This window comes from Ectothiorhodospira shaposhnikovii, from assembly GCF_022227765.1.
GTDB lineage: Bacteria > Pseudomonadota > Gammaproteobacteria > Ectothiorhodospirales > Ectothiorhodospiraceae > Ectothiorhodospira.
Window position 1 is genome coordinate 1 of sequence record NZ_JAJMLZ010000006.1, and the last position, 226320, is coordinate 226320.

The 226320-nt window shown below is 63.7% G+C and carries 218 protein-coding genes, 1 other RNA gene, 2 pseudogenes and 1 riboswitch (1 of these 222 only partly in view); of the genes and pseudogenes, 116 read left to right on the plus strand and 105 right to left on the minus strand.

Going from position 1 to position 226320, the window contains the following annotated elements; genetic code table 11:
* The 4 genes from LQD11_RS09030 to LQD11_RS09045 form a co-directional block, all read right to left on the minus strand.
* On the minus strand, nt 1–197 hold a 197-nt coding region (locus LQD11_RS09030; protein ID WP_238617490.1), incomplete at its 3' end, for a hypothetical protein.
* A complete protein-coding gene (locus LQD11_RS09035) occupies nt 124–291 on the minus strand; it encodes a nucleotidyltransferase domain-containing protein (protein WP_238617476.1) in 168 nt (55 codons plus the stop codon). The genes LQD11_RS09035 and LQD11_RS09030, both read right to left, overlap by 74 nt.
* Nucleotides 292–545: 254 nt before the next feature.
* Nucleotides 546–866, minus strand: a complete 321-nt coding sequence (locus LQD11_RS09040) for a helix-turn-helix domain-containing protein (protein ID WP_238617253.1) — start codon at nt 864–866, stop codon at nt 546–548.
* Nucleotides 856–1137: a BrnT family toxin gene (locus LQD11_RS09045; protein ID WP_238617254.1), complete on the minus strand. Its 282-nt coding sequence runs from the start codon at nt 1135–1137 to the stop codon at nt 856–858. The genes LQD11_RS09040 and LQD11_RS09045 overlap by 11 nt, the downstream gene beginning before the upstream one ends.
* A gap of 104 nt (nt 1138–1241) precedes the next feature.
* Between LQD11_RS09045 and LQD11_RS09050 the strand changes: the two genes are divergently transcribed.
* A complete protein-coding gene (locus tag LQD11_RS09050) occupies nt 1242–1433 on the plus strand; it encodes an addiction module antidote protein (protein WP_238617255.1) in 192 nt (63 codons plus the stop codon).
* Here the strand turns inward: LQD11_RS09050 and LQD11_RS09055 are convergent.
* The 5 genes and pseudogenes from LQD11_RS09055 to LQD11_RS09075 form a co-directional block, all read right to left on the minus strand.
* On the minus strand, nt 1420–2529 hold the full coding sequence (locus LQD11_RS09055) for an RNA-guided endonuclease InsQ/TnpB family protein (protein WP_238617256.1): 1110 nt from the start codon (nt 2527–2529) through the stop codon (nt 1420–1422). The two genes, LQD11_RS09050 and LQD11_RS09055, sit on opposite strands and share 14 nt — an antisense overlap.
* Nucleotides 2526–2702: pseudogene (locus LQD11_RS09060) on the minus strand (IS200/IS605 family transposase); the annotation flags it as partial. The pseudogene LQD11_RS09060 and the gene LQD11_RS09055, both read right to left, overlap by 4 nt.
* A gap of 237 nt (nt 2703–2939) precedes the next feature.
* Nucleotides 2940–3914, minus strand: a complete 975-nt coding sequence (locus LQD11_RS09065; RefSeq protein WP_238617257.1) for an RpnC/YadD family protein — start codon at nt 3912–3914, stop codon at nt 2940–2942.
* Between the two features lie 28 nt (nt 3915–3942).
* On the minus strand, nt 3943–5061 hold the full coding sequence (locus tag LQD11_RS09070) for a transposase (RefSeq protein WP_238617258.1): 1119 nt from the start codon (nt 5059–5061) through the stop codon (nt 3943–3945).
* A gap of 335 nt (nt 5062–5396) precedes the next feature.
* Nucleotides 5397–5810 (minus strand): pilin, encoded by a 414-nt coding sequence (locus tag LQD11_RS09075; RefSeq protein ID WP_238617259.1) that lies wholly within the window; start codon nt 5808–5810, stop codon nt 5397–5399.
* A gap of 234 nt (nt 5811–6044) precedes the next feature.
* Between LQD11_RS09075 and LQD11_RS09080 the strand changes: the two genes are divergently transcribed.
* The 4 genes from LQD11_RS09080 (at nt 6045) to LQD11_RS09095 (ending at nt 8906) form a co-directional block, all read left to right on the plus strand.
* Nucleotides 6045–6512 carry a tetratricopeptide repeat protein gene (locus tag LQD11_RS09080; protein WP_238617260.1) on the plus strand — a complete coding sequence of 156 codons (468 nt, stop codon included), beginning with the start codon at nt 6045–6047 and terminating at the stop codon, nt 6510–6512.
* A gap of 123 nt (nt 6513–6635) precedes the next feature.
* Entirely contained in the window at nt 6636–7103 is a 468-nt protein-coding gene (pilV, locus tag LQD11_RS09085; RefSeq protein WP_238617261.1) for a type IV pilus modification protein PilV, read from the plus strand.
* Nucleotides 7100–7678: a PilW family protein gene (locus LQD11_RS09090; protein WP_238617262.1), complete on the plus strand. Its 579-nt coding sequence runs from the start codon at nt 7100–7102 to the stop codon at nt 7676–7678. Before pilV (LQD11_RS09085) ends, LQD11_RS09090 begins: the two co-directional genes overlap by 4 nt.
* Before the next feature lie 31 nt (nt 7679–7709).
* Complete coding sequence (locus tag LQD11_RS09095; protein ID WP_238617263.1) at nt 7710–8906, plus strand: pilus assembly PilX N-terminal domain-containing protein; 1197 nt, start codon at nt 7710–7712, stop codon at nt 8904–8906.
* A gap of 96 nt (nt 8907–9002) precedes the next feature.
* Here the strand turns inward: LQD11_RS09095 and LQD11_RS15590 are convergent, their stop codons facing one another.
* The 13 genes from LQD11_RS15590 to LQD11_RS09165 all read right to left on the minus strand — a co-directional run bounded on the left by LQD11_RS15590 (nt 9003) and on the right by LQD11_RS09165 (nt 24573).
* Nucleotides 9003–9401 carry a type IV pilin protein gene (locus LQD11_RS15590; RefSeq protein WP_276315687.1) on the minus strand — a complete coding sequence of 133 codons (399 nt, stop codon included), beginning with the start codon at nt 9399–9401 and terminating at the stop codon, nt 9003–9005.
* A gap of 12 nt (nt 9402–9413) precedes the next feature.
* A complete protein-coding gene (locus LQD11_RS09110; RefSeq protein ID WP_238617264.1) occupies nt 9414–9761 on the minus strand; it encodes a PilY2 family type 4a fimbrial biogenesis protein in 348 nt (115 codons plus the stop codon).
* A gap of 5 nt (nt 9762–9766) precedes the next feature.
* Nucleotides 9767–13228: a pilus assembly protein gene (locus tag LQD11_RS09115; RefSeq protein ID WP_238617265.1), complete on the minus strand. Its 3462-nt coding sequence runs from the start codon at nt 13226–13228 to the stop codon at nt 9767–9769.
* Between the two features lie 36 nt (nt 13229–13264).
* Nucleotides 13265–13774 (minus strand): pilus assembly PilX family protein, encoded by a 510-nt coding sequence (locus LQD11_RS09120; RefSeq protein ID WP_238617266.1) that lies wholly within the window; start codon nt 13772–13774, stop codon nt 13265–13267.
* A 9-nt stretch (nt 13775–13783) separates the two neighbouring features.
* Nucleotides 13784–14809, minus strand: coding sequence for a PilW family protein (locus tag LQD11_RS09125; protein ID WP_238617267.1), 1026 nt, complete (start codon nt 14807–14809; stop codon nt 13784–13786).
* A 2-nt stretch (nt 14810–14811) separates the two neighbouring features.
* Entirely contained in the window at nt 14812–15273 is a 462-nt protein-coding gene (pilV, locus tag LQD11_RS09130) for a type IV pilus modification protein PilV (RefSeq protein ID WP_238617268.1), read from the minus strand.
* 20 nt (nt 15274–15293) lie between these two features.
* A complete protein-coding gene (locus LQD11_RS09135) occupies nt 15294–15929 on the minus strand; it encodes a GspH/FimT family pseudopilin (protein ID WP_238617269.1) in 636 nt (211 codons plus the stop codon).
* 76 nt (nt 15930–16005) lie between these two features.
* Nucleotides 16006–19542 (minus strand): putative Ig domain-containing protein, encoded by a 3537-nt coding sequence (locus LQD11_RS09140; RefSeq protein ID WP_238617270.1) that lies wholly within the window; start codon nt 19540–19542, stop codon nt 16006–16008.
* 64 nt (nt 19543–19606) lie between these two features.
* Nucleotides 19607–21781: a type IV pilus secretin PilQ gene (locus LQD11_RS09145; RefSeq protein WP_238617271.1), complete on the minus strand. Its 2175-nt coding sequence runs from the start codon at nt 21779–21781 to the stop codon at nt 19607–19609.
* Between the two features lie 18 nt (nt 21782–21799).
* On the minus strand, nt 21800–22351 hold the full coding sequence (locus LQD11_RS09150; RefSeq protein ID WP_238617272.1) for a pilus assembly protein PilP: 552 nt from the start codon (nt 22349–22351) through the stop codon (nt 21800–21802).
* Complete coding sequence (locus LQD11_RS09155; RefSeq protein WP_238617273.1) at nt 22344–22946, minus strand: type IV pilus inner membrane component PilO; 603 nt, start codon at nt 22944–22946, stop codon at nt 22344–22346. Before LQD11_RS09155 ends, LQD11_RS09150 begins: the two co-directional genes overlap by 8 nt.
* On the minus strand, nt 22943–23512 hold the full coding sequence (locus tag LQD11_RS09160) for a PilN domain-containing protein (protein WP_238617274.1): 570 nt from the start codon (nt 23510–23512) through the stop codon (nt 22943–22945). Before LQD11_RS09160 ends, LQD11_RS09155 begins: the two co-directional genes overlap by 4 nt.
* Nucleotides 23512–24573 carry a type IV pilus assembly protein PilM gene (locus LQD11_RS09165; RefSeq protein WP_238617275.1) on the minus strand — a complete coding sequence of 354 codons (1062 nt, stop codon included), beginning with the start codon at nt 24571–24573 and terminating at the stop codon, nt 23512–23514. Before LQD11_RS09165 ends, LQD11_RS09160 begins: the two co-directional genes overlap by 1 nt.
* A 186-nt stretch (nt 24574–24759) precedes the next feature.
* Between LQD11_RS09165 and LQD11_RS09170 the strand changes: the two genes are divergently transcribed.
* Both LQD11_RS09170 and LQD11_RS09175 read left to right on the plus strand, forming a co-directional pair.
* A complete protein-coding gene (locus tag LQD11_RS09170) occupies nt 24760–27117 on the plus strand; it encodes a penicillin-binding protein 1A (RefSeq protein WP_238617276.1) in 2358 nt (785 codons plus the stop codon).
* 19 nt (nt 27118–27136) lie between these two features.
* Nucleotides 27137–27730: a hypothetical protein gene (locus tag LQD11_RS09175; RefSeq protein ID WP_238617277.1), complete on the plus strand. Its 594-nt coding sequence runs from the start codon at nt 27137–27139 to the stop codon at nt 27728–27730.
* 24 nt (nt 27731–27754) lie between these two features.
* Here the strand turns inward: LQD11_RS09175 and hemE are convergent, their stop codons facing one another.
* The 3 genes from hemE to rpsU all read right to left on the minus strand — a co-directional run bounded on the left by hemE (nt 27755) and on the right by rpsU (nt 29632).
* The gene (hemE, locus tag LQD11_RS09180) at nt 27755–28822 is read right to left on the minus strand and encodes a uroporphyrinogen decarboxylase (RefSeq protein WP_238617278.1); all 1068 of its coding nucleotides are present in this window, start codon (nt 28820–28822) and stop codon (nt 27755–27757) included.
* A gap of 127 nt (nt 28823–28949) precedes the next feature.
* Nucleotides 28950–29402, minus strand: a complete 453-nt coding sequence (locus tag LQD11_RS09185) for a GatB/YqeY domain-containing protein (protein WP_238617279.1) — start codon at nt 29400–29402, stop codon at nt 28950–28952.
* A gap of 14 nt (nt 29403–29416) precedes the next feature.
* On the minus strand, nt 29417–29632 hold the full coding sequence (rpsU, locus tag LQD11_RS09190) for a 30S ribosomal protein S21 (RefSeq protein WP_238617280.1): 216 nt from the start codon (nt 29630–29632) through the stop codon (nt 29417–29419).
* Between the two features lie 155 nt (nt 29633–29787).
* Between rpsU and tsaD the strand changes: the two genes are divergently transcribed.
* Nucleotides 29788–30801, plus strand: a complete 1014-nt coding sequence (gene tsaD / locus LQD11_RS09195; RefSeq protein WP_238617478.1) for a tRNA (adenosine(37)-N6)-threonylcarbamoyltransferase complex transferase subunit TsaD — start codon at nt 29788–29790, stop codon at nt 30799–30801.
* Between the two features lie 63 nt (nt 30802–30864).
* Here tsaD and plsY read toward each other — a convergent pair whose 3' ends face one another.
* The gene (gene plsY, locus LQD11_RS09200) at nt 30865–31464 is read right to left on the minus strand and encodes a glycerol-3-phosphate 1-O-acyltransferase PlsY (protein WP_238617281.1); all 600 of its coding nucleotides are present in this window, start codon (nt 31462–31464) and stop codon (nt 30865–30867) included.
* A 186-nt stretch (nt 31465–31650) separates the two neighbouring features.
* Here plsY and bioH point away from each other — a divergent pair, with 186 nt between their 5' ends.
* The 12 genes from bioH to rpoH all read left to right on the plus strand — a co-directional run bounded on the left by bioH (nt 31651) and on the right by rpoH (nt 42924).
* Nucleotides 31651–32424 (plus strand): pimeloyl-ACP methyl ester esterase BioH, encoded by a 774-nt coding sequence (bioH, locus tag LQD11_RS09205; protein WP_238617282.1) that lies wholly within the window; start codon nt 31651–31653, stop codon nt 32422–32424.
* Nucleotides 32417–33283, plus strand: a complete 867-nt coding sequence (gene bioC, locus LQD11_RS09210; protein ID WP_238617283.1) for a malonyl-ACP O-methyltransferase BioC — start codon at nt 32417–32419, stop codon at nt 33281–33283. The genes bioH and bioC overlap by 8 nt, the downstream gene beginning before the upstream one ends.
* A 164-nt stretch (nt 33284–33447) precedes the next feature.
* The gene (gene ccoN, locus LQD11_RS09215) at nt 33448–34944 is read left to right on the plus strand and encodes a cytochrome-c oxidase, cbb3-type subunit I (protein ID WP_238617284.1); all 1497 of its coding nucleotides are present in this window, start codon (nt 33448–33450) and stop codon (nt 34942–34944) included.
* Nucleotides 34945–34962: 18 nt separating this feature from the next.
* Nucleotides 34963–35697, plus strand: coding sequence for a cytochrome-c oxidase, cbb3-type subunit II (gene ccoO / locus LQD11_RS09220; RefSeq protein WP_238617285.1), 735 nt, complete (start codon nt 34963–34965; stop codon nt 35695–35697).
* Between the two features lie 15 nt (nt 35698–35712).
* Nucleotides 35713–35910, plus strand: coding sequence for a cbb3-type cytochrome oxidase subunit 3 (locus LQD11_RS09225; RefSeq protein WP_238617286.1), 198 nt, complete (start codon nt 35713–35715; stop codon nt 35908–35910).
* A complete protein-coding gene (gene ccoP, locus LQD11_RS09230) occupies nt 35907–36851 on the plus strand; it encodes a cytochrome-c oxidase, cbb3-type subunit III (RefSeq protein WP_238617287.1) in 945 nt (314 codons plus the stop codon). The genes LQD11_RS09225 and ccoP overlap by 4 nt, the downstream gene beginning before the upstream one ends.
* A gap of 18 nt (nt 36852–36869) precedes the next feature.
* Nucleotides 36870–38264 (plus strand): cytochrome c oxidase accessory protein CcoG, encoded by a 1395-nt coding sequence (gene ccoG / locus LQD11_RS09235; RefSeq protein WP_238617288.1) that lies wholly within the window; start codon nt 36870–36872, stop codon nt 38262–38264.
* Between the two features lie 21 nt (nt 38265–38285).
* A complete protein-coding gene (locus LQD11_RS09240; RefSeq protein ID WP_238617289.1) occupies nt 38286–39113 on the plus strand; it encodes a FixH family protein in 828 nt (275 codons plus the stop codon).
* A complete protein-coding gene (locus tag LQD11_RS09245) occupies nt 39110–41590 on the plus strand; it encodes a heavy metal translocating P-type ATPase (protein WP_238617290.1) in 2481 nt (826 codons plus the stop codon). Before LQD11_RS09240 ends, LQD11_RS09245 begins: the two co-directional genes overlap by 4 nt.
* Nucleotides 41590–41787 (plus strand): cbb3-type cytochrome oxidase assembly protein CcoS, encoded by a 198-nt coding sequence (gene ccoS / locus LQD11_RS09250; RefSeq protein WP_008931905.1) that lies wholly within the window; start codon nt 41590–41592, stop codon nt 41785–41787. The genes LQD11_RS09245 and ccoS overlap by 1 nt, the downstream gene beginning before the upstream one ends.
* Nucleotides 41787–41957, plus strand: coding sequence for a hypothetical protein (locus LQD11_RS09255; protein WP_200173398.1), 171 nt, complete (start codon nt 41787–41789; stop codon nt 41955–41957). The genes ccoS and LQD11_RS09255 overlap by 1 nt, the downstream gene beginning before the upstream one ends.
* A gap of 109 nt (nt 41958–42066) precedes the next feature.
* Entirely contained in the window at nt 42067–42924 is an 858-nt protein-coding gene (gene rpoH / locus LQD11_RS09260; RefSeq protein WP_238617291.1) for an RNA polymerase sigma factor RpoH, read from the plus strand.
* A 24-nt stretch (nt 42925–42948) separates the two neighbouring features.
* On the opposite strand, the gene ftsX is transcribed toward rpoH, so the two are convergent.
* From ftsX to ftsY, 3 genes are read right to left on the minus strand one after another with little or no spacing between them, the layout of a single operon-like run.
* Entirely contained in the window at nt 42949–43908 is a 960-nt protein-coding gene (ftsX, locus tag LQD11_RS09265; RefSeq protein WP_238617292.1) for a permease-like cell division protein FtsX, read from the minus strand.
* Complete coding sequence (gene ftsE / locus LQD11_RS09270; protein ID WP_238617293.1) at nt 43905–44573, minus strand: cell division ATP-binding protein FtsE; 669 nt, start codon at nt 44571–44573, stop codon at nt 43905–43907. Before ftsE ends, ftsX begins: the two co-directional genes overlap by 4 nt.
* A gap of 12 nt (nt 44574–44585) precedes the next feature.
* Complete coding sequence (gene ftsY / locus LQD11_RS09275; protein ID WP_238617479.1) at nt 44586–45650, minus strand: signal recognition particle-docking protein FtsY; 1065 nt, start codon at nt 45648–45650, stop codon at nt 44586–44588.
* 434 nt (nt 45651–46084) lie between these two features.
* On the opposite strand from ftsY, the gene LQD11_RS09280 reads away from it, so the two are divergent.
* From LQD11_RS09280 to LQD11_RS09295, 4 genes are read left to right on the plus strand one after another with little or no spacing between them, the layout of a single operon-like run.
* On the plus strand, nt 46085–47449 hold the full coding sequence (locus LQD11_RS09280; RefSeq protein ID WP_238617294.1) for a M16 family metallopeptidase: 1365 nt from the start codon (nt 46085–46087) through the stop codon (nt 47447–47449).
* Nucleotides 47450–47481: 32 nt separating this feature from the next.
* The gene (locus LQD11_RS09285) at nt 47482–48816 is read left to right on the plus strand and encodes a M16 family metallopeptidase (protein WP_238617295.1); all 1335 of its coding nucleotides are present in this window, start codon (nt 47482–47484) and stop codon (nt 48814–48816) included.
* Nucleotides 48816–49400 carry a 16S rRNA (guanine(966)-N(2))-methyltransferase RsmD gene (gene rsmD / locus LQD11_RS09290; protein WP_238617296.1) on the plus strand — a complete coding sequence of 195 codons (585 nt, stop codon included), beginning with the start codon at nt 48816–48818 and terminating at the stop codon, nt 49398–49400. Before LQD11_RS09285 ends, rsmD begins: the two co-directional genes overlap by 1 nt.
* A complete protein-coding gene (locus LQD11_RS09295; RefSeq protein WP_238617297.1) occupies nt 49397–50278 on the plus strand; it encodes a fructosamine kinase family protein in 882 nt (293 codons plus the stop codon). The genes rsmD and LQD11_RS09295 overlap by 4 nt, the downstream gene beginning before the upstream one ends.
* A gap of 28 nt (nt 50279–50306) precedes the next feature.
* On the opposite strand, the gene LQD11_RS09300 is transcribed toward LQD11_RS09295, so the two are convergent.
* From LQD11_RS09300 to LQD11_RS15690, 5 genes are all read right to left on the minus strand, one after another.
* Nucleotides 50307–52373 (minus strand): transglycosylase SLT domain-containing protein, encoded by a 2067-nt coding sequence (locus tag LQD11_RS09300; protein ID WP_238617298.1) that lies wholly within the window; start codon nt 52371–52373, stop codon nt 50307–50309.
* Nucleotides 52374–52626: 253 nt separating this feature from the next.
* A complete protein-coding gene (locus LQD11_RS09305) occupies nt 52627–53151 on the minus strand; it encodes a pseudouridine synthase (RefSeq protein WP_238617480.1) in 525 nt (174 codons plus the stop codon).
* Nucleotides 53152–53209: 58 nt separating this feature from the next.
* Nucleotides 53210–54295: a nickel/cobalt transporter gene (locus LQD11_RS09310; protein WP_238617299.1), complete on the minus strand. Its 1086-nt coding sequence runs from the start codon at nt 54293–54295 to the stop codon at nt 53210–53212.
* Entirely contained in the window at nt 54283–54951 is a 669-nt protein-coding gene (locus tag LQD11_RS09315; protein WP_008931918.1) for a DUF1007 family protein, read from the minus strand. The genes LQD11_RS09310 and LQD11_RS09315 overlap by 13 nt, the downstream gene beginning before the upstream one ends.
* Nucleotides 54952–54980: 29 nt before the next feature.
* The gene (locus LQD11_RS15690; RefSeq protein WP_238617300.1) at nt 54981–55859 is read right to left on the minus strand and encodes a 5'-3' exonuclease; all 879 of its coding nucleotides are present in this window, start codon (nt 55857–55859) and stop codon (nt 54981–54983) included.
* Between the two features lie 110 nt (nt 55860–55969).
* Between LQD11_RS15690 and LQD11_RS09325 the strand changes: the two genes are divergently transcribed.
* A complete protein-coding gene (locus LQD11_RS09325) occupies nt 55970–56224 on the plus strand; it encodes a DUF6489 family protein (protein WP_238617301.1) in 255 nt (84 codons plus the stop codon).
* Nucleotides 56225–56300: 76 nt separating this feature from the next.
* Nucleotides 56301–57281, plus strand: a complete 981-nt coding sequence (locus LQD11_RS09330) for a malate dehydrogenase (protein WP_238617302.1) — start codon at nt 56301–56303, stop codon at nt 57279–57281.
* A 122-nt stretch (nt 57282–57403) separates the two neighbouring features.
* Here the strand turns inward: LQD11_RS09330 and rimO are convergent, their stop codons facing one another.
* Nucleotides 57404–58759: a 30S ribosomal protein S12 methylthiotransferase RimO gene (rimO, locus tag LQD11_RS09335; protein ID WP_238617303.1), complete on the minus strand. Its 1356-nt coding sequence runs from the start codon at nt 58757–58759 to the stop codon at nt 57404–57406.
* A 131-nt stretch (nt 58760–58890) separates the two neighbouring features.
* On the opposite strand from rimO, the gene rpmE reads away from it, so the two are divergent.
* Both rpmE and LQD11_RS09345 read left to right on the plus strand, forming a co-directional pair.
* Nucleotides 58891–59094 carry a 50S ribosomal protein L31 gene (gene rpmE, locus LQD11_RS09340; protein WP_008931923.1) on the plus strand — a complete coding sequence of 68 codons (204 nt, stop codon included), beginning with the start codon at nt 58891–58893 and terminating at the stop codon, nt 59092–59094.
* A 15-nt stretch (nt 59095–59109) separates the two neighbouring features.
* Nucleotides 59110–59910, plus strand: a complete 801-nt coding sequence (locus LQD11_RS09345; RefSeq protein ID WP_238617304.1) for a thermonuclease family protein — start codon at nt 59110–59112, stop codon at nt 59908–59910.
* 57 nt (nt 59911–59967) lie between these two features.
* Here the strand turns inward: LQD11_RS09345 and ubiT are convergent, their stop codons facing one another.
* The 3 genes from ubiT to LQD11_RS09360 are packed head-to-tail and all read right to left on the minus strand — an operon-like array spanning nt 59968 to nt 62361.
* On the minus strand, nt 59968–60495 hold the full coding sequence (ubiT, locus tag LQD11_RS09350) for a ubiquinone anaerobic biosynthesis accessory factor UbiT (RefSeq protein WP_238617305.1): 528 nt from the start codon (nt 60493–60495) through the stop codon (nt 59968–59970).
* Nucleotides 60496–60550: 55 nt separating this feature from the next.
* The gene (gene murU, locus LQD11_RS09355) at nt 60551–61246 is read right to left on the minus strand and encodes an N-acetylmuramate alpha-1-phosphate uridylyltransferase MurU (protein ID WP_238617306.1); all 696 of its coding nucleotides are present in this window, start codon (nt 61244–61246) and stop codon (nt 60551–60553) included.
* Entirely contained in the window at nt 61246–62361 is a 1116-nt protein-coding gene (locus tag LQD11_RS09360) for an aminoglycoside phosphotransferase family protein (protein WP_238617307.1), read from the minus strand. The genes murU and LQD11_RS09360 overlap by 1 nt, the downstream gene beginning before the upstream one ends.
* A 164-nt stretch (nt 62362–62525) precedes the next feature.
* Here LQD11_RS09360 and glgX point away from each other — a divergent pair, with 164 nt between their 5' ends.
* Nucleotides 62526–64685: a glycogen debranching protein GlgX gene (gene glgX, locus LQD11_RS09365; RefSeq protein ID WP_238617308.1), complete on the plus strand. Its 2160-nt coding sequence runs from the start codon at nt 62526–62528 to the stop codon at nt 64683–64685.
* Between the two features lie 14 nt (nt 64686–64699).
* Here glgX and cpdA read toward each other — a convergent pair whose 3' ends face one another.
* Complete coding sequence (gene cpdA, locus LQD11_RS09370; RefSeq protein ID WP_238617309.1) at nt 64700–65551, minus strand: 3',5'-cyclic-AMP phosphodiesterase; 852 nt, start codon at nt 65549–65551, stop codon at nt 64700–64702.
* Between the two features lie 147 nt (nt 65552–65698).
* On the opposite strand from cpdA, the gene LQD11_RS09375 reads away from it, so the two are divergent.
* Nucleotides 65699–66361, plus strand: a complete 663-nt coding sequence (locus LQD11_RS09375; protein ID WP_238617310.1) for an O-methyltransferase — start codon at nt 65699–65701, stop codon at nt 66359–66361.
* An 80-nt stretch (nt 66362–66441) separates the two neighbouring features.
* Complete coding sequence (gene dksA, locus LQD11_RS09380; protein ID WP_008931932.1) at nt 66442–66849, plus strand: RNA polymerase-binding protein DksA; 408 nt, start codon at nt 66442–66444, stop codon at nt 66847–66849.
* Here dksA and argA read toward each other — a convergent pair whose 3' ends face one another.
* On the minus strand, nt 66850–68193 hold the full coding sequence (gene argA / locus LQD11_RS09385; protein WP_238617311.1) for an amino-acid N-acetyltransferase: 1344 nt from the start codon (nt 68191–68193) through the stop codon (nt 66850–66852).
* A gap of 178 nt (nt 68194–68371) precedes the next feature.
* On the opposite strand from argA, the gene LQD11_RS09390 reads away from it, so the two are divergent.
* The 6 genes from LQD11_RS09390 to LQD11_RS09415 all read left to right on the plus strand — a co-directional run bounded on the left by LQD11_RS09390 (nt 68372) and on the right by LQD11_RS09415 (nt 74404).
* Complete coding sequence (locus tag LQD11_RS09390) at nt 68372–69466, plus strand: GNAT family N-acetyltransferase/peptidase C39 family protein (RefSeq protein ID WP_008931934.1); 1095 nt, start codon at nt 68372–68374, stop codon at nt 69464–69466.
* A gap of 33 nt (nt 69467–69499) precedes the next feature.
* Nucleotides 69500–70972, plus strand: coding sequence for a RimK family protein (locus tag LQD11_RS09395; protein ID WP_238617312.1), 1473 nt, complete (start codon nt 69500–69502; stop codon nt 70970–70972).
* Between the two features lie 287 nt (nt 70973–71259).
* Complete coding sequence (locus LQD11_RS09400) at nt 71260–72717, plus strand: hypothetical protein (protein WP_238617313.1); 1458 nt, start codon at nt 71260–71262, stop codon at nt 72715–72717.
* Between the two features lie 20 nt (nt 72718–72737).
* On the plus strand, nt 72738–73181 hold the full coding sequence (locus LQD11_RS09405) for a hypothetical protein (RefSeq protein ID WP_238617314.1): 444 nt from the start codon (nt 72738–72740) through the stop codon (nt 73179–73181).
* A gap of 4 nt (nt 73182–73185) precedes the next feature.
* On the plus strand, nt 73186–73893 hold the full coding sequence (locus LQD11_RS09410; protein WP_420828262.1) for a C39 family peptidase: 708 nt from the start codon (nt 73186–73188) through the stop codon (nt 73891–73893).
* A gap of 46 nt (nt 73894–73939) precedes the next feature.
* Nucleotides 73940–74404: a hypothetical protein gene (locus tag LQD11_RS09415; RefSeq protein WP_238617316.1), complete on the plus strand. Its 465-nt coding sequence runs from the start codon at nt 73940–73942 to the stop codon at nt 74402–74404.
* A gap of 34 nt (nt 74405–74438) precedes the next feature.
* Here the strand turns inward: LQD11_RS09415 and LQD11_RS09420 are convergent, their stop codons facing one another.
* The 4 genes from LQD11_RS09420 to LQD11_RS09435 all read right to left on the minus strand — a co-directional run bounded on the left by LQD11_RS09420 (nt 74439) and on the right by LQD11_RS09435 (nt 77763).
* Nucleotides 74439–75494, minus strand: coding sequence for a transporter (locus LQD11_RS09420; protein WP_238617317.1), 1056 nt, complete (start codon nt 75492–75494; stop codon nt 74439–74441).
* Nucleotides 75495–75540: 46 nt separating this feature from the next.
* Nucleotides 75541–76926 carry a sigma-54 dependent transcriptional regulator gene (locus LQD11_RS09425; RefSeq protein WP_238617318.1) on the minus strand — a complete coding sequence of 462 codons (1386 nt, stop codon included), beginning with the start codon at nt 76924–76926 and terminating at the stop codon, nt 75541–75543.
* 169 nt (nt 76927–77095) lie between these two features.
* Nucleotides 77096–77557: a DUF192 domain-containing protein gene (locus LQD11_RS09430; protein WP_238617319.1), complete on the minus strand. Its 462-nt coding sequence runs from the start codon at nt 77555–77557 to the stop codon at nt 77096–77098.
* 2 nt (nt 77558–77559) lie between these two features.
* Nucleotides 77560–77763 (minus strand): heavy-metal-associated domain-containing protein, encoded by a 204-nt coding sequence (locus LQD11_RS09435; protein WP_238617320.1) that lies wholly within the window; start codon nt 77761–77763, stop codon nt 77560–77562.
* Between the two features lie 323 nt (nt 77764–78086).
* On the opposite strand from LQD11_RS09435, the gene ilvD reads away from it, so the two are divergent.
* Nucleotides 78087–79943 carry a dihydroxy-acid dehydratase gene (gene ilvD / locus LQD11_RS09440; protein WP_238617321.1) on the plus strand — a complete coding sequence of 619 codons (1857 nt, stop codon included), beginning with the start codon at nt 78087–78089 and terminating at the stop codon, nt 79941–79943.
* Between the two features lie 51 nt (nt 79944–79994).
* Here ilvD and LQD11_RS09445 read toward each other — a convergent pair whose 3' ends face one another.
* From LQD11_RS09445 to LQD11_RS09470, 6 genes are all read right to left on the minus strand, one after another.
* A complete protein-coding gene (locus tag LQD11_RS09445; protein WP_238617322.1) occupies nt 79995–81395 on the minus strand; it encodes an MBL fold metallo-hydrolase RNA specificity domain-containing protein in 1401 nt (466 codons plus the stop codon).
* 48 nt (nt 81396–81443) lie between these two features.
* Nucleotides 81444–84932: a translocation/assembly module TamB domain-containing protein gene (locus tag LQD11_RS15695; RefSeq protein ID WP_338081481.1), complete on the minus strand. Its 3489-nt coding sequence runs from the start codon at nt 84930–84932 to the stop codon at nt 81444–81446.
* The gene (locus LQD11_RS09455) at nt 84929–86692 is read right to left on the minus strand and encodes an autotransporter assembly complex protein TamA (RefSeq protein WP_238617323.1); all 1764 of its coding nucleotides are present in this window, start codon (nt 86690–86692) and stop codon (nt 84929–84931) included. The genes LQD11_RS15695 and LQD11_RS09455 overlap by 4 nt, the downstream gene beginning before the upstream one ends.
* Nucleotides 86693–86765: 73 nt before the next feature.
* On the minus strand, nt 86766–87671 hold the full coding sequence (gene rimK, locus LQD11_RS09460; protein WP_238617324.1) for a 30S ribosomal protein S6--L-glutamate ligase: 906 nt from the start codon (nt 87669–87671) through the stop codon (nt 86766–86768).
* Nucleotides 87672–87779: 108 nt separating this feature from the next.
* On the minus strand, nt 87780–88157 hold the full coding sequence (locus LQD11_RS09465) for a hypothetical protein (RefSeq protein ID WP_238617325.1): 378 nt from the start codon (nt 88155–88157) through the stop codon (nt 87780–87782).
* 449 nt (nt 88158–88606) lie between these two features.
* On the minus strand, nt 88607–89086 hold the full coding sequence (locus LQD11_RS09470; protein ID WP_238617482.1) for an ATP-dependent zinc protease family protein: 480 nt from the start codon (nt 89084–89086) through the stop codon (nt 88607–88609).
* 89 nt (nt 89087–89175) lie between these two features.
* Here LQD11_RS09470 and LQD11_RS09475 point away from each other — a divergent pair, with 89 nt between their 5' ends.
* Nucleotides 89176–91212: a type VI secretion system Vgr family protein gene (locus tag LQD11_RS09475; protein WP_238617326.1), complete on the plus strand. Its 2037-nt coding sequence runs from the start codon at nt 89176–89178 to the stop codon at nt 91210–91212.
* A 6-nt stretch (nt 91213–91218) separates the two neighbouring features.
* Here the strand turns inward: LQD11_RS09475 and LQD11_RS09480 are convergent, their stop codons facing one another.
* The 3 genes from LQD11_RS09480 to LQD11_RS09490 all read right to left on the minus strand — a co-directional run bounded on the left by LQD11_RS09480 (nt 91219) and on the right by LQD11_RS09490 (nt 95223).
* Nucleotides 91219–92262: an ABC transporter ATP-binding protein gene (locus tag LQD11_RS09480; protein ID WP_238617327.1), complete on the minus strand. Its 1044-nt coding sequence runs from the start codon at nt 92260–92262 to the stop codon at nt 91219–91221.
* Nucleotides 92246–93937, minus strand: coding sequence for an ABC transporter permease (locus LQD11_RS09485; protein WP_238617328.1), 1692 nt, complete (start codon nt 93935–93937; stop codon nt 92246–92248). Before LQD11_RS09485 ends, LQD11_RS09480 begins: the two co-directional genes overlap by 17 nt.
* Before the next feature lie 248 nt (nt 93938–94185).
* Nucleotides 94186–95223, minus strand: a complete 1038-nt coding sequence (locus LQD11_RS09490; RefSeq protein ID WP_238617329.1) for a Fe(3+) ABC transporter substrate-binding protein — start codon at nt 95221–95223, stop codon at nt 94186–94188.
* A gap of 285 nt (nt 95224–95508) precedes the next feature.
* Between LQD11_RS09490 and LQD11_RS09495 the strand changes: the two genes are divergently transcribed.
* From LQD11_RS09495 to LQD11_RS15700, 11 genes are all read left to right on the plus strand, one after another.
* Nucleotides 95509–96006, plus strand: coding sequence for a hypothetical protein (locus LQD11_RS09495; RefSeq protein ID WP_238617330.1), 498 nt, complete (start codon nt 95509–95511; stop codon nt 96004–96006).
* The gene (locus LQD11_RS09500; RefSeq protein WP_238617331.1) at nt 95990–98398 is read left to right on the plus strand and encodes a HEAT repeat domain-containing protein; all 2409 of its coding nucleotides are present in this window, start codon (nt 95990–95992) and stop codon (nt 98396–98398) included. The genes LQD11_RS09495 and LQD11_RS09500 overlap by 17 nt, the downstream gene beginning before the upstream one ends.
* Nucleotides 98385–99479 (plus strand): type IV pilus twitching motility protein PilT, encoded by a 1095-nt coding sequence (locus LQD11_RS09505; protein WP_238617332.1) that lies wholly within the window; start codon nt 98385–98387, stop codon nt 99477–99479. Before LQD11_RS09500 ends, LQD11_RS09505 begins: the two co-directional genes overlap by 14 nt.
* A 5-nt stretch (nt 99480–99484) precedes the next feature.
* A complete protein-coding gene (locus tag LQD11_RS09510) occupies nt 99485–100546 on the plus strand; it encodes a type IV pilus twitching motility protein PilT (RefSeq protein ID WP_238617333.1) in 1062 nt (353 codons plus the stop codon).
* A gap of 56 nt (nt 100547–100602) precedes the next feature.
* Nucleotides 100603–103509 carry a bifunctional [glutamate--ammonia ligase]-adenylyl-L-tyrosine phosphorylase/[glutamate--ammonia-ligase] adenylyltransferase gene (gene glnE, locus LQD11_RS09515; protein ID WP_238617334.1) on the plus strand — a complete coding sequence of 969 codons (2907 nt, stop codon included), beginning with the start codon at nt 100603–100605 and terminating at the stop codon, nt 103507–103509.
* 90 nt (nt 103510–103599) lie between these two features.
* Nucleotides 103600–104523, plus strand: coding sequence for a branched-chain amino acid transaminase (locus LQD11_RS09520; protein ID WP_238617335.1), 924 nt, complete (start codon nt 103600–103602; stop codon nt 104521–104523).
* A 338-nt stretch (nt 104524–104861) separates the two neighbouring features.
* Nucleotides 104862–105080 (plus strand): zinc-finger domain-containing protein, encoded by a 219-nt coding sequence (locus LQD11_RS09525; RefSeq protein ID WP_238617336.1) that lies wholly within the window; start codon nt 104862–104864, stop codon nt 105078–105080.
* A gap of 123 nt (nt 105081–105203) precedes the next feature.
* Nucleotides 105204–106148 (plus strand): sulfate adenylyltransferase subunit CysD, encoded by a 945-nt coding sequence (cysD, locus tag LQD11_RS09530; protein WP_276315689.1) that lies wholly within the window; start codon nt 105204–105206, stop codon nt 106146–106148.
* Nucleotides 106148–108055, plus strand: a complete 1908-nt coding sequence (cysN, locus tag LQD11_RS09535) for a sulfate adenylyltransferase subunit CysN (RefSeq protein WP_238617337.1) — start codon at nt 106148–106150, stop codon at nt 108053–108055. Before cysD ends, cysN begins: the two co-directional genes overlap by 1 nt.
* A gap of 96 nt (nt 108056–108151) precedes the next feature.
* Entirely contained in the window at nt 108152–109231 is a 1080-nt protein-coding gene (locus tag LQD11_RS09540) for a lysylphosphatidylglycerol synthase transmembrane domain-containing protein (RefSeq protein ID WP_238617338.1), read from the plus strand.
* Nucleotides 109218–111449, plus strand: a complete 2232-nt coding sequence (locus LQD11_RS15700; RefSeq protein ID WP_238617339.1) for a glycosyltransferase — start codon at nt 109218–109220, stop codon at nt 111447–111449. Before LQD11_RS09540 ends, LQD11_RS15700 begins: the two co-directional genes overlap by 14 nt.
* A 17-nt stretch (nt 111450–111466) precedes the next feature.
* Here LQD11_RS15700 and LQD11_RS09550 read toward each other — a convergent pair whose 3' ends face one another.
* From LQD11_RS09550 to LQD11_RS09585, 8 genes and pseudogenes are all read right to left on the minus strand, one after another.
* On the minus strand, nt 111467–112123 hold the full coding sequence (locus LQD11_RS09550) for a sulfotransferase family 2 domain-containing protein (RefSeq protein ID WP_238617340.1): 657 nt from the start codon (nt 112121–112123) through the stop codon (nt 111467–111469).
* Nucleotides 112124–112180: 57 nt separating this feature from the next.
* The gene (locus tag LQD11_RS09555; protein ID WP_238617341.1) at nt 112181–113293 is read right to left on the minus strand and encodes a glycosyltransferase; all 1113 of its coding nucleotides are present in this window, start codon (nt 113291–113293) and stop codon (nt 112181–112183) included.
* A gap of 55 nt (nt 113294–113348) precedes the next feature.
* Nucleotides 113349–115163 carry an asparagine synthase (glutamine-hydrolyzing) gene (asnB, locus tag LQD11_RS09560; RefSeq protein WP_238617342.1) on the minus strand — a complete coding sequence of 605 codons (1815 nt, stop codon included), beginning with the start codon at nt 115161–115163 and terminating at the stop codon, nt 113349–113351.
* Between the two features lie 38 nt (nt 115164–115201).
* The gene (locus LQD11_RS09565; RefSeq protein WP_238617343.1) at nt 115202–116335 is read right to left on the minus strand and encodes a glycosyltransferase; all 1134 of its coding nucleotides are present in this window, start codon (nt 116333–116335) and stop codon (nt 115202–115204) included.
* A gap of 27 nt (nt 116336–116362) precedes the next feature.
* Nucleotides 116363–117511 (minus strand): glycosyltransferase family 4 protein, encoded by a 1149-nt coding sequence (locus LQD11_RS09570; protein ID WP_238617344.1) that lies wholly within the window; start codon nt 117509–117511, stop codon nt 116363–116365.
* Nucleotides 117512–117583: 72 nt separating this feature from the next.
* Complete coding sequence (locus tag LQD11_RS09575) at nt 117584–118513, minus strand: ATP-grasp fold amidoligase family protein (protein WP_238617345.1); 930 nt, start codon at nt 118511–118513, stop codon at nt 117584–117586.
* Nucleotides 118514–118601: 88 nt separating this feature from the next.
* Entirely contained in the window at nt 118602–120152 is a 1551-nt protein-coding gene (locus tag LQD11_RS09580; RefSeq protein WP_238617346.1) for an ArnT family glycosyltransferase, read from the minus strand.
* A 137-nt stretch (nt 120153–120289) separates the two neighbouring features.
* A pseudogene (locus LQD11_RS09585) lies at nt 120290–120584 on the minus strand (hypothetical protein); the annotation flags it as partial.
* A gap of 255 nt (nt 120585–120839) precedes the next feature.
* Between LQD11_RS09585 and LQD11_RS09590 the strand changes: the two are divergent.
* The 3 genes from LQD11_RS09590 to LQD11_RS09600 are packed head-to-tail and all read left to right on the plus strand — an operon-like array spanning nt 120840 to nt 124469.
* A complete protein-coding gene (locus LQD11_RS09590) occupies nt 120840–121892 on the plus strand; it encodes a glycosyltransferase family 9 protein (RefSeq protein ID WP_238617347.1) in 1053 nt (350 codons plus the stop codon).
* The gene (locus LQD11_RS09595) at nt 121892–122977 is read left to right on the plus strand and encodes a glycosyltransferase family 4 protein (protein ID WP_238617348.1); all 1086 of its coding nucleotides are present in this window, start codon (nt 121892–121894) and stop codon (nt 122975–122977) included. Before LQD11_RS09590 ends, LQD11_RS09595 begins: the two co-directional genes overlap by 1 nt.
* Complete coding sequence (locus tag LQD11_RS09600; RefSeq protein WP_238617349.1) at nt 122970–124469, plus strand: ArnT family glycosyltransferase; 1500 nt, start codon at nt 122970–122972, stop codon at nt 124467–124469. The genes LQD11_RS09595 and LQD11_RS09600 overlap by 8 nt, the downstream gene beginning before the upstream one ends.
* Here the strand turns inward: LQD11_RS09600 and lpxL are convergent.
* The gene (gene lpxL, locus LQD11_RS09605; RefSeq protein WP_238617350.1) at nt 124463–125383 is read right to left on the minus strand and encodes an LpxL/LpxP family Kdo(2)-lipid IV(A) lauroyl/palmitoleoyl acyltransferase; all 921 of its coding nucleotides are present in this window, start codon (nt 125381–125383) and stop codon (nt 124463–124465) included. The two genes, LQD11_RS09600 and lpxL, sit on opposite strands and share 7 nt — an antisense overlap.
* 115 nt (nt 125384–125498) lie before the next feature.
* On the opposite strand from lpxL, the gene hldE reads away from it, so the two are divergent.
* Together hldE and waaA are read left to right on the plus strand one after the other, a co-directional pair.
* Nucleotides 125499–126923 (plus strand): bifunctional D-glycero-beta-D-manno-heptose-7-phosphate kinase/D-glycero-beta-D-manno-heptose 1-phosphate adenylyltransferase HldE, encoded by a 1425-nt coding sequence (gene hldE, locus LQD11_RS09610; protein WP_238617351.1) that lies wholly within the window; start codon nt 125499–125501, stop codon nt 126921–126923.
* 16 nt (nt 126924–126939) lie between these two features.
* A complete protein-coding gene (gene waaA / locus LQD11_RS09615) occupies nt 126940–128196 on the plus strand; it encodes a lipid IV(A) 3-deoxy-D-manno-octulosonic acid transferase (protein WP_238617352.1) in 1257 nt (418 codons plus the stop codon).
* Between the two features lie 13 nt (nt 128197–128209).
* Here waaA and LQD11_RS09620 read toward each other — a convergent pair whose 3' ends face one another.
* From LQD11_RS09620 to LQD11_RS09635, 4 genes are all read right to left on the minus strand, one after another.
* A complete protein-coding gene (locus LQD11_RS09620; RefSeq protein ID WP_238617353.1) occupies nt 128210–128782 on the minus strand; it encodes a hydrolase in 573 nt (190 codons plus the stop codon).
* Between the two features lie 12 nt (nt 128783–128794).
* Entirely contained in the window at nt 128795–130120 is a 1326-nt protein-coding gene (locus LQD11_RS09625; RefSeq protein WP_238617354.1) for a TolC family outer membrane protein, read from the minus strand.
* A gap of 103 nt (nt 130121–130223) precedes the next feature.
* Nucleotides 130224–130547, minus strand: coding sequence for a rhodanese-like domain-containing protein (locus LQD11_RS09630; RefSeq protein ID WP_238617355.1), 324 nt, complete (start codon nt 130545–130547; stop codon nt 130224–130226).
* Nucleotides 130548–130623: 76 nt separating this feature from the next.
* A complete protein-coding gene (locus tag LQD11_RS09635) occupies nt 130624–131280 on the minus strand; it encodes a protein-L-isoaspartate O-methyltransferase family protein (RefSeq protein ID WP_238617356.1) in 657 nt (218 codons plus the stop codon).
* A 268-nt stretch (nt 131281–131548) separates the two neighbouring features.
* On the opposite strand from LQD11_RS09635, the gene pap reads away from it, so the two are divergent.
* Together pap and thiC are read left to right on the plus strand one after the other, a co-directional pair.
* On the plus strand, nt 131549–133054 hold the full coding sequence (pap, locus tag LQD11_RS09640) for a polyphosphate:AMP phosphotransferase (RefSeq protein ID WP_238617357.1): 1506 nt from the start codon (nt 131549–131551) through the stop codon (nt 133052–133054).
* 57 nt (nt 133055–133111) lie between these two features.
* Nucleotides 133112–133211: riboswitch (TPP riboswitch) on the plus strand.
* Nucleotides 133212–133255: 44 nt separating this feature from the next.
* Nucleotides 133256–135145, plus strand: a complete 1890-nt coding sequence (thiC, locus tag LQD11_RS09645) for a phosphomethylpyrimidine synthase ThiC (RefSeq protein ID WP_238617358.1) — start codon at nt 133256–133258, stop codon at nt 135143–135145.
* A 15-nt stretch (nt 135146–135160) separates the two neighbouring features.
* Here the strand turns inward: thiC and LQD11_RS09650 are convergent, their stop codons facing one another.
* A complete protein-coding gene (locus LQD11_RS09650) occupies nt 135161–135370 on the minus strand; it encodes a hypothetical protein (protein ID WP_238617359.1) in 210 nt (69 codons plus the stop codon).
* 272 nt (nt 135371–135642) lie between these two features.
* Here LQD11_RS09650 and LQD11_RS09655 point away from each other — a divergent pair, with 272 nt between their 5' ends.
* On the plus strand, nt 135643–136773 hold the full coding sequence (locus tag LQD11_RS09655) for a GGDEF domain-containing protein (RefSeq protein WP_238617360.1): 1131 nt from the start codon (nt 135643–135645) through the stop codon (nt 136771–136773).
* A 13-nt stretch (nt 136774–136786) separates the two neighbouring features.
* Here the strand turns inward: LQD11_RS09655 and LQD11_RS09660 are convergent, their stop codons facing one another.
* From LQD11_RS09660 to LQD11_RS09720, 13 genes are all read right to left on the minus strand, one after another.
* Nucleotides 136787–137056, minus strand: a complete 270-nt coding sequence (locus LQD11_RS09660; RefSeq protein ID WP_238617361.1) for an HPr family phosphocarrier protein — start codon at nt 137054–137056, stop codon at nt 136787–136789.
* Entirely contained in the window at nt 137057–137452 is a 396-nt protein-coding gene (locus LQD11_RS09665) for a PTS sugar transporter subunit IIA (protein ID WP_008930932.1), read from the minus strand.
* Nucleotides 137453–137472: 20 nt separating this feature from the next.
* Nucleotides 137473–138333, minus strand: coding sequence for an RNase adapter RapZ (gene rapZ, locus LQD11_RS09670; RefSeq protein WP_238617362.1), 861 nt, complete (start codon nt 138331–138333; stop codon nt 137473–137475).
* On the minus strand, nt 138330–139277 hold the full coding sequence (gene hprK, locus LQD11_RS09675) for an HPr(Ser) kinase/phosphatase (RefSeq protein ID WP_238617363.1): 948 nt from the start codon (nt 139275–139277) through the stop codon (nt 138330–138332). The genes rapZ and hprK overlap by 4 nt, the downstream gene beginning before the upstream one ends.
* Complete coding sequence (locus LQD11_RS09680) at nt 139274–139747, minus strand: PTS sugar transporter subunit IIA (protein WP_238617364.1); 474 nt, start codon at nt 139745–139747, stop codon at nt 139274–139276. The genes hprK and LQD11_RS09680 overlap by 4 nt, the downstream gene beginning before the upstream one ends.
* 7 nt (nt 139748–139754) lie before the next feature.
* Complete coding sequence (hpf, locus tag LQD11_RS09685) at nt 139755–140078, minus strand: ribosome hibernation-promoting factor, HPF/YfiA family (protein WP_238617365.1); 324 nt, start codon at nt 140076–140078, stop codon at nt 139755–139757.
* A gap of 54 nt (nt 140079–140132) precedes the next feature.
* Nucleotides 140133–141650 (minus strand): RNA polymerase factor sigma-54, encoded by a 1518-nt coding sequence (locus tag LQD11_RS09690; RefSeq protein WP_238617366.1) that lies wholly within the window; start codon nt 141648–141650, stop codon nt 140133–140135.
* Nucleotides 141651–141816: 166 nt separating this feature from the next.
* Complete coding sequence (gene lptB / locus LQD11_RS09695) at nt 141817–142542, minus strand: LPS export ABC transporter ATP-binding protein (protein ID WP_238617367.1); 726 nt, start codon at nt 142540–142542, stop codon at nt 141817–141819.
* Nucleotides 142539–143033: a lipopolysaccharide transport periplasmic protein LptA gene (gene lptA, locus LQD11_RS09700; RefSeq protein WP_238617368.1), complete on the minus strand. Its 495-nt coding sequence runs from the start codon at nt 143031–143033 to the stop codon at nt 142539–142541. The genes lptB and lptA overlap by 4 nt, the downstream gene beginning before the upstream one ends.
* Before the next feature lie 196 nt (nt 143034–143229).
* Nucleotides 143230–143793, minus strand: a complete 564-nt coding sequence (lptC, locus tag LQD11_RS09705; RefSeq protein ID WP_238617369.1) for an LPS export ABC transporter periplasmic protein LptC — start codon at nt 143791–143793, stop codon at nt 143230–143232.
* On the minus strand, nt 143790–144317 hold the full coding sequence (locus LQD11_RS09710) for a KdsC family phosphatase (RefSeq protein WP_008930941.1): 528 nt from the start codon (nt 144315–144317) through the stop codon (nt 143790–143792). Before LQD11_RS09710 ends, lptC begins: the two co-directional genes overlap by 4 nt.
* A 33-nt stretch (nt 144318–144350) precedes the next feature.
* Entirely contained in the window at nt 144351–145328 is a 978-nt protein-coding gene (locus LQD11_RS09715; protein ID WP_238617370.1) for a KpsF/GutQ family sugar-phosphate isomerase, read from the minus strand.
* Between the two features lie 62 nt (nt 145329–145390).
* Nucleotides 145391–146383, minus strand: coding sequence for a calcium/sodium antiporter (locus tag LQD11_RS09720; protein WP_238617371.1), 993 nt, complete (start codon nt 146381–146383; stop codon nt 145391–145393).
* A gap of 38 nt (nt 146384–146421) precedes the next feature.
* Here LQD11_RS09720 and LQD11_RS09725 point away from each other — a divergent pair, with 38 nt between their 5' ends.
* The 11 genes from LQD11_RS09725 (at nt 146422) to hisC (ending at nt 155773) form a co-directional block, all read left to right on the plus strand.
* Nucleotides 146422–147015 (plus strand): DUF72 domain-containing protein, encoded by a 594-nt coding sequence (locus tag LQD11_RS09725; RefSeq protein ID WP_238617372.1) that lies wholly within the window; start codon nt 146422–146424, stop codon nt 147013–147015.
* 73 nt (nt 147016–147088) lie between these two features.
* Entirely contained in the window at nt 147089–147910 is an 822-nt protein-coding gene (locus tag LQD11_RS09730; RefSeq protein WP_412852740.1) for an ATP-binding cassette domain-containing protein, read from the plus strand.
* Nucleotides 147910–148689, plus strand: coding sequence for a lipid asymmetry maintenance ABC transporter permease subunit MlaE (gene mlaE / locus LQD11_RS09735; protein WP_238617484.1), 780 nt, complete (start codon nt 147910–147912; stop codon nt 148687–148689). Before LQD11_RS09730 ends, mlaE begins: the two co-directional genes overlap by 1 nt.
* Before the next feature lie 15 nt (nt 148690–148704).
* Entirely contained in the window at nt 148705–149163 is a 459-nt protein-coding gene (gene mlaD, locus LQD11_RS09740; protein WP_238617373.1) for an outer membrane lipid asymmetry maintenance protein MlaD, read from the plus strand.
* Between the two features lie 17 nt (nt 149164–149180).
* Nucleotides 149181–149834 (plus strand): MlaC/ttg2D family ABC transporter substrate-binding protein, encoded by a 654-nt coding sequence (locus LQD11_RS09745; RefSeq protein WP_238617374.1) that lies wholly within the window; start codon nt 149181–149183, stop codon nt 149832–149834.
* Nucleotides 149831–150136: an STAS domain-containing protein gene (locus LQD11_RS09750; RefSeq protein ID WP_238617375.1), complete on the plus strand. Its 306-nt coding sequence runs from the start codon at nt 149831–149833 to the stop codon at nt 150134–150136. The genes LQD11_RS09745 and LQD11_RS09750 overlap by 4 nt, the downstream gene beginning before the upstream one ends.
* A gap of 50 nt (nt 150137–150186) precedes the next feature.
* On the plus strand, nt 150187–151446 hold the full coding sequence (murA, locus tag LQD11_RS09755) for a UDP-N-acetylglucosamine 1-carboxyvinyltransferase (RefSeq protein ID WP_238617376.1): 1260 nt from the start codon (nt 150187–150189) through the stop codon (nt 151444–151446).
* Between the two features lie 5 nt (nt 151447–151451).
* The gene (hisG, locus tag LQD11_RS09760) at nt 151452–152093 is read left to right on the plus strand and encodes an ATP phosphoribosyltransferase (RefSeq protein ID WP_238617377.1); all 642 of its coding nucleotides are present in this window, start codon (nt 151452–151454) and stop codon (nt 152091–152093) included.
* Between the two features lie 82 nt (nt 152094–152175).
* Nucleotides 152176–153231 carry a 3-deoxy-7-phosphoheptulonate synthase gene (locus tag LQD11_RS09765; RefSeq protein ID WP_008930952.1) on the plus strand — a complete coding sequence of 352 codons (1056 nt, stop codon included), beginning with the start codon at nt 152176–152178 and terminating at the stop codon, nt 153229–153231.
* Nucleotides 153232–153327: 96 nt separating this feature from the next.
* On the plus strand, nt 153328–154644 hold the full coding sequence (gene hisD / locus LQD11_RS09770; RefSeq protein ID WP_238617378.1) for a histidinol dehydrogenase: 1317 nt from the start codon (nt 153328–153330) through the stop codon (nt 154642–154644).
* Between the two features lie 31 nt (nt 154645–154675).
* Nucleotides 154676–155773, plus strand: coding sequence for a histidinol-phosphate transaminase (gene hisC / locus LQD11_RS09775; protein ID WP_238617379.1), 1098 nt, complete (start codon nt 154676–154678; stop codon nt 155771–155773).
* 20 nt (nt 155774–155793) lie between these two features.
* Here hisC and LQD11_RS09780 read toward each other — a convergent pair whose 3' ends face one another.
* Nucleotides 155794–156954, minus strand: a complete 1161-nt coding sequence (locus LQD11_RS09780) for a Do family serine endopeptidase (RefSeq protein WP_238617380.1) — start codon at nt 156952–156954, stop codon at nt 155794–155796.
* A 65-nt stretch (nt 156955–157019) separates the two neighbouring features.
* Here LQD11_RS09780 and LQD11_RS09785 point away from each other — a divergent pair, with 65 nt between their 5' ends.
* The 6 genes from LQD11_RS09785 to LQD11_RS09810 all read left to right on the plus strand — a co-directional run bounded on the left by LQD11_RS09785 (nt 157020) and on the right by LQD11_RS09810 (nt 161838).
* Complete coding sequence (locus tag LQD11_RS09785; protein ID WP_238617381.1) at nt 157020–157769, plus strand: Nif3-like dinuclear metal center hexameric protein; 750 nt, start codon at nt 157020–157022, stop codon at nt 157767–157769.
* A 189-nt stretch (nt 157770–157958) separates the two neighbouring features.
* The gene (gene petA, locus LQD11_RS09790; RefSeq protein ID WP_238617382.1) at nt 157959–158561 is read left to right on the plus strand and encodes a ubiquinol-cytochrome c reductase iron-sulfur subunit; all 603 of its coding nucleotides are present in this window, start codon (nt 157959–157961) and stop codon (nt 158559–158561) included.
* On the plus strand, nt 158558–159940 hold the full coding sequence (locus LQD11_RS09795) for a cytochrome b (protein WP_238617383.1): 1383 nt from the start codon (nt 158558–158560) through the stop codon (nt 159938–159940). The genes petA and LQD11_RS09795 overlap by 4 nt, the downstream gene beginning before the upstream one ends.
* Nucleotides 159940–160674: a cytochrome c1 gene (locus tag LQD11_RS09800; RefSeq protein ID WP_238617384.1), complete on the plus strand. Its 735-nt coding sequence runs from the start codon at nt 159940–159942 to the stop codon at nt 160672–160674. Before LQD11_RS09795 ends, LQD11_RS09800 begins: the two co-directional genes overlap by 1 nt.
* Before the next feature lie 85 nt (nt 160675–160759).
* Nucleotides 160760–161383, plus strand: a complete 624-nt coding sequence (locus LQD11_RS09805; RefSeq protein ID WP_238617385.1) for a glutathione S-transferase N-terminal domain-containing protein — start codon at nt 160760–160762, stop codon at nt 161381–161383.
* 47 nt (nt 161384–161430) lie between these two features.
* Complete coding sequence (locus LQD11_RS09810; RefSeq protein ID WP_238617386.1) at nt 161431–161838, plus strand: ClpXP protease specificity-enhancing factor; 408 nt, start codon at nt 161431–161433, stop codon at nt 161836–161838.
* Between the two features lie 3 nt (nt 161839–161841).
* On the opposite strand, the gene LQD11_RS09815 is transcribed toward LQD11_RS09810, so the two are convergent.
* The 4 genes from LQD11_RS09815 to LQD11_RS09830 are packed head-to-tail and all read right to left on the minus strand — an operon-like array spanning nt 161842 to nt 166097.
* Nucleotides 161842–163275: an FAD-binding oxidoreductase gene (locus LQD11_RS09815; protein ID WP_238617387.1), complete on the minus strand. Its 1434-nt coding sequence runs from the start codon at nt 163273–163275 to the stop codon at nt 161842–161844.
* A 14-nt stretch (nt 163276–163289) separates the two neighbouring features.
* The gene (locus tag LQD11_RS09820) at nt 163290–163880 is read right to left on the minus strand and encodes a phosphoheptose isomerase (protein WP_008930963.1); all 591 of its coding nucleotides are present in this window, start codon (nt 163878–163880) and stop codon (nt 163290–163292) included.
* A 13-nt stretch (nt 163881–163893) separates the two neighbouring features.
* Entirely contained in the window at nt 163894–164244 is a 351-nt protein-coding gene (locus LQD11_RS09825; protein WP_008930964.1) for a YraN family protein, read from the minus strand.
* A complete protein-coding gene (locus LQD11_RS09830; RefSeq protein WP_238617388.1) occupies nt 164241–166097 on the minus strand; it encodes a penicillin-binding protein activator in 1857 nt (618 codons plus the stop codon). The genes LQD11_RS09825 and LQD11_RS09830 overlap by 4 nt, the downstream gene beginning before the upstream one ends.
* 122 nt (nt 166098–166219) lie before the next feature.
* On the opposite strand from LQD11_RS09830, the gene rsmI reads away from it, so the two are divergent.
* The 19 genes from rsmI (at nt 166220) to lpxC (ending at nt 186642) form a co-directional block, all read left to right on the plus strand.
* Nucleotides 166220–167035, plus strand: coding sequence for a 16S rRNA (cytidine(1402)-2'-O)-methyltransferase (rsmI, locus tag LQD11_RS09835; protein ID WP_338081482.1), 816 nt, complete (start codon nt 166220–166222; stop codon nt 167033–167035).
* Between the two features lie 76 nt (nt 167036–167111).
* Nucleotides 167112–167462: RNase P RNA component class A (gene rnpB, locus LQD11_RS09840), an RNA gene on the plus strand.
* Between the two features lie 370 nt (nt 167463–167832).
* Nucleotides 167833–168285, plus strand: coding sequence for a division/cell wall cluster transcriptional repressor MraZ (gene mraZ / locus LQD11_RS09845; protein ID WP_008930967.1), 453 nt, complete (start codon nt 167833–167835; stop codon nt 168283–168285).
* An 11-nt stretch (nt 168286–168296) separates the two neighbouring features.
* Nucleotides 168297–169229, plus strand: coding sequence for a 16S rRNA (cytosine(1402)-N(4))-methyltransferase RsmH (gene rsmH, locus LQD11_RS09850; RefSeq protein WP_420828263.1), 933 nt, complete (start codon nt 168297–168299; stop codon nt 169227–169229).
* Nucleotides 169226–169495 (plus strand): cell division protein FtsL, encoded by a 270-nt coding sequence (gene ftsL / locus LQD11_RS09855; protein WP_238617389.1) that lies wholly within the window; start codon nt 169226–169228, stop codon nt 169493–169495. The genes rsmH and ftsL overlap by 4 nt, the downstream gene beginning before the upstream one ends.
* A 3-nt stretch (nt 169496–169498) precedes the next feature.
* Entirely contained in the window at nt 169499–171211 is a 1713-nt protein-coding gene (locus tag LQD11_RS09860) for a peptidoglycan D,D-transpeptidase FtsI family protein (RefSeq protein WP_238617390.1), read from the plus strand.
* Nucleotides 171208–172710: a UDP-N-acetylmuramoyl-L-alanyl-D-glutamate--2,6-diaminopimelate ligase gene (locus LQD11_RS09865; RefSeq protein ID WP_238617391.1), complete on the plus strand. Its 1503-nt coding sequence runs from the start codon at nt 171208–171210 to the stop codon at nt 172708–172710. The genes LQD11_RS09860 and LQD11_RS09865 overlap by 4 nt, the downstream gene beginning before the upstream one ends.
* Complete coding sequence (locus LQD11_RS09870) at nt 172707–174089, plus strand: UDP-N-acetylmuramoyl-tripeptide--D-alanyl-D-alanine ligase (RefSeq protein ID WP_238617392.1); 1383 nt, start codon at nt 172707–172709, stop codon at nt 174087–174089. Before LQD11_RS09865 ends, LQD11_RS09870 begins: the two co-directional genes overlap by 4 nt.
* Nucleotides 174070–175152 (plus strand): phospho-N-acetylmuramoyl-pentapeptide-transferase, encoded by a 1083-nt coding sequence (gene mraY / locus LQD11_RS09875; protein WP_238617393.1) that lies wholly within the window; start codon nt 174070–174072, stop codon nt 175150–175152. Before LQD11_RS09870 ends, mraY begins: the two co-directional genes overlap by 20 nt.
* 14 nt (nt 175153–175166) lie before the next feature.
* Nucleotides 175167–176498 (plus strand): UDP-N-acetylmuramoyl-L-alanine--D-glutamate ligase, encoded by a 1332-nt coding sequence (gene murD, locus LQD11_RS09880; protein WP_238617394.1) that lies wholly within the window; start codon nt 175167–175169, stop codon nt 176496–176498.
* Nucleotides 176495–177697: a putative lipid II flippase FtsW gene (gene ftsW / locus LQD11_RS09885; RefSeq protein ID WP_238617395.1), complete on the plus strand. Its 1203-nt coding sequence runs from the start codon at nt 176495–176497 to the stop codon at nt 177695–177697. The genes murD and ftsW overlap by 4 nt, the downstream gene beginning before the upstream one ends.
* Nucleotides 177694–178782 carry an undecaprenyldiphospho-muramoylpentapeptide beta-N-acetylglucosaminyltransferase gene (gene murG, locus LQD11_RS09890; protein WP_238617396.1) on the plus strand — a complete coding sequence of 363 codons (1089 nt, stop codon included), beginning with the start codon at nt 177694–177696 and terminating at the stop codon, nt 178780–178782. Before ftsW ends, murG begins: the two co-directional genes overlap by 4 nt.
* Nucleotides 178779–180209, plus strand: a complete 1431-nt coding sequence (gene murC, locus LQD11_RS09895) for a UDP-N-acetylmuramate--L-alanine ligase (protein WP_238617397.1) — start codon at nt 178779–178781, stop codon at nt 180207–180209. The genes murG and murC overlap by 4 nt, the downstream gene beginning before the upstream one ends.
* Nucleotides 180206–181120 (plus strand): UDP-N-acetylmuramate dehydrogenase, encoded by a 915-nt coding sequence (gene murB / locus LQD11_RS09900; RefSeq protein WP_238617398.1) that lies wholly within the window; start codon nt 180206–180208, stop codon nt 181118–181120. The genes murC and murB overlap by 4 nt, the downstream gene beginning before the upstream one ends.
* Nucleotides 181117–182052, plus strand: coding sequence for a D-alanine--D-alanine ligase (locus LQD11_RS09905; protein ID WP_238617399.1), 936 nt, complete (start codon nt 181117–181119; stop codon nt 182050–182052). Before murB ends, LQD11_RS09905 begins: the two co-directional genes overlap by 4 nt.
* A gap of 22 nt (nt 182053–182074) precedes the next feature.
* On the plus strand, nt 182075–182836 hold the full coding sequence (locus LQD11_RS09910) for a cell division protein FtsQ/DivIB (protein ID WP_238617400.1): 762 nt from the start codon (nt 182075–182077) through the stop codon (nt 182834–182836).
* A gap of 111 nt (nt 182837–182947) precedes the next feature.
* A complete protein-coding gene (gene ftsA / locus LQD11_RS09915) occupies nt 182948–184183 on the plus strand; it encodes a cell division protein FtsA (RefSeq protein WP_238617401.1) in 1236 nt (411 codons plus the stop codon).
* 132 nt (nt 184184–184315) lie between these two features.
* On the plus strand, nt 184316–185506 hold the full coding sequence (gene ftsZ, locus LQD11_RS09920; protein WP_238617402.1) for a cell division protein FtsZ: 1191 nt from the start codon (nt 184316–184318) through the stop codon (nt 185504–185506).
* A 221-nt stretch (nt 185507–185727) separates the two neighbouring features.
* Nucleotides 185728–186642, plus strand: a complete 915-nt coding sequence (gene lpxC / locus LQD11_RS09925; RefSeq protein WP_238617403.1) for a UDP-3-O-acyl-N-acetylglucosamine deacetylase — start codon at nt 185728–185730, stop codon at nt 186640–186642.
* On the opposite strand, the gene LQD11_RS09930 is transcribed toward lpxC, so the two are convergent.
* Nucleotides 186632–187063 (minus strand): DciA family protein, encoded by a 432-nt coding sequence (locus tag LQD11_RS09930; protein WP_238617404.1) that lies wholly within the window; start codon nt 187061–187063, stop codon nt 186632–186634. The two genes, lpxC and LQD11_RS09930, sit on opposite strands and share 11 nt — an antisense overlap.
* A gap of 189 nt (nt 187064–187252) precedes the next feature.
* Between LQD11_RS09930 and LQD11_RS09935 the strand changes: the two genes are divergently transcribed.
* The 5 genes from LQD11_RS09935 (at nt 187253) to LQD11_RS09955 (ending at nt 193765) form a co-directional block, all read left to right on the plus strand.
* On the plus strand, nt 187253–188170 hold the full coding sequence (locus LQD11_RS09935; RefSeq protein WP_238617405.1) for a M23 family metallopeptidase: 918 nt from the start codon (nt 187253–187255) through the stop codon (nt 188168–188170).
* 86 nt (nt 188171–188256) lie between these two features.
* Nucleotides 188257–191052: a preprotein translocase subunit SecA gene (gene secA / locus LQD11_RS09940; RefSeq protein WP_238617406.1), complete on the plus strand. Its 2796-nt coding sequence runs from the start codon at nt 188257–188259 to the stop codon at nt 191050–191052.
* A 6-nt stretch (nt 191053–191058) separates the two neighbouring features.
* Entirely contained in the window at nt 191059–192273 is a 1215-nt protein-coding gene (argJ, locus tag LQD11_RS09945) for a bifunctional glutamate N-acetyltransferase/amino-acid acetyltransferase ArgJ (RefSeq protein ID WP_238617407.1), read from the plus strand.
* 5 nt (nt 192274–192278) lie between these two features.
* Entirely contained in the window at nt 192279–193244 is a 966-nt protein-coding gene (locus LQD11_RS09950; RefSeq protein ID WP_238617408.1) for a Nudix family hydrolase, read from the plus strand.
* Nucleotides 193245–193300: 56 nt separating this feature from the next.
* On the plus strand, nt 193301–193765 hold the full coding sequence (locus LQD11_RS09955) for a hypothetical protein (RefSeq protein ID WP_238617409.1): 465 nt from the start codon (nt 193301–193303) through the stop codon (nt 193763–193765).
* 25 nt (nt 193766–193790) lie between these two features.
* On the opposite strand, the gene zapD is transcribed toward LQD11_RS09955, so the two are convergent.
* From zapD to LQD11_RS09995, 8 genes are all read right to left on the minus strand, one after another.
* The gene (gene zapD, locus LQD11_RS09960; RefSeq protein ID WP_238617410.1) at nt 193791–194633 is read right to left on the minus strand and encodes a cell division protein ZapD; all 843 of its coding nucleotides are present in this window, start codon (nt 194631–194633) and stop codon (nt 193791–193793) included.
* 45 nt (nt 194634–194678) lie between these two features.
* Nucleotides 194679–195278 carry a dephospho-CoA kinase gene (gene coaE / locus LQD11_RS09965; protein WP_238617411.1) on the minus strand — a complete coding sequence of 200 codons (600 nt, stop codon included), beginning with the start codon at nt 195276–195278 and terminating at the stop codon, nt 194679–194681.
* 3 nt (nt 195279–195281) lie between these two features.
* A complete protein-coding gene (locus LQD11_RS09970; protein ID WP_420828264.1) occupies nt 195282–196157 on the minus strand; it encodes a prepilin peptidase in 876 nt (291 codons plus the stop codon).
* Nucleotides 196157–197365, minus strand: a complete 1209-nt coding sequence (locus tag LQD11_RS09975; RefSeq protein ID WP_238617412.1) for a type II secretion system F family protein — start codon at nt 197363–197365, stop codon at nt 196157–196159. The genes LQD11_RS09970 and LQD11_RS09975 overlap by 1 nt, the downstream gene beginning before the upstream one ends.
* A gap of 3 nt (nt 197366–197368) precedes the next feature.
* Nucleotides 197369–199081: a type IV-A pilus assembly ATPase PilB gene (gene pilB, locus LQD11_RS09980; RefSeq protein ID WP_238617413.1), complete on the minus strand. Its 1713-nt coding sequence runs from the start codon at nt 199079–199081 to the stop codon at nt 197369–197371.
* 149 nt (nt 199082–199230) lie between these two features.
* Nucleotides 199231–200595 carry a sigma-54-dependent transcriptional regulator gene (locus tag LQD11_RS09985; RefSeq protein WP_238617414.1) on the minus strand — a complete coding sequence of 455 codons (1365 nt, stop codon included), beginning with the start codon at nt 200593–200595 and terminating at the stop codon, nt 199231–199233.
* Nucleotides 200592–202262 (minus strand): sensor histidine kinase, encoded by a 1671-nt coding sequence (locus tag LQD11_RS09990; RefSeq protein WP_238617415.1) that lies wholly within the window; start codon nt 202260–202262, stop codon nt 200592–200594. Before LQD11_RS09990 ends, LQD11_RS09985 begins: the two co-directional genes overlap by 4 nt.
* 47 nt (nt 202263–202309) lie before the next feature.
* Nucleotides 202310–202561, minus strand: coding sequence for a PP0621 family protein (locus LQD11_RS09995; protein ID WP_238617416.1), 252 nt, complete (start codon nt 202559–202561; stop codon nt 202310–202312).
* Nucleotides 202562–202698: 137 nt separating this feature from the next.
* Between LQD11_RS09995 and sucC the strand changes: the two genes are divergently transcribed.
* The 4 genes from sucC to LQD11_RS10015 all read left to right on the plus strand — a co-directional run bounded on the left by sucC (nt 202699) and on the right by LQD11_RS10015 (nt 206907).
* The gene (gene sucC / locus LQD11_RS10000) at nt 202699–203868 is read left to right on the plus strand and encodes an ADP-forming succinate--CoA ligase subunit beta (RefSeq protein ID WP_238617417.1); all 1170 of its coding nucleotides are present in this window, start codon (nt 202699–202701) and stop codon (nt 203866–203868) included.
* A gap of 63 nt (nt 203869–203931) precedes the next feature.
* Nucleotides 203932–204801: a succinate--CoA ligase subunit alpha gene (gene sucD / locus LQD11_RS10005; RefSeq protein ID WP_238617418.1), complete on the plus strand. Its 870-nt coding sequence runs from the start codon at nt 203932–203934 to the stop codon at nt 204799–204801.
* 84 nt (nt 204802–204885) lie between these two features.
* Nucleotides 204886–206520 (plus strand): NAD+ synthase, encoded by a 1635-nt coding sequence (locus LQD11_RS10010; protein ID WP_238617419.1) that lies wholly within the window; start codon nt 204886–204888, stop codon nt 206518–206520.
* Nucleotides 206521–206568: 48 nt separating this feature from the next.
* Entirely contained in the window at nt 206569–206907 is a 339-nt protein-coding gene (locus LQD11_RS10015) for a P-II family nitrogen regulator (RefSeq protein WP_008931000.1), read from the plus strand.
* Nucleotides 206908–206976: 69 nt separating this feature from the next.
* Here the strand turns inward: LQD11_RS10015 and LQD11_RS10020 are convergent, their stop codons facing one another.
* Nucleotides 206977–207498, minus strand: a complete 522-nt coding sequence (locus LQD11_RS10020; protein WP_008931001.1) for a nitroreductase family protein — start codon at nt 207496–207498, stop codon at nt 206977–206979.
* A 43-nt stretch (nt 207499–207541) separates the two neighbouring features.
* On the minus strand, nt 207542–208306 hold the full coding sequence (locus tag LQD11_RS10025) for an outer membrane protein assembly factor BamD (RefSeq protein WP_238617420.1): 765 nt from the start codon (nt 208304–208306) through the stop codon (nt 207542–207544).
* 57 nt (nt 208307–208363) lie between these two features.
* Between LQD11_RS10025 and rluD the strand changes: the two genes are divergently transcribed.
* From rluD to mgtE (LQD11_RS10045), 4 genes are all read left to right on the plus strand, one after another.
* Complete coding sequence (gene rluD, locus LQD11_RS10030) at nt 208364–209308, plus strand: 23S rRNA pseudouridine(1911/1915/1917) synthase RluD (RefSeq protein WP_238617421.1); 945 nt, start codon at nt 208364–208366, stop codon at nt 209306–209308.
* A 471-nt stretch (nt 209309–209779) separates the two neighbouring features.
* Nucleotides 209780–210151 carry a hypothetical protein gene (locus LQD11_RS10035; protein WP_008931004.1) on the plus strand — a complete coding sequence of 124 codons (372 nt, stop codon included), beginning with the start codon at nt 209780–209782 and terminating at the stop codon, nt 210149–210151.
* 59 nt (nt 210152–210210) lie between these two features.
* Nucleotides 210211–211569 carry a magnesium transporter gene (gene mgtE / locus LQD11_RS10040; RefSeq protein WP_238617422.1) on the plus strand — a complete coding sequence of 453 codons (1359 nt, stop codon included), beginning with the start codon at nt 210211–210213 and terminating at the stop codon, nt 211567–211569.
* On the plus strand, nt 211566–212912 hold the full coding sequence (mgtE, locus tag LQD11_RS10045) for a magnesium transporter (RefSeq protein WP_238617423.1): 1347 nt from the start codon (nt 211566–211568) through the stop codon (nt 212910–212912). The genes mgtE (LQD11_RS10040) and mgtE (LQD11_RS10045) overlap by 4 nt, the downstream gene beginning before the upstream one ends.
* Nucleotides 212913–212934: 22 nt before the next feature.
* Here mgtE (LQD11_RS10045) and LQD11_RS10050 read toward each other — a convergent pair whose 3' ends face one another.
* Entirely contained in the window at nt 212935–213867 is a 933-nt protein-coding gene (locus tag LQD11_RS10050) for a carbohydrate kinase family protein (RefSeq protein ID WP_238617424.1), read from the minus strand.
* Between the two features lie 197 nt (nt 213868–214064).
* Between LQD11_RS10050 and trhA the strand changes: the two genes are divergently transcribed.
* Nucleotides 214065–214742, plus strand: coding sequence for a PAQR family membrane homeostasis protein TrhA (trhA, locus tag LQD11_RS10055; RefSeq protein ID WP_238617425.1), 678 nt, complete (start codon nt 214065–214067; stop codon nt 214740–214742).
* A 16-nt stretch (nt 214743–214758) separates the two neighbouring features.
* Here the strand turns inward: trhA and LQD11_RS10060 are convergent, their stop codons facing one another.
* Both LQD11_RS10060 and LQD11_RS10065 read right to left on the minus strand, forming a co-directional pair.
* Complete coding sequence (locus tag LQD11_RS10060) at nt 214759–215748, minus strand: PA2778 family cysteine peptidase (protein ID WP_238617426.1); 990 nt, start codon at nt 215746–215748, stop codon at nt 214759–214761.
* Between the two features lie 44 nt (nt 215749–215792).
* Nucleotides 215793–216191, minus strand: a complete 399-nt coding sequence (locus LQD11_RS10065; protein WP_008931010.1) for a DUF6627 family protein — start codon at nt 216189–216191, stop codon at nt 215793–215795.
* 168 nt (nt 216192–216359) lie between these two features.
* Between LQD11_RS10065 and LQD11_RS10070 the strand changes: the two genes are divergently transcribed.
* The 3 genes from LQD11_RS10070 to LQD11_RS10080 all read left to right on the plus strand — a co-directional run bounded on the left by LQD11_RS10070 (nt 216360) and on the right by LQD11_RS10080 (nt 218556).
* Nucleotides 216360–217670: an MFS transporter gene (locus tag LQD11_RS10070; protein WP_238617427.1), complete on the plus strand. Its 1311-nt coding sequence runs from the start codon at nt 216360–216362 to the stop codon at nt 217668–217670.
* Nucleotides 217671–217753: 83 nt separating this feature from the next.
* Complete coding sequence (gene coaD / locus LQD11_RS10075) at nt 217754–218236, plus strand: pantetheine-phosphate adenylyltransferase (protein WP_238617428.1); 483 nt, start codon at nt 217754–217756, stop codon at nt 218234–218236.
* A 68-nt stretch (nt 218237–218304) separates the two neighbouring features.
* Complete coding sequence (locus tag LQD11_RS10080; RefSeq protein ID WP_008931013.1) at nt 218305–218556, plus strand: YfhL family 4Fe-4S dicluster ferredoxin; 252 nt, start codon at nt 218305–218307, stop codon at nt 218554–218556.
* 123 nt (nt 218557–218679) lie between these two features.
* Here LQD11_RS10080 and mutM read toward each other — a convergent pair whose 3' ends face one another.
* Both mutM and LQD11_RS10090 read right to left on the minus strand, forming a co-directional pair.
* Nucleotides 218680–219498 (minus strand): bifunctional DNA-formamidopyrimidine glycosylase/DNA-(apurinic or apyrimidinic site) lyase, encoded by an 819-nt coding sequence (gene mutM / locus LQD11_RS10085; protein ID WP_008931014.1) that lies wholly within the window; start codon nt 219496–219498, stop codon nt 218680–218682.
* Nucleotides 219491–220480, minus strand: a complete 990-nt coding sequence (locus tag LQD11_RS10090) for a chorismate transformation FkbO/Hyg5 family protein (RefSeq protein WP_238617429.1) — start codon at nt 220478–220480, stop codon at nt 219491–219493. The genes mutM and LQD11_RS10090 overlap by 8 nt, the downstream gene beginning before the upstream one ends.
* A gap of 293 nt (nt 220481–220773) precedes the next feature.
* Between LQD11_RS10090 and LQD11_RS10095 the strand changes: the two genes are divergently transcribed.
* Both LQD11_RS10095 and LQD11_RS10100 read left to right on the plus strand, forming a co-directional pair.
* Complete coding sequence (locus tag LQD11_RS10095; protein WP_238617430.1) at nt 220774–221289, plus strand: Hsp20/alpha crystallin family protein; 516 nt, start codon at nt 220774–220776, stop codon at nt 221287–221289.
* A gap of 6 nt (nt 221290–221295) precedes the next feature.
* The gene (locus LQD11_RS10100; RefSeq protein WP_238617431.1) at nt 221296–221508 is read left to right on the plus strand and encodes a DUF6967 family protein; all 213 of its coding nucleotides are present in this window, start codon (nt 221296–221298) and stop codon (nt 221506–221508) included.
* Nucleotides 221509–221589: 81 nt separating this feature from the next.
* On the opposite strand, the gene rpmG is transcribed toward LQD11_RS10100, so the two are convergent.
* Entirely contained in the window at nt 221590–221757 is a 168-nt protein-coding gene (gene rpmG, locus LQD11_RS10105) for a 50S ribosomal protein L33 (protein WP_008931018.1), read from the minus strand.
* Between the two features lie 12 nt (nt 221758–221769).
* Nucleotides 221770–222006 (minus strand): 50S ribosomal protein L28, encoded by a 237-nt coding sequence (rpmB, locus tag LQD11_RS10110; RefSeq protein WP_008931019.1) that lies wholly within the window; start codon nt 222004–222006, stop codon nt 221770–221772.
* A 128-nt stretch (nt 222007–222134) separates the two neighbouring features.
* Between rpmB and folB the strand changes: the two genes are divergently transcribed.
* On the plus strand, nt 222135–222491 hold the full coding sequence (gene folB / locus LQD11_RS10115) for a dihydroneopterin aldolase (RefSeq protein WP_008931020.1): 357 nt from the start codon (nt 222135–222137) through the stop codon (nt 222489–222491).
* Nucleotides 222491–222982 (plus strand): 2-amino-4-hydroxy-6-hydroxymethyldihydropteridine diphosphokinase, encoded by a 492-nt coding sequence (gene folK, locus LQD11_RS10120; protein WP_238617432.1) that lies wholly within the window; start codon nt 222491–222493, stop codon nt 222980–222982. The genes folB and folK overlap by 1 nt, the downstream gene beginning before the upstream one ends.
* Before the next feature lie 18 nt (nt 222983–223000).
* Here folK and LQD11_RS10125 read toward each other — a convergent pair whose 3' ends face one another.
* The gene (locus tag LQD11_RS10125) at nt 223001–223756 is read right to left on the minus strand and encodes a pteridine reductase (protein WP_338081485.1); all 756 of its coding nucleotides are present in this window, start codon (nt 223754–223756) and stop codon (nt 223001–223003) included.
* Nucleotides 223757–223884: 128 nt separating this feature from the next.
* On the opposite strand from LQD11_RS10125, the gene LQD11_RS10130 reads away from it, so the two are divergent.
* Entirely contained in the window at nt 223885–225075 is a 1191-nt protein-coding gene (locus LQD11_RS10130) for a class I SAM-dependent methyltransferase (protein WP_238617433.1), read from the plus strand.
* Nucleotides 225076–225085: 10 nt separating this feature from the next.
* Here LQD11_RS10130 and LQD11_RS10135 read toward each other — a convergent pair whose 3' ends face one another.
* Nucleotides 225086–226320: the 3' portion of a multifunctional CCA addition/repair protein gene (locus LQD11_RS10135; protein ID WP_238617434.1), read on the minus strand. It continues 13 nt past the right edge of the window; 1235 of the gene's 1248 nt are visible here — the last part of the coding sequence; the start codon falls outside the window, past its right edge; its stop codon occupies nt 225086–225088.

A 226320-nucleotide genomic window follows, 5' to 3' on the forward strand; every position in this document is an offset into this window, starting at 1 on the left:
CTCTGTTTGGCAATCCCTATGCAGGCCTCCGTCAATAGTTGCAGGTTGCGCTCTGCCGCACGATATATCAGGGGCGACAGGCCCTGCGGCGCCTGACTCAATGCGTGAAGCTGCTCAAGCTCTTCAGTCAGAGTGGCCAGATGCTCCCGCATGGCGCTCACGTACTCGATTTCCACCGTCAGGTGTTCGGAAGGCAACCGCCAAGTCGTAGTCGCTCGTCTCGGTAGCGGTATTTTTCGCACGAGAGCCATAAAGCCATAGCACGGCTATTTCCCTGTCGGCCGATGCCATTTCCGTCAAGCGTTCCAGTGTTGTTCTCACTTGGATTCTCGTGGCCGGGTTCTGCGGCAGTGCTGTACGAGAGCAAAAGGCAGGTGTCCTTTCGCGATTGGTTTGAGAGCGTCACTCCCGCGAAAGCGGGAGTCCGGGGGATTCGGCAGTCTTTCCCTGGATTCCCGCCTGCGCGGGAATGACGGCGGGAGGGTACCTTCGTTGTGAAGCGCCGTGGGCAAAAAGTGGGTGTCTTTAAAGTCCTCGAACGGCAGTTAGTGTAGCGCAGCCAGCGCGGCTTCCGGGGCCTTGTCCAGCACCTTGAGCAGCGATCTGGCCGCGCCCGTGGGACACCGCTTGCCCTGCTCCCAGTTGCGGATGCTCTCCAGGGGGACATCAATCCGTCTGGAGAATTCGGCTTGGCTTAATCCCAGACGTTTGCGAACACGGCGCACGAAGCGGGCCGTATCCTGCATGCTTGCCTCCTCATCAGCCGCCGCTTGCCTGGCAATATCGGCCTCGGTCGTGGCGTCCACCCGCGCCGGGTCAATGCGCCCGGAAACCAGCGATTCCGGACTCGCGGGATCAATCGTCATTCTGACTGTTTTCATACTGCCTGACCTCACGTTGGTTGGCTTTGCGAGCTGAGATGATACGGATGGCGTTGTTTCTTGGCGTGTAGACCACCACGAATACCCGCTGTTCGATCTTGCCCATCAGTTGATAACGATCTTCGCCATAGCTATGGCGAAGATCTTCATGAATCACGCGGTCTGGGTCGAAGAAGGCTCTGGCGGCGTAGCCGAAGTCGAAGCCTCGCTCGGCAAAACATGCATCGCTCTTGGATTGATTCCATTCGAAATTCATGCATCAAGTGTAGTTCAATGGCCTAGTCTCGGCAAACCAGGCAACGATATACTAGATCACGGTGCAAAATGGTGGGTGTCCTTTAAATTCGAGTGGGAGGCCACATGAGAGAAAAGATTTACGACTACGATCCGGCGGCAGCCCTTGAAAGTGAAGAGGCGATTGCCGTATTCCTTGCAGATGTGTTGGAAACAGGCGATGCCGCCTACATTGCGAAAGCCGTGGGCGTGGTAGCCCGCGCCAAAGGCATGACGGAACTTTCCCTTGACACCCTCCCCACGGCTAAAGCCGGGTGATTCCTCCTGCGAGACGCTTGTGCCCAAGCGCGAGAATGTTCCTTGCGGCATTGATGTCGCGGTCATGGCGCGTACCGCACGCCTGACAGGTCCATTCTCTGATTCCAAGTCCTGTCCTACCTTTCGGACTGCTGTCGCCGATATGACCACAGCACGAACAGGCTTGGGTGGTATACGCCTCGTCGATTTCTTCAAACCAAACTCCCCGCGCTATCGCCTTGTATTGGAGTTGGGTCTTGAGCATTCCCCAGCCGGCATCCAGCACGGACTTTGCCATGCGGGTTTTAGCCAGACTGACACTGCTCACGTCACCGACGAAGATGGCACCATGCCGTTCCACCAGCATGGTGCTGAATTTATGGATGGCGTCCTTGCGCCGGTGTTTGATTTTTGCGTGGATGGCCTTGATCCGTTTTTTCTTTCCGGCCCGTTGCGCAATGCCCAGTTTTTCTTCCAAAGTTCGATAGGGCTGCGAGGCCGATAAGCGCTCGCCATCCGAGCAGGTGGCCACGTCCTTGAGTCCAAGATCAATGCCTACCGCACTGGAACCTTCTGATTTTTCCTGAGCAGCAACCTCTACCTGCACATGAAAGTACCAACGGCCTCGGGCATCCTGGGAAAAACTCCCCGCACGGAATTTAAAGTTTTCAAGCCCGTAGCTGTCCCATACCCCAAAACTTTCCCCGGCAAAACGCACCTTGCCGCCTTCAAACCGCGCGGCGCGGGACTTGAACGGAATCCAGCCCAGACTGCGACGAGGGCCACCGGATACCCGCCAGCGCAGTTTGCTCTTGTTGAACTGTTTTCGAGACTTGCCATGGACCGCGATCACTTCCTGGATCGTGGCCGAACCAATCAGCCATCCACGAGCCTTGTTGATTCCGGCCAATGCTTTCTGGATGTCAAAGGGATGCAACCAGACCCCCTGAATCCAGCCCACCTCGGGCACGGGAACATGCCAAGCCTCATAGGCCATTTCATTGGCCAGATTCCAAACCTGATTGACCTCGAACCCCATGCGATCAAGCACCTTGGCGTGCCGGTCTTTCACCCGCACGCTCAGGGTCTTGATGATGGTTTTGGCGGCATCAGTCAACTCAAGGTCTCCAGATAGCGTGCCCACTTCTCGCGCTCTTTCGGGCGCTCGGATGTTTGCTGGCTTTCGATGTATTGCTTCACCACCGTCAGGGGCGCACCGCCCACCGTGGTCACAAAATAGCTATTGCTCCATAGCGTCGGCAACTTGCGCCGAAGATGCGGGAAGGCCTCAGGATAACACAAGCAATCACCGCCTTCGGCGAGCGCTATCCCTCCCCACGGCTAAAGCCGGGGGCTTCTCGCGCATCATGGTGAGCAAGGCAACCCAACACTCAAAACGTTGCTGACCGTAATGCGAGCGCTTGGTGTTGATCTGACGGCACGGCCTCATGGGACAACTACATAGCCGTGTATGTCTACAACACCGCCCGCCGGGCCGCGCCCATCCCGCGCAGGAATGACGCAGGATCAGTGTTTACCGAGTAAGGTGTCCAGGCTGTCGGCCGACAGAATCTGCAGGACCCACTCGTCCAGCTGGGTATCCGTGGCTGAGGCCAAGCGTTTATCAGCCCATGCGGGCAGATCGCCAAACTTCAGGGTAATCAACTTGCGTAAAGTGCCTTCGACTCCTTCGTGACGGCCCCGTTCCAGGCCCCGCTCAAGGCCCTGCTTGATTCCCTGCTCAATCGCCAAGCGCTCAATGGTGTTCACGTAAGGCATGTGTCTCTCCTCCTGAATGGCATGGACCGCCTGAACAAATTCGGGTTCCAGTTCTCTTGGCAGCTGGATCATCCAGTCGATGATGTGGAACAGCCGCATGATTTCCCGTCGGTGGTATCCTCGTTCATAGAGCAACCGGATCAAGGCCACCTTCGTGTCCTTGCGCGAGGCACCCTGCTTGAGTCGCTTGGCCTTGATCTGTGCCATCACCACCAGGGCAAAGACATTCTCGCTCGCCTCCAGCCCCGGCCATCGTTCCTCCCAGTCGATCAGCTTGGCGGTGGGGAAGGTGAAACTCAGCTCGCAACCCCAGCGGGCATACCGATAGCACATCGGCCGAAAGCTTGAGCGGGTATCCGCCAGCACCGCCAGGCTCACCACGTCGATGCCGTAGCGGTCCCGCAGACGATACTGATAAGTGTACATCCGCTCGGCAAAGGCGTCTTCCGGCTCACCCTGAACCTCAACATGGATCAGCACCCAGGTCTCCGCCCCGTCACGGGCCTGGACCTTGATCAACTTGTCCGCATGGCGCCGGCCACTCTCGGCATCCGCCGTGATCTGCTGCAGCTCCTTGTCCATGGGGGTATATCCCCGCGACCAGTCCACCTCATCGTGGATCGCCGGGAACAGCAACTGCGTGAATTCCTGGAAGTAGTATTCCAGAGCCTCCTTCCACGGGCTGTCATGATCCGTGGGCCGGGCGGTGTCTTGATCGGTCATGGCCCCACTCCTGTTGGAAGCGAATAGCCTACATCACCGCCCGCCGCTCAAACACCCGCCGGGCCGCGCCCATCCCGCGCAGGAATTTTGCCTGACGGCAGGCCGCATGTTCCACCAGCTTCGCCGGCTTGCCCACGGCGTGGCCGAATGCCTGCAACAGGCTCGTGCCGTGGGCAATGAAGGCCTCCGCGTCCATGCCCAGACGATCCAGCAACTTCGGTGTCTGCGCCGGCATGAATCCCCGCTTGGCGGGATGCACGCACCGACCCAGCACCTCCACCAGCGCCAGATAATCCGCCCAGGCAAAGGGCACCGCCCAGGGCTCCCGGCCGGTGGCATCAAAGGGCATCAGCGGGGCGACGGCAAGGGGCGCCAACCTGTGCTCGCAACGCAGTGCATCACGCCAGTGCGGGATGTCGGTCCCGGCCTCCCCGGACACCCGTGCCTCGTCCCCCTGGACCGAGTGCTTGGCCAATGCCGCCCGCATCCGTGCCTCGGCCTTGTCCGGGCACAGGCGGGCCTCAAGACTGGTGTGCTCGCTGGTTTCCGGCGTGTCGGCGATTCCGGCCCGGATGGGGTTGAGATCCACATAAGCCATGGCACTGAGAATGGCCTGCTCATCCAGCAAGGCCTGGCTCTTGAAACGACCTTCCCAAAACCGCCCCCGAACCCCGTCCTCGGCATTGGCCTTGCGGGCGATGGTCTCGTTGAGCACCCGCATGAACCAGGACAGATCCACCAGACGGGAACGATAGATACCCACCCACTCCCGAACCTGGGCCAGTTCGGCATCGTGGAGGGTGTCCCGGGCCTGTGGGTCCAGATACCGCTGCACCACCGGCGGCCCGGAGAACACGCTGGTCCAGCGGCGCAATACCGCCTCATCCGACCAGCCCTGAGCGCGGCCCTGATCGATCCGGAGCACGATGTGATAGTGGTTGCTCATCACCGCATAGGCCGCCACGTCGATGGCGAAGACGGCGGCCAGTTGCCGAATTCTGGCCTCGATCCAGCCGCGCCGGTGTTCGAAGTTCTGGCCGGTGTGGTGGTCCTGCCCACAGAGGAAAGCGCGGCGGACACAGCGCGACACCACGTGATACCAGGGCGTGTCGGTGACGGATACCAGTTCTGAGCGGGGTCGGGTCATGGGGTGAGGGTCTCAGGGAGGGTGGGGGAGGTCGGCAGAAAGTGGGTGTCCTTTAGATAGGTGTCGAGGAGGTCGGCGAAAAGTGGGTGTCCTTTAGATTTTGCTTTAGATTGTTGGGGCCTATCCGTATCATGACCGAGCAGAACGTATTTTTCGAGGTCCCCATAACTCGTTAGATTTCGATGTTGGATTTTTTAAGATAGGAGAGTCCGGGCAAAAAAGACCCCGACGCAAGGTCGGGGTCTGGAGGGGGCTGCGATAAATCCGCGTCGGAAAGTGGGTGTCCTTTGTGGATTTTGCAGACGTTTGGTTGTCGGGTTAATAAAGTTTATATATTAGGGGGCGGCAACGTTGCGGCAGCTAGCCGGTACGAACTTATGGTCAGTCGCGATCGATGTGCACTCCCACTCAACGCCGCCACCAACCATGGTTGCTGTGTAGGTAACAGCTACGTCACCTTGAGAGGTATCCACCGTTGCCACGATTGCCGGATTGTCTTCATCCTCAGTGCAGGCAATAGTTGTATTTCCAATCGTACCAGCCTCAACTCCGGTGCAATTTAAAGCATTTCCGACGATAAGGTTTTCAGAGACGGTGGATCTTGCGGCTGCTGCCATGCCAATACCTTCAGTTACCTGCGCGCGAACCGTATAGTTCTGATACGCCGGCAAAGCAATCGCCGCCAAAATACCAATAATCGCCACCACGATCATCAGTTCAATCAAAGTAAAACCCTTCTGATTCTGCATCACAGCTCTCCGTTCATTTGGATGACATGACCAGCAGAGCAAGCATGATGCCAACTCCAGATTGGGGATGAACGGTACCAATCCCCTCTTGCCCGGTATTCCGGCCCCCGCCCCTCGCGACCCTTGGCACAACCCTGTAATGCCGACTAAAATTGTCGGCATTATTTTTCAATGCCATACCCTTCCAGCGGGATTCCTCCACCCGCTAAACTCCATTCAATGGAGGACCCGCGCATGCCATCAATCACCCTGGAATCGGCCATCCAGCTGACCGGTCTAAGCAGAAGGACCCTCTGGCGGCGTATCGCCACCGGCACGGTAAGACGCCTGGGCAGGACAGGAGGGCGAGGGCCGGGACATGCCAGGATCGAGCTGGAACTGATCCGCGGGGATATCCCCCTGCCGGATCTGGAAGACGAGGATCTTCAGGTCATCCAGCAGGCGGACGCCGGTGACCCCGCCGCCCGCCACGACGTGGCCCTGATGCTGATGGAGGCCGGCTGCCAAGCGCTGGCCATCCACTGGCTGACAGCCGCCGCGAACCAGCAATACCCGGACGCCATGCACTGGCTGGGTCGCTGTCACATCACGGGGGAGGGGGTGCCCAGGGACGAGGCGTTGGGGCTCTCCTGGATCCGGCGCGCCGCCGAGCGTGGTCATCTGATCTCGTGTCGGCAGATGGAAGCCTTGGGGCTGAAATGACCGGTACTTCGTCTGGCCCGCCTCATCTTCCCAACGCTGCCATTCGTCGAACTCCTGATCATTTCAAGGCAAAACTAGGGTCAAATACCTCGTAAAGCACGATTCATCAGCGAGGTTTACATCATGAAGCCCCTCCGTAGCAGTCGGCCCGGCGGCCATGGCCGTCAGGCTGGCTTCTCCCTGATCGAGGCCTTGGTGGCGCTTCTTTTGCTCAGTGTCGGTTTACTGGGCCTCGCCGGTTTGCAATTGCTGGGCATGCAGAGTTCCCACTCAGCCTATCAAAGGACCGTGGCTACCGTGATCGCCATGGATGCCGGTGAACGACTGTGGATCAGACTGGGACAGGACGGGACGCTGGATGCCAATGCGTTGTCCGATGTGGAGAAGGAATGGCAGGATTTCTGGACCAACAAGAATTCAGTTGACGGGCGTGTTTCGCTGCCGGGTTTGTCGGACAGTCAGATCAGTGAAGCATCAGGGGGTAGGGTATATACCATTCTGGTCCGCTGGTCCGAGGAGCGATTGAATGAGCCCGGTGGTATCTCCAGTTTTGAATACGTGGTTCGGTTGCCTCAGGAGATTACCCCATGAGTCGCGCTCCCACGATGGGTTTTCCCGCGCATCGGTCACACGGGCTGTCACTCGTGGAATTGATGGTCGCCTTGTTGATTGGGCTGATCCTACTGGTCGGGGTGGTGAACGTTTTCCTGGGAAATCAGGTGTCCTATCGGGAATCCCAGCGTCTCTCCCAGTTGCAGGAATCCATAGGGTACGCCGTGGATTTTATTGCCAGGGATGTGCGCGGGGCTTCGGGCGTGGTCTGGGACGAGAATGCCGGCGTGCTTGCGGTTACCCGTAGTCGAGATACTCAGTGGTGCAATGTCGGTGCCGGTGATCAGGCGCTGGTGTATTTCGTCCAGGGTAATGCCCTGTTCTGTGGCGCTTCCACTGCAAACGCCGTGGCCCTGGTGCCCGCGGTGGAGGATGCTTCCCTGGACGTGACTCTATTGCCGGCAGATCCCTTGGATGCCTCTTCTCCCATCATCGGTCTTTGGGTGGAAATGACTTTTCTGAGTCGGGCCACCCAAGGGGAGGCACCGCTGGAGCATCGCCTTGGTTTCCACGTTGCCCTGCGTAATGAGATCCTGAGACTCATATATAACTGAATACACTCACTGGCCACAGAGGTAAGTTGCCATGTCCAATGATTACCCAAGACAGCGGGGGGTTGCGCTGGTTGTCAGCCTGGTCCTGCTGGCGGTTGCTACTCTGGTTGGGGTGGCGACCCTGAACGGTAGTTTTCTACAGGAGCGGTTGGCCGGTAACGAACGGCAGGCCGCCAATGCCTTCATGGCCGCCGAAAGCGGTGTGAGCGAGGTGCTTGCGGTGTTACTGGACCCTGGTTACACCCAATGGAATGGGGCGGCGATCATGGATGCCGTCGGTGATGGGGTGCATGCGGTTCCCGGTAATGGTGGCGCCGCCTGGTCGCTGGAATCGGTGACGGTGACGAACACGGTCACTCTGGAAGTCCTGGGTATCGTGGCCGACACGGGGGCTCGTCGTATCCTGCAAGTGGAACTTGGTCTGCCGGGGGTGGGTGGACCCAACCCCGAATCAGCCTACACATGTTATGGCGCGGACTGCCGTACCCGAACCGGCTCCAACAGCAATAATGCCATTTACTATGATGGTCGAGACTGGCGCACCCCTACTTCCAGTAACTGCACCGGAGCGGGCTGTAACGGCACTCTGAACAGTGAGCGGGATGGTGATGTTGCGGGGATTTACTTGGTGGGTAACAACGATCCCAACGCCATCAGCACGGGCAACCAGAATGGGGACAATCGCGCGGACCAGATTCAGGGTAACCCACCGAGAAAGCAGACTGATGCCGCAACTACTGACAGTGGCGTGGGCGTCGATCAATGGAATGCCTATGCGGATGCCCTGATCGGCCGCCCAAGCACGGAGACCGTGACCGTGGGCGGCAACACGGTGGACATATCCAGCTTCCTGGGTGGACGTGATGCCCCCAAGGTTCACCATATCACCGGTTCCGGGAGTATCCGTCTGGGAGGCAACGAGCATGGTGCCGGCGTGCTCATCATCTCGGGTGATATCGAAATCTTCCCCGCCAACGGCACCATTACTTTCGAGGGGCTGATCATCCTGCGTGACGGAGCTCGACTGTCATCCGGTTCAGGCACCGCCAATATCTTCGGTTCCGTGATTTCCCTGACCGGCAACGAAAACGCGGTGGATGCGGACCTGGGGGGAAACTTTACCCTTAAGTACAGTTCCGAGGCTTTGGAGAATCTTCGCCAGCACGGACTCTGGGGGGGCAGTGGCGGTCCGATTCAGGTGTTGTCCTGGCAGGAAAAAGTCAGCTGATCTTGTAAGCTTTGAAGGCGTCAGGCGGGTCCTGACGCCTTTTCAGGCTATGCCGACATATACCGCGTCGGTGCAGTGAGTCCGTGATCAATCACATTACCAGCAGTCGGCCCCTAGAGAACCTGTCGCCCCCCGCTCGCCCGTATGGGTAAGCGTGAACTTGGTACATTTGCCGTCCTTGGTCTGTGGGCTGCCAGTGGCCGGCGTGGCCTCCAGGGTGAAGGTGCTTGGGGTTTGCGTGGTGGCGCTGATGCTGTAATGACCGTCCTGCGATGTTTCCGGCACGGGGCAGCCAACATAAGTGTTTTGCCGGGTGTAACACCGTTCCAGTTGCTGTGCGGCGATCAATAGCGAGGTGGTGGCGTCGGTGCGGCGCGACTTGTTGACGTATTCGGTATAAGACGGGTAGGCAATCGAGGCAATGATACCGATGATCACCACCACGATCATGACTTCTATGAGGGTGAACCCCTTCTGTAACGACACATGTTGCATCTGCGGCATTCCTTATTCAGGCAAGTAATCCAATATCTGAATATGGGTGACACTGACGGCGTCACCCGACCCCGTGGTGAGATAGCTGATGTACGTCCCCGGCCGGAGTTGCTCAAAGTGCGATCGACCGTCATCCAGGGCGGTGATCTTCAGATTGCTGCTCAGCCTGTAGACGGTTTCATCGATGATGATGCTGCCTCGGGCGATATCCACGGCGTTTATGTTCCCCACGATGCTGACCGGGTCTGCCAGGGTGGTGACCGGCAAGGCACCAAGCGCCGCGAGCAGCATGACCCGCAGGCCCTTGCCGATCCATGGCCCGCCGACGAGGCGGGCGTTGGTGGTGTTGTGCCAATCCATATCCGTTACCTCAGTTGTTGCCAGGACTGACGTCCGTGCATCCGGGGGTCTTCGACCGTGATCCGTCTACCCTGACCGTCAAAGACATAGCCGGACACACTGATGGGGCGCTCTCCCGTGCCGAATTCAAGGCCGGTGGGGGGCGCGTTATTCCAGTGGTCGTCCGCGTCAAACTCGCCGTCTTCGTTCAAGTCAAAGATCACACGGTCCGGCCGTGATCCCGAAAACAGGTTCAGTTCCATCAGGAACCCCCTGCGGCCGGTGCCGCAGGGGTCTTCATCCGGGATCATGGTAGTGAAGCGCACCCGTTGCTCGTTGAAGCCGCGTGGCAGCGTCGGACCACTGATCACCCGTTCCCCCGTGATCCAGCTTAGGTCGATGTACCAGCCCCGGTGGTTGGATTGGAGATCGTAGTCGGAGATCCGGCGAAGTGTGTAGCTCCTGCCCCCCGTGGTGTGGGAGCCCTGCGCGACGATTTCCTGCTTGAGGAGCTGGTTACGGCCGCTGATCAGGCTGTTGGTATCCACCAGGCCGTAGATCGTTTGTACCTGATTGCCGGGGCTGCCGCCGTCTTCCACCCGGAAATAGCTGCCGGTGCCGAAGGCCACCATGATGTTGTCGCCGTCTTCGTCAAGGGCCAGCACGGGGGCCGAGGTGATGGGCTGAGGATTGCCGCCAGGGTCCTGGGCCGTGAACAGCTTGGTGGCGGACCACTGACCGGCGTTGTTGTGGCTGAGGTTGAATCGCCACAGGTTACCCTGCAAATCACCGGCATAGGCTCTGGTAGCCTTCAGGCTGCGGTCCGGCCAGTCGGTCCAGCGTGGCGCCCCCAGCCCGTTGGGCGAGCCGCCGCTACCCGTGCCGGTGCTGATCTTGCGGATCAGCTGGCCGTCGCTGAGGCGAACGACAAAAAGCATCGCCTGGTGACTGTTGCTGTTGTAGCCGTTGCCGAAGATGGCGGCCCATTCACCGTTGCTACCGACGCGGGCGATGGTGGGCTGCCCCACGTTGTAACCCAGGTCATTGTCGGTGAATTCCCATAGCACCTTGGCGGGGCCGAAGCTTGACGGGTCGGTGACATCAAGCGCGAAGATGCTGCGCCCGCCAGCCCCCATGGTGCCCAGTAATATGGTCTTCCATTGGCCACCGATCTGGGCCTCGTCGACATAGGCGGTTCCATCCACGTAGAAGCGGTGACTGTATTCCGGGTCCATGAGGCGGGCCAGGGGTGAAAACGAGGTGTTCGGTTCGGGTTTCAGCAACTCGCCGGGGATAAAGGCAAACAACTCCTCTCCGGTATCGGCATCGAAGGCATGCAACATGCCGTCGTTGGCACCGGCATAGATCACCCGCGCCCGTTGTCTGAATGCGGGCGCTCCCAGCAGACGGCTGAAGCCATTGTAGTGTTGTCCGATGAACTGGGGATCCGAGTTGATGATGTCTCCCAGCAATCGGGCCGGTCCGGACTCGGAGCGGCTACGGAAGCTCTGGTGGGCCGCTTCATCGCCGCGCAGCCAGGCTATCCGTTCGGCGGCAAGGTTGTCCTGAGTGCCGTTAGGGGTGTGGTTGAGGGCATTGATCTGGGCGGATGTCAGGGCGCCGGGCTGGAAAGAGATGCCCTGTCCGGTGCCATTGGTGGTGACGATGTTTCGAGCCGCATGCCCTTTGGCACGCAGCTTCTGTTCGGCGTCCCAGCAGGCCGGGCAGTTGCCGTCCAGGTTGCCGCCTTCGCCGATCTGTTTGGACGTCAGGCTGCCGGACCAGTCACCGGACCGAAAGCCGGTGGTGTAGAGCAGGGTATCTTCCTGCAGGACTGCCGAGCTGGCCGCGGCGGAGGTGGCGGAACTTTCCACCCGTCCGATAAATTCCTCCAGCACCGCGGCCAGTTCGTCCGCAAAGGTTTTGGGGTCCGAGGCACTGAAAAAACCGCCTCGGCCATTGATGGCCGCGTGGAGCATGTCATCGATCTTGGCGGAGTCGGCGTCACTGGGGTGGGGGTTGGGCCAGGGCGTGGACAGGGCCGAGTAGGGCGGCGTGGCCGCCTGGAAGGCTGCGTCCTTGTCGATGCTGCCTGATACCCCCAGTCCCACGGTATAGGTGACCATGTGTTGCCAGAAGGCCGGGTTGCGTTCACTGACGGGGACCCGATTGGGAAGGTCGGGGCGAAGGTCGTTTTTCCAGAACTTCATGGCCACATCGGCCAGGGTGTTGCTGTGGCTGTCGGAAAAGGGCGCCGAGACGGTATAGCCGCCGGTGACACCGCCGGGGCCGGTCAGAGTGGTATTGCCGCTGCCATCCTGATTGCCCACGCCCGGGTCGGGGCCGTTCCAGTAACCGTCGGACATGAGAAAGGCGGAGCTATGGCGGCAGCTCAAGTCCTGGCCACCGCTCTGGCCCGGGGTACTGCTCCAGGGGCCGCGATCATCGGTGCGCTCATAGTATTCGCCCACGCCTCTGAGGGCCATGCGCAGGGGGGTGCCGGCCGCGGGGACCGGCCGGGTGTAGAGCTCATTGAAAAAGGCTTCCCGGTTGCTGCCGGAAAAGGGGCGTACGCCGCTCACCACGGTGCGTGTGCTGATCCCATCGATGTTGCTGTAGCCCTTGTTGATCGCCCCGTAGCCTACCCGCAGGTTTTCCGGCTGGATGGCAAAGGCGGCGCCGATGCCGCCGCGGGCGGCGAAGATGCGGCTTCGATGGTAACTGTACCAGTTGGCAAAGTTCTGGATTTCTTCGGCATACGTGCAGGTGGCGCCGGCGGCATTGGCGCAGTCGGTGCGGTGCTGCCGCCCATGACCGGTGTAACTTTCCGTGGTGGAACGGATTTCCACCCGGGTGTAGCTATCGGCGCTCATCACCGGGCCGCTGTTGTAGTGGTAGTAGAGTGCCGGGTAAAAGGTCTGGCTCGTATTCGTGTGACCACCGCTGCTGTTGAGCCAGTTGGTGGTCTGGGTATTGTCCACCGTCAGGTTGCGCGTCCCGAATTCCGGAAACAGGGGGCGGTTAGGGGCTGCCTTCGGATCGGCGTTGGGCATGGTGGTGCCATTTGCGTTGAACCAGGGCTTATAGGTGATGGCCGGGTTGTAGTAGACGGTGTTGTTGTGGGATGAGCGGAAATAGGCGGTGTTGTTGCTGTGACTGAAACGGACCGTCCTTTGGTTGCTGTACTGCGAACTGCCACCGTGCAGGTTCTGCACCCGGGGGAAGGTCCACATGACGTATTGGCTGTTCAGATCGTTACCAAATGTCTTGGTCAGTTCATCCGGCATGGTTTCCCATTGCATCGATCCCGAGTCGTCGATGATGAAGACCACGTTGGGGTCGACGCTGGCGGTCAGAAACAGGGGAGCGTTGGCGATGTTGACCTGGGCGGCGGCGGGGAGCGCCGTGAACAGTGCCATGCCAAATCCCAGGAGTCCGGCGGACAGTGGGCGGGCCTGGGGCCGCCGTTGGAGGGGACTGGATGTCATCATTGGCAACTCCTGATTACGTGCGTCCGGGGGTCACTAAGGTCTGCAGGGCCAGAGGCAGTAGCTCTGCACGATGGCGATGGCCGAATCCGTTCCGCCCATGCCACGGGACAAGACGGGATAATAGCTCAGGACACTGCCGGCCCCGGCGGCGCCCTCGCCGGCGATATCGACCGTGTATCCGCGCACCAGCCTCGGGGTGGACACCAGGTATCTAGGGTTTTGCACAAGCTGGGGGTCATTCATCGCGTAGATACCGGAATGCGTGACGCCATCCCAGTTCCTGGGATTGTTCGGTGTCGCCGTGCCTTCGGCGATCAGCATGTTGGCACCCTCGTCCAGCCAGCGTTCACCGGCCCGCAAGGCGGCCTCGCTGGCCTGAAAGGCCAGGCTGCGGTCCCTCAAATTGCCGGCCATGCGTTCCTGGAGTGTCGTCTGCTGGAGTGCGGAGACGCCCACCATGGTCATGAGCAGCAGAAAGACCAGAGCGATGATGAGGGCCGAGCCTTGTTGGCAGGGCGCGGTCTTCAGGGGATGGCCGGTCATGGGGCGACCTCAGCGCAGTCGGTTGCGAATGGCGATGGTGGTGGTGGCCACCTGTCTGACTCGTCGGTCCTCGGCGGTGAAGGCCGCACCATTAAAATAGACGGTTTGAGCCGCGTCGAGGGTATTGTCGGCCGAGGATGCCAGCAGGAGGCTGATGCGTATGCTCAGGACGTTGGGCCAATCATCCGTGGCGGTGACCTGGTCCGCGGTCCGGTAAAGGTTGATCACGCCGTTTCGGTTGGTGTCCACACCGTATTGAATCTGCATGTTTTCGACCCCGGTGACCAATTCTTCCACTTGCCCGGGGAATGTCCGTCGCCAGAGTGCATTCAGGGCCGGGACGACATCGCTTTGGCTGATGAAAAACGTGGTCTGAAGGAAGGACATGACATCGGCGCCTTCTTCGTAGACCTTGGACAGGAAGTTGGTGGTATTGCTTGACGAGGCGTGGGCGATGGTGATGGGCGAGGTGTTCTGGGAGACGTTGGTGGCCCTGAAAATATCCATGGATTCGCAGTCCGAGATGATCAGGATGTCTCCGGCCTTCCATTGCCCCACGTTGCTTTCAAGCTTGGCGTTGGCATTGGCTACCTTTTCCTCGATGAGACGACCCACGGGGGGGCGGCCACCGGTCATGATCAGCAGGTCCGTCCCCTCGGTCACGGCACGGCCGCCGATGGTGGTGCCGGCGGGAACGTTGTCGAGCCCGTCCAGCACCTGATCGACGTCAAAGACCACGGAGCCGGCCGGGCTGGCGATGATGTTGACATTGAGGTTTTCGTTGGCTCTTACGCAGCCGACGAAGCCGGCCATGCGTACGGCGTGGCTGATCTCGTCGGTGGCAAAACGGGCGTTTTCCTGAATCACGGACAGCTGTTGCTGGAGGCGGTAGGTCTGCTGGGTGCCCAGGAATAGCTGGATGATTCCGGCGGTGATGATGAGGGCGATGACCATGGCCACCATCAGTTCGACCAGGGAAAGCCCGGTTTCACGGCGTGCGCAAGGAGGCAGGCTGGCGATGTCGGGTCTGTCCATGGCTAAAACAGCCTCGTGCTGAACTCGAACTGCTGAAGGAAGTCGGCGTTCTGGTCTTCCCGTTCATTCCATCGGATGCGGACGGTGACCGTGTCTCCGGCCCGGGTGATGGCGCCGTCCCCGCGGGGAAGGAGGCAGGCCAGCAGGTTTCGCCATTCTTCCAGGTCGTCGGAGGCCGGATCGGCACCGGAAGGGGTGAAGTCCGTATCGCAGTTCGGGTTGCCGGAAAAACCGGATTCGTAGGCGCCGGTCAGGTTGGCGCGCATGCGGTCGGTAATGTCGTAGGCCAGGAAGGTTGCCTGGGAGCGAAGCTGGGCATCGTGGTTGAAACGCATGGCGGTGGCTTGCAGACCGGCAAGTCCCAGCAAGCCGATGGCGAGGACCAGAACCGCGACCATGGCTTCGATCAGGGTGTAGCCTTGTTGCGGTGGGGGAGGGAAACACGTGGTGCGACGGCATTCCATTTGCGACTCCCCTTCGATGATCAACAAGGTCCAGAGGTAACGCTGGAGCGTCCCGTATTGTGAATTTCCAGGGTCCGGCGCATGCCGGCCTTTCCGGATGGGCATCCCTGGGGTTTGATTTCCAGGCTGATCACCCCGGCCGGTTCTGTCTTGGCGCCACGGCCATCAAAGCGGATGGCTGCCTGGTTGTTGGGGGTGACCGTCATGTTTTTCATTGCCGGGAACTGCCGCAATATGTCCGTACCGGTGCAGTTTGCTCCCAAATGCACGCACCAGCCAGTGGCAAAATTATTGCCGGTGGCGGTCACGGAAACCTGGCCCCCACGCTTGATGGCTTCGCTGCGCGCCAGGGCGAAGGCGGACACCAGTTCATTGGTCTGCGTGGTGACCCGGTTGCTCTGGATCATCTGGGTGAAACCAGGCACTGCCACCGTTGCCAGGATGGCGGCCACGGCCAGGGTGACCATCAACTCGACAAGTGTGAATCCGTTGGCTCTGTTCATGGCATAGAGTCTAGACGGGTATCGGGCCGCAGTCGCTGCCGGGTCGATGAACGGAATCTTTGGGGGAATAATCGGGACTGCGGTTTTGGGCAATGCTTTGATTGTAAAGGGAAGCGACGCATTCTTTTGGAAGGATGAACAGCCAGGATGCATGAAAAGGGCCCCTGTTTCAGGGGCCCGATCTTTGGTTTACCTGGTCTGGCGAAAGGAGTGAGGGCTACTCCTTAATTCAAACATCATCCGCGCAGGTGGCGGACTGACCAAACGGGCTTGGGTTCCCCGGCGGGCCGGGTGAAAGTGGATCCGCATCTTCAGCCAGGATGGGCAGCCTGAATTTGACGATTTCGATGGATTCCGTGCCGGTAACAACGGCCCTGGCTCGCATCTCCACATCCACCCAACGGGCAAATTGCTGGAAGTAGACCACGTCAAAGTCTGCAAACCCCGTGGCATCGGTTCTCAGGTTCAACTGGGAAAACGTAACGACATTGCCCGGATCAAGTCTGCTGTTGTTGTTGAAATCCTCACCCGGATCGAGGATGCCGTTGCGGTTTTGGTCTTCATTTTCACACCCGGGAATTGTGGTGATGACTTGATTCCAGGGCAATGCCGGGGCCGGCTTTTCCCAATAGCCTTTGTAGTACCGTACCGGCCAGATCTCTATGGTCACATCGGCGTTGGCGACAGGGGCGCCTGAAACGTCGGTGATGAGTACCCCATAGGGCTTGGCGTATCTGACACTGTCGGGTTTTGCGATCACATTACCCGTGCCAAGGGTGATGAACAGGGATTTCTGGGCCGTGGTCAGTCTCACGATCTGTTCAACGGATGGGGTGTCATCCACCCAGGCCCTGATTTCAATCCCGTCCGTGGTGCTGGAGGTGGTGCCGGCCGTATAGGTGGTGGAGGCACGACCAAAGGCATCGGTCACGGCGGCGGCCGGGGAGATGCTGCCGCCGGTGATGTCCGTCAGATTGAATCTGACCAGCTTGTTTTTCACCAAGTTGCCGTCGGGGTCTCTGATGACAGCGATGATCTCACTCTGTTCGGTATCCTGACCCTCCAGATTGGTTGAGAGTACCGCCGGTTCGGCCTGCAGCGTCATGGTGTCTGCCTGGGTGGCCACGAAAAGCAGCTCCCTGCGCGCTTCGGGTCCACCCACGGTCGTGGCCGTGATGATCGACGGGCCTGAACTGGTGGATCTGATCTCAATGGTGGCTTCACCATTGCCGTTGGTGGTGACTTCCGCCGGACTCACCAGGAAGGTACCTCGCGTGGCGGTGAATCTGACCACCTGCCCCGCCACGGGAGTGGGGGGGCTGCCCGTTTCCCAGCGAACGGTCAGTGCCTGATTGGTGCCGATGGGGATTTCTGCATTGGCATCCGGACTCAGGAAGGTGAGGGTGTCGGTGGAAACATCCAGCGTGAACTGCGAGGTGGCACCTTCACCCGTGACGGTAATGCTGTCATTGCCGCCCTGATCCGCAACGATCTGGACGGTGGCCTGACCATTAGTGCCGGTAACCGGGTTGGGGGTCAGAACCGTGTTCCCTGTGCTGGATGCCACGGTCAGTGCGGCATTGGGAATGGCTCTCCCGGCCGAATCTCTCAGGGCCAGGGTCAGGTTGACGGTTTCACCCACGATGACGGATGACGTCGGTCCTGTGATGGTGATGGTTGTACCCGTAACCCGAATCTGCGTGCTGGAGGTCACGGAGCCCACACTGGCGGTGGCCGTGACGGTCCGGTTGGATTTGTCCTGAAGCGTGCGCAATTGAGCCTGTGCCGTACCGGATTCATCGGTGATGCCCCGGATGACCTGGACTGCGGTATCGCTATCCGCCGAGAAGGTGACCCGCACGTCTTCCATGAGTACGTTGTTGGCGTCGCGGACGAAGGCCGTCAGGGTGACCGGTTGATCTCCCGCCGAGGCCAGCTGGGGTGTGTTGCTGAGCAGGACGATGCTGCTGACGACCGGATCTGAGGGATCACCGCCGCCTATGGAGGGGCGGATGCGTACCGTCCAGTTACCACCCTCAACAATACGCAGGAGGTACCAGCCCGGGTCCAGGGTCAGGTATTCCCAGGCAAAACCGTCACCCGTTTCATCATATAAGGTATCTATGAGTACGCCATTGGCGTCCAGCAGTTCCACGGTAAACCTGCCGCCGCCGATATGACGCAGGTCGAATTCGTTCTCACCGCTCAGCTGGAAAGGAATGATGGCCGGTCCGGTACCATTGAACTCACCCTCTGCGTTGCTGATGAAAATGGTGTAGGCCTTGAAGGCAAGGCCGCCCTCTGCATCGCTGAGCCGGACAATGAAGTTGAATGTTCCTGAAGTGGTTGGGGTGCCGCTGATAGTGCCATTAGCAGAGTCGAGATTCAGGCCCAGCGGTAATCCACCTTCCTGTATGGACCATGTGTAGGGTCGCACACCTTCGCTGCCTTCCAGAGCCGCAGCGTAGAATTCACCTTCCCGACCTGTTGGTAAGTCCTCTGGATCGGTGTCAAAAACCGGTGCTTCCGGTGTGCTGACCGTGATCAGCATTGGCAGATAGGCCACGCCGTTGCTCTGATCTTGAATGCGGACAATGAAGTGGTAAATACCCGGACTGGTGGGTATGCCACTGATGGTTCCATTGGTGGAATTCAGAGTCAATCCTGTGGGTAAGGATCCTGATTCGAGGGTCCAGCTATAAGGGGCCAGCCCACCTGTTACATTGATTTGGCCTGCGTACTGCTTGTCGACGACACCGCTGGGTAGTTCAGAAGTGGTGATTTGCGGGGCGTCTGCTGTGTTGACCAGGATAGAAAGTACCTGGAATGCGGTTGCATTGTTTCCTTGACCTGTGGCACTTACGACAAAGTTGAAGGTGCCCGTGGTGGCGGGTGTTCCATTGATGACACCCTCGCTGCTCAGGGTAAGTCCGTCAGGCAGTGCACCAGCATGAACAGACCATGCATAGGGGGCTTGTCCCCCGCTGGCTTGGAGCAGGGCAGAGTAATTGATACCCAAGACACCGTTTGGCAGAGCAGCTGTACTGATAGCTGGAGAATCAGGGCTGTTGACTAGAATGGTCAGGGTGCGATAAGCGATGATCTGGTTGTTGTCCGTAACACTGACGATGAAATTATAGACGCCAGTGGTGTTGGGGGCGCCTGTGATATTTCCATTTTCCGTATTCAGGGCAAGACCCGGCGGCAATACCGTATCGTCTTCAAGTGCCCAACGATAAGGGGATTGTCCGCCTGTCGCTTCCAAACGACCGGCATAATTAATACCCAATGTGCCGTTTGGCAAGCTTGTGGTGCTGATCGCGGGGGCTTGGGTATCTGAGGAATTGACCACTATGGTGACTTCCTGGAGCTCGCTGGCGCCACGCCCATCGGTCACCTTGATGATGAGATTGAAAATGCCGGTGCTGGTTGGCGACCCCGTCAATGCACCATTGCTTCCAACAGTATTGAGGGATATGCCATCAGGCAGGCTAGTACCTTCAGCAATCGACCAAGTGTAACCGGGTCTTCCCCCTGTCGCTCTGAGTACGGCAGCATAACTTTGGTTGACAACACCTTCAGGCAGCGCCGTGGTAGTAATTTGCAGTGGTTCAACAGGCACTGACGGATCGGTTGGATCCGTGGGATCAACAATGGTGCTGTCATCATCCCTGGTAAATCCCCCATTATCACCACCGCCACAGCCCGCGATGAACAGTGGGATCAGTAGCAGCAGACATATAAGATATTTTCGTCCGATGGTCATCGGCATGGCTCCAATGCACTTGATTCGGGTGTTTCTTTGTTCTTGCGTGGTAACGGAGTGACGCTTAACGATTCAACGTCGACTCCTCCACCACCTTCGGCGTCACGAATACCAGCAGTTCCGCCTTGTTCTCGCTTCGGCTGCGCTGCCTGAAGAGCTGGCCGATGATCGGCAGATCACCCAGGAAGGGGGTCTTGCGCAGTTGGTCCAGGCTGGTGATCTCGTAGATGCCGCCGAGCACCACGGTTTCGCCGTTGCGGACGAAGACCTGGGTGTTCACTTCGCGGGTCTCGATGGAGGGGGTGCCCCGGACTTCCCGGGTGCCGGCATTGTCCTTGTTCACCCGGATGTTGAGGATGATGTTGCCGTTGGGGGTGATCTGGGGGGTCACCTCGGTGGACAGCACCGCGTCGATGAACTGGATGGCGGTGGCGCCGGAGGAGGTGGCTTCCTCATAGGGGATGCGCTCACCCTGCTTGATCACGGCGGTCTGGCCGTTGGCGGTGATGACCCGGGGGGTGGAGACGATCTCGCCCCGGCCTTCCACCTGCAGGGCCGTCAGCTCCAGATCCAGCAGCACGTCCGGACGCAGGATGGACAGGCCGATGCTGCCGGCGGGGGAGGTGACGGGCATGTTCACGTTCAGCCGGTCGTTCAGGCTGGGGACGCCCACCGGGAAGGGGGAGCCGGTGCTGTTGAGGTTATTGACGGCATCCCGGATGATGCCGTCCGTGGCGGCCAGCCCGCCGCCGGTGCTGTAGAGGGTGTTGCCGTCCTGCCGCACGCCGGTGACGCCAAAGCGCATGCCCAGGTCGCGGGCGAAGTCGTCGGTGGCCACCACGATGCGGGTTTCGATCAGCACCTGCTGTACCGGGATGTCCAGGGTGCTGATCAGGCGACGGATTTCCTGCAGCTTGTCGGCGGTGTCCTGTACCAGCAGGGTGTTGGTGCGGGAGTCCACGGTGATGCTGCCCCGTTCCGACAGGAACCGGGTCTGCTCGCCGCTGATGATGCCGGCCACGTCGGCGGCCCGGGCGTAGTTCACCTGGATGAATTCGGCCCGTACCGGGGCCAGTTCGGCCGCCTGACGCTGGGATTCCAGTTCCAGCCGTTCGCGGGCGGCGATTTCTTCCGTGGGGGCCACGAAGAGGACATTGCCGTTCTGGCGCAGGGCCAGCCCCTTGGTCTTGAGGATGATGTCCAGGGCCTGGTCCCAGGGTACGTTGCGCAGGCGCAGGGTGATGTTGCCGGTCACGGTGTCGCTGACCACCACGTTGAGGTCGGTGAAGTCGGCGATGAGCTGCAGCACGGACCGCACTTCGATGTCCTGGAAGTTCAGGGACAGGCGCTCGCCGGTATAGACGAAGCGTTCCCGCTCCAGGGCTTCGCGCTCTTCCCGGGTGAGGGGCTTGACCTCCAGGGTGTAGCTGCCTTCGGCCTGATAGGAGAGGACATCGTACTCGCCGGTGGTGGCCACGCTGATGCGCACCCGTTCGGATTCCAGCACGGCGTCGATGGTCTGCACCGGGGTGGCGAAGTCGGTCACGTCCAGGCGCCGTTCCAGTTGTTCCGGCAGGTGGGTGCGATGGAAGGAGAGTTCAATGCGACCGTCCTGTTCGCGTACGTCCACCGGGGTGCGGGGGTCGGTGAGGGCGATGATGACCCGGCCTTCACCCTCCGGACCGCGGCGAAAATCCACATTGGAGATGCCGCGGGCCTGCTGGGCCGGTGATGGGGCTTCCCGGGGCCGTCCGGGCAGGCCGGAGACCGTCGGCGGGGCGGTTGCCGTGACCGGGGCGCTGCCGGGAGCCAGGGTGAGCACCAGGTCGTTGCCGTCGAGACGGGTGTCGTAGCTCATCATGCGCACCAGGTTGAATACCACCCGGGTGCGGCCGGAGGCCTCCACGCTGTTGACGGACTGGGTCAGGCCCATGTTGATGGTCTGGCTGCGCTGGGGCAGGGCGTTGCGGGTGTCCTGAAAGTCCAGGGCGATGCGGGCCGGGTTGTCGATGGTGAAGCTCATGGGTTCCGGCGGCGGCGCCGAGAAACGCATGATGACCTGGAGCCGATCGCCGGGCAGGGTGTTGTAGATGATCTGCTCCAGGGCGCGGGTCTGGGCGGCGGCGCCTTGCCAGCACAGGGCCAGCAGGCACAGGACCAGCAGGGCGAAGGCGTGCCGGTGGGTCCGGGGGGCGGGTGCCGTCCGGGGCAGGGTGCGTCGCAAGGTTGCCGGTGTCATGCGTCTGTTCCTCGTTGCCTATTCTGTGAGCGCAATGGAGCCGCTGCGCTCCATATAGCCGCCGAATCCGTCCGGCACGATTTCTGTGATGTCGATGCCGCTGGGGCTGATCTGCTGGATGCGGCCGTGGTTCTGGCCCAGGTAGTTGCCTTCGGTCACCCGCTGGATGGTGCGTTCCGGGGTGCGGATCAGCGCCCACTGCATGCCGCCCTGTTCCAGGGTGCCGACCATGCGCAGGGTGTCCAGGGGGAAGCGTTCCAGGTATTCGGGGGTGCGATCCACGTCGATGGTGACGCCGCTGGGGGTGCGGGTTGCGGCTTCGGCCACGCGGGTGATGATGACGGCACTGTCGAAGGGGTCGCGTTCGTGGCCCGGGTAGGTGAAGACCTCATGGGGCACGATCTCGGGGATGGGTTCGATGCGGCCGCCGGGGCGCTGCTTGGTCTGCTCCACATAGCGCTGCAGGTCCGACAGGTCGCTGCCGCAGCCGGTCAGGCCCGGGATGGTGACGGCCAGGAGGCCGGCCACGAGCAGGCCGGCGAGGCCTTGAGGGTGTCTGGGATCAGCCATCGGAGCCTTCCAGGTAGCGATAGGTCTTGGCGGTGGCCTCGATGGTCAGCCGGTTGGAGCCCTGTTCGGGCCGCAGGTTGATGTCGTGCAGGGTGACGATGCGAGGCAGGGCGGCGACGCCGCTGGTGAAGGTGGCCACCTGTTCGTAGTTGCCCTTCATGCGCAGGCGGATGGGCTTTTCCGCATAGAATCCGCGGCGGATCTCGTTTTCCGGGCGGAACAGGTCGATCTCCAGGCCGGAGGCGAGGCCGGTCTGGGAGACGTCCACCAGCAGGTTGGGGATTTCGGTCTGGCTGGGCAGCTGGCGCAGCATGGTGCCGAAGCTGCGGCGCATTTCTTCCAGTTGGTCCTTGTAGGCGTCCAGGTTGGCGGCGCGGCGCTGTTTGGTCTCGAACTGCTGGCGCAGCTGGGTTTCCCGGGCCTCGGCCTGGCGCAGGCGCTCGATCTGGCCCTTGGTGTCGAACCAGTAGCCGGCCCCGATCAGGGCGGCGGCCATGATCACGAGTACCAGGAGGCGCGCCGGCAGGGGGGCCGAGCCGATGGTCTTGAGGTCGATGTTGTTGAGATCGTTGAGATTGAAGCTGCCCTTTTTCATCGGGAGGCCTCCGTATTCTCGGCGCCCGGGGTGGCCTGGCGGACGGTGAGGCGGAAGTCGCTCAGGCGCACGCCCCGTTCCTCACGGGTTTCGATCACCAGCAGGACCGGATCGGTGAACCAGGGGGAGTCTTCCAGGTTGCGCATGTAGGCGGAGACCCGGGCATTGGATTCGGCACGGCCGGTGATTTCCAGATTGTTGCCGCGCTGGGTGACGGCGGTGAGGTAGGTGCCGCCGGGCAGGGTGTTGACCAGTTCGTCGAACAGCCGGACCACCACCGGCCGGCTGGTCTGGAGTTCCTGGATGATGGTCATGCGGTCCACCAGGGCGCGGCGGGTGGCTTCCAGGTCCTGGATCTCGGCGATCTGCCGGTCCAGGATGCGGATCTCGTTCTGCAGGAAGTTGTTGCGCTGTTGCTGCTGCTGGATGAGGTTGTTGACCTGGACATGGGCCAGGAAGATCGTCACCAGGCAGGCCAGGGCCACCAGCACGGCGATGACGGTGAATTCCTTTTGCTGTTCCTTGCGCCGTTGTTCCCGCCAGGGGAGCAGGTTGATGCGGGACATCAGTCGAAACTCCTCATCGCAAGGCCGCAGGCGATCATCAGTGACGGGGCGTCACCGCCCAGGCGCTGCGGGTTGACGCGGGGGTGAAGGCTCATCTGGCTGAAGGGGTTGCCCACCCGGGCGAGGGTGGCCAGCCGGGATTCGATCTGTTCGTCCACGCCGGGGATGACGGCGCAGCCGCCGGCCAGGATGATCTGGTCCACGTGGGCATGGCTGCTGGCGGCGTAGAAGAACTGCAGGAACCGGGCAACCTGCTGGGCCATGGTGTCCTTGAAGGGTTCCAGTACCTCGGGGACATAGCTGTCGGGCAGGCCGCCGTCCTTCTTGCTGCGGCCGGCTTCTTCGTAGGACATGCCGAAACGGCGCATGATTTCCTCGGTGAGTTGCTTGCCGCCGAAACTCTGTTCCCGGGTGTAGATGATCTTCTGCTTGTGCAGGATGGTGATGGCCGTCATGGTGGCGCCCACGTCGATCACGGCGGCCAGGCCGTCCGGGTCCAGTTCCGGGGCCTGGGCGGCCAGCAGGGGGTAGGCGTGCTCGATGGCGTAGGCCTCCACATCCACCACCTTGGGGGTCAGGCCCGCCAGTTCGGCGGCGGCCACCCGCATCTCCACGTTTTCGCTGCGGGAGGCGGAGAGCAGCACCTCCACCAGATCGGGATTCTTGGGCGCGGGGCCGATGATCTCGAAGTCCAGGTTGACTTCTTCCAGGGCGAAGGGGATGTACTGGTCGGCCTCGACCTGGATCTGTCCTTCCAGCTCGTCTTCCTTGAGGTTGGCGGGCATGGTGATGACCTTGGTGATCACCGCCGAGGAGGGGACGGCCAGGGCGCAGTGCTTGTTGGCGCTGCCCAGGCGCCGGTAGGCGGTCTTGATCGCCTGGCCGACGGCATCCACGTCCTGGATGACCTTTTCCATGACCGCGCTGCCGGGCAAGGGCTCCACGCTGTAGCCTTCCACCCGGTAACTGGCGCCTGAACGGGAGAGTTCCACCATCTTCACGGAGGTGGAGCTGATGTCGATTCCGATCAGCGTGGGGCGTTTGCGGGCGAATCCTATCACGGTGACCCCTTCAATTCATTGCGGCACTTGGGCGGACTGGCTTATAGTTTTTTCACGATACTAGACCCAAGTTTTCGGAATTACTACCTTAACGCCCGCCGTTCATCCCCGGGGTGTGCGGTATTTCCGAAGAGTGGTTGCCTTCTCCCGATATCGGGCCGTTTTGTCGAGCCTGCAGGCATTTTCATGCGATTCCTGATCAAATCCCTTGTGTTTGGCCTGATGGCCGTGTTCGGCGTGTTCACCCTGGGGGTGCTCTTCACCGCGGCCGCCTATGCCTATCTGGCGCCCCAGATGCCGGCGGTGGAAACCCTGCGGGACGTCCGGTTTCAGGTACCCCTGAGAGTATACAGCCGGGACGGGCTGTTGATGGCGGAATATGGTGAGCAGCGCCGCGAGCCGATTGCCATCGAGGATGTGCCCGAGCTGATGCGCCTGGCCTTCCTGGCGGCGGAGGATGACCGTTTCGAGAGCCACCCCGGGGTGGATCATGTGGGTCTGATCCGGGCCGCGCTCAATCTGGTGGCCACCGGCGAGAAGACCCAGGGGGGCAGCACCATCACCATGCAGGTGGCCCGTAACTTCTTCCTGGACCGGGAGAAGACCTATACCCGCAAGCTGACGGAAATCTTTCTGGCCATTCGCATCGAGCGGGAGCTGACCAAGGACGAGATCCTGGAGTTGTATCTGAACAAGATCTTCCTCGGGCACCGGGCCTATGGGGTGCGGGCGGCGGCGCAGGTGTATTACGGGGTGGATGTGCATGACCTGACCCTGCCTCAGATCGCCACCATCGCCGGTCTGCCCCAGGCGCCCTCGCGGGCCAATCCCATCACCAACCCCACCCGTGCCGTGGCCCGTCGCAATTATGTGCTGGGGCGCATGCACGAACTGGGGTACATCGATACGCCCACGTTCGAGGCGGCCCGGCAGGCACCGGAGACGGCCCGGCTGCATAACCCGGTGGTGCAGGTGGATGCGGCCCATGTGGCCGAGATGGCCCGCCTGGAAATGGTGGCCCGTTTCGGCGAAGCGGCCCATACGGATGGGTATCGGGTGTACACCTCGCTGGACCCGGCCATGCAGGGGGCGGCCAGCCGGGCGCTGCGGGCGGGTTTGATGGCCTATGACCTGCGCCATGGCTATCGCGGTCCGGAGGCGGAGATCGACCTGCGGCGGCATGATACCGACGAGGCCCTGGACCGGGTGCTGGCGCAGTATCCCCGGGTGGCCGGGCAGTTGTGGCCGGGGGTGGTGCTTGAAGCGAACGCGGACCGGGCAACGGTCTATGTGGGCCGGGGCCAGCGGGTGACGCTCAATCGCGCCGCGGTGGAATGGGCCAGGCCCTATGTGGATGAGTCCACGCGCGGTCCGGCGCCTCGGGGGGTGTCGGATGTGGTGCGTCCCGGGCATGTGGTGCGTCTGCTGCGGGAGACCGAAGACCGTTGGGTGCTGCGTCAGGTGCCCGCGGTGGAAGGGGCGCTGGTGGCCCTGGACGCCCGGGACGGCGCCGTGCTGGCCCTGGTGGGCGGCTATGATTTCTATCGCAGCAATTTCAACCGGGCGGTGCGGGCGGAGCGTCAGCCCGGCTCGGCCTTCAAGCCCTTTATCTATTCGGCGGCCCTGGATCATGGCTATTCACCGGCCAGCGTGATCAATGATGCGCCCATCGTGATCGAGGATGTCTCCCTGCAGGGGGAGTGGCGGCCGCGCAATTACAGCGGCCGTTTCTACGGACCGACCCGATTGCGGGAGGCCCTGGCCCATTCCCGCAACCTGGTGTCCATCCGGCTGCTGGATGAGGTGGGGGTGAACCGGGTGCATGGGTATCTGGACCGTTTCGGGCTGGAGCCGGCCCGTCATCCCCGGTCGCTGTCCATGGCCCTGGGCAGTGGTTCGGTGACGCCGCTGGAGCTGACCCGCGCCTATGGGGTGTTTGCCAACGGCGGCTATCGGGTGGAGCCCTGGTTCATCGAGCGGATTGAGAATGACGCCGGCGAGGTGGTGTTCCTCAACGTGCCCCGGCGGGTCTGCGAGTCCTCCCCCTGCGAGGCACCGGCGGAGCGGACCATTCCGGCCTCCAACGCCTATCAGATGTACAGCATGATGCGGGATGTGGTGCAAAGCGGCACCGGCGGTCGTGCCCGGGCCCTGGGTCGGGAGGATGTGGCGGGCAAGACCGGGACCACCAACGAGCTGCGGGATGGCTGGTTTGCGGGTTTCGGTGGCAATATCGTCAGCACCGCCTGGGTGGGTTTTGACCAGTACACGTCCCTGGGGCGCCGCGAGACCGGCGGTTCCACGGCGTTGCCCATCTGGGTGGATTTCATGGGCGAGGCGCTCAAGGGTCAGCCCCAGCGGCGCTGGTCCCAGCCGTCCGGCATGGTGAGCCTGCGGATCGACGCGGAAACCGGCGGCCGGGTGACCAGTCGCACCCAGCGGGCCATCTTCGAGGTGTTCACGCCGGAGCAGTTACCGCCGGAGTTGCCCCGGGAGGCGCCGGGTCCGAGGGCGGACGAGCACACGCCGGAAAGCATTTTCTGAAGCGGTCGGGAGGCGCGTCATGTCCACCAATGATCTTCGCGTGCGTCAGATGATCGCCGAGGAGGCGGCCCGCATCATCCTGGACGAGGGGGTGGTGGATTACCGCCTGGCCAAGCGCAAGGCGGCGGACCGGCTGGGCGCGGGTCAGACCCGGAATCTGCCCAGGAACGCGGAGATCGAGGAGGCGGTGATGGAGCGTCAGCGTCTGTTCGAGGATGACGCGTCACGGCTTCAGCTTCGGCATCTGCGACAGGTGGCGGTGAAGGCGATGCGCATGCTGGAGCCCTTCAATCCCCGTCTGGTGGGGCCGGTGCTGGCGGGGATCGTCAATGGCCGGGATGAGCTGACCCTGCATGTGTTTGCGGACAGTCCGGAGGAGGTCATCTTCTTTCTGCAGGACCGGGGTGTGACCTGGCGGGCGGACGAGCGTCGTTTGCGCAGCGGGCAGGGGCATGTGTTTTATCCCTGCATCGAGTTCGGCGCGGAAGGGGTGGACGTGGATGTGGTGGTGTTCCCGGTGGACGGGATCCGTCAGCCGCCGCCGAGCCCGGTGGACGGGCGACCGATGAAGCGGGCGGGGTTGAAGGTGGTGGAGCAGATGCTGGAGGGGTGAGGGTAGGTCCCTCACCCCGTCCTATCAGCCGGCGTGGTACTGCTTGCCTTCCTCGTGCACGGTTTCCACCAGGGCGGCAACGTTTTCCGGATCGATCTTCGGATGGATGCCGTGGCCCAGGTTGAAGACGTGGCCGCTGCCGTGGCCGAAGCCGGCCAGGACCTTCTTGGCCTCTTCGCGGACCTTGTCGGGGGACGCATACAGCACGGCCGGGTCCAGGTTGCCCTGCAGGGCCACGCGGTCACCCACCCGCTTGCGGGCATCGCTGATGTTCACGGTCCAGTCCAGACCCAGGGCATCGCAGCCGGTGTCGGCCATGATTTCCAGCCACTGACCGCCGCCCTTGGTGAACAGCACCACCGGCACCTTGCGGCCTTCGGCCTCGCGGGTCACGCCTTCGACGATGCGCTGCATGTACTGCAGGGAGAACAGACGGTAGTTCTCCGGGCTCAGGGAGCCGCCCCAGGTGTCGAAGATCATCACGGCCTGGGCGCCGGCGGCGATCTGGGCGTTCAGGTAGGCCACGACGGTGTCGGCCAGCACGCTCAGCAGGTGGTGCAGGGTGGCCGGGTCGTCATACATCATGCCCTTGATGCGGGCGAATTCCTTGGAGGAGCCGCCTTCCACCATGTAGGTGGCCAGGGTCCAGGGGCTGCCGGAGAAGCCGATCAGGGGCACCCGGCCGTCCAGTTCCTTGCGGATCAGGCGCACGGCGTCCATCACGTAGCGCAGTTTGTCTTCCGGGTCGGGCACGCCCAGGGCGCGGATGGCGGCGGCGTCCTGTACCGGGCGCTCGAAGCGGGGGCCTTCACCCTCGGAGAAGTACAGGCCCAGGCCCATGGCGTCCGGAATGGTGAGGATGTCGGAGAACAGGATGGCGGCATCCAGGGGGAAGCGATCCAGCGGCTGCATGGTGACTTCGCAGGCCAGTTCCGGGTTTTCGCACAGGCCCATGAAGCTGCCGGCATGGGCCCGGGTGGCGCGGTATTCCGGCAGGTAGCGGCCGGCCTGGCGCATGATCCAGATGGGGGTCGTGTCCACGGGCTCGCGCAGCAGGGCCCGCAGGAGTCGGTCGTTTTTCAGTTGGCTCATGAGTTCTCGATGCACATGGGGTTAAACCCCCGATTATACGAAGGGTTGTCCGTGTACGTATATGGATGGAGGGGCGTTTACCCGGGGCCAGGTCATGAAAACGGCCGATGTGCCGGTCCTTGACGGGTCAGGACAGGCGGGTTTTGACCATTCCGCTGACCGCCGCCATGTCGGCGCGGCCCTGCATGCGGGGCTTGAGCAGGTTCATGACCTTGCCCATGTCCCGGACCGATTCGGCACCGGATTCGGCCAGTGCAGCATCAATCATCTGCCGGATTTCATCGTCCGTCAGGGCCTGGGGCAGGTAGGCCTGGATCACCTCCAGTTCCGCCTGCTCCACCTGGGCCAGGTCGTCACGGCCGGCCTGCTGGTACTGGCTGATGGATTCGCGGCGTTGCTTCACCATCTTGTCCAGCACCGCCAGAATCTGGGCGTCGTCGAGTTCGGTGCGGCTGTCCACTTCCATCTGCTTGATGGCAGCCAGGATCAGACGCACCGTACCCAGACGGGACTTGTCGCCGCCGCGCATGGCGGCCTTCATGTCCTCGGTGATCCGGGACTTGAGCGAGGAGGTCGTCATGGCGCGTAGAGGACTTAGTACAGACGCTCGCGGCGGCTGATTTCCTTCGAGAGGCGCTTCATCTGACGCTTCACGGCAGCAGCAGCCTTGCGCTTGCGCACTTCCGTGGGCTTTTCATAGAACTCGCGGCGGCGCACTTCGGTCAGTACACCGGCCTTTTCGCAGGTGCGCTTGAAGCGGCGCAGGGCGACCTCGAAGGGTTCGTTCTCTTTTTCTCGCACGTGGGGCATAAAATCGTCACCGTCCGTCAATTCAGTTCACAGGTTCAGGGGCACAGCTACTCCACCTCCGGCGGAGAATCACGCATTATAGGATGGTGCGGACCAAAAACCAAAGCCCCGTGAGTGAAATGAGCCTGAAAAAGTCTGTTGATGCCGAAAACGCCCTGTGTGTCCTGGGGATCGAGACCTCCTGCGATGAGACCGGGGTGGCGGTGTATGACACCCGCCGGGGGCTGCTGGCCCATGCCCTGCACAGTCAGGTGGCCCTGCATGCGGAGTATGGCGGGGTGGTGCCGGAGCTGGCCTCCCGTGACCATGTGCGCCGGGTGTTGCCGTTGGTGCGTCAGGTGATGGGGGAGGCCGGGGTGAGTGGCGATGACCTGGACGGGGTGGCGTTCACCGCCGGGCCGGGGCTTTTGGGGGCGCTGCTGGTGGGGGCGTCGGTGGCCCGCAGCATGGCCTGGGGCTGGGGCGTGCCGGCGGTGGCCGTGCATCACATGGAGGGACATCTGCTGGCGCCCCTGCTGGAGGAACCGGCGCCGGCGTTTCCGTTCGTGGCCCTGCTGGTGTCCGGTGGGCACACGATGCTGGTGGATGTACGGGGGCTGGGCCGATACCGGATTCTGGGGGAAAGTCTGGATGATGCGGCGGGCGAGGCCTTCGATAAGACGGCCAAGTTGCTGGGGCTGGGGTACCCGGGTGGTCCCGCGCTGGCGCGGCTGGCGGAGCAGGGAGACCCGGGGCGGTTTCGTTTCCCGCGGCCGATGACGGATCGGCCGGGGTTGGCGTTCAGTTTTTCCGGTCTGAAGACGCGGGCGCTGACCACGCTGCAGGACGGTTCCCGGGATGCCCGGTTGGATGCGGATGTGGCGCGGGCATTCGAGGATGCGGTGGTGGATACCCTGGTGATCAAGTGTCGGCGGGCGATGCAGGCGGTGGGGGCTCGGCGCCTGGTGGTGGCCGGTGGGGTGGGGGCCAATCGTCGTCTGCGGGCGGCGCTGGCGGCGATGGCGGCCGAGGAGGGCGGGCAGGTGTTCTATCCGCGCATCGAGTTCTGTACCGACAACGGGGCGATGATCGCCCTGGCCGGGGCCTTGCGCCTGGCCGCCGGGGCCCAGTGCGGGCTGGAGATTCCGGCCCGGGCCCGGTGGAGCATTGACGAGCTGGCGCCGGTGTAGCACCTTCGGTCGCGTCGTGGGAGCGGCCCCCGGCCCCCTTGGGCCGGGGATGTTTCGTCGGACCTAGGGCTGCTTTTTCTGCCCGATTCTGGGTTCCGTCTTGTTCATGATGCGGCGGATGTTGCTGGCGTGCCTTACATAGATGAAGGCCATCATGAAGCAGGCCGCGACGGTGACCCAGGCATCTCCCATGATCAGTGCCACCCAGATGGGGGCCGAGGTGGCCGCGGCCAGGGCACCGATGGAGGAGGTGCGGGTGATGGCGGCGGCCAGCAGCCAGGTGACCAGGGTGCAGAGGCCCACGGCCCAGTGCAGGCCCAGCAGGACACCCAGGCCGGTGGCCACGCCCTTGCCGCCCTTGAATTGGTGGAACACCGGGAACAGGTGGCCGAGGAAGGCGGCCAGGGCCACCAGTGCCAGGGCAAGACCTTCCAGCCCCAGGGCCTGGGCGATCAATACCGGGATCAGGCCCTTGAGAAGATCCCCCACGAGGGTGATGATGGCCGCCTTTTTGCCGCCGGAGCGCAGGACGTTGGTGGCGCCGGGGTTGCCCGAGCCCTGGGTGCGGGGGTCGGGCAGGCCCAGCAGCTTGCAGGTGATGATGGCGGTGGAGATGGAGCCGATCAGGTAGGCGGCGATGGTCAGTATGATGGGCAGCAGCATGGGGTGGCGTATCCTCGCCGGCCTGTTGGGTCGGTCGGGCGGTTGGGTTTGCCGCGCATGATAACCGAGAACATGCCTTAAAGCCCCTCTCCTTTGTGGGAGAGGGGTTGGGGTGAGGGGAAGATCCTCTGAATGCAGAAATATACTGGGAATGCGGAAATATGCCGGCCCGGAGGAGGGGTGTGAGTGACTGTTGCCTTGACAACCCATTCCCAGGGTCACGGCCCGAGCCTGACCCTGATCCACGGCTGGGGTCTCAATGCCGGGGTCTGGGAGGATCTGGCCCGCGCCCTGGCCGATGATTTCCAGGTCCACCGCGTGGATCTGCCCGGCCATGGCGCCGCCGCCGGTGAGACCCGACTGGGGGATCTGGATACCCTGGCGGATCGCCTGGCCGCCACCCTGCCGATTTCTGGGTCCACCCTGGTGGGCTGGTCCCTGGGTGCCCTGGTGGCCTTGCAGGCCGCGGCGCGCCATCCGCAACGGGTTCACCGGGTCATCCTGGTGGCCGGCACGCCGCGCTTCGTGCAGGCTCCGGACTGGCCCCATGCCATGCGCCTGCCGGTGCTGGATGCCTTTGCCCAGGGCCTGGCCGCTCAGTACCGGGTGACACTGAACCGCTTCCTGTCCCTGCAGTTCCACGGTCTGCCCGATGCCCAGGCGGCATTGAAGACCCTGCGTGGCCGTCTGTTGGACAGCCCGCCCACGCCCGAGGCCCTGACCGAGGGGCTGGGACTGTTGCGGGACATGGATCTGCGCCCGACCCTGGCCGCCCTGCCATGTCCGGTGCATGCCGTGTTCGGCGAGTACGATACCCTGGTGCCCGCCGCCGCCGAGACGTCGTTCAAGGCGCTGCGGCCGGCCATGGGCACTGCCGTGATCGAGGGCGCCGGCCATGCCCCGTTCCTGTCCCGACCGGCCGAATTCGAGGCCGTTCTCCGGAGTTTCCTGCATGACTGATCTCTCCCGATACCGCGTGGACAAGCAGCGGGTACGCGCCACCTTCGACCGGGCCGCCTCGTCCTATGACGAGGCGGCGGTGTTGCAGAAGGAGGTCTGCAGCCGGTTGCTGGAGCGGTTGGCGTGGATCCGGCTGCAGCCGGCGCGGGTGCTGGATGCGGGCACGGGCACGGGGCAGGGGCTGCGCGGGCTGCGTCGACGGTATCGCGGCGCGCGGGCGGTGGGGCTGGATCTGTCGCCGTCCATGTTGCGGCAGGCGGGCAAGGGGGGCGGCTGGTGGCGCAAGCCGGGGCTGGTGTGTGCGGATGTGGAGGCGCTGCCGTTTGCCGATGCCGGTTTTGATCTGATTTTTTCCAGTCTGACGATCCAGTGGTGCAATGACCTGGACCGGACGTTTGCCGGATTCCGACGGGTGCTGGCTCCCGGCGGGCTGCTGATGTTCACGACCCTGGGGCCGGATACCCTGCATGAATTGCGTTCGGCCTGGGAGGCGGTGGATGGTCATGCCCATGTGAATGCCTTTCTGGACATGCATGACGTGGGGGATGCCCTGGTGCGGGCCGGATTTGCGGACCCGGTGATGGACGTGGAGCGGATCACGGTGACGTATCCCCGGATGGGGCGTCTGATGCGGGATCTGCAGGCGATCGGGGCCACCAATGCCCTGCTGGGGCGGGGGCGGGGGTTGACCACGCCGTCACGGTTGCGGGCGGCGGAGGCGGCCTATGAGTCGTTCCGGAATGCCGAGGGTGTGTTGCCGGCGACCTATGAGGTGATTTACGGGCATGCCTGGGTGACGGCGACACCGGCGCCCAGTCCGATGCCGGAGCGGGGGGTGATCCCGATTGCCCGGAGCTGATCAGTCTTTCTGTTGCCCCCATCAATTCCATTGAGTCGAACCCTTCAATTCCTTGGGTTATAGTCAGGTATGAAGCGCGCGCGACCGCCGATTGCCGGGTTCGCAAAATTCCAGGGAACGGTCTATACCCTTAAGTAAAAAAGGGAAGACTCAGAGATCTCGCCATGGCACAGACCCCCTCCGCCGACGTCGACCGCAGTCGTACTCAGGTCGCGCCCTCCGAGCAGTACAACTACGACATCGTCAAGAAATTCGCCATCATGTCCATCGTCTGGGGCGTGCTTGGCATGGGGGTGGGGGTCTGGATCGCCTCGCAGCTCGCCTTTCCTTTCCTGAACTTCGACATCCCGCAGATCACCTTCGGCCGCTTCCGGCCGGTGCATACCACCCTGGTGATCTTCGGCTTCGGCGGCAACGCCCTTTTCGCCACGTCCTACTACATCGTGCAGCGAACCTGCCAGGCCCGGCTCTACGGGCCGAAACTGGCGGAATTCACCTTCTGGGGCTGGAACCTGGCGGTGGCGCTGGGGGTGATCACCTACATGCTGGGCTACACCCAGGGACGGGAGTACGCCGAGTTCACCTGGCAGATCGACCTGCTCATCACCGTGGTCTGGGTGGCCTATTTCCTGGTCTACCTGATGACCCTGCTGCGCCGGTCCCAACCCCATATCTATGTGGCCAACTGGTTCTTCATGGCCTTCATCCTGGCCACCGCCATCCTGCATATCTTCAACAACCTGGCGATCCCGGTGAGCCTGTTCAGCCTGGAGTCCTATTCCCTGTTCTCCGGGGTGCAGGATGCCATGACCCAGTGGTGGTACGGCCATAACGCGGTGGGCTTCTTCCTCACCGCCGCCTTCCTGGGGATGATGTACTACTTCGTGCCCAAGCAGGCGGGCAGGCCCATCTATTCCTATCGGCTGTCCATCGTCCACTTCTGGGCCCTGGTGTTCCTGTACATGTGGGTGGGGGCGCACCACCTGCACTGGACGGCCCTGCCGGACTGGGTTTCCACCCTGGCGGCCACCTTCTCCATCCTGCTGCTGCTGCCCTCCTGGGGCGGGATGATCAACGGCATCATGACCCTCTCCGGGGCCTGGCACAAACTGCGCACCGATCCCATCATGCTGTTCCTCATCACCTCCCTGTCGTTCTACGGCATGGCCACCTTCGAGGGGCCGATGATGTCCCTCAAGAGCGTGAATGCCCTGTCCCATTACACCGACTGGACCGTGGGCCACGTGCATTCCGGTGCCCTGGGTTGGGTGGCCATGATCACCTTCGGCTCCATGTATCACCTGATCCCGCGGCTGTGGGATACCCAGCTCTACAGCATCCGTCTGGTCTACGTGCACTTCTTCCTGGCCACCATCGGTATCGTGCTCTACATCACCGCCATGTGGGTGGCGGGGATCGGGCAGGGCCTGATGCTGCGGGCCTTCGATGAGTACGGCAATCTCTCCTACACCTTCATCGAGACGGTGGTGTTTCTCCATCAGCCCTATGTGGTCCGTGCCCTGGGTGGCGGGCTCTTCCTGGCCGGGATGCTGCTGATGGCATACAACATCTACAAGACCATCGAGCCGGTCAGGCGGGAGGCGGCCCGGCAGGTCGCGTCCGGTCGTACCGAAACGACGGCATCCGCCTCGCGGGCCTGACGGGGGAGCTGCACAGTCATGAAACATGAAACCATAGAAACCAATGCCGGCCTGCTGATCGCGTTGACCCTGGTGGTGATCAGCATCGGGGGGCTGGTGGAGATCGTGCCCCTGTTCTACATCGACGATACCGTGGAGGAGGTGGAAGGGGTGCGTCCCTACACGCCGCTGGAACTGCGGGGCCGGGATCTCTATGTGCGTGAAGGCTGTTACACCTGTCACTCCCAGATGATCCGTCCGTTCCGGGACGAGATGCTGCGTTACGGGCATTACTCCCTGGCGGCGGAGTCCATGTATGACCATCCCTTCCAGTGGGGTTCCAAGCGCACCGGCCCGGACCTGGCCCGGGTGGGGGGCAAGTATTCCAACGACTGGCATGTGCGCCATCTGATCGACCCCCGTGCCGTGGTGCCCGAATCCATCATGCCCGGGTATCCGTGGCTGGCGCGCCGGGATCTGCGCTATGACGACATCGAACGGCGCATGCGCGCCCTGCGCATCGCCGGGGTGCCGTATTCCCTGACCGAGGAGGAGTTCGCCGCCAACGTGGAGCGCTTCGGCGAGGAAACGGCCCGGCAGCTGGACATTACCCGCGCCCGGGAGAATCTGGAGGCCCAGGCCCGTCGCGGCAACTATGACGGGGACCCTTCCCGGATCACGGAGATGGATGCCATGGTGGCCTATCTGCAGATGTTGGGGACCCTGGTGGACTTCACCCGGTATGACGAAGGGTACTTCGTGGAATTCAGGTAGTTTTCGGGAGTTCTTATGGATCTCTGGTATTGGATCACGGATCTCAATAACAGCAAGATGGTGGCCCTGCTGCTGTTCTTCAGCACCTTCGTCGGCATCTTGATTTATCTGTTTTCCAGCCGCAAGCGGTCGGAGCGGCTGGAGTCCTACCGGTTCATTCCCTTTGACGACGATGAACCGGATCAAAAGCGCCAAGACGGGAAACACTCATGAACGAGCCCGGACACGAGCAGCAGTCGGCCCCCGGCAAGCCGGGGGAAGTGGAGACCACCGGCCATGTCTGGGATGGTGACCTGCGCGAGTACAACAATCCCTTGCCCCGCTGGTGGCTGTGGAGCTTCTATGCCACGGTGGTGTTTTCCCTGATTTACTGGCTGCTGTATCCCGCCTGGCCCATCGCCGGCACGTATACCAAGGGGGTTGCCTGGATCAACTACGAGGTGGAGGGCGAGCCCCAGCGCAGTCATTGGAACAGTCGGGCCCTGCTGTTGCGGGATATGCAGACCGGTGACGCGGCGGTGCGCCAGCGGGAGTTCCTGCAGGTGATCGCCGAGGCCGACCATGACACGGTGTTGTCCGATACGGACATGCTGGCGTTCGTGAATTCCTATGCCCGGGGGATCTTCGGTGACTTCTGTGCCGCCTGCCATCAGACCGGCGGGGCGGGCATCATCGGTCTGTATCCGAATCTGGCGGACGATAATTGGCACTGGGGCGGGACCATCCAGGCCATCGAACAGACCATTACCCGGGGGCGGATGGGCTACATGCCTCCTTATCGTGAAACCTTCGATGACCAGCAGGCCGACGCGGTGGCCGCCTATGTGCTGAGTCTGGCCGGGCACGAGGGCGGGGACCCGGAGCAGGTATCCCTGGGCGGGGCCATCTTCCAGGGTTACGAGGGCGGTTGTTATGCCTGTCATGGCCGCGAGGGGTTGGGCCTCAAGTCTCAGGGGGCGCCGAATCTGACCAACGACATCTGGCAGAACATCGATGTGACGGGCGCGCAAAGTCATGCCGAGCGTCAGGCCCTGGTCCGGGATCTGATCCTGCGCGGGGTACAACGGGAGATGCCCGCCTTCGGTGATCGCCTGTCCCCGGCGGAGATCCGGGTGCTGGCCACCTATGTGCATCAGTTGGGCGGGGGGCTTTAAACGCGGTATGGAGATGCAATGTCCGAGCAATACCAGGCCCGTATTCCCATCTATCCACGCAGTGTCAAGGGTCGTTTTCGCAACCTGAAATGGGCCGTTCTGGCCCTGGCCTACGGGGTGTTCTTCCTGTTGCCCTGGCTCCGCTGGGAACGGGCATTCGGGCCTGACCAGGCGGTGCTGTTCGACATCCCCGGCAGACGTTTCTACCTCTTCGATCTGCTGGTGCATCCCCAGGACATCTTCTGGCTGGCGGCGGTGCTCATCATCCTGGCCCTGTTGCTGTTCATGGTCACCGGGCTGGCGGGACGGGTGTTCTGCGGCTATTTCTGTTTCCAGACCCTGTGGACCGACGTGTTCATGGCCATCGAGCGGGCCATCCAGGGTGACCGGGGGGCGCGGATGCGTCTGGACCGGTCGGGCTGGACGGCGGGGCGACTCCTGAAAAAGGGGGCAACCCACGCGGTCTGGCTGGGGGTGGCCTTTCTCACCGGGCTGACCTTCACCCTGTATTGGGCCGACGCACCCGCCCTGGCGGCGGCCTTTTTCACCGGGCAGGCCCCCTTTGCCGCCTATGCGACCACCGGGTTGCTCACCCTGACCACCTGGCTGCTGGCCGGGGTGCTCCGGGAGCAGGTGTGCACTTACATGTGTCCCTATGCCCGGTTCCAGAGCGTGATGTTCGACCGGGACACCCTCATCATTTCCTATGACCGGGATCGGGGGGAGGGCACCGCGGGTCGGGCCACGTTGCGGGGCGGTGGCCGTGACCTTGCCGCGCGCAGGGAGGGCGGGGTGGGTGACTGCATCGACTGTGATTACTGTGTGCAGGTGTGTCCGGTGGGGATCGATATTCGGGATGGCCTGCAGTATCAGTGCATCCACTGCGCCCTGTGCGTGGATGCCTGTGATGCGGTGATGGATCGTCTCAAATGGCCCCGGGGGTTGGTGCGGTACACCTCCGAGCATGCCCTGGCGGGCCAGCGGACCCGTCTGCTCAAGCCCAAGACCCTGGGTTACGGGGTGCCGCTGTTGCTGATCACCCTGCTGCTGGCGTGGGGGGTGGCCCATCAGGCGCCGCTGGATGCCTCGGTGAGTCAGGTCCGTCAGCCGCTGTTCGTGCGTCTGTCGGACGGTTCGATCCAGAACAGTTACGAGATCAAGGTGAACAACAAGACCCAATATCCCATGACCCTGGAGGTACGGGTGTCGGGGTTGGACGGGGCGGTGCTGGACATGGGCCGGATCGAACAGGTGACGCTGATGCCGGAGCATCGGACCACGTTGCTGGCCCGGGTGCGTTATCAGGCCCCGCCGGGGGCGGCGCGTCAGCAGGCGCTGGTGTTCGAGCTGGTGCCGGTGATGCCGGAGGGTCTGGACCCGGTGCTGGTGGGGTCGCAGTTCATACTGAGATAGGTTTTAACCGGAGACACGATCATGGATTCACTCGTCCTCAGCCTGGGTCTTGGCGTCGGCGCCGCCATGGTGCTGTTCTTCATCCTCTACCGCTTCACCCGGCTGCGGGCCTATCAGGTGTCCCTCACGGTGCTGGCGGCGGTGCTGTTGGTGTTCATCCCCGTCTCCATTGTGTTCTGGCCCGGCGCCGATGTCTTCGCCATCCATCTGGCCCTCTACGTGATCACCCCCTATGGCCTGGGCATCATCATGTCCCAGCTGGAAAACCAGAAGGCCCGCGACAGCCGGCAGGCTGGTCGGCTGCGCATCCACTGGGCACCCGCCACCATCGTCGGCTTCTTCATCGTCATCGCCACCGTCAACGGCATCCTCGTGACCCTGGCCCACCAGGGCATGCCCAGCGGCATGGTGGGACGGCTCCTGCCCGAACCTCGCAGCGGCGCCGAGCAGGTGACGTCGTTCTTTCCCGGCACCGCCGCCCACATCTCCCACAAGAACCAGGCCCTGGCCCAGAAATACATGGAACAGGCCCGGATCCAGGCCGAGCGGGGCTGGCAGGTGCGTCAGGGCTGGCTGGAGGCCCCGCGTCTGGACAAGGACAGCATCTTTCAGGTGAAGGTCACGGACCGTACCGGCGCCCCGATCAGCCGAGCCCAGGTGATGGGGGAGTTCATGCGCCCCTCCGATGAACGCCTGGATCAGCCGTTTCAGATGACCGAGATCGGTCCCGGTCTGTATCAGGCCCAGTTGCGCTTTCCCGCCCCCGGCCGCTGGGATCTGCTTTTGCAGGTCCGCCAAGGGGAAAACCTGCACGAACAGCGCGGCGTGACCTCGGTGCGTGAAGGGTGAACGCAGTCCTGCAATCCACCCTGGAAGCCGACGCCCCGGGGGAGGCCCGGGACTGCTTTCATTGCGGCCTGCCGGTGCCCGCCGGCAGCGATTTCAGCCTGACCGTGGACGGCGAGATCCGGGGCTTCTGCTGCCCGGGCTGCCGTGCGGTGGCGGCGGCCATCATCGATGCCGGTCTGGGGGATTATTACCGCCACCGCACGGAAAAGGCCGGCGCCCCGCCGGATCCCGCCGCGGCCCTGGATGCCCTGGCCCTCTACGACAGCGAGCAGGTACAGCGCAGTTTTGTGCATGTGACGCCGGGGAACCTGCGGGAGGCCTCGCTGATGCTGGAGGGTATTGTCTGTGCCGCCTGCGTCTGGCTGAGCGAACGCCATGTGCAGGCTTTGCCGGGGGTGGTGTCCTTTGCCGTGAACTATTCCACCCATCGCGCCCGGGTGCGATGGGATCAGAGCCGGATCAGCCTCAGTGCCATCCTTCGGGCCATCACGGAGATCGGTTACCGGGCCCATCCGTTTGATCCCGGACGCCAGGAGGCGGTCTTTCGCAAGGAGCGGGACCGGGCCTTGCGGCGTCTGGCGGTGGCGGGCCTGGGGATGATGCAGGTGATGATGATCGCCGTGGCCCTGTGGCTGGGCCATGGGGTGCCCGGCCAGGAAGACATGATGCAGTTCCTGCGCTGGGTGGCCATGCTGGTGGCGGCACCGGTGGTGTTCTATGCTGGTGCCGGTTTCTTTGTGTCCGCCTGGCGGGACCTGCGCCGGCGACGCCTGGGAATGGACGTGCCGGTGGCCCTGGCCATCGGCTCTACCTTTTTCGCCAGTGTCTGGGCCACGGTGACCGGTCATCCGGAGCATGTGTATTTCGAGTCGGTGACCATGTTCGTGTTCTTCCTGCTCACCGGCCGCTATCTGGAGATGGCGGCCCGCCAGCGGGCGGGTCAGGCCACCGAATCCCTGGGGCGGCTGTTGCCGGCGGTGGCCACGCGCGTCGGGGACGACGGGGACGAGGAGGTGCCGGTGACCGAGCTGCTGCCCGGAGACCGGGTGCGGATCCGGCCCGGGGCACCGGTGCCGGCGGACGGCGTGGTGCTTTCGGGAACCTCCAGCGTGGACGAATCCCTGCTCACCGGCGAGAGCCTGCCCCGACGCCGGGCGACGGGGGATGCCCTGGTGGGCGGCACGGTGAATGTGGAAAGCCCCCTGGTGATGCGGGTGGCCAAGGTGGGTCAGGATACGGTGCTCTCGTCCATCCAGCGCCTGCTGGAGCGGGCGCAGACGGAAAAGCCCCCCATGGCCCTGCTGGCGGAACGGGGTACGGGTGGGTTCGTGGCGGCGGTCCTGTTGCTGACCCTGGTGACGGGCCTGGTGTGGTGGTTGTGGGTGGATCCGGCTCGCGCCTTCTGGGTGATGGTGACCATGCTGGTGGTGAGCTGTCCGTGCGCCCTGGCCCTGGCCACCCCGGCGGCGATCACGGCGGCCACCGGGGCGTTGACCGGCCGCGGCCTGCTGACGGCCCGGGGTCAGGCCCTGGAACACCTGGCCGGGATCACGGATGTGGTGTTCGACAAGACCGGGACCCTGACCGAGGGGCGCCTGAGCCTGCGGAAGGTGGCGGTGCTGGGGGATGTGGATGAAGCCGGTTGCCTGGAATATGCCCGCATCCTGGAGGCCGGTTCCGAGCATCCGGTGGGGCGGGTGTTCCAGCGGGTCGGGTCGAGCGGCGGTCCGTCTTCGGTGGAGGCCGCCGGGGAGGTCCGTGCCCATCCCGGCCGGGGCATGGAAGGGGTGATCCGGGGCCGTCGGCTGCGCATCGGCGCGCCGGATTTTGTCCGTGAACTCGGCCCCGATACTCAGGATGACCCGCGTCTGGCCGAACAATGGCCCCATGGGGGGCATGTGGTGCTGGGCGACGACCAGGGCCTGCTGGCGGCCTTCGTGCTGGAGGACCGCACCCGCCCGGACGCCCTGGAAGCCGTGGCGGGACTCAAGGCACGGGGCATCACCGTGCACCTGTTCTCCGGGGATGCCCCGGCGGCGGTGTCCTTTCTTGCCCGGCAACTGGGGATCGAGGATGCCCGGGGCGGGCTGTCCCCGGCGGACAAGCTGACGGCCCTGGAGGCGTTGCAGTCGGCGGGCCGGACGGTGGCCATGGTGGGGGACGGCGTCAATGATGCCCCGGTGCTGTCCAAGGCCCATGTATCGGTGGCCATGGCGGGCGGGACCCAGTTGGCCCAGTCGGGGGCGGACATGATCCTGTATCGGGATCAGCCCGGGGTACTGCCGGCCGGTCTGGACAAGGCCCGGGAGACGGTGGCCGTGATCCGGCAGAACATCCGCTGGGCCATCGGCTACAACGCCCTGGCGCTGCCGGTGGCGGCGGCGGGCCTGCTCACTCCCTGGCTGGCGGCCCTGGGGATGTCCCTGAGTTCGCTGCTGGTGGTGGTGAATGCACTACGGTTACGGGATTCGCGCTGATGGAGATGCTCTACATTCTGATCCCCTTGGGGATGATTTTTCTCGGCCTGGCCCTGGTGGCGTTCCTGTGGACGGTGCGGTCCGGGCAATACGACGACATGGAGGGTCCGGCACACCGGATCCTCATGGATGACGATGATCCGCGGATTCCGCGCCGTCGTCGGGATGACAGACCCGGTTCCGGGGAGGGCGAGTGATGAACAAGTTGACGATGCACAAGTTGGCTGATTGGGGGCGGGCGCTGCGGCGTCTGCCGGTGCTGAATCACCCCATGTTCAGTTTTGACAATGCGGCCATGACGTTCATTGTGGCGCTGGTGGTGGTGTCCTGGCTGAGTTTTCTGTCCGTAATTCTGTTTGGGCGTTGAGCCGGGGTTGGGGTGAGGGGGGCGGGAACTCTCCAACACGGTTAGCACTCCAACTTCGCGAGTGCTAAACTCGCAGCATTCCGCTTGGAATTGGGGAGGACCGCAATCCATGACAACCGCACTGACTCCGGCTGCCAATCACCTTGCTGTCCCGGTCGGGGATCTGGACAGCTACATCTCGGCCGTCAACCGGCTGCCGGTGCTGGAGGCCGAGGAAGAGCAGGCGCTGGCCCGCCGTCTGCGGGACGAACAGGACCTTGAAGCCGCCCGCAAGTTGGTGATGCATAACCTGCGTTTCGTGGTGCATATCGCCCGCGGCTATTCCGGTTACGGCCTGAACCTGGGGGATCTGATCCAGGAGGGCAACATCGGCCTGATGAAGGCGGTCAAGCGCTTTGACCCGGACATGAACGTGCGCCTGATTTCCTTTGCCGTGCACTGGATCCGGGCCGAGATTCATGAATTCGTGCTGCGCAACTGGCGCATCGTCAAGGTGGCCACCACCAAGGCCCAGCGCAAGCTGTTCTTCAACCTGCGCGGCGCCAAGCAGCGTCTGGGCTGGTTCAGTCAGGACGAGGTGGAAACCGTGGCCAATGATCTGGGTGTCTCCGCCCGGGAGGTGGTGGAGATGGAGTCCCGCCTGGCCGGTCATGACGTGAGTTTTGATCCGGAGCCGGAAGACGAAGGCACCTACACCGCCGCCCCGGCCGATGTGCTGATGGACCACGAGGGCGACCCGGCCATGCTGATGGAGCGTTCCGACTGGGACAGCTATCACCAGACGCGTCTGCAGGCGGCCTTGGCGGCCCTGGACGAGCGCAGCCGGGCCATCCTGGCGCGCCGCTGGCTGGCGGAGGAGAAGGCGACCCTCCATGAGTTGGCGGCGGAGTACGGCGTCTCGGCGGAGCGGATCCGGCAGTTGGAGAACAATTCCATTCGCAAGCTGCGGCAGGCGATGGTGGCTTAGCTCCCGCTTGGGTTCAGGGCATCCTTAACGGGGTTCGATGTGGCGCAGGTGCTGGTTCACCGTGATCCATGATCCCGCCAGTCCCAGCAGGGCGCCCAGGCCGAGCAGGGTCAGGGTGCCCCGAAAACCCAGGCCGTCGAGGCGCCATTCCCCACCGTAGAGCTGCGACAGGGTTTGCACCGGACCGGACAGCAGCAGGATGGTGATCGCCACGATCACCACCGCCATCATGGCACCACCCAGCCCCAGCCATAACCCACCATAGAGAAACGGCCGTCGGATGAAGGCATCCGTGGCCCCCACCAGCTTGGCCACTTCGATCTCTTCCCGTCGATTCTGCACGTCCAGCCGGATGGTGTTGCCCACCACCAGCAGCACGCCCAATCCCAGCAGCAGGGACAGCACCACCATGGACCGTTGCAACACTTCCATGATGGAAAACAGACGCTGGACCCATTGCAGGTCCAGGAGCGCCCGGGAAACCTCCGGCATGTGGTTCAGGGCATTGACCAGTCCTTCCAGGGCGGCCGTGGAGCGGTGCTCCAGGGCCGGTGTCACCAGGATCAGCGGCGGCAGGGGATTTTCACCCAGGGTATCCAGGGCTTCGGCAAAACCGGAGTGGGCACGGAACTCCTCCAGGGCCTGGGCGCGGGTAACGGGCAGGGCCTCGGCCACGTCGGCCCGCTGGGCCAGACGGGCGGCCAGGGCCGGCAGTTGGGCATCCGCCACCGAATCTTCGAGAAACACCGAAATCTGGGCCGTCTGCGACCACTGGGGCGTGGCCTGTTGCAGGTTGTTCAGGAACACATGAAGCAGGGTCGGCAGGGTCAGGGCGACGGCGATCACCAGCAGGGTCAGGGCGCTGGAGAAGGGGGCACGGTAGAGCTTGCCCAGACTGAACACCAGTGCCCGCAGGTGATTGATGCCATAGGCCTGGAACCGGGCATGGACCGGCGGCAGGGTCAGGGCGCGGCGACGTCTCATGCCTCGGCCTCCCGGCGGTGCAGCCGTCCTTCATGGAGATGCACCATGGGTTTGCCCAGGGACGAGATCAGGTTCAGGTCGTGGCTGGCGATCATGACCGTGGTTCCCACCTGGTTGAAGCGCAAGAACAGCTGCATGATCTCCCGGGACAGGTGGGGGTCCAGGTTGCCGGTGGGTTCGTCCGCCAGCAGGATGGCGGGCTTGTGGACCACCGCGCGGGCGATGCCCACCCGCTGCTGTTCGCCGGTGGACAGGGTGACGGGTTCGGCATTTTCCTTGTGCAGCAGCCCCACCTTGTCCAGGGCGGCGCGGACGCGGCGGGCGATTTCCTGTTGCCGGTAGCCCTGGATCACCAGGGGCAGGGCCACGTTGTCGAAGACGCTGCGGTCGTGGAGCAGGTGGTGATCCTGGAAGATGATGCCGATCTGGCGCCGGAAGTAGGGCACCTGACGGGCGGAGAGGGATTCCAGGTTCTGGCCGTTGACGACGATCTGGCCCCGGCTGGGGCGCTCGATCAGCGAGATGAGTTTGAGCAGGGTGCTCTTGCCGGCCCCGGAGTGGCCGGTGAGGAAGGCCATGGCGCCCCGGTCCAGGCTCAGGTTGATCCGGGACAGGGCTTCATGGCCGTTGGGGTAGCGCTTGGTGACGTTGCGCAGCAGGATCATGGAAGCGCGGACCTAGTCCCGATCCGACAGCAAGGCCCTGGCAAAGTCTTCGGCGTTGAACTCCCGCAGATCCTCGATCTTTTCCCCCACGCCGATGAAACGCACCGGCACACCCACCCGTTCGGCGATGGCGAACAGGATGCCGCCCTTGGCGGTGCCGTCCAGCTTGGTGACGGCGATACCGGTGAGATCCATGGCCTGATGGAATTCCCGAGCCTGGTTGAGGGCGTTCTGGCCGGTACCCGCGTCCACCACCAGCAGCACCTCGTGGGGGGCGTCGGGGGCCTGGCGCTGGATCACCCGCTTCACCTTCTTCAATTCATCCATCAGGTTGGATTGGGTGTGCAGACGACCGGCGGTATCGGCGATGAGCACATCCATGCCTCGGGCCTTGGCGGCCTGCCAGGCATCGAAGATCACCGACGCCGAATCCGCACCCTGGCCCTGGGCGATCACCGTGGCCTGGTTGCGCTCACCCCAGGTCTGCAGCTGCTCCACCGCGGCGGCCCGGAAGGTGTCGCCGGCCGCCAGCATGACCGACTTGCCCTGCCGACGCAGATGGTGGGTGAGCTTGCCGATGGTGGTGGTCTTGCCGGCACCGTTGATGCCCAGTACCAGGATCACATAAGGCTTTTTCCCGGCATCGATCGCCAGGGGCTTCTGCACCGGCTTGAGCACGTCCACCATGGCCGCTTCCAGGGCCTTGACCAGGGCCTCGGCATCCTTGAGTTCCTTGCGGGCGACGCGCCGGGTGAGGCCTTCCAGGATGGTTTCCGTGGCCTCGATACCCACGTCGGCCATGAGCAATCGGGTCTCCAGCTCTTCGAGCAGTTCGTCGTCGATGGTCTTCTTGCCCAGGACCAGGCCCGCCATGCCCTCGGTGAGGGTGGATGAGGTCTTGGACAGCCCCTTGCGCAGGCGGGAGAACAGGCCCGATTTCGAGGTTTCCTCGCCTGTATCGGCCGTTTCGATCTTCTCGGTCTTCTCGATCTTCCCGGCCTTTTCAGCCTCCGCCTGCTTGTCGGCCTCCAGGCCGGGGGATGCCGGGTCGGGCGTTTTCGGCAGACCGGTCGGCATCACCGGGGGGCTGGGTTCGGGCTTGATCTCGGGCGGGGGTTTCAAGGCCGCCGGGGGCGCTGCCGTGGCCGGCGCCGTCGGCTTGGCGGTTTCCTGCCGGGGGGCGGTCGGCTCGATCACCGGTGTGGGCGCTTCGGCGGCGGGTGCTTTCGCGGCCGGGCTGGATGCCGGTTCCGGTTTGGCGGCAGCGGGGCTCACGGGCGGCGGCACCGGCGTGGCCTTGCCTCGGTCCCGGGGAGACCTGATACCCTCGAGGGGCGTGATGATCTCAAGCCCCTCGATGATTTCCAGGGACTCCACGGGCTCGGCAGCCTGCTTGGGCTGGTCTACGGGCTTTTTCTTCTTGCGGAAACCGAACATGCGCTGATGAGGTCTACGGTGTTCAAGAATGCACATCCTACCACTGAGGGACGTCTGCCGAAATGAAACATAAGATGCCGCGCATAGGTCTGCTGCTGCTCCTGCTGGTGCCGCTCTGGCTCCAGGCCGATCAGGGAAGCCCTGTCCATGAATTCATGCTGGATAACGGCATGAAGGTGCTGGTGTTGCCGGATCAGCGGGCGCCGGTGGTGTCGTCCATGGTCTGGTACCGGGTGGGTTCCAGTCATGAGCACGGGGGTATCACCGGGATCTCCCACGCCCTGGAACACATGATGTTCAAGGGTACCGACACCCATCCCGCCGGGGAATTCTCCCGCATCATCGCCGCCCTGGGCGGGCGGGAGAATGCCTTCACCAGCCGGGACTACACGGCCTATTTCCAGCAACTGGCCGCCGAACATCTGGAGACGGCCCTGAAGCTGGAAGCCGACCGGATGCAGCATCTGGCTCTGCCGGAGGATGAGTTCATCCAGGAGATGCGGGTGGTGCGGGAGGAGCGGCGCCTGCGCACCGAGGACAATCCCAATGCCCTGACCTTCGAGCACTTCAATGCCGTTGCCTGGCTGAACAGCCCCTACGGGATTCCGGTCATCGGCTGGATGGTGGACATCGACGAATACACGGTGGCCGATCTGCGGGACTGGTATGACCGCTGGTATGCCCCCAACAACGCCATCCTGGTGGTGGTGGGCGACGTGGAACCGGAGGCCGTGCACGACCTGGCCAGGACCCATTTCGGCCCCATCCCGGCGCGGGATCTGCCGGCGGTGAAATCCCGCACCGAGACCCCGCAGCTGGGCGAACGACGGATCACGGTGCGGGCGCCGGCGCGGGTTCCCTATCTTTTGATGGGCTACAAGGTGCCGGTGATCATGACCGCCGAGGAAGACTGGGTGCCCTATGCCCTGCAGGTGGCCGCCGGGGTGCTGGACGGCGGCGAGAGCGCCCGTTTCTCCCGGGAGCTGGTGCGCGAGCGGGAACTGGTGGCCTCTGCCGGGGCCGGTTACAGCCCCCTGTCCCGGTTGGATACCCTGTTCATGCTCAGTGCCACGCCATCCGCCGGCGTGGACCGGGCCGAGGTGGAAGCCGCCCTCACCGAGGCTCTGGAACGCATGAAGGATGAACTGGTCAGCACCGCTGAACTGGAACGGGTGAAGGCCCAGGTGGTGGCCAGGGAGGTCTATCGCCGGGATTCCATCCAGGGGCAGGCCATGGGGCTGGGAATGCTGGAGAGCGTGGGGTTGCCGTGGCAGCTGGGGGACGAGTTTGCCGAACGCATCCGGGCGGTGACGCCGGAGCAGGTGCAGGCGGTGGCCCGGCGCTATTTCGATGTGGATCGGCGCACGGTGGCCTGGCTGGACCCGCTGCCCATTGATCCGGAAAACCCGCCGGGATATTTCGACGGCCATCTGCGCTGATCGTCTGATTCGCCATTCTCAAGGAACATGCCATGACGACATTTTTCTTCCCGTCAGCCCTGAAACGATCCGGATGGACAGGCCTGCTCCTGCTGGTGCTGCTCGTGCCCATGACGGCCTCCGCCGCCTCCGCGGTCCAGCACTGGGAGACGGAAAACGGCCTCAAGGTCTACTTCGTGCCTTCTCCGGCCCTGCCCATGGTGGATGCCCGACTGGTGTTCAATGCCGGCAGCGCCCGGGATGGTGATCACCCCGGCCTGGCCCGTCTGACCAACACCCTGCTGCGGGACGGTGCCGGCGACTGGGATGCCGACACCATTGCCGAACGTTTTGAAGGGGTGGGCGCCCAGTTCGGTGCCACTTCGGAGCGGGACATGGCCATCCTCAACTTGCGCAGCCTGACCGAGCCCGACTGGCTGGAGACGGCGGTGGAGACCTTCGTGACCGTGGTGGGTCAACCCGCGTTTTCCCAGCGGGGACTGGACCGTACCCGGCGCCAGGCTCTGGTTGCCCTCCAGGCCCAGCAGCAGAACCCGGGCGCCATTGCCGGTCGCACCTTCTTTGAGACGGTCTATGCCGGGCATCCCTACGCCCATTCTCCCCTGGGTACCGAGGACGGGTTGGCCGGCATCACCCCGGCACAGCTGAAGTCCTTCCATCAGACCTACTATGTGGCCCGTAACGGCATCCTGGCCCTGGTGGGCGGGCTGGACCGGTCCCAGGCCGAGGCCCTGGCCGAGCGCATCGCCGCCGCCCTGCCGGCGGGGGAGGCGGCCCCGGCCCTGCCCGAGGTGGCCATGCCCGAGGCAGGGCAAACCATCCGGGTGAGCTTTCCTTCCGAGCAGGTCCATGTCTTCATGGGCCATCCCGGGATGGCCCGGGGGGATGCGGACCATTTCCCCCTGTATGTGGGCAATCATCGCCTGGGTGGCGGCGGTTTCACCTCCCGGCTGATGGAGGAGGTCCGCACCCAGCGGGGCCTGGCCTACAGCGTCTACAGCTATTTCTCGCCCATGGCGGCGGCGGGACCCTTTCTGATGGGGGTGCAGACCCAGGCCGCCCAGGCGGACGAGGCGGTGGCGGTGATGCGCCGGACCCTGGAGGACTTTGTGGCCTCGGGGCTGGACGAGGACGAACTCAAGGCCGCCCAGTCCAATATCGTCGGCGGTTTCCCCCTGCGCACCGCCAGCAACTCGGGGATCCTGGATCACGTGGCGATGATGGGCTTTTACGGCCTGCCGCTGGACTATCTGGACACCTTCACCGACCAGGTGGAGGCCCTGGATCCGGCCACGGTGAACGAGGCCTTCGGGCGCCGTGTGGATCCGGACCGTCTGGTGACGGTCATCGTCGGTGGGGAGGGTTGATGCGGGCCCGTGTATCGAAGCCGCCCCGGCGCGGCGCGCCGGGGCGGTTGCGCATCATCGGCGGCGAGTGGCGCAGTCGGCGGCTGTCGGTGCCCGATGGCCCCGGCCTGCGTCCCACCCCGGACCGGGTACGGGAAACCCTGTTCAACTGGCTGCAGCCGGTGATCCAGGGCGCCCGCTGTCTGGACCTGTTTGCCGGCAGCGGGGCGCTGGGGTTCGAGGCCGCCTCCCGGGGGGCATCGCGGGTGGTGATGGTGGAGCGGGATGCCCGGGTGGCCGCCCATCTCGGAGCCCAGGTGGAAGTCCTGGAGACGGACCGGGTCCAGGTCATGGCGCGGGATGGGCTGGCCTATCTGGCCGCCTGTGACGAATCCTTTGACCTGGTGTTTCTGGACCCGCCCTATGGCAAGGGGCTGTTGCCCGATTGTCTGGCGCATCTGAGCCGTCCCGGTCTGCTGCGGCCCGGGGCGCGCCTGTATCTGGAACAGGCCCTGTCGGAGCCGGAGACGGAACTGCCGGCGGGGTGGACGGTGTTGCGGGAGACCCGTGCCGGAGATGTGTTTGGCAGGCTGGTGGCCCCGTGACCCTGTTGTCCGCCCTGTGCGACGAGATCTCCCGGGCCTCCGGCAGTCCCTTTGTGCTTCGGGACCGGCGCGGCGCGGCCGGGGGATGCATCAATGAAACCGCCGTGCTGCAGGGGCAGGACGGTCGTGGCTTCTTCGTCAAGCTCAATCGCCCCGACCTGGCCCACATGTTCGCCGCCGAGGCGGAAGGCCTGCTGGCCCTGCGGACGCCGGGGGCGATCCGGGTGCCCGAGCCCCTGTGCCACGGGGTGGTCGAGGGGCGCAGCTTCCTGGTGATGGAGCATGTGCCCCTGGGGGGACCGTCGCGCCCGGCCCTGTTCGGGGAACAGTTGGCGGCGCTGCACCGGCATGTGGCCCCCCGTTTCGGCTGGCACCGGGACAACACCATCGGCAGCACCCCCCAGATCAACCCCTGGTGTGACGACTGGGTGGTGTTCTATCGGGAGCATCGGCTGGGCTTCCAGATCCGTCGGGCTGCAAAGGTCGGGGGCGGGGCGGGCCTGATCGATGCCGTGGAGCGGTTGATGGAGGGATTGCCGGCCTTGTTTCCGGGCTACCGTCCTGTGGCTTCAGTGCTGCACGGGGATCTGTGGAGCGGCAACCACGACACCGACCGGGAGGGTCGGCCGGTGATCTTCGATCCGGCGGTGTATTACGGTGACCGGGAGGCAGACGTGGCCATGACCGAGCTGTTCGGCGGTTGCGGCCCCGAGTTCTATGCCGCCTATGAGTCTGCCTGGCCCCTGGACCCGGGTTACCGGGTGCGGCGGGATCTGTACAACCTTTATCACCTGCTCAATCACTTCAATCTGTTCGGCGGGGGGTATGCCGGGCAGTCGGAGCGGGTGGCCCGGCGGTTGCTGGCGGAGGTGAGGTGACGGTGGTTTTCAGGGCAACGGAAATGCCTCACAGGCAGGGCGTGTCCGTATAGCCCGGGGCATCGCAGTAGGCATTCACCGCCGGACGGCCGCCGTTGGCGCCGCTCCAGCGGGCCTGGTGCTGCACCTGGGACTGGCTCAGGCGGGCGGCAGGCGTCACCGGGGGCAGGATGCTGCTCAGGGTGGTGGGACTCATGCCCATGCGCACCTCGTACAGGATCTTGTAAGCCAGCACCCGCTTGACGTAATCCCGGGTCTCGGAGAAGGGGATCAGTTCGGCCCAGACATCGGCGGGGATTTCCTCGTCCCGGGGCAGCCATGAGCGCACGCGACCGGCCCCGGCGTTGTAGGCCGCCGTGGAGAGCATGGGATGGCCGCCGAAGTTGTCCAGGTTGCGGCGCAGATAGTAGGTGCCGATGCTCACGTTCAGGTCCGGGTCCAGCAACTGCATGGGATTGCTGACCGTGGCGCCCACATGGGGGGCCATGGCGCGACCGGTATCCGGCATGATCTGCATCAGACCCATGGCGCCGGCATGGGAACGGGCGTCCTGCATGAAGGCGCTTTCCTGCCGGGCCACCGCCATGGCCCAGGCCGGATTGATGCCTTGTGCCGTGGCCCTTTCCATGATCAGGGGGGCATGGGCGAGGGGGAAGCGCAGGTCGATGTCGTCGAAATGCTGGGCGCGGGCGGCGGCGAAGATGGCCCGGTCATGCCAGCCGATCTGTCCGGCGATCAGGGCCAGTGCCTCCAGGTCGCCCCGGTCCCGTTGCTGCAGGCGATTCTGCAGATGTATCCATTCCCGCCGGGCGTCGATGAGACGGCCCAGGGCGAGCATTTCCAGGGAGCGGGCCAGCCCCGGGTCCTCGCTGACCCGCGCCATGCGGTCGGGAGTGACGTCCAGCGGACGGTGACCGATGCGGTAGGGGCGTTCCAGACGGTCGGCGGCCAGGAAACCGTAGAAGTTGCGTTCCTCGCTGACGCCGTCGTAGAGGGCCCGGGCACCCCGGTGGTCTCCCATCTGTTCCAGGGCGCGGGCGTGCCAGTAACGCCAGGCGGCCTCCTGCCGGGCCTCACCGCTCATGCGGGTGACGGCCTTGGCGACGGTCTCCCAGTCGCCCTTGGCCAAGGCGGCCCGGAGCTGCCATTGCCGCAGCAGGTCATCGAACACCGCATCGGGCAGGGAGGCCAGATAGGGCAGGGCATCCTGCCTTTCCCGCAGGGTCAGGCGCAGGGCGATGAAGCGCAGGGTCTCGTAGGCATCTTCCCGTGCCATGCCCCAGTCCCGCCGGTCGGACTCCCACAGGGTCAGGGCCTCGCGGGGGTCGCGTCGGGCCAGCCGGTTGAAACTCTGGGCAATGGCATCGCGGGCCCCCGGGTGGGCATCGGCCCGCCACTGGATGCGGGCAAGGCCGGCGGGGTCTTCGTAAAGACTGAGCCAGCGGTCGGCCCACACCCGGTCACTTTCGGGCATGTAGCGGCGCAGGTAGCGGGCCAGGCCGGGCTGACCGGCCTCCATCGCCAGCCGGAAGCGCTCCCAGGCGAGCTGGGGTGTCAGGCGGCCCGCCTCGCGCCAGGCATTGAACACTGGATCGCACTCGCTGACCTGGGAGCGCCCCACCAGCCAGAGGGTTTCCACGCCGTCCAGGGCCTGGTCACGGCGACCGGTCCTGAGCAGGGCGTTGTGGTACTGGCAGGCGTAGGTGGCACCGAGGCCGTCCTGGTAATAACGCAGGTAGTCTTCCCAGCGACCCTGCCCGGCCAGATGGCCGAGCCAGCGGGTGCGCAGGCGCTGGCCCAGGAGACTGTCGCCCCAGCGCTCCAGGAACCGGTCCAGTTCGGCCGGCTCGATCCGCGGGAAGCGGGCGTTGAGGTCGGCATGGATCAGGTAGGGCAGCAGGGCGTAGTCCTGCAGCTCCCGCACGCCTTGCTGGAAGGCGGCGCGATTGCCCTGCTGCAGGGCACGTTCCGTTTGCACGAAACGTTCGCGCTGGGCGTCGGTGCCGGTGGTGAGGGCCGTGGCCGTGGCCGTGGCCGGGCCGGAGAGGAGGATCAGCAGCGGGAGCAGGTAGCCCGTCAGACGACGCGATGACATGGATGTAACCCCTTCCGGGTGGACCGGCGTAGGCTTGGGGAGATGGCGACCTTGGAGGAACATCGGATAAGCCCTTTTCCGTCACTCCCGCGAAGGCGGGAGTCCAGAATGTTCGGTGTGTTACCGGATTCCCGCTTTCGCGGGAATGACGAATGCTTTGAATCTTCCTGGTGTGTTCCGAACCCTTCTTAAGATGCGACTTTAAAGTGGCAATCCCGGGTCGTGCAAGGGGGGGGCTGCCGTTGCCGGATCTTCAGGCCTCCCGCCACTGTCCCGGCGCCAGTCCGTCCAGGGTCCAGGTGCCGATCCGGTGGCGGATCAGACGCAGGGTGGGGTGGCCCACCGCGGCGGTCATGCGCCTGACCTGTCGGTTGCGGCCTTCATGGAGGGTCAGTTCCAGCCAGGTGACGGGGATGTGGCGGCGCTCACGGATGGGCGGGCTCCGCGGCCAGAGTCCCGCCGGTTCATCCATGATCCGTACCTCGGCCGGTCGGGTCGGGCCGTCCTTGAGCCGCACCCCCGTTGCCAGGGTGTGGAGGGCCTTCGGGTCCGGCACCCCTTCCACCTGCACCCAGTAGGTCTTGCTCATGTGATGGGCCGGATCGGTGATGCGGGCCTGCAGGCGACCATTGTTGGTCAGTACCACCAGACCCTCGCTGTCCCGGTCCAGTCGGCCGGCGGCGTAGACGCCGGGGACGGGAACGAAGTCGGCCAGGGTGCGACGCCCCTGACCGTCGGTGAACTGGGTGAGGACATCGTAGGGCTTGTTCAGCAGAATGACGCGGGTCGGAGGGTTGCGTGGCGGCCGGGCGGGCCGTCGGGGTGCTGGTCCGGGTCTAGAGGCCAAGGGGATGGCTCCCCGCGCTGCCCAGGCTGCCGGCGAGCAGCATCAGGCCCAGGCCCAGGATCAGCAGTCCGCCCATGAGGGTGATGGTCTGGCCCGCCCAGGCCATGGCCCGGTATTCGCCGCCGCCCGCCAGTCGGACTGCCAGATGGCGGGCCTTGACGGCCAGGATGGCCAGGACGGACACGGTGATGGCCGTGCCCAGGGACATGGCCAGGACAGCGAAGATGCCCGCCAGCCATAAACCCAGCAGATGGGCGGCCACCAGCACCAGGATGGCGCCGGTGCAGGGCCGGATGCCCACCGCCACGATGGTGGCGATCATGGCGGACAGGCTGCCCGCCTCGGCGGCCTGCCGGGGGGTGACGTGGTGGGCGTGACCACAGCCGCAGCCGGGGCCGTGGGGGTGGGTCACGTCCCGGGGCAGGACGGGACGCAGGCCATGGCCGGCCAGGGGGGCGACGGTGAGCGGTTGCAGCTGGATTGGCGCCGGTGCCGGCGCCCGATACAGGCGCAGATAACCCCGTACCGCCCGAAAACTGAGCCAGGCCCCCAGCAAGGCCACCAGGGCAAAGCTGATCTGTTCCAGCAGGTAGGCCCGGCCCATGGCTTCACGGGCGGCCATGCCGGCGATGAGCAGGACGCCGGATACCAGCACGATGGCGGTGATGCCCTGCAGCATGGCCGAGGCAAAGGACAGGCTCAGGGCGCGCCGCAAGTGCTGGCGGTGGGTGAGCAGGTAAGTGGTGATCACGGCCTTGCCGTGGCCGGGGCCGGCGGCATGGAAGATGCCGTAGAGAAAGCTCACCAGGATCAGCGCCCCCGCACTGGCGGCGCCGGGGTTTTCCCGTACCTGCTGCATGCCATCGGCCAGCCGGCGGTGCAACTGGCGCTGCTGGGTGATGACCCAGGCCACCATGCGATCCCGCAAGCCGGCTTGCGACGGGGCTTCGTCCTCGAACAGCATCAACGGCTGAGCGGGCGCGCTGGGCGGCGGACCGCCGCCGGTCAGCGCCGAGGCATGGACGTGCAGGGGCAGCAGCAGGGCCGCCAGACAGAGGATGATCAGTCGGTGCATCGGATTTCAGCCCGTTCGGCAAAGTGCTTGCCCAGATCCGGGTCGCCGGTCTGGTCGTAATCCAGGGCCATGGCCCTGGCCACCATGACCGGGTCGGGTCGGGGCTGACGGATGCGGATCTCGCAGCGCTCCGAGCCACCCTCCAGATGGGGCACGGTGTTTTCGGCGTGCAGGATTTCAATGAAATAGGTGGGATCGAAGACGGCGTAGCGCAAGGGTGCCCGGACCGGGTCCACGGGCTGGCGGAAATGCAGGCTGAAGCTCAGTGCCAGGCGCCCGTTGATCTCCTTCAAGGTCGGGTTCTCGGCGCGCACGTCGCGGATGACCTGTTCACCGTGATGGATTTCAGTGAAGAAATGGTAGTCGGTGAGGTTCTCGATCACCTGACGGGCGATGTCGGCCAGTTTTTCTTCCCGGGTGTCGCCGGCGGCGTTGTGGGCCATCTCGTCCAGCAGGAAGACGCTGTAGAAGGGGTCCATCAGCCAGGTCTGGTGCAGCCGGGTGACGTGCCCGGACCCATCGAACACGGCGGTGACCTCCAGGTCGATCCAGGCATGGGGATGGGCACCGGCCGGGCCGGCGGGCAAGGCCAGCCCGGCCAGGAGCAGCAGGCAGCAGAGGCAGTGCAGGGGTCGTGTGAGGCCTGGGTATGACATGGTTGCAAACTTGCCTGAAATGCGTCGGGTTATAGGGACAGCGGCCGGGCGGTCGGGGTTCCCGCCAGGCCGAGTTCCCCGTGCAGGGAGTGCCATCGGTCCTCGTCGCCGGGGCCGGGTCGCAGGTCCAGTCCGTCGGGCAGCGGTATCCCGCAATGGATGCCCGTCAGCCGCCGGGCCAGGCGCACCGTGTCCTGGTGGGTTTCGATCAGCGCCATCAGCCGCCTGGCGCCGCGGATGGGCATGTGGCCCACGGCCGGGATGTCCGCCAGCAGGGCGTCCAGGGTGTCGGTGCGCCGGAGCAGGCGGGCCGCGGTACTCATGCCCACGCCGGGGATGCCGGGGATGTTGTCCACCTTGTCGCCGGCCAGGGCCAGCTGGTCCGCCACCTGGTCCGGACGGACGCCGAGCAGCTTGCGGATGCCGCCGGGGTCCAGGCGCCGGTTTTGGCGCGGTTCCCACCACAGGTCGCCGTCATGCACCAGTTGGGTCAGATCCTTGTCGCCGGTGGCCAGGATCACCGTGCGTCCCGCACGGCGCTCACGGTCGGCCAGGGTGCCGATGAGGTCGTCCGCCTCGAACTCCCGGCTGGACAGGGTGGTCAGGCCGCAGGCATCCAGCAGTTCACGGCAGAGTCGGAACTGGCGTTTCAGGGCCTCCGGCGCCGGCGGCCGGTGGGCCTTGTAGGGGGGGTAGATAGACTGGCGGTAGTGCCTGCCCAGTCCTTCGTCGAAGGCGAAGGCAATCCGTTCGGGGCGTTCTTCCCGCATCAGGGTGCGGACGAAATTCATGAATCCCACCACCGCGTTCACCGGCTGACCCCGGGGGCAGGTGAGGGTGTCGGGCAGGGCGAACCAGGCGCGGAAGATGAAGATGCTGGTGTCGACAAGGTAGGTGGGCGTGTTCACGGCTCGATTGTATCAGGACGGGCACGGGGAGAAGGCTTCCCGTGGGCGCGATATCTGTTAACTTGCAGTTCTGATCCCAAAACCGCCGTCTGTCCGGCGAAGGAGTTGTCATGAAGGTGACCGTGGAGCTGGATGCCACCCCGGAGGAACTGCGTGCCTTTCTCGGACTGCCCGACGTGGCGCCGCTGCAGAAGGAGATGATGGACGATCTGGCCCGGCGCATTCGCGAGGGTCAGCAGGGTTACGAGGCCCTGGCCCTGATGCAGCCCATGCTGCAAAGCGGCATCGCCAACATGGACGCGATGCAGAAGATGTTCTGGCAGGCGTTTACCCAGGGCGCCGGTGATGCCGACAAGAAGAAATGACCTACCGGTGCGCGGGGGTGCTTTCTGCTAGAATCCCGCCCTTGTTCATCCCATCGAGTACTCTGGAGGTAGTTTCATGAAGAACCCCGTGCGCGTTGCCGTCACCGGCGCGGCTGGTCAGATCTCCTACAGCCTCTTGTTCCGCATCGCCTCCGGCGACATGCTCGGCAAGGATCAGCCCGTCATTCTGCAGCTGCTGGAAATCACCCCGGCCATGGACGCCCTGCGCGGCGTGGTGATGGAGCTGGAAGACTGCGCCTTCCCGCTGCTGGCCGGCGTGGTGATCTCCGACAAGCCGGAAGAGGCCTTTGCCGATGCGGATTACGCCCTGCTGGTGGGTGCCCGTCCCCGTGGTCCGGGCATGGAGCGCAAGGACCTGCTGGAAGCCAATGCGGCCATTTTCTCCGTGCAGGGCAAGGCCCTGAACGCGGTGGCCAGCCGTCAGGTGAAGGTGCTGGTGGTGGGCAATCCCGCCAATACCAATGCCCTGATCGCCCAGCGCAATGCGCCGGATCTGGATCCGCGCAACTTCACCGCCATGACCCGTCTGGATCACAACCGTGCCCTGGCCCAGCTGGCCGGCAAGACCGGTGCCGCCACCACGGACATCCGTCAGATGATCATTTGGGGCAACCACTCCGCCACCCAGTATCCGGACATCAGCCAGGCCACCGTGAAGGGTGACGCCGCTGCCGGTCTGGTGCCCCGTGACTGGTATGAAACCGACTTCATTCCCACCGTGCAGCAGCGCGGTGCCGCGATCATCAAGGCCCGTGGTGCTTCTTCCGCCGCTTCCGCCGCCAGCTCCGCCATTGATCACATCCGTGACTGGGCCCTGGGTACGCCGGATGGCGACTGGGTGAGCATGGCCGTGCCTTCCGACGGCAGTTACGGCATCGAGGAAGGTCTGATCTACTCCTTCCCCGTCACCTGCAAGAATGGTGATTACAGCATCGTGCAGGGGCTGGAGATTGATGCATTCAGCCGCGAGCGCATGACCGTGACCGAACAGGAACTGCGGGAAGAGCGCGACGGCGTGGCGCATCTGCTGCCCTGACGGTGTGTCGCCCCCCTTGTCTCCTTTGGGGGAGAAGGGGGGCGTTCGGGATGTTTTCAATGTCCGTGACTGGATTCCCGCGTTCGCGGGAATGACGGATCTTTAACGGGGATGACGGAGCTTTAATTTGCCGGACCGGCCTCTCCCTCTGTTCGCCGGGCAAACAGGTCATGTTCCGAGGCGTCGATGATCTCCACGTCGGCCCAGTCTCCGGGGCGCAATGCTTCTCCATCTTCCACGAAGACAAGACCGTCGATCTCCGGGGCGTCCGCGCTGGAGCGGGCAATGGCGGTGCCGTCCTCGTCCAGATCGTCCACCAGTACCCGCATCCGCCGCCCCACCTTCTCCGCCAGCCGGGCCTCGCTGATCCCGGCCTGAACCTCCATGAATCGGGCCATGCGCGCCTCCTTGACCGCCTCGGGTACCGCGCCGGGCAGGTCGTTGGCGGGGGCGCCGTCCACCGGCGAATAGGTGAAGCAACCCACCCGGTCCAGCCGGGCCTCGCGGATAAAGTCCAGCAGGGTTTCGAAGTCGTCGTCCGTCTCGCCGGGAAAACCGACGATGAAGGTGCTGCGCAGGGTGATGTCCGGGCAGACCTCCCGCCATTGCCGGATTCGCTCCAGCACCCGTTCCGCGGCCGCCGGTCGGCGCATGGCCTTGAGGATGCGGGGACTGCCGTGCTGCAGGGGGATGTCCAGGTAGGGCAGGATGCGTCCATCCGCCATCAGCGGGATCAGGTCATCCACGTGAGGGTAGGGGTAGACATAGTGCATTCGCACCCAGACCCCCAGGCTGCCCAGGGCCTCGGCCAGGCTCTGGATGTGGGTGCGCAGGGGCTTGCCGCCCCAGAACCCGGTGCGGTATTTCAGGTCCACCCCGTAGGCGCCGGAGTCCTGGGAGATGACCAGTAGCTCCTTGACGCCGGCGGCCACCAGATTCTCGGCTTCCTGCATCACCTCGCCCACGGGGCGGCTGACCAGGTCGCCGCGAAAGCGGGGGATGATGCAGAAGCTGCAGTGGTGATTGCAGCCCTCGGAAATCTTCAGATAGGCAAAGTGCCGGGGCGTGAGACGCACGCCCTGGGGCGGCACCAGGCTCTCGAAGGGGGCATGGGGGGCGGGCAGATGGGCGTGCACCGCCGTCATGACCTGTTCGTAGGCATGGGGGCCGGAGACGGCCAGGACCTGGGGAAAGCGCTCGCGGATCCGGTCGGCGTCCGCGCCCAGACAGCCGGTGACGATGACCCGACCGTTTTCCGCCAGGGCCTCGCCGATGGCGTCCAGGGATTCGGTGACGGCGGCGTCGATGAAGCCACAGGTGTTGACCACCACCAGATCGGCGTCGGCATAGCTGGGAGAGACGCCGTAACCTTCGGCGCGGAGCTGGGTGAGAATGCGTTCGGAGTCGGACAGGGCCTTGGGGCAACCCAGGCTGATGAAACCGACGCGGGGAGGGATGGCAGTGGAAAGCTGGTTCACGGATGACTCGCAAAAGGGGCGGCGGGGTGGTTAAAGGGGCTGCCCATCCACGCGCGCCTTGTATCTGATGGGAGCATCCAGTATATTGCCGCTCTTTTCTTGGCGCTATACAGGCTTTCGAGGGTGCTTTCATGAAGGCGGATATCCATCCCGATTATCACGATGTCACCGTGAGCTGCAGCTGCGGTAACACGTTCACCACCCGTTCCACCCAGGCCGGTGACAGCCTGCAGGTGGAAGTATGCTCCGCCTGCCATCCGTTCTATACCGGCAAGCAGAAGATCGTCGATACGGCCGGCCAGGTGGACAAGTTCCGTCGTCGCTACGGAATGTAAGATCGGGCCGGATTCATGGCTCGATTGAACGGTTTGAAGACAAGGGCGCTGCTGGTCGGCGCCCTTGTTGCGTTTGCGGCCGGGGCAGTCCAGGCCGTGACCCTGCCGGAGTCCTGCGGCGGCCCCACGGGGCGGGTGGAACAGGCGCGGGTCAACCATGTCTATGACGGGGATACCGTGCGTCTTTCCGACGGCACCCGGGTGCGCATGATCGGCCTGGATACCCCGGAGATCTTCTGGCGGGAGAACAGCGCCGAACCCTTCGGTCACGAGGCCAGGGATGCCCTGGTCGAGATCCTGGAGTCCCACGACTACCGGGTATTGCTGGTGCATGACCAGGAGCGCCGTGATCATTATCAGCGGCGTCTGGCCCATCTGTTCACGCCGGACGGCAGGCCCATCCATGCCGAACTGCTGGCCCGCGGCCTGGCGGTGGCGCTGACCATCCCTCCCAATGACTGGAATCTGCAATGTTACCGGGACGCGGAGGCCCAGGCCCGTGAGGCGGGGCTGAAAATCTGGGAGCAGGACCATCTGCGGGTGTTCAGGGCGGAGGAACTGCCGCCGGACACCGAGGGGTTCCGGCGGGTGGAGGGCCGTGTGGTCCGTCTGGGGGAGAGCGGGCGTTCCCACTGGATCAATCTGGAAGGGAATGTGGCCTTCCGGATCGACCACGAGGACATGGTCCATTTCCCGGGCCTGGATCCGGCGACGTTGCGAGGGCGCGAGGTAATGGGGCGGGGGCTGGTCTACAGTCATCGGGGACAGCCGCGCATCCGGATCCGTCATCCCGCCGATCTGCAGATCCTGGACTGACTTTTCGTGGGAGCGGAGGGCCCGCTCCCACGGTTTGGACGGCCGGGCGGCTTTCCGTCAGTGGCTGGTGGGGTGGAGGCCGCCGGGCAGGTAACGGCCCAGGCCCAGATGGTTGAGCATCTTCACCGCCTTGGTGCCGGCCCGCTGCCCCAGCACCGCATGGATGTGGCTTTCCCAGTCCGGCTCGGCGGTATCCAGCAGATTCTTCAGGTACAGACCCGCCTCGGTTTCCCCCTCCAGATCCAGTCGACGACTGAAGAACAGGGTGTCCGGGTCCTCGCTGCGGGTGGCCAGACGCCAGAAGTCTTCCAGACGGCCACGGATGCGCACGTCCCAGTCAGTGGGATTCTTGCAGTCCCAGTGGGTGACGCCGCCGTCCTTGACCCGGAAACAGATGCTGCCGGAATGGTCGGTCACCGCCAGGCAGATGCGCTTGCCTTCCAGGGGACCCAGTTCGTCGGCGGCGGGCTGACCCTTGAGCATGTGATTCATGAGGGCGGAGAAGACCCGGGTATGGACGGCGTCCGGCAGCAGGCGAAGGCCGACGCCCAGGGGCAGCAGAATGGGAGGCTTGGGAAGATGCATGGCAATACCTGTGACTGTCGCGGTATGACGGGTGTGTCCTTGGTAGCCCGAAATTCTAGCCCGTATCGAGGGGGGGCGGCCAGTCTTGCGGTGGGTGACCGAGCCTGTCATCCAGCGCCCGCAGTCGTTCCACCGTCCCCACGTCATGCCAGAGTCCGGCATGACGCTCGCCGCCGACCCGCCCACGGACCATCGCCGCGCGCAGCAGGGGAGCCAGCGGGAAGCGTCCCGGCCGACAGTCCGCAAACAGTGCCGGCCGATACCAGCCGATGCCGGCAAAGGTGAAGCGGGGTTCACCCGTGGCCGGGATGCGCCCGTTGCGAAGCGGGAAGTCCCCTTCGGGGTGATGCGGCGGGTTGTCCACCAGGATCAGGTGGGCCAGATCATCAGCGGCCAGGACGGGCGGGGTGAGCGGGTGATCGCTCCAGACGTCGCCGTTGATGACCAGGAATGGGTCCTCGCCCAGCAGGGGCAGGGCCTGGAATATCCCGCCACCGGTTTCCAGGGCCGTCTGCTCCAGGGAATAACGAATCCGCAGGCCCCAGCCGCTGCCGTCCCCCAGACGGGTGCGGATCTGTTCTCCCAGGTGAGCCAGGTTGATGACGATATCCCGGTAGCCGGCCGCCTGGAGTCGCAGCAGATGGTGTTCGATCAGGGGGCGGCCGCCGACTGCCAGCAGAGGCTTGGGCGTGTGGTCGGTGAGGGGGCGCATGCGTTCGCCGCGCCCCGCGGCGAGGATCATGGCGCGCATCAGCGCGGTTCCCCCGTCGACGGATCCGGCGGTTGAGGCAGCAGGAGTGATGCCGGCCCCCTCATGCGCGAGGGTTCCCAGGGCTGGTGCATGCCGTTGCGGGACAGGGCCAGGCGATGGGCGTGGGGCAGGTGGGTGTCATACCAGGCCCGTACCGGTGCCAGGGCCGGATGGGCCAGTTCCTGTTCCAGCAGGCGCCACAGTCGCGGCAGGTGACGCAGATAGGCGGGTTTGGCATCGCGCCGCCACAGCCGGGTGAAGATGCCGATGATCTTGGTGGTGCGCTGGGCGCCCAGAATCCAGAAACTGTCGTCCAGGGCCGTGGCATCCAGGCCGGGGAAGGCGTCCCGGTAGCGCGCCATCATGGCTTCGGCCACACCGGGGTCCACGTCCCGCCGGGCATCCCGCAGCAGCGACACCAGGTCATAGGCGGGCGAGCCGATGAGGGCATCCTGGAAGTCCAGCAGACCGCAGGCGGCGACCCCCTGGCGACCGGGAAGGACCATCAGGTTGTCTACATGGTAGTCCCGCAGCACCAGGGTATGGGGCAGGGCACCGGTCTGGGGCAGGATGCCCCGCCAGGCGGTGATGAAATCGTGGCGGACCGGATCGGGGCAGCGGTCGCCCATGGCTTCCGGCCAGTACCAGTCCACCAGCAGCAGGGCCTCGTTGAGTAGCACGGATTCGCTGTAGGTCTCGATCTGGTGGGCATGGTGATGACTCCAGCCGCGGTGCAGGGCGATCAGGGTATCGGTGGCCAGCCGGTAGAGTCCGTGTTCGTCGGCACCGTCGGCCAGGGCACGGCTGAAGGTGTGATCGCCGAAATCCTCCAGCAGCAGAAAGCCCTGCCCGGTATCCAGGCCATGGATGCGCGGGGCGCTCAGTCCCAGTTCAAGCAGGATCCCGGCGATGCGCGCGAAGTCGCCGGCGGACTCCCGATCCGGTGGGGCGTCCATGATCACCCAGCTCCGGTTGTATTCCCAGCTCCGGTAATAGCGGCGGAAGCTGGCGTCGGCGGACAGCAGCCGGGGCATGGGCGTGTCTTCCCCGATCATCCCCCGCAGCCAGGCGTGCAGGTCGGCGCGTCGGGTATTGGGAGCGGCACTGGTTTTCATGGTTCGGCGGCACGGTTTCCGGAGGAGCCATCCATTATTGCATGCCTGTCGGCTTCGCCAAGTCAGGGTTCGCGATTGCGGAGGGTTTCCGCCGGACCCTATACTGCAGGGCAATATCCGTACGTTTCAAGCGCGCACCCGGCTGGGTGCGGAAGGTATGCTGCATGCCCCATTCCAACTGGGCGATCTGGCCCGGGAGTCCTTATCCGCTCGGGGCCACCTGGGACGGTGAAGGGGTGAATTTCGCCCTGTTTTCGGAACACGCTGAAAAGGTGGAGCTGTGTCTGTTCGACCCCAACGGTCGGCGGGAGCTGGAGCGCATCGAGATGCGCTGGCAGACGGATCTGGTCTTTCATTGCTACCTCCCCGAAGCCCGCCCCGGGCTGCTCTACGGATATCGGGTCCATGGCCCCTATGAGCCGGAGGCGGGACATCGCTTCAATCCCAACAAGCTGCTGCTGGACCCCTATGCCAAGGCGTTTCACGGTCAGGTGCGCTGGAGCGATGCCCTGTTCGGTTACCGCATCGGTTCGAGCCGGGAGGATCTGCTTATGGATCGCCGCGACTCGGCCACCGGCATGCCCAAGTGCCAGGTCATCGATACCGCCTTTACCTGGGGCGACGACAAGCCGCCCCGTACCCCCTGGCACGAGACGGTGATCTATGAACTGCATGTGAAGGGCTTCACCGCGTTGCACCCCCATGTCCACACCGCCCTGCGGGGGACCTATGCCGGCCTGGCCACGGCACCGGTCATTTCCTATCTGCAGCGTCTGGGGGTGACGGCGGTGGAGATCATGCCGGTACATGCCTTTCTGGATGATCGGCATCTGGTGGAAAAGGGCCTTCGCAACTACTGGGGTTACAACTCCATGGGGTTCTTTGCCCCGGACATGCGTTACTGCGCCTCCGGTCATGTGAACGAATTCAAGACCATGGTGAAGACCCTCCATACGGCGGGTATCGAGGTGATCCTGGACGTGGTCTACAACCACACCGCCGAGGGCAGTCATCTGGGGCCGACCCTGTCCTTCCGCGGCATCGACAACAGCGCCTATTACCGCCTGGTGCCGGAAGATCGCCGCTATTACATGGATTACACCGGGTGCGGCAATACCCTCAACATGCGCCATCCCCGGGTGCTGCAGCTCATCATGGATTCTCTGCGCTACTGGGTGCAGGAGATGCATGTGGACGGCTTCCGCTTCGATCTGGCCTCCGCGCTGGCCCGCGAACTGCACGAGGTGGACCGGCTGGGGGCCTTCTTCGACATCATCCACCAGGACCCTGTCCTGTCCCAGGTGAAGCTGATCGCGGAGCCCTGGGATCTGGGCGAGGGCGGCTATCAGGTGGGTAACTTTCCGGTGGGCTGGACCGAATGGAACGGCCGCTATCGGGATACCGTGCGGGCGTTCTGGAAGGGCGAACACGGACTGATCGGGGACATGGCCTATCGCCTCACGGGTTCATCGGACCTTTACGAATCCAATGGTCGTCGCCCCTATGCCAGTGTCAATTTCGTCACTTGCCATGACGGCTTCACCCTGGAAGACCTGGTGAGTTACAACCACAAGCACAACGAGGCCAATGGGGAAGACAACCGGGACGGTGAAAATCACAATTTGTCCTGGAATTGCGGCGCGGAAGGGCCCACGGATGACAAGGAGGTGCTGGATCTGCGGGCGCGGCAGAAGCGCAACATGCTGGCCACCCTGTTCCTGTCCCAGGGCATCCCCATGTTGCTGGCGGGGGATGAGCGCGGGCGTACCCAGCGTGGCAACAACAACGCCTACTGCCAGGATGCGCCCCTGTCCTGGGTGGACTGGGAACTGGACGAGCATGCCCGGGACCTGATCCCGTTTGTGCAGTATCTGATCAGGCTGCGCAAGGATCATCCCGCCCTGCGTCGGCGACATTTCTTCCAGGGGCGCCCCATCATGGGGGCCGGGGTGAAGGATCTGGCCTGGCTGCGCCCCGACGGCGAGGAGATGAAGGAAGAGGATTGGCAGCAGGGCTTTGCCCGCAGCCTGGGCATGTTCATCGCCGGTGACCTGTTCGAGGAGTATGACGAACGCGGGCGCCGGGTGCGGGATACGGACATGATCCTGCTGTTCAACGCCGGGCATGAGCCGATCTCGTTCCGGCTGCCGCCGGAACCCGCCCGTACCCGCTGGGAAGTGATGCTGGATACGGTCTATCCCCGTGGGCCGCGGCCGGATCACCGGATGTTCCACAGCCACGAGGTCTATCCCCTGCAGGCGCGTTCGGTGGTGCTGATGCTCAATGCCAGTCGGCCGGTAAGACGGCAGAACGGCAGCGACTGAAGCGCGCCGCCGGATCAGGCCATGCTGATCCGGTCCGGTGACTTTTCCCGGGATGGTGTCGGGCGGGCCTCGCTGTCGGCGTCGTCCTCGGTGAAGGCGTAGACCACTTCCGTGTCGATGCGTCCGTCCGCGTGCAGCTGCAGGCGCCGGTAGGCCGGCGGCAGGATGTCGAGCTGGACATTGCGGGTGCGGGGAGCGAACTGCACGCAGGTGGAGGGGGTGCCCATGAGGCGGACCCCGTTGCGGACTTGATCCACCTGCTGGTGCACGTGCCCGAACAGCACGCCGCGCACCTGCAGGTGGCGGTCAAGGACCTGAAAGAAGGCCTCGGTGTTGCGCAGGTTGATGGCATCCATCCACGGGCTGCCCACGAACACCACCGGATGATGGAGCGAGATCAGGGCATTACGGGCGGGGTGTCGGGTCAGGACTTCGTCCAGGAAGGCCAGTTCGCCTTCATCCAGCAGACCATGGGGCGCACCTTCCACGACACTGCAAAGGCTGACGAACAGCCATTCGCCCCGGGACACGGCCTTGCGGCAGCTGAGATTGTCCTTGCACAGCACGTCTTCCATGAGCTGGGGGTCATCATGGTTGCCGGCCAGACACTGGATGGGCCAGGGCAGGGGGTTGAGCAGGGTGCGCAGCCGGCGATAGGCGGCGGGAACCGGGTCATGCGCCAGGTCTCCCGTGGCCAGCATGAGGTCCGGTGCCTTTTCCAGACGCCGGATCTGTTCCAGTACCTGCCGCAGGCTATGATCCGTGTTGACGCCGGAGTTCATGACGTCTCCGGGGTGTTCGCACAGATGCAGGTCGGTGATCTGAATCACGCGCTGCGGTCTGGCAAAGGGTCCATTCAGGCTCATAAGCGACTTCTCCTTGACCCAAACGGGTTCCATCAATACTCAGGCAATTTGATGCATATACGGCAGGTTGGTTTCCGAGTATAACGGAACAGTTTGACGCTGCCTTGACAGGCTGCATGGAACTTGGCTTTTTGGAGAAGAATGAGCATGTCCAATCTCACCACGGAGCTGGATCATCGCCTGCAGGCCTATCTCCGCTCGGTTTCCCTGCGTGAACCCTCGTTGTATCAGCGTCTGCGGGAGGAAACGGCCCGTCTGCCCGAACACAACTTTCAGATCGCGCCGGAACAGGGGCAGTTCCTGGCCCTGCTGGTGGAGCTGATGGGGGCCCGGCGGATTCTGGAGATCGGTAGTTTTACCGGTTACAGCGCCCTGTGGATGGCGGGGGCGATGCCGGAGGACGGCCGCATGCTCTGTTGCGACGTCAATTCGGCCTGGACTGGAATCGCCCGCCGTTACTGGAACGAGGCGGGACTGGGGGATCGCATCGAGCTGCGCCTGGCGCCGGCCATGGATACCCTGGATGGCCTGCTGGCGGACGGGGCGTGCGGCACCTTCGATCTGGCCTTCATCGATGCGGATAAGGCCAATTACGTTCACTACTATCGGCGCTGTCTGCGGCTGGTGCGCCAGGGCGGGCTGATCTGTCTGGACAATACCCTGTGGTCCGGCCGGGTGGCGGACCCGGATGATCATGCCCCGGAAACCGAGGCGATCAGGGCCTTCAACGCGCTGGTCCATGAGGACCCGGCCGTGACCCTGAGCCTGGTGCCCATCGGGGACGGGCTCACGCTGGTCAGGAAACGCTGAAGTCTTTTCCCCCGTCGGGAAATGGGGGATATACTTGATCCCTTGACCATTTCCGGTCTTGTCGGCAGCGAGGATCCGTGATGAACGTCGATCTGCCCGAGGGGTATCGCCCCGGTGAGGACGAGCCCTACATGTGTCCCCGACATCTGGCCTATTTTCGTCGTCAGTTGCTGCAGTGGCGCGATGCGTTGCTGGAGGAGTCGGAACAGACCATCCGTAACCTGCAGGAGGAGCAGTGGCGGGAGCCGGATCCCAACGACCGGGCCAGCCGCGAAAGCGATGCCAGTCTGGAACTGCGCACCCGGGACCGTTATCGCAAGCTGCTCGGCAAGATCGATGCCGCCCTGCGGCGCATCGATGACGGCAGCTACGGGTATTGCGATGAAACCGGCGAGCCCATCGGCCTGCGTCGTCTGGAGGCCCGTCCCATTGCCACCCTGTGCATCGAGGCTCAGGAGCGGCATGAACGGGACGAGCGCTTCTCCTGATCAGCCCGGTTTGCGTCGGGCCGCCGGCAGCGGCTTGATGAAGATCTTGGAATTGCGCTGATAGTTGTACATCTGCTGCCGGCTGATGGGCAGGGCCTTGAGTTCACCCGGCTCGAATCCCCGCTCACGGAACCAGTGCGCGGTGCGCGTGGTGAGGACGAACAGCCGGGTAATGCCCAGGGCCCGGGCCCGGGTCTCCAGATACTCCGCCAGCATCTCGGCACGACCGCCCCCCCGATAGTCCGCGTGGACCGCCACGCAGGCCAGTTCACCCACCTGCTCCTCCGGAAACGGGTACAGGGCCGCGCAAGCCAGGATCATGCCGTCCTGCTCGATCACGGCAAACCGTTCGATCTCCAGTTCCAGCTGTTCCCGGGAGCGACGCACCAGGATGCCCTCCGCCTCCAGCGGGTGGATGAGTTCCAGGATGCCGCCCACATCTTCGATCTGGGCCGGGCGTAGCCGTTCGTAGCGCTCGCCGGTGACCAGGGTGCCGGCGCCTTCCCGGGTATACAGTTCCATCAACAGGGCGCCGTCCTGGCGCCGGTCGACGATGTGCACCCGTTCCACCGTCTGACGGCAGGCCGTGATGGCGCTGCGCAGGTGGGCGGCCAGCTCATCGGGAATGGCGCGGGGTCCCTGGAGCAGGGTTTCCGCCTGATCCGCCGTGAGGTGGGTGATGGGTGTCTGATCCTCGTCCCGCAGGTCCTGGGTGTCGCTGAAAAAGATCAGTTTGTCCGCCTTGAGTGCAACCGCGGCGGCGATGGCCACGTCCTCGGCGCTGAGGTTGAAGATCTCGCCGGTGGGGGAGTAGCCCATGGGCGGCAGCAGGACCATTTCGCCGGACTGCAGATGGCGTCGCAGGCCCTCCGTATCCACCCGGCGTACCTCGCCGGTGTGTTGGTAGTCCACCCCATCACGTACCCCCAGGGGGCGGGCGGTGACGAAATTGCCGGAGGAGACCCGTACCCGGACCCCGGACATGGGGGTATTGGCCAACCCCATGGACAGCAGGGCCTCGATCTCCACCCGCAGGGAACCGGCGGCATCCTTCACCGCCCGCAGGGCCTGTTCATCGGTGATCCGCAGGCCGTTGACGTAGCGGATTTCCGCCCCCCGGGCCCGCAGGCGTTCCTCGATCTGAGGGCGGGCGCCATGGACCAGGACCAGCCGGACCCCCAGGGTCTGCAGGATGGCGATGTCATGGAGCAGGGCGGCGAATCCCGGCTGCAGCGCCGCCTCGCCGCCGAAGGCGATCACGAAGGTGCGATCCCGATGGGCGTTGATATAGGGGGCGGCGTCGCGGAACCAGGCGACATGGGGGGCGATGGGGGTGTGTTTCAATACCTTGACGTCCTAAAAAGCGCATTGGAAAGGGCCATATCCTAATGGAAGCCCCTTTGGCCCGACATCCCCCGGCGGCGGCGAAACCGGGTCGATCCTGTGTTTTGCGGTCAAGGGGTGTAGAATTCACGCTGTCCCTTCCCGCCTTTTTCGGCCCCTCTGCCCTGGTCCTCCTCCCGTGATCCGCCCCGCCCGGCTTTCCGACATCCCCGCCCTGCTGGCGATCGAGCAACGCTGCTTTGCCAGTGACCGGCTCTCCCGCCGCCAGTTTCGCTACCTGCTGACCAAGGGCAAGGCCCATACCCTGGTGTTTGACGAAGGCGAAGGGATTCTGGGATATGTGCTGCTGCTGTTCAGTCGCGGCACGTCCATGGCCCGCCTGTATTCCATTGCCGTGGATGATGAGGCCCGCGGACGGCGCGTCGGCCGGCAACTGGTGGAGGCCGCCGAGGCGGAAGCCCGGGAGCGGGACTGTGCCTATCTGCGCCTGGAGATCCGCAAGGACAATCAGGCCTCCATCCGTCTGTTCGAGTCCCTGGAGTATCGCCGTTTCGGCGAGTACGGGGATTATTACGAAGACCACATGGATGCCTGGCGCTACGAAAAATCCCTGGCACCTCACCTGCGTCCGGACATGGTGCGGGTGCCTTTCTACGAACAGACCCTGGATTTCACCTGCGGGCCATCCTCGCTGATGATGGCCATGAAGGCGCTGGATGCGTCCATGGCCATGGACCGGCGTCTGGAATTGCGCCTGTGGCGGGAGGCCACCACCATTTTCATGACCGCGGGACACGGCGGCTGTGGCCCGTTCGGGCTGGCGCTTTCCGCCGCCCATCGCGGCTTCGGCGTGGAACTGACCCTGAGCGATGAGCGCATGCCCCTGCTGGACTCCGTGCGCAGCGAGGAAAAGAAGGAGGTCATGCGACTGGTGCAGGAGGACATGCTGGACGAGCTGAGGGAGCGATGCGTGCCGCTCCGCTACGGCACCCTGAGCGCGGCGGACCTGCGGGCCCGTTTCGAGGCCGGCGGCATTCCGGTGGTGCTGATCAGTTCCTACCAGATCTACGGCGAGAAGTTTCCCCACTGGGTGGTGGTGACCGGGTTTGATGATCACTTCATCTATGTGCACGATCCCTTCGTGGATTACGACAACGGTGAAACCCCCACGGATTCCATCAACATGCCCATCCTGCAGCGGGATTTCGAGCGCATGGCCCGCTACGGCAAGGCCGGGCTCAAGGCCGTGCTGGTGGTCTATCCTCGTTCCTGAGCCTCCCCCTCACTCATAAGGAGAACATTATTCATGTCGGATCACGTCCTGCTCATCGAGCAGCCGGGGGACTGGAAGCCCCATTTCCCCGAATACCCCGTGGTGGTGGCCGAGGACTACCTCACCAATCCCAGGTATTCCAGTCATACCCGTTTGCGAGTCATCAACCTGTGCCGTAGCCACCGCTACCTGAGCGAGGGGTATTACTGCTCTCTGCTGGCGGAGGCCCGTCAGCACAAGGTGGTGCCCACGGTGCGCACCCTGCAGGATCTGTCCAGGAAATCCATCTACAGCCTGGATACCGAGGACATCGATCGCAAGGTGGCCCGGGTGCTGGGTCGCAAGCGCGTCGGCCTGCAGCCCACCGCCTTCGAAATGACGGTCTTCTTCGGCCAGTGTGCGCCCAAGGAAATGCACGAGATCGGCCAGCAGTTGTTCTCCATTTTTCGGGCGCCCCTGTTCAAGGTGGAATTCAGGCTGGTCGGCCAGTGGCGCATCGATGCCATCAAGCCCCTGGCCCTGAACAGTCTGACCCCGGAGCAGGAAACGGCCTTTTTCGAGGCCCTGGACAACTACCTCAAGCGCCCCTGGCGCAAGCCCAGGGGGCCGCGCAACTTCAAGTACGATCTGGCCATCCTGCAGAACCCGGACGAGGACCTGCCGCCGTCGAACCGGGCGGCCCTGAACCAGTTCGTTCGCCAGGGCAAGGCCCTGGGTCTGGAGGTGGATCTGATCGACCGCAAGGATTTCGGTCGGCTGGCCGAGTACGACGCCCTGTTCATCCGCGAGACCACCCGGATCGACCATTACACCTACCGCTTCGCCCGCAAGGCGGACAGCGAGGGGATGGTGGTGATCGATGATCCGGATTCCATCCTCAAGTGCACCAACAAGGTCTACCTGGCGGAACTGCTGGCGGGACAGAAGGTGCCGACGCCCAAGACCCTGATCCTGCGCAAGGAAAATATCCTGGCGGCCGAGGAGGTGATCGGTTATCCGGTGGTGCTGAAGATTCCCGACGGGTCCTTTTCCCGTGGGGTGTTCAAGGCGGAGGACCGGGCGGAGCTGGAAGATATCAGCAAGCGCCTGTTCAAGGAGTCGGACCTGATCCTGGCCCAGGAATTCGTCTACACGGAATTTGACTGGCGGGTGGGGATACTGAACAAGCAGCCCCTGTATGTGTGCCAGTACCTGATGTCCAAGAAACACTGGCAGATCGTCAACCACCAGGCCAAGGGCAACCTGCGTCAGGGGGGCTTTCGTACCCTGCCGGTGGATCAGGCTCCCCCCTTGGTGGTGAAGACGGCCCTCAAGGCCGCCAATCTGATCGGTGACGGCCTGTACGGGGTGGATATCAAGCAGACCGACCGCGGCGTCATGGTGATCGAGGTGAACGATAACCCCAGTCTGGATGCGGGCGTGGAAGATGAGGTACTCAAGGAGGGGTTGTATCAGGCCATCATGAAGGACTTCGTGCGACGTCTGGACCTGATGCGTCGACGGTGATGTATCGTGGCTGTTACACCCGGCCCGAAGACGCGGAAAGCGGCATGAACAGAGGCTTTACCGCTGCATCACCGTGCTGACGGGATGTCAGGGTGTAACAGTATAGAGACGGTTCTTGTAGAGAAAATCGGTACTGTCCCTCAAAACCGTATGGGGTGGTTTCTTAAGTCGCTATTAATCCTGGTGTTTTGCTTTTCTGGCTCGGTCCTTGCTCTATGTGTCTCCGGGTATGGCAGGTCGTATGGATCTGCCTATCCATCCAAGCCCATGTGAGGAGGAACGATTTCATGATGACTTTCAAAAAGACTGCGATTTCAGCCGCTGTTGCCCTGGCATTCGGCCTTTCCGGCGCTGCATGGGCGGATGTTGGTAATCCCGGTGACGGTGATGGCGACAGAAACGCACAGGGTGCTTACGATTCCTTCAACGCCACTGCCACGGATTCCTTCAACAATACGGCATCGGATTCCGGCAACAACAGCTGGACGGATTCCGCCAACGACAGTTCCGATAACAGCATCAATACCAACATTGCCGACTCCGGCAATAATCAGTCGGACAACTCGAACAATTCCGACAATAGCCTGAATACGAATATTGCCGATTCCGGCAACAATCAGTCCGACAACAGCACCAACACCAACATTGCCGACTCCGGTAATAACATGTCGGACAACTCGAACAATTCCGATAATTCCAATAATTCGGACAACAGTCTGAATACGAATATTGCCGATTCCGGTAATAACCAGTCCGACAACAGCACCAACACCAATATTGCCGACTCCGGCAATAATCAGTCGGACAACAGCATCAATACCAGTATTACCGACTCCGGCAACAGCCAAGCGGATAACAATTCCGACAACAGCACCAACACCAATATTGCCGATTCCGGCAATAACCAGTCGGATAACAGCGTCAATACCAGCATTGCCGACTCCGGCAACAATCAGTCGGATAACAGCATCAACACCAGCATCGCCGACTCGGGCAACAGCCAGGCGGACAACAACTCCGACAACAGCACCAACACCAATACCAGCATTGCCGACTCCGGCAACAATCAGTCCGACAACAGCACCAACACCAATATTGCCGACTCCGGCAACAATAACTCCGACAATAGTGTCAATACCAATATTGCCGACTCCGGCAACAACCAGTCGGACAATTCCAACAACTCCGACAACAGCACCAACACCAATATTGCCGATTCCGGCAACAACCAGTCCGACAACAGCATCAATACCACCGTCAACACCAGCGTGGCTGACTCCGGTAACGATCAGTCGGATAACAGCGTGAACGACTCGTTCAATATTTCCGACTCCGGAAACAATCAGTCGGATAACTCCAATAACTCCGACAACAGTGTCAATGACTCCTTCAATACCAATATTGCCGATTCCGGCAATAACTCATCGGATAATTCCAATAACTCCGACAACAGTGTCGTGACCACGACGACCATTGATAACAGTGTTGCCGATTCCTTCAATGTCAACATTGCCTCAATGGTGGTGTCGGAGAACGATCTGAGCGGTGCGGTGACCGATACCTATCTGTATATCGAAGGGGAAGCCAACTACACCGCTTCCAACATGATCGGCGACAGTGGCTTCAGCAACTCCGCGGGTATCACCCAAGTGGCGCAGAACGCCGGTACCAACAGCTTGGTGCAGCAGCAGGTGTCTGTTCAGGCGCATCTGGGTCTGCCGGGTAATGGTGGCGGCAGCAACTGAGAGACTGACCTGAGCCCTCAATGACTCAGGTGCTGCGTGAACGGCGGGCTTCATGTCCGCCGTTCGCGGCTGAAAACAGATCCCAGAGTGTGGAGGTAGACGGGATGTTCGGGTACGGAAGGTCAAGAACAGTCCATGCGGGGACCGCCTTGCTGCTGATGGCGGGTGCAGCCATGCTCCTGCCTGCCCACGCGGATGATTTTTCCTTGCCTGCCGCGGTGGATGTGGGCACGCTGGAAATGCAAAGGGCCAAACAGGATATTGCGACCCTGCAACTGAGCAATATGACGTCCAATGCCGGTCTGTCCAACACCACCATGGAGGGTGTCTTTTCCAGTGGCGATAATATTCTCAACATGGGTGTGCTGGAACATGCCCACGGTATCAATTCGATCATTCAGAATACAGGGCACAATGTCATCATTCAGGAGTCGTTGATCCTGAATGTCAACGTGTCACCCTGATCTCATGACGGCGAGGCTTCTTTTTTTTGTCATGCTGGTCGGTGGGGGTGTGCTGACATGGCCCATGGGTCTGCAGGCATCCGGGGTGGTGCATGTGCCGGGCCTTGTGGGAAGTCACCCAGTGAGCGTGACCAGCCTGCAGGGCATGCGTTTCAAGACGGTCGTTCGCCAGCGCTATGATTTCAGTTGCGGATCGGCGGCACTGGCAACCTTGCTGACCTATCACTATGGTCGGCCTGTTTCAGAACAGGATACGTTCAACGCCATGTTTGAAATGGGAGATCAGGAGCGCATCAGACAGCAGGGATTTTCCATGCTTGACATGAAGCGTTATCTACAGACGCGTCAAGGCCTGGGTTCGGATGGGTTTCGTCTACCACTGGAAAAACTGGAGGAGTTGGGGGTTCCCGCCATTGCCCTGGTGAATATCGATGGGTATCGGCATTTCGTCGTGATCAAGGGGATTCGTGATGAACGAGTGCTGTTGGGTGACCCCGCCTTGGGTATTCGGGATTACTCCAAGGCCGGATTCAAGGAGATCTGGAGCAACGACATTCTATTCCTGATTCGTGACGAGGTGAGTCGCGGTCGTGAGCAGTTCAATGCACCGGTGTCCTGGGAAGCACTCACGAAACCGCCCTACGGGACAGCACTGGCACGCGATGGGCTGTCCAATTTCCTACTGTCCCTGCCCAGGGCTTCCGACTGGTAGTTGAGGAGGGCATATGGGTGACGTGCTGCATGGCATGGTTGGAAGAATGGCCGTCTTACTGTGGGTGGCGGCAACGCCATTCGCCCCCCTCAAGGCGGATCCTTCTTCCTTCCTGGATACTCTTGAATGGGCACGGGTACCTGATGTTGAACTGGCAGAGCAGCGCGGGGGGCTTGTACGGCGAGGTGGTTTTGAGCTGACACTGGGTCTGGAGCGCATCACCGCCATCAATGGAGAGGTGGTGGCGCATACGGTACTGCTCGATTCGGCCGGCACACGAGTGGGCCTTGAGGCCTTGGGTGGTCTCCATGTCATGACCGGGCTGGACGGCATGCGGATCGAGCAGCTTTCAGGGGCCGGATGGGCCACCGTGATCCAGAATACCCTCAATGAGCAGATGATCGCCAATCACACCATCATGAATATCGGTCTGACAGGCATGGACCTGTCCCGGATGGAATTGCAGCGTGTCATGGATGCCGGCTTGATTCAGGGGTTGCGAGGCTATTGAGGATCTGCCTGTCCGGGATCTTTTCCGGTGATCGTCAGAATCGCATTGGAAAACGCAGGGATACCTGAGTGTCCGGTGCCGCCGAGGTGGCTCCGATCCCCACCGAGACATTCATGCTGGTCCGGTCCGACAGGCGGTGTGACAGCCCCCAGAGGAAGGTCCCGACCTGAATACGGTCGAAAGCCGGATCCAGAGGTTCCCCGATTTCCCGCTTGGTCTTGAAGACCATGCTGTGGTCATAGCCGAAACTGACGGAAGTCCGGTTGTTGAGCGCGATGCCGACACCCATGCTCAATCCCAGAGCGTCACCGGGATCGATCTTGCCCTGACCACCACCGACGTCCCTCTCCACGTTCCAGAGATAGCTGATATTGCCATAGATCACGGCCGGGTCCGTGGGGTAGATCATGGTCAGGCTCGGCTGCACGGCCCAGAAACCAGAGCCGGTGGGCTGCTCCACGAAGACTTCGGTGATCCGTTCACCTTCTTCATTGGTGATCTCCCTGCGTTCCACGTCAAACGGTGATGTCCCGGTGGTGCTCTTGACCCGCAGATTGCCGATGAAGAAGGGTTTGCCGGTGACGGCGCGGTTGAATTGATAGTGCAGGCCCAGTTCCACGTCGCCCAGGCCGCTGCCGTCGGAGCCGGCTATCTGATCGCCGGAAGTACCCACCAAAATCTCCCGACGCCGCAGGGACTCATCCCGCCAGACATAGGGGATCCGCAAGCCCACTTCGATCCGGTCGGTCAGGCCATACCGCAGGGCGATGGCCGCCGTGAGGGTATCCCTTTGCACTTCGCTGACGTCGATGAGCCCGATGGCGATGGCCGGCAGGATGGTGAAGCCGTCGATGGCCACGGTGGTGGATGAACTGTGCACGTACTGCAGCGAGGGTTCCATGACCCATTGGCCTTTGGGCGTGAGCAGGCCCCGTTCTTCAAAGACCGCCGCCACGTCCGCCTGTCGCTGATCTTCGGGAGGGCGTTCACCGACGGCTTCCGGGGTCTGGGCCCAGGCCGCGGAGGAGGCGAGGTAAACGGAAAGGAGCGGAGCGGCGACTGACAAGACGCATTTTACGGACTTTGACATGCAGACATTCCTGTGGCGGCGAGTGGCGCTTGCATGGCTGGGTGATTCAGGGGTGGCTTGACATGGATTCCCGCGTGGGTTCCTGTCCCGATAGCGGGATGTCGTGACGGCGGGCCAGTCGGTAGAGCGTGATGCGCGAGACGCCGAGCCGGCGGGCGGCGGCGGAGACGTTGCCTTCGCAGAGCTGCAGGGCGTCCTGAATGGCCTGGCGTTCCGCGTCTGCACGAATGGCTTCAAGACTGACATGCCTGGAGGCGGTGACCAGGACATCCTCCAGTCCCAGGTCCGAGGGCTGGATGAAGCGATGTTCACAGAGCACCAGGGCCCGTCGGACGCGGTTGATCAGCTCGCGAACATTGCCCGGCCAGCGATGGTCGCGGATGGCCTCCAGGGAGGCAGCGCTGAACCCCTTCACCGGTCTGGCCCGGTCGGTGGAAAACTTGCGGAAGAAATGCCTGGCCATCAGTACGGCGTCGCAGCCCCGCTCCCGCAGCGGGGGCATTTCGAAACGGAGTACGTCCAGCCGGTAGTAGAGGTCTTCCCGAAAACGCCCGGAGTGAACCGCGGCCTCCAGGTCCACGTGGGTGGCGGCAACCACCCGGACATCCACCTTTTCCTCATGGTCGCTGCCCACTTTCTGAACCGTCTGGTTTTGCAGGAATCGCAGCAGGGCTGCCTGGACTTCCAACGGCAGATCACCGATTTCGTCAAGAAACAGCGTGCCGCCATTGGCTGCCTGCACCCGGCCCGCGCGGGCCTTGTGCGCTCCGGTGAAGGCGCCGCGTTCGTGACCGAAAAGTTCCGACTGGATCAGGGAAGCGGGAACGGCGGCGCAGTTGATGGCCTCAAAGGGGCCGTCAGCCCGAGGGGATTGGTCATGGACCGCTCGGGCCGCCAGCTCCTTACCGGTCCCGCTCTCCCCGGTGATGAGTACCGGGGCGCTGACCCTTGCCACTTTGGCAATGGTGCGCATCACCTGAAGCATGGCCGGGCTTTCGCCGATCAAGGGGCTGTCTTTGAGCTTGACGGAGATGGGAGGGGGGGTGTGGAGCAGCTGGGCCATCCCGGCGGCATGACCCAGGACGACTTGCAGGCGATAAGGGTCGATGGGTAGAGAGTGAAAATCATGGCAGCAATGACGCAGCAGTTCCCTCACTCGGGTTTCCCACAGCAGGGTGGGTTCCACCAAGGCGACCCATTCGGTGTCGCTGTGGCGGCGCAGAAATGCCTCCAGGTCCGGCAGGAGCGCCTGGGTGGATGCCTGCAGAAGGAATGCGCCGACCGGGACATGCTCCTGAGTCAGAAACGCCTCTGCCTCTGCCACGGTGGTGGCTGCCAGCACGCACCAGTGACTGCCCAGCGGCGGTGGGCTTGGGGCATGGGAACAATCGATCCAGAGCAGCCGGTGATGGGATTCTCGGCCTGAGTCCATAATGGTACTCCCCCGCTATGTCCCTTTCCGTGGCGTATGATGACAGATACAGCCCTGTTAACTATGCAATAGTTGAGCCATTTATTAAATTTTATTCATTACAACGACTTATAGTGCCGCCTTGGGAGGTGGTTCTTTTTTTGTAAAGTTTTACGACGGTTTTGGCCGATCAACGGGGCAATTCGGCCACGGCCTGCCCGGGGTGAATCCCGCGATCCTCGAACCATCCCTGCCGCATCTCCAGGGCATAGCGGACCGGGCCGGCGGAATGGTGCAGGGTTCGACTGTGGGGCTGCATTCGGGCGATGTTCAATATCCGCCCTTGCTCGTCGATGAAGGCGACCGACAGCGGCAGGGGCGTGTTGAGCATCCACATGGCCACCGGCTCGGGCTGTTCCCAGACGAAGAGCATGCCGTGGTCCGGGGGCAGGGACTCCCGGAACATGAGTCCGCGGGCGCGCAGGGGGGCGGTGTCGGCCACTTCGGCGGTCAAGGGATGGTCGCCGATGCGCAGGGAAATGACGGCCGGGTTGGCCGATGCCGCCGCCCCGTGCCCGTCCTGCTCCTGGGCGGGCAGGCAGGCGGTGATCAGTAGCAGTGTCGACAGCAGCGCCAGGAGTCGCTGGGACATGTTCATCCGTTTTTTTCCGGGAACCCCAGTTCGGTCAGTCGCTCGACCAGGGTGTCCCGCAAGGCCGGGTCGGCGTCCACGGTGACGGCGCCCGTGGCCACGTCCACGTCCACCTGTCCGACGCCGGGCAGTTGTCCCAGGCCCTTTTTGATGCTGTTGGCGCAGGCGCCGCACTGGATGTTGCCGAGAGTGAGGGTGATGCTCATGGGGTGGATCTCCCTAATTGGATGGTGCGGGATTTGGGGGATGTGTCTGAACAGGTCATTGCCTTGTTTAACAGGATATCGCCTGGTTTGAAAAGGTTCCCCCCGTGGGTCATTCCCCCTCTATGGGTCATTCCTCTCTATGGGTCATTCCCGCGAAAGCGGGAATCCAGCAGTGCTAAGGACACCCTCTGGACTCCCGCTTTCGCGGGAGTGACGGGTAAACGGGAGTGACGGGTAAGCGGGAGTGACGGGTAAGCGGGAGTGACGGATAGGTCAGTGGAAGGTGTAAACTGTACGGTCTTGGCAGCACTTCGGAGTTCACCATGCCCCAGTACAGATCCCGTACCTCCACCCATGGTCGCAACATGGCCGGCGCCCGCGCCCTGTGGCGCGCCACCGGCATGAAGGACGGCGACTTCGGCAAGCCCATCATCGCCATCGCCAACTCGTTCACCCAGTTCGTCCCCGGTCATGTGCATCTCAAGGACCTTGGGCAACTGGTGGCCCGCGAGATCGAGAAGGCCGGCGGCGTGGCCAAGGAATTCAACACCATCGCCGTGGACGACGGCATCGCCATGGGCCACGGCGGCATGCTCTATTCCCTGCCGTCCCGGGAGTTGATTGCCGACGCGGTGGAGTACATGGTCAATGCCCATTGCGCCGATGCCCTGGTGTGCATCTCCAATTGCGACAAGATCACCCCCGGCATGCTCAATGCCGCCATGCGGCTGAACATCCCGGTGGTATTCGTCTCCGGCGGCCCCATGGAGGCGGGCAAGGTGACCCGGGGCGAACAGGTCATCAGTCTGGACCTGGTGGACGCCATGGTGGCCGCCGCCAACCCCCAGGAGAGCGACGAAACCGTGATGGAGTACGAGCGCTCCGCCTGCCCCACCTGCGGTTCCTGTTCCGGCATGTTCACCGCCAATTCCATGAACTGTCTCACCGAGGCCCTGGGTCTGTCCCTGCCCGGCAACGGCTCCTTGCTGGCGACCCATGCCGGGCGCCGGGAGTTGTTCCTGGAGGCGGGGCGCCTGGTGGTGGATCTGGCCCGGCGTTACTACGAGCAGGATGATACCTCCGTGTTGCCCCGCGCCATCGCCACCCGTGAGGCCTTCGAGAATGCCATGAGCCTGGACATCGCCATGGGGGGCTCCACCAACACCGTGCTGCACCTGCTGGCGGCGGCACAGGAAGGGGAGGTGGATTTCACCATGGCGGACATCGACCGCCTCTCCCGCAAGGTGCCCAACATCTGCAAGGTGGCCCCGGCCACCCAGCAGTATCACATGGAGGACGTGCACCGGGCCGGCGGCGTGCTGGCCATCCTGGGGGAACTGGATCAAGTGGGGCTGCTGCATCGGGACGTGGCCACCGTCCATAGTCCCACCCTGGCCGATGCCCTGGCACGCTGGGATGTGGCCCGCAGCGATGCCGCCGAGGCCCATGAGCGTTTCCTGGCCGCCCCCGGCGGTGTGCCCACCCAGGAGGCCTTTTCCCAGTCCCGGCGTTGGGACGCCCTGGATCTGGACCGGACGGGTGGGTGCATTCGTTCAGTGGCCCATGCCTATTCCCAGGATGGCGGGCTGGCGGTGCTCTACGGCAATCTGGCCCCGGAGGGCTGTATCGTCAAGACCGCCGGCGTGGACGAGAGCATTCTGAAGTTCTCCGGTCCTGCCCGGGTGTTCGAAAGTCAGGACGATGCCGTAGCGGCGATCCTGGGGGATCAGGTGAAGGCGGGGGATGTGGTGATCATCCGTTATGAAGGCCCCCGCGGCGGGCCGGGGATGCAGGAGATGCTTTACCCCACCAGTTACCTGAAATCCAAGGGGCTGGGCAAGGCCTGTGCCCTGGTGACGGACGGCCGTTTTTCCGGTGGCACCTCGGGTCTGTCCATCGGGCACGTGTCGCCGGAAGCCGCCGAGGGCGGCAACATCGGTCTGGTGGAGGAGGGGGATATCATCGAGATCGATATCCCGGCGCGGGTGATCCGCATTGCCGTGGAGGATGCGGAGCTTGAGCGTCGGCGGGTCGCCATGGAGCAGCGGGGCGGAAAGGCCTGGCAGCCGGCGGATCGGCAGCGGGTGGTGAGCCAGGCACTCAAGGCCTATGCCCTGATGGCCACTTCCGCGGCCCGGGGGGCGGTGCGGGACATTTCCCAGTTGCAGGTGAAGCGGTAGGTTTGGGAGAGAAGGGTCGGGGATGGGGGGCGGACCCAGCCCCTCCCCCGGCTAAAGGGTGATCGTTTCCTCGTACTCCGGTACCCGGGCATCGATGCCATGCGCCTTGCGCAGCAACTCGGCCAGGGCATCCCGGGCCTGGGGTTCTCCGTGAACCATGTAGAACACCGGTTTGCCCTTGAAGCCCTTGGCCCAGCCCACCAGCTGACTCTGCCCGGCATGGGCGGAAAAACCGCCCAGGGTGTGTATCCGGGCCTTGACCGCCACGTCGCTGCCCAGCAGCTTGACCCGCTCCACGCCGTCCACCAACATGCGTCCCAGGCTGCCCCGGGCCTGGAAGCCCACGATCACCACGTGGTTCTGCTTGCGCCACAGGTTGTACTTGAGATGGTGGCGGATACGCCCGCCGGTGCACATGCCGGCACCGGCGATGATGATGGCCCCGGACTTGATCCGGTTGATGGCCATGGACTCTTCCACCCGACGGGTGAACTGAAGGATCGGCAGTGACGCTTCCAGGGGTTCCCCGGAAGCCTGACGGAGTTTCTTGAGATCCTTGCCGTTGAGGGCGTTGCGGCGCCTGGCATAGAGCTCCGTGACCTGAATGCCCATGGGGCTGTCCAGAAAGACCTTCTGCTGGGGCAGGCGGCCCTGGTGGTAGAGCATGCCCAGGTGGTAGAGGATTTCCTGGGTGCGTCCCACGGCAAAGGCGGGGATCAGTACGTTGCCGCCATCCCGGTCCGCCTGGGCCAGGATCTGTGCCAGTTCCTCCAGGGTATCCGCCAGCGGACGGTGATCCCGATCACCGTAGGTACTCTCCATGAGCACCACGTCGGCATGTTCCGGTTGGGCCGGTGTGTGCATCAGTGCCGAGTCCGGGTTGCCCAGATCTCCGGAAAATACCAGGTGCCGCTTGCGTCCACCGTCATCCAGGATCAATTCCACAATGGCCGAGCCGAGTATGTGACCCGCGTCGCGGAAGGTCAGCTGCACGTTCGGGGTCACGGACTCCGCGCGACCGTAGGGCTGGGGCCGGCAGAGTGCCAGGGTGGCGTCCACGTCATCCTGGGTGTAAACGGGTTCAAGCAGGGGCTTGCCTGCCCGTTCCCGCCACTTGTTCTCCCATTCGATGTCCTTGGACATGACGTGAGCGGCGTCCCTGAGCATGATTTCCAGCAGTTCCAGGGTCGAATCGGTGCAGTGGATGGAGCCCTGAAAGCCGTCCCGTACCAGCTTGGGCAGCAGGCCGGCGTGGTCCAGGTGTCCGTGGGAGAGAATCACGGCATCCAGGGTCCCGGCCAGGTGAGCGAGGGAGCGGCGGTTGGCCTTGTCGGCCTCGGCACCGCCCTGCTGAATGCCGCACTCCAGCAGCAGGCGGTTTTGCCCGACTTCCAGCAGATAGCGCGAACCGGTGACTTCGCCGGTGGCGCCCAGGAAGGTCAGCTTGGACATATTTTCGGATTCCCGTGGTGTTGGTGGATCGAGGCTGCGCCGGCCGGCTCACCGCTCCCGGCGAAAGATCAGGTCCATGCTCTGGGAGTCGGTGCTGGATCTGGTTTCCAGGCTCAGGGTCCGGGAGAGCTGATAATTGAGCATCACTGTGGAGCTCTGTTGGAACAACCCCATCGCATAGCGCAGATACAGCCTGGGGGAGAGATAGCGTCCCATCATCAGGGCGGCATCATCCAGGTCCGTGCCGGTGTCCACCGCGAATTCGTCCAGGCCCAGTTGCCGGCCGATACGGTCGGTGATGAAGGCGCCCCGTTCGATACCGAACATGGCAATGGCCGAGGCAATGGCGCCGGCGTCCGTCTCGCTGCCACCGGACAGGGGGCGACCGGTGACCAGAAAGGCGAGGGCTTCGCTGTCTTCCATCGTCGGATCGGAGAAGACCCGTGAACGGGGTTCCTCCAGGGTGCCGATGATTTCGATGCCCACCAACACGTCATGAACCGGTATGCGACGGGAGGCCCTTAGATTAAGGCCGGGGTTTTCCGGTGGTCCCTGGAACAGGAGCACCCCGCGCTCCACGGTCAGATCCTGGCCATAGGCCCTGTAGCGCCCTTCATCCACCCGCACTTCACCGATCAGTCGTGTGGACATCCCCGGCGTCTCCTGAACCATCATGTTGCCGCTGAGTCGCGCCTCCAGGCCGAAGCCGCTGATGCGAACCTGGTCACCCAGGATCAGGCGTACCCGGGCGATCACCTGAAGGGGCAGAGTTTCCTCGGCATCGGTATCGAGGATGATCTCGTCCCGGGACACCGAGACCGCCTGCTGAGGCAGCTCCAGCAGGGTGAGGGTGGCCTCGGGAATGGTCAGGTCGCCCCGGACGATGACCCGTTCACCCAGCACGGTGACGCGGAGGTCCGGGCTGATCAGCAGGTCCACGTCGGGACGGCGCGCCGCCTGGAAGCGATCACCCCGGATGTTCAGGTTGACCGGGTAACGGTTGTCAGGGTCCAGTTGGACATGGCCGTCCAGGGTCAGGCGCCCGGGGCCGGAGCGCACGCTGCCATCCAGTACCAGGCGTTCCGTTCCGTCGTTGCGGGCGGTGAGGGTCAGTTCATCCAGGGTGATGCCCAGGTCCGGAACGTCCATGCGGCCATCGCTCAGGGTGATCCGGCCATCGATCAAGGGATTGGACAGGGTGCCGGCCAGGTCCACGTCCGCGCCGATCCGGCCCGCCGGTTCCCGGATCTGGGGTGCCAGCATCTCCAGCCAGCGCAGTTCCGTCAGGTCTGCCCGGGCATTGCCCGCCAGGGTCAGTTCTCCGTCCGCCCGGGGCCGGGCAGCGACTTGGGCGCTGACGGTGCCCCCCTCCAGAAAGCCGAACTGCAGGGCGGCCTCGACGTCCCGGTCTTCGATCCGCAGATCCACCCGGGCCTGCTGGTAGGGGATGATCTGCTCATCCCCCTCCAGGCCCAGTACACGAAGATTGCCGTCGCCGGGCAGGATCCGGGCCTCCAGTTGCAGCTGTTGATCCAGGCGCAGGTCGGCCCGGGCATCCAGGTAGCCGTCCAGCCGCAGATTCGGCGGCAGTAGCGGCGCCAGACCATCCAGGGCCAGATCCGACAGGGTCAGTTGGCCCCGGCCACCGTCGCGGTCGGACCAGGTGCCGTCCAGACAGAGGCGGGCCTCGTCCTGCAGCAGGCAGAGCTGTCCCAGGGCGGCGTTGCTTGCCGAAGCCTGCAAGGGGACGGGGGCTTCCAGCTGCCAGGCGCCCGCCAGAGGCTGATCCAGGTTGAGACGGGTGAGGCGGCCACGCCAGTCCAACGGGTCAGTGGCCGTCAGACTGCCTGCCAGGCTCAGGCCCAGTCTGCCCTGATCCGCATCCAGATCCAGACGGATCCGGTGGTCATCACCCCGACCCTCACCCGCCAGGGTCAGGCGTGTCAGGTTCAGGGCCTCACCCAGGCGCAGGGCCTCGACGCTCAGGTTCAGTGCCAGGGGGCTTTGCGGTGAAAGGCCGGCCCGCAGGTCCAGGTCCATCCGGCCCAGGGCCAGATCGTGGTAACCCATGCCCTGGCCCTGGGCCGTGGCGGTGATCCGCGGACTGTCCAGCGGACCCTGGACCTGGCCGCGGGCCTGCAAGCGGCCGGTGAGTCCGGGCCACAGGCCCGGCAGGTCCGGTGCCTGCAGATCAAAGGCCAGGTCCAGACGCTCGGCGACCTCGCCCCTGGCATCGAGACGGTTATCTCCCACAGCCAGTTGCAGGCCCGGGGATGTCAGACGGTTGCCGGCGACGTCGATCCGGCCCTGACCGCGCACGGGGAACTCCCGCAGGGTGCCGGACAGCTCCCGCAGGTCCACCCGGGTCACGACGCCCAGGGTGTCGTCCAGGCGGCCTTCGCTGCCCAGTGCCAGCTGCAGCCGGCCTGGCAGATCGGCGACAAACCGGCCGGGCTCCAGGTTCCGGCCCCGAAGATCCAGGACCCAGGACAGGCCCTCGTGCCAGTCGATCCGGCCGCTCAGGTCCAGGTCACCGGCTTCGCTGCGAATTGAGAGCGGCGCCGGGCGCAGGGTTCGGGTATCCCCTTCGGCGTTCAGGGTCAGGGCCAGGGAGGGCCATGGGTCCAGGGTGACGGCGGTGTCCAGGTCCAGGACATAGGCATCGGGTCGGCCCCGGGTCACCAGTCGGCCTTCCGCCACGGACAGGATCTGGTCTTGCGCCAGGGTGACCGTGAGGGCCTGCCAGTGGTGGGTCAGGTCCAGGACCAGGTCGGTGACGGGATCGTGGATATCACCCTCGGTGACCAGGCTCAAGGGGGCAAAGACCTGGTGGCGGAGTGTCAGTCGGGCCAGGTCTCCCTGGGTGACGAGTTGCCCCCGGGCCTGATCGGCGTCGGGCAGGAACTCACCGGCAGCCTCGGGCAGGGGCAGATGCCAGTCCACCCCCAGTTCCATCGGGTAGGGCAGGGCCAGTCCGATGTGACCCGCGGCCAGGATGTTGGCGAGGGGGCTGTCCACGGCCAGGCGGCGGATCAGTACCCGCGCCTGATCCAGATGCAGGGACAGGCGCAGGCTGTCCACGATCAGCGGTTCGGCCTCGGGGTCGGTGCGAAACCGGATCTGCCGGATGTGGCCATCGGACAGGTTCACCACCACCGGCATGGGGATCGAGTCGGGCAGGCTGAAAGGCGCGTCGGCGGGCGGGGCATCCGGGTCCGGGGTGAGGGTCAGGTCCAGCTCCGCCGCCTGCAGCGTGAGAACCTCGACTCGCAGTCCGGTCAGCGGCAACAGGGCCACCCGGGCCTCCAGGTGGGCCAGCTCGGCGGTGAGGGCGTCGTGACGATACCGGACATCCCGGGCGGTCAGACCCTTGAGCAGATTGCCTTCCAGGTGCCCGATTTCCAGTTCTCCGGGGATGAAGCCGCCACCCACCTGCGCCAGTAGCCGGGCGCCGGAACCGGTGCCCACCAGAAAGGTGAACAGGGTGAACAGCAGCAGAACGATCAGCAACAGTGCCGCAAGAAGACGCCGGATCACAGATCCATTCCCATGGTCAGGTGTAGACGGAAGTTGTCATCGCCGTCGATGGGATGGGCGATGTCCACCCGGATGGGGCCGATGGGGGAGCGCCAGCGTACCCCGGCACCGATCCCGTAGCGGGCATTCCATTCATTGAGATCATTGAATGCGTTGCCGCCGTCGGCAAACACGGCCACGCTCCATTGTTCCGCGAACGGGTAGTCCATCTCGATGCTGCCGCTGGCCATGTGGCGGCCGCCGATGATGTCGCCGTCGTCGTTGGTGGGACCCAGTTTCTGGTAGCCGTAGCCGCGCACACTGTTGTCGCCGCCGGCGAAGAAACGAAGGGAAGCGGGCAATTTGGCGAAGTCCTGTACGGCGGTGGTGCCGGCATCGGCCCGTAGCAGCAGGCGTCCTTCTCCCAGGGGCATGATATACCTGGCGCGGCCGGTAGCCTGGGCGAAGCTGATCGAGGACAGTAGATCCTCGGAAGCACCTCTGAGACTGAAATTCAGGCGCCAGCCCTGGCGAGGGAAGATGGGATGATCCGCCTGGACACGGGACATCTGGAATCCGGGCATCAGCAGGGTGGTGCTGTCGCGAACGTCTGCTACTTCATAGTCTTCGCGCTCGAATGTCAGGGACCGGGTCTGGATCCAGCCGGAGGGGAGTTGTCGCAGATGGGCGATGCCCAGACTATAGATGTCGCTCTCGGAGGTGTCGGTGTTTTCGCTCTGATAGCCGGCGGTCAGGTTGATGCGTTCCCGGGCCGGGTCACCCAAGGGGATCTCATAGCCGATCCCTACCTGGGTATTCACCGATGAGACTTCCAGTTCGGCGTGATAGCGGTGGCCGGCGCGGTTGGCGCGATGGTTTTCCACCCCCAGGCGCACGCGCGGTCCCTTGTCGGTGCTGGCCCCGACCCCTGCCAGGTAAGACCACTTGTTGCGTGGGGTCAGGGTGACGTGAATGGGGACCTCCAGGTCCTCTGCCTCATCGGTGCGGGGGTCCACGCGCACGTCGCTGAAATAGCCGCTGTTCATGAAGGCCTGCTGCATACTGATCAGGCGGCGACTGTCATAGACATCCCCCTGTTCGAACGGGATGAACCTGCGCACCAGCCGGTCATGAAAGGTGTCCTGCTCCAGCGTGACCGGGCCCAGGAAATAGCGGGGGCCGCTCTCCAGATGGATCACCAGATCCGCTGCCTGTTCCCGGATGTCCACCCGCATCTGACTGGTGGTGATGCGGGCATCCAGATAGCCCCGTGCCGCCGCGTGGCGGTTGAGATTGCCCTTGATCTGCTCGTAGCGGTCGTGGCGCAGACGGTCGCCGGGACGGATGGGAGGAGATTGGACCAGGTCGGCGAAGGTGGGATCCTGTTCCGCCTCGCCGATGATGCGGATGTCCAGGTTGCGGACCCGTACCGGGGGACCGGGTTCCAGCTCCACGTCCAGAGACCAGCAGGCCTCGTCGCGACGGAAGTCCAGGCTGAAGCGGGGCTCGTAATAGCCCAGGGCTCGCAGGGCGCCGCGGATTTCCCGGTCGGCGGCGCGCAGCAGGGGGCGTTCCCGCCATTCGGGAAGATCGCATCCCTCCCGGGCCAGGCCCAGATGGGCGCGAATGTTGTCCGTGATCTCGTCACCCACATCGGAGATGCGGATGCGGGGCTCAGCCCCCAGGACCAGGCCGGGGAGCAGGCCCAGCAGGAGGATGAGGGCGGACAGCGGGCGCCTGATCGGGGCATGGCATCGGGCAGGCGGGTGATGGGCAGTCATCAATGACGGCGTCCTGAGTCTTGTTTCCCTATCAGGTTAGCCGCAAAGGTCGCCGTTCGGGAAGGGGCTGGGTTCAGCCTTTGCCTCGGGTGCGGGTCCTGTGGGGCTTGCCGTTCTGCTCAATGAACTGGATGATGCGGCCGGCCACATCGATGCCCGAGGCGGTTTCGATCCCCTCCAGGCCCGGACTGGCGTTGATCTCGATCACCACCGGGCCGCGGTCGGAGCGCAGGATGTCCACACCGCAGACATTGAGGCCGACGATCTTCGCCGCCCGTACCGCCGTGGCCCGTTCCTGGGGGGTGAGTTTCACCGGTTCCGGGGTACCGCCCCGGTGCAGGTTGGAACGGAATTCCCCCTCCTTGGCCCGGCGCATCATGGACGCGACCACCTTGCCGCCCACCACGAAACAGCGCAGGTCGGTGCCGCCGGCCTCCTTGATGAACTCCTGCACCAGGATGTTCTGGCGCAGGCCCATGAAGGCCTGGATGACGCTCTCGGCGGCCTTGCGGGTTTCCGCCAGCACCACCCCCACCCCCTGGGTGCCTTCCAGCAGCTTGATCACCAGCGGTGCGCCTTCCACCTCCCGCAGCAGGTCGTCGATGTCGTCCGGGGAATGGGCAAAGCCGGTGACCGGCAGGCCGATCCCTTCCCGGGACAGCAGTTGCAGGCAGCGCAGTTTGTCCCGGGCGCGGCTGATGGCCACGGATTCGTTCACCGGAAACACCCCCATCATCTCGAACTGGCGCAGCACGGCGGTGCCGTAGAAGGTGATGGAGGCGCCGATGCGGGGGATCACGGCATCAAAACCGGTCAGCTCGCACCCCTTGTAGTGGATGCTGGGCTTGTCGGAGGTGATATTCATGTAGCAGCGCAGGGGGTCCAGAACCTGGACCTGATGTCCCTGGGCCTTGGCGGCCTCGACCAGCCGGCGGGTGGAATACAGGCGGGAGTTTCGCGAGAGAATGGCAATTTTCATGCAGGGCTTCAGGCTTGGAAAAGGCGGGCCAAGCTTGAGGCTTTGCACGGGCTTGGGCAAGGGGGGAAAGGCCCTTCTTCCCCGACGGGGAAGAAGGGCGGGACAACATCAGCCCATGGCCTGCTGCCGGGGGGAGCGGCTGCGGCGGTGGTTCAGGATGACCACCACGCCCTGCCGCTTCACTTCCGGCAGGGACTGCACGATGGCCCGGCCCAGGGGGCGGGGGAGCTGTTCGAACAGGCGGGCCACCGTATAGGTGGGCAGCCCCCCGGCCAGACGAATCGCATCCTTTTGCGAGATATCCAGCAGCACCCGGATCTGGGACTGTTCAGCCAGCTTCAGAAACCGCAGGCGCGCCGCGCCGTATTCTCCCATCCGCACCGCCGTACCCACCGTCTCCAAGGCCGCATCGGTCCACGGCAGGGCGTGGATGGCGTCGTTGGCCGCTTCGAAGGGGGTGGCTGCGTTGTTCATCAGATTGTTCATGTCTACTTTTCCTTCCTGCCCCCGGGGGCATGCTGCAAGGGTATCCGGTTGGGTTCGTGAACCGGTTTCGGGTGGAAGTCATGACACGACGGGAAGAAAAGCCGCATGAACCCCTAACGAAAAACACCGCCCTGGTGGCGGCTGTGATTCATGCGTAAGTTGGGGGGCTCCCGTACGTGCCCTGGATGGGGTTCGGCGCGTCGGGACCGGGAGCCCCGGACGGTCAGATGACCGTGGCGGGGAACTCGTCTCGACGGACGCTGCACCACACCCATGCCGGACCCGAAATGGTCGTCACGCGTGTGCAAGTTGTACAGCAACTGTCCATACGAACACGAAGTCCTCTGTGGCCTGACATGTGCCCCCGGACACGGCCGGGAACGGGCGCAAAGATACCCCTTCGGCAGCGATTTTTAAAGCCCTTCGGGGCGCATTTTTACAGTTTTATTTCATGGGGGCCGATCGGCCCCGGCACGGGGCTCGCCGGCCAGCCAGGAGGCGGTGGAATCCACCAGATAGGCGGCGCATTGCAGGGCGTTGCGGCCCAGCAGCATGCGAAAGCTCATGGTATCCCGGTTGGTGAGGGTGATTTCCACCGCATGGGTCCGTTCGCCGATGATGATCGGGGTGCGGATCACATAGCGTTGCTGGCGGTGACCGCCGGAGTCGGTGACCACCCGCCGGTCCGCCACCGGGGCCTGGCAGTCCACCACCACGTCCCGCCGTCGTCGCAGGGGATGCACGCCGAAACGCACCCAGGGCTGTCCGTCCCGCGTAAAGGGTTCCACGTAAAAGGCGTGCAGGGCGCAGGTGCGGGCGCCGGTATCCACCTTGCAGGTGATGCCGGCCAGCCCCAGATCGGGGAGGGCGATGCGTTCCCGCCAGCCCAGGCGGGGTTGTGCATCGGTGGGAGGACTCGGGGTGTTCATCATTTTGCGCGAAGTCGGTTGATCCGGTGATGCGTTCAGGAGGATCATACAACGCAATGCCCGTCCCATCGTCGGCAAGGAGGCTGACCATGTCCAGAGCCTTACCCTGTCTGCCTGTCCAGGCCCGTCTCGTCATTGCCGGTCGATCCCTGCCGGTGATGTCGCTGCGGGGTTCGGAATCCCTCAGCGGGGTCTGGCGGGTGTTGCTGGAGGTCATCGGGCCCGGTGTCGAGTATCCGGGCAGGCTGGGTGCCCCTGCCCGCCTGGAAGTGTCCGATGCACACGGCGCCCGCAAGGTGTTCGACGGCATCCTGTGTGCGTGTGGTCCCGTCCCAGGGTTGGATGTCACCTGGGCTGCCCCCCATCGTTTTCGCGTGCTGCTGCGCTCCCGCCTTTACCGGCTTGCCCTGACTCGGCGCACCCGCCTGTTCAGCGATCTGAGTCCGCCCGATCTGGCGGAACGCCTGTTGGCGGCGGCGGGAGTTCGCCTGCAGAGTGAACGGCTGATGCATGCCTACCCCCGTCGCGCCGGCATCCTGCAGGCCGACGAGTCGGATCTGAGCCTGTTGAATCGGGTGCTGGCCAGAGCGGGCATCCATTGGCATGTCACTTCGGGACATGGCCTGGAAACGCTGGTGCTGGTGGATGATCCGGCCGGGCTGACGCCGGCTGCACCCACGGAGTGGACCTGGCGGGGTCAGTCCGGCGGTTGGAGCCGGCAGCCGCCCGGCGTGCTGTCCGTCCATGAACGGATCCGTCCGGTGCCGGGCTGTTTCACCGTCACCGGACGACTGGCGGACGGCCGTGCCTACCGTGCCTCGGCACTGACCGGCCGCGGAGAGGGGGTGCAGGACCGGATCGGGTATGGGCTGCATACGGTGGAGGCGCTGGACCACCGCGCCCGGTTACTGGCGGAGCGGGCGTGTTGCCGGCATCGCACCCTGGCGCTGGAGACCACGGTTCTGGGGCCCGGGGCGGGCGAATGGGGCAGGCTCGGGGATATCCCCGGCCGTTCCGCCCTCGAGGGGGCCTGGCTGGTGACGGCCGTGCAGCATCATGCCATCGCCGGGGACGACGGTCGGCTCAACTATCTGGGCCGGATGGCACTGGCACCCCGGGATCTGCCCTGGCGGCCACCGGAGCCCAGGCGTTCCTGGACGGTGCCGGATCTGTTGCCGGTGGAGGTGGCGGGCGGCCCGGGGCCGGTCGCCGGGCCGCGGCTGGATGGCGTCGGGCGCTACAGGGTACGGCTGGAGGCGGAAACCGATCCGGTGTCCGTGACGCCGTGGCTGGATCGCATGATCCCTTACGCGGCCCCACCCGGGACCACGGGATCCGCCGGCGGCTGGCATGCCCCCTGGCATCCCGGGCAGCGGTTGATGCTGGTCTGTCTGGGAGGGGATCCCGATGGCTTTGCGGTCCTGGACGGGGCCTTCCCGGATGCCCGCCATCCCTCGCCCGTCAATGGGGAATACCCGGCCGCCCATCGTTATCAAACCCCGGGCGGGCTGACTCTGTTGATGGATGATCACCGGGATGCGCCGGTGCTGCGCCTGCATACGGCGGGTGAACGGCACTGGCTGTCACTGGAGGCGGGGACGGAAGGGCACTTGCTGTCCCTGGTCTGTCGGGAGGGCGCTCTGATCATCCGCGCCGGGCGCTGTCTGCATGTGCGCGGTGGTGGCGACATGAACACCCGCATCGGTGGCGGGCAAGTGGAGCAGGTCCGTGGTTCCGTGCTGCGGCAAGGCGATGGGCACATGCAGGTCCGGTCCGCGAAGGGGTTGCGGGCCTCGGCCGGGGGAAATCTCTCGATGACGGCCCGGAAGGATCTTCGCGTTCGGGCGGGCAGGGAGGTGCGCCTGCTGGCCGGAGGGGATCTGGTGCTGCATGTGGCCCATGGCGGGCTGCAATGGCGAGTGGCGGGGGATCTGCGGGTCATGGCTGGCCGGGGACTCAGGATCGAGCCCCTGGGCACGGCACCGATCCGGATTCGGACCGGTGGCGGCGGCATCACCCTCCTGCCGGGCGCGGGGCAGGTGCTGATCCACGGTCGGGGCGTTCGCCTGAGCGGGCGCAAGCTGGATCTGTGGGGCACCGTGGATACCCGGGTGTCAGGGGCATGACCCGGTTCAGCGGGGAAAGATCACCAGGTGATTGAAACCCAGCTTGAGGGGAATGCGTTCTCCCAGGGCGTAGTTCTCGTGGGAGGGGGCCAGGCACAGTACGGTGTCGCCGCTGCCCAGACGCAGGGTGTAGAGGAAATTGGCGCCGCGGAAGGCCTTGTCGGTGACCTCGCCGAAGATCCTGCTGCCGTCATCGGGCAGGATGTCGTCGGGGCGGACCAGCACGTCCACCGGATCGCCGGGTCGGCAGGCCTCCGGGATCATGCCGGTGATGGCCCCCAGCTCGGTCTCCACCTCGTGCTCGTTGAGTACGGTCCCCGTCAGCATCTTGCCCTGACCGATGAAATCCGCCACGAACCGGGCCGCGGGCTTGTGGTAGAGGTTGTAGGCGGTGTCCCATTGCAGCACCCGGCCGGCGTTGATGACGGCGATGCGGTCGGCAAAGGCAAAGGCCTCGTTCTGGTCATGGGTGACCAGCATGGCGGTGATGTCTTCCTGCTTGAGGATGGCGCGGACCTCCCGGGCCAGGCCCTCGCGCAGTTCCACGTCCATGTTGGAAAAGGGCTCGTCCAGCAACAGCAGCCTGGGTCTGGGCGCCATGGCGCGGGCCACGGCGATGCGCTGCTGCTGCCCGCCGGACAGGGCGTGGGGGTAGGCCGGGCCGTAGTCCGGCAGGCCGATGAGCCGCAGCAGCTCCGTGACCCGCTCCCGCCGGGCCCGGCTGGACTGGCCGCGGATGCCGAAAGCGATGTTTTCCGCCACCGTCAGATGGGGAAACAGGGCGAAATCCTGGAACACCATGCCCACCTGACGCCGCTCCGGGGGCAGAGTCCAGCCAGCCTGGCTCACCACCCGGCCGTCCAGCAGCACCTGCCCCGCACTCGCCGGCTCGAAACCGGCGATGGTGCGCAGCAACGTGGTCTTGCCGCAGCCGCTGGGGCCCAGCAGGCAGCCGATGACCCCCTTGTTCAGGGCGAGGCTGACGTCGTGGACAACGGTGGTACCGTCATAGCCCACGCTGACGTGGTCGATTTCAAGCAGGCGTGTCATGTCCGGGTCTGGAACGGCTGATGGTGCGGCTGATGAGGATCACCGGGATGATCCCCGCCAGGACGATGGCCAGGGCCGCGCTGGCGGAATCCGCCAGCCTCTCGTCCGAGGCCAGCTCGAAGGCGCGCACCGCCAGGGTGTTGAAGTTGAAGGGGCGCAGTATCAGGGTGGCCGGCAGTTCTTTCAAGACGTCCACGAACACCAGCAGGAGCGCGGTGAGCAGGCTGCCCCGCATGATGGGCATGTGGATCTTGCTCAGGACCTGCCGGGGTGGGGTGCCCAGGGAGCGGGCGGCATCATCCATGGACGGCTTGATCTTGGCCAGGCCCGCCTCCACCGTCTGCAGGGAGACGGCCAGAAAACGCACGCAGTAGGAGAACACCAGGGCCACCAGGGTGCCGGAGAGGATCAGGCCGGTGGAGATGCCGAAGGCATCCCGCATCCAGCCGTCGATGGTGTTGTCGATCCAGGCAAAGGGCAGCATCACCCCCACGGCAATGACCGTGCCGGGGATGGCGTAGCCCATTCCGGCCACCCGCACCGCGCCGTTCACCGGCAGGGAGGGGCGCAGCCGCTTGCCGTAGGCCAGCACCAGGGCCAGGGCCACCGCCAGCACGGCGGCGATGGCGGCCAGGGAGACGCTGTTCCACACCAGGCCCAGGAACTCCGGCCGCATCCACATGTGCGGGGTGCGCAAGGCCCACTGCAGCAACTGTCCGGACGGAATCACGAAGCCCAGGATGATGGGCAGGGCGCAGACCACCAGGGCGCCGGCCAGGTGCACGCCCCGCAGCCGGTAGCGAGGCAGACGGGAATAGCGGGCACTGGTGTGGTGGAAACGGGCGCGGCGTCGGGAATAGCGCTCCAGCACGATCAACACCAGCACGAAGGTCATCATGATGCCGGCCAGCTGGGCGGCGGCGCCCGGGTCACCCAGGCCGAACCAGGTGCGGAAGATGCCGGTGGTGAAGGTGGGAATGCCGAAATACTGCACCGTGCCGTAGTCTGCCAGGGTCTCCATCAGGGCCAGGGACAGGCCGGTGATGATGGCCGGTCGGGCCAGGGGCAGGGCCACGCGACGAAAGCCCGCCCAGGGGCCGGCGCCCAGGGTGCGGGAGACCTCCAGCACGCAGACGGACTGTTCCAGGAAGGCGGCGCGGCTGAGCAGGTAGACGTAGGGGTAGAGCACCAGGGACAACATGATGATGGCCCCCGGCAGGGAACGGATCTGGGGGAACCAGTAGTCGCCCCAGCCCCAGCCGGTCCACTCCCGCAGCTGGGTCTGTACCGGGCCGGCGAAATCGAGCATGCCGGTGTAGGTGTAGGCGATGATGTAGGCCGGCATGGCCAGGGGCAGCAGCAGTGCCCACTCGAACAGACGTCGACCGGGGAAATCGCACATGCTCACCAGCCAGGCGGTGGGGATGCCGATCAGAAGGACCCCCACCCCCACCCCCGCCATCAGGATCAGGGAATTGGTGACGTAGTCCTGCAGCACGGTCTGGCGCAGATGCAGCCAGACGTCGGAGGCCGGGATGAAGACATGGGCAAAGATCACCAGCACCGGCAGGGCCAGGATGGCGGCGATCAGGGGGACGCCCAGGCTCCAGGCATCGGGACGCTTGAGACGGCTTGACGAGAACCACCCTTGTCGGGATACCGGGTCAGTCCTCATGGGGTCGTCGGGTGGCTGGTCATGGCGTGGCAACGATGGGTCGGCGCTTCGGAAGGGGCATAGTCTACTGGGTATTGGCCGAATGACAAATGATCCTCGGACTGATTCCCACTTAGGGGGTATTCCGGGGCGGTCATTGCCTCAAAACTGTTAAAGCCCTGGGCTCCCGCTTTCGCGGGAGTGACGGAATGGGAGGTGTCGGGCATTCCTTGAATACCCTTCTCCCCGTGAGGGGAGAAGGGTACGACTCAGCGCCAGCCGGCCCGGTCCATCAGCCGCACGGCGGCGGCGTTGAAGTCACCCAGCATGCCCAGGTTGACCGCGTCGGCCTGGAATTCACCCAGTTCCGTCAGGGTGCCGCTCCATTCCACGCCGGGCTTGACCGGGTATTCCTGGTTGGCTTCCGCATACCAGCGCTGGGCACTGTCGCTGGCCATGAACTCGATCAGTCTGACGGCGTTGTCGGTATTGCGGGAATGGGTCACCACGCCGGCACCGCTCACGTTCACGTGTACGCCCCGGTCATCCTGGTTTGGCCAGAACACGCCGATGGACTGCGCGGCAGTGCGCTCTGCGTTATCATCGGAATTGAGCATCTGACCAAGATAGTAGGTATTGGCGATGGCCAGGTCGCACTGTCCCGCCGCCGCTGCCCGGATCTGATCCCGGTCGCCGCCCATGGGCGGACGGGCCATGTTGGCCACCAGGCCCCGTGCCCAGCTTTCCGTCTCGGCTTCGCCGTTGGCGATGATCATGGAAGCGGTCATGGACTGGTTGTACACGTTACTGGAGGAACGGATGCAGATGCTGCGGCGCCACTTTTCGTCCGCCAGGGCCTCGTAGGTGGACAGGTCGGCCGGATCCACCTTGCCCTTGACGTACATGATGGGGCGGGCGCGCATGGACAGGCCGTACCAGTAGCCCTCCGCGTCACGGTAGCTTTCGGGAATGGCCTCGTTGAGCACCGCCGACTCGATGGGGCGCAGGACGCCGGCGGCCTTGGCGCTGTTCAGGTTGCCCGCATCCACGGTGATGAGCACGTCGGCCGGGGTATTGCGGCCCTCGCTGCGCAGGCGCTGCAGCAGGGCGTCGGCCTGGGCGCTGACGATGTTGACGCGAATGCCGGTCTGTTCGGTGAACTCGTCCATCAGGGGTTTGATGAGTGCTTCCTGACGGGCGGAGTAGACGTTGACCTCACCCTGGGCCAGGGCCGGCGCGGGCAGGGTGAATGCCAGCGCACAGGCCACGAACAGGGCAGCCGGCTTTTGGAAGGTTGCTTTGACCATGGGGTGAATCACTCCTTGGGTAGTGATGGGCAAGGGATGCTGGGCCGAGACTGGAAGGAAGTCCGGTAAGCGGACTGCAAACAAGAACGAGTGTCATTTGTTTCACGAGTGCTGTCAAGATGCTCCCATGGCCGAGTTATTGCGATCTTGTTAACAGACGTGGGATTCCAGGCGGCCGGCGGTGAAAAAAAAGCGGGTGATTGCTGCATACTGACCCATTATCCCGTGGGGATGGTCGGCGGCGGCGCGGCCTTTTCGGAGCGCCCCTGATATTCTGGAGACATGATGGCTAGCGATGCTCTGAAAATCCCTAAAAAACGCATTCCGGTGAAGGTCTGGGTACACCCGGATGGTTTGGTTCTGGGAGAGATCTTCGTTCACTTGCAAAGCAGCCGGCACGACGGCGAGGAAGAACCGGCGGAAATGCTGAACGGCAGTGATGCCTTCTTCGTGATGCGTAGCCGATCCGGTGAACTGCGTTTCTACAACAAGCATGCCGTGGTCCGTCTGGAATATTCGGCACAAGTTGCCCGGCTTGAAGCCGGTTGTGCCTCCTGTCTGCAGGCTCGCCTTCATCTCATGGACGGTTCCTGCCTGGAAGGTACCATCCAGGAGGTTCTGCCCCCGGGTAATGCCCGTCTGTACGATTACATCAACATCTTCGATCAGCGCTTCGTGCGGCTTTTCCTGCCCGATGAGACCGTGGCACTCGTCAGCAAGGCCTATATCGTGCGGGTGGAAGAGCTGACGGCGGATGATGCGTCCCATGAGTTTTCTGGCTGATTTTCGTGCGGAGCGGCTGATTGCGCGGCTGCTGCAGGCAAGGGATCTGGACAGCACGGACGCGTTGCACCTGCGGAACAAGCTCAAGGCTCTGGGCGTGCCCGCCGTGGAGCGTCTGGTACCCATGCTGCTGAGTGCGGATGACGCCGGAGTCAGAGCCATTGAATGGATGCTCGACGGCTTGCTGGACCCGTCAACCCTGCCCGTGCTCCTGTCCCGTCTGACGGATGCGGGTCCCCGCGGAACGGCGCGGATCACGCACCTGCTCAGCCATGGTCGAGGTTACGACCCTCATCTTCTGGCCGAGGCCTTCAACGACCCCGCATTGCCCAAGGCGCCGCTGATCCAGGCCCTCACCGCCCAGCAGGACCGCCTGGACGGCGGCGTCCTGCTGCGCATTGCCCACCAGCTGCAGCCGGCGGCACGCAATGCCCTGTTCCAGGTCATCGAGGCGGTGGCCGAGCCGGCCATGATCCCCGAGTTGGTCAACCGTGCCTCGGGCAAGGATCCGGCGATGCGACGGCTGGTGGTGAAGGTGTTGGGCCGCTTTGATGTGCCACAGGCCCGCAAGGCCCTGGAGCACGCCCTGCACGACGCCGACAAGGGCGTGCGTCAGGCCGCGCTGGCAGCCCTGGTGGAACGGGGCGTCAGCGTGGACCTGGCGCTCCTGTGCGGTCTTTTGCGGGACCCGGACCTGGGTATTCAGGAGCAGGCCGTGGACGCGGTGATTCGCCGTCATGATCCCGATACCATCACCCACTTGCTGCCGGTTCTTCGGGATGAGTCCGAATATGCCCGTCGGGCCGGGGTGGAAGTCCTCAACAGCATCGGTAGCACCCGTGACGTGAAGCTGTTGCTGAACTCGGTGAAGGATGAGGACTGGTGGGTGAGGGCGCGGGCCGCCGATGCCCTGGCCAGGATCGGCGGCCCGCGGGTGGTCAGGGCGGTGGTGGAACTGTTGCGGGATGATGATGAGTTCATTCGCCGCTCCGCCGTGGAGATCCTCAATGCCACCCGTGACGAGGGGGCGCTGGGGCATCTCATGTCGGCCCTGGATGATTCGGACTGGTGGGTGAGGGAGCGGGCGGTGGATGCCCTGGGGGATATGGGGCACCAGACGGCGGTACCGGCGCTGATCGATCTGATGGAACGGGATACCAGGGCGGCGCCCGCCGTCATCCGTGCCCTGGCCAAGCTCAAGGATGACCGTGCCGTGGAGCCGTTGCTCAAACAGCTGGCCGTGGCCAGTGATGCCATCCGCCTGGACGCGGTCCAGGCCCTGGAGGCGCTGGCGGATTCTTCCAATGTGCAGCGCATTCTGCAGGCGATAACACGGCATGCCTCGGGGACCGAGGGCGAACTGGAAATCACCGGCCGGGATGTCTCGACCCGTCTGAGCAACCGGTTTGCCCTCAACGGCAATGGGGGCGCCGTGATGGAGCGGACCCTGCTCACGGATGAGGTCACCTCCATGCTGGGAGACGATACAGGGAGCCGTGTCACCGGGACGGTGCGCCAGATGGCCCGCCCGGCAAGGGCCGCGGGGCAGTCCGCCCTGGATCTGAATGCCCTGGAACCCGGAGACCTGCTGGGGGATCGCTATCGCTTCGTCCGCCGGGTCGGCAAGGGGGCGTTCGGAACCGTCCTGCTCATGGAAGACACCATGATCTCGGAAACCATCATTCTCAAGGTGATGAATCCCCAACTGGCCGCCGACGAGGAGATGATCAAACGCTTCATTCAGGAGTTGCGTCTGTCGCGCAAGATTACCCACGAGAACGTCATCCGCATCCATGATTTCCTGGTGGTACAGGGTGCCCTGGCCATTTCCATGGAGTATTTTCCCTCTTCCACCCTGGGGGCCATTCTGCAGAAAACCAGTCCGCTGCCGGTGTCCCGCGCCCTGCGCTATGCGGAAGATATCGCGGCCGGCATGTCCGCGGCCCACGAGGTGGGTGTCATACATCGGGACCTCAAGCCGGGCAACGTGCTTATCAACGGTCGGGACATCCTCAAGATCGTGGACTTTGGGGTGGCCGCGGTCACCGGGGCGGGCGATACCCGCCTGACTCGAACCGGCATCCTCATCGGGACACCCAAGTACATGGCCCCGGAACAGGTCCTGGGGCAGCCGGTGTCGACGCGCTCGGATATCTATGCCCTGGGGGTGATGCTCTACGAGATGCTGGCGGGACGCCCGCCCTACCTGGGGGAGGACCAGGTATCGATCATGTATCAGCATGTCCAGGGAAAGGCGACGTCCCTGTCAGAGCTGAACTCCGCGATAGACCCCGGGTTGGCCGAGGTGGTGGCGCGGATGATGGCGGTGGACCCGGAGGCACGTTACCAGACCATGGTTCAGGTGCGCGAGGTACTGCATGCCCAGAATTGATGCCTTTCTCAAGCTGGCCCGCGAGCAGGGGTGCTCGGACCTTCATCTGGCGGTGGGATTGCCGCCGTTGCTGCGCATGAACGGGGACATCATGCCCATCCGTTTTCGCGACCTGGCGGCCCGGGAGCTGGAAACCTACATCATGGAGATCCTCACGCCGGCCCAGAAACAGCGTTTCAGCGAGGGCGATGATCTGGACTTCTCCTACGTGACGGAGGAGGTGGGGCGTTTCCGTGCCAATCTCTTCCGCAAGGCAACCGGCATCGGCGCCACCTTTCGCCATATCCCCGCGCAGGCCCCGGATCTGGACAGCCTGGGGTTGCCTTCGGTGGTCAAGCAGCTGATCGAACATCATCAGGGCATGGTGCTGGTCACCGGCTCCACCGGTACCGGCAAGTCCACCACCCTGGCGGCCATCATCGACTACATCAATACCCATCGGGCAGTCAACATCATCAGCCTGGAGGACCCGGTGGAGTTCGTGCACCGGAGCAAGCGCGCCCAGGTGATCCAGCGCGAGGTGGGGAATCATGTCCCCAGCTACGCCCACGGGCTGCGCAATGCCCTGCGCGAGGACCCGGACGTGATCCTGGTGGGGGAACTGCGGGACGTGGACTCCATGATCATGGCCATGATCGCGGCGGAAACCGGGCACCTGGTGTTGGGCACCATGCATACCACATCGGCCGTGAAGACCATCGACCGGATCCTGGACAGCCTGCCCCTGGAGCAGCGGGAACAGGGCAAAACCTTCCTGTCCCAGAACCTGCACGGGGTGATCACCCAGACCCTGGTCAAGTCCGCCGACGGGCGTGGCCGCCGGGCGGTGGTGGAGACCTTGGTGATCAACCGGGCCATCGCCAAGATGATCATGACCGACAAGGTGCACCAGATCCCGACACAGATGCAGACCGGGCGCACCCAGGGCATGCAGTTGCTGGATCAGGCATTGCTGGAGGCCGTGCAGCGCAATGAGATCGATCCGGATGATGCCTACCAGTTCGCGCTGGACAAGAAGAGTCTGCAGCGTTTCGTGACCGATGCGAGCCTGCTGCCCAAGATCGATCTGGCGGGAGGCTGAGGCCCATGCATCATGTGGATGATTATCTCGGCAAACTCATCGCGGCGGAGGGGTCCGACCTGCATCTGGTGTCCGGTGACCCGCCGCGGATGCGGGTGAACGGCGATCTGCAGGTCATCGAGTCCACCCCATTGACCCGGCAGGCGCTGAACGACTTCATGGCCGAGATCCTGCCTCCCGGCGCCCGCGAGATCTTCGAGCGGGATGACGGGGTGGATTTTGCCTATGCCGTGGAGGGTCTGGCCCGTTTTCGTGTCAACCTGTTCCGGCATGTGGGCGGACTGGCCGCCGTCTTTCGCGCCATTCCCTCCAAGTCCCTGACCCTGTCCCAGTTGGGCATGCCGCCGGTGATCAACAGCCTGGGCATGCATCGCCATGGACTGATCCTGGTCACCGGCAAGACCGGTTCGGGGAAATCCACCACCCTGGCCGCCATCGTCAATGACATCAACGAACGGCGGCGCGGACACATCATCACCATCGAGGATCCCATCGAATTCGTCCATGAACGCAAGCGCTGTCTGATCAGTCAGCGTCAGGTGGGGCTGCACACCAAGGGGTTTGCCGCCGCCCTGCGTTCCGCCCTGCGCGAGGACCCGGACGTCATCCTGGTGGGTGAAATGCGGGATCTGGAAACCATCTCGCTGGCCGTCACGGCGGCGGAAACCGGCATCCTGGTGCTGGGGACCCTGCACACCAATGGTGCCGCCGCCACCGTGGACCGCATCATCAATGCCTTTCCCGCCATGAAGCAGGCCCAGATCCGGACCATGCTGTCCACCTCCCTGCGCGGTGTGGTGTCCCAGCAACTGGTGCGGCGACAGGATGGCCGGGGTCGCCTGGCGGCGGTGGAGATCCTGGTCAATACCCCGGCGGTGGCCAATCTGCTGCGGGAGGGCAAGACCGAACAACTGGTCGGCACCATGCAGTCCGGTGCCCTGGTGGGCATGCAGACCATGGATGGCGCCCTGCGACGCCTGCTGGACGCCGGTCGGATCAGTGGCCGGGAGGCCTATCTGCAGTCCATCGGCAAGGCCGAGTTCGAAGCCGTCCGGGAACAGGATTGATACCGTTCCGAGGCAACAAAATTGAACCCTCGACTCCCATCTCGTAAGCTGGCCGGATGACCACGCCCACCCCTCAAGACCTGTGCCTGGACGGTATCCCCCAGGCGGCCCGGCCGGGCATGCTCAATCTGGCCGAAGACTACCTGTCCGCCTGCCGTGGCCAGGGCTTGAGTCCCGGTCCCTGGCCCGAGGCCCTGGCCCGGGTCTGGTACTACAGCGACTTCGTCGCACGCACGGCCATCCGCCGCCCGGATCGGTTCCTGGCCCTGCTGGCGTCCGGGGATCTGGAGCGGACTTATGGTGACGGGGACATGTGCCGTCGGGTCGGGGACACCCTGGCGACGGCCGAGGACGACGCCGACCTGATGCGTCTCTTGCGCCAGGCGCGCAACCGGGAGATGGTGCGCATCGCCTGGCGTGACCTGACCGGGACGGCCACCCTGAACGAAACCCTGGATGACCTCTCCACCCTGGCGGATCACCTCATCGACGGCGCCCTCGACTGGCTTCACCGGGACATGGCGCGCCGTCACGGCGAGCCACGGGATGCCGGCGGCCGGCCCCAGCGCCTGGTGGTATTGGGCATGGGCAAGCTGGGGGGGCATGAACTCAACTTCTCCTCCGATATCGACCTCATCTTCGCTTATCCCCGGCCCGGTCAAACCGACGGGGAACGCTGCCTGGACAACCAGCAGTTCTTCATCCGCCTGGGCCAGCGCCTGATCAAGGTGCTCAACGAAAAGACCTCCGACGGCTTCGTCTTCCGGGTGGACATGCGCCTGCGACCCTTCGGCGACACCGGCCCCCTGGTGATGAGCTTCGATGCCCTGGAGGATTACTACGAGAGCCATGGTCGGGAATGGGAACGCTACGCCCTGATCAAGGCTCGCGCCGTGGCCGGTGATCGAGACAGCGCCGAGCAGCTCCATGCACTGCTGCGCCCCTTCATCTACCGCCGCTATCTGGACTTCGGTGCCTTCGGCTCCCTGCGGGACATGAAGGCCCTGATCAACCGCGAGGCGGCGCGCAAAGGCAAGGATCAGGACATCAAGCTGGGGGAGGGCGGCATCCGGGAGGTGGAGTTCGTCGGCCAGGCCTTCCAGCTCATTCGTGCCGGCCGTGATCCTTCCCTGCAGTTACGGGGCATCCGGCCCGTGCTGGAGCGACTGGCGGCGCAGGATCTGATGCCCGCCTATGCGGTGCGCCATCTGCTGGAGGCCTATGACTTCCTGCGCCGTACCGAGAACCGCCTGCAGATGGTGGCGGATCAGCAGACCCACCGGCTGCCCCGGGAGGACCAGGACCGCCTGCGTCTGGCCCTGTCCATGGGCTTCGAGGATTGGGACAGCTTCGAGGCGGCCCTGGATCGACACATGCGTCGGGTGCATGGTCAGTTCGAACAGGTCTTCGCCGCCCCCCAGCGGGCCGACGACGACGGCGAACAGGCCGCTCAGCCCGAGGCCCAGCGGGATCTGGCGGCCCTGTGGTTGGGTTCCCTGGACCGGGATCGCGGTCTGGTTGTGCTGGGGGAATTGGGCCTGACCGACCCGGACACTGCCCTGGCGGGCCTGGAACACCTGCGCGACAGCAGCGCCTGTCGTAATCTCACCGCCACCGGGCGCGAGCGCCTGGACCGGCTCATGCCCCTGATGCTGGGTGTTCTCAGCGGCCTGAAGGCCCCCGACGCCACCCTGGAACGCCTGCTGCGGCTGGTGCAGACCATCGCCCGGCGATCCGTCTATCTCTCCCTGCTGGTGGAGAACCCCCTGGCCCTGTCCCAGTTGGCCCGGTTGTGCGAGGCCAGTCCCTGGATCGCCGACCACCTGACCCGCTATCCCCTGCTGTTGGACGAGCTGCTGGACCCCCGCAGCCTCTATGCGCCCCCCGGTCGCCAGGGATTGATGGATGCCCTCAACGACGAGCTGGTGCAGGTCCCACAGGATGACCTGGAACAGGTCATGGACCGGCTGCGCATGTTCAAGCAGGTTCAGGTCCTCAAGGTGGCCGCCGCCGACATCATGGACGTGCTGCCGGTGATGAAGGTCAGCGACCACCTGACCTGGATCGCCGAAGTGGTCCTGGAGCGGGTACTGAGCCTGGTGCTGGAGCAGCTGATCGCCAAACACGGTCGTCCCCGCTGCCTCGTCGACGGTGAACCCTATGAGCCGGGCTTTGCCGTGGTGGGCTACGGCAAGTTGGGCGGACTGGAGCTGGGCTACGGTTCGGACCTGGACATCGTGTTCCTGCACGACAGCCGGGGCGAACAGGCCATGACCGACGGCGAACGCCCGCTGGACAACAGTGAATTCTTTGCCCGGGTCGGCCAGCGGGTGCTGCACTTCCTGGGGGTCTTCACCGGAGCGGGGCGGCTTTACGAGGTGGATACCCGGCTGCGCCCCAGTGGCGCCTCCGGCCTGTTGGTGACCAGCGTGACCGCCTTCGAGGACTATCAGCTTGGTTCCGCCTGGACCTGGGAACATCAGGCCCTGGTGCGTGCCCGTCCGGTGGCCGGGGATGCCCGCATCGCCGAGGCCTTCCAGGCCATGCGTGCCCGCGTGTTGCAACAGCCCCGGGACGAGGTCGCCCTGCGGGGGGAGGTGCGGGAGATGCGGGGAAAGATGTGGAAGGAGCACGCCACCCGCGATCCCGCGTGGTTCGACCTCAAGAGAGACCCCGGCGGTATCGCGGATATTGAATTTATGGTGCAATATCTGGTTCTGGCCCATGCCGCCCGGCATCCCCAGCTCACGACCTGGCCCGACAACATCCGCATCCTGGAGTCTCTGATCGAGACCGGCTTGATGCCCAGGGATGACGCCCTGTTCCTGATGGACACCTACCGGAGTTTCAGGGACCGGATTCACGAGCTGACCCTGCAGGAATTGCCCGCCAGGGTGCCGGCCTCGGACTGGGCACGGGAACGCGAACAGGTGCGCGCCTTCTGGCAACGCCTGATGACATAGCAGTGATCATGAAGGGTGCGCGCGCCGGGTTCCGTGCCGCCCCATGCCTGACCCGGGAACCCCATATCGAAATTCGAGAGGAAACGTTTCATGTCCACCATGGCCGAACGCGATGGTCTGATCTGGTACGACGGCGAGATGGTGCCCTGGCGCGAGGCCAAGACCCATGTACTCACCCACACCCTTCACTACGGCATGGGGGTCTTCGAAGGGGTACGCGCCTACCAGACGGAGCGTGGCCCGGCCATCTTCCGGCTGGAAGAGCATACCCGCCGGCTGTTCCGTTCCGCCCACATCCTGGGCATGACCATCCCCTATACCCCCGCCGAACTCAACGCCGCCCAGGTGGCCGCGGTGCGCGATAACGGGCTCAAGAGTGCTTACCTGCGGCCCATGTGCTTCTTTGGCGCCGAGGGCATGGGGCTGCGCGCCGACAACCTCCAGGTGCACGTCATCGTGGCTGCCTGGGAGTGGGGCGCCTACCTGGGCGCGGAAAACATGGAGCGGGGGATCCGGGTCAAGACTTCCTCCTACAACCGTCATCACGTCAACGTGACCATGTGCAAGGCCAAGGCCAACGGCAATTACATGAACTCCATGATGGCCCTGCAGGAGGCCCTGGCCTGCGGCTGTGACGAAGCCCTGTTGCTGGACACCGAAGGCTATGTGGCCGAGGGTAGCGGCGAGAACTTCTTCCTGGTCAGCGGCGGCGTGATCTACACCCCCGAGCTCACTTCCGCCCTGGACGGCATCACCCGTCGCACCATCATGACCCTGGCCGAGGAATGCGGCATTCCGGTGCGGGAAAAGCGCATCACCCGCGACGAGGTCTATGCCGCCGACGAGGCGTTCTTCACCGGCACGGCGGCGGAAGTCACGCCCATCCGCCAGCTGGATGGCCGCAGCATCGGCCATGGCGGTCGTGGACCCATCACCGAGAAGCTGCAGGCCCTGTATTTCGACGTGGTCAAGGGCCGTCATCCCAAGCACGAAGGCTGGCTGACCTACGTCTAGGGGAAGCGCCGGGCGGCCCCTGCCGTCACGCCGGGAGCCCTGGCGCCACGCCGTGAATGTCGTCCTCACCGCAGTGAGTTTTGCTGTCCTGCAGTGAGTTTTGCTGTCTTTCAGTGAGCACCACCGTCACTCCCGCGAAAGCGGGAGTCCATGGTCGCAGCCCGTGAATGGATTCCCGCCTGCGCGGGAATGACGGCTTCGCAAAGCCCATAAGGGAGTGACAGTTTCGCAAAGCCCATAAGGGAGTGACAGCTTCGGAAAGCCTATAAAACGATAACAAAAGGTTCCTTCCCTCCGGTTCTGTCAGCCTTCATCCTCATCACCCAAAGGAGCCCGTCATGCCGAACCCTCAGACCGCACTGAACCAGGATGCCTACCCGACGGCCAACACCCAGGCCGCCGTCAGCGTCAGTCGCCGTGATCTGCCCCTGCACTGTCCCGCGCCGGGCACGGCCCTGTGGGCCTCTCATCCCCGGGTTTACCTGCCGATCCAGGACGCCCGGGACGGGCGCATCGTGTGCCCTTACTGCAGCACGGTCTATACCCTGGAAGACTGATCTTCGGCTCTGGTCTCCCTCCGGCATGTCCTGACCCCGTCATTCCCGCTTGCGCGGGAATCCGGCAGGTGACTGAAACTCCTGTTTGATGAAGCATTCATCTCCCGAAGGGAAAGCAGCATCCTGTTTACAGCCCATTCAACCAAGGCCAGAGAACCACACCAGCCCATGACCCTGACCCACCTGCAACGCCTGGAAGCGGAAAGCATTCACATCATGCGGGAAGTGGCCGCCGAGGCCGACAACCCGGTGATGCTCTACTCCGTCGGCAAGGACAGCGCCGTGATGCTGCACCTGGCCATGAAGGCCTTTCATCCCTCCGTGCCGCCGTTCCCCCTGCTGCACGTGGACACCCGCTGGAAATTCCGCGAGATGTACGCCTTCCGCGACCGCATGGCGAGGGAACTGGGGCTGGACCTGCTGGTGCACATCAACCCGGACGGCGTGGAGAAGGACATCAACCCCTTCACCCACGGTTCCGCCATCCACACCGACATCATGAAGACCGAGGCCCTCAAGCAGGCCCTGACCCACTACGGCTTCGACGTGGCCTTCGGTGGTGCCCGGCGTGACGAGGAAAAGTCCCGGGCCAAGGAGCGGGTGTTCTCCTTCCGCACCGCCCAGCATCGCTGGGACCCCAAGAACCAGCGCCCGGAACTGTGGAAGCTCTACAACGCCCGCAAGCACCCGGGGGAGTCCATCCGCGTCTTCCCCCTGTCCAACTGGACCGAGCTGGACATCTGGCAGTACATCCACCTGGAGAACATCCCCATCGTCCCGCTGTATTTTTCCGCCATGCGTCCGGTGGTGGAGCGCAACGGCACCCTCATCATGGTGGATGACGACCGCATGCCCCTGAACCCGGGCGAGACCCCCATGCTGCGCAGCGTGCGCTTCCGCACCCTGGGTTGCTACCCCCTCACCGGGGCCGTGGAGTCCACCGCCGATACCCTGCCGGCCATCATCCAGGAGATGTTGCTCACCCGCACCTCCGAACGCCAGGGCCGGGTCATCGACCACGACAGCGCCGCCTCCATGGAAAAGAAGAAACAGGAGGGTTACTTCTGATGGCTCACGTTTCCGATCTGATTGCCGACGACATCGAGCAATACCTGCACCTGCACCAGCACAAGGGGCTGCTGCGCTTCATCACCTGCGGCAGCGTGGACGACGGCAAGAGCACCCTCATCGGGCGCCTGCTGTATGAATCCCAGATGCTGTTCGAGGATCACCTGGCCGCCCTGCAGGCCGACTCCCGCCGCTGGGGCACCCAGGGGGAGGAGATCGACTTCGCCCTCTTGGTGGACGGCCTGGCGGCGGAACGGGAGCAGGGCATCACCATCGACGTGGCCTACCGCTTCTTCTCCACCGACCGGCGCAAGTTCATCGTCGCCGACACCCCGGGGCACGAGCAGTACACCCGCAACATGGTCACCGGCGCCTCCACCGCCGATGTCGCCATCCTGATGGTGGACGCCCGCAAGGGCATCCTCACCCAGACCCGGCGCCACAGCTATCTGGTGTCCCTGCTGGGCATCCGCGCCATCGTGGTGGCCATCAACAAGATGGATCTGGTGGACTATTCCGAGCCGGTCTATCGCCGCATCCGCGAGGACTACGAGGCCTTCGCCCGACAGATCGGCGTGGAGGCGGTGACCTTCATCCCGGTCTCCGCCTTCAAGGGCGACAACATCGTCAGCCCCAGCCCGAACATGGACTGGTATCGCGGCCCCACCCTCATGGGCTATCTGGAAACGGTGGAGATCGACGAGGACCGCATGCAAGCGGCACCCTTGCGCCTGCCGGTGCAATGGGTCAACCGTCCCAACCTGGATTTTCGCGGCTATGCCGGCACCCTGGCCGGCGGCGTGGTGCGTCCCGGCGACCGCATCCGGGTCCAGCCCTCGGGCAAGGAGAGCACCGTGGCCCGCATCGTCACCCGGGACGGTGACCTGGAACAGGCGGTGGCCGGTCAGTCCGTGACCCTTACCCTCACCGACGAGATCGACATCTCCCGGGGCGACATGATTTCCGCCGCCCGGGAACCGGCGGGGACGGCGGACCAGTTCGAGACCACCCTGATCTGGATGCACGACGAACCCCTGTTGCCGGGTCGCCAGTATCTGCTCAAGCTGGGTACCCGCACCGTCACCGCCTCGGTTACCACCATCAAGTATCAGGTCAACGTGAACACCCTGGAACACACGGCGGCGAAGAAGCTGGAACTCAACGCCATCGGGGTCTGCAACATCAGCCTGGACCGGCCGGTGGCCTTTGACCCCTACACGGACAATCGGGACACCGGCGGTTTCATCCTCATCGATCGCCTGAGCAACAACACCGTGGCGGCGGGGCTGATCCACTTTGCCCTGCGCCGTTCCCAGAACATCCATCTGCAGCCGGTGGACATCAATCAGGAGGCCCATGCCCGACTCAAGGGGCAGCGGCCCTGCGTGCTCTGGTTCACCGGCCTGTCGGGGGCGGGCAAGTCCACCATCGCCAACCTGGTGGAGAAGAAGCTGCACGCGGAAGGGCGCCATACCTACCTGCTGGACGGAGACAATATCCGTCACGGCCTGAACAAGGATCTGGGTTTCACCGATGCGGACCGGGTGGAGAACATCCGCCGGGTGGGGGAGGTGGCCCGTCTGATGGTGGACGCGGGCCTGATCGTGCTCACCGCCTTCATCTCCCCCTTCCGCTCGGAACGGCAGATGGCCCGGGAACTGCTCAAGGACGGCGAGTTCCTGGAAATCTTCGTGGACACCCCCCTGGAAGCAGCGGAGGCCCGGGACCCCAAGGGGCTTTATCGCAAGGCCCGGCGGGGAGAGCTGAAGAACTTCACCGGCATCGACTCGCCCTATGAACGCCCCGAGTCACCGGAGATCCATGTGGACACCACCCGCATGACCCCGGAGGCGGCGGCGGACCTGATCGTGGAGCATATTCGCAACGGGGGCTATCTGGCGCCGTAAGATCCGGTTACTCTCCTTCCTCCCCGTGGAGAAACGGTGCCTGTCACCCTTCTCCCGCCGGGAGGAAGGAGACCGCGTAGCCATCTGGATGCCGCCATGTCCGCACCCCCTCTTGATCGCCTGTCCCGCCTCTTTGAAAAGCGGCGTCTGCGGGCCTTTGCCTCCCTGTTCATCCTCTTCACCCTGGCCGGGGCCGGGCTGGTCTACCTCCTTTTCGACGATACCCCCGTACAGCTGGATCCCCGGCTGCTTTCCCCGCAGATCCTGGCCTTTTGCACGCTTTTGCTGTTTTTATACTTTTTGACCGACGGCCTGCGGCTCTATTTCACCGTTCGCGCCCTGGGTTACCGGCCGGGGTTCGGGTGCATGACCCGCCTGGTGTTCGTGAACCTCTTTGTCTCCAATATCACGCCCCTGGCCACCGGCGGGGGCTTTGTGCAGGTACTGTATCTGCGGCAGGCGGGCATGCCTCTGGGTACCGCCACCGCCGCCACCACCATCCGCACCACCCTGGCCATGGTGATGATCTTTGCGGCGGTTCCCCTGGTCCTGATGGCGGTCCCCTCGGTGGCCGACAAGGTGGCCTGGAGTACTGCGCTGGCCCTCGCCCTGGGGGTGTTCATCTTCCTCTACCTGGGCTTCCTGTGGATCTGCATTTTTCACACCCGGCTGCTGGCCCGCCCCCTGGATGCCCTGCTGGGGCTACTGGCGACCGGTGGTCTCATCCAGCCGGGCAGGCAGCGGCGCTGGCACTATCGGATGCGCCGCGAACTGATCCGTCTGCGCCATGGTTTCCGGGGCTTTCTGGCGCGAGGCCGCCGTTTTCCCCTGATGGCGGTGTTCAGCACCCTGGTCTTTCTGGTGGTGCTGTTTTCGTTTCCCGTCATCCTGCTCCATGCCCTGGGTTACGAAGTGGACTACCTTCAGGTGCTGGCCATTCAGGTGGTGACCACATTCATCAGCTACTTCGCCCCCACGCCGGGGGCGTCGGGGATCGCCGAAGGCAGTTTCGGGCACTTTTTCTCCGGACTGGTGGCGGGTGGGCACCTGCTGCTGGTGGTTCTGGCCTGGCGCTTTCTCACCATCTATCTGGGCATGATCGTCGGTCTGATCATCCTTCACCGGGATCTGCTGCACCTGTTCCGCAAGGATCTTTCCCGCCGTGAACCCACGTAAGCGCACCCTCGGCATCGCCTTTTTCATCGTTCTGTGCCTGCTCATCCTGCTGGTGGGCTACAAGCTCTATCTGAGTTTTTTCAAGGCCGGTTTCGAGGCCCTTCATGTGGAGCAACTGGAGCGAATCGAGGCCACCCTGGCCGGACGGGAGGCCTTCAGCTTCGCCGTGGTGGGAAACATCAACAACTCCATCGGGTTGTTCGAGCGGCGCATGATCCCCGTGCTCAACCGTTCCGATCTACAGTTCATGATTTCGGCGGGCAATGCGGTCGGCGGCGGCGGAGAAGACAACTACCAGGCCCTGTACGGCACCCTGGGGCGGTTACAGATCCCCTATCTGCTGACCTTCGGCGAGGCCGAACACAGTGAGTTCGGCAGTTTCCGTTTCTATGACTACTTCGGCCCCTACTTTTTCTCCTTTTCCGTGGGCGAGGCCGGTTTCATCTTCCTGGACGTGACCGGCAAGACCCCCCATTCCTGGCAGCGGCGCTGGCTGGAAGGGGAACTGGAGAGTTTGTCGCGGACGGTGCGGCACCTGTTCGTCTTCCTGGGCGAGCCCGTCCTGCCCGAGCAGATCATGCACGACCCCGATGCCTTCAATCTCTCCGAACACCCAGCGTTCAGGTCGGACCTGTTGCGCCTGTTCGAGCGCTATGGGGTGGATGCGGTGTTTTCGGCTTCGCTGCCCGTCTATGACCGCCGGTTCCGTGATGGCACCCAGTTCGTGGTGACCGGGGGCGGCGGCGGCCTGTTGTCCGGCGGCGAAGCCAGCTACCACCATTTCGTGCGGGTGGATGTGGGGCCCGAAGGGGTGGACATCAGGGCGGTCCCCGTGGACCCGGTGCAGAACCAGGCCCTGCGCCTGCTGGAAAACCTCTGGTTCATCATCCATTCCCTGTTCTATGTGGGCTATGTCAATTTCCTGCTGCTGGTGTGCGTGGTGATCCTGGTGGCGATCCGGCTCTACCGGGCCATCTTCGTGGAGAAAAATTACTACCGGGATTTCGAGCTGGAGGATGTGCCGCCTGCCACCCGGCCTCCGCGGGTGATGATGTTCACCAATAATTATCTGCCCTTCATCGGTGGGGTGCCCATCTCCATTCAGCGCCTGGTGGACGGTCTGACCCGGGGCGGTGCCCAGGTGAGGGTGGTGGCCCCCCGGTACGGGGAGGGGGTGGAGACGGACCCCCGGGTGCTGCGGGTATCGACGTTGCTGGCCTGGGGCGAGGGCGGATCTTTCCGGCTGGCGAATCTCCTGTCGCCCCGGCTGTTCCGTGAAGCGAGGGCCTTCAGACCGGACATCATCCATGTCCACCATCCCTTCTGGCTGGGGTCCCTGGGGTTGTGGCTGGGGCGGAGGCTGAAGGTGCCCGTGGTCTACACCTACCATACCCGCCTGGAGCATTTCGCCCACTATGTGCCGGTGCCGGGGATGCTGTTCAGGAACCTCATTTCCCACTATCTGGTGGAACGGTTCGGCAGTAAGTGCGACGGCGTGATCGTGCCCACCCTGTCCGCGGAAGAATATCTGCACGTGATCGGAGTGCGTTCACAGATCCTGGTGAAGCCCACCGGCGTGGATGTGAAGGCCCTGCAGACGGTGGACAAAGACCGGGTGGACCGGCTGCGCCGCCGCCATGCCCCGGCGGATGAATTGCTGCTGGTGACCGTGTCCCGCCTGAGCAAGGAGAAGAACATTGATTTCCTGCTTCAGGGCGTGGCCTGGGTGCGCCGCCATTCGACGATCCCCTTCCGCCTCCTGATCATCGGAGAAGGACCCGAGCGGGGCCATCTGGAGCAGCGCTGCCGGGAACTGGGCCTGTCGGACACCGTGACCCTGGTGGGCGCCGTGCCCCCCGGCGCGGTGGCCGATTACTACCATCTGGCCGATGTCTTCGTCTTTGCCTCCCAGGCGGAGACCCAGGGCATGGTGATCCTGGAGGCCATGGCCGCCGGTCTGCCGGTGGTGGCGTTGCGCTCCAGCGGGATCGACGACGTGGTGCAGAACGACATCAACGGCTACAAGACCGGCGAGCATCCCGCTGAATGGGGTGGGCGGTTGCAGGCGCTACTGGAGGACTCGGTGCTGCGGGCCCGGCTGTCGGCCCAGGCCCGCCGGTTTGCCCGCCAGTACGACGTGGACCGCATCAGCGAGGACGTTGCCCTGTTCTACCGGCGCCTGATCATGCTGGCGGAGCGCCGGCGCAATGTGGCCTGAGGGAAAACTGCCCGTATTCAGCCATCGAACCGGTAGCCGAACATCTCGATATCCTCCCGGTAGTGTTCCCCCACCATCCGGGCCGTCTCGTCGGTGTAGTAGCGACGGAAGTCGTCCCGCCCCTCCGCCTTGCGCCGATGGGGCAGGGCGACCCGGGGGATGCCGATGCGGTCGCAGATGGTGTCGAAATCCTCCTGCAGGGACTCGTAATGGCCGATGAAGTCCACGATCCGGTTCCCCCGCAGATCCACCACATAATCCCGCTGCAGTTCCCGTGACGTGTCCAGCATGTAGTTCCAGGGGCGCTCCGGATCGAATTTCAGCCTGACAAATTGCTCGAAGGTCTCCACCCCTTCCAGCACATGGGGCCGTTCCTTGCGGATATGAAAGAATGAGCTCACCTGCAGGTCCCAGGGGTTGCGCACGAACACGAACTTGAACAGCCCGTCATAGAGCTCTGCCGGCAGCATTTCCCGGGCGGCAATGGCCTTGGCATGACGGGGAAACTTGGCGCCGATGCGATGCCCGGAGATCTGGTCCAGCTTGTTGGCGAGGAACATGGGCACGCCCCAGGGACCCTGATAGCGGTATTTCGACAGGGTCGCCCGCACGCTGGTGCCGCCCGTCTTGGCGATGTGGATGAACAGGAAGTTGTGTTTCAGGGACAGAAGCATGGGGAATGAAAGTCCGGGTTTGTGTCTGAAATTATGAAAAAGTCTGTTGCCATTCGGTCAAGGCGCCTCCAGCCCCATGACCGCCAGATAGCGCTCGGCACTCACCTGTGCCCGATATTCCGCCACTGCCGCCCGCATCTCATCGGCCGGCAACGGCGCTTCCAGCGTCCTGACCATGGCGTCCTCCAGGGCGGTCACATCCGCCACCGGCACCAACGGCCCGTATCGCCCGTCCCGCAGGATCTCCCGCGGTCCGCTGCGACAATCCGTGGACACCACCGGCAGCCCCAGTGCCATGGCCTCGGTGAGGGCGTTGGGAGAACCTTCCCAGGCCGACGACAGTACGAACAGGCGCGCTCGACTCAGCCAGGCATAGGGGTTGGCGGCAAAACCGGGCATCATTACCCGATCCGCCACACCCAGTGAACGGCTCAGGGCCGTCAGGGCTTCCCGATCCCCGCCTTCCCCCAGGATGATCAGGCGCGCCGTCCGACGCGCCTGCATCCCGGCAAAGGCCCGCAGCAGGGTGGGAAAGTCTTTTTGCCGGGTGAGTCGCCCCATGCCGATGATCACCGGATCACCCCCATCCTCCAGCCAGGGATGAGGGGCGGGCTCGGCGGCCAGGGTTTCCAGGTCGGGGGTGATCACCGGATTGCGCACCACATGCACCTTCTCTTCGGGCAGGCCGGTAATCCCGCGCACATCATCGGCCACACCCCGGGACACCGCAATGATGCCGTCCGCCAGGGGATAGAGCCGACGCATGGGGCGGTAACGCATCCATTTTCTCAATCCCGAACGCCCCTCCAGTGCCTCCGACAGGGTGGTACCCAGGCGAATGAAGATGCGAGTGTCCACGCCGGCCAGCCGTCGGGCCTTGAGCGCCGCCCGACCGGCCCGATCCTTGGCGGCCAACAGCAGGGCCGGGCGGTGTTCCCGCAGGTAGCGGGCCAGGGGGGCGATGCTCAGGGCGCTGTGGCGGGTGCCCAGGCGGATGATGTTGACGTTGGATGGAAGTTCAGCTAGGTGGCGACTTTCTTCTCTTATCAGCAAAAGATCGATGGCGAATTTTTTGTCACTTATTGCGCGTATTAAGTTCAACACCATTCGTTCTACGCCACCTTCTCCCGAAAGTGAAATCAAGATGGCTAGATGGGCTGTTTTGGGCATTGAAATTTTACCGGCTGGGTCTTGAGTGAAATTTTCATGACATGAGAGTTAGGCTTCATATCCAATCCATGGGGTCCGAATCCATGGCTGGGTTAGCTCCATCGTTTTCAATAAATATGTGATGCCAAATTGCAAATTGAAGCAAAGAAAATACTTCTCTGGTTGCGTTTTTACGTTTTTTTTGTGAGTGTATTAGCCGCTTGACTTCTTCAGGTGAAAACCATTCCTGAATGCCTGGATTTTTAGGTAGTAAGATTTCCAGTCGATCCAGCAAAGTATTGTTGAGCCATTCCGAAACAGGTACATGAAAGCCACGTTTTTTTTCGTAAAGGTGATCATTTGGTATGTATCTTTCAGCCCACTTTTTAAGGAGGACCTTACCTGTTGCTTTGCTGCATTTTAAATTATCGGGGAGTGATAATCCAAATTCAACTATGCGATGATCGAGAAAGGGTGTTCGGCCTTCTATTGATGAAGCCATGAGTATACGGTCCGCCTTGACAAGAAGGTTGTCAGGGAGTGCGGTTGTAATGTCGACGTACTGCTTTTTTGAAAGTGCTGACCAATGTGAAGGCGCAGAACTCCAAGCCCTTTGAAATGGTTCTCTAGCAGCATTCGATGCTTGCATCAAGGTTTTTGAGAATATTTTATTTGGGGCGGGGTTTCGCCATTGGCCGCGTGTTCGAAAACCACCGCTACCTGGATTGATAAGGTTTTTGAGTGAAGATAGCAGAGGGTTTTCACGGTATCTCCCGTAACCTCCAAAAACCTCGTCTCCTCCTTCGCCGCTGAAAATGACTTTTAATTCTTGCCCCGCATTTTCTGCAAGTATTGATGTTGGAAGGGTTGCGTAGTCCCTCATTAGATCATCTGTTGCCCATGTTGCAAAAGGTAGGCGTGAAAAAACCTGGCCACAATCAATTTCTATTTCTGAGTGATCGGAGTTAAATAGTTTTGCCATTCTTTGCGCCCCGGCTAGTTCGCTCTTTAGGCTTGAGTTTTTATAGCCTATTGAGAAGGTTCGGAGTGGGCGGCTTTGTTTTTCCTGAATCAGAGACAAAAGAACAGCGGAATCCACGCCACCGGAAAGAAATAAGCCATATGGTACATCAGATCTGATGTGCTCATTGATGACTAAATCCATAAGTGGGGTGAATATTTCGCAAGCCTCATTCTGCGTAATTTTTCTTGTTTTTATCGAAGATGGGCTCCAGTATTTTATTGGATGTATATTCAATTTTTTGTCTATGGTGATGATCTCTCCTGGGAGCGCTCTTTTGATTCCGGAGAAGATTGTATCTCTTCCTGTATTGAATTGGTTTTGCAAATACTGGATGAGTGAATTCTCGTTTATTTTTACGTTATTTCCGAGTAGTGGCCTGAGGGCTTTTAATTCAGATGCGAAGGCGATCCCTTCAGGTAGTTCAGCATAATATAAAGGTTTCATTCCGAGTCGATCTCGAGCAAGGATCAGTCGAGATTCTTTGTGATCATATATGGCGAAAGAGAACATCCCGTGCAGCTGATTTATTCCGTTTGTTCCATGTCTCAAATATGTCTGCAGGATGGTTTCTGAATCGGAGTTTGTGGTGAATTGTATGCCTTCTCTGGATAGGTTTTCTTTGATTTCAATATAGTTGTATATCTCGCCATTTGCGACTACGGCGGCGCGATTGTCCGGTGTGGCAATGGGCTGATGTCCTGATTCAAGGTCAATAATCGCAAGTCTGGTATGACCCAATGTGATATTATCGGAGGACCATGTTCCTCTGTCATCAGGTCCTCTGTGATTCAGTCGGTCAAGAATTTGATTGGTTTTAGATTTGCTGATATTTCTTGATCTTGAAATAAAGCCTGCAATGCCGCACATCAAATTTTCCTTCTAGCTTGAAATTTATCGCGTAAGTATCATGTGTCACTATGTATTTTTGATGGGTTCAGTTTCATGATTCTCATGTAGTTGTTGACGCTATTCTCCAAGGTGTAATTCTCTACAGCTTTTTGTAGGTCTTCGGCTTTGATCGGTTTGTCTAAGGTATTGATTATGGCATGGCTCATATAATCTATGTCATTTATAGGTATGAGCATTCCATATTTTCCATTGCCCAATAATTCACTGGGGCCTGATGGGCAGTCTGTTGAAATGACTGGTATGCCTAATGCCATTGCTTCGGTAAGTACATTAGGCGACCCTTCCCATAGAGAGGAAAGCACAAATAAGTCGGCACGGGATATCCATGCATAAGGGTTTTTTACAAAGCCGGGTAAAAAAACGTCATTAGCAATACCTAGTTCTTCTGCTTGCTTAAGTAGGCGTTCACGCCTTCTGCCGTCTCCTAATATGATTAAACGCATTGGGCGTTTTGCGCGTGCATTTGCAAAAGCGGAAATAAGCATGGAGAAGTTTTTCTGGCGACCTAATCGGCCTGCGCCAAGAATTACCGGTTTATCATGGTTTGTTAACCAAGGGTGATCTAATTCTTCCTGGGCTTTTTTGAATAAATCCGAGGTAATGACTGGGTTCGGTGCAACGTGAATGCGTTCAATATTTGGTTTTGAAATTTTATAAATATCATCTGCCACTCCCCTGGATACAGCAATTATTCCGTCAGCATTCCGATATATTGTTCGTGATATCCAGGCAGACCAGTAGCGCCGTATAATATTGCGATACATCATTTGTTGGGTTGTGTTCACTACGGCACGAATGTAAAGCTTTGACTGTTTGCCCGATCTTTTCCATGCGTGCGTAGCTATTATGTCGCAATCTTCTTTTGCGCTAAGTATGGCTTTTGGTTGTGTATTAATTATATATTTTGTGAAGGATTTTATGATTTTAATTTTGTTTTTCTCTTGAAGTTTTATAAGCTTAATGGGTTCAGTTAAGTCTTTAAGGAATTCTGAATGGCTGTGATTGACGATAAAATCAACGGGTATCCCTCGCTTACTTAGTCCGCACGCAAGGTTAACCAGCATTCGTTCTACTCCGCCATTGTCGAAGTAAGGTGCGAATATTGCGACTTTATTATTTATGTTATGCAAGATTTTTCTCGAAAAATTATTATATCTTTAGGTTTTCTGATGTTTATTTTTTAATGCTGAGTTTATTGCATTTTCCCACATGCTGTATATTATTTTTGGGTTGAATTTTTTTTTAGTTTTTTGTTTTGCATTGTGAGAAAGCTGTTTGCGTAACTCCTCGCTTTTTATTAGTTTTTCAATGTTTTTGGCTAGATCTGAATAGCTTTCCTGTTTTATTAATAGTCCGTTGATTTTGTGGTCAATAATGTCTCTAGGGCCGGTTTCGCAATCAGTTGCAATGCATGCACAGCCCGCAGTCATTGCTTCTAGTAAGGCGTTAGGAAACCCTTCATAGCGTGAGCTTAATATGAATATTTCAGCTCGGAGATACCATTCGCCGATATTTCCCACTGGACCAGGTAGGTGTATTCTATTCTCAGATTGTAGGTTGAGTATGATTTCTTCAATTTTAATCCTGTGCTTGTTTTTTTTTTCTTTAGGCTTGTATCCTAGGATTACTAAATCCCACTCAGGGTGTCTTTGCGATATTTTTTGGAATGCTTCAAGTAATATATCGAGTCCTTTTTGATGTGTTTTTGACCCTACAGCTAGAAGTAGTTTTCGAGATTTTGGGATTATCCTGTCAGGATGTATGATTGGTTCAAACGTATCTGGAGGCCAATGTACGGCATTTGGTATGACGTGAATATTTTTGGCGCCCGTGTTTTTTTCTATCCATATCTTGCCTTTGTATGTTTGAGCTATATGCGCATCAGCGAATCTATATAGTAATTTTCTAAGTATCCCCCATCGGATTGATAATTTCTTTCTCCCTGGGAAATTTCTTTCAGATACTATTGTGGCAACTGGAAGGCCTGCTGCACTAATTATTGCCATGATTGATGGTTTTGACATCATTCCAATAATGAAGTCAGGTTTCTCTTTTTTTAGCTGCTTTCGTAAGAATATAATCCTTCTTATTTCTTTAAATGTTTTTATTCTTTTTAATGATTCTTCAATCCAGATTCTTTTGATGCATGGGTCTACGGTGTACAGGTCTTTTTGGGGTTGGTCTACTGTAATTAATAGTATATTATAATTTAGTTTTATTAGGTGTTTGGTTAGGTTAGTAGTGACTCTCTCCGCCCCCCCTGGTGCTAGGTTATTTATCAGTATGGCTGCTGTTTTTTTTTGCATATTTATTTGATCTGAATTGTTTTGATTTGTTGAAATATATGTTTATATTTTGTGCTGGAGTTTTTAATTATTTTATTTTATTTTATTTGCCGTCTCTTGGTGGCTTTTTCTGTCTAGAGGTATGAGGCGCCCAAGAGTTGCTTGTCCCTCCCCTTTGTAGTTTCCGTTTCTTGGGTAAAATGTTAGTTCTCCAAATTTTATCTTATTGTCAATTGAATAAAGGTCTACTCTTACATATTTAAATCCGGTTGATAATGTTTTGGCAATGTATAGCATTTCTTCCCAATGCTTGGGCTTTGAAAATCTGTCTCCGGGTTGAAAGTGATTGCTTAACTGTATTTTTGTTGCGCATCCATTAGGGTCTATTATTTGTTCATAGGCTGTACGATGCTTTCTGTTGTATATATATTGCAAAAAAATAACATTTCCATCGCTGCAGTGAAACTTGTAATCGTCAACGCTGCTTGTGGGGTCACCTAATAGTTTTTCGGCAAATGCCTGTGGCTGTATGTGCTGGTAACACCACTCACCCTTGTTGATTCCATACTTTCTATTGAGGCTTTTTGAAATCTCTATTCGTGTTTTTTCTAGATCAAAAGAGTTGCGATCGTGAATAATCCACACTGATCCAGAGTCATGGTTGGTTTTAATGACAAATTGATCTGGTAGGATTGAAAAGTCAATGTCCCTGGAGTTGTTCCAAGTTGCATAAATAGGCGTGAGGTATGATTCGCCAATTTTTTTAGCAATAAATTCCCGCACCGCGAGTTTGTCTGAACATGTAATGATTTTTGGTTGTTGATCAAAAATCATCAGCCATTTTATTTTGTTGTTGAAGTCTTCTCCCTCGAAAATATTAGGAGGGCAACCCAGTGTATCCCATGTTTTTTTGAAAATTGATTTGTAATTTTTTAGTTGTTGTGGCGGTATTCTTAAGCGATCCTTGTGAAAATGCCAGAGGCAGTTATGAATTATGCTGTTGATTGGTCTTTTGATGTGCATGATGGGTTTTGGTCTCTTGCTGTTTTTTTGGTCTCTTGCTGTTTGTGTTGTTATTGTTGAAATTTAAGGGTTGAGTGGTAGTGGTAATTTATGGTGTAATTGCTTCGGTTGTTTTGGGGGGTGCCTGAATACAGTTTTCTTTGATCAAGTATGTTAGTTTTATTCTTTTTTCTATGGTCATTGTGGTCTGGGGTTTTGTTTTTTTTGTATTTAGTGGAAAGTCTTTTTCTATCGCGTCATGATCTTTTTCATGCCATGCAATAATGCAGGGGCTGCTGTGTCTTCCTGAGTTTTCTAGTTGCTTTAATGATGTTGGGTAATGAGGGGTTGCAGCAATTGTGTCTGGTAGATATCTGGTGATCTGTGCGGGTGGCAGATATCTGTGATGGGAGAGTACAATTAGGCTGCCTCCTCCTGAGTAACCCGCTTCCAGCATTGATTCTGCATATTCTGCGTATGGGAGGAATTCGCTGCATCTTCTTTCACTGCAATCTGTGTTGTTTGATTTGTAAATCGCCCTTGGTCCAAAGCTGGCCGCTGATATTGCTGTGATTATTGTCGTGGCAATGATGAATTTTTTTGCGGCAGCTGTTGTATTTTTGGATTTGGGTAGTCTGCAGATAAGCCATACGGGTAATAGACACAAGAAAAATAAGTGGTGTGGTGCTATACGGGTAGCTTGTGTTGCTAATATGTATATTATGATTAAGGTCAGTGCAATGCCGATAGTGTTTCGTATTAATGTCAGGTGGTCGTTGCAATGGCTGTTATCTGAGTATTTTTTCTGTGGTTTTATCAGCGTTGGGCCGAATGTTAGGAGTGCGAGTAGGCCAAATGGGAAAATAATAACGCTAATGGTTGACTGAGAGAGGTTTTTTAGCCCATCTAATATTGGGTGAGTTGATGCGGTATCGCCCCCAAACCCAATCCTTTCATCCAGTTTTTCTGAAATTATATGGGTGTTATCTAGGATCCATGTAAAGTGAGGGATGCTTAAGATTAATGGGATGAGTATTGTCAGTAGTATGTGTGGTTTGAAAAGTAGTGATCTGTAGGTTTTGTTTATCAGGGCAGCAATGAGCAGGGATGTCGTAAATACTGCAAAAGTATACTTGCTATGTAGTCCGGCTGTGATTAGTATGCCTAGGTAGATATAGCTGCTGATATCTTTTTTTCTACTGATTTGGATTATGCAGATCATGACCCATGGATATATGGCGCCAGCCATTAGCGTATGGGTCAGGTCAGAGATCGCATACCAGTGTAAATGAAGGAACGAAAGTGGGGCTAGGCCAGCAGCAAGCGCAAGCCAGCTATTTCCTTTTATCATTAAGGATAGCTGATATGTCCCTAATACCATAAGAAATAGAAAAGTCATCCTTAGCCCAAATACTATACTGGGGTTGCCATCCCCGAAAATTCTTGCTCCTATCCATGTCAACCAGTAGAACAGAGGCGGGTTATGCCCGTCATATCCAAGAGCAAGGTGCTGCCCCATAAGCAATGCTTCACTATCATCGCTTCTCCCTCCCGGAGTGAATATCATCAATTGTAATAGCATGATGATAAAGTAAGTAATAAGGAAGATAGCGATGTATTGTTTTTGGGGTGGGTTTTTTATGGTGTTTGTGAGGTTCATGTGTGGGGTTTTACATGTCCTAAGGATATGATGCTTGTCGTATATTTTTCTGTATAATTTTTTCTGCTGCTGAAAGCAGAGCGGCTGATCATCTCCGCCCTCGGATGGCAATCATTTTCTGTCAGTGCGGTGTCTGATCAAATGTCTCGGGCTGTCTCATGCGCAAACCCCACCACCTGCCTTCGCTCTCTGGAAAACTCCACCCCCACCAAGTGAATGGGCTTGCCCCGGCCTCGATACCATGTCCGCATAGCCCCGGTCACTGAGTTGTTACAGGGCCTCGGGCACCGGCTCCACCACGATGTCCAGTCCCAGGGTCGCCAGATGGCTGTAGAACATGCTGGCGTCATGGCCCTCGTAGCGGGCGATGGGGTTGTTGCGATACCAGTCATGGGGCAGGGCGGCATACAGGGTGCGCAGATGGGGTTCCAGGGTGGTCGCTGGATTCCCGCTTTCGCGGGAATGACGAGACGTATTTCACGGGAACGGCGCAATGACGCGATGTGATTCACGGGGATGAGGTGGCGTAGTTCAAATAACGCGACGTAATCCACCGGAATAGTGTGCTCAGGGCGCCTGTGAGGATCGTAGCACAATCCTCGCCCCCCCTTGTCGGCACGCCACCCCGGGAAAACACCATCCCCGCGGCTGGGGTAAAATGCCGTCGCTCCCATTTTGGAATCTTCGATGCAGTCCCTGCTGATCATTCGTCTCTCCGCCATCGGCGACGTGGTGATGGCCTCGCCGTTGCCGGCCGTGTTCCGCGCCGCCTGGCCCGATGTGCGCATCACCTGGTTGGTGGAGCCCCAGGTGGCGGGACTGGTGTCCCGGCATCCCCAGGTGGACCGGGTGGTGGTCTGGCCCAAGGCTCAGTGGCGCTCCCTGTTCCGCCGCTTGCGTTGGATCCGTCTGGGGCGGGAGGTGGTCCGATTTGTCCGGGAACTGCGGGCCGAGCCTTACGATATGGCGGTGGATCTGCAAGGGCTTTTGAAAAGCGGTCTGCTCACCCGCCTGTCGGGGGCGCAGGAGCGGGTGGGATTGGGGTCCCGGGAGGGCAGCAGGGTGTTCATGACCCGGGTGGTGCCCCGGGGCGGCGACCCCCGTCGCATCGGTTCGGAATACCGGTATCTGACCCAGGCGCTGGGGCTTGAGCCGGGTGCCTTCTTCATGCAGGTGGGGCTGCGCCCGGAGGATGAGGCCGTGGGGTGCCAGGTGGCCGAGGCCCAGGGTGTCCGGGGCTATGTGGTGGGCTGTCCGTTCACCACCCGGCCACAGAAACACTGGGTGGAGGCCGCCTGGGCGGAACTGGCCCGGCGCATTCATCAGGCACTGGGACAGCCCATGGTGTTGTTGGGGGGGCCCGATGACCGGGAGGCCGCCGACAGGATTCAGGCCCTGGCCGGCGCGGCGGTGGACAACCGGGTGGGGCAGACCTCCCTGACCCAGGCAGCGGCCGTGATCCGCCGGGCCGGGCTGCTGGTGGGGGTGGACACGGGGCTGACCCACATGGGACCGGCCTTCGACGTCCCCACGGTGGCCCTGTTCGGGTCCACCTGTCCCTACCTGGACACCGGGCGGGACAACACCGTGGTGATCTACCACGACCTGCCCTGTGCCCCCTGCCGACGCAATCCCACTTGCGACGGGCGTTTTGATTGCCTGACGGGCATCTCGGTGGATGAAGTCATGGTAGAGGTGGAGCGGTTGTTGCCGACAACGCCGATCAAGGAGTCGTCCTGATGCGTATCCTGCATGTGGAGACCGGCCGCCATCTGTATGGCGGCGCGCTGCAGGTCCGTTACCTGCTGGAAGGGCTGTCGGCCCGGGGTGTCGCCAACGTGCTGGTGTGCCCTTCGGGGGCGGCCATTGCCGAGGCCTCGGCGGTGTTTTGCGAGGCGGTCCATGAGGTACCCATGGGGGGGGATCTGGATCTGGGTTTCGTGGGTCGCTTGAAGCGCGTGATCCGGGAGACCCGGCCGGATCTGGTGCATCTGCACAGTCGTCGTGGCGCGGACGTGCTGGGGGGGATCGCGGCCCGGCGGGTCGGGGTGCCGGTGGTGCTGTCCCGGCGGGTGGATAATCCGGAGCCGGTCCCGTGGGCGCGGTTGAAGTACCGTCTGTTCGACCGGGTCATCACCATCTCGGAAGCGATCCGGCAAGTGCTGCTGGCGGAAGGCGTGCCCCCTGAACGGGTGGTCTGCGTGCCCAGCGCGGTGGATATGAATGCCTGGCAGGGGACGTGTGACCGGGAAGGGTTCCAGGCCGCCTGCGGCCTTGCGCCCGGCGAGCGGGCGGTGGGGGTGATTGCCCAGTTGATTACCCGCAAGGGGCATCGTCATCTGTTGACGGCGGCGCCGGCGATCCTGGCGGCCCATCCCGAGGTGCGGCTGCTGCTATTCGGTCAGGGGCCGCTGGAAGCCCAGCTCAGGGCGCGGATCGAGGATATGGGGCTGGCGGGGCAGGTGCGTCTGATGGGGTTCCGGGATGACCTGGAACGCATCCTGCCCTGTCTGGATCTGGTGGTGCATCCGGCGGACATGGAGGGGCTGGGGGTCTCCCTGCTGCAGGCCGCCGCCGCGGGGGTGCCCCTGGTGGGGACCCGGGCGGGCGGCGTGCCCGAGATCATCGGCGATGACGAGGCCGGTGTGCTGGTGCCGCCGGGGGATGCCCCGGCCCTGGCGCGGGCGGTGATTGATCTGCTCGGGGATCGCTCTGCCTTGCGGCGCCTGGGGGAGGCCGGTCGCCGTCGGGTGGCGGCGCGGTTCTCCGTGGAGGCCATGGTGGCCGGGAATCTGGCGGTCTATCAGGAACTGGTGCATGGATAAAGGCGCAATGGGAGAACCACGCCGACACTGGGGCTTCTGGCTGCTACTGGGACTGGCGGTCTATTTCACCCTCCACGTGATCATCCGCGCCACCGGGTCCGCGGTGCTGGAGCTGGACGAGGCCGAGCAGGTCATTGTGACCCAGTGGTGGCTGGCCGGGTATTCCGGGCAGCCCCCCCTCTATGCCTGGCTGCAGGCCGTGGCGTTTCGGGTGCTGGGCATGGACCTGTGGGCCCTGAGCCTGGTCAAGAACACCTTGCTGTTTCTTACCTGGTTGTTCGTGTTCCTCTCCGCCCGGCGTCTGTTGGGGGATGTCCGACTGGCGGTGCTGGCCACCCTGTCCCTGTTCCTGATCCCCCAGGTGGCCTGGGAGTCCCAGCGGGATCTGACCCATTCGGTGATGGTGACCACGGTGGCGGCCGCATCCTTTTACGCGATGCTGCGTTGGCTGGACCGGCCCCATGTGGGGCATTACCTGCTGATCGGCCTGCTGTTCGGGCTGGGGGTGTTGTCCAAGTACAACTTTCTGGTGTTCGCCGCCGCCGCCGGGCTGGCCCTGCTGAGCTGTGCTCGGGGACGGTCCCTGCTGCTGCATCCGCGCATCCTGTGGAGTGCCCTGGTGGCGTTGCTGGTGATCCTGCCCCACGCCCTGTGGGTCTGGCACAGCCGGGATCTGGGCACCCAGTCCCTGGACAAGCTGGATTTCGGGGGTGGATTCTGGCCCTGGTCCGGGCTGGGTTCCCTGGTGCTGGCGGTACTGGGCTTCCTGGCATTGCTGCTGCTGGTCATGGGGGCGGTGTTCCGGCGGGATTTTTTCCGTGCCCTGCTCAAGCGCCGGGGCGGTCCGGCGGCTTTTCCCATCCACCGCTACCTCTGGATCCTGTTGGGTCTGCTGGTGCTGATGGCCCTGCTGGGGGTGTCCCACTTCAAGGACCGCTGGATGCTGCCCCTGCTGCTGGTCTTTCCTCTGTTCGTGTTCGCCATGATGGGCACGGCGGCCCTGACCCGTGCCCGGGTGCGGACGTATCTGTCGGTCTGTCTGCTGGTGCCCGTGCTGGTGCTGGTGGTGATGGCCTGGCGGGTGCAGACCTGGCCGGTGCTGGAGTCCCAGCATCGGCATGTCTACCCCTTTGACGAGCGGGTGAGCGAGATCCGGGATCTGGGCTTCAGCCAGGGTCTGATCGTGGGAGATCGGGCCTTTGTGGCGGGCAATCTGCGTTTTCGCCTGCCCCGGAGTCAGGCCGTGATCCCGGGGGTGAATCCCGGCGGGCTGCGGTGCAGACCCGGTGATGATCTGCTGGTGGCCTGGGACGCGGACCGACAGCGACAGATCCCCGCTCGGCTTGGGGACTGGCTCACGGCGGAACTGGGCCTGTCCACCGGGGACCTGATGCCCCGGTGGCTGGCATCCGGTGCTGGGGCAGGCCCGGTGATGGGCGTGGTGGTGTTGCCGGGGGTGCTGGAGGGGGATTGCCGGGTGAGTGCTCAATAGTATTTCGGTAATCCCCAGCCGCGCTTGTACTTGAAGCGCCGGTGGGTCCAGAAATACTGTTCCGGCGCCACCCGGATGGCCGCCTCGATGACGGCGTTGATGCGTCGGGCGTCCTGGGCCGGATCCTCTCCGGGGAAGTCTTCAAGGGGCTCGCCGATCACCAGTCGGTAGCCCTGTCGGCCGGGCAGGCGGTAGCCGAAGAAGGGGATGACCGGGGCGCCGCTGATCTTCGCCAGGCGGGCGGTGGCCGGATTGGTGGCGGCGGGGACACCGAAGAAGGGGACGATCACCGCGTTGCCGTTCTTGAAGGCCTGGTCCGGGGCGTACCACAGGGCCTGGCCCTGCTTCAGGACGCGGATGGCGTCCCGGGCCTGGTCGCGGCGGATGGCCCGCAGATAATGGGTCTGCCGGTTCTGCCGGAAGCAGTGTTCCATCACCGGATTTTCGTGGGGGCGGTACATGACGGCAAAGTCCTGATGGGCGCAGAGCAGGCGTCCCGCCAGTTCCAGGGTGGTGAAGTGAGCCGATAGCAGCAGTGCCCCCTTGCCTTTTGCCAGTGTCCGTTGCAGGTGTTCCAGGCCTTCGATACGGGCCAGTCCCTCAAGCGCCCGGTCGCTGCCCCACCAGCTCAGGGGCGTCTCGAAGATGCCCGCGCCCATGGCGCGAAAATGGGCCTTGACCAGGGCCTTTTGCGTCGCCGGGTCCAGGTCGGGAAAACACAGCCCGACATTGACCTCGGCGATCCGCCGCCGCCGCCGGGCCAGCGGGTAGAGCAGGGCGCCCAGGGTCTCGCCGGTCCGGATCTGCCAGTGCCAGGGCAGCACCCGGACCAGGGTGCGGAACAGGGCCACGCCCAGCCACATGGGCCAGTGGACAGGGTGGTACAGGCGGGAGGGGGACTGTTTTCGGGCCATGGGGATGTTTGCGGAGGACTGGCCGCGGATTGTAGCAAATGGGTCCGTGTCCGCAGGGCGATGGAGCGCCCCATGGTAAGATCCTCCCCGGTTTCCTCTGCAAGGTAGTCAAGCCGTGAATCTGCACATGCCCGCCTTTGAACAGGCCCGGATCATGGTGGTGGGTGATCTCATGCTGGATCGCTACTGGTCCGGGGCCACCGCCCGCATCTCCCCCGAGGCCCCGGTGCCCGTGGTTCACGTGAACGAGGTCGAGGAACGTCCCGGCGGGGCGGCCAACGTGGCCGTCAACCTGGCCCGACTGGGGGTGCAGACCCGGCTGCTGGGTATTGTGGGCGAGGACGAGGCTGGCCATGCCCTGGAAGGGCTCCTGGCCCAGGCCCGGGTGAGCTGTGATTTCGCCCGCTCGTCCCGGGCGACCACCATCACCAAGCTGCGGGTCCTGAGCCGCCATCAGCAGTTGTTGCGCCTGGATTTCGAACAGCCCCTGGAGGCTGCGGATACCGCGTCCCTGCCGGATCGTCTGGCGGGGCATCTGGACGGGCAGGCGGTGGTGGTGCTGTCCGATTACGGCAAGGGGACCCTGACCGAGGTGGCGCGCATGATCCGCGCGGCCCGGGAGGCCCGGGTGCCGGTGCTGGTGGATCCCAAGGGGCGTGATTTCGAGCGCTACCGGGGCGCCACCCTGCTCACCCCCAACCTGGCCGAGTTCGAGGCCGTAGTGGGGCCTTGTCCCCGTGACGATCTGCTGGTCAGTCGGGGTGAACGGTTGCGGACGGACCTGGATCTGGAGGCCCTGCTCATCACCCTGAGCGAGCGGGGCATGCTGCTGCTGCGGGCGGGCCGGGACCCTTTGCACCTGCCCACCCGCGCCCGGGAGGTCTATGACGTGACCGGGGCGGGGGATACGGTGATCGCGGTGATCGCGGCGGCCCTGGGGGCCGGACAGGATCTGGCCCAGGCGGCGGCCCTGGCCAATCTGGCGGCGGGCATCGTGGTGGGCAAGCTGGGCACCGGCTGCGTGACCCCGGCGGAGCTGCGGGCGGCGGTCAGGGGGCATCAGGGCGGTTGGAGTAGCCTGCTGTCGGAGGCGGACCTGCTGCTGGCGGTGCAGGAGGCCCGGGCCCAGGGGGAGCGGGTGGTGATGACTAACGGGTGCTTCGACATCCTCCATGCGGGGCATGTGGCCTATCTGGAACAGGCCCGGCGTCTGGGGGATCGCCTCATCGTGGCGGTGAATGATGACGCCTCTGTGCGCCGTCTCAAGGGCCATGGGCGGCCGGTGAACGGTATGGAGCGACGCATGGCGGTGCTGGCGGGACTGGCCTCGGTGGACTGGGTGGTGCCGTTCCGGGAGGATACGCCGGAGCGTCTGATCCGGGCCGTGTCGCCGGACGTGCTGGTGAAGGGCGGGGACTACCGGCCCGAGGAGATCGTGGGCGGTGACCATGTCCGTGCCCTGGGCGGCCGGGTGGAAGTGCTGCCGTTCCTGGATGGGGTGTCCACCACCCGGGTCATCGACCGGATCCGGGGCACCTGACGACCCTCTGACCGGCATGCGCGTACTGTATTCCCTGATCCTCTATGTCATCACGCCGCTGGTGCTGGCGCGGTTGCTCCTGCGCAGCCGCGCCAATCCGGATTATCGTCACCGCTGGGGGGAGCGCCTGGGCTGGTCGCCCCGCCTGCCGGCGCGGCCCCGGCTCTGGGTGCATGCGGTCTCGGTGGGGGAGGTGGCGGCCGCCGCGGCGCTGGTGGCGGGGCTGCGGCGGCGGTTCCCCGGGCATGCCATCCTGATGACCACCACCACCCCCACCGGTTCCGCCGAGGTGATCCGGCGTTTCGGGAACTCGGTGGAACACTGTTATCTGCCCTATGACCTGCCCGATGGGGTGACCCGCTTTCTGGCGCGGGCGCGTCCCGAGCGGCTGCTGGTCATGGAGACCGAACTGTGGCCCAACCTGTATCGGGCCTGTGCCCGCCGGGGCATCCCGGTGATGGTGGTCAATGCCCGCCTGTCGGCCCGTTCTGCCCGGGGCTATGCCCGCATCCGGCCCCTGGTCCGGCAGACCCTGGCTCAGGTGTCCGGGATCGCGGCCCGAGGGGAGGAGGATGCCCGCCGTTTTCTGGCCCTGGGTGCCCGGCCCGATCAGGTGCGGGTGAGCGGCAACATCAAGTATGACCTGACCCTGTCCGATGACCTGATCCAGGCCGCGGCGACGTTGCGCGCGCAGGTGGGCGAGCGGCCGGTGTGGATCGCCGCCAGCACCCATCCGGGGGAGGAAGAGCAGGTGCTGGCGGCGCACCGGTTCCTTTTGTCCAGGTGGCCCCATGCCCTGCTGATCCTGGTGCCCCGCCATCCGGAGCGTTTCGAGGCCGTGGCGGCCCTGTGCCGGACGCAAGGGTTTGCCGTGGCGCGCCGCAGTGCCGGTCTGCCGCCCAAGGTCGGGGATGTCGTGTGGCTGGGGGATACCATGGGGGAGTTGCTGCTGCTCTACGGAGTGGCCTCGGTGGCCTTCGTGGGGGGCAGTCTGGTGCCCACCGGCGGGCATAACCCGTTGGAGCCGGCCGCCCATGGGGTGGTGGTGGTGACCGGTCCGCAGGTATTCAATTTCACCGAGGTTTACCAGGCCCTGGAGCGGGCCGGGGGTGTGTGCCGGGTGGCGGACGCCGATGGGCTGGCGGATGCGGTGTCGGCCCTGTGGGCGGACCCGTCGGCCCGCCGTGCCATGACAACGGCGGCCCGACGGGTGCTGGATGAAAACCGGGGTGCGGTGGAGCGGGTGCTGGACTGGGTGGAACAGGCCTCTTGAAGGCCGGTTCGGCTTAACGGATCAGATTCAGGATTTCCTTGAACTTCGGGTGGCGTGAGTCTGCCAGCCATTCAAACAGCACCGACTCGAAATTGGTGATGATCACCCCGGCCCTGGCCATGCGGGCCAGGGCATTGGCCTTGTTGCGCGGGTCTCTGGAGCAGACGGCGTCTTCCACCACGAAGACCTGGAATCCGGCCTCCACGAGCAGCAGGGCGGTCTGCAGCACGCAGACATGGGACTCCATGCCGCAGACCACCACCTGGGGCCGCTCGGCACGTTTCACGGCGCCCATGATGCCCTCGTCGCGGCAACAGGAGAAGGTGGTCTTTTCCAGCACCCGAACCGCCTCCGGCAGCATGCCCTGGATTTCACCGGCGGTGTGCCCGATACCCTGTGGGTACTGTTCGGTTACCGTCACCGGGATGCCCAGCACGCCGGCCCCCTGGGCCAGGCTGCCGGCCCGTCGATAGACCTCACGGCGTGTGTCGGCGTCCATGGCCACGGCCAGCTTTGCCTGGATGTCCACCACCAGGAGCTGGCTGTGTCCGGCACTGCACAGGGGGGAGGGTGGGGTGTGATTCATCATCAGTCCAGGTCAGTCCAGCCAGGTGTTGATGGCGAGCAGGTCATCCTCGCTGAGGGTGCCCGCGGCCTGCTTCAGGCGCAGGGTATCCAGCAAATAGGCGTAACGGGCCTCGGCGTAGTCACGCTCGGCCCGGAACACCTGGCGCAGTTCCAGCAGCACGTCCACGGCGGTGCGGGTGCCCACCTCGAATCCGGCTTCGGCGGCCTCGAAGGAGGCGCGGGTGGACTCCAGGGCTTGTTCCAGGGCGTTGACCCGCGAGATGCCGGCATTCACCGACAGGAAGGCGCTACGGGTCTGACGCACGGTCTGGCGCTCGGTCAGTTCCAGTTCCTCCCGGGCGGCGTCAAAGCTTTCCCGGGCCTCCCGGGTGAGGGAGGTGGTGCGGCCGCCGGTGTAGACGGGGACGCGCAGCTGGATGCCCACCTGAGTGTCGCGGCTGTCGAGGAAGTTGTTGGCTATCGGTCCGCCGGGGGCATTGTGAAAATCCCGGTCGGTATAGCTGGCCGAGAGGCCCAAGGTGGGATAATGACCGGCCCGCTGGCGCTTGATTTCCTCGGCGGCCGCCTCGGTGCCGAAGCGGCGGGCGATCAGGGCCAGGTTGGCTTCCAGGGCGGTCTGTACCCATTGATCCATGTTGCCCGGCTCCGGCGAGACCAGGGGCATGCGTTCCGACAGCAGGGCCAGTGCCTCATGGAACTGGCCGGTGATCACCATCAGTTCCTCGCCGGCCAGATCCAGGCGGTTGAGGGCGGCGATTTCCTCGGCCACGGCCAGGTCGAACTGGGCCTGGGCCTCCTTGACGTCGGTGATGGCGATCAAGCCCACCTCGAAGCGGCGCTCCGCCTGTTCCAGCTGGCGTCCGATGGCCTCTTTTTCCGCGCGGGCGAAGGAGAGGTTGTCCTGGGCCGCCAGCACGCCGAAATAGGCTTCCGCCACTCGCAGGATCAGGCCCTGTCGGGTGGCGTCACGCACCGCCGTGGCCTGGGCGATACCCAGGTCCGCCTGGCGCAGGGCCACATAGTTGCGGTGATCGTAGAGGGTCTGGTTGAGGGACAGCTCGAAGCTGCTGGTGCGGTAATCAAAGGAGTCGCCCCCTCGTTCGGTGTCCGTGTAGGCATATCCCAGGGAGCCTTCGATCTGGGGCAGCAGGACCGATCTTGCCTGGGGTCGCTGTTCCAGGGCCGCCCGGAACTGGGCCTCGGCGGCGCGCAGCTGTGCGTCACGTTCCAGGGCCGTACGATAGATCTCCATGAGATCGGTGGCCTGGACGGGTGCGGTTGCCAGGGTGAATCCGACGAGGGCGGCAGCCAGCAGGGTTTTGGGAAAACGGATCATCGGTGTCTCCGGCCCGGGCGGGCAAGAAGGAAATATTCCATCAGTGAATCCTGATTATCCTACCGGGAACCGGGAAAAAATGCATAGGGGATCTGTCGGGACATCAGTAGCAGGGCAGGCTGGGGTCCACCTGCCGTGACCAGGCATCGATTCCGCCGGTGAGGTTGATGATGCGGGTGAAACCCTGTCGCTCCAGCAGCATGCCCGCCTGTCGGCTGCGGATGCCGTGATGACAGATCATCACCAGTTCCGTGTCCGGCGGGATGTCTTCGACCAGGGTCCCGAGCCGGCCGAGGGGAACATGCCGTGAGCCCGGGATGTGGGCAATGTCGTATTCCCAGGATTCGCGCACGTCGATCAGCAGCGGGGCAGGGTCCCCGGCCTGATCCAGGTACGCCTTGAGTTGCGGGGCTGAGAGGTGTTGCATGTCTGGCCCGTCGAGAAAGGGACATTACATGGGTCGATCGGGCGATGCCGTGCCCGCCCGATCGACCTGGTCCTGGTCAGAAGATGAATTGCGGTCTGGGCTCGAAGCCCGTCAGGGGCTTGAGGCTGGTCTCGAACAGGGTGTGGCGGGTGAATTCGTTCTCGCCCTGGCGCGTCACCAGCATGGCCTCCATCACCGGCGCTTCCCCCACCACGACGAAGAGTCGGCCGCCCGGACTGAGCTGGCGTTCGAAGCAGTCCCGGTACCGGGCCATGGAGGCAGTGACGGCGATGACATCGTAATGCCCCCGTTGCCCGGTCCAGCCCTCGGCGGCATTGCCGGTCTCCAGGTGGACATGGGTGATGCCGGCCTTGTCCAGATGTTTTTTGGCGGCGCGGGTGAAGGTCTTATGGATATCGATGCTGTCCACCTGGCCACCCAGGCGGGCCAGGCAGGCGGTCAGGTAGCCGGAGCCGGTGCCGATCTCCAGGATGACATCCCGCGGCTGGATATCCAGGGCCTGCAGAAGGCGCCCTTCCACGGTGGGACGCATCATGGACTCACCCTGTCCCAGGGGGATTTCCAGGTCCGCGTAGGCCAGTTTTGCGTGGGCCCGGGGCACGAACAGCTCCCGGGGGACGTTCTCCATCACATCCAGTACCTTGGGGTCCAGCACGTCCCAGGGACGGACCTGCTGTTCAACCATATTGAAGCGAGCTTGATCCAGGTTCATGGTGGTTATCTGCCGTCTTGTGATTGTTATGGGAGTCCCAGAGTGGTCCGGTCTCGTGCTTTATCTGACTCGTTGAGTATCCGCAAAGCTGGCGGCGAGCTGCCGTTGGATCGGCAGACTGAAAGATTAAGCCTTCACTAATGTTCCGGCAAGTCCTTGATGCTCTTGTGCAATGCGCAATGATACCGGCCACGGCCGGTCCAATGCAGCATCGGGTTTGTGGCATGCTGCAGGGTCATGATCCGTGGCGATACCCCAGGAGGACATCATGTTTGAAGCTGCCGAACTCGGTCGCAGTCTGTCCAAGGAGGCCTATGGCGCCGCGGTGCCCGAGCTGCGCGCGGAACTGCTGGAGGCCCAGCGTCGGCTCAGGGATACCGATACCGCCGTGATCGTGATTGTGGAAGGGGTGGATGGGGTAGGCCGGGGGGAAGTGGTCAACCGACTCAATGCCTGGCTGGACACCCGCGGGGTGGAGACCCACGCCTTCTGGGAGGCCACCAGTGATCAACAGGCGCGGCCCCGGCTGTGGCGCTACTGGCAGGCGATGCCGGCGCGGGGGAGCATCGGCATCTTCTTCGGTGCCTGGTATTCGGAACCCATTCGTCGGCATATCCGGGATGAATGGGACGAGGCACGGTTGCATGAATCCCTGAGCCGCATCCGCGATTTCGAGAACATGCTGGTGGCCGATGGGGCACTGATCGTCAAGTTCTGGTTCCATCTGACCCGGGATGAGCAGAAAATCCGCCTGAAACAGCGTCTCAAGGACCCTGCCAGCCGCTGGTATCGTCTGCCCAAGGGCAAGGAGCAGGCAACCCAGTATCGTCGCCTGGTGGAGACCGGTGAGCGGGTGATCCGGGAAACGGACAGCGGTCTGGCCCCCTGGTATCTCATCGAGGCCACGGATCGGCGCTATCGGGATCTGACGGTGGGACGCACCCTGCTCGATGCCATCCGCGAGCGGCTGGAACTGGCGGCCGCGCCGAGCCCGCCCGTCACCGCCTCCCATGCCCCCAGCCTGCCGCCGGAAGACAGTGCCCGCATCACCGTGCTGGACCATCTCGATCTGACCCAGACGCTGGATAAATCGGTCTACAAGGAGCGATTGTCCCGTGCCCAGGCCCGCTTGCGGGATCTGGCCTGGCGGGCCAAGGATCAGGGCGTGGCCACGGTACTGGTGTTCGAGGGCTGGGACGCCGCTGGCAAGGGCGGGGCGATTCGGCGGCTGACCGCCGGCATCGACGCCCGGCTGTACCGGGTGGTGGCGGTGGCCGCCCCCACGGACGAGGAAAGGGCCCATCACTATCTCTGGCGTTTCTGGCGGCATGTGCCGCCCCGTGGGCGCATGATGGTGTTCGACCGTTCCTGGTACGGGCGGGTACTGGTGGAACGGGTGGAGGGGTTTGCCGCCGAGGATTGCTGGCGTCGTGCCTATCATGAAATCAATGACTTCGAGGAGCAGTTGACCGAGCACGGCATCGTGTTGGTGAAGTTCTGGCTGCATGTCAGCGAGGAGGAGCAGCTGGCCCGTTTCAAGGAACGGGAGGAAGTGGCCTACAAGCAGCACAAGATCACCGATGAAGACTGGCGCAATCGCCAGCAGTGGGAGGCCTACAAGGCGGCGGTGAACGAAATGGTGATCCGCACCAGTACGGAGTTCGCGCCCTGGACCCTGGTGGCCGCCAATGACAAGCGTTTCGGGCGGGTGACGGTACTGGAAACCGTGTGCCGACGGCTGGAGGCCGTGTTGCGGCAGCCGTCGTCCGAGTAGCTGCCGGTGGGCTGCTTTTCGGTTGCAAACCTTGGCTGCCTGCTATAGCTTGGACGGCCACGAGGCTAGGGGTGCCCGCCGATGGGGCTTGGGCTGAGAAACACCCTTGGAACCTGAACCGGATCATACCGGCGGAGGGAAGCTTCGGATGGGCGTCCGCGCCTTCCGTCTTCCCCGCCTTCACGCGAGGTAGACAGCAGCATGAGTGCCATCCCCCAGGACTTCGTCCGCAAGACCGCCCAGGTCTCCGAAGCGATCACCCGGCCATTTCCGGGTTCCCGCAAGATCCATGTGACCGGCTCCCGCCCCGATATCCGGGTGCCCATGCGGGAGATCACCCTGGCCCCCACCCGGATGGGGACGGGTTCCGAGGACAATCCCGCCATCACCGTCTATGACACGTCCGGTCCCTACAGTGATCCGGAGGTGAAGATCGATCTGCTGCAGGGTCTGCCCAGCGTGCGCGGGGCCTGGATCGAGGAGCGGGGGGATACCGAGGCGTTGTCCGGCCCCAGTTCCCGTTACGGCCAGGCCCGTGCCGAGGACCCCGAGCTGGCCCATTTGCGCTTTGCGCATATCCGCGCCCCCCGGCGTGCCCGGCCCGGCCGCAACATTACCCAGATGCACTACGCCCGCCGGGGCATCATCACCCCGGAGATGGAGTTCGTGGCCATTCGGGAAAACTGCCGCCTGCAGGAGATGCGCGAGGATCCCCGTTACGCCGCCCTGCTGCGCCAGCATCCCGGTCAGCCCCTGGGGGCGAACATCCCGGATCTCATCACACCGGAGTTCGTCCGTGACGAAGTGGCCGCCGGCCGGGCGGTGATTCCCGCCAACATCAACCATCCGGAGCTGGAGCCCATGATCATCGGGCGCAATTTCCGGGTGAAGATCAACACCAACATCGGCAATTCCTCCCTGACCTCCAGCATCGAGGAAGAGGTGGAGAAGCTGGTGTGGTCCTGCCGCTGGGGCGGCGATACCCTGATGGATCTGTCCACCGGCAAGCACATCCACGAGACCCGCGAATGGGTGCTGCGCAACAGCCCGGTGCCCATCGGCACCGTACCCATCTACCAGGCCCTGGAGAAGGTGGACGGCAAGGCGGAGGCACTGACCTGGGAACTGTTCCGGGATACCCTGATCGAGCAGGCGGAGCAGGGGGTGGACTACTTCACCATCCACGCCGGGGTGCTGCTGCGCTATGTGCCCCTGACCGCCGACCGCCTCACCGGCATCGTCTCCCGGGGCGGTTCCATCATGGCCAAGTGGTGTCTGGCCCATCACCAGGAAAACTTCCTCTACACCCATTTCCGCGAGATCTGCGAGATCATGCAGGCCTATGACGTGGCCTTCTCCCTGGGTGACGGTCTGCGTCCCGGCAGTCTGGCGGATGCCAACGACGCCGCCCAGTTCGCCGAACTGGAGACCCTGGGCGAGCTGACCAAGGTGGCCTGGGAGCACGACGTACAGGTGATGATCGAAGGCCCCGGCCATGTGCCCCTGCACAAGGTGAAGGAGAACGTGGACAAGGAACTGGTGGACTGTTTCGAGGCCCCCTTCTATACCCTGGGGCCGTTGGTGACGGACATCGCGCCCGCCTATGACCACATCACCTCCGGCATCGGGGCGGCCAACATCGGTTGGTACGGCACCGCCATGCTCTGCTACGTGACCCCCAAGGAGCATCTGGGGCTGCCCAACAAGGCGGATGTGCGCGACGGCATCATCACCTATCGTATCGCCGCCCACGCGGCGGACCTGGCCAAGGGCTTCCCCGGTGCCCAGGTGCGCGACAATGCCCTGTCCAAGGCCCGGTTCGAGTTCCGTTGGGAGGATCAGTTCAACCTGTCCCTGGACCCGGAGCGGGCGCGGGATTTCCACGACGAGACCCTGCCCAAGGAGGCCCACAAGGTGGCCCATTTCTGTTCCATGTGCGGCCCCCACTTCTGTTCCATGAAGATCACCCAGGATGTGCGTGAATACGCCGCCCGGCAGGGGGTGTCGGCGGAAGAAGGACTGGACCAGGGAATGCGGGAGAAGGCCCGGGAGTTCGTCAAGAGCGGTGCCCGGGTCTATCGGGAGGTCTGAGTTTCCGGTGTCCGTCTAGCGCGGGGGCGGCTGGTATCGATAGGCCCTGGCCTTGCGCCAGGGCGACGACGGCCTGATGCCGGCCGCCCTCAGCATCTCTTCAAGGTCTGCTCCCAACCTGCCCAGTTCCTGGCGATAGGCAATGAGCCCGTCCAGCAGATCCGCGGCCAGCGAGGTCTGGGTCTGCAGGGTCGGGTCGTCATGGTCAGCCCGGTCGATCTGCATCTGTGAAGTGCTCCCGGTGGTGGGTGTGGGATCGCCACGGAAAACCATCCTGGATGAATCACTTGCCGCCGGTATCCAGTCGCCTGGCGGGTATGTCTTTCTTGTGTGTAGTCCAATGGTCGCCACCTTGCCAGTCTCCGGGACCGGGGAAACGGCAGGCGGTATGTTCGGACTGATCAAAATCAGGTTGTTCCCTCGGTGCATGCAGGTCATGATCCGTAAAGGATGGATGGGATAGGCTGGAGTCAGGCTCGACAGGGGAACGGCAACGCATGGCGGAACAGACAAAACTGGAGCAGGAGAACCTTTGGCTGAAGGAGCGCCTTGCCACGCTCATCGAGGCGGCCCGTGACAACGAGCGCAAGCTGGACCGGATGACCGATCTGGAAATGCGCCTGCTGGCCACCGATGATCTGGTGGGTATCCTGTCCCTGTTGCTGGAGGACTTTCCCCGTGATTACGCGCTGGATCACGTGGGTCTGGTGCTCCACGATCCGGATGGCCTCATCAGTGGAATACTGGAAGCGGCTCCCTGCTCCCGCGAACAATGGTCCTTGAGACTGTTGTCCTCCGCCGATCCATTGCAAACCCTGGCGGGTCTTTATCTGGGGGATTATGCCGCCTGTCCCGAGTCCTTGCGCTTCGCCGACCGTGGTGAGCTGTGCAGCGTGGCACTGGTGCCGGTGGAGCGTGCGGGACGCCGTCTGGGGGCGCTGTCCCTGGGCAGTCGCTGCAGCGGTCGCTATGGCGAGGGAATGGATACCTATCTGCTCAGACGTCTGGCGGCGGTGATCGCCATCTGCATCGAGAATGCCTTGGCCGCCTGGCGGCTACGGGAACTGGGGGTTACCGATGCCCTGACCGGGGTGCGCAATCGCCGTTTCTTCGACCTGCGCCTGCAGGAGGAAATGATCCGGGTGGTGCGGGAGCGACAGAGCCTGGCCTGTCTGTTCGTGGATATCGACCATTTCAAGGCTGTCAATGACCGCTATGGTCACGGCGTCGGGGATCAGGTCATCTCGTCGGTGGCGCAGCGGTTGGGGCGGCATCTGCGTGGTTCCGATCTGCTGGCGCGCTACGGCGGCGAGGAGTTCGTGATGCTTCTGCCGGGGCTGGATCGCCAGGAGGTGCGCGCGGTCGCGGAACGGGTCAGGCAGGTGGTCTCCGGCGGGGCTGTGCAGGTGGATGATCACCGCTTGTCGGTGACGGTCTCCATCGGTGTCGCGCACTGGACACCGCAGCGTCTGGCCGGCCAGGATCCGTCCGTCGCGGCACAGGCCCTGTTGCGGGAAGCGGATGAGGCCTTGTTGCGGGCCAAGAGCGACGGCCGCAACCGGGTGGTGATGGCGGGCATGCCGCCCGCGGATGCGGTGTCACTGGAGTTGCTGCCCCTGGGGCTTTAGGTTCCCTCTCCGACTACTCCGGCTCACCGAACTTGTCATTGATCAGGCCTTCCAGGGCCTTCAGGGCAGCTTCGGCGTCGTCGCCTTCCGCAACCAGGCGAACGGTGCTGCCCTTGCCGGCCGCCAGCATCATGATGCCCATGATGCTCTTGCCGTTGACGCGCCTGTGTCCCTTTTCCACTTCCAGGCTGGCATCGAAACTGCTGGCCAGGTTGACGAATTTGGCCGCGGCGCGGGCATGCATGCCCAGACGGTTGATGATGGTGAGTTCTCGGCTGGGCATTTAACTGTGGGTCTCGCAGAGCAGGATACCGTCATGGCCTCCGCTGATGGCCTTGTTGACCAATTCATGCAGGCGCAGATTCGGGTAGTTGAGCACCCGGACCAGCATGGGCAGGTTGATGCCGGCGATGACCTGTACCTTGGGTTGTTGCAGCAGTCGGTTGGCGATGTTGCTGGGGGTGGAGCCGTACATGTCGGTCAGGACCAGCACGCCGTCCCCCTGATTCAGACGTTGGTAAAGGTCAATTGCGCGGTCCAGCAAGATGTCCGGATCACCGGACTGGGATACCGCCAGGCAGCGAGTCTCCAGGGGGATGGAGCCCATCATGGATCGGGCTGTGCTCAGCAGGTCCTCGCCAATGTGATTGTGAGTGATGATGAGAAGTCCGACGGACATGGATGCATACCGATACTGGTTCAGGAAAGTTCGCGGTGACGGGTGCTTACACCGTCGCCTCTGAGCTCACGAAAATGGCGGGAGAGTCGTTCGGTCAGATAGACCGAGCGATGACGCCCCCCGGTACAGCCGATGGAAACGGTCAGATAACTGCGATTGTCGCTTTCAAACCGGGGTATCCAGGTGGTGAGGAAGTCACGCAACGAGTTGAACATCGCTTCCACCATGGATTCGTTCTCCAGAAAACGGATCACCGCCGGATCCTTGCCGGTCAAGGCGGCTAAACCCGGTTGCCAGTGGGGATTAGGCAGACAGCGTACATCGAACACGAAATCCGAGTCTACCGGTGAACCGTACTTGAAGCCGAAGGACTGGATCAGCAGCGACAGCCCTCGCAGGCTGGCCTGACGGACCCGCTCCCGAATGGACTGGCTGAGCTGGTGGACATTGGTGCGGGTGGTGTCGATGGCCAGATCGGCATGGTCGGCAATGACGCCCAGCAGGTCCCGTTCCAGGTTGATGGCCTCCATCAGGGGGATGCCCCGACGGGCCAGAGGGTGACGGCGGCGGGTTTCGCTGAAACGGCGCAGCAGGGTTTCCAATTCCGCGTAGAGGAAAATGATCTGCAGTTCGACACCCATGGCACGGATCTCGTTGACGATGCGACCGAACTGATCGAGTGATTCGATGCCGCTGCGGGCATCGATGCCCACGGCTGCCTCGCTGTAACCGGCCTGGGGGGCTTGTCGAAGCTGGCCGACCACCGCCGGCAGCAGTTCCAGATGAAGATTGTCGATGCAGTAGTAGCCGGCATCCTCCAGGGCATGCAGGGCCACGGTCTTGCCCGACCCGGAGAGTCCGCTGACGATGACGAGTTTCATGAGTCGCTCTGCATCTGACGCCGCTGGCGGGCGGCCAGGTCATCGGCGGCAACATAGCCGCGTAGACGCAGCAGGTGGTTGCGCACCGCCGCCTCTACCATGACCGCCAGGTTGCGACCGGAGGCCACGGGCAGGGTGATGACGGGGACCTGAAGCCCCAGTACCACCCGGTTGCAGCGTCCCCCATGAAGGCGGTCGATGTCGGCGGACGTCACGTCGACCTGGTCTTTCAGGTCGATGATCAGGCGCAGATACTTGCTGCTCTTGATGGCGCTGTCACCGTACATGGCACGAATGTTCAGGACACCCAGTCCTCTGACCTCCAGGAAGTTTTCCAGCACCGGCGGGCAGGTGCCCCGCAGGATGTCCGGGGCAATGCGGGCAAATTCGGGTGCATCGTCAGCAATCAGACGGTGTCCGCGACTGATGAGTTCCAGGGCCAGCTCGCTCTTGCCGATGGCGCTTTCCCCCGTCAGCAGCACCCCGATGCCCAGCACTTCCATGAAGACACCGTGCAGGGTGATGGTCTCCGCCAGCTTGTCGCTGAAGAAATAGCGCAGGATATTGATGATTTCGTGGCTGTGCAGGGTGGTGGAGAGCAGGGGGACGGACTGCCTGTCCGCCAAGGCGCACAGTTCCGGCTGAACCGCCAGACCGTCGGTGACGATCAGGAGGGCCGCCGTGCCGTTCACCAGCTGTTCCAGGATGTCCCGCTGGGAGTTCTTGCGCAGGTTCCACAGATAGCGCATCTCGTCCGGACCCAGCACCTGGATCTGGTTGGGATGGATGATGTTCAGGTGTCCGACCAGTGAGGTACTGCCGTGAGGCGTGGCCTGGTGAGCGATCCGGCGTTCCCTGCCCTGATGACCGGCCACCCAGCGCAGGGCCAGGCGTTCTCCCATGGCCTCGACGACGTGATGGACGGTAAGGGGGGGCGTGGTCACGGTGAGTCTGGGCTTTCGGTATCCCAGTGGTGTACCAGGTCCAGCAGATCTTCCGGTCCTTTGGCGCTACGCAGTCGGGCCAGGGTCTCCGGATCGGAGAACATGCGCGCGAGCAATGCGAGGATCTGCAGGTGTTCGTCGGTACATTCGGTCGGCACCACCAGGGCAAACAGGATGTCCACCGGTTCGCTGTCCGGGGCGTCGTAGTCCACGCCCTTGCCCAGCTTGAGCAGGGCGGCACAGGCCTCGTCGGCTCCGGCCAGCCGGCCGTGGGGGATGGCGACGCCATGCCCCAGGCCGGTGCTGCCCAGGCGTTCCCGGGCCAGCAGGCTGTCGAAGATCTCTCCCTGGGTCAGCCTGGGCAGGTGGCTCGAAAGCATTTCACCCAGCATCTCCAGAGCGCGTTTCTTGCTGCTGACGTCCGGCAGACAGCAGACGCGCTCCGGAGCGAGAAGATCACCGATGTTCATGGATATCTCACCCGACGTGGTTGCGGTGGGAGCCTTCGGCGCGGTGATGGTCCTTGAGCTTCTCCTTGTGCTTGACCACCTGACGGTCCAGCTTGTCGACCAGGGCATCAATGGCTGCATACATGTCGGCATGGGTGGCGTCGGCAAAAATGGTGTTGCCGCTGACCAGCATGTTGGCTTCCGCCTTCTGCTGCAGTTTCTCCACGGTCAGGACCACGTGCACGTCGATGACGTTGTCGAAATGGCGCTCCAGGCGCTGGAACTTGTCATTGACATAGTCGCGCAGGGCGTCGGTCAGGTCCACGTGGTGACCGGTGAGGTTGATCTGCATGAGATGACTCCTTGGTTTGGAATGTGAAAGTGAAGCTGAGGCCTGGTTATGGATTCAGACGAGGCGCTTGCGTTCGTTGGATGGCGGGATCGCCATGGCCTCGCGATACTTGGCAACGGTGCGCCTCGCTACCTGGATGCCCCGATCCACCAGGATCTGGGCAATCTTGCTGTCACTCAGGGGCTTGCCCTGGGGTTCTTCGGCAATCAGTTTGCGAATCATGGCACGGATGGCCGTGGCGGAGCACTCACCGCCGTCGGACGTCCCCACATGGCTGGAGAAGAAATACTTGAATTCGTAAATCCCTCTTGGGGTGTGCATGTACTTCTGGGTGGTGACGCGGGAGATGGTGGATTCGTGCATCTCCAGTTGCTCGGCGATATCCCGCAGCACCAGGGGTTTCATGGCCTCGTCGCCGTGTTCCAGAAAGGCGCGTTGATGTTCCACGATGGCGGTGCCTACACGCAGCAGGGTCTCGTTGCGGCTTTGCAGGCTTTTGATGAACCAGCGGGCCTCCTGCAGGCTGTTGCGCAGATAGACATTGTCCTGGCTGGAATCGGCCCGACGCACAAAGCTGGCATAAAGTGGGTTGACCCGCAACCGGGGCGCGACTTCCGGATTCAGTTCCACCTGCCAGCATCCCTCGCGCTTGCGCACGAAGACGTCGGGAATGATGTATTCCGGTGCGCTGGAGCTGATCAGGGTGCCCGGGCGTGGGTTCAGGCTCTGGATCAGGGTGATCACCACCTGCAATTCGCCGTCGGCCAGACCCAGTCGGCGCTGGACACCCTTGAAGTCGCGGGTGCCCAGGGCTTCCAGGTGATCACGCACCAGGGTCCTGGCCTCGGCCAGCCAGGGCGTCTCCGGCGCGAACTGCTCCAGTTGCAGCAGCAGGCACTCGGCAAGATCCCGTGCACCCACGCCCACGGGATCCAGGTGCTGGACCATGCGCAGCACGGCTTCCACCTCGTCCAGCTCCAGTTCCATCTCCTGGTCCTGGGCCAGGCCGGCGTGGATCTGCTCGATGGGTTCGGCCAGATAGCCGTCATCGTTGATGGCATCGATGATGGTCATGGCGATGACCTGGTCCCGCTCGCTCAGGGGCGACAGGTGAATCTGCCAGAGAAGGTGGTCACGCAGGTCTTCGCCGGGTGCACTCTGGTTCTCGAACAGGTCGCGACCGTCGTTGTCCATCTGGCCGCCGCCGGCGGTCGGCATGTCGTAGAGGTCTTCCCAGTTGCTGTCCACGGGCAGCTCCTCGGGAATGGTTTCCGAGGGTTCGCTGGTGTTGTCCCGTTCGGCGGGCTCGTCGAATTCTCGGCTCCCCGCATCCTTGTCGGCGTTGTCGGCGCCGGAGGTCATGCCTTCATGTTGGGTGTTTTCATCCATGCCGGTATCCAGGTCGGCATCCGCGCCTTCCAGGGCTTCCAGCATCGGGTTGGTCTCCAGCGTTTCCTGGATCTGGGCCTGAAGCTCCAATGTGGACAGCTGCAGCAGCCGGATGGCCTGCTGCAGCTGCGGTGTCATGGTAAGGCTCTGGCCGAGACGGAGCTGGACAGAAGGTTTCAGCATAGGATGTGGCGTGCCACCGGAATCGTCAGGCAGGAGTTGAAGGGTCCGGGCAGTATCGACGGTGCCTTGCCGCCACGTGCCGGGTCTGTCATCCGGATTATACGTCCTGGCACGAAAAATGTGACCCAGTGTGGGGAAACCATGCGTTGGCTCAAAAACTTTACTTTCATAGTCGGAAATTATCGCCCAGGTAGACTCGCCTGACCTGGGGGTCTGCCAGCACCACTTCCGGCGGCCCCTCGCTGATCAGGTGTCCGTCGCTCAGGATATAGGCGCGATTGCAGATGCCCAGGGTTTCACGGACGTTGTGATCGGTGATCAGTACCCCGATATTCCGGGAGACCAGATGGGTGATGATGCGCTGAATTTCGATCACGGAGATGGGGTCTACCCCGGCAAAGGGCTCATCAAGCAGGATGAAGGCCGGTTCGGTGGCCAGGGCGCGGGCGATTTCCACCCGCCGCCGCTCACCCCCCGAGAGGCTGATGCCCAGGCTCTCGCGGATATGCATGATCTGAAACTCTTCCAGCAGGGATTCCATGTGCTCATGGCGCTGGCCGCGGCTGAGGTCGCGGCGTGTTTCCAGCACGGCAAGCAGGTTGTCTTCCACCGACAACTTGCGAAAGACCGAGGCCTCCTGGGGCAGATAGCCGATGCCCAACTGGGCGCGGGCATGCATGGGCAGGGGGGTGATGTCCCTGCCGTCCAGTTCGATGCGCCCACCGTCGCAGGGGATGAGGCCGACGATCATGTAAAAACAGGTGGTCTTGCCGGCGCCGTTGGGACCCAGCAGGCCCACGACCTCACCGCTGTTCACCTGCAGTGATACACCGTCCACCGGCTTGCGGGCGCGGTACTGCTTGACCAGGTCGTGGGTCTGCAGACGACTCATGGCGTCCCCTCGACAGGGGCGGGGGGCTGTTCCCTGGGCGTGAAGATGGCCTCGACGCGGCCGGTGTCCCCGGTGCGGGCCTCCAGCGTGGCCGTGCGCAGGTCATAGGTGATGCGGCTGCCCCGGAACTCGTCCGTGCCCTGTCGCACGCGGGCATTGCCGCTCAGTTCCATGCGTTGCTCGTTGGGGAGGAACTCCATCCGCGCGGCTTCGGCCCGGACTTCCCGCCCCTGCGGGTCCTGAGTGCGCAGGGTGGCCGGTTGACCTTCTGCGGTCATGCGTTCCAGCACCCGGCCCGGGGTATGGACGGTGACCGTATCGCCGCTGATTTCCGTGGCGCCCTGGGTGATGCGTACGCTGCCCCGGTAGGTGCTGATGCCCCGGTTGTCGTCCAGGGTGGCCGAGTCCGCCTCGATGCGGATGGGCAATGTCCGGTCCACCTGCGCCTGGAGTGGTCCGGCCGGCAGCAGGATGGCCAGGGCAGGGATCATGAACCACGTTCCAAGCCGCCGCCAGGGTGAGCATTGAATCGCTCCCTCGCCGTCTCTCCCGCGCAGGCGGGAGCCCATGCTTTTCACTCCGTGACTGGATTCCCGCTGGCGCGGGAATGACGACCCGGGGGAGGCCGGCCGCATTCCGTTGGACCTGGATTCCCGCTGGTGCGGAAATGACTGACTGGGAACAGCCCTAATGGGGAACATAGACACCCCGTGCTTCACGTTTGAGTTCCAGAACTTCATGCCGCAGGTCCAGGAACAGCCCCAGACCCTCGGCCTCCTGATAGGTTGTCTGCAGACGTGCCGGGGCGTCGGTGACGGCCTGACGGGGACCCGGCCAGAGGGTGGTGTCCCGGGTGGTGATGGTGATCGGGCCCCGCTCGCCCTCGGCAGCGCGGTGGATGTGCACCTCGCCCAGCAATTTGACTTCATCGCCGGCGGGAGAGATCCAGCCCTGTTCGGCGCGCAGGGTCCAGGTGGCACCGGGGCTGTACCGCAAGATCAGTACCGGGGTCTCAAGCCAGCGGGACCCGTCTGCCTGGCGCTGCTCCATGCGCTGGCCGCGGAGCTGGTAACGGGGTTCACCCAGGGAGTCCATATGGATGGCCGCATACTGTTCCAGAAAGAAATCGGTCCCTTCGGTCGCCGCTTCTTCCAGTACCCGGCGGCGTTCATCGGCGTCCCGGGCCAGCCAGAAGCCGACGGCCGCGACCAGAGTCAGCAGCAGGATCAGGAACAGTGAGGGCAGTTTCATCTCAGATAGGCTGCCATGGCGGCCTGCAGGGTGCCCTGGGCCTCCATGATGAATTCACAGACCTCCCGGGCGGCACCGCGCCCTCCTGGTTGTCGGGTGACGTAGTGGGCATGTTCCCTTACCAGGGCATGGGCGTCAGCCACCGCAACGGCCAGGGCGACCCGGCGCATGACCGGGAGATCCACCACGTCATCACCCACGTAGGCGGTTTCATCGGCGCCGACACCGGCATCCGCGAGCAGGCCGCCGAGTGCTTCGAGTTTGTCGCGTCGGCCCTGGACCACGAGCCGGATGCCCAGATCCCGCATCCGGTGTTCCACCACGCCCGAGCGGCGGCCGGTCAGGATGCCCACCTGGACACCGCTGTCCGCGAGCATGCGCATGCCCTGACCATCCTTGCTGTTGAAGGCCTTGTACTGGCGTCCGTCATCGTCCAGGAACAGGCTGCCGTCGGTGAGTACGCCATCCACATCAAAGATGACGAAGCGCACCCGTCGTGCGCGTTCAGTGAGCGTTTCGTTCATGGGGCAACGATACCACGCGTCGGGCAGGAACGGTCAGACCACGCCGGCGCGCAGCAGGTCGTGCATGTTGAGGGCGCCCACCAGGCGTTGACCCTCGTCGAGCACCGGCAGGGCGCTGATCTTGTGATCCTCCATGATCTTCAGGGCCTCGGCGGCCAGCATGGTGGGGGCGGCGGTCTTGAACTGACGGGTCATCACTTCACCGATGGTGGTGGCATGCACGTCCACGCCCCGGTCGAGTGTGCGGCGCAGGTCGCCGTCGGTGAAGACACCGATGAGTCGTCGCTGTTCATCCACTACCGCCGTCATGCCCAGGCCCTGGCGGCTGATTTCCAGCAGGGCATCACCCAGGGGCGCATCGGCCCGCACCACGGGGATGCGTTCGCCGGTATGCATGATGTCCGCCACGTGCAGGAGCAGCCGGCGGCCCAGGCGCCCGCCCGGGTGGGAGCGGGCGAAGTCGTCGGCGGTGAAGCCGCGGGCTTCCAGCAGGGCCACGGCCAGGGCATCGCCCATGGCCAGGGCGGCCGTGGTGCTGGCCGTGGGGGCCAGGCCCAGGGGGCAGGCCTCCCGGGCCACGCTCACGTCCAGGTTCACGGTGGCCTCCCGCGCCAGGGTCGAGCGGGGATTGCCGGTGAGGGCGATCATCGGCACGCCCAGGCGACGGATCAGGGGCAGGATGGTGAGCAGTTCATCGGTCTCGCCGGAGTTGGACAGGGCGATGACCGTGTCACCCGGCGTGATCATGCCCAGGTCTCCATGGCTGGCTTCACCCGGGTGGACGAAGAAGGAGGGGGTGCCGGTGCTGGCCAGGGTGGCGGCGATCTTGTTGCCGACATGGCCGGACTTGCCCATGCCCGTGACCACCACTCGACCGGTGCAGGCGAGCAGGTGTTCGCAGGCGCGGATGAACCGGGCGTCGATGCGGGCCATCAGGCCGCGGATGCCCTCGGCCTCCGTGTCCAGTACCGCCAGGGCAAGTTCGCGGGTCTTTTCCGGATTGAGTTTCATGATGCCGTCATGCTACCAATGCTTCAGGTGGGTTGAGCAAGATTATTTTCTGTCTTCATCGCTTACGCCGCTCCCCCGGCCGGACTCAGGCTCAGATACACCCAGGTCATGTAGCCGATGAAGAGCGCCAGCAGCACTCCGCCCTCCATCCGGTTGATGCGCCTTGGACGCCCCCGGAAACTGAAGGCCATGACGATGATCAGCAGGGTCAGGCCCACCATGACCGGAAAATCCCGCCACAGGGCATCGGCCGGTACGCCGGCGGGGCGGAGCAGACCCGGGATGGCCAGCACGCCCAGCAGATTGAACAGGTTGGAGCCCAGGATGTTGCCCAGCACCAGATCGGGTTCGTTGCGGCGGGCACTCATCAGGGCCGCCGCCAGTTCCGGCAGGCTGGTGCCGATGGCGACGATGGTCAGCCCGATCACCAGGTCGCTCACGCCCAGGGCGGTGGCGATGTTCACCGCTCCCCAGACCAGGGCCCGGGCGCTGATCAGCAGCAGCACCAGGCCGATCAGCAGCCAGAGAACGGCCCTGCCGGTGGAGACCGCCCGCGGAATCTCCGCCTCGAACTCGCCCTGGATCGGGTCGGGGCCGTTGTTGCGTCCCTTGAGGCCGTCCCGCACCATCCAGGCCATGACCAGGATCAGGCCGCCCAGCAGGATCAGGCCGTCCATCCTGCCCAGGGTGCCGTTGAGTACCAGCAGGTAGGCCAGCACGCTGACCCCAAGGACCAAGGGCATTTCCTTGCGCAGGGTGGCGGAGGTGATGGCCAGAGGGGCGAGCAGGGCCGTCATGCCCAGGATCAGGCCGATATTGGCGATGTTGGAACCCACCGCGTTGCCGATGGCCAGCCCGGAGTTGCCCTGCCAGGCGGCAATGCCGGAAACCAGCAGCTCCGGCGCCGAGGTGCCGAAGCCGACGATGGTCAGGCCGATGATCATGGTGGGGATGCCCAGGTTGCGCGCCAGGGCGGCGGCACCGAAGATGAACCGGTCGGCACTCCAGACCAGAATGACCAGACCCAGCAGGACGGCGGTGATGGAAGTGAGCATACAGGTGTTTGCGATAGGGCTGTGGGGGACGGGGCGCCATGGCTGATCGGGCGGATTTTACCCTGGACTTCGGGGTTCGTGACTGGGAACACCCGGCTTGGCTGGCGCAATTCTACCCGGATGATCTGCCGGCGTCCTGGCGTTTGTCGTATTACGCCAATGAATTTCGTGCCGTGCTGGTGCCCAGGGAGCGGCGCCTGGCCGCCGGTGAGGCCGGCATGCGTGTCTGGCGGGACGAGGTGTCCCGGGGGTTCCGGTTCTATCTGGAGCTGTCACCGGAGGACGATGCGGTCGTGCCCGCCAGAGCCGAGGCGGTCCTGGGTGATCATCTGGCCGGCTATGTGATGGCGGCCGGGGCGGCCCTTCCTCCGCCCGGCACGGGCCGGCCCTGGTTTGCATCCCGTGCCGAGTCCGGTTCGGCGCGACTCTGGACCGGCATGGATGCCCCGGGCGCCTGTGGTGGCGTGGGCCTGCTGACACTGGATGGCCCGCCGGACCTGCGGGCCTTGCGTGGGCAGTTGGAGTGTTTCATCCACGGCAGCCCGGCCGGGGCGGGGCTGCTGTTCATGGATGCCGGACCCGGTACGGTGGATCAGGCCATGACCATTGCCGCGCTGCTGGGAGTGGCTTGACAGGACCCGGACGGCCCGGGAACATTCACGGTGCCTGACCACCCGCCCCCCATTCAAACCCAGGACCCGGACCATCGACGCCTCTCCCGACAAGACGCCCTGGATCGAGATCCGTGATCTGCATTTTGCCCGCGGTGATCGCAAGATCTTCGACGGCCTGAACATCACCATTCCCCAGGGGCAGGTGACGGCCATCATGGGCCCCAGCGGCACCGGCAAGACCACGTTGCTGCGGCTGATCGGGGGGCAGCTGCGCCCCGATCACGGCCAGGTGCTGGTGGAGGGGCGGGACGTACATCGTCTTTCTCGCCGGGAGCTGTATCGCCTGCGCCGTCGCATGGGCATGCTGTTTCAGAGCGGGGCACTGCTCACGGATCTGAACGTCTTTGACAACGTGGCCTTTCCCATTCGCGAGAACACCCGCCTGCCGGAGCCGCTGGTGCGCAACCTGGTGCTCATGAAGCTGGAGGCGGTGGGCCTGCGCGGCGCGGTGTCCCTCATGCCCAGTGAGCTCTCCGGCGGCATGGCCCGGCGGGTGGCCCTGGCCCGCGCCATCGCCCTGGACCCGCTGCTGATGATGTATGACGAACCCTTTACCGGCCTGGACCCCATCACCATGGGCGTCATCGTGTCCCTCATCCGTCGCCTCAACGATGCCCTGGGCATGACCAGTATCGTCGTGTCTCACGATGTGGCCGAGGCCGGCTCCATCGCCGACTGGGTCTACCTCATTTCCGAGGGCAGGGTGGTGGATGCCGGTCCGCCGGAGCAGTTGCGCCGGGAGGCCTCGGACTGGTCCCGTCAGTTTCTGGAAGGCTTGCCGGATGGTCCGGTTCCCTTCCATTATCCGGCGCCGGATTATCTGGATGACCTCATGGGAGGCGATACACGGTGATGGGACCTTTCCAACGGCTGGGGCGCTCGGCACTGGGCGTGCTGGAACGCCTGGGGCGGGGCCACCTGTTCCTGCTGCGCACCCTGCTGGCCATGGGGACGCTGGTGCGTCGTCCGGGGTTGCTGCTGCGGGAAATCTATTCGGTGGGGGTGTTGTCCCTGCTGATCATTGCCGTGTCCGGCCTGTTCGTGGGCATGGTGCTGGGGTATCAGGGTTACATCACCCTGGTGGACTTCGGTGCCGCCGAGGCCCTGGGTACCGTCGTCGCCCTGTCCCTGGTCCGTGAACTGGGGCCGGTGGTGACCGCGCTGCTGTTTGCCGGTCGGGCCGGTTCCGCGCTGACGGCGGAGATCGGCCTGATGAAGGCGACGGAACAGCTCTCCAGCATGGAAATGATGGCGGTGGACCCGTACAAGCGGGTGATTGCGCCGCGTTTTCTGGCCGGCGTGATCTCCCTGCCGTTGCTGGCGGCGATCTTCAGTGCCGTCGGCGTGGCCGGCGGCTATTTCATCGGTGTGGGGGTGCTCGGGGTGGATGCCGGCGCCTACTGGTCGCAGATGCAGGCCAGCGTGGATTTCCACGAAGACGTCATGAACGGCGTGATCAAGAGCATGGTCTTTGGCGTGGTGGCTGCCTGGATCGCCGTATTTGAAGGTTACGATGCCACGCCCACCTCGGAAGGGGTGAGCCGGGCCACCACGCGCACCGTGGTGCACACGGCACTGGCCATTCTGGCCCTGGACTTCATTCTGACCGGACTCATGTTCGGTGATATCTGATAACGGGACGGCAAGATGACGACGCGCAGGATCGAGATCACCGTGGGCATCTTCGTGGCCCTGGGCCTGGCGGCCCTGTTCATGCTCGCCGTGCAGGTGAGCAACCTGGGCGAGTACCGGGGCGGCGACGGCTATGAGGTGCATGCCTATTTCAACAACATCGGCGGCCTGAAGGTGCGGGCCCCGGTGACCATGGCCGGGGTACGGGTCGGTCGGGTGAGCGCCATCACCTATGACGCCGAGCGCTTTCAGGCCCGGGTCAGCTTCACCATCTCCGCCCGCTATGACCAGTTGCCCACGGATACCCAGGCCAGCATCTATACCGCCGGACTGCTGGGAGAGCAGTATATCGCCCTGGAGCCCGGCGGCGAGGATGAGGTGCTGCGGGACGGCGACGTGATCCTGTTCACCCAGTCGGCCCTGGTGCTGGAGGAACTGATCGGCCGGGTGCTGGTCAACCTTACCGGAAACTGATGTGGAGTCCCCTTGTGATGAAGCCCCTTGTCCATCTGACTTTCACGGCCTGTCTGGTACTGGTCCTCAGCCTGGTGCCGGCGGCGGCGGCCACCCAGGACCCGGTGAAGCTGGTGGAGCAGACCTCCGCCCGGGTGCTGGACAAACTGCGGGAAGATCCTGAGCGGACCCGCAATGATCCGGAGTTTCTCTATGCCCTGGTGGACGACATCATCCTGCCGGTGGTGGATGTCCAGGGCATGTCGCGGCTGATCCTGGCCCGGCACTGGCGTACCGCCACCCCCGAGCAGCGGGAGCGATTCACGACGGCCTTCCAGAACATGCTCATGCGCACCTACACCCTGCAGATGGCCGAGCACATGGACAAGGATATCCGGGTCCTGCCCCATCGCAGCCGTCAGGATGATCGCATGGCTTCGGTGGCCACCGAGATCGTGATGGGGCAGGGGCGATCCAACATCCCCGTCATCTACAGCCTGCGGCCCGTGGACGGAGAATGGAAGATTTTCGATCTGACCGTGGAGGGGCTGAGCTTCGTGACCAATTTCCGCACCAACTTCGGTGCCGAGGTGGAGCGCCATGGCCTGGATGCCCTGATCGAGCGCCTGGAGGCCGGTGACGAATCCCTCATCGAGGAGGCCGTTCAGGCCGATGTGGGGGCGAGCCGGTGAGCGATGCGCGGCTGGAACGCACCGAGGCCGGTATCCGGGTGACGGGTGAACTCACCCTGGTCACGGTACCCGATCTGTGGCGGGAATCCCGAGGCCTGCTCCAGGGTGGGTCCGGCCCCTGCCGGGTGGATCTGTCGGGGGTGACCCGAAGTGACAGTGCCGGCGTGGCGCTGCTCGTCGGCTGGATGAAGGACTGCGCTGGTACCCATGGCGATCATCTGATCTTCACCGGCATGCCCGAGCGCATGCGGGCCCTGGTCGCGGTCAGCGATCTGGAGGACGTGCTGCGGCAAGAGGCCTGATTGCCGGTACTCCCCCCCGGACGCCCTTTTCCGCTATCATCCTTCCCCCTATGGATAAACTGATCATCTGCGGTGGCCGCCCGCTGGAGGGTGATGTACGCATCTCCGGCGCCAAGAATGCGGTCCTTCCCATCCTGGCAGCCACGCTGCTGGCCGATGGCCCCATGACCATCGGCAACGTCCCGCATCTGCAGGATGTCACCACCACCATGGAACTGCTCGGGCGCATGGGCGTGTCCCTGACGGTGGACGAACGCATGCGCATCGAAGTCAATCCCACCACGCTCAACCAGTGCGTGGCGCCCTATGAGCTGGTACGTACCATGCGTGCCTCCATCCTGGTACTGGGTCCCCTGTTGGCCCGTTACGGGGAGGCCGAGGTGTCCCTGCCGGGGGGGTGCGCCATCGGCTCCCGTCCGGTGAACATCCATCTGGAGGGGCTGGCCGCCATGGGAGCCGACATCCGGGTGGAAGGGGGGTACATCCGTGCCCGCGCCAACCGCCTCAAGGGGGCGCGTCTGGTGTTGGACACGGTGACCGTGACCGGCACCGAGAATCTGCTGATGGCCGCGACCCTGGCCGATGGCGTCACCGTCATCGAGAATGCCGCCCGCGAACCGGAAGTGGTGGATCTGGCCAACTGCCTCAAGGCCATGGGGGCCAGAATCTCGGGGGCCGGGACCGACACCATCACCGTGGAGGGTGTGCCGAATCTGCACGGCTGTGAATACACCGTGCTGGCCGACCGGATCGAGACCGGCACCTTCCTGGTGGCGGGTGCCATGACCGGTGGCCGGGTGCGCGCCCGCGATACCGCGCCCAAGACCCTGGATGCCGTGCTGGTCAAGCTGGAAGAGGCCGGTGCCCACATCACTGTGGGGGAGGACTGGATCGAGCTGGACATGCGGGGACGTCGGCCCCGGTCGGTGAGTTTGCGCACGGCACCGTATCCTGCCTTTCCCACCGACATGCAGGCCCAGTTCGTGGCTCTGAATACCGTGGCCGAGGGTACCGCCACCATCACCGAGACCGTGTTTGAAAACCGCTTCATGCATGCCCTGGAGATGCAGCGCATGGGTGCCGACATCCGGGTCGAGGGCAACACCGCCATCATTCGCGGGGTTCCGCGCCTGAAGGCGGCACCGGTGATGGCCACCGACCTGCGGGCCTCGGCCAGCCTGATTCTGGCCGGTCTGGTCAGTGATGGCGAGACCCTGGTGGATCGCATCTATCACATCGACCGCGGCTATGAATGCATCGAGGAGAAACTCTCCCAGCTCGGCGCCATCATCCGCCGCGTGCCCGGATAAGCCCCATGCCAGAACAGACACTGACCATCGCCCTGTCCAAGGGGCGGATCTACAAGGATACCCTGCCGCTGCTGGCGGAAGCCGGGATCGAGCCGAAGGACGATCCGGAGACCAGTCGCAAGCTGATACTGGATACCAACCGTGACGACGTGAAGTTGGTGGTGATCCGCGCCACCGATGTGCCCACTTATGTGCAGTACGGGGCCGCCGATGTGGGGGTTTCCGGCAAGGATGTGCTGATGGAGCACGGCGGGGAAGGGTTGTACGAGCCCCTGGATCTGAACATCGCCCGCTGCCGTCTGATGGTGGCGGGGCGTCCGGAGGCCGCGGCGCGGGCCGGCCGCCTGCGGGTTGCCACCAAGTTTGTCAACACCACCCGTCGTTATTATGCCGAGCAGGGTAAGCAGGTGGAGATCATCAAGCTCTACGGTTCCATGGAACTGGCGCCGTTGGTGGGGCTGTCCGACTGTATCGTGGACCTGGTGGACACCGGCAATACCCTCAAGGCCAACGGCCTGGTGCCCCTGGAGCACATTGCCGACATCAGCTCCCGTCTGGTGGTGAACAAGGCCTCCATGAAGATGAAGTCCGCGCGCGTCAAGCGTCTGCTCAAGGATCTTGAGGCGGCGGTGGCGAGGCGGGCCTAGACCGCCTGCCCCCCAATGACGGCCGGCTCCCGCGGTGACTTGTGATTGCCCTGACCGTTTCCCGAGAGGATCATGAAATTCGATGCCATACCAGACCGATGATCTGAGAATCCTGGGTATCCAGGAAGTGTCCCCCCCGGAACAGCTCCACCGGGAGTATCCCGTCAGCGACGAAGCCGCCCGGACCGTTTACGAGTCCCGCAACGCCATTCACCGGATACTCAAGGGGGAGGATGATCGTCTGCTGGTGATCGCCGGTCCCTGCTCCATCCATGACGTGGAGGCAGCCCGGGACTACGCGGCCCGTCTGAAGGGATTGCGGGATGAACTGGCGGCCGACCTGGAAGTGGTGATGCGGGTCTATTTCGAAAAGCCCCGGACCATCGTCGGCTGGAAGGGGCTCATCAACGATCCCGACCTGGACAACAGTTTTCAGATCAACAAGGGCCTGCGCCTGGCCCGCGGCCTGTTGCTGGACCTGGCCCGACGGGGCGTACCGGCCGCCACCGAATATCTCGACCTGATCAGCCCCCAGTACGTGGCGGACCTGGTGGCCTGGGGCGCCATCGGCGCCCGTACCACCGAAAGCCAGGTACATCGCGAGCTGGCCTCAGGGCTGTCCTGTCCGGTGGGCTTCAAGAACAGCACCGACGGCAGCCTGCAGGTGGCTGTCGACGCCATTCGTTCCAGCTCGAAACCCCATCATTTCCTGTCCGTGACCAAGGCGGGACGCTCGGCCATCTTCTCCACGGCGGGCAACGGGGACTGCCACATCATCCTGCGGGGCGGCAAGACGCCCAATTACGACCCCAAGAGCCTGGACGAGGCCGCCGAGGCCCTGCAGGATGCCGGTCTGCCGCCCCAGCTCATGATCGACTGCAGCCATGCCAACAGCCGCAAGGACCCGGCCCGCCAGGTGGAGGTGACCCGTTCCGTGGCGGCTCAGATCCATGGCGGCGACCGTCGCATCATCGGTGTGATGCTGGAAAGTCATCTGGTGGCGGGTCGTCAGGACCTGGTGGCGGGCAAGCCTCCCGTCTACGGGCAGAGCATCACCGATGCCTGCATGAGCTGGGATGACACCGCCCCCCTGTTGCGGGAGCTGGCCGCCGCGGTCAAGGCCCGTCGCGGCCGTTGAAGGCCCTGGTTGCCATCCTGTCTGCCTCTGCCCTTCTCCCCCAAGGGGAGAAGGGCGCGCTACACTAGCCAATCCATTCCGTTTCGAGGCGTCCCCATGCCGCAGATCAATCGCCTGGACTCCCGACAAGCCGATTTCCGCGCACGACTGGATCAGTTGCTGGCCTGGGAGAGCGTATCCGACGAGGCCGTGTTCACCACCGTGCGCGACATCCTGGCCGATGTACGACATCGGGGCGATGCGGCCGTGCTGGAATACACGGCCCGGTTCGACCGCCTGGAAAAGACCGCCGTGGCTGAGTTGGAGATCCACCGGGACCGGCTTGACCAGGCCCTGACCCGCATCGCCCCGGCGCACCGGCAGGCCCTGGAGCGGGCCGCGGAGCGAGTGCGCCGCTATGCCGAACATCAGAAACTGTCCGACTGGCAATACACCGAGCCCGACGGCACCGTGCTGGGCCAGCAGGTGAGCCCCCTGGATCGGGTCGGACTCTATGTGCCCGGCGGCAAGGCAGCCTATCCCTCCTCGGTGATCATGAACGCGATCCCGGCCAAGGTGGCCGGGGTACCCGAGGTGATCATGGTGGTACCCACGCCGGACGGGCAGGTGAACGACCTGGTGCTGGCGGCGGCGGCCGTGGCCGGGGTGGATCGGGTGTTTGCCATCGGCGGGGCCCAGGCGGTGGCGGCACTGGCCTACGGCACCGGGACCATTCCGCAGGTGGACAAGATCGTGGGCCCCGGCAACATCTATGTGGCCACCGCCAAGCGCATGGTTTTCGGGGCCGTGGGGATCGACATGGTGGCGGGGCCGTCCGAGATTCTGGTGGTCTGTGACGGCCGGACCGATCCCGACTGGATTGCCGCCGACCTGTTTTCCCAGGCCGAACATGACGAGGATGCCCAGGCCATCCTGGTCAGTCCCGACGCGGACTTCCTGGAGGCGGTGGCGGTCGCCATGGATGCCCTGCTTGAACGCATGCCCCGGGCCGAGATCATTCGTACGTCCCTGGCTGCCCGGGGTGCCCTGATCCGGGTACGGGATCTGGACGAGGCCGTGGAGGTGGCCAACCACGTGGCGCCGGAGCATCTGGAACTGTCCGTGGCCGAGCCCGAGGCCATGGCCCGGCGCATTCGCCATGCCGGTGCCATCTTCCTGGGGCGTCACACAGCCGAGGCCGTGGGTGACTACTGTGCCGGTCCCAACCACGTGCTGCCCACCTCCCGCACGGCGCGCTTTTCCTCGCCCCTGGGGGTCTATGACTTCCAGAAGCGCTCCAGCCTGATTCACTGCTCCGCCGCCGGGGCCTCCGATCTGGGTCGGACCGCCTCCGTGCTGGCTCGGGGGGAGGGGCTGGTCGCCCATGCCTGTTCGGCGGAATACCGCATCGACCCCAAGGTTGATGATCGCTGAGCCTGTTCCCATTGCCTGTGTCCACGATACGATGCCTCAAGACGCCCAAGCCGTGACGGCACCTTGCCCGGAACACCTGATCCGGACCGAGATCCGTGAACTGTCCGCCTACCCCGTGCCCTCGGCACAGGGCCTGATCAAGCTGGATGCCATGGAAAATCCCTATGAGTGGCCGCGGGACTTGCGCGATGCCTGGGCCGAGACCTTGAGTCGGCTGCCGGTCAACCGGTATCCGGACCCGAAGGGCACCGAACTCGTGGCCCGTCTGCGCACGGTGATGGGGGTGCCCGGCGAGGCGGCATTGCTGCTGGGCAACGGTTCCGACGAGCTGATCCAGATCCTGCTCATGGCCGTGTCCGGTCCCGGGCGGGTGGTGATGGCGCCGGAGCCCGGCTTTGTCATGTACCGGATGGTGGCCCGCTGGCTGGGTCTGGAGTTTGTCGGTATCCCCCTCAAGCCGGATTTTTCCCTGGACATGCCGGCCATGCTGGCGGCGCTGGAACGACACCGGCCGGCCGTGATGTTCCTGGCCTGGCCCAATAATCCCACCGGCAATCTCTGGCCGCGGGCCGACATGGAAACGCTGATCCGGGCGGCACCCGGGCTGGTGGTGGTGGACGAGGCCTATGGCCCCTTTGCCCGGGACAGCTTTCTGCCGGACGTGGGCAGCGACGGGCGCCTGCTGGTGATGCGTACCGTCTCCAAGCTGGGGCTGGCCGGACTTCGGCTGGGTTATCTATGCGGGATGCCGGCGTGGATCGGGGAACTGGACAAGGTCCGCCTGCCTTACAACATCAATGTCCTGACCCAGGCGGCGGCGGAATTTGCACTGGCCCATCACGGGGTGCTGGATGAGCAGGCGGCCTGGATTCGCCGGGACCGGGAGGCGTTGTTCAAGGCCCTGGCGGCCCTGCCGGGGGTGGAGCCCTTCCCCAGCGAGGCGAATTTCATCCTGTTCCGGGTGCCGTCCGCCCGGGGGCGGGAGATCTTCGAGGGGATCCGTGCCGGCGGGGTGCTGATCAAGGACCTGTCGGGGCAGGGCGGCCTGCTGGCCGACTGCCTGCGGGTGACGGTGGGGGCGCCGGAGGAAAACGCCCGCTTCCTGGCGGCCCTTGAGGCCGTGCTCTGACGCCTTGGGGCGGTCCCGGATCAGGACGACCTGCGCACGGCCGGCCGCTGACCCACCTCGGCCCGGATCTGTACCGGCCGGCCCTCGCGCACCCCCTGGATAGCCAGGGTCTCGCCGGGCTTGCGGCGGGCAATGAAGTTCAGGGCATCTTGGGCGTCATTCACCCGGTCGCCATCCAGGTGCGTGATGACATCCCCGGGGCGGATTCCGGCCCGGGCCGCCGGGCCGCCGGAGAGCACCCCGGCGATGAGGATGCCGCGGGCATCCGGGAGGCCGAAGGACTGGGCCAGTTGCGGCGTGATCTCCTGGACCTCAATGCCCAGCCAGCCACGCACCACGGTGCCCTTTTCGATGATCTGGGTCATCACGTCCCGGGCCAGGTCCACTGGAATGGCAAAGCCGATGCCCTGGGAGCCGCCGGAACGGGTGAAGATGGCGGTGTTGATGCCCACCAGTTCGCCGTGGGCGTTCACCAGGGCGCCGCCGGAGTTGCCCGGATTGATGGCGGCATCGGTCTGGATGAAGTCTTCATAGGTGTTGATGCCCAGGCGACTGCGACCGGTGGCGCTGACGATGCCCAGGGTCACGGTCTGGCCCACGCCGAAGGGATTGCCGATGGCCAGGACCACGTCACCCACCCGCAGGCCGGCGGAGGCGCCGACCACGATGCTGGGCAGGGTGCGCCCGGCCGCGTCGATCCTCAGGATGGCCAGATCGGTCTCGGGGTCTGTGCCGACCACGGTGGCCGCCACGCTGCGCCCATCCGCGAGCAGGGCCTCGATCTCGTCGGCGCCCTCGATGACGTGATTGTTGGTGAGAATGAAGCCCTGGGGGCTGATGATCACGCCGGAGCCCAGGCTGGTCTGGGTGCGCTGTCGGGGATTGTCGAAGCGATCACCGAAGAACTGCCGGAACAGGGGGTCGTCCATGAAGGGGTGGCTGCGTTGCACCACCGTCTTGCGGGTGTGGATGTTGACCACGGCCGGGGCGGCCTGGCTCACGGCGTCGGCATAGGACACCGGACCCGTCATGGGGCCGCTCAGGGTGGCGCGCTCGCTTTGTCGCACCTCCACCACGGGGCGAGGTTCCCGCAGCAGGTCGGGAAAGAACAGCAGCATGAGGGCGGCCACGGCAAGGCCGACGCCCACTACCTGAAGCAGGAAACGACTGATCGGGGTCATGGCAATAACATACCATACTGGTGTAGGGTCATGGCCCGCCAACATTGCAATATGGAGATAAGCTTATGGTCGCTCTGCGGGACCTGATCAGCCATGTCGACACGTTGCTCAATGTGGGCGCATTTACCGACTATAGCCCTAACGGGCTTCAAGTTCAGGGCAGACCTCACGTTTCCCGTCTTGTGACCGGCGTGACCGCCAGTCGGGCGCTGATTGAAGCCGCCATCGAGCAGGGCGCGGATGCCCTGCTGGTTCATCATGGTTACTTCTGGAAGGGTGAGGACGCCCGGATCGTCGGCATGAAGCGGGAGCGATTGCGTCTCCTGCTGGCGCATGACATCAGTCTGCTGGCTTACCATCTGCCCCTGGATGCGCACCCTGAGCTGGGGAATAACGCTCAGCTGGCTGGATTGCTGGATTTTCAGGTGCAGGGCGTCCTGCGTCCCGATGGCGTGGGCTTCTTCGGTGTGCCGGATGCCCCGCTGTCAGCGCAAGCGCTCGGGGAGCGCCTGTCCCGGCGCCTGGGGCGCGAGGCCCTCTGGATTCCCGGTGGTCCGGAGGTGATCCGTCGCCTTGGATGGTGTACCGGAGGTGCTCAGGGCATGGTTGAGAGGGCCGCGGAAATGGGGCTGGACGCCTACATCAGCGGCGAGGTCTCGGAGCAGACCGTGCATGTGGCCCGGGAAGCGGGCATTCACTATTTTGCCGCCGGGCATCATGCCACCGAGCGCTACGGACCCAGGGCGCTGGGTGAGTACCTGGCCAGAACATTAGCACTTTCGCATGAATTTATAGATGTAGAGAATCCTATTTGAATCAGATGGTTGTTGGAGGTCCGGGTGTTTCCTCTTGACGTTGTGGGCGTCTTCGGGAATCCTACTGCGTTTTGAGTGCCCCGACGGGTTGACGGGTCTTTGGATCGGCGAGGGGATTTTCAGTGCCCGGCCGATGAGGGGTGCCCGTGAACCAGCGGTCTTTTTGGAACTCAATTGGAGATCTTTTTGATGGCTAACGAAGGCGTGAACCAGAGTCGACGGCGATTCCTGGTCGCGGCCACCAGCGTGGTCGGCGGTGCAGGTGTCGTCGCGGTGGCCTACCCCTACCTGGCATCCTGGGCGCCCAGTGCCCGTGCTCAGGCGGCAGGTGCACCGGTTGAAGTGGATGTTTCCCAGGTAGAGCCGGGACAGCTCATTCGAGTGGAATGGCGGGGCAAGCCCATCTGGATTACCCACAGAACCCCGCAGATGCTTGAACTGCTGCCCGAAAACCGTCCCCGTCTGTCGGACCCGGATTCCACGGTTGTCTCCCAGCAGCCGGCTTACTGTCAGAACGAAACCCGGTCCATCAAGCCGGAGTATTCCATTCTGATTGGTATCTGCACCCATCTGGGTTGCTCCCCCAGCTATCGCCCGGAACTGGCTCCTCCGGACCTGGGCAGCGAATGGCGCGGCGGTTACTTCTGTGTGTGCCACGGCTCACGCTTCGATCTGGCCGGCCGGGTGTGGCGCAACGTGCCCGCCCCAATCAACCTGGCGGTTCCGCCCCACAAGTACCTGTCGGAGACCCTCGTCCTGATCGGCGAGGATGACGAAGGAGTTGCCGCATGAGAGCCCTAGTAGACTGGATCGACGCCAGATACCCGCTCACCAAGACCTGGAATGAGCATCTGGCCGAGTACTATGCGCCGAAGAATTTCAATTTCTGGTACTACTTCGGGTCCCTGGCCGTCCTGGTCCTGGTGATCCAGTTCGTCTCCGGTATCTTCCTGACCATGTTCTACAAGCCGGACGCCCAGCTGGCGTTCGCCTCCGTCGAGTACATCATGCGCGACGTGGAGTGGGGCTGGTTCATCCGCTACATGCACACCACGGGGGCCTCGGCCTTCTTCATCGTGGTCTATCTGCACATGTTCAGGGCCTTGATGTACGGTTCCTACAAGCGGCCCCGTGAACTGATCTGGATCATCGGCGTGGCCATCTACCTGGTGCTCATGGCGGAAGCCTTCGCCGGCTACATGCTGCCCTGGGGTCAGATGTCCTACTGGGGTGCCCAGGTGATCGTGAATCTGTTTGCCACCATTCCCGTGGTGGGCGGCGATCTGGTGACCTGGATCCGGGGTGACTTCCTGATCTCCGATGCCACCCTCAACCGCTTCTTCGCCCTGCACGTGGTGGCCCTGCCGCTGGTGCTGGTGATGCTGGTGTTCGTGCACATCGTGGCCCTGCATGCCGTGGGTTCCAACAACCCGGATGGCGTGGAAATCAAGAAGTTCACCGGCAGCAACGGTCATCCCGCCGACGGCATTCCCTTCCACCCCTACTACACCGTCAAGGACCTGTTCGGTTTCGGCGTGTTCCTGATCCTGTTCTTCGCGGTGGTGTTCTTTGCCCCCGAGGCCGGCGGCTACTTCATCGAGAAGGCCAACTTCCAGATGGCCGATCCGATGGTGACCCCTGAACTGATCCATCCGGTATGGTACTTCGGCACCTTCTACACCGTGCTGCGGGCGGTGCCCGATCCGTTCCTGGGCGTGCTGCTCATGTTCGGCGCCGTGCTGATCCTGTTCTTCCTGCCCTGGATCGACCGCAATCCGATCAAGTCCTGGCGCTATCGCAGCACCATCCACAAGTTCAACATCGTGTTCTTCGGTCTGACCTTCGTGGTGCTGGGCTATCTGGGTCTGAAGCCGGTGGAGCCCTTCTATGCCGAACTGGGTCTGCGCCTGACGGCCGTCTACCTGCTGTTCTTCTTCGTGCTCTGGTTCCATAGCCAGCCCCGGTCTTCCCTGTTCAGCTGGCTGTCCTTCCTGGTGCTGGTGGGCGGTTACACCTACTGGGATTACCTGCGCCTTGAGGCCGGTGTCGACCAGACTCTGCTGGTGGCCATGTGGTTCATTCCGACCGTGTACCTGGTGATCTGCCTGCTGCTGCCCCTGTACACCCAGCTCAACGAGGAAAAGCCGGTTCCGGCGAGGGTGACTTCGTGATGAAAAAGACAATTGCACTCGTGTTCATGATGGTCTGCGCGGCGCCCGTTGCGGCGCTGGCGGCCGGACCTGCCAAGCCCCTGGATCGGGCCAATATCGACATGACCGATACGGCCTCCCTGCAGCGTGGCGCGGAGTACTTCTTCCAGTACTGCATCGGCTGTCATTCGATCCAGTTCAAGCGCTACAACCGCATGGGCAATGACCTGGGTCTGAGTGACGATCAGCTGCGGGAACGGTTCATCCATACCCGCGACCAGTCCGGTGACCAGACGGGTGTCGGCGAGCTGATCAAGATCGCCATGAAGCCCGATGATGCGGAAGAGTGGTTCGGTCAGCCCGCGCCCGACCTGAGCCTGACGGCTCGCCTGCGGGGCACGGACTGGATCTACACCACGCTGCGCAGCTTCTACCTGGATGACAGCCGTCCCATGGGCGTGAACAATGCCATCTTTGAAGCCATGAGCATGCCCCATGTCCTGTGGGAACTGCAGGGCTGGCAGGCCAACGTGGGTGAAGAGGGTCACATCAAGCTGGAGAAGGTTGCCGAAGGCAAGCTGACCACCGAGGAATACAACGAAGTGGTCCGCGACATCACCAACTTCCTGGCCTATGTGGCGGACCCCGTGAAGGTGGAGCGTCACGAGCTGGGCAAGTGGGTGCTCCTGTTCCTGGCCTTCTTTACCTTCGTGGCCTACCTGCTGAAGAAGGAATACTGGAGAGACGTGCACTGATCGTCGTTCCAGGAAAGGGGCAGGGATGCCCCTTTTTTCCAGCCGGCCGCCTGGATCCTGTCGGCCGACCGACCGGAGAGCCTCCATGGCGTTAATCGCCAATCGTAGATCCGTCATGACGCTCTTTTCAGCACCCACCTGTCCGCGATGTCATTCGGTCAGGATCGTGCTGGCTGAAAAGGACATCACGGTGGACATCCACCAGCTTGAACCAGGCGAAAAGTCCGAAGACCTTTCCGACCTGAACCCCTATAACTCGGTCCCCACGTTGGTGGATCGGGAACTGGTGCTCTACGGCACTCAGGTCATCCACGAATATCTCGACGAGCGTTTCCCCCATCCTCCCCTGATGCCGGTGGATCCGGTGGCCCGCGCCACCGCCCGTCTGGCCCTCTATCGGGTGGAGATGGACTGGTACCGTGGCCTGGAAAGCCTGGATGCCACCTCGGACAAGCAGGCCGCCAAGGCCCGCAAGATCCTGCACGAGAGCCTGGTGGCGGCCAGTGAGATCTTCGCCATCAAGCCCTATTTTCTCAGTGATGAATTCAGTCTGGTGGACGCGGCCATTGCGCCGGTCATGTGGCGACTGCCTCATTACGGGATCCCGCTGGAAAAGCTGCCGGCCCCCATTCGTGACTACGCCCGGCGCATGTTTGCCCGGGATGCCTTCCGGCAGAGCCTGACCGAGGCCGAGAAGGAGATGCACTGACTCCGGTCCCGGCTGTATCCGCACTTCATTGTCTTTCGAGCCTTGCCATGACTTCCAGTCGACCGTATCTCATCCGCGCCATTTATGAATGGATTGTGGATAACGACATGACTCCCCACCTCCTGGTGGATGCCGCCGCGGAGGTGGTGGTACCCCGTGAGTACGTGGAAAACGGGCGCATCGTGCTCAATGTGGCCCCGCTGGCGGTCAGCGGCCTGCTGATCAGTAACGAAGCCGTGACCTTCAATGCCCGTTTCGGGGGTCGCCCCATGAACGTGATGATCCCAGTGGACCGGGTGCTGGCCATCTATACTCGGGAGAACGGCCAGGGCATGATGTTTGCCGAATCCGAGGACGGAGACGAGCCACCGCCTTCCGGCGGGGATGATGACGGTGGCGGCGGCAAGGGCGAAGGCGGGCGCCGCAAGGGACCGAGCCTCCGGGTGGTCAAGTAAGCCTCAGGCGGTTGTGTCCGTGGCAGGGGGAAGGCCCTTGCCCGGATTGAGGATGCCGTCCGGGTCAAAGCTTTGCCTGACCGCATGCATCAGTGAAAGCGCTTCTTCCCCCAGTTCCCGGGCCACGAAGGGGCGTTTCACCAGTCCGATGCCGTGTTCCCCGGAGATGCTGCCCCGCAGGCCCAGCACCAGATCGAATACCCCGTCCAGACAGGCATCCGCCGCCTTCATCTGTGCCGCATCGTCCGGGTCTACCAGTAGATTGACATGAATGTTGCCGTTGCCGGCGTGACCGAAACTGACGATGGTGATGCCGTGGTCGGTTCCCAGGCGCTCCAGTCCATTGATGAGGGCGGGAATCTTCGACACCGGCACCACCACGTCTTCGTTGATCTTCTTGGGCGCAATGGTGCGCAGAGCCGGTGACAGGGCCTTGCGGGTGGCCCAAAGGGCCTTGACCTCGTCTCCGGTGCGGGCCAGTTCCACCGACAGGCAGCCTGTCCCCCGGGCCGCCGCCGCCACCCTTTCCGCCGCGGCATCCAGCCCCGCCGCCAGTCCGTCCACCTCGATCATCAGCAAGCCGCCGGCGCCCGCGGGTAGCGTCGCCTCGGAATAGTGGCGGATCATCTCGATGGCGCGACCGTCCATGAATTCCAGGGCGCAGGGCACCACCGGCTGGGCCATGATGCGGGAGACGGCTTGGGCGGCGGCATCCATGGATTCATAGACCGCCTGCAGGGTGCGCTTGTCCTCCGGCAGCGGGGTGAGTTTGAGGATGGCCTCGGTGATGATGCCCAGGGTCCCCTCGGAGCCGATCAGCAGTCGGGTGAGATCATAGCCGACCACGCCCTTGGTGGTGTGGACGCCGGTACGCAGCAGTTGCCCGCGGCCGGTGACGGCGGTCAGCCCCAGGGTGTTGTCCCGGGGCGTGCCGTACTTGACCGCCCGTGGGCCGGCGGAGTTGTAGGCGAGGTTGCCGCCGATGGTGCAATAGGCGGCGCTGGTGGGATCGGGGGGCCAAAAGAAGCCATGACGGCCGGCCGCATCCTGCAGGGCCTGATTGGTGACGCCGGGCTGGACCACCGCCAGCCGATTGTCCGGGTCCAGTTCCAGGATACGGTCCATGCGCTCCAGGCTCAGTACCACGCCACCCCGGTCCGGGACCGTGGCGCCGGTGGTGCCGGTGCCGCGTCCGCGGGCGATCACGGGCACCCGGTGTTCCCGGCAGCCGCGTACCACGGCCTGTACCTGCTCGGTGTGGGTGGCGAAGACCACGGCTTGAGGGGGGGCATGCAGACGGGAGTTGTCGCCACCGTAGGGCCAGCGGTCGGCGGCCCGGGTCAGCAGGTTGTCCGTGCCCACCGCCGCTTCCAGGGATCGGAGCAGGGCCTCGGGCAGCGGCGGTTGCGTGGGTGGCGATGCGTCGGACAGTGCCATGGCCGGAGGGCTCCCTAGCGGATGCCCAGCAGTTGCCGGTCAATCAGATCGCACAGAACGTGGATCACCACCAGGTGAACCTCCTGAATGCGAGCGGTGCGGTCCGCCGGGGCGCGAATTTCGATATCCCGGTCCGACAGCAGGCCGGCCAGGGCGCCGCCGTCACGACCGGTGAAGGCCACTACCCGCAGATCCCGTTCCCGCGCCGCCTTGATGGCTTCCAGGACATTGGCGGAGTTGCCGGAAGTGGAGATGGCCACCAGCACGTCTCCACTTTGTCCCAGGACCCGGACCTGCCGGGCAAAGACCTGATCATAGGCGTAGTCATTGGCGATGGAGGTGAGGGTGGAGGTGTCCGTGGTGAGGGCCACGGCGGGCAGGCCGGGACGCTCGTGTTCGAACCGGTTCACCAGTTCGGAGGCGAAATGCTGGGCGTCGGCCGCGGAACCGCCGTTGCCGCAGATCAGGAGCTTGTGTCCGCCGAGGAAGGTTTCCAGGATGCACGCGGCCGCCTGCTCGATGGTGTCCGAGAGGATCAGGGCGGCACTTTGCTGGGTTTCAACGGTTTCGGCGAAGGTGCGACGGATGATGTCTTGCAGGCTCATGCGGGCGGGCGACTCAGGGGCTGGCCTCAAAGGCGTTGGGTATCCAGTTCAGACGGTTGTCGGATTCGATGGCCACCACGTCCAGCCGGGCCGGGCGATTGCAGCCATGAATCTGAAGATAAAAGGCCGCCGCCGCCAGGATACGGCGCTGTTTGCGGCCGTTGATGCTGGCGGCGGCGCCGCCGAAGCGGGCGGAGCGGCGCTGACGCACCTCGACGAAGACCAGGGTACCCTGATCGTCCATGACCAGGTCGATTTCCCCCACCTTGCAGCGGAACTGCGCAGTGACAAACCGTAGCCCCTGACGTTCCAGGAAGCTGCGAGCCCGGGCTTCCGCCGCGTCACCCTGGGCTTTGCGGCTCATTGGGTCTGATCCGCCACGGGTAGCTCGGGCTGTCCGACGAGCCGCGGGCGGCCGCCGATGAAGCGTGCCCAGTTCAGGTCCCGGGTGATGTGTCCGTGGGCATCCATGCGTAATCCACCGGTCACTCCCTGGTAACGTTCGTTGGGGCGCTCCGAGAGCCGTTCCAGCAGTGGGAAGATCTGAAGGGCGTCAAAACCCAGGGCTGTCAGGCGGGGGAGTTGGAGTGTGTTGCCCGAGAGCTGGGCGTCCAGGCGCGAGCGCAGTTCCGGGCGGGGGTTGGCGCCTTCCAGCAGCCAGGGGATGTCGGCAAAGACCAGACCGTCCAGATCCTGATCTTGACGGGGATCGGGCCGCCCGGAATACACATGGGAGGTGGCCAGTACCGGAATCTGTCCGGCGCGATGGAAGCGTAGCTGGGGCCAGAGCAGTCTGGCCTGGCGGGGACTGCCCGACAGGAAGATCAAGTCCACGTCCTCCCGCGGCACGGGCGCTGCGTCCCGCCCGGTACGACCGCTGCGATCACGGATATCGAGCGCGGCGATGATGGAGGCGCCGTAGTCCGATGCCTCCGGCGCAAAGAACTGGGTGCTGATCACCTGGCCGCCCAGGGCCTCGAAGCGGTCACGGAAGGCGCGTTGCAGACGTTCACCCAGCTCGGTGCGGGGCATCAGGATGACGGCGCGCTGACGTCCTTCTAGGATGGCCCGCTCGGCCGCCTGGATGGCCTCGGCTTCGGGGTTGAGGCCGAACTGATAGAGGCCGGAGGGGTAGGTGGACTGGGGTTCGGCATGGTTCAGCGCCAGGACCGGTATGGGCAGGGATTCGCGCTGGGCAAACAGGGTCACGGCCTGACGGTCCAGAGGGCCGATGACGCCGCGGGCACCATCGGCGATGGCCTGCTGATAGTGGGTCCAGGCGGATTCCGCTTGCTCGCCCGTATCGTGGATGCGCAGTTCCGGCCGGTTGTCGGCGGGGCTGTCGTAGTAGGCGGCGAGGATGCCTTCAAGAATGGCCTGAGCCGCGGTGGAAAAGCGCCCGGTCAGCGGCAGCAGCACCGCCACGTGTTCCGGGAAGTGTCCGTAGGTTGCCCATTGTTGCCGCAGGCGGTCGAGGAAGCGGGGAGTAGCCGGATGACCGTCAAACTGCCTTTGCCATGCGTCCAGTCGTGTTTCCAGGGCCGCCAGTCGCGGCGGGGTGTCGTGGGCCAGTTCCGCCAGGCTCAGCCAGCCGCGGGCCTCGAAGCGGCCACTACGCGCCGTCAGGTCCGGTAATTGGCGGGCCGGGATCTGTTGCAGCATGGCCCACAGGGCTTCCTGGCTAGCCAGACGCTCTTCGGGAGTCTGATACAGGGTGCCCTGACGGATGCGGGTTTCCAGGGCTTCATGCCAGCGGCCCTGGTCGGCGAGGATGCCGGCCCGTGTCTCCAGGATGCGCGCCGCCAGGCCGATGGGGAGGGTGTCCAGGGAAGGGGGCAGGTGGCCCAGGGCGGTCTGCGGATCCCCTTCCATCCAGGTGATGCGGGCATTGAGCTCGGCGCGGCGAGCCTTGCCGACCGTATCCAGATGCCGGTCCTCCACCTGGCTCAGGATCCGCGAGGCCTCCTCAAGGGCCTCCGGCTCAACCGGGGGGCGCAGCAGCAGGTCGACCGCATTGAGCTGGGCGCGCGCCTTGTCGCTCCCCCGCAGTCGCTCCGCGGCCGCCAGGTATTCAGAGGCTGCCGCCCGGTGTGCCCCCTCCTGTTCCAGCAGGGCGGCGCGGGTCAGGATATCCGTGGGCGGGTCCGCGGGGCGGGGCATGCCGGCGCAGGCCGACAGGAGCAATGCAATCAGCAGGGGCAGGACGATATGTCGCATGGCGCACACGGGGTCATGGGTTCTCCCGCCCGGCGGGGCGGGTTAGACTGGCGAACCGTTTTGTGGGGTTTCCAGTATCTTGGCCGGGGTGCAGTGTGTCAATTGAGGCGGGTGTTTTATATGTGGTGGCAACACCGATCGGCAATCTCTCCGACATGTCCCGTCGTGCGCTGCAGATACTGGGGGAGGTGGATCTGATCGCGGCGGAGGATACCCGCCACACGGGTCGGTTGCTGACCCATTTCGGACTGGCCACGCCGCGTGTCAGTCTGCATGAACACAACGAGGAGCAGCAGGTCCCGGCGCTGGTGTCCCGTCTTGCCCGGGGTGAGTCCATTGCCCTGGTCAGTGATGCCGGTACCCCCCTGATCAGTGATCCTGGCTTTCGTCTGGTGGTCGCGGCCCGCGAATCCGGGATTCGTGTCTCTCCCGTCCCGGGGCCGTGTGCCCTGATCGCCGCTCTCTCCGCCAGCGGCCTGCCGTCGGACCGTTTTCTCTTCGAGGGTTTTTTGCCCGCCAGGGAGCTGGCACGGCGCAAGCGTCTACAAGCTCTGCGGGACATCCCCAGCACGCTGATCTTCTACGAGTCCAGTCACCGTATCGGTGATGCCCTCACGGACATGGCCGAAGTGCTCGGGGGGGATCGCCGGGCAGTGGTGGCGCGGGAGCTGACCAAGACCTTTGAGCAGTTGCAGGGGGATACCCTGTCGGGGCTGGTGCAATGGCAGGCGGAAGATCCCAATCACGGGCGCGGCGAGTTCGTGGTGCTGGTGTCCGGGGCCTCACGGCAGGAGACGGGTGAACTGACAACGGAGGCGGAGCGCGTGTTGCGCTTGCTGTTGGGAGAGTTGCCGTTGAAGGCGGCGGCTCGTCTGGCGTCGGAGATCACCGGCATCTCCAGAAATACCCTCTATCAGCGGGGGCTTGAACTGCGTTGAGAATGACGTCTTCAAAGTCTGCTGAGTGGTTTCGCCCGTCTTGTGCTCGGTTCCTGAACTTACATACAATGACGACGGAGCCGGCCAGACAGTCGCTGCGGTTTTGACAGCCGTGGAGGAAAGTCCGGGCTCCACAGGGCAGGGCGCCAGGTAACGCCTGGGCGGCGCAAGCCGACGGAAAGTGCCACAGAAATGATACCGCCGATGGCCTTCGGGCACAGGTAAGGGTGAAATGGTGCGGTAAGAGCGCACCGCGCGGGTGGCAACACGCCGCGGCAGGGTAAACCCCGTCCGGAGCAAGGCCAAATAGGGGTGCATTGGTGCGGCCCGCACTGCACCCGGGTAGGCTGCTCGAGGCGCATGGTGACATGCGTCCCAGATGAATGACTGTCCCCGACAGAACCCGGCTTATCGGCCGGCTCCGCTTCCCTCTTCATGACCCCGGTTCGGCTTGAGCCGGGGCTGTCAATCCCGGGTTTCACTCATCTCTGTTTGAGTGAATTATCGCCTTTATTTTGCAACCCTATGATTAATCTGGAAACCCTGATATGGATGGGGCCGTGTGACCGTGTTCCTTGCAGCAGGTTTTGTAAGTATTTGTGACACAAGCATAAATCTTGAACCTGGTAAGGGCGTTTTTCTTGACACCCCGCTGAGCCGATCCATATAGTGTAGAAAAGTGGATTTATGTGGGGGCAGGTGGAGTTTTCCGACGTTTCGGGGCTTTTCCGAGATGAATGGTCGGATGGATTCCTGCGGGGCAGGCGTTGTGATCGGCAGAGGTGCCCGGAGCGGTCGTGTTCCGAGGGATTACCAATCTGAATCTGGACACCAAGGGACGCATCGCGATGCCGTCCCGGTACCGGGATCTGCTGCTGGAGCATTGTCGGGGTCAGCTGGTCGTTACGGTCCATCTGGACCAATGTCTGCTGATCTATCCCCTGCCTGACTGGGAGATCCTCGAACAGCAAGTGATGTCCCGGCCCAACATGAATCGGCAGGTGCGAAACCTTCAGCGTCTGCTGGTGGGGCATGCCTCTGACTGCGAGATGGATGGCAACGGCCGGATACTGTTGCCGGGTCCCCTGCGTGAATTTGCGAATCTGACTAAACGGGCGGTACTGGTGGGGCAGGGCAACAAGTTTGAATTGTGGGACGAGGATGCGTGGAACAGCAGTCGCGAGGCGTGGTTCCGGCAAGAGGCTCGGGAGGGCGATCTGAGTTCGATCCTGGAGTCTCTGACGCTGTGAGTCATGACCTGGTGGAAAAGACCGGCCATCGTCCGGTACTGCTGGCTGAAACCCTGACGGCCTTGTGCATCCGTCCGGATGGAGTCTACGTGGACGGGACCTTCGGCAGGGGAGGTCATACCGGCGCCATCCTCGACCGGCTGGGTCCAACCGGTTGCCTGATCGCCCTGGACCAGGACCCGGAAGCCGAAGCCGAGGCCCTTGCCCGATTTACGGGGGATGGTCGCTTTGAATTCGTGCGCACCTCCTTCACCCGGTTGCTTCCAGTGCTTGAGGCGCGCGGTCTGGTGGGGCGAGTGGATGGCGTATTGCTGGACCTGGGGGTGTCTTCCCCTCAACTGGATACTCCGGAGCGGGGTTTCAGCTTCATGCGGGATGGTCCCCTGGATATGCGCATGGACCCGATGCGGGGAGAGTCTGCCGCCCAGTGGCTGGCAAGGGCCGATGAGGCAGAGATCGCCGGGGTTCTCAAGACCCTTGGCGAGGAGCGCTTTGCCCGGCGCATTGCCCGCCATCTGGTTGAACAGCGGGCCGTCATGCCCATCGAGCGGACCGGTCGGTTGGCGGCGCTGATCGCCGAGGCCATCCCCCGCCACGAACGGCACAAGCATCCGGCCACGCGCAGCTTTCAGGCGATTCGTCTGTATGTGAATCATGAACTGGAGGCGCTGGATGAATGCCTGGCGCAGATACCGGCGGCACTGGCGCCGGGAGGACGGTTGGCGGTGATCAGCTTCCATTCCCTGGAGGATCGAAGCGTGAAGCGCTTCATTCGCCGTCAGTCCGAGGGGGAGCCGGTACCACGGGGTCTGCCTGTCACGGCGCCGCCACCGGGAAGAACCCTGCTGAAGATCGGTAAGGCACAACGGGCTCGGGAAGATGAGGTGGAAGCGAACCCGCGGGCACGCAGTGCGGTGTTGCGGGTGGCCGAGCGCCTGTCGTGAATCGGCGTCTGGCATTACTGGCCCTGCTGTTTCTGGCGGTGGTCGCCAGCGCCCTGGCCGTGGTGCATAGCAAGCATCAAAGCCGGGTGTTGTTCATTGATCTACAGGCTGAACTGAGATTGCGTGACGAATTGAATATTGAGTGGGGGCAGTTGCAGCTGGAACAGAGTACCTGGGCGACCCATGGACGCATCGAAGAGGAGGCGGGCAGCCGTCTCAACATGCGCCTGCCCGATGCCCGTTCCACCGTTATTCTGCTGGAGTGATTGATGTCGGAGCCCAAGACAACGATTTCTAGCTGGCGGCGTGGCGTGGTGCTGGGGGCGTTTGCCCTGGCCTTTGTCGCCGTGCTGGCACGTGCCGTGGATCTGCAGGTCCTGCAGCAGGATTTTCTCCAGGGCCAGGGTGACGCGCGTCATCTGCGGGTGGTATCCCTGCCTGCTCACCGGGGCATGATCCTGGACCGTAACGGCGAGCCCATGGCGGTGAGTACCCCCGTGGACAGCGTCTGGGCCAATCCCCGGGAGACCCTGCTTCACCCCGAGCAGCTGGCGGGCCTGGCCCGTGTGCTGGAGATGAATCCGCGGGATCTGCATCAGCGGCTGGCCGAGCGGGCGGAGCGGGAATTCGTCTATCTGCGCCGCCATGTCACCCCGGACGTGGGGCGGCAGGTCATGGCCTTGCGGGTCCCCGGTGTCGCCCTGCAGCGGGAATACCGCCGCTACTATCCCATGGGTGAGGTCTCTGCTCATGTCCTGGGCTTCACCAATATCGATGATCGCGGTCAGGAAGGACTGGAGCTGGCCTATAACACCTGGCTGACCGGTGAACCGGGCGCCAAGCGGGTGGTTCGCGATCGTCTGGGGCGTGTCATCCGGGACGTCGAGAACATCCGTCCCGCCCGTCCCGGGCAGGATCTGACCCTGACCATCGATCAGCGTCTGCAGTACCTGGCCTATCGTGAGCTCAAGGCCGCGGTGCAGGCCCATGGGGCGAGGGCGGGATCGGCGGTGATCCTTGACGCCCGCAATGGCGATGTCCTGGCCATGGTCAATCAGCCCTCCTACAACCCGAACAACCGGGGCACCCTGCGGGGAGACAGTGCCCGTAACCGGTCCGTCACGGATCTGATCGAGCCCGGTTCCACCATCAAGCCCTTTACCGTGGCGGCGGCCTTGGAGAGTGGTCAGTTCCAGAAGGAATCCCTGCTTCAGACCAGTCCCGGCCGCATGCGGGTGGGCCGTCATACCGTCACCGACATCCGCGACTACGGCCTGATCGACCTGACCACCATGATCAGCAAATCCTCCAACGTGGGGGCGAGCAAGCTGGCCCTGGCCGTCGAGCCCCAGCAGCTGTGGGAGACCTTCTATCGGGCCGGTTTCGGTCGCAGTACCGGTAGCGGGTTCCCGGGAGAGGCCGGGGGTAATTTGCGGGATTTCTTCCATTGGCGTGACGTGGAACGTGCCACCATGGGGTTTGGTTATGGTCTGTCCGTCACGCCCCTGCAGTTGGCCCAGGCCTACGGTGCCATCGCCAATGAGGGCGTGATGTTCACCCCTCGCCTGGTGGTGTCCGATGCCCCCCGCGAAGCCTATCGCGTCATGAGCCCCCATTCCGCACAGAGCCTCATGCACATGCTGGAGGTGGCGGTTTCCCGCGAGGGTACCGGCATTCGCGCCTCGGTGGAGGGCTACCGGGTGGCCGGCAAGACCGGTACCGCGCGCAAGCTGGTGGATGGCGGTTATGCCAAGGGGCTCTATCTGTCCCTGTTTGCCGGCATGGCGCCGGCCAGCGATCCTCGCCTGGTGATGGTGGTGATCATTGATGAGCCTCGCGGTGATCAATACTACGGCGGCCAGGTGGCGGCACCCGTATTTGGCGCGGTCATGCGCGGCGCGCTCCGCCTCATGGACATTCCTCCCGACAATCTCCCCGGCCTGAGGTCCGCCGCCCGTTCCTCCGCGGAGGCGCCGGCATGATGCGCCACCCAAGCAACGAACACCGATCTCTGCTTTCATATCTGCTGGCCGGGATGGTGCCGGTCCCGTCTGTCCTTGACCGCCCCGTACAGGGCCTGTGTCTTGACAGTCGCCGGGCAATGCCCGGCGAGGTGTTTCTGGCCGTGGCGGGACATCATCACCACGGCCTGAGTCATGTGCGGGAGGCGGTCCGGCGGGGTGTCGTGGCGGTACTCTGGGAGCCCGCGGCAGCGGTGGAAGATCTTGCCCGGGAGGTGCCGGTATCCTGTATCGCCGTCCCCCGGTTGCGCGAGCGCATGGGTGAACTGGCGGCCCGCTTCCATGGGCATCCTTCCCGTGCCATGCAGGTGGTGGGGGTGACCGGCACCGACGGCAAGACCTCGGTATCCCAGTGTCTGGCCAGTGCCCTGGACAGTGACAGCCGTCCCTGCGGCGTGATCGGCACCCTGGGCAGCGGACGCTACGGCGAGTTGGGGCGGCCGGGCCTGACCACGCCGGATCCCGTATCCCTGCAAGCCTTCCTGGCCGACATGGGGCGTCGCAACCTGCATCAGGTGGTGATGGAAGTGTCATCCCATGCCCTGGACCAGTCCCGGGTGGGCGGGGTGGATTTCGATGTGGCCATCCTGACCAACCTGGGCCGTGATCACCTGGACTATCACGGCACGGTAGAGGCCTACGGCGAGGCCAAGGCGCGGCTGTTTGCCTGGCCCGGCCTGAAAACGGCGGTAGTGAATCTGGATGATCCCTTCGGCCGCTTGCTGGTCGAGCGGGTGCAGGCCCCGGTGCTGGGCTATGGCCTGCGGGCGATGGCCGACGGCCCCGAGCAGGTGTTGGCGACCCAGCCGGAATTTCATGCCGATGGCATCCGTGCCCATGTCACGACCCCGTGGGGCGAAGGCGAGCTGGAAAGCCCCTGGCTGGGATGTTTCAACCTGCAGAATCTGCTGGCGGTGCTGGCGGGGCTGCTGAGTCTTGACGTCAGCCTCACCGATGCCCTGGAGCGGCTGCATCACAGTCCGGCGGTTCCGGGTCGCATGGAGCGTTTTCGCGGCACCCGGGGGCCGCTGATGGTGGTGGATTATGCCCACACCCATGAGGCCCTGGCCCAGGTGCTGCAGGCTCTGCGTGCCCATTGCGGCGGGCGGCTCTGGTGCGTGTTCGGTTGCGGCGGTGATCGCGATCCGGGCAAGCGTCCGCTGATGGCGGCCATGGCTCAGCGTTACGCGGACCAGGTGGTGGTGACCAGCGACAATCCCCGCCATGAGGATCCGCTGGCCATCATCGAGGCCATCTGCGTCGGCTTCAGCGACCTTTCGCGGGTGCATGTGGAAGCCGACCGGGAAGCCGCCATCCGTCATGCCTTCTGTCAGGCGGGCCGGGAGGATGTGGTGCTGGTGGCAGGCAAGGGCCACGAGACCTGGCAGATTTTCGGCGATGAACAGCGTCCCTTCAGTGACCGGACCCTGGCCCGCCGGCTGGTGGAGGGTGAGGCATGATGCAGTTTTCCATGACGCAGGTGGCGGCGCTGACCGGCGGTCGTCTGCATGGCGCCGATGCGATCGTGCGCGGTGTATCCACGGACAGCCGCGGCGTGACGGCCGGGCAACTCTTCGTCGCTTTGAAGGGGCCGCGGTTCGACGCCCATGACTTCATCATCCCGCAACTCCCGGCCGCCGGCCTGCTGGTCAGCCGGGACTCCGGTCCGCGGGACGACAGACCCCGGGTGCTGGTGGACGATACCCGGCGTGCCCTGGCCGATCTGGCCACCGGCTGGCGCCGCCGCTGTCAGGCCCGGATCGTGGCTCTGACCGGCAGCAACGGCAAGACCACGGTGAAGGAGATGCTGGCGGCGATTCTCGGTCACTGCGGCCAGACCTGGGCCACCCGCGGTAACCTGAACAACGATATCGGCGTCCCCCTGACCCTGCTGAACCTGTCGGAATCGGATCGTTTCGGCGTGATCGAGATGGGGGCCAATCATGCCGGCGAGATTGCCCTGCTGACGGGCATTGCCCGGCCCGACGTGGCCCTGATCACCAATGCCGGGCCGGCCCATCTGGAAGGGTTCGGCAGCATCGAGGGGGTTGCCCATGCCAAGGGCGAGATTTTCCAGGGGCTGGGGGATGAGGGGGTGGCGGTGATCAATGCCGATGATCCCTATGCCGACCTGTGGTTGTCCATGAATCCCGGGCGCCGGGTCATCCTGTTCGGCCTGTCGGCACGGGCCGGGGTCCGGGGCGAGATGGATGGCGAGGATCTGCTGATCCACCTGCCGGAAGAGCGGATCCGTGTGTCCCTGGTACTGGCCGGCCGTCACAACCGTCTCAATGCCCTGGCGGCGGCGGCCGCCGCCCTGGCCATGGGGGCGGACGCGACGGCCATCACCCGGGGGCTGTCATCGATGCAGCCGGTGCCGGGACGGCTGGTGTCCCGACCAGGGCCGTCGGGCAGCCGTCTCATCGACGACAGCTACAATGCCAATCCCGCTTCCACCCGGGCGGCGATCCAGGTGCTTTCGGAACAGCCCGGACATCGCATCCTGGTCCTTGGGGACATGGGCGAATTGGGCGAGGACGCAGCCGGCATGCACCGTGAAATGGGTGCACTGGCCCGGTCCATGGGGGTGGAACAATTGCTGGCGGTCGGGCCGCTGAGCCTGCATGCGGTTCAGGGTTTCGGCGCCGGGGCGGAACATTTCGACGACCAGTCCCGTCTGACGGCGGTGCTGACGGGGTGCCTGGGACCCGATGTGGTGGTCCTGGTCAAGGGTTCCCGCGGGCAGCGCATGGAGCGGGTGATCTCGGCATTGATGCCGGAACAAGGGCAGCGACAAGAACAATCGGGAGATAATGGGCATGCTGCTCATTCTGTTTGAGTATCTGAGCCAGTACTACACGGCCTTCAATGTATTCCAGTACCTGACCCTGCGCGCCATTCTGGGCGTGCTCACCGCGTTGCTGATCGCCTTTATGGTGGGGCCTGCCATGATCCGGCATCTGACCCGCTACAAGATCGGCCAGCAGGTTCGCAGTGATGGTCCCCAGACCCATTTCAGCAAGGCGGGAACTCCCACCATGGGTGGCGCCCTGATCCTGGTGGCGGTGGCCGTCAGCACCCTGTTGTGGAGTGATCTGAGCAACCGCTTCGTCTGGGTGGTGCTGCTGGTTACCCTGTTATTCGGACTTATCGGCGGGGTGGACGATTACTTGAAGCTGCGTTATGGCAACAGCCGGGGCCTGTCTGCGCGCAGCAAGTTCTTCTGGCAGAGCGTGGTGGCCTTCCTGACCGCCGTGTTCCTGTTCTATACCGCCCAGACCCCCATCGAGACTACCCTGATCGTGCCCGTCTTCAAGGATGTGGCCATTGACCTGGGGCTGTGGTTCATCCCCCTGACCTGGCTGGTGATCGTGGGTTCGAGCAATGCGGTGAATCTCACGGACGGCCTGGATGGCCTGGCCATCATGCCCTGTGTGCTGGTGGCGGGGGCGCTGGGGGTGTTCGCCTATGTGTCGGGGCATGCCATCTTCGCCGACTACCTGGGCATTCCCTATGTGCCCGGGGTGGGGGATCTGACCGTGTTTGCCGCGGCCCTGGTGGGCGCGGGCATGGGTTTTCTCTGGTTCAACGCCTATCCGGCCCAGGTGTTCATGGGCGATGTGGGGGCACTGGCCCTGGGGGCGGCCCTGGGCTTGCTGGCGGTGACCACGCGCCAGGAGATCGTGCTGGTGATCATGGGAGGGGTATTCGTGATCGAGACCCTGTCGGTGATCCTGCAGGTGGCTTCCTACAAGCTGACCGGGCGACGCATCTTCCGTATGGCGCCGCTGCATCATCATTTTGAGCTCAAGGGCTGGCCCGAACCCAGGGTGATCGTGCGTTTCTGGATCATTACCGTGGTGCTGGTGTTGATCGGCCTGGCCACCCTGAAGATCCGTTGAGGACGGCGAGTGACGTGACAGAGCAGGCGACGACATTGATCGTGGGACTGGGCACCACCGGACTCTCCGTGGCGCGGCATCTGGCCGCCCGCGGGGAGCGCTTCTGCGTGGCCGACACCCGCGAATTTCCGCCGGGCCTGGCGGCGCTGCGGGAACGGGTGCCGGAAGTCCGTCTGTTCTCCGGGCCGTTTGACGCGGACACGCTGGCCCGTTTCGAGCGGCTGATCGTGAGCCCAGGGGTGAGCATTCGGGAACCCGCGATCCGGGCCGCCCAGGCCGCCGGTGCCCGGGTGCTGGGTGATATCGAACTCTTCGCCGGGCAGGCCGACGCCCCGGTCCTGGCCATCACCGGTTCCAACGGCAAGAGTACGGTGACGACCCTGGTGGGAGAGATGGCCAGGGCGGCGGGATTGCAAGTGGCGGTCGGTGGCAATCTGGGTACCCCGGCACTGGATCTGCTGGCATCCCGCTCGGCGCCCGATCTCTATGTGCTGGAGCTTTCCAGTTTCCAGCTGGAGACCACTTCCGGGCTCCGGTGCGCGGCGGCCGCCGTGCTCAACCTGTCCGCGGATCACCTGGATCGTTACGAGGGACTGGATGACTATGCCCTCGCCAAGGCTCGTATCTTCCGGCATGCCCGGGTGGCGGTGATCAACCGGGAAGATCCTCGGGTCCGGGCCATGTCCGGCGGCCGGAGCCGGGTGAGCTTCGGTCTCGATGTACCCGCGGAGGGTCAGTATGGCCTGAAAGACCAGGATGGCGGGTCCTGGTTGTATCGGGGGGACGAGCCCTTGCTGGCGGAGGCGGAGCTGCGCATGGCCGGGCGGCATAACACCGCCAATGCCTTGGCTGCCCTGGCCCTGGGCGAGGCCGCCGGCCTGCCCAGGGACGACATGCTGGCGGTATTGCGCCGCTTCGCGGGTCTGCCTCATCGCTGCCGGTGGGTGGCGCATCGGCAGGGCGTCGACTGGTACAACGATTCCAAGGGCACCAATCTGGGCTCCACCCTGGCGGCGTTGGCGGGGTTGCCGGGCAAGGTCGTGCTCATTGCCGGCGGGCAGGGCAAGGGCCAGGACTTCACGCCCCTGCGTGCCGTGGCCGCCGACAAGGCTCGGGCCGTGGTGCTGTTGGGGCAGGATGCCCCGGTCATCGAGCAGGCCCTGGAAGGCGTGGTACCGGTGGTGCGGGTCCATGACATGGATCAGGCCGTGGCCGAGGCCGCCCGTCTGGCCTGTCGCCAGGACAGCGTGCTGCTTTCGCCGGCCTGCGCCAGCCTGGACATGTTTCGTAATTATGAACATCGGGGCGAGGTCTTCGAGTCCGCGGTACGGAGGCTGACATCATGAAGGGCCTTGATCTTCAGGCCACCCGGGACATGGATAGCCGCTTGGCGGTGGAGCTGCATCAGAAGGTGGACCTGGGGCTGGCGGTCACGGTGATGGCCCTGCTGGGACTGGGACTGGTGATGGTGGGTTCCGCCTCCATCGGCATCGCCGAGCGCAGCCTGGGTGATCCCTTCTATTTCCTGCAGCGGCAGCTGATTTTCGTCAGCCTCGGCGTGGCGGCGGCCATCATGCTGTACAACCTGCGCCTGGCCTGGTGGCAGGCCATGGGTCCCTGGCTGCTCCTGTCCGTCTATGTGCTGTTGCTGCTGGTGCTGGTGCCCGGTATCGGCAAGACGGTGAACGGCTCCACTCGCTGGATTTCGGTGGGGTTGTTCAACCTGCAGGTTTCCGAAGTGGTGAAACTGCTCATGACCATCTATCTGGCCGGGTACCTGGTACGACATGCCCGTCAGGTCCGCGAGACCCTGTTGGGATTCGCCAAGCCATTGATCCTGATCATGCTGGCGACGGTGCCCCTGCTCATGCAGCCGGACTTCGGTGCCGCCGTGGTGCTGATGGCCATCGCCCTGGGGATGCTGTTCCTGGGCGGTGCGCGGTTGTGGCAGTTCTTCATGCTGCTGGGTGTCGTGGGCGCGGCGATGGCCTGGTTGGCGATTCAGACCCCTTACCGGGTGGCCCGTCTCACCGGCTTCATGGATCCCTGGACCGATCCCTTCAACACCGGTTTCCAGCTCACCCAGTCCCTGATTGCCATCGGCAGTGGTTCCTGGTTCGGCGTGGGGCTGGGCGGCAGTGTGCAGAAACTCTTCTACCTGCCGGAAGCCCACAACGATTTCCTGTTCGCCGTGCTGGCCGAGGAACTGGGTCTGGTGGGCATTGTGGTGCTGGTGGCCCTCTACGGCTTTCTGCTCTGGCGCAGCTTTGCCATCGGCCAGGCTGCCGAACGGGTAGGGCACCTGTTCGGTGCACACCTGGCCTACGGCATCGGCATCTGGATCGGTCTGCAGGCCTTCATCAACATGGGCGTGAACATGGGCATGCTGCCCACCAAGGGGCTGACCCTGCCCCTGATGAGTTATGGCGGCAGCTCCATGCTGGTGACCTGCGCGGCCATGGGGCTGCTGGCCAGGGTGCACCGGGAAACGGTGGAGAGCGGGGGCTTCAGGCCCCGCCGTCGTGCCTCGGGAGGTGGAGCATGAGTCGTCGTCCCATCCTGATCATGGCCGGTGGCACCGGGGGGCATGTCTTTCCCGGGCTGGCCGTGGCCGACCACCTGCGTGCCCGCGGCGAGACCGTGTGCTGGTTGGGCACGGCCACCGGCCTGGAGGCCCGGCTGGTGCCGGCGGCGGGAATCGAGTTCCATACCCTGCCGGTGAGCGGGCTAAGGGGTAAGGGAGTGGCCACCTGGTTGCTGGCTCCCTGGCGACTGGGGGTGGCTCTGTGGGCGGCCCTGGGCCTGATGCTGCGGCTCAAGCCCCGTGCCGTGCTGGGCCTGGGGGGATTTGCCTCCGGCCCAGGGGGCCTCATGGCCGCCGCCCTGGGACATCCCCTGGTGATCCACGAGCAGAACGCCATTGCCGGCATGACCAACCGCTGGCTGGCCGGTCGTGCGGACCTGGTGCTGGAAGCCTTTCCGGGCACGTTCCCCGCGAGCCGCCAGGCGGTGGCCGTCGGCAATCCCGTGCGCGAGAACATCCGGGAACTGCCGGAGCCTGACCTGCGCATGGCCGGGCGGGAAGGTCCCTTGCGTCTGCTGGTGGTCGGCGGCAGCCTGGGCGCCCTGGCCCTGAATACCCGCGTGCCCGAAGCCCTGGCGCGTCTGCCCGAGGCGCGCCGACCCCTGATCCGTCATCAGGCGGGGGAGCGCACGCTGGAGGAGGCCCGCCGGGCGTATGCCCGGGCCGGGGTGGAGGCCGAGGTGACGGCCTTCATCGATGACATGGCCGAAGCCTACAACTGGGCGGACCTGGTGATCTGCCGGGCGGGGGCGCTGACGGTCTCCGAACTGGCGGCTGCCGGCGCGGCCGCCTTGCTGGTGCCCTATCCCCATGCGGTGGATGACCACCAGCGTGCCAACGCCCGCCACCTGTCCGAGGCCGGGGCGGCCCGGCTCGTCCTTCAGGATGAACTGGACCCCGAGGCCCTGGCGACGTGGCTGGCGTCCCTGGATCGCCCCCGATTACTGGAAATGGCCCGCCAGGCCCGTTCCCTGGCGCGTCCCGATGCCACCCGTCGCGTGGCCGAGGCCTGTCTGGCCCTGGCCGGGGAAGGAGATCGCCCATGAATGCGCCCAACGCCCTGATCGGCATGCGTCGCATCCGTCGGATTCACTTTGTGGGTATCGGCGGCTCGGGCATGGGCGGCATCGCCGAGGTGCTGGCCAACCTGGGGTACCAGGTCAGTGGTTCGGACATTGCCGAAAATGCCGTGACCCGGCGTCTGGAAGGACTGGGCGTGGAAGTCCGCCTGGGTCATGATGCCGCCCATGTGCGGCAGGCCGACGTGCTTGTGGTGTCCAGTGCCATTCGCTCCGATAACCCGGAACTGCGGGCGGCGCGGGAACGCCGCATTCCCGTCGTGCCCCGGGCCGAGATGCTGGCGGAACTGATGCGTTTTCGCTACGGCATTGCCGTGGCGGGGACCCACGGCAAAACCACCACCACCAGCCTGGTGGCCAGTCTGCTCGCGGAGGGCGGGCTGGACCCTACTTTCGTCATCGGCGGCCGGCTCAACAGCACCGCCAGCCATTCCCGGCTGGGGCAGGGCAGCTATCTGGTGGCGGAGGCGGACGAGAGCGACGCCTCCTTTCTGTGTCTGCAGCCGATGATCTCGGTGGTGACCAACATCGATGCGGACCATCTGGCCACCTACGAAGGGGATTTTTCCCGGTTGCGGGATACGTTCCTGGAGTTCCTGCACCATTTGCCCTTCTATGGCCTGGCGGTGCTGTGTGTGGATGATCCGGAAATCCGCGATCTGATCACCCGCATCGGTCGCCCCATGCTCACTTACGGCATCGATCACCCGGCCGACGTCAAGGCCCGTGAGCTGCGCCCCGACGGCACCCGCACCCACTTCGATCTGTACCTGCCGGGCCGCGATCGGGCCCTGCCGGTGACCCTGAACCTGCCGGGACGCCACAATGTGCTCAATGCCCTGGCGGCGGTGGCCGTGGCCCACGAGTTGGGGGTGGACGACGGTGCCATCCAGCGGGGGCTGCAAGCATTCCAGGGTATCGGCCGGCGTTTCCAGGTCTACGGCAGTCTGCCCACGCCGGTGGGTGAGGTGATGCTGGTGGATGACTATGGCCATCATCCCACCGAGGTGGCGGCCACCATCGCCGCCGCCCGGTCCGCCTGGCCGGAGCGGCGTCTGGTACTGGCCTTCCAACCCCATCGCTACACCCGTACCCGGGACCTGTTCGAGGATTTTGCCGAGGTACTGTCCGAACCCGATGTGCTGGTGCTGCTGGATGTCTATGCGGCGGGGGAGGACCCGATTCCCGGTGCCGATGGTCGCACCCTGGCGCGGGCGATTCGTACCCGGGGACGGGTGGATCCCGTGTTCGTGGATGCGCCCGAGCGTCTGGTGGACGCCCTGCGGGGCGTGTTGCGGGCGGGGGATGTCCTGCTGACCCAGGGCGCGGGGAATGTGGGGGCACTGGCGGCCAGCCTGCCGACGGCACTGGCCGGCGATGGGGAGGCGCCATGATCGCGGCCCGTCGTCCCGGTCATCTGCGCGGGGAACTGCGCATCAATGAAGCCATGGCCCGGCATACCTCCTGGCGGGTGGGTGGGCCGGCGGACCGCTGGTATCGGCCGGCGGATCTGGATGACCTGGTGCTGTTTCTGTCCGGGCTGCGGGCGGACGAACCCCTGTTCTGGCTTGGCCTGGGCAGTAACATCCTGGTGCGTGACGGTGGTATCCGTGGAACGGTGATTGCCTACGCGGGTGTGTTGGATACCCTGCATGCCCTGCCGGGATACCGGGTGCGGGTCGGGGCCGGCGTGAGTTGCGCCAAGTTGTCCCGCTTCTGTGCCGAGCACGATCTTGCCGGCGGCGAGTTTCTTGCCGGCATTCCCGGCGCCCTGGGCGGGGCCCTGGCCATGAATGCCGGGGCCTGGGGGGACGACACCTGGTCCCACGTGGAGCAGGTCACTACGATTGATCGGCGCGGGTGTCTGCAGGTTCACACCCGGGGGGATTACGAGGTGGGCTATCGCCATGTGCAGGGCAGCCGGGAAGGCTGGTTCGTGGAGGCAACGCTGGCCTTCGCGGCCGGCGACGGTGAAGAATCCCGTCGGCGGGTCAAGGACCTGCTGTCCCGGCGCAACCGGACCCAGCCCATCGGACAGCCGTCCTGCGGTTCTGTGTTCCGCAACCCGCCCGGGGATCATGCGGCCCGGCTGATTGAGGCGGCGGGTCTCAAGGGGATGCGCATCGGCGGGGCCATGGTCTCGGAAAGACATGCCAATTTCATCATCAATACCGGTACGGCCCGTGCCGCGGACATGGAGGCGCTGATGCACCGGGTGCAGACCGAGATTCACGCCCGTTTCGGGGTTGAACTGGTCCCCGAGGTCCGCATCGTGGGTGAATCCGTCGAGGAGGTGGTGTCATGACGCTGTCAAATCAGACCGCTTTCGGCAAGGTGGCGGTACTCATGGGCGGTAGGTCCGCGGAGCGGGAGGTTTCCCTGCGCAGTGGGCGGGCGGTGCTGCAGGCATTGCTGTCGGCCGGCGTGGATGCCCACGGCATCGATGTGGGGCGGGATGTACTGGAGGTCCTGGCCCGCGGCGCCTACGACCGGGCATTCATCATCCTGCATGGGCGCGGCGGCGAGGATGGCGTCATCCAGGGCGCCCTGGAACTGTTGGACATGCCCTATACGGGTACCGGCGTGGCCGGTTCGGCCGTGGGCATGAACAAGCTCATGAGCAAGCGCCTCTGGCGCGGGGCCGATCTGCCGACGCCGGATTACCGGGTGTTGGAATCCGGGTTCGATCCGGTGGCGGTGGTGGAAGCCCTGGGTCTGCCCTTGATCGTCAAGCCTGCCCTGGAGGGGTCGAGCATCGGTATGTCCCGGGTCAACCGGGTGGAGGATCTGTCGGCCGCCTTTGAAGTCGCCGCCGCTTGTGGCGGGCCGGTATTCGCCGAACGCTGGATCACGGGCAGGGAATTCACCGCGGCCATCCTGGATGGTGAGCCGTTGCCCCTGATCCGTCTGGAAACTCCCCGGTCCTTTTATGACTACGAGGCCAAGTACGCCGCCGAGGATACCCGCTATCACTGTCCCTGCGGACTGGACCCCGAGGCAGAGGCCGCCGTACAGGCCCTGGCCCTGGCCGCCTTCGAGGGTGTGTCCGGACGGGGCTGGGGCCGGGTGGATCTGATGATGGATGCCGGGGGCAAGGCCTGGGTGATCGAGGTCAACACGGTGCCGGGCATGACCGATCACAGTCTGGTGCCCATGGCGGCCCGGGCCGCCGGGCTGGATTTCCAGGCCCTGGTAATGAAGATTCTGGCCACGTCCCTGACCCCGGGGGCGCGGTAATGGGGTGTATATGGGCAGATCGATGGCAAGGCGAAGGGTGCAGCGGCCGCCCTGGTGGCGGGAGGCACGCTTGCGCCGCGCCCTGCGAACCCTGCTGCTGGTGGCGGCGCTCATGATGCTCGCCTTTGCCGGTCAGGGTGCCGTGGCTTATCTGATGGAGCCTGATACCCTGCCTATCCGCAGCGTGGAAGTGGAAGGCGAGTTGCGTTACCTGGGGCCGGAGGCCCTGTCCGCGGCCATCACACCCCACGTGCAGGGTGGGTTCTTCAGCCTGGATCTGCGTCAGGTGGAGGCGGCGGTCAAGGCGTTGCCCTGGGTGCGCGGAGTCTGGGTGCACCGGGAATGGCCGGACCGGATCGTGATCCGGATCGAGGAACAGGTTCCGGTGGCGCGTTGGGGTAGCGATGCCCTGGTGAACCAGTACGGGGAACTGTTCCGACCGGCGTTGTCGGAAGCCCCCGAGGGCCTGCCGTTCCTGGAAGGCCGCGAGGGACGTCAGCGGCAGCTCATGGAGCGCTTCCTGGCAGTACAGGCCAGGTTGGCGGATGTGGGCCTGGAAGTCTCCGGGCTGAAGGAAGATGCACGCCGTTCCTGGGTGATTCAGCTCGAGAACGGAGGGCAGGTGCTGATGGGGCGGGGCATGGACGCCGATCGGCTGGATCGACTGGTGCGCATGTACCCGCGCCTGGAGGAACACCGGGACGAGCCCATCAGGCGAATCGACATGCGTTACACCAACGGCATCGCCGTGGCCTGGAAGCCCCGGGAGGGTGGTGCACAATGAGACAGGTTAGGCAGGCAAGGCGAATGAGAGTCATGAATACAGCGTTATGCATCGGGTCGCCACGGGATGCTTCAGTCGCGCTGATCGGCACGGTAGCGGAGATGAAGGCTTATGTCTAAGCGATCCGATAAGGGAATGATCGTCGGCCTGGATATCGGGACCTCCAAGGTGGAGGCCATCGTCGGCGAGGTGAATGACGAGGGGGGAATCGAGATCGTCGGTATCGGTTCCCACCCGTCCCGCGGTCTGAAAAAGGGTGTGGTGGTCAACATCGAATCCACCGTGCAATCCATCCAGCGCGCCATCGAGGAGGCCGAGCTGATGGCCGGTTGCCAGATTCACTCGGTTTTCACCGGGATTGCCGGCAGCCATGTGAAGAGCCTCAATTCCACCGGCGTGGTGGCCATCAAGGACAAGGAAGTGACCACGGCGGACGTGGAGCGGGTGATCGATGCCGCCCGTGCGGTGGCCATTCCGGCGGATCAGCGCATTCTCCATGTGCTGCCCCAGGAGTTCATCATTGATGAGCAGGAAGGCATTCGTGAACCCATCGGCATGTCCGGCGTGCGGCTGGAGGCCAAGGTCCACCTGGTGACCGGTGCCGTGTCCGCGGCGCAGAACATCATCAAATGTGTCCGTCGCTGCGGCCTGGAAGTGGATGACATCATTCTGGAACAGCTGGCTTCCAGCCACGCGGTCCTCACCGAGGACGAAAAGGAACTGGGGGTGTGCCTGGTGGACATCGGTGGCGGCACCACCGACATCGCCGTCTTCACCGACGGGGCGATTCGCCACACGGCGGTGATCCCCATTGCCGGTGATCAGGTCACCAACGATATCGCCGTGGCCCTGCGTACCCCCACCCAGTACGCCGAGGACATCAAGATCAAGTACGCCTGCGCCCTGCGTCAGCTGGCCAATCCCGAGGAAAGTATCGAGGTGCCCGGTGTCGGCGACCGGCCGCCCCGGCGTCTGTCCCGGCAGACCCTGGCCGGGGTGGTGGAGCCGCGCTACGAGGAGCTCATGTCCCTGGTGCAGGCGGAGCTGCGCCGTTCGGGCTGCGAGGAGATGGTGGCGGCGGGCGTGGTCCTCACCGGGGGGTCGTCGAAGATGGAAGGCGTCGCGGAACTGGCCGAGGAGGTCTTTCACATGCCGGTGCGTCTGGGTCTGCCCCAGTATGTCACCGGCATGGTGGATGCCGTGAAGAATCCCATTCATTCCACCGGGGTGGGGTTGTTGCTGTTCGGTCATCAGAGCCGCTACCAGGCCCTGGGGGAAGGGGTCAGGGGCGGTGGCATGAAATCCGTCTGGGGGCGGATGAAGAGCTGGTTTCAGGGCAATCTCTAGCATCGGCGACTGTACCGATGTCCTGGGCAGGGACTGGAAACTAAACAAGCAGGGGCGGTTGGGTCTGCGGGTCTGAATTCGAAGTATGACGGTCTTTCAACGAACATTGTGGTTTTTCAGGAGGTAGTGAATATGTTTGAGCTCATGGATACCTATCCCCAGAACGCGGTCATCAAGGTGATCGGTGTCGGCGGTGGTGGCGGCAATGCAGTCCAGCACATGGTCAATGCCTCCATCGAGGGCGTGGATTTCGTGGTGGCCAACACGGACGCCCAGGCACTCAAGCGGGTGGATGCCAAGACCCTGTTGCAACTGGGTTCACACATCACCAAGGGTCTGGGCGCCGGCGCCGACCCGGCGGTGGGTCGCGAAGCCGCCCTGGAAGACCGGGAGCGCATCCAGGAAGTGATCGACGGTGCCGACATGGTCTTCATCACCGCCGGCATGGGCGGCGGCACGGGCACCGGTGCCGCGCCCGTGGTGGCTCAGATCGCCAAGGAAATGGGCATCCTCACCGTGGCCGTGGTCACCAAGCCCTTTCCTTTCGAGGGCAAGAAGCGCATGCAGGTGGCGCAGTCGGGGATGGAGAACCTGGCCAAGTACGTGGACTCCCTCATCACCATTCCCAATGACAAGCTCTTGTCGGTGCTGGGCAAGAACGTGACCCTGCTGGATGCGTTCAAGGCCGCCAACGACGTGCTGCTGGGCGCGGTGCAGGGGATTGCCGAACTCATCACCCGCCCCGGCCTGATCAACGTCGACTTTGCCGACGTGCGCACCGTCATGTCCGAGATGGGCATGGCCATGATGGGAACCGGTTCCGCCTCCGGTGGTGACCGCGCCCGCGTGGCTGCCGAGGCGGCCATCTCCAGCCCGTTGCTGGAGGATGTGAACATCGCCGGTGCCCGGGGCATCCTGGTGAACGTGACCGCCGGCATGGACATGTCCATCGGCGAGTTCGAGGAAGTGGGCGCGGCGGTCAAGGAGTTCGCCTCCGAGGATGCCACCGTGGTGGTGGGCACCGTCATCGATCCGGAGATGAACGACGAACTGCGCGTGACCCTGGTGGCCACCGGTCTGGGAACCCCTGGCCAGGCGGCACGCCCGACCCGGGAAAAACCGGCCGTCAAGCTGGTCGAGCCCCGCCAGACGGCCATGGGTGCCCAGGGCCACGGCAATGAGTTGGACATGATGGATTACGACAAGCTGGACCGGCCCGCGGTGATGCGCAAGCAGCAGGGCAATGCCGCTTACGATATCTCCGGCAATCCCAACATGGACTATCTGGATATTCCGGCGTTCCTGCGCAAGCAGGCTGACTGAGCATGGGCAGGTGCAGGGCGGAGCGCACCGCCGGTGTGCTCCGCCGCCCTGAGCCGGCACCGTTTCAGGGCGTGCCTTGCATCAAAACATGCAAGTCAACCCGTCCAGTGGCATAATGTGCAGCTATTTTTCCCCGTTGGGGCGTTCCGGGAGGGTTTCCCCTGGTCTGGCACGCATCATGCACTCATCCTGGTGCGTCACGGGTTCAGAGGACTATCACGTTGATCAAGCAGCGCACGCTCAAGAACACCATCCGCGCCACCGGCGTTGGTCTTCATACCGGTGAGAAGATCTATCTGATGCTGCGTCCGGCACCGGTGAACGCCGGTGTGGTGTTTCGCCGTGTCGACCTGGATCCGGTGGTGGAGATCAAGGCCCATCCCGAGAACGTGGGTGACACCTGCCTGTCCACCACCATGGTGAGCGGCGAGGTGCGTGTATCCACGGTGGAGCATCTGCTATCGGCCGTGGCCGGGCTGGGCATCGACAACCTCTACGTGGATGTCAGTGCGCCGGAGGTGCCGATCATGGACGGCAGCGCCGGGCCTTTCGTCTTCCTGATTCAGTCCGCCGGGATCGTGGAGCAGAACGCCCCCAAGCGTTTCATCCGTATCAGGCAACCGGTGGAAGTGCGCGAGGATGACAAGTGGGCAAGGCTGGAGCCCTTCAATGGTTTCAAGGTGGGTTTCTCCATTGATTTCAAGCATCCCATCTTCAGCGGCGGGATCCAGACGGCGGAACTGGATTTCTCCACCACCTCCTTCGTCAAGGAGGTCAGCCGGGCCCGCACCTTTGGTTTCATGCGCGAGATCGAGGCCCTGCGCAGTCGCCGGCTGGCCCTGGGCGGTAGCCTGGACAACGCGGTGGTGCTGGATGATTACCGGGTCCTCAACGAGGATGGTCTGCGCTACGAGGATGAATTCGTCAAGCACAAGATCCTGGATGCCATCGGTGACGTCTATCAGCTGGGCCATAGCCTGATCGGGGCCTTCACCGGCTACAAGTCCGGTCATGCCCTCAACAACAAGCTGATCCGCAAGTTGATCACTCTGGAAGATGCCTACGAGATCGTGACCTTTGAAGAGGGCGGCGAGCCGCTGCCCATCTCCTACGCTCACGCGGCGGCTACGGTCTGACCGGACCGTGGCTGCGCGCCGCCAGGCGGCGCAGGGCCTGACTCAGCTCCGGGTCGTCCACGGCACGAGCGGCTCCCAACAGGGCGCTGCGCGCCCGCGGGGAAAGCGGGTCGAGCTGACGAGCGCGGGATTCGGACCGCACCGACCCCATCGCCGGGCGCACCCGGATACGGACGGATTTTGCCTGCAGGCCATGGTGTGCCTTGACCTGCTTGAGGATTTCCCGCTGCAGGTAACGCAGTTGGGAAGCCCAGGCGCCGGCGTCCGTCACCAGGATCAGTGCCCCGGCCTCCAGGCCGCCCACCCAGCAGTGTTCCCGCGGCCCCGGTGGCAGCAGATCCCTGACGCTTTGGGTCAGGTTCTCCAGTTCTCGGGCCCGATGCAACAGTTCGGGGGCCAGCAGGGTTCTGGGGCGACGCATGAGCTGAGGGGTTCCTGGTCGGCTGGACGGGATGCCTGCAAGATTACCCGTATCCTCGGTATCGGAGTAGCGAGGATTTCCCACACAGTATGTGGTTGGATTATGATCGTGCCTTCCATGAAGGATGCGTGCCCGCGGCCGGCTTCACCCGGCACGGGTCCTGATCAGAAAAAAGCGGGCTGAGTCAGCATGAACATCATCTTCCTGACAGACAAGGGGACGGGTTCCCGGCGCTTTCATGTCTCACGCTGGTACCATCTCTCCATGCCCCTGGCCGCCCTCACGGTCTGCGGCGGTCTGATCCTGGGGGCCGGTTATCAGGCCGGTCGTCATCTGCATGGCACCACGGACCCCGGCCTCGCGCACTGGAGCGAGGAACTGCGGGAGCAGCGCTATCAGCTGGAATATGCCAGGGATACCGCCGAAGCCGGCATTCAGGCCCTGACCCAGCGCGTGGCCCAGCTCCAGGCCCAGATGATGCGTCTGGAAGCCCTGGGTAACAAGCTGGTGAAGATGGCCGACCTGGAAGACGGCGAGTTCGATTTTGGTGCCCTGCCCGGCCTGGGGGGGCCTGAAGAGCTGCTTCACGAAGCGCCTCCTTCCGATCTGCTGCAGCAACTCGATGAACTGGCGCGGCAGATGGATGACCGGGAGTCCCAGTTGCGGCTGCTGAGCCGTCTCATCCTGTCGGGGCAGTTGGCGGATGAGGTGACACCGGGCGGTCGCCCCGTGGTGTCCGGCTGGATGTCCTCGGGCTACGGCACTCGCACCGATCCCTTTACCGGCCGCCAGGTTTTTCACCGCGGCGTGGATTTTGCCGGTCGCCCCGGCTCCGACATCATTGCCGTGGCCGGCGGCATTGTGATCTTTGCCGACCGCCGGGATGCCTTCGGCAAACTGGTGGAGATCGATCACGGTAACGGTTATGTCACCCGCTACGCCCACAATCAGGAGATGCTGGTCAGCGTGGGAGACACGGTTCGCAAGGGACAGGTGATTGCCAGAATGGGATCCACCGGGCGTGCCACCGGTCCGCATGTCCATTTCGAAGTGCTCAAGGACGGCCGCCATGTCAATCCTCATCGCTTCATTGCCGCCTCGGGTTAGGTCCCGCGAGGTGCCCCACTGCGTCACCATCGCGGATGGGGTATGATGGCGGGCCTCAAGTTCAGCAACTCAGCGCAGAACCCTTCATGGTCACAAGCCTAGTCAGAAAGATCTTCGGTAGCCGTAACGACCGCCTGGTCAAGCGATACGGCAAACAGGTGGGACGGATCAACGAACTGGAAGCCGATCTCAAGGCGCTCTCCGACGAGCAGCTCAGGGCCAGGACCGGAGAATTCCGTGACCGCCTCGGCAAGGGGGAATCCCTGGATGACTTGCTGCCGGAGGCCTTTGCAGTGGTCCGCGAGGCCGGCCGTCGTATCATGGGCATGCGTCACTTCGACGTCCAGCTCATCGGCGGCATGGTGCTCAACGACGGTCGCATCGCCGAGATGCGCACCGGGGAGGGCAAGACCCTGGTCGCCACCCTGTCGGCCTATCTGAATGCCTTGCCCGGCAAGGGCGTGCATGTGATCACGGTCAATGACTATCTGGCTCGCCGCGACGCGGCCTGGATGGGGCGTCTCTACCACGGCCTTGGGTTGAGCGTGGGGGTGATCAATTCCTCCGGCGCCAAGGGCGCCAAGCATTCCTATCTGTATGATCCGGACCATGTCGGCGAGGAGGATGGACATCCTCATCTGCGCCCGGTGACCCGGCGCGAGGCCTATGCCGCCGATATCACCTACGGCACCAACAACGAATTCGGCTTCGATTATCTGCGCGACAACATGGCCTTTCGTGCCGAGGACCGGGTTCAGCGCGACCTGGCCTATGCCATCGTGGACGAAGTGGACTCCATCCTCATCGACGAGGCCCGTACCCCCCTGATCATCTCCGGCCCCACCGGCGAGAACTCCGAACTTTACCAGCGGATGAAGGACATCGTCCCCACGCTGCGGCGTCAGGAAGAGGAAGAATCCGAGGGCGATTATTACGTCGACGAGAAGGTCAAGCAGGTCTTCCTGTCCGAGGACGGCCAGGAACGCGCCGAGCAACTGCTCAAGGAGGCCGGGCTGCTCAAGGCGGACCAGTCCCTCTACGATGCCGCCAGCATCCCTCTGCTGCATCATCTCAATGCGGCGCTGCGTGCCCATGCCATCTTCCAGCGGGACGTCCATTACCTGGTGCGGGACAGACAGGTCCTCATCATCGATGAGTTCACCGGTCGCGTGATGCCCGGCCGGCGCTGGTCGGAAGGTCTGCATCAGGCCGTGGAGGCCAAGGAGGGGGTGCCGATCCAGAACGAGAACCAGACCCTGGCCTCGATCACCTTCCAGAACTATTTCCGCCTCTACAAGAAGCTCTCGGGCATGACCGGGACCGCCGACACCGAGGCCTATGAGTTCCAGCACATCTACGGCCTGGAAGTGGTGGTGATTCCCACCAACAAGCCCATGATCCGCAACGACATGCAGGATCTGGTCTACATGACCCAGAAGGAGAAGTACAAGGCCATCATCGAGGACGTCAAGCACTGCCGGGAACGGGGACAGCCCGTCCTGGTGGGCACCGCCTCGGTGGAGGCCTCGGAAATCCTGTCCGACCTGCTCAAGAAGGCGAAGATCAGTCATGAGGTCCTCAATGCCAAGCAGCATGAGCGGGAGGCCCATATCGTTGCCCAGGCCGGTCGTCCCGGCGCGGTGACCATTGCCACCAACATGGCAGGTCGTGGTACCGACATCGTGTTGGGCGGCAGCCTGGAGGCGGAGCTGGAGGCCCTGGGTCCGAATCCGGATCCGGTCCAGGTGGAAAAGATCCGCGACGAGTGGCGCAAGCGCCACGATCAGGTGCTGGAGGCGGGCGGCCTGCACATCATCGGTTCGGAGCGTCACGAGTCCCGCCGCATCGACAATCAGTTGCGGGGGCGTGCCGGTCGTCAGGGCGATCCCGGTTCCAGCCGTTTCTTCCTGTCCCTGGAAGACACGCTCATGCGCATCTTCGCCTCCGACCGGGTGAAGATGATCATGCAGAAGCTGGGCATGCAGGAGGGCGAGGCCATCGAGAACGCCTGGGTGACCAAGGCCATCGAGAATGCCCAGCGCAAGGTGGAAGGGCACAACTTCGATATCCGCAAGAACCTGCTCGAATACGACGACGTGGCCAATGACCAGCGTCGGGTGGTCTATGAGCAGCGTCGTGAACTGCTGGACTCCCAGGAAATCTCCGACACCATCCGCGCCGTGCGCGAGGATGTGGTGGATCAGACCATCAGTCGCTACATTCCTCCCGGCTCCATCGACGAGCAATGGGACATCCCCGGCCTGACCCAGGCCATGGAGAGCGAGTTCGGTCTCAAGCTGGACATCGCCGGCTGGCTGGAGAAGGACGACGATCTGCACGAGGAATCCCTGCGCGAGCGTCTGCAGGGGGAGGTGAGCGGCGCCCTGGATGCCAAGCGGGCCGTGCTCGGCCCGGAACTGACCCAGCGGATCGAGAAGGATGTGATGCTGCAGGTGCTGGACAGTCACTGGAAGGAACATCTGGCATCCATGGATTACCTGCGCCAGGGCATCGGTCTGCGTGGTTACGCCCAGCGCAATCCCAAGCAGGAGTACAAGCGCGAAGCCTTCGCCATGTTCGAGAGCCTGCTTGAGCGCATCAAGCATGACGTCATTTCCATGCTCATGCGCCTGCAGGTGCAGTCACCGGATGACGTCGCCACGCTGGAGGCCCAGGCGCGCGGCAGTGCCAAGCCGGCCAGCATGGAATTCAAGCACGACCAGCCGGACAGCCCCCTGTCCGCCGAGGACGATGCCGAGGACAAGCCGGAAGACCCGGATCAGGAGCCCTACCGCCGGGAGGGGCCCAAGCTGGGCCGCAACGATCCCTGTTGGTGCGGCTCGGGCAAGAAGTACAAGCACTGCCACGGCAGACTGGAGTGATGATCGATGGCCGTGAACCTCAGTGAACCCGTTTCCCTGGCACCCGTTCCCGGGGTTCGGCTCAGCGCCGTGGCCGCCGGTATCCGTTACCGGGGGCGCGACGATCTGGTGCTGATGGAACTGGCGGCGGGCAGTACCTGTGCCGCCGTGTTTACCCGCAATGCCTTCTGTGCCGCCCCGGTGCAGGTGGCCCGGCAACACCTGCTCCAGGGCGGCCCCCGATATCTGTTGATCAATGCAGGCAACGCCAATGCCGGTACCGGGTCCCAGGGTCTGGAAGCCGCTTACCTGAGTTGCGGTGCCGTGGCTGGCTGCACCGGCGTCAGGGCGGCCCAGGTATTGCCCTTTTCCACCGGCGTGATCGGAGAACCTCTGCCGGTGGACCGGATCTCGACGGCCCTGCCCGAGGCCGTGGCCGCCCTGGATGAACAGGGATGGATGCGGGCCATGCGCGCCATCATGACCACCGATACGGTGGGCAAGGGGGCATCGGAAACGGTGCGTCTGTCCGGTGGCGAGGTGACCCTCACCGGGATTGCCAAGGGTTCCGGCATGATCCACCCCAACATGGCCACCATGCTGGCCTTTCTGGCCACCGACGCGCTGGTGGACAAGGCGGTGCTGCAGGCCATGCTGATACGTTGCGGCGATGCCAGTTTCAACGCCATCACCGTGGACGGTGATACCTCCACCAATGATGCCTGCGTGCTGGCCGCCACTGGTGCCTCCGGGGTAGCGGTGGAGACGGAGGCGGACCAGGCCCTGTTCGAGCAGGCGCTGTTGCGGGTCTGTCGGCAACTCGCTCATGCCATCGTTCGTGACGGTGAAGGCGCCACCAAGTTCATCACCGTACGGGTCAGCGGTGCACGGGACGCGGAAGAAGCCCGCCTTGTGGGCTTTGCCGTGGCCCTGTCGCCGTTGGTGAAGACCGCACTGTTTGCTTCGGACCCCAACTGGGGGCGGATCCTGGCCGCGGTGGGCCGTGCCGGTGTGAAGGATCTGGACGTGGACCGGGTGACCATTCATCTGGACGATGTGCGCATTGTCGCCGATGGCGGTCGGGCGCCCGAATATGAGGAGGCCATGGGGCGCCGGGTGATGGCCGGGGCCGAGATCCTCATCCATATCGATCTGGGAGGGCGGGGAGTGACCGAAGCCGAGGTCTACACCTGTGACTTTTCCTACGACTATGTGCGTATCAACGCCGAATACCGTTCCTGAGGGTCATGGCTGAGCCGCTGCGGGTGGCGGTGGCCGCCATCACCAATGCGCGCGATGAGTATCTGATCGCCCGTCGCCCCGCGCACGTGCACCAGGGGGGCCTATGGGAATTCCCCGGCGGCAAGATCGAGCCGGGGGAGACCCTGGCGGACGCCCTGTGTCGGGAGCTGCGGGAAGAACTGGACATCACGCCCCTGCGGTATCATCCCCTGATCACTCTGAATCACGATTATCCTGACCGACGGGTCTGCCTGGAAGTGGTGAAGGTCGACCGTTTCGAGGGGCAGCCCCGGGGCATGGAAGGGCAGCCGCTGCGCTGGGTGTCGGCCGACCAACTGCATGCCCTGGCGTTTCCGGCCGCCAATCGGGCCATCATCCAGGCCCTGACCCTGCCGGACCGTCTGGTGATCACGCCGGATCTGCGCTGCCCGGAAACCCTGCTGGACGGGCTGCGCCGGAGTCTTGAGACCGGCGGCCCGGCGCTGCTGCAGCTGCGCGCGCCACGCCTGAGTCGGGAGGATTTTGCCGCATTGGCCGAGATGGTGATTCCGTTGTGCCGATCCCGAGGTGTGCGGATCCTGCTGAACGCGGACCCCGAACTGGCCGTGTCCCTGGGGGCTGACGGCGTCCATCTCAATGCCCGCCGTCTGGCCACCCTGGCGGGGCGTCCCGATGTGCTGGATCGCCTGACCCTGGTGGGGGCCTCGGTGCATCATCGTGACGAGCTGGCCCATGCGGCCCGACTCGGTGCCCATTTTGTCCTGGTATCTCCGGTGGCGCCGACCCGTACCCACCCGGGTGCATCGGTGCTGGGCTGGCCGGGATTTGCGGCACTGGCCCGGCAGGCGGGCCGACCGGCCTATGCCCTGGGCGGCATGACGGTGGATGACATCGCCACGGCGCGGCATCACGGCGGGCAGGGCATCGCCGGCATCCGGGGGCTGTGGCAAGGGGCGACGGAGGCGGATTGAGTTCCGGTCCCGGGTGAGCGGCGGGGCGATCATCCTTTTGCGACGAGGATACAGGCATGGCGCGCTGGTGGAGTTGGTTACTGATTCCCGTGATGTTGGGCCTGGGATACCTGGCCGGAGAACACTGGCTGCGGCCCCTGCTGGCGCCAGGAGATCCGGCAATGTCGGTCATCGAGGCCCCGTCCGGTTGTGAGCTGGACGACCGGGGCTGCCTGGTGATGGTGGACGGGGAGGCGATTCGGGTCCGGGGACCGGCGCGGATTCCACCGTTGGAGCGATTTGTCCTGCACCTGGAGGGCAGTGATTCCCTGGATCCTCTGGAGGTGTCCTACATCATGCCCGGCATGGACATGGGGCTGCACCGGTTTGAATTCCAGTCGGTGGCGGCGGGGAACTGGGAGGCAGAATCCGTGCTGCCGGTCTGCATGTCCGGACGCATGGACTGGCTGGCGCTGGTGCGTGTCCGTCTGGGGGATCAGATCCATGAACTGCGTGTCCCCGTGCAGCTGCGGCGGGAATAGCACGCCGCCCCCGGGTGTCCGGTGGCTACAGTGCGCAGCAGCTCAGCATGAACGGGATTTCCTCGTCGCACTGGGTCGAACGTGACTTCAGGTCACCGGCACGCAGGAACCGCACCGAGAAACGCTGACGTCCGGCGCTGATCTCGGGATAACAGGGGGCGTTGAGGGGCAGGGTGATGCGGATCATCTGCCAGGGTTGGTTGGTATCCAGGTTCTGTTCGTAAAAGCCCCGGCTCGCCGTCATGGGGCGAGGGACGCCGGCATTGCGGATCAACTGCAGGATCACGCTGACGGCCTCCTGGATGTCTGCAAAGGGCTGGGCCCAGTCCAGCAGCAGCTGTCGCCGTTCCCCGGCGGGGCGGGCCAGCCAGTAGTGATAGGCCGGCAGATCAAAGTCACAGGTGCCGCCGGGAATGGCGGTTCGCTGGCGGATGCCGTTGAAGAAATCGTTGCCCTTGACTTGCTGGTCCAGCTGGCCGTTGAGGGCATGGATACCGTCTATGAGTCGGCGATGTTTGTCGATCACCGTGTTCAGTCGGCGTTGGTCCACGCCGGGTTCGGTGCTCAACCGGTTCAGGTTGGTGATCTGTCGTTCGAGTTCCTTGATCAATTCACGTTTTACGTCCACCCGATTGGTGAGATTCATCATCTCGATCAGGGTGAGCAGACTGCCGTGGGTATCCGGCCCCGAGTCATGCTGAAGGCTGTGGTCAAAGCGCTGCATCAGCACTTCAAGACGCATGAACAGGCGCATGCGCTCATGCAGGGGTTGTTCGTAGATGATGGAACCCTTCACTGCAGCGGCTGCCGGGGGGGTGTGAACCACGTATTCATTGTTTTCCGATCTGCGGCCGAAATGAACGAACATGTTACCACCTTGGTAGGATGAGACCGGTGACTTCGGTATCCGGCATCAGTGTGCGACTGCCATCCGGAGGTATTGCTGGTGCAGCGCTTCCACCCGTGCAGGCAGAGCGTCCGCGGATCCCTCGTTGTCGATGACATCGTCGGCCGCCGCCAGGCGCTGTTCCCGGGAGGCCTGGACATCCAGGATGGCCTGGATCTGCCGTGGGGATGCACCGTCACGTCGCCCGGCACGTTCCAGCTGACTGGATACGGAACAGTCCACCAGGAGTACGCGATCGACCCGGTTGCGGGCCCCCGATTCCACCAGCAAGGGTATGACCAGCATGCAGTAGGGCGTCCCGGCCTTTGTTTTTTCTTGATCCATGGCTGCCCAGATCATAGGGTGGAGCAGCCTTTCCAGTCTGTGACGGGTTTGGCTGTTCCGGAATGCCCGATCGCGCATGGCGGCCCGGTCCAGGCTCCCGTCTTGCTTCAGAATGGCGGGACCGAAGGCTTCCACCAGTGCAGCCAGCCCGGGCGAGCCGGGTGCCACGACCTGCCTGGCAATGATATCCGAATCGATGACCGTGACGCCTCTCTCTTCGAACAGGCGCGCCACGGTGCTCTTGCCGCTGCCGATCCCTCCCGTCAGTCCAATGGTGAGCATGGGTCAGCCGAGCATGCCGAGGTAGGTCTGTACGATGGTGTCGCCCCAGAGCAGGGCAATCCAGCCCGCGGCAGCCAGATAGGGACCGAAGGGAATGGGCAGATTGCGGTCACGTCCCAGCACGGCGATGAGCACCAGACCCACCACGGCACCCACCAGGGAGGACAGCAGGATGATCAGGGGGAGCATCTGCCAGCCCAGCCAGGCGCCCAGGGCGGCAAAGAGCTTGAAGTCACCGTAGCCCATGCCTTCCTTGCCGGTGAGCAATCGGAAGGCATGGTAGACGAGCCACAGGCTCAGGTAACCGAAGACGGCCCCCAGCAGGCTGCTGGTGGCATCGGTGAACAGCCCTCCCAGATTCAGTACCAGTCCCAGCCACAGCAGGGGCAGGGTGATGACATCCGGCAACAGGGTGGTGCGCAGGTCGATCACGGTCAGGGCAATCAGGGCCCAGGTCAGCAGCAGGGCCGCCGCGGCCACCCAGGTGACACCGAAATGCCAGACCACGGCCATGGATAGCAGGGCCGTGGCCATTTCCACCAGTGGGTACTGGGGAGAGATTCTGGCGCCGCACGAGGCGCACTTGCCTCTGAGGAACAGGTAACTGATGAGCGGGATGTTCTCCAGGGCCGTGATGCGGTGACCGCAGGCAGGACAGGCGGACCGGGGGATGACCAGGTTATAGGGTCCCTGGACCTCTTCGGCATGATCCAGGTTGCCCCCCCGTGACTGCAGCCATGCCCTTGCCTCGCTTTGCCACTGGCGTTCCATCATCATCGGCAGGCGGTGGATGACCACATTGAGAAAGCTGCCCACCATGAGGCTGAAGACACCGGTGAGGGTGAGCAGCAGGGTGGGGTTTGCGGCGAGAAGATCGATCACACCACGGCTCCAAGCTGGAAGATGGGAAGATACATGGCAATGACCAGACCGCCGACGACAATGCCCAGGAAGGCCATGATCATGGGTTCCATGAGGCTGGAGAGGCCGTCGACCATGTTGTCCACTTCCTCTTCATAGAAATCGGCGACCTTGCCCAGCATTTCGTCCAGGGAACCGGATTCTTCCCCGATGGCCACCATCTGTACCACCATGTTGGGAAATACCGCGGAATTCCGCATGGCCTGCTGGAGCTGGGTGCCGGCCGCGGTTTCGTCGCGCATGCGCAGGGTCGCTTCGGAAAAGAGGGCGTTGCCCGTCGCGCCGGCCACCGACTCCATCGCTTCCACCAGGGGGACACCGGCGGAGAACATGGTGGACAGGGTCCGGGCAAAGCGGGCAATGGCGGCCTTGCGCAGCAGTTCGCCCACCACCGGGATGCGCAGGGAGAGCAGGTCGAGCTGACGGCGGAAGGCGGCGGAACGCTGCTTGGCCTGGGTGAACCCGAACACCGCGGCGCCGATACCGCCGAAGATGGCCCACCAGTAGCTCTGGAAGAACTCGGAGATACCGATGACGAACTGGGTGAAGACGGGCAGGTCTGCGCCAAAGCCCTGGAACAGGTCCTGAAACTGGGGAACCACGAAGATGAGCAGGATGGCGGTGACGATGAAGGCCACCACGATCACGGCGGCGGGATAGAACATGGCCTTCTTGATCTTGGCCTTGAGGGATTCGGTCTTTTCCTTGTAGGTGGCAATGCGATCCAGCAGGGTTTCCAGGGCGCCGGACTGTTCACCGGCCCCCACCAGGTTGATGACCAGGTCGTCGAAGTAGGCCGGGTGCCTGGCCAGGGCGCTGGCAAAGGTGGCACCCCCTTCCACGTCCGCCTTGATTCGTAGGATCAGTTCCTGCATGGAGGGATTTTCGTGGCCCCGGCCGACGATCTCGAAGGACTGCACCAGGGGCACGCCGGCGCTCATCATGGTGGACATCTGGCGCAGGAAGATGGCGATGTCCTTGGGGGTGATCTTCTTCTTGCCGCCGAACAGCGGCTTGGGTTTCTTGCGTACCTTGAGCGGGTTGATACCCTGGCGCCGCAGTTCCGCCTTGGCCAGATTTTCGTTGGCGGCGGTGGTCTCGCCCTTGATCCGGACGCCTTTCTTGTCCACCCCTTCCCAGACGAACACCGTCATTGTCTCGGCCATGGTTTAGTCCTTGGTCACACGGTTGACTTCTTCAAGGCTGGTGACACCGGCCTTGACCTTGAGCAGACCGGCCCGCCGGAGGTCGTCGACGCCTTCCGCCCTGGCCTGTTCCGCCAGTTGCATCGAGTTGCCGCCATCGAGAATGATCCGCTGCATGGCTTCGGAAATGGGCAATACCTGGTAGATGCCCACCCGTCCCTTGTAGCCGTTGGTGCACTGGTCACATCCCACCGGCCTGAAGATCTTGAAGCCCTGGTTCACCTCGTCTTCGGTGAAACCCTCCTGCAACAGCACCTCCTTGGGGACGTCTTCGGGCGCCTTGCAATGGTTGCAAAGCCGCCGGGCCAGACGCTGGGCGATGATGAGCAGGATGGATGAGGCGATGTTGTAAGAGGGGACCCCCATGTTGGCCAGGCGGGTGAGGGTTTGGGGTGCGTCGTTGGTGTGCAGGGTGGATAGCACCAGGTGACCGGTCTGAGCCGCCTTGATGGCGATTTCGGCGGTTTCCAGGTCGCGGATCTCGCCGACCATGATGATGTCGGGGTCCTGCCGCAGAAAGGCCCTCAGGGCGGCGGCAAAGGTCAGCCCCACCTTGGGATTCACGTTGACCTGATTGATGCCCGGCATGTTGATTTCGGCGGGATCCTCGGCCGTGGAGATGTTCCGGTCCGGGGTGTTGAGGATGCCCAGGCCGGTATAGAGCGAGACGGTCTTGCCCGAGCCGGTAGGGCCGGTGACCAGGATCATGCCGTAGGGCTTGCTCAGGGCGTTGAGATAGAGTGCTTTCTGGTGCTCTTCGTAGCCCAGGGCGTCGATACCCAGGAAGGCGCTGGTGGGGTCCAGTATTCGCAGCACCACCTTTTCTCCGTAAAGGGTGGGGCAGGTGTTGACACGAAAGTCGATGGCCCGGTTCTTGGAGAGCTGCATCTTGATGCGCCCGTCCTGAGGGACGCGTCGTTCGGAGATGTCCATGCGGGACATCACCTTGATGCGGGCGATGATCCGGGGGGCCAGGTTCACCGGTGGGTGGGCCACCTCGTCGAGTACCCCGTCCAGGCGGAACCGCACCCGAAAGTCCTTTTCATAGGGTTCGAAGTGGATGTCCGAGGCCTTGCGGTTGATGGCATCCAGCAGCACCTTGTTGACGAAGCGGACCACCGGCGTGTCGTCCACTTCGCTTTCGGAAACCTCCGGGCCGCGGTCTTCGGTGTCCGTCATCTCCAGGTTGTCCAGGTCCTCGTCCATGAGGCCTTCCATCATCGAGGAGGCGTCGTTGAGGCTGTCCTCAATCAGCTTGGACAACTTGTCGTGTTCCACCAGCACCGGTTCGGTGGGGATGCCGGTGTTGAACTTGATTTCATCCAGGGCGCTGATGTTCATGGGATCGGACATGCCCACGAACAGCCGATTACCCCGCCGGAAGATGGGCAGGGCCTGATGCTGGCGGATCAGCTTCTCGTCCACCAGTTTGGTGGGCAGGTATTCCTTGTCGAGGGCGTCCAGATCGAACAGGGGGGTACCGAACTCTTCGGCCGCCGCCTGGGCCAAGCCGCGGGCCTCCACGATCTTTTCCGTCACCAGGTAGGCCACCAGGGGTACCCGTTTCTTGCGGGACTGATCCAGTGCCTTGTTGGCGTCGGCTTCACTGAGCAATCCGTCTTGAACCAGGCGCCGGGCAAGCCCGCTCAATGGAATGGAGGCGGCAGGTGTGGACATGGGGACTCTGGGTTTGGGCTGGGGCCTTCTTATCGCATGTTAGTAGCTGTCGTTATCAAGTCAACAAGGACTTTCAGAGATTGCGGGCCGGAATGGGTTGGAAGGCTTGGTTCGGTGGCGCCCTCCCGGACATCCGTGAAAATGGGCTTTCAGGGGGGCAGTCCGAGCTTCTTGAGCCGGTAACTCAGTTGCCTGGCCGTCAGCCCCAGCAGCCGGGCGGCGGTCGCGCCGTGACCTCCCGCCTGTTCCAGGGCGGTCAGCAGGACCTGTCTTTCCTGCTGTTCCAGCTGTTGCTCCAGGGGTTTGAGGGGTTCTCCGGCAAGCGGGGCAGGCGGCGTCACGGCACTGGGCAGTTGCAGGTCCTCCACCCGAATGATGTCGCTGTCGCACAGGGTGGCCGCCCGCTCCAGGATGTTTTCCAGCTCCCTGACGTTGCCCGGATAGTCGTAGGTCATCAGTCCCTGCATGGCATCCGGGCTGAGTCGCCTGGGCGGTTCCTGCCAGCGCTGGGCCAGCCTGGAGAGGATGTGTGACGCCAGATGCGGGAGGTCTTCCCGGCGCTCCCGCAGGGGAGGGACGCGCAATTCGATCACATTCAGGCGATAGAACAGATCCTGGCGGAACCGCCCCGCCTGCACCTCCCGGCTCAGGTCCTTGTGGGAGGCAGAGAGAATGCGCACGTCCAGGGCGATCTCGTGGGCGGCCCCGATGGGCTTGATGGCCCGTTCCTGGATGGCGCGCAACAGCTTCACCTGCATGTGCAGCGGCAGTTCCGCCACTTCATCGAGAAAGAGGGTCCCCCCCTGAGCCGCCTGGAACAGGCCCTGCTTGTCGGCCACCGCACCGGTGAAGCTGCCCTTGAGGTGACCGAAGAACTCGCTTTCCATGAGTTCGGCGGGGATGGCGCCGCAGTTCACCGGCACGAAAGGCCGATCCACCCGGGGACCCTGGCGGTGAATTTCCCGGGCCACCCTTTCCTTGCCGCTACCGGATTCGCCCAGGATATAGACCGGTGCCTGGCTTCTGGCCAGCTTGAGGATGGTGGCCTTGAGCTGACGCATGGCCGGTGCATCACCCAGGAGATGCTCCTCCCTGGGTGGCTGGTGTCTGGTCGAGGCCGCATCATTGCCTTCACCGTCGCCGGGTTTGCCCAGTTTCAGGGCGCTGCCCACCAGATCCCTGAGGATGTTCAGGTCCACGGGCTTGGAGACAAAGTCAAAGGCCCCCGACTTGAGGGCCTGAACGGCGGAATCCATGCTGCCGTAGGCCGTGATGACCGCCACCGGCAGCTCCGGATAGTAGGCCTGGATGTGCTCCACCAGCTCGATGCCGTCACCATCCGGCAGGCGCATGTCCGTCAGGCACAGATCAAAGGGTTCGTTGCCGAGCAGCCGTTTTGCCTCCCTGACGGTCCCTGCGGAGCGGGTATGGAGCCGCATGCGGCCGAGGGTGATCTCCAGGAGTTCCCGGATATCCGGCTCATCGTCGATGATCAGTACGTTCTGGATGCTCATGCCTGTCGGGAGCGCCGGCCTTCCATGACGGGGGTGGTGGTTTCATGGGGCGGAAACTGAATGCGAAAGCAACTTCCGCCGGTGGGTAGCGGGATGTAGTCGAGCGTGCCGCCATTGTTTTCGCACAGCTCGCGGGAGATGTACAGGCCAAGTCCGGTGCCTTCATTGCCGGTGCTGACGAAGGGCTCGAAGAGTCGTCGGGCAATCGACGGGTTCACGCCGCGGCCCTGGTCGATGATGTCCAGGGTGGCGTGGCGACTCACGTCCCGGGTGCCGCCCTGGATCAGGATGCGCGCGGGCTGTCCGGCCCGGGTGCCATAGCGCAGGGCATTGGTGCACAGGTTCCAGACCACCTGATGCAGTTGCTCCGCATCAAAGCAGGCCCGGGCGTCCTCGGGCCGAATGGACAGCTCCAGTTGCGCGCGTTCCAGGTTGTGGTGCCGGCAGAATTCGTCGGCGAAGCGTTCCAGCCACGGTCGCAGGGCCAGGACCTCGATCCGGGGAGCCTGACGCCGGGACAGGTCCAGCACGTTCTGAATGACCTGGTTCATCCGGCGGCTCTGGTCCTGGATGATGCCCACCAGACGGCGGTCCGCCCGATTGAGCTCATCGGATTCCCCGAGCAGCTGGGCGGCATGACTGATGGCGCCCAGGGGGTTGCGGATCTCGTGGGCGATGCTGGCGGTGAGACGTCCCAGGGATGCGAGCTTGATGGACTGCATCTGTCTGCGCAGTTCCGCCGTGTCTTCCAGCAGGATGACGGTGCCGATGGGCTTGTCCACCCCCAGGCGGGTGAATCGTACCCGTAGTTCGGGGCTGTGCCCGTTGGCCGGGAGGGTCCGGTGACCGGCGCCGGTGGGATGTCGCAGCCACTCCTGCAGGGCACCGTAAAGTTCCGGCGCCAGGCGGCTCAGGTCGCTGGTATCGGCGGTCACCGGGTTGCCCAGCAGCAGCCAGGCGGACTCATTGATCAGGTAAACGTGCCGGTCATCATTGACCACGATGACGCCCGATTGCATGCGGTCGATGATGTGGGCATTGAGTTCGGCCATGTTGGCCAGGTCCACGCTGCGGCGCTGGGCCAGATCCTCGCTTTCCATGGCCCTGCGGGCCAGCACCAGGGCCAGCAGGGCGGTGGCGAACAGGCCGGCCCCCAGCAGGCCGGTCTGGGTGAGGGCGGAATCGCGGCCGGGTTCAAACCAGTAGCCGTGGATCTGCGCCAGCAGCAGGGCGATGGAGGCCAGCGCGGCAAAGAACAGGGCGGGGCGCCCGGGCGCCAGCAGTCCCAGGCCGGCAATGGCCGGGATTGCCAGCATGCCCAGGCCGCTGGTGACGCCTCCGCTGGTGTAGGTGAGCAGGGTGATGAGGCTGATGTCCGTGGCCGCCTGCAGGTAGATCTGCAAGGATGCCGGAAGTCGCCGTAACCGTGCGGCAATGCCGAACCCCAGGCTCAGCAGCAGATAGGTGAAGGCGAACAGCAAAAACAGGCGGGGATGGGAACTGCCGAGCGCCTGGGGGCCGGTGCCGAAGACCTCCAGGGCCGTGAGCATACCCGCCACGAAGAAGCGATAAAGACTGAAGAGTCGCAGCGCACGCCAGACATCGCCGGCGGCGCTCCCGACGACGCCATGCTCCGGCATCATCCGGTCCGACAGGAGAAAAGACATGCTGCCCGCATTCTGCGTGGACGTCCGGTCTCACACCACAACGCGGCTCATTCTCGTGTAGACTCTTGCGACAGGGCCAGATCCCGGTGAGACTCGGAACAGAAGGGTTTGCCGCCTTCCCACAGACTTTCCTCCTCGGGAATGTGCAGGCCGCAGTAATGACAGCGCAGCATCTTGCCGGAGGTCTTTTGCCGGAGCTTGGCGGGATGCTCGGGGCGGGGTACGTCCGGTGTCTTGAGCATGAGCCGGACCACCATGAAGACCAGAACGATGGATGCGATCAAGAACAGGATTTGCATGGCGTGGTGATTCGATTTTGAGTGGTGTATGAGAAGGTACTACAGAACGTGTGTCGGCGGTGAGTCCGTCAGCCCCGAGGCGTCATGTCCGCCGGGGCACCCGCCGTCTCCATCCATACCTTTGATACTGTGAAACTATGAACCTTCATGAATTCCAGGCCAAGGGCCTCTTTCGCGATTATCGGATTCCGGTGCCGTCCGGTGTCTCCATCGAGGGGCTCGACGACCTGGATGATGCCATGAATACCCTGGGAGGCGATGCCTGGGTCGTCAAGGCCCAGGTGCATGCCGGTGGTCGCGGCAAGGCCGGTGGCGTCAGGCTGGTCCGGGGACGTGATGCACTCAAGGCCGCGGCCGAGGACCTGCTGGGTACCACTCTGGTCACCCACCAGACCGGCCCCGCGGGCCTCCCCGTGAACACCCTGCTGATCGAATCCCTCACCGACATCCGGCGTGAGCTCTACCTGGGCCTGCTGGTGGACCGGGCTACCCGCCGTGTCGCCATCATGGCCTCGGCGGCGGGCGGCATGGACATCGAGGAGGTGGCCGCCAGCACCCCGGAGAAGCTGCTGACCCTGTTCGTGGATCCGGTCGCGGGCATCATGCCTTATCAGGGGCGTCGCGTCGCCTTTGCCCTGGGCCTGGAAGGCCGGCAGGTCAATGAGTTCGTGGCGCTGCTCACCCGGCTCTATACCCTGTTCATCGAAGCCGATGCCAGCCTGATCGAGATCAACCCGCTGGTGGTCACCGGAGAGGGCGGCCTGGTGGCCCTGGACGGCAAGATCAACCTGGACGACAACGCCCTCTACCGGCACCCCGCCCTGGCGGCGTTGCGGGACGCCAGCCAGGAAGATGCCCGCGAGGCCAGGGCCAGGGAGCATGAACTCAATTATGTTCGCCTGGACGGCAATATCGGTTGCATGGTCAACGGCGCGGGACTGGCCATGGCCACCATGGACCTGATCAAGCTCCACGGCGGTGAGCCGGCCAACTTCCTGGACGTGGGCGGCGGCACCACCGCGGCCCGGGTGACCGAGGCCTTCAAGCTCATCCTCTCCGACGACTCGGTCAAGGCCGTGTTCGTGAACATCTTCGGCGGCATCGTCCGCTGTGACCTGATCGCCGAGGGGATCATCGCGGCGGTCAAGGAAGTCCATGTGGGCGTGCCCGTGGTGGTACGCCTGGAAGGCACCAACGTGGAGCAGGGCCGGGCCCTGCTGGCGCAGAGTGATCTCAACATCATCGCCGCCGAAAGTTTGACCGATGGTGCCCTCAAGGTGGTGAAGGCCGCGGCCAAGGCCGCCTGACGGGCAGGGGACGAGCGGGCCGGCATGCCGGATTCAGACAGACGAAGCTGACACGGATTCTTCATGAGCATTCTCATCGACAAGCATACTCGGGTCATCTGCCAGGGGTTCACCGGCAAGCAGGGTACTTTCCACACCGAACAGGCCATGGCCTACGGCACGCGGATGGTGGGCGGAGTCACCCCGGGCAAGGGCGGACAGCGGCATCTGGGGCTGCCGGTGTTCGACACCGTGCATGACGCGGTCCGCGATACCGGGGCCAATGCCACCATGATCTATGTCCCGGCCGCCTTTGCCGCCGATGCCATCCTGGAGGCCGCGGATGCCGGGATCGAGATCATCGTCTGTATCACCGAGGGGATTCCCGTGCTGGACATGCTTAAGGTGAAGGCCGCCCTTACCGGCAGCCGTTCCCGGCTCATCGGTCCCAACTGCCCGGGTGTCATCACCCCCGGGGCCTGCAAGATCGGCATCATGCCCGGACATATTCATCAGCCGGGCAAGGTGGGTATCGTCTCCCGTTCCGGGACCCTCACCTACGAGGCGGTCAAGCAGACCACCGACGCGGGCCTGGGGCAGAGCACCTGTGTGGGTATCGGGGGCGATCCCATCCATGGGATGAATTTCGTCGACTGTCTGCGCCTGTTCCAGGAGGACGCGCAGACCGAGGGCATCATCATGGTGGGCGAGATCGGCGGCAGTGCCGAGGAGGAGGCCGCGGCCTTCATCCGCGATCACGTGACCAAGCCGGTGGTGGCCTATATCGCCGGTGTCACCGCGCCGCCGGGACGCCGCATGGGGCATGCCGGGGCGATCATCTCCGGTGGTCAGGGGACCGCGGATCAGAAATTCGCTGCCCTGGAGGCGGCCGGTGTCGCTGCGGTGCGTTCGCCCGCGGAGATGGGGGGGCGGCTCAAGGCCCTGATGGGCTGACGGCCAAGGGTTTCCATGTTCACGGACCACCACCCCGACGGGGTGGTGGTCTCCTGTTGTCACCTGTTTTTGAATGTTCGGACCATGACAGACATCCTCAAGATCGCCCTGGCGCAAATCAACCTTCTGGTGGGCGACGTGGAAGGTAATGCCGAGCGGGTGGTGGCCGCGGCCCGCGAGGCCAGGGACTGCCATGGCGCCGATCTGGTGCTGTTTCCCGAGCTGACCCTGACCGGTTATCCGCCCGAGGACCTTCTGATGCGGGGCACTTTGCTGCAACGCTCCGAGGAGGCCCTCAAGCGCATTGCCCGGGAGGTGTCCGGGATCGATGTGGTGGTCGGTCTGCCCCTGAGGGAATCGGGATACCTCCATAACAGCGCCGCATATCTGCGTGACGGCAAGGTGCTGGCCCGTTATCACAAGCAGGTCCTGCCCAATTACAGCGTGTTCGACGAAAAGCGCTATTTCCATCCCGGCGAGGGGCCCTGCGTGGTGGAGGTCAAGGGCCTGCCGGTGGCCCTGGCCCTGTGCGAGGACATCTGGGTCTCAGAGCCGGCCCGCCGGGCCCAGTCCGCCGGTGCCCGGCTGCTGCTCAGTCTCAATGCCTCGCCCTTCCACCTTTCCAAGCACGAGGAACGGTTGGCGGTCCTGCGCGAGCGGGTTCATGAGAGCGGTCTGCCGGTGGTCTATCTGAACCTGGTGGGCGGCCAGGATGAACTGGTCTTCGATGGTCATTCCCTGGCCGTGGACCGGGACGGTGCATTGAAACTGAGCGCGCCCGCCTGGAAAGAGGGGATTTATACCCTGGAAGTGCATTTCGATCGTCGTGACATCAGTTTCAGCGGCGGCATCCTTGCGCCCCCGCCATCCCCCGAGGAGAGCCTGTACCAGGCCCTGGTGCTGGGGGTGCGGGATTACGTCAACAAGAACGGTTTCAGCGGCGCCCTGCTGGGCCTGTCCGGAGGCATCGACTCCGCGCTCACTCTCTGCATCGCCGTGGATGCCCTGGGGGCGGAACGGGTGGAGGCGGTGATGATGCCCTATCACTATACCGCCGGCATGAGCCGGGAGGATGCCGCCGCCCAGGCACGGACTCTGGGGGTGTCCTACCGGGAGATTCCGATCGCGCCCATGGTCGAGGCCTTCATGAACGGCCTGGCGGAGGTCCTGGCCGGTCTGCCCGCGGACACCACCGAGGAGAACATCCAGGCCCGCTGTCGGGGTACCCTCCTGATGGCCATCTCCAACAAGACCGGTCGCATGCTGTTGACCACCGGTAACAAGAGCGAGATGGCGGTGGGCTATGCCACCCTCTACGGGGACATGGCCGGTGGCTTTGCCCCGCTCAAGGATGTTTCCAAGCTCTGGGTCTATCGCCTGGCCCGGTATCGTAACACCCTGGGGCCGGCCATCCCCGAGCGGGTGATCGAACGTCCGCCTTCGGCGGAACTGGCTCCCGATCAGCGGGACGAGGACAGTCTGCCCCCCTACGAGATCCTGGACGGGATCCTGGAGCGCTTCGTGGAACAGGATCAGTCTTTCACCGATATCGTTTCCGCGGGATTCGAGCCGGCCACCGTGCGCCGGGTGATGGGCCTGGTGCTGCGCAGTGAATACAAGCGCCGCCAGGCCCCGCCCGGAGTCCGGGTGACCCGTCGTGCCTTCGGCAAGGACCGGCGCTATCCCATTACCTCCGGCTATGGCCGATTGCTCAGCTAGGGCGATCCCGTGGCACCTTCTTCCCACCTCTGCAGGTAATTGCAAACCATGAAAAAGATTGAAGCCATCATCAAGCCGTTCAAACTGGAGGACGTCCGCGAGGCGCTGATGGAGATCGGCGTGACGGGATTGACCGCCACCGAGGTCAAGGGTTTCGGCCGGCAGAAGGGGCATACCGAGCTGTACCGGGGAGCCGAGTACGTGGTCGATTTCATCCCCAAGGTGAAGCTGGAGATCGGTGTGGATGACAGCCTGGTGGATGCTTGCGTGGAAGCCATTCTGAAGGCGGCCAGAACCGGCAAGATCGGGGACGGCAAGATCTTCGTCACCGACATGGAGCGGGCCATCCGCATCCGCACCGGCGAGGAAAACAGCGACGCCCTGTAAAATCGGGCGGGAGCCTGAAGTGAGAGAGCGGCAAGCTTCGTGGCTATGCCGCTCTCTCCCGACACCCGGCTAGCGGTACGTCACCACTTCATCCAGGCGCCGCCGATGGGAGGATTCCGGCAGTTCCGCCGGGTACCCCACGCAGAGCAGGGCCAGCGGCCGCAGGCCCTGCTCCAGTGACAAGGTGTCGGCCACGGCCTGTTCATCGAACATGCCCACCCAGGTGGACCCCATTCCCGCCGCCACCACCGCCAGTTGGGCATAGGCGGCCACGATGGTCGCGTCCTGAATGGAGAACAGGTCCCGGCCCCGTTCGCCGTACTGTTCGGCCGAGCGTTCCGCATCGCTGCAGAAGACCAGGCAAACAGGAGCTTCGGCGATGAACTGCTGTCCGTGGGCTGCCTCCGCCAGCCCGGTCCGCAGGGTCGCATCCTTCACGCAGATGATGCGGTAGGATTGCAGGTCGCCCGCCGAAGGGGCGGTCACCGCGGTTTCAAGGATCGCGTGCAGCTTCTCCGGTTCCACCGGCATGTCGGCCTGGTAGCGACGGATGGAATGCCGGTGTCTGACGGTCTGAAAGAAATCCCACATCCTCAACCTCCCCCTGTGTCGTGTATGGATCGTCGTCCCGGAATCAGGCGCCCTGCCTCAGTCGTTCGGCCCGCTCCGGAAAATTCAGTTCCAGCACCCGCAGTGCGTCCCCGGCCAGATCGTCGAGCCGCAGCCGCCGATAGGCCTTCACCATGACCTCCAGGGCATCGGGCACCGCTTCGGCGCCTTCATAGTGTTCCAGTACGTAGCGGCCCCGCTGGGCCGCCGCCAGCCAGGCGCCCCGGCGCATGTAGAAGTCCGCCACATGCATCTCATGGGCGGCCAGCCGGTTTCGCAGATGAACCATGCGCTGACGCGAGTCTTCGGCGTAGCGGCTGTCGGGGAACGTGCGCACCAGGGTGCCGAAATCATCGAAGGCGTTGCGCAGGGGGACCGGATCACGGCGTGCCTGATCCTGCGGAATCCAACGATTGAGGAAGCTCTGATCCCGCTCATAGTTGATCAGGCCGCGCAGATAGTAGGCATAGTCCACATGAGGATGCCGGGGATTCATCTGGATGAATCGGTCCACGGCCGCCAGCGCCATTTCCGGCTCCTGGGCCTTGTAATAGGCGTAGGCGATCTCCAGCTGGCCCTGCTGGGCGTGACGGCCGAAGGGGAATCGGGCTTCCAGGATCTCGTAGTACTCCACGGCCTGATCGAAATTCCCCCGGTCCAGGGCCGCCTTGGCCTCTTCGTAGAGCTGGCTGGCGGACCAGTCCCGGGTGGGGTCCTGGCGCATGCCGGCGCAGCCGGAGGCCAGGACGGCGATGAGCAGGAGGGTCAAGGCTGGGCGAAGAGCTGTCATTGGGCGCTAAGACGGAAGATAATTGAAGCATTGAGTATAACCGACGGCCCCCGGCACATGACCAGAACCATCAAACTCGCGGGGGAAATCCCGCCCGAACTGGCCGGCAGGCGTCTTGACGCCGTGCTGGCCCAGATGTTCCCGGACTATTCCCGCAGCCGTATCCAGCAGTGGATCGACGAGGGTGCGGTGGAGGTGGCCGGGGAGCGCCCGCGCCTGCGTCAGAAGACCTGCGGGGGAGAGCCGGTCCTGATACGGGTGTCACTGGATGACCCGGGCCGGGATGTGGCCGAGGATTTGCCGCTGGATCTGGTGCACGAGGATGATCACCTGTTGGTGATCAACAAGCCCGCCGGGCTGGTGGTGCATCCCGCCGCGGGGCATCCCCAGGGTACGCTGGTCAATGCCCTGCTGCATCATGCCCCGGAACTGGCGCATCTGCCTCGTGCCGGCATCGTGCATCGCCTGGACAAGGAGACCTCCGGGTTGCTGGTGGTGGCCCGCACCCTGGCATCCCATACGGACCTGGTGCGCCAGCTCCAGGCCCGCACCGTGGGTCGGGAATATCTGGCCCTGGTACAGGGCGCCCTGGTGTCCGGCGGCACCGTCGAGGCCCCCATCGGCCGCCATCCGGTGGACCGCAAGCGCATGGCGGTGGTGACGGGGGGGCGGGAGGCCATCACCCATTACCGGGTGGAGGAACGCTTCGCCAACCATACCCTGCTCAGGGTCAACCTGGAAACCGGACGCACCCATCAGATCCGGGTCCACATGGCCCATCTGCATCACCCCCTGGTGGGGGATCCGGTCTATGGCGGACGCCCGCGGTTCCCGGCCGGTCTGTCCGATGAGGCCATGGCAATCCTGCGGGGGTTTCGGCGTCAGGCGCTGCACGCCACCCGTCTCACCCTGGAACACCCTGACGGGTCTGGTTCCCGGCGCTGGGAAGCCGGCCTCCCGGAGGACATGGAGGCACTGCTGCAGGCCCTGCGCACCGGCTGAACCGACCCGTCACCCCGACGAGCGGGGTTTCCCTGATGTGTTCCAGGCGTTATCATTGTTCCGTTTTCGCCGAGCGCGAAAACACTTGTCAGGCAACAGAGGCTTAATTGTCGATGGACAGTTGTTGTAGGTGCATGCGTGGTGAGGCCGTGAGCGGCCACGGACCGGCATGTGACTGCGTCCGTCGGGGCCAGCCCCTCCAGCGGTAATCCACCGCGCCCGGGCTCCCTGATGGACCGCATCGCGTCGGTCGGATCAGGGAAACCGGTATCGCATCATCCCGAAAGTGTGTTGTCATGGGCGCCATGGCGTCCCCGTGCGGGGTGAATGTCTGCCGTCTCCGGGTATCGATGGCCCCGGATCTGCCTGTTTCCCGGTCATCCCGGTCTCTCCCCACGCTGCATCGGCCCTCGAGGCCGTGTCCCAGCGTATTCCGATCGGTCTGCCGCCGCGGCAGCCAAGGAGAGAATCATGACCCGGATCATCAAGAACATGAGCAGGCTGATGAGCCTGGCCCTCAAAACCCTGGAATCCCCGGCCCGCCGCGCCCCCGATGCCAACCCCGTGGCCGAGGCGGTGACCCGTGCCTGTCGCCATGGCGATTTCGGCAGTGCCCGGCTGAGCTTTCTCAAGCTGGCCGGTCAGTCCCAGATCCGGGTACTCCAGACCATGGATGACCGCTCCATCCGCCGCCTGACCCTGGGACTTCCCGATGCCACTCTGGCGCGCCTGTGCGCCCAGGGACCTGCCCCCCTGACTGAAACCATCGTCCGGTCCCTGCCGGAGGGCCGTCGTCGCGGCGTGTCCCTGATGTGCGAGCAGCATCGTCGCCATCAGGCCTGACCGCGGTTGTATGAATCGCCGGTGTTTTTTCCGACTGCATGTTCCAACCGGGCCAAGGCATGGAATTGACTCATATCTACGATCTGGATGAACTGAACGAATACCTCTCCCAGGGGGATCTGTCCGCGGTGCGTGGCTGGCTGGACGAGATGCGCATACAGGACATCGCCCAGGCCCTGATGACCCTGGACGGCGAGGTCCGTCGTGATGTGTTCCGCTTGCTGCCCCCGGGGCGGCGGGCGGATGTCTTTGCCTACCTGGACCCCCATCACCAGCTTCAGCTCATCCGCCAGGTCTCCGTGGACGAGGGGCGTCATCTGTTGTCCGAGATGCTGCCGGATGACCTCACCGCCCTGCTGGAGGACCTGCCCAAGGATGAGGTCCGGCAACTGCTGCGCCTGCTGCCGTTCCGTTCCATTCGTCGTGCCCTGACCCTGTTGGGGTATCCGGAGGACAGTTGCGGTCGGCTCATGACCACAGCCGTGGTGAGCGTGCGTCCTGACTGGAGCATGGCCCGTGCCCTGGATCATCTCCGGGTGCAGGCGGGTCGCGGCGAGACGGTCAACCTGGTCTACGTCACCGATGAGGAGGGCGGATTGCTGGGCGTGCTGGCCCTCAAGCATTTCCTCAAGTCACGGGTGGATGTCCCAGTATCGGAACTCATGACCGGCCGCGTGGTGTCCATCGACGCCCATGCGCCCCAGGAAGAGGCCCTGCGGATGATGCGTCACTACGACCTCCCGGCCCTGCCGGTGGTGGACCGGGACCGTGAACTGCTGGGTATCATCACCGTCGACGACGTGCTGGACGTGGAGCAGGAGGAGAGCACCGAGGACTTCCAGAAGATGGGGGCCGTGGGGAGCCTGCACCTGAGTCTGCGCCAGGCCCATCCCTGGCTTTTGTACCGCAAGCGGGTGGGCTGGTTGCTGATCCTGGTGGCGGTGAACATCATCGGTGGTTTCGTCATCGCCGGGTACGAGGAGGCCATCGAGGCTCTGGTGGTGCTGGTGTTCTTCCTGCCCCTGATTATCGACAGCGGCGGCAACGCCGGGGCACAGTCCGCCACCTTGATGGTCCGTGCCCTGGCCACGGGCGAGGTGCAACCCCGGGACTGGTTGCGTCTCTGGGGCAAGGAACTGGGAGTGGCCACCGCCCTGGGGGCGACCATGGCCCTGGCCGTGTCCGGTCTGGGGCTATGGCGGGGCGGCATGGAGATTGCCGTGCTGGTGTCGGTGGCGATGATGCTGGTGGTGCTGGTGGGAAGTCTGGTGGGCATGATCCTGCCCTTGCTTCTGGCCCGCCTGCGCCTGGATCCGGCCACGGCCAGTACGCCGCTGGTGACGTCCATCGCCGACGTGGCGGGCATCATGATCTATTTCGGCCTGGCGGCCACCTTGCTGGGACTCCATGGACAATGACCGATTCACTCAAGCACGCGCCTTTTTTCGAGCAAATGCGTCGACGCGACTGGGAGAGCCTGAAGACGATGCTGGCCTCCCTGCAGAACCAGGACGTGGCGGCACTGAGCCAGGCCTTGCCCGCCGAGGACTGGGTGCCGTTGATCCGGCTGCTGCCCAGGGATCGCATGGCTCATGTGTTTTCCTATCTGAGCCTGGAACAACAGGCCCGCATCCTGGCCGAGCTGAGTGATGATGAAAATGCCCGCCTGCTGACGGCTTCGTCCTACGACGACGTGGCGGAACTGCTGGAGCGTCTGCCGGAGTCGGAGTCCGCCCGTCTCATGGCCCTGTTGCCCAAGCCGCGGCGGCGGGTGGTCAAGGGCTTGCTGAATTATCCGCCCGACAGCGCGGGCCGCCTGATGACGCCCGGTTTCGTGGCCGTGCGTCCGGACTGGACCCTGGAGGCGGCACTGGCCTACCTGCGTGATCATTTCTCCCAGGGCGAGACCGTGAACGTGGTCTTCGTCACCGAGGCGGACGGTCACTTGCTGGGGGCGATCAAGCTCAAGGATCTGCTGTTCGGACCTCCCCGCCGCCGGGTGGACAGCCTGCTCAAGGAGGCGGTGGTCCGGGTGCAGACCCGGGCCGACCAGGAAGAAGCCGCCCGCCTGATTCGTCACTATGACCTGGAAGTGTTGCCGGTGGTGGATGAGCGGGAGGTCCTGGTGGGAATCATCACCGTGGACGACGCCCTGGACGTGGTGGAGGAGGAGACCACCGAGGACTTCCTGCGCATGGGCAGCGTGGGCACCATCGCTCCCGGCCTCAAGGATGCGGCCATGAGTCTGCTCTACCGCAAGCGGGTCGGGTGGCTGGTGATCCTGGTGTTCGTGAACCTGTTCAGCGGGGCGGCCATCGCGGTGTTCGAGACCGCCATCGAGGCCGTGGTGGCATTGGTCTTCTTCCTGCCCCTGGTGATCGCCACCGGCGGCAACGCGGGCTCCCAGGCCTCCACCCTGATGGTCCGAGCCCTGGCCACGGGGGATGTTCAGTTGCGTGACTGGCTCGGGCTATGGGGCAAGGAGCTGTTTGTGTCCGTTGCCCTTGGGGTGACCCTGGGACTTGCCGTCTGGGGCGCCGGGATCTGGCTGGGCGGGCCGGACGTGGGGCTGGCGGTGGCCGTGGCCATGGTGCTGGTGGTTATCTTCGGCAGCATGATCGGGATGTTGCTGCCGGTGATCCTGACCCGCCTGAAGCTGGATCCGGCCACCGCCAGCGCCCCCCTGATCACGTCCATCGCGGACGTGGGGGGGATACTGGTCTATTTTTCCGTGGCGACGGCCATCCTGCAGCTGGGCTGAGGTCGGCGTCCGCCTGGCGGCGTCACATCTCCCGTCCGAAGGCGTCCTTGAACCGGGCCTTGATGTCTTCAAGGCTCGGACGATGGTTCTGCGGTCCGGTGTGTTCGATCTTGATGGCGCCCATCACCGCCGCCACCCGACCCGTGGTTTCCCAGTCCAGGCCATTCATCAATCCCCACAGCAGGCCGGCCCGGTAGGCATCGCCACACCCGGTGGGATCCTTGATCCGGGCGATGGGCGCGGCCGGGATGCGCAGGGTCTTGCCGCCGGTGTAGATCACCGAGCCTTCCCCGCCCTTGGTGATGATCAGGGCCTCCACCTGGGCCGCCAGCTCCTCGGGGTTCCAGCCGGTGCGCTCACTCATCAGCTGGGCCTCGTAGTCGTTCAGGGTCACGTAGGTAGCCTGTTTGACGAACCGGCGCAGATCCACCCCGTCGAACATGGGCATGCCCTGGCCCGGATCGAAAATGAAGGGAATGCCGGCTTCGGCAAACTGTTCCGCATGCTGGATCATGCCGTCCCGGCCGTCGGGAGAGACGATACCCAGGGTGACGCCCTCGGCGTCGCTGACCTTGTTGAGGTGAGCGTCATTCATGGCGCCGGGGTGAAAGGCGGTGATCTGATTGTCGTCCTGGTCGGTGGTGATGAAGGCCTGGCCGGTGTAGTGTTCGGGAATCATGCGGATGTGCCGGCGGGAGATGTCGCATTCATCCATCCACTGGGCGTAGGGCTCGAAATCCGCGCCCACCGTCGCCATGGGCAGGGGATCACCCCCCAGCAGTTTGAGGTTGTAGGCAATGTTGCCCGCGCAGCCGCCGAACTCCCGGCGCATGTCCGGTACCAGGAAGGAGACGTTGATCATGTGCACCTTGTCCGGGAGGATGTGGTTCTTGAACCGGTCGGGGAAGACCATGATGGTGTCAAATGCATAGGAACCGCAGATCAAGGCAGACATTGGAACTCCTCTGGATGACGGGGGGTGAACGGGGATGAATCCCTGTCCGGATGGGCTGACATGATAGTGATCCGGACCGGTGATTGCGAACCTCCACGGATCTGATGGTCTGAAATGAGATTCGTTTGATCGAAAGATTGCCGATTTCCTGCTAAAAGAATAGCTCTGCAACCATCAAGACACGGGGTATCGTTGTCATGACCAGTACAGCGTGTGCAGTGGCGGGCCGTGACCGCCATCAGTCTCTGGGCGAGGAGATCGCCAACAGTATCAGCCACGGGGTGGCCCTGGCGGCGGCGTTGGTGGGCATGCCGTTTCTACTGATGGAAGCGGTGCGCATCGGCAGTCCGGGATTTATTGTCGGCGTCAGCATCTTTTCCGCCACCATGGCATTGCTGTATCTGGCCTCCACCCTCTATCACGCCTTGCCCCAGGGGCAGGGCAAGCGGGTGTTCAAGATCCTGGACCATTCGGCCATCTATCTGCTGATTGCCGGGACCTACACACCCTTCACCCTGGGTGTGCTTAGTGGTCCCTGGGGCTGGACCCTGTTCGGTCTGGTGTGGGGGTTGGCGGCCCTGGGGGTGTTTCTCAAGTCCCTCAATGGCCTGTCTCACCCCGTCCTGTCCACCGGGCTGTACCTGCTCATGGGCTGGCTGGTGCTGATCGCCATCGTGCCGCTCTATCAGTTGATGGCGCCGGCGGGGCTGATCTGGCTGGTGGCCGGCGGCCTGGCCTATACCGGCGGTGTGGTGTTCTATGCCCTGGACCATCGTCTGCCCTACGGGCATTTCATCTGGCATCTGTTCGTGGTGGCCGGGACGGTCTGCCACTACTTTGCCGTGCTCTGGTATGGGGCCGGGGTTGCCGCCTGAGCCTTGTGGGGGGCGGTCAGTGTGGGCAGCGAAGGTCCGTGGCCGGTGACGGGGCGCATTCCCCGGAGGGCGCGGGGTGGGGCCGTGCCACCGTGTCCCGGGTCCGCCGGTAGAGTGGCTCACCGGGTGCCAGTCGCAGGGCGCATGCCGCGGCCTCCTGGGCCGCCGGCCCGCAACCGAGGGCATGCAGCACGTGGGCCAGGTTGTTCCAGCCCGCGTGGGAGGTCGGATCGCGGGTGACAAGTGCCCTCAGGGCCCGTTCCGCGCCCTCCAGATCCCCCTGGGCATAGCGGGCATTGCCCAAGCCGATCCAGCCCACCGGATGTTCGGGCCAGGCCCGGGTGGCGGTGAGATAGGCCCCGGCGGCGGCTTCCAGTCGGCCGGTACGCTCCAGGTCATTCGCGGCCCGCAGCCAGCTCAGTGGCGTGGCGGTGGCGGGAAGCCGATCCGGTGGCTGAGCCAGAAAGGCCCAGTATCCGGCGCGGCGCCAGGTGCGCTCGAAGCGGCGCAGGGTATTCACATGGCGTTCGATGGTGCCCGAGCGCAGTATCACGATGCCCTCGTCCAGGTCGTAACCGATGACCACGGCATAGTGCCAGTAGGGCGCCAGGTTCAGTCCCAGATTCTGAAACACCACCACCGGATGCCCGGCCGCCAGCTCCCGTAGCAGGGCATCCATGCGGGGCGGCAGCGGCCATGCCACCAGCTCCCTGGCCCGTGTGGCCGCCAGCATCTCAGTCTGCAGGCTGCCCTGGCGTGCGGGCAGATAGATCTCGCTCACCAGCGCTTGCGGCGTGATCTCGATGCCCTGGACATTGAGCACCGTGGCCAGGGCGGCGGGACCGCACTGATAGAGATCCTGGGGATGAAACGGGGTATCTTCCAGCTCCACCTGCCGGGGCAGGTCGCCGGGTGGATCGCCGAGCAGGGCGGGGGCCTGCAACCGGGTGGCACAACCCGAGAGCAGCAGGCCGGTCAGGATGATCAGCAGGGCCACGGGGAGCACCCAAGCCCCCCCGTGGCTCCGGCACGGATGGCCGGTGGCGGGAATCAATTCACCGGGCGGACGAAGGGGAACACGTCCGTGGCGCCGATGGCATCGGTGATGATGAAGACGATGAAAATGAGCACCACCACGCCCAGGACGCTGGCGGCCCCGGCCGGCAGTTCCTCCAGTCGCTCATTGAGCTGGCGTACCTCCTCGTCGGTCATGCGGGCGATGCGCTCGGCGGCTTCTTCGTTGCTGACTCCCAGGCGCGCCAGTTGCTGTTGTACATCCGCCCGTTCCAGGCTGGAGAGCAGTTGCGCCCGGTCCACCAGTCCCTGTTCCGTCTGGATCAGACGATCGGTTCCCACCATGCCGGCATGAAGGGGGCTGGTGACGGCGGCCAGCAGCGACAAGATGCACAGCAGGGTCAGCAGGCGTCTGATCAGGGGGTGTCGGGTCATGGAGAAGCCTCGTGGTGATGTGAATGTGGACACGATTTCATTGTCCTGCCCCCGCAACCGCCAGGTCAACCAGGGGAATGTTTCAGGTCGGGGCGAGGCGGTCGAGGCGCTGATGCGTTAATATGACAGGCTTCCCGGGCCTCGTGTCCGCCAGGGTCCCCTCACCCCATGAAACGGGCCTCATCCAAGGAAATCTTCGGCTGGGCGATGTTCGACTTCGCCAATCAGGCCTATACCCTGCTGATCATCACGGTGATCTTCGGGGACCTGTTCACCCGGGTGATCGTGGGGGATGCCCATTCGGACTACCGGCTCGGCAACCTGCTGTGGAGTATCGCCCTGGCGGTCAGTTATCTGCTGGTGGTGCTGTCCGGGCCGGTGGCGGGGGCCATCATGGACTTTTCCGCCGCCCGCAAGCGCTTTTTGTTCGCCAGTTATGTGCTCACCGTGGTCTCCACCTCCCTGCTGTATTTCGTCGCGCCCGGTTACATCTGGCTGGGCATGGCGCTGATCGTGGTATCCAATTTTGCCTATGCCATCGGCGAATCCTTCATCGCCAGTTTCCTGCCGGAGCTGGGGCCTCGCGAGGAACTGGGCTGGATCTCGGGGTTTGGCTGGGCGCTAGGCTATGTGGGCGGACTGGTGGCCACCGCCTTCGCCCTGGTGGCCCTGGGCGAGGTCAGCGAGGAAAACTTCGAGCGTATCCGCTGGGTGGGGCCATTTGCCGCCGTGTTCTTCCTGGTGGCGGCCATTCCCACCTTCCTGTGGCTGCGGGAACGGGGACGGGCCAGGCGTCTGCCGGGGTTGCGTCAGTACGTGGGTATCGGCTTTCGGCGGGTGAGGGCGACGCTCGGGGATCTGGCCCATTACCGCGATCTCACCATCCTCATGGTGTCGGTATTCTTCGCCATGGCCGGTATCTACATCATCATTTCCTTTACCTTCATCTATGGCGCCCAAGTGATCCAGTGGGATGAAAAGGTCCGGGTCTGGATGTTCATCACCGTCCAGCTCACGGCGGCGGCCGGTGCGCTGGCCTTCGGGTTTCTGCAGGACCGGGTGGGGGCCCGGCGCACCTATGTGGCTACCCTGAGTCTTTGGGTCGTCGCCGTGACCCTGATCTTCGCCACGCCCTGGCTGGGGCGTTTTCTTGACTTTGAAGCCCAGTATGTCTTCCTAGTGGTGGGGAGTGTGGCGGGACTGTGCCTGGGTTCCACCCAGTCGGCGGGGCGTGCCTTGGTGGGGGTGCTGTCGCCCCGGTCGCGGGCGGCGGAATTCTTCGGTTTCTGGGGGCTCTCCGGCAAGCTGGCGGCCATTGTCGGCCTGCTGGGGCTGGGGTTTCTACAGGTCCTGTTCGGGCTGCATCTGTCGATTCTGTTCTGCGCCCTGTTGTTCGGGCTGGCGCTGCTGGCGGCCCTGAGGCTGGACGAGACGCGGGGGCGGCGGGTGGCCGAGGCGAGGGAGTCCCGTCGCGGATAACATCGGAAACTTCTATTGCCGTAACATCCTGTTATCATCTCCCTCCCCGAAACGCCCGCGCCAATATTCCGGAATCCCAACCCATGACTGTGACCGTCGTTTATCCCGGGACTTTCGATCCCATTACCAACGGCCATGCCGATATCGTGCGTCGTGCCTGCCGGATGTTCGACAGGGTGCTGGTGGCGGTGGCGGCCAATCCCAGCAAACGGCCGGTTTTTACCCTGGATGAGCGGGTGGCGCTGGCGCGCACCGTACTGGCGGACATGGGCGACAAGGTGGAAGTGAAGGGCTTTTCCGGCCTGCTGGCGGAGTTCGCCGCCGCCAACGATTCGCGGGTTCTGCTGCGGGGATTGCGTGCCGTGTCCGATTTCGAGCACGAATTCCAGCTGGCCAGCATGAACCGTCACCTGTCCCCGGACCTGGAGACCGTGTTCCTGACGCCGGCGGAGGAATATGCCTTCATATCCTCAAGTCTGGTGCGGGAAGTTGCCATGCTGGGCGGCGATGTTTCACACTTCGTTGCCGATAGCGTCAAGGCTGCGTTGATTGATCGCTTGCGCTAAACTGTGCGGTCAAGCGCTGAACGCCATATATAACTACATGTGATTGAGTTTGAAGAGGAAAGTGCATTATGGCCCTGATGATTACCGATGAATGCATCAACTGCGACGTGTGTGAGCCGGAGTGCCCCAACGGCGCGATTTCCCCGGGCGATGAGATCTACGTGATCGACCCGGCGCTGTGCACCGAGTGCGTGGGCCACTTTGATGCACCCCAGTGCGTGGAGGTCTGCCCGGTGGACTGCATTCCCCTGGACCCGGACAACCAGGAGACTCAGGACGAACTCATGGCCAAGTTCAAGCGCATCACCGGCGCAGCTTGATCAAGCCGGAAGTTCCTTGATACGACAAGGGGACCCCTCGGGTCCCCTTGTCGTATCCGCGTCGTATCCACGCATCATCCTTGCCCTGTCATTGCCTTTTCTTCCCCGGGCGCCGGGGCGTGCTCAGCGCTCCTGACAGTGCGGGCAGTAGAACGTCGATCGCTGTCCCACCACCACCTGCCGAATTGCCGTGCCGCAACGCAGGCAGGGTAGCCCCGCCCGGCCATAGACCCGCAACTGCTGGCTGAAATAGCCGTGGCTGCCGTCCTCGTGCACGAAGTCCCTGAGCGTGGTGCCTCCCTGTTCAATGGATGCCGTCAGCACGGCACGGATCGCCTCCACCAGTCTGAAGGCCTCGGCCCGGGTGATCCGCCCCGCGGCCCGACGGGGACGGATGCCCGCCAGGAACAGGGATTCGGAGGCATAGATGTTGCCCACCCCCACCACCACATGGCTGTCCATGATCAGGCTCTTGATGGCGGTTCGACGCCGGCGCGTTTGCCGGTGGAGGTAGTCGCCGTCAAACTGATCCCCCAGGGGTTCCGGCCCCAGTTCCGCCAGCAGGGGGTGGGGACCTTCCCGGGGATCGAAGCAGAGCAGCGCGCCGAAACGACGGGGGTCATGGAGGCGCAGGGTCTTGCCCGAGTCCAGCGCCAGATCCACATGGTCATGGAGACGGGGAGGGCTGTCATTCTCGACGATGCGAAGGCTGCCGGACATGCCCAGGTGCACGAGCAGGGTGATGTCGCCGCAATCCAGCAGCAGGTACTTGCCGCGTCGGTCCACGCCGTGGATACGTCGCTCAAGGATCTGCCGTGGGAGACTGTCCGGTATCGGCCAGCGCAGGCGGGGCTGGCGCACGACCACTCCGGTGATCCGGCGACCGGTGAGGTGGGGCTCGATCCCGCGCCGGGTGGTTTCCACCTCCGGCAGTTCAGGCATACAGGCCTTCGATCTCCACCAGCAGGTCATCCCGGCAAATGTCGCCGCGCAGGTAGACGGCCGGCGCTCGGTCGCCCAGGGTCGCCTCCAGGCGGGCCTTGATGGCAGCGGTATCTTCCGCGTGGCGGACGTAGACCTTGAGCATGGACAGGTCGCCCGGGTCGCCGACCCGGTTGCTGATGTCCTCGCCGGCCGAGCGGATCAGCGCGCGCAGGTTTTCGATGATCTCGTCCAGCTGGGTGAGGACATCCGTGTGCAGGGTCTCGTGACCGACGATGCTGGCGGTGCCGGAGATGTAAAGATGGGCCCGGTCGGGCCAGCGCTTGAGGGTGGCGCGGGAGAAGGAGGGGCTTTTGGGCCCGTAGCGGCGCGGGTAATGGAAGGCGCTCACCTGGCGAGGGTTCTCGATCTGGACCCCTGGCTCGCGCCCCGCCAGGAAATAGACCAGTAGGCCCGGTGCCGTGGTGCCGATGGCGGTGGCCGCGGGCAGCTCCCCTTCCGTCAGCGGTACCCGTTCCAGGGCGCGGTGCCGTCCCAGGCAGAAGGCCTGGTAGCGATCCAGTCCTTCCGCTTCCTGATGCAGGTTCGGGAAGTAGTTCCAGATCCGCAGCAGGTGGGGAAAGCCCCGGCCGCGGTGAAAGGCCAGCAGGCGGTCATAGGCATGCTCGGCGGCCTGGTTCATGTCGTGGTTGAAATCCGCTTCGTTCAGCAGGATCCACCCGAACAGGACCTTGTCGGTCCGGCTGTAGCCCACGCCGTCCTCGAAACCGGCGGCAACCGGTTCATCCGCCAGCCACAGCTCCGGTGGTACGGGCTCGACCAGGGGGGGGAGGGCCACGGTCAGTTCCATGGGGCGTGCGGGGTCCGCGCGGTTTTCCCGGCCGAAGCGGATCAGGGCAAGGCGGCAGGGGTCCTGCGGCGGAACTTGCGCTTCGTGCTGGAAACGAATGGTCAGGGGTCTGGAAAGGGGGTTTTGCGCCATGGAGCTATGTTATCGGATCATCCGGCTTCGTCGTATCATGAATTCCATGAAAAGGCCCGCGCGGATACCCGGGGTGCTCGTGTCGACGCCGTCCGACACGATCCGGCGGGTGTGCGCATGAGGCCCTGGAACAGGCAACTTGCAAGGCATCCGGGAACTTTACCATTTTCGGCCCCGGGATGTGTTTCGGCGTGTGCCGTTATGGATGCAGCGGTCGTGATTCTGTTCTAAAAGACACCACAAGCCCTGCTCCCGTCAGAGGAGAAGGCGAATCAACCGAGGAGGAGAAGGACATGTCCAGTCTGCGTCAGTTACGTCAGGGTATGAGTGAGGCCTGGGACAGTCTGCTGGAGGGGTGGCAACGGCTCTACGGTCGCGCCGCCGGTGCCATTACCCGCTTCAGTGTCGGGGAGCGCGGCAGTCGGGGAGGGGAGGCCGAAGATCGGGACGAGCATGAACTCATGGCCCGCAGCGTGGGCTGGGGGGTCATGGCCGCCGAGGTATTCGACGACGACGACAAGGTGGTGGTGCGCCTGGAGGCCCCGGGCATGGACAAGGCCGCCTTCGACATTCAGGTGATCGACGACCATTTGGTGATCCGCGGCGAGAAGAGCGTGCAGAAGGAGCATACCCACGGGCGCTACCACATCGCCGAGTGCGCCTACGGCCGTTTTGAACGGGCCATTCCCCTGCCTGGCCCGGTGGAAACGGATCAGGCCAGGGCTTCCTACGAGCATGGGGTGCTGCGCATCGAGCTGCCGCGCCTTTCGGTCCGGGTGGGGCGTCGTATCCCGGTGAACGTGGGGTAGGTCGCCTTGGAACAGATTCCGGCCCCCATGGGGGAGGTGATCGAACTGCGGCAGGTGCTGCACGAGTCCGGTGTGCCCCTGTTGCGGGTCCTGATCAGGGACGGCGGGCGCTACACCCATCTGGACCTGGATCCGGCCACGGCGGATCGCTGGGGCCGTGTGATGCAGGTCTGGGCCCGGGAGGCGGTGGAGCGGTTGGGCGAGCGTCCGGAAGAATAGGAAAGTGCACGAGGCCCGACAGTCGGGCCTCGTGCACAGGACCTCGCCGGGGCGAGGCCATCAGCCAGGTCGTGCCGGGTACTACTTGATCTTGGCTTCCTTGTACATCACGTGCTGGCGCACGACGGGATCAAACTTCTTGATCTCCATCTTGTCGGGCATGTTGCGCTTGTTCTTGGTGGTGGTGTAGAAGTGGCCGGTTCCGGCGCTGGACACCAGGCGGATCTTTTCGCGAACACCTTTTGCCATGGTTGCGTCTCCTTAGACCTTTTCGCCGCGGGCGCGCAGCTCGGCGAGGACCGCATCGATCCCCTTCTTGTCAATGATGCGCATGCCCTTGCTGCTGGTCCGGAGCTTGACGAAGCGATTTTCGCTCTCGACCCAGAAGCGGTGTTCATGCAGATTGGGAAGGAAGCGACGCTTGGTCTTGTTGTGGGCGTGGGATACGTTGAACCCAGACACTGGACGCTTACCCGTAATTTGACAGACTCGGGCCATTGGATATTCTCCGGAAAAACCAGGCTGATTTGAATAAAGCCGGGAACGATAGCAGAAGGGGGGGGAAGTCTCAAGCCTGAAGGCGGGTCCCTTCCCTGTGCCCCGGCATGCCTTTATAGTCGCCTCCCATGGATATCGTCTACATTCGCGACCTCAGGGTCAAAACCACGGTCGGCATCTTCGACTGGGAACAAAGCATCCAGCAGACCGTGCGTCTGGACCTGGAACTGGGCTGCGATATCCGCAAGGGCGCGCACAGTGACCACATCGAGGATGTGCTGAATTACAAGGAAGTGGCCAAGCGGGTGATCGAACTGGTGGAAGGCAATCAACGCCGGCTGGTGGAGGCCATGGCCGAGGATATCGCCGGGATGATCATGAGGGAATTTTCCGTGCCCTGGCTCCGGCTCACCCTGGGCAAGCCCGGGGCGGTGCGGGGGGCCTCGGAAGTGGGCGTCACCATCGAGCGGGGTGCGCGGAACTGATGCGGCGTCGGGCTTACATCAGTATCGGTACCAATGTGGATCGAGAGCGCCATGTCAGGGCCGCGGTGGATGAACTCGGGACCGCCTTCGGCCCGGTGGACGTTTCTCCGGTGTATGAGACGGGGTCCGTCGGATTTGCCGGGCGTGCGTTCTATAACCTGGCGGCGGCGGTGGATACCCCATTGCCACCGGCGTCTCTGGTGGCCTGCTTCAAGGCCATCGAGGATCGGTATGGTCGTCAGCGGGGCGGAGATCCCTATTCGGACCGCACCCTGGATCTGGATCTTCTGCTGCTGGGGGACTGCATTCTGGAATCCGGGCGTCTGCACCTGCCCCGGCGGGAAATCACCCGCCATGCTTTCGTGCTCAGACCGTTGGCGGACCTGGCCCCTGATCTGGAGCACCCGATATTGAAGCAGACCATGGCGGTGCTCTGGGCCGGGTTCGATGATCCCGATCAGTGGCTAAGGCCGGTGGATTTTCCCTGGTAGCCGCCACCCACCGGCGACCTATTGCGCCGTGGTGCGTCCGCCGTCCACCGCGATCACCTGCCCGGTGATGTAATCCGCGTCACGGATCAGGAACAGGGCGGTGCGGGCGATGTCGTCCGGGCCGCCTTCCCGCTTGAGGGCGGTGCGCTGGATCATCTCCTCATGGCTGGCCGCGTTTTCCTCCGCCTCGGGCCACAGGATCGCTCCCGGTGCAATCCCGTTCACCCGAACCCGGGGTCCCAGTTCCCGCGCCAGCGACTGGGTGAGCAGCCAGAGTCCGGCCTTGGCTGCGCAGTACACCGGATAGTCCTTGAGCGGGCGCAGGGCATGGATGTCGACGATGTTGATGATGCAGCCGCCCCGCTCCGTCAGGGCCGGCGCCAGGGCCTGGGACAGGAACAGGGGGGCCTTCAGGTTGGTGCCCATGAGATCGTCCCACTGGGCCTCGGTGATGCCGCCCAGCGGGGTGGGGTAGAAGGTGGAGGCATTGTTGATCAGCACGTCCAGGCCACCGAAGGCCGCAACCGCCTCCCGGGCCAGTCGCTCCGGTGCGCCCGGTTTCAGCAATTCTCCCCCCACCAGTCTCACGGAGTTCGGCCGCCGGGCTTCCAGCGCCTTTTGAAGGGCGAGGGCATCGTCGCTGGAACGCCGATAATGGATGACCAGATTCATGCCCTGGGCGTGCAGGCGGCGCGCCATGCAGGCGCCGATGCGCCGGGCGCCGCCAGTGATGAACACGGTTTTGCCTTGAAGTGACGGTGTCTCTTGTTCCACGCTGCTTCCTTCTGCCTGTGTGATGATCCGGCGCCATGAGGGGGCGGCCGCGGTATCCGTGTGGCCCCTCTCGTGGTCGGGTTAAGTTAACCTAACCCTCCTGTCCGACTTTATCAAAAGCTTCGACGATGCCGCTGACCAAGGATTCCCGACTGCCTTCACCCGCGCCCGAGGCCCTGGCCCTGAGTGAGCGCCTGTTGCAGAGGATGCGGCACGAGAGTCGCGCCACCGGGAACTGGCTGTCTTTTCATCGCTACATGGAACTGGCCCTGTACGCCCCCGGCCTGGGTTATTACGCGGCGGGCAGCCACAAGCTGGGCGCGGCCGGGGACTTTGTCACCGCGCCGGAGATCTCCCCCCTGTTCGGTGATTGCATGGCCCGTCAGTGCGCCCAGGTACTGGACGCCCTGGGGGGTGGGGAGATCCTGGAGTTCGGGGCCGGTACCGGCCGGTTGGCGGCCCGGGTGCTGGACACCCTGGCCGGGATGGATGCACTGCCGGACCGTTATCTGATCCTGGAGACCAGTCCGGATTTGCGGGAGCGTCAGCAGGCCGCCCTGTCCACCTTGCCGCGGGCATTGTCGAGCCGGGTCCGCTGGCTGGATGCCATGCCCGAGCCCGCCGGCTTCCGGGGGGTGATGCTGGCCAACGAGGTGCTCGACGCCATGCCGGTGGAGCTGTTCGTCTGGCGCAAGGACGGGGTGCTGAGCCGGGGGGTGCAGGTGTCGGCCTCGGGTCTGGAATGGGCCGACCGGCCCGCCGATGCCCGGCTGGCGCGGCAGGTGAGGTCACTGTACCAGGGGGTGGACGAGTCCTGGGGGGAGGGGTATCTGTCGGAATTCAACCCGGGGCTGGCCCCCTGGCTGGCGGCGGTGTCCGGGGCCATGGCGGCCGGGGTGCTGCTGCTGGTGGACTACGGTTATCCCCGACGGGAGTATTACAGTGCCGAGCGGCGTCAGGGCACCCTGATCGCCCATTACCGCCATCGCATGCTGGAGCACCCCTTGCTGTGGCCGGGGTTGATGGACATCACCGCCAACGTGGACTTCTCGGCGGTGGCCGAGGCCGGTGCCGCGGCGGATCTGTCCCTGCTGGGCTACACCAGCCAGGCCTGGTTTCTGTTCGGCACGGGACTGGAGGCGGCCTTTCAGGCCCGTTGCTCCGAGGATCTCAAGACCCAACTGACGCTGGCCTCCCAGGTGCGCATGCTCACCCTGCCGGGAGAGATGGGGGAACGGTTTCAGGTCATGGCCCTGGGCCGGGGGGTGGAGATGCCCCTGATGGGGTTTGCCCTGCAGGATCTGAGTCACCGCCTCTGACCCGGACGATTCAGGGATCGCCGGCGGCCTGGGCCTCGTGGGCCTGCTTGAGTTCGGTCAGTGCCGCGATGCGCAACCGGCGCAGCGCCTGGGTGATGGCCTGTCCCTTGAGGCCCTGGGCCACCAGTTCCCGGGCCTGGATGTCCAGGCAGCGGGCATGGGCCCGGCGGACATAGTCGGCCTGGGGATAGGGCCGTTCCTCGAACCCGGTCCGGCCCCGGTAATCGGCCTCGCAGGCCAGCAGGATCCCTTCCACGCGCTCGGGTCGACGATAGGCGTCCAGTCCTTCCAGGGTCTTGGCCAGGGTGTCCGGGCGCAGCTCGAAGACCCGGTGCATGTGGCCGTGATAGCCAGCCACCAGTCGGGCCAGTTCCCGGTAGCGGTTGGGGATGCGGTAGCGGTCACAGAGCTGGTCGATCAGCACCACACCCCGTTGCTCATGGCCATGGTGGCTGGGCAGGATGTCCCGGGGGGTGTTGCCCTTGCCCAGGTCATGGGTGAGGGCGGCGAATCGTACCACCGGGTCCCCGGACAGCCGCTCGGCCTGGTCCAGCACCATGAAGGTATGGACACCGGTATCCACCTCCGGGTGATGTCGGGGGGGCTGGGGGACGCCGTAGAGGCGCTCCAGTTCGGGGAACAGCACGGCCAGCGCGCCGCATTCCCGCAGCACCTGGAAGAACCGGGAGGGGCCGGGGCCCGCCAGTGCCCGTTCCGTCTCCTGCCAGACCCGTTCCGGCACTAGGGCATCCACCTCGCCGGCGGCCACCATGCGGCGCATCAGATCCATGGTCTCGGGCGCGACGGTAAAGCCCATGGGGCCGAGGCGGGCAGCGAAGCGGGCCACCCGCAGGATCCGGACCGGATCCTCGGCAAAGGCCGGGGAGACATGGCGTAGCCGTCGTGCCTGAAGGTCCGCCTGACCGCCGAAGGGGTCGATGAGCCGGCCCTGGTCATCCTGGGCCATGGCATTGATGGTCAGATCCCGCCGTTCAAGATCCTCTTCCAGGGTGACATCCGGCGCCGCATGGACCTCGAATCCCCGGTAACCGGGGGCGGTCTTGCGCTCGGTACGGGCCAGGGCATGTTCTTCGTGGGTCCGCGGGTGCAGGAAGACGGGGAAATCCCGCCCCACCTGCCGGTAACCCCCGGCCAGCATCTCCTCCACCGTGGCGCCCACGACCACCCAGTCCCGCTCCCGCACCGGCAGTCCCAACAGGGCATCCCGGATCGCGCCGCCGACCA

Coding starts and splice junctions, on each gene's coding strand:
- LQD11_RS09810 (WP_238617386.1), top strand. CDS start 161,431: ATGACTTCCAGTCGACCGTATCTCATCCGCGCCATTTATGAATGGATT.
- hemE (WP_238617278.1), bottom strand. CDS start 28,822: ATGAGCCAACTGAAAAACGACCGACTCCTGCGGGCCCTGCTGCGCGAG.
- LQD11_RS09575 (WP_238617345.1), bottom strand. CDS start 118,513: ATGCACATCAAAAGACCAATCAACAGCATAATTCATAACTGCCTCTGG.
- LQD11_RS09150 (WP_238617272.1), bottom strand. CDS start 22,351: ATGGCTGATCCCAGACACCCTCAAGGCCTCGCCGGCCTGCTCGTGGCC.
- mlaD (WP_238617373.1), top strand. CDS start 148,705: ATGACGACGCGCAGGATCGAGATCACCGTGGGCATCTTCGTGGCCCTG.
- LQD11_RS09860 (WP_238617390.1), top strand. CDS start 169,499: ATGTCGGAGCCCAAGACAACGATTTCTAGCTGGCGGCGTGGCGTGGTG.
- ftsW (WP_238617395.1), top strand. CDS start 176,495: ATGAAGGGCCTTGATCTTCAGGCCACCCGGGACATGGATAGCCGCTTG.
- folK (WP_238617432.1), top strand. CDS start 222,491: ATGCGGCGTCGGGCTTACATCAGTATCGGTACCAATGTGGATCGAGAG.
- petA (WP_238617382.1), top strand. CDS start 157,959: ATGGCTAACGAAGGCGTGAACCAGAGTCGACGGCGATTCCTGGTCGCG.
- murC (WP_238617397.1), top strand. CDS start 178,779: ATGAATGCGCCCAACGCCCTGATCGGCATGCGTCGCATCCGTCGGATT.
- LQD11_RS10130 (WP_238617433.1), top strand. CDS start 223,885: ATGCCGCTGACCAAGGATTCCCGACTGCCTTCACCCGCGCCCGAGGCC.
- LQD11_RS09125 (WP_238617267.1), bottom strand. CDS start 14,809: ATGGACAGACCCGACATCGCCAGCCTGCCTCCTTGCGCACGCCGTGAA.
- sucC (WP_238617417.1), top strand. CDS start 202,699: ATGAACCTTCATGAATTCCAGGCCAAGGGCCTCTTTCGCGATTATCGG.
- LQD11_RS09500 (WP_238617331.1), top strand. CDS start 95,990: ATGAGTTTTCTGGCTGATTTTCGTGCGGAGCGGCTGATTGCGCGGCTG.
- glnE (WP_238617334.1), top strand. CDS start 100,603: ATGACCACGCCCACCCCTCAAGACCTGTGCCTGGACGGTATCCCCCAG.
- mgtE (WP_238617423.1), top strand. CDS start 211,566: ATGACCGATTCACTCAAGCACGCGCCTTTTTTCGAGCAAATGCGTCGA.
- thiC (WP_238617358.1), top strand. CDS start 133,256: ATGAGTGCCATCCCCCAGGACTTCGTCCGCAAGACCGCCCAGGTCTCC.
- LQD11_RS09825 (WP_008930964.1), bottom strand. CDS start 164,244: ATGAGCCGCAAAGCCCAGGGTGACGCGGCGGAAGCCCGGGCTCGCAGC.
- LQD11_RS09590 (WP_238617347.1), top strand. CDS start 120,840: ATGCAGTCCCTGCTGATCATTCGTCTCTCCGCCATCGGCGACGTGGTG.
- LQD11_RS09870 (WP_238617392.1), top strand. CDS start 172,707: ATGATGCAGTTTTCCATGACGCAGGTGGCGGCGCTGACCGGCGGTCGT.
- trhA (WP_238617425.1), top strand. CDS start 214,065: ATGACCAGTACAGCGTGTGCAGTGGCGGGCCGTGACCGCCATCAGTCT.
- LQD11_RS09405 (WP_238617314.1), top strand. CDS start 72,738: ATGACTCAGGTGCTGCGTGAACGGCGGGCTTCATGTCCGCCGTTCGCG.
- LQD11_RS09540 (WP_238617338.1), top strand. CDS start 108,152: ATGTCCGCACCCCCTCTTGATCGCCTGTCCCGCCTCTTTGAAAAGCGG.
- LQD11_RS09510 (WP_238617333.1), top strand. CDS start 99,485: ATGCATCATGTGGATGATTATCTCGGCAAACTCATCGCGGCGGAGGGG.
- LQD11_RS10035 (WP_008931004.1), top strand. CDS start 209,780: ATGACCCGGATCATCAAGAACATGAGCAGGCTGATGAGCCTGGCCCTC.
- waaA (WP_238617352.1), top strand. CDS start 126,940: ATGCGCGTACTGTATTCCCTGATCCTCTATGTCATCACGCCGCTGGTG.
- pilV (WP_238617268.1), bottom strand. CDS start 15,273: ATGGAATGCCGTCGCACCACGTGTTTCCCTCCCCCACCGCAACAAGGC.
- LQD11_RS09080 (WP_238617260.1), top strand. CDS start 6,045: ATGCCATCAATCACCCTGGAATCGGCCATCCAGCTGACCGGTCTAAGC.
- rpmE (WP_008931923.1), top strand. CDS start 58,891: ATGAAGGCGGATATCCATCCCGATTATCACGATGTCACCGTGAGCTGC.
- LQD11_RS09155 (WP_238617273.1), bottom strand. CDS start 22,946: ATGAAAAAGGGCAGCTTCAATCTCAACGATCTCAACAACATCGACCTC.
- LQD11_RS09240 (WP_238617289.1), top strand. CDS start 38,286: ATGGATTCACTCGTCCTCAGCCTGGGTCTTGGCGTCGGCGCCGCCATG.
- LQD11_RS09045 (WP_238617254.1), bottom strand. CDS start 1,137: ATGAATTTCGAATGGAATCAATCCAAGAGCGATGCATGTTTTGCCGAG.
- ccoN (WP_238617284.1), top strand. CDS start 33,448: ATGGCACAGACCCCCTCCGCCGACGTCGACCGCAGTCGTACTCAGGTC.
- LQD11_RS09360 (WP_238617307.1), bottom strand. CDS start 62,361: ATGAAAACCAGTGCCGCTCCCAATACCCGACGCGCCGACCTGCACGCC.
- cysN (WP_238617337.1), top strand. CDS start 106,148: ATGGCTCACGTTTCCGATCTGATTGCCGACGACATCGAGCAATACCTG.
- LQD11_RS09285 (WP_238617295.1), top strand. CDS start 47,482: ATGACGACATTTTTCTTCCCGTCAGCCCTGAAACGATCCGGATGGACA.
- murU (WP_238617306.1), bottom strand. CDS start 61,246: ATGCGCGCCATGATCCTCGCCGCGGGGCGCGGCGAACGCATGCGCCCC.
- mraY (WP_238617393.1), top strand. CDS start 174,070: ATGCTGCTCATTCTGTTTGAGTATCTGAGCCAGTACTACACGGCCTTC.
- lpxL (WP_238617350.1), bottom strand. CDS start 125,383: ATGGCCCGAAAACAGTCCCCCTCCCGCCTGTACCACCCTGTCCACTGG.
- LQD11_RS09120 (WP_238617266.1), bottom strand. CDS start 13,774: ATGACCGGCCATCCCCTGAAGACCGCGCCCTGCCAACAAGGCTCGGCC.
- LQD11_RS09525 (WP_238617336.1), top strand. CDS start 104,862: ATGCCGAACCCTCAGACCGCACTGAACCAGGATGCCTACCCGACGGCC.
- LQD11_RS09655 (WP_238617360.1), top strand. CDS start 135,643: ATGGCGGAACAGACAAAACTGGAGCAGGAGAACCTTTGGCTGAAGGAG.
- LQD11_RS09690 (WP_238617366.1), bottom strand. CDS start 141,650: ATGCTGAAACCTTCTGTCCAGCTCCGTCTCGGCCAGAGCCTTACCATG.
- LQD11_RS09725 (WP_238617372.1), top strand. CDS start 146,422: ATGGCTGATCGGGCGGATTTTACCCTGGACTTCGGGGTTCGTGACTGG.
- LQD11_RS09280 (WP_238617294.1), top strand. CDS start 46,085: ATGCCGCGCATAGGTCTGCTGCTGCTCCTGCTGGTGCCGCTCTGGCTC.
- lptA (WP_238617368.1), bottom strand. CDS start 143,033: ATGATCCCTGCCCTGGCCATCCTGCTGCCGGCCGGACCACTCCAGGCG.
- ccoS (WP_008931905.1), top strand. CDS start 41,590: ATGGAGATGCTCTACATTCTGATCCCCTTGGGGATGATTTTTCTCGGC.
- LQD11_RS09805 (WP_238617385.1), top strand. CDS start 160,760: ATGGCGTTAATCGCCAATCGTAGATCCGTCATGACGCTCTTTTCAGCA.
- LQD11_RS09465 (WP_238617325.1), bottom strand. CDS start 88,157: ATGAACAATCTGATGAACAACGCAGCCACCCCCTTCGAAGCGGCCAAC.
- rpoH (WP_238617291.1), top strand. CDS start 42,067: ATGACAACCGCACTGACTCCGGCTGCCAATCACCTTGCTGTCCCGGTC.
- LQD11_RS09520 (WP_238617335.1), top strand. CDS start 103,600: ATGTCCACCATGGCCGAACGCGATGGTCTGATCTGGTACGACGGCGAG.
- LQD11_RS09110 (WP_238617264.1), bottom strand. CDS start 9,761: ATGGATTGGCACAACACCACCAACGCCCGCCTCGTCGGCGGGCCATGG.
- LQD11_RS09785 (WP_238617381.1), top strand. CDS start 157,020: ATGGTCGCTCTGCGGGACCTGATCAGCCATGTCGACACGTTGCTCAAT.
- rimK (WP_238617324.1), bottom strand. CDS start 87,671: ATGAAAATTGCCATTCTCTCGCGAAACTCCCGCCTGTATTCCACCCGC.
- rpsU (WP_238617280.1), bottom strand. CDS start 29,632: ATGCCCCACGTGCGAGAAAAAGAGAACGAACCCTTCGAGGTCGCCCTG.
- hisG (WP_238617377.1), top strand. CDS start 151,452: ATGCCAGAACAGACACTGACCATCGCCCTGTCCAAGGGGCGGATCTAC.
- LQD11_RS09300 (WP_238617298.1), bottom strand. CDS start 52,373: ATGTCATCGCGTCGTCTGACGGGCTACCTGCTCCCGCTGCTGATCCTC.
- LQD11_RS10050 (WP_238617424.1), bottom strand. CDS start 213,867: ATGTCTGCCTTGATCTGCGGTTCCTATGCATTTGACACCATCATGGTC.
- LQD11_RS09680 (WP_238617364.1), bottom strand. CDS start 139,747: ATGAACATCGGTGATCTTCTCGCTCCGGAGCGCGTCTGCTGTCTGCCG.
- LQD11_RS09435 (WP_238617320.1), bottom strand. CDS start 77,763: ATGAGCATCACCCTCACTCTCGGCAACATCCAGTGCGGCGCCTGCGCC.
- LQD11_RS09345 (WP_238617304.1), top strand. CDS start 59,110: ATGGCTCGATTGAACGGTTTGAAGACAAGGGCGCTGCTGGTCGGCGCC.
- LQD11_RS09050 (WP_238617255.1), top strand. CDS start 1,242: ATGAGAGAAAAGATTTACGACTACGATCCGGCGGCAGCCCTTGAAAGT.
- LQD11_RS09075 (WP_238617259.1), bottom strand. CDS start 5,810: ATGCAGAATCAGAAGGGTTTTACTTTGATTGAACTGATGATCGTGGTG.
- LQD11_RS09720 (WP_238617371.1), bottom strand. CDS start 146,383: ATGCTCACTTCCATCACCGCCGTCCTGCTGGGTCTGGTCATTCTGGTC.
- rluD (WP_238617421.1), top strand. CDS start 208,364: ATGACCAGAACCATCAAACTCGCGGGGGAAATCCCGCCCGAACTGGCC.
- rapZ (WP_238617362.1), bottom strand. CDS start 138,333: ATGAAACTCGTCATCGTCAGCGGACTCTCCGGGTCGGGCAAGACCGTG.
- LQD11_RS09470 (WP_238617482.1), bottom strand. CDS start 89,086: ATGAACACCCCGAGTCCTCCCACCGATGCACAACCCCGCCTGGGCTGG.
- LQD11_RS09955 (WP_238617409.1), top strand. CDS start 193,301: ATGGCGCGCTGGTGGAGTTGGTTACTGATTCCCGTGATGTTGGGCCTG.
- LQD11_RS10080 (WP_008931013.1), top strand. CDS start 218,305: ATGGCCCTGATGATTACCGATGAATGCATCAACTGCGACGTGTGTGAG.
- LQD11_RS09170 (WP_238617276.1), top strand. CDS start 24,760: ATGCGATTCCTGATCAAATCCCTTGTGTTTGGCCTGATGGCCGTGTTC.
- hpf (WP_238617365.1), bottom strand. CDS start 140,078: ATGCAGATCAACCTCACCGGTCACCACGTGGACCTGACCGACGCCCTG.
- LQD11_RS10070 (WP_238617427.1), top strand. CDS start 216,360: ATGAAACGGGCCTCATCCAAGGAAATCTTCGGCTGGGCGATGTTCGAC.
- LQD11_RS09935 (WP_238617405.1), top strand. CDS start 187,253: ATGAACATCATCTTCCTGACAGACAAGGGGACGGGTTCCCGGCGCTTT.
- LQD11_RS09480 (WP_238617327.1), bottom strand. CDS start 92,262: ATGACACGCCTGCTTGAAATCGACCACGTCAGCGTGGGCTATGACGGT.
- LQD11_RS09495 (WP_238617330.1), top strand. CDS start 95,509: ATGGCTAGCGATGCTCTGAAAATCCCTAAAAAACGCATTCCGGTGAAG.
- mlaE (WP_238617484.1), top strand. CDS start 147,910: ATGGGACCTTTCCAACGGCTGGGGCGCTCGGCACTGGGCGTGCTGGAA.
- coaD (WP_238617428.1), top strand. CDS start 217,754: ATGACTGTGACCGTCGTTTATCCCGGGACTTTCGATCCCATTACCAAC.
- LQD11_RS09580 (WP_238617346.1), bottom strand. CDS start 120,152: ATGAACCTCACAAACACCATAAAAAACCCACCCCAAAAACAATACATC.
- ubiT (WP_238617305.1), bottom strand. CDS start 60,495: ATGCATCTTCCCAAGCCTCCCATTCTGCTGCCCCTGGGCGTCGGCCTT.
- LQD11_RS09115 (WP_238617265.1), bottom strand. CDS start 13,228: ATGACATCCAGTCCCCTCCAACGGCGGCCCCAGGCCCGCCCACTGTCC.
- LQD11_RS09135 (WP_238617269.1), bottom strand. CDS start 15,929: ATGCATCCTGGCTGTTCATCCTTCCAAAAGAATGCGTCGCTTCCCTTT.
- zapD (WP_238617410.1), bottom strand. CDS start 194,633: ATGTTCGTTCATTTCGGCCGCAGATCGGAAAACAATGAATACGTGGTT.
- LQD11_RS09400 (WP_238617313.1), top strand. CDS start 71,260: ATGATGACTTTCAAAAAGACTGCGATTTCAGCCGCTGTTGCCCTGGCA.
- argJ (WP_238617407.1), top strand. CDS start 191,059: ATGGCCGTGAACCTCAGTGAACCCGTTTCCCTGGCACCCGTTCCCGGG.
- LQD11_RS09455 (WP_238617323.1), bottom strand. CDS start 86,692: ATGACTGCCCATCACCCGCCTGCCCGATGCCATGCCCCGATCAGGCGC.
- LQD11_RS09160 (WP_238617274.1), bottom strand. CDS start 23,512: ATGTCCCGCATCAACCTGCTCCCCTGGCGGGAACAACGGCGCAAGGAA.
- hisD (WP_238617378.1), top strand. CDS start 153,328: ATGCCGCAGATCAATCGCCTGGACTCCCGACAAGCCGATTTCCGCGCA.
- folB (WP_008931020.1), top strand. CDS start 222,135: ATGGATATCGTCTACATTCGCGACCTCAGGGTCAAAACCACGGTCGGC.
- LQD11_RS09445 (WP_238617322.1), bottom strand. CDS start 81,395: ATGTCCAAGCTGACCTTCCTGGGCGCCACCGGCGAAGTCACCGGTTCG.
- LQD11_RS09225 (WP_238617286.1), top strand. CDS start 35,713: ATGGATCTCTGGTATTGGATCACGGATCTCAATAACAGCAAGATGGTG.
- LQD11_RS09765 (WP_008930952.1), top strand. CDS start 152,176: ATGCCATACCAGACCGATGATCTGAGAATCCTGGGTATCCAGGAAGTG.
- LQD11_RS09905 (WP_238617399.1), top strand. CDS start 181,117: ATGACGCTGTCAAATCAGACCGCTTTCGGCAAGGTGGCGGTACTCATG.
- asnB (WP_238617342.1), bottom strand. CDS start 115,163: ATGTGCGGCATTGCAGGCTTTATTTCAAGATCAAGAAATATCAGCAAA.
- LQD11_RS09930 (WP_238617404.1), bottom strand. CDS start 187,063: ATGCGTCGCCCCAGAACCCTGCTGGCCCCCGAACTGTTGCATCGGGCC.
- LQD11_RS09175 (WP_238617277.1), top strand. CDS start 27,137: ATGTCCACCAATGATCTTCGCGTGCGTCAGATGATCGCCGAGGAGGCG.
- LQD11_RS09985 (WP_238617414.1), bottom strand. CDS start 200,595: ATGAGCATCCAGAACGTACTGATCATCGACGATGAGCCGGATATCCGG.
- LQD11_RS09410 (WP_420828262.1), top strand. CDS start 73,186: ATGACGGCGAGGCTTCTTTTTTTTGTCATGCTGGTCGGTGGGGGTGTG.
- ftsY (WP_238617479.1), bottom strand. CDS start 45,650: ATGCCGACCGGTCTGCCGAAAACGCCCGACCCGGCATCCCCCGGCCTG.
- LQD11_RS09570 (WP_238617344.1), bottom strand. CDS start 117,511: ATGCAAAAAAAAACAGCAGCCATACTGATAAATAACCTAGCACCAGGG.
- cpdA (WP_238617309.1), bottom strand. CDS start 65,551: ATGAGCCTGAATGGACCCTTTGCCAGACCGCAGCGCGTGATTCAGATC.
- LQD11_RS09650 (WP_238617359.1), bottom strand. CDS start 135,370: ATGCAGATCGACCGGGCTGACCATGACGACCCGACCCTGCAGACCCAG.
- secA (WP_238617406.1), top strand. CDS start 188,257: ATGGTCACAAGCCTAGTCAGAAAGATCTTCGGTAGCCGTAACGACCGC.
- ftsZ (WP_238617402.1), top strand. CDS start 184,316: ATGTTTGAGCTCATGGATACCTATCCCCAGAACGCGGTCATCAAGGTG.
- LQD11_RS09090 (WP_238617262.1), top strand. CDS start 7,100: ATGAGTCGCGCTCCCACGATGGGTTTTCCCGCGCATCGGTCACACGGG.
- ftsE (WP_238617293.1), bottom strand. CDS start 44,573: ATGATCCTGCTGCGCAACGTCACCAAGCGCTACCCCAACGGCCATGAA.
- rsmD (WP_238617296.1), top strand. CDS start 48,816: ATGCGGGCCCGTGTATCGAAGCCGCCCCGGCGCGGCGCGCCGGGGCGG.
- LQD11_RS09975 (WP_238617412.1), bottom strand. CDS start 197,365: ATGGCCGAGACAATGACGGTGTTCGTCTGGGAAGGGGTGGACAAGAAA.
- LQD11_RS09995 (WP_238617416.1), bottom strand. CDS start 202,561: ATGCAAATCCTGTTCTTGATCGCATCCATCGTTCTGGTCTTCATGGTG.
- LQD11_RS10025 (WP_238617420.1), bottom strand. CDS start 208,306: ATGACAGCTCTTCGCCCAGCCTTGACCCTCCTGCTCATCGCCGTCCTG.
- LQD11_RS09415 (WP_238617316.1), top strand. CDS start 73,940: ATGGCCGTCTTACTGTGGGTGGCGGCAACGCCATTCGCCCCCCTCAAG.
- LQD11_RS09625 (WP_238617354.1), bottom strand. CDS start 130,120: ATGATCCGTTTTCCCAAAACCCTGCTGGCTGCCGCCCTCGTCGGATTC.
- LQD11_RS09040 (WP_238617253.1), bottom strand. CDS start 866: ATGACGATTGATCCCGCGAGTCCGGAATCGCTGGTTTCCGGGCGCATT.
- LQD11_RS09795 (WP_238617383.1), top strand. CDS start 158,558: ATGAGAGCCCTAGTAGACTGGATCGACGCCAGATACCCGCTCACCAAG.
- LQD11_RS15590 (WP_276315687.1), bottom strand. CDS start 9,401: ATGCAACATGTGTCGTTACAGAAGGGGTTCACCCTCATAGAAGTCATG.
- LQD11_RS09815 (WP_238617387.1), bottom strand. CDS start 163,275: ATGGCACTGTCCGACGCATCGCCACCCACGCAACCGCCGCTGCCCGAG.
- mgtE (WP_238617422.1), top strand. CDS start 210,211: ATGGAATTGACTCATATCTACGATCTGGATGAACTGAACGAATACCTC.
- LQD11_RS09475 (WP_238617326.1), top strand. CDS start 89,176: ATGTCCAGAGCCTTACCCTGTCTGCCTGTCCAGGCCCGTCTCGTCATT.
- LQD11_RS09990 (WP_238617415.1), bottom strand. CDS start 202,262: ATGTCTTTTCTCCTGTCGGACCGGATGATGCCGGAGCATGGCGTCGTC.
- LQD11_RS09950 (WP_238617408.1), top strand. CDS start 192,279: ATGGCTGAGCCGCTGCGGGTGGCGGTGGCCGCCATCACCAATGCGCGC.
- LQD11_RS09490 (WP_238617329.1), bottom strand. CDS start 95,223: ATGGTCAAAGCAACCTTCCAAAAGCCGGCTGCCCTGTTCGTGGCCTGT.
- ccoG (WP_238617288.1), top strand. CDS start 36,870: ATGTCCGAGCAATACCAGGCCCGTATTCCCATCTATCCACGCAGTGTC.
- LQD11_RS09715 (WP_238617370.1), bottom strand. CDS start 145,328: ATGAAACTCAATCCGGAAAAGACCCGCGAACTTGCCCTGGCGGTACTG.
- LQD11_RS09600 (WP_238617349.1), top strand. CDS start 122,970: ATGGATAAAGGCGCAATGGGAGAACCACGCCGACACTGGGGCTTCTGG.
- LQD11_RS09660 (WP_238617361.1), bottom strand. CDS start 137,056: ATGCCCAGCCGAGAACTCACCATCATCAACCGTCTGGGCATGCATGCC.
- sucD (WP_238617418.1), top strand. CDS start 203,932: ATGAGCATTCTCATCGACAAGCATACTCGGGTCATCTGCCAGGGGTTC.
- LQD11_RS09820 (WP_008930963.1), bottom strand. CDS start 163,880: ATGAGCCTGCAAGACATCATCCGTCGCACCTTCGCCGAAACCGTTGAA.
- bioC (WP_238617283.1), top strand. CDS start 32,417: ATGACTGATCTCTCCCGATACCGCGTGGACAAGCAGCGGGTACGCGCC.
- ccoP (WP_238617287.1), top strand. CDS start 35,907: ATGAACGAGCCCGGACACGAGCAGCAGTCGGCCCCCGGCAAGCCGGGG.
- coaE (WP_238617411.1), bottom strand. CDS start 195,278: ATGCTCACCATTGGACTGACGGGAGGGATCGGCAGCGGCAAGAGCACC.
- LQD11_RS09325 (WP_238617301.1), top strand. CDS start 55,970: ATGAAGGTGACCGTGGAGCTGGATGCCACCCCGGAGGAACTGCGTGCC.
- LQD11_RS09255 (WP_200173398.1), top strand. CDS start 41,787: ATGAACAAGTTGACGATGCACAAGTTGGCTGATTGGGGGCGGGCGCTG.
- murA (WP_238617376.1), top strand. CDS start 150,187: ATGGATAAACTGATCATCTGCGGTGGCCGCCCGCTGGAGGGTGATGTA.
- LQD11_RS10065 (WP_008931010.1), bottom strand. CDS start 216,191: ATGACCCGACACCCCCTGATCAGACGCCTGCTGACCCTGCTGTGCATC.
- hisC (WP_238617379.1), top strand. CDS start 154,676: ATGCCTCAAGACGCCCAAGCCGTGACGGCACCTTGCCCGGAACACCTG.
- LQD11_RS09865 (WP_238617391.1), top strand. CDS start 171,208: ATGATGCGCCACCCAAGCAACGAACACCGATCTCTGCTTTCATATCTG.
- rpmG (WP_008931018.1), bottom strand. CDS start 221,757: ATGGCAAAAGGTGTTCGCGAAAAGATCCGCCTGGTGTCCAGCGCCGGA.
- dksA (WP_008931932.1), top strand. CDS start 66,442: ATGAACGTCGATCTGCCCGAGGGGTATCGCCCCGGTGAGGACGAGCCC.
- plsY (WP_238617281.1), bottom strand. CDS start 31,464: ATGCTGCTGCCCATCATACTGACCATCGCCGCCTACCTGATCGGCTCC.
- LQD11_RS09555 (WP_238617341.1), bottom strand. CDS start 113,293: ATGCCCAAAACAGCCCATCTAGCCATCTTGATTTCACTTTCGGGAGAA.
- LQD11_RS09070 (WP_238617258.1), bottom strand. CDS start 5,061: ATGACCCGACCCCGCTCAGAACTGGTATCCGTCACCGACACGCCCTGG.
- ftsX (WP_238617292.1), bottom strand. CDS start 43,908: ATGAGACGTCGCCGCGCCCTGACCCTGCCGCCGGTCCATGCCCGGTTC.
- LQD11_RS09310 (WP_238617299.1), bottom strand. CDS start 54,295: ATGCACCGACTGATCATCCTCTGTCTGGCGGCCCTGCTGCTGCCCCTG.
- LQD11_RS10015 (WP_008931000.1), top strand. CDS start 206,569: ATGAAAAAGATTGAAGCCATCATCAAGCCGTTCAAACTGGAGGACGTC.
- pap (WP_238617357.1), top strand. CDS start 131,549: ATGTTTGAAGCTGCCGAACTCGGTCGCAGTCTGTCCAAGGAGGCCTAT.
- LQD11_RS09420 (WP_238617317.1), bottom strand. CDS start 75,494: ATGTCAAAGTCCGTAAAATGCGTCTTGTCAGTCGCCGCTCCGCTCCTT.
- LQD11_RS09745 (WP_238617374.1), top strand. CDS start 149,181: ATGAAGCCCCTTGTCCATCTGACTTTCACGGCCTGTCTGGTACTGGTC.
- LQD11_RS09620 (WP_238617353.1), bottom strand. CDS start 128,782: ATGAATCACACCCCACCCTCCCCCCTGTGCAGTGCCGGACACAGCCAG.
- LQD11_RS09630 (WP_238617355.1), bottom strand. CDS start 130,547: ATGCAACACCTCTCAGCCCCGCAACTCAAGGCGTACCTGGATCAGGCC.
- ftsA (WP_238617401.1), top strand. CDS start 182,948: ATGTCTAAGCGATCCGATAAGGGAATGATCGTCGGCCTGGATATCGGG.
- ilvD (WP_238617321.1), top strand. CDS start 78,087: ATGCCCCAGTACAGATCCCGTACCTCCACCCATGGTCGCAACATGGCC.
- LQD11_RS09635 (WP_238617356.1), bottom strand. CDS start 131,280: ATGAACCTGGATCAAGCTCGCTTCAATATGGTTGAACAGCAGGTCCGT.
- LQD11_RS09595 (WP_238617348.1), top strand. CDS start 121,892: ATGCGTATCCTGCATGTGGAGACCGGCCGCCATCTGTATGGCGGCGCG.
- glgX (WP_238617308.1), top strand. CDS start 62,526: ATGCCCCATTCCAACTGGGCGATCTGGCCCGGGAGTCCTTATCCGCTC.
- LQD11_RS09665 (WP_008930932.1), bottom strand. CDS start 137,452: ATGTCCGTCGGACTTCTCATCATCACTCACAATCACATTGGCGAGGAC.
- LQD11_RS10090 (WP_238617429.1), bottom strand. CDS start 220,480: ATGGCGCAAAACCCCCTTTCCAGACCCCTGACCATTCGTTTCCAGCAC.
- LQD11_RS09430 (WP_238617319.1), bottom strand. CDS start 77,557: ATGTCCCAGCGACTCCTGGCGCTGCTGTCGACACTGCTACTGATCACC.
- LQD11_RS09035 (WP_238617476.1), bottom strand. CDS start 291: ATGGCATCGGCCGACAGGGAAATAGCCGTGCTATGGCTTTATGGCTCT.
- LQD11_RS09330 (WP_238617302.1), top strand. CDS start 56,301: ATGAAGAACCCCGTGCGCGTTGCCGTCACCGGCGCGGCTGGTCAGATC.
- murB (WP_238617398.1), top strand. CDS start 180,206: ATGATCGCGGCCCGTCGTCCCGGTCATCTGCGCGGGGAACTGCGCATC.
- LQD11_RS09550 (WP_238617340.1), bottom strand. CDS start 112,123: ATGCTTCTGTCCCTGAAACACAACTTCCTGTTCATCCACATCGCCAAG.
- pilV (WP_238617261.1), top strand. CDS start 6,636: ATGAAGCCCCTCCGTAGCAGTCGGCCCGGCGGCCATGGCCGTCAGGCT.
- LQD11_RS09065 (WP_238617257.1), bottom strand. CDS start 3,914: ATGACCGATCAAGACACCGCCCGGCCCACGGATCATGACAGCCCGTGG.
- LQD11_RS09425 (WP_238617318.1), bottom strand. CDS start 76,926: ATGGACTCAGGCCGAGAATCCCATCACCGGCTGCTCTGGATCGATTGT.
- lptC (WP_238617369.1), bottom strand. CDS start 143,793: ATGAAACTGCCCTCACTGTTCCTGATCCTGCTGCTGACTCTGGTCGCG.
- LQD11_RS09095 (WP_238617263.1), top strand. CDS start 7,710: ATGTCCAATGATTACCCAAGACAGCGGGGGGTTGCGCTGGTTGTCAGC.
- LQD11_RS09710 (WP_008930941.1), bottom strand. CDS start 144,317: ATGAACGAAACGCTCACTGAACGCGCACGACGGGTGCGCTTCGTCATC.
- LQD11_RS09140 (WP_238617270.1), bottom strand. CDS start 19,542: ATGACCATCGGACGAAAATATCTTATATGTCTGCTGCTACTGATCCCA.
- lptB (WP_238617367.1), bottom strand. CDS start 142,542: ATGAGTCGTCTGCAGACCCACGACCTGGTCAAGCAGTACCGCGCCCGC.
- LQD11_RS10010 (WP_238617419.1), top strand. CDS start 204,886: ATGACAGACATCCTCAAGATCGCCCTGGCGCAAATCAACCTTCTGGTG.
- LQD11_RS09910 (WP_238617400.1), top strand. CDS start 182,075: ATGGCAAGGCGAAGGGTGCAGCGGCCGCCCTGGTGGCGGGAGGCACGC.
- rpmB (WP_008931019.1), bottom strand. CDS start 222,006: ATGGCCCGAGTCTGTCAAATTACGGGTAAGCGTCCAGTGTCTGGGTTC.
- LQD11_RS09185 (WP_238617279.1), bottom strand. CDS start 29,402: ATGACGACCTCCTCGCTCAAGTCCCGGATCACCGAGGACATGAAGGCC.
- LQD11_RS09800 (WP_238617384.1), top strand. CDS start 159,940: ATGAAAAAGACAATTGCACTCGTGTTCATGATGGTCTGCGCGGCGCCC.
- LQD11_RS09315 (WP_008931918.1), bottom strand. CDS start 54,951: ATGTCATACCCAGGCCTCACACGACCCCTGCACTGCCTCTGCTGCCTG.
- LQD11_RS09375 (WP_238617310.1), top strand. CDS start 65,699: ATGTCCAATCTCACCACGGAGCTGGATCATCGCCTGCAGGCCTATCTC.
- LQD11_RS09830 (WP_238617388.1), bottom strand. CDS start 166,097: ATGCGACATATCGTCCTGCCCCTGCTGATTGCATTGCTCCTGTCGGCC.
- LQD11_RS10020 (WP_008931001.1), bottom strand. CDS start 207,498: ATGTGGGATTTCTTTCAGACCGTCAGACACCGGCATTCCATCCGTCGC.
- LQD11_RS09780 (WP_238617380.1), bottom strand. CDS start 156,954: ATGACCCCGATCAGTCGTTTCCTGCTTCAGGTAGTGGGCGTCGGCCTT.
- LQD11_RS09395 (WP_238617312.1), top strand. CDS start 69,500: ATGTCGGATCACGTCCTGCTCATCGAGCAGCCGGGGGACTGGAAGCCC.
- LQD11_RS09145 (WP_238617271.1), bottom strand. CDS start 21,781: ATGACACCGGCAACCTTGCGACGCACCCTGCCCCGGACGGCACCCGCC.
- murG (WP_238617396.1), top strand. CDS start 177,694: ATGAGTCGTCGTCCCATCCTGATCATGGCCGGTGGCACCGGGGGGCAT.
- LQD11_RS09505 (WP_238617332.1), top strand. CDS start 98,385: ATGCCCAGAATTGATGCCTTTCTCAAGCTGGCCCGCGAGCAGGGGTGC.
- LQD11_RS10095 (WP_238617430.1), top strand. CDS start 220,774: ATGTCCAGTCTGCGTCAGTTACGTCAGGGTATGAGTGAGGCCTGGGAC.
- mutM (WP_008931014.1), bottom strand. CDS start 219,498: ATGCCTGAACTGCCGGAGGTGGAAACCACCCGGCGCGGGATCGAGCCC.
- LQD11_RS09485 (WP_238617328.1), bottom strand. CDS start 93,937: ATGAGGACTGACCCGGTATCCCGACAAGGGTGGTTCTCGTCAAGCCGT.
- ccoO (WP_238617285.1), top strand. CDS start 34,963: ATGAAACATGAAACCATAGAAACCAATGCCGGCCTGCTGATCGCGTTG.
- pilB (WP_238617413.1), bottom strand. CDS start 199,081: ATGTCCACACCTGCCGCCTCCATTCCATTGAGCGGGCTTGCCCGGCGC.